This is a genomic window from Alteromonas pelagimontana (assembly GCF_002499975.2).
Classification (GTDB): Bacteria; Pseudomonadota; Gammaproteobacteria; order Enterobacterales; family Alteromonadaceae; genus Alteromonas; species Alteromonas pelagimontana.
The window spans coordinates 2,191,514-2,422,199 of the sequence record NZ_CP052766.1 but is presented as its reverse complement, the minus strand read 5'-3'; the positions used below and the strand labels follow the sequence as shown (position 1 = coordinate 2,422,199).

The window sequence follows — 230,686 nt, the reverse complement described above, 5'->3', positions numbered from 1 at the left end:
CAATACTATGAAAATGGGAATACATAAAACAACGTTAGGTCAGTCGTGGCAGGCTGCTGATAATGTTTTACTGTTTGAACCAAAAGGTATGAACTGGTCTCTAGCGGATGTCGCTGAAGCCAGTGAAACGCCAGCGGCATGTTTTGAAACGGTGCAACCTATCGTAGATCGTGTTGTAGAACTTGCCAGGCCAGGCGATCATGTTCTGGTAATGAGCAACGGCGGATTTGAAAATATTCACCAGCGTTTGCTAAAAGCGTTGGCAGAATGTTAAAGGAAAACAATGTTTGAAAAACAAATTACATTAGCCATTACTGGCGCATCAGGGGCCCCTTACGCATTGCGCTTACTGGAAGTTCTGGTACAAGCGCAATATCAGGTTTTTATACTGATATCTTCGGCCGCAAAAGTGGTGTTTGCCACGGAAGAAGATATAAAGATACCGGCGCAGCCGGATGCAGCCACTGCCTTTTTTACGCAACGTTTTAACGCTGCAGAAGGACAGTTGCGCGTGTGCGGCAAAGAAGAGTGGTTTTCCCCGGTGGCTTCCGGTTCTGCGGCCCCCAAGCATATGGTGATTTGCCCATGCTCCACAGGGACATTATCTGCTATCGCTGTAGGTGCAAGTGATAACCTTATTGAGCGCGCGGCGGATGTGGTATTAAAGGAACGCGGGCAGCTTATACTGGTGCCAAGAGAAATGCCGCTGTCCTCCATCCACTTGGAAAACATGTTAAAACTGTCACAAATGGGTGCCACAATAATGCCCGCTGCCCCCGGCTTTTATCACAAGCCGCAGTCAATCAGTGATTTGGTAGACTTCGTTGTCGCGCGCATTCTTGATCATTTAGGAATTAGCCAATCGTTGATGGCCCGCTGGGGCTATCAGTCACATCAACCTTCTGAGGAATAATATTATGCAAGCGTCTGCAAACAGGAACTTCGCTCTCACGCTTTGTTTATTAACGGGTTTTATTACCAGCCTGCCCGCTTACGGCTGGGGTCAAACCGGACACAGGGTTACCGGCGCCATTGCAGAGCGTCATTTAAACCCCGAAGCTAAAGCAGCCATCGAGGCTTTGTTACCAAATGAATCCATGGCCGAAGCATCAACTTACGCTGATGAAATGCGCTCTGACCCCGATGAGTTCTGGCAAAAAATCTCACCGCCCTGGCATTACGTAACAGTACCGGAAGAGAAAACTTACGGTGAAGCCGGAGCGCCGGAGCATGGCGACGCTTATACTGCGCTTAAGCGTTTTACCGCTAAATTGAAAGATCCCAAAGCGACAGAAGAAGAAAAGCGACTGGCTTTACGTTTTGTTATACATATTATCGGCGATTTACATCAACCCTTACATGCCGGAAACGGCACCGATCGCGGTGGCAACGATGTAAAGGTACGTTTTTTCTGGGAAGATTCCAACCTGCACCGCGTATGGGATTCGCAACTGCTGGATCAACGGAAGCTTTCCTACACCGAATGGACAGACTGGCTGGATGAAAAAATTACCCAGCAAAATATCAGCGAGTGGAACACCATAAAGCCGGAAGACTGGATTGCCGAAAGCACAAAAATTCGTGACGACCTGTACCCGCAGGACGCCAACAACATGTCTTACGATTATCTTTATGATTATCTGCCTATCGCTAAACAACGTCTGCAACAGGCTGGAATCAGAATGGCGCTTTATCTAAATGCGGTATTTGGTGAGCAGAAAGAACAGTAAATAGCGAGCGCCCGCCCACTCTTCGTAGCGGCGCTACGAGACGCTATATCCATATCCGTATATTTGGAGCCCCTGCGCTCCAAATATGCGGCTACATTTTCCACCCTACCCATAACCAATCTACTAGCCAAGGGCTTATAAGGCAGAACCCTGCAATGCCTAATTTAAGACCTCTATAATAGATTCCCGCTTTTAAACAATAATAAATAATTAGATAAGCAGAAATCACCGACCACACAGTTGAATAGGTTGCGGATAATATTGGAGGCCCGAGAGGAACCCCCCTCATTTCCTCTCTACTCAGATGTGTTAAATTCCCCACATAAGCTGAAGTGGCTAGTGTTAAAATTAGGAATAATAAGATGCCACCAAAACGCTTAAGAAAAACATTTAGATTCATACGCTTATCCAACTTATTCTTTAATACATGAAGCCTTTAACTCTCGCATAGCCATGCGAACATCGTCGATTTCAAAACTATAGTTATCCAGGGCGCTAATAGTTCTTCTGTCTCGTTCATTGTTTTGTTTCAATAAGACCAGTGTAAAACATCCTCTCGCCATTGACATATTTGGTACTAATTTCAATATCAACTGGTGCAGATTCAAGAAAATGAATATTGGATGAATGATAGCAACCTGAGGTGTGTTCGATGTATTACGAGCACGACTTAATTTGCGAGTGGCACACTTCGCAGTTGCGTTTACGAACCTTCTATTTAGAAAATTAAAATAGTCTTACAATCAAAATCTGGCTGTGTGATCGCTCAGCAATCTCGCATAGCGAGCAGCAGCCCCACCATAATTATTGTTGCTCACTGCCCGTTTCCATTGCTCAGTTTGTTCATTATATAGTCGAAGATAATCGCGCGCGGCAAGACTTAAACAAAAAACGGAACAAGCTCTATCCTGTTCCGTTCATATAACACGCTCTTCATCCCGGTTCTGGTGATGTAAAGCCTGGGCGCAGCAGCAACCTACTCCAGGTCTAGCGGCTCTGGCGATAAAATAACGCCAGTGCTGTCAGCATAAAGGTGATCTTCCGGCAGGAAGGTTACGCCGCCAAAGTTTACAGGAATATCAACATCCCCCACGCTCTCGCTGTCTGCGTTCACGGGAATAGCGGCAATGGCCAGAATGCCAATATCGAAATCGGATAGCATATCGACTTCCCGAACACTGCCATAACAGACGATGCCTTCCCAGTCGTTATCGATTGCAAGCTGTGCAGAAGTTGCATCAATTAACGCGCGTCGCGTAGAACCACCTCCATCAATCAAAAGCACCTTGCCTGTACCGGGCTGAGCCAGCACCCGGTCAATGAGTCCGCGATCTTCAAAACATTTTATTGTTGTGATTTCGCCGCCAAAGGAATAACGACCGCCGTAACTTATAAACATCGGATCGACCACATCAACGCTATCAGCAAATAAATCGCATAATTCGGAAGTGTTATAATCCATTGCAGAGCCTTTTCTTAGTGTAAAATGCGTTTGACCGGACGGGCAGGTTCCCGCGGAATGTCGATCTAGCATAGCATTATTTCTCGCAATAGGAATGGTCCTTTCGTCAATTCCAAATTAAACCTTTAGCTTCTTTACCTTCATCAGCTCTCAGGCAATGTCATAAAGGTTTCTTTTTTCTGTCACCCCATATTCATCGTGGCCTTTTAGGCTTTATTTAGTCCACCGTGATGGGGCAAAGCATTGAACAGGCTAAAATCGCTACGGCAATACGATACCGACCTTTTTTATCGTATTTACCGTTTAACCCACAAAAGGGATTGTAGAGCAATCATCTGGTTATCCCGCACCGGCGATGGCTACTTATATTTTGTTATAGGTATGTTGTTGTGGGCGTTTGAATACAGCCATGGCGAACTATTTCTGTATACGGCGTTGATGGCATATAGCCTGGAACTTCCAGTCTACGTGGTATTAAAAAAGCTATTTAAACGCCCGCGCCCCTACGTATTGTTAACGCAGTTGAAAGCGCATATCAGGCCTTCAGATAAATTCTCTCTGCCTTCCGGACATACCGCTGCGGCGTGGTTAATGGCCTGTATTGTCGCACATTTTTACCCCCCATTCGCGGTACTGGCTTATACCTGGGCTGCTCTTATTGGCCTTTCTCGCATCCTATTGGGCGTACATTATCCGACAGACGTGTTGGCAGGCGCTTTATTAGGAATAACAATCGCTTCATTGAGCTTAATGGCTTTGGCATAAAAAAATGAAAATATTGTATGGTGTGCAAGGCACGGGGAACGGCCACATCGCCCGAGCGCGGATTATGGCAGCGGCATTTGCCACCCGCGATGACTTTGAAGTTGATTTTGTCTTCACCGGTCGCCAGCCAGATAAATATTTTGATATGGACATATTTGGTAATTATCGTGCTTTAAAAGGGCTCAGCTTTATTACCTGTCACGGCAAAGTGGATAAATGGGCCACAGTAAGAGACAATCATTTCCGCCAGTTCATGCAGGATGTGAAAGCGTTTGATGTAGCAGATTACGATTTGCATATTAATGATTTTGAACCTGTGACTGCCTGGGCAGCAAGGCGCGCTGGGCTTCCGGCTATCTCTATCAGTCATCAAGCGGCGTTTGTCTATCCCGTACCCAAAGCGGGTGACAATATTCTGGATAGGGCATTGTTAAAGTATTTTGCGCCCACAGACGTTCAACTTGGCATACACTGGTTTCACTTTAATCAACCTATTCTTCCACCATTTGTTGCTGACAAGCCAGCAGCGATTCCCGAACGTCAGCACGTGCTGGTGTATCTGCCTTTTGAAGACATCAGCGACATTCAGCAGATGCTGGAACCGCTTAGTGAGCAGCAGTTTGTGTGTTACCACCCCGCAGTGAGTACCGCAAAACGCCGGCATCACGTGAAATGGTACCCGCCGTCGAAATCGGGCTTTCAATCCGCACTTCAACACTGCACTGGCGTAATTGCCAATGGCGGCTTCGAGCTTGCCAGCGAAGCGCTTCATTTGGGTAAAAAGCTTCTTATCAAGCCGCTGCACGGACAGTTTGAACAGCTGTCGAATGTGCTGATGTTAAACCGGCTGGGTTTGTGTCAAACGCTCTTCCAGCTGGATACCGATATTGTCGAAGAGTGGCTCGATGCCCCGGAAAACGAGGGAATTATCTTTCCCGATAATCCGGGGATCTTGCTTGACTGGCTGAAGACAGGCAACTGGCAAGATACGCAAACCCTTTGTGACACACTTTGGAAGCAGGTGCAGTACGGCGATAAAACCCGCGAAAAGCTATTGTCGCTTGCATTTTAGCGTTGCAATGCGATGATAACGGCAAACTACGAATATCTGCGGGACACTTGTGCTGAAAAAACGTTTTTTGCTGTGTTTACTGGTGCTTTCTCAGTTGGCTTTAGCTGGTTGCGGTTATCGTGGCGCGCTTTATCTTCCCGAAGACGCTACTGACAACCAACCAACGCAAGAAGCCGCCCCCGCAACCACGCCGGGAGACCGTAATTAAATGGATCATTTTGCCTATCGCGACAACCTGTTGTACGCCGAAGATGTCTCGGTTACCGATATCGCCGCCGACCATCACACCCCTTTATATATTTATTCTCGCGCTACGCTCGAACGCCATTGGCATGCTTTTAATGATGCGTTGGGGGATCACCCTCATCTGGTATGTTATGCGGTAAAAGCAAATTCTAATCTTGGTGTGCTAAGCGTATTGGCCAAATTAGGTTCGGGTTTTGACATTGTTTCTGCCGGCGAACTGGCGCGCGTTATTGAGGCGGGTGGCGATCCAGGTAAAGTGGTATTTTCAGGTGTCGGTAAAAAAGCCGCAGAAATCCGGTATGCGCTGGAACAGAATATTCTTTGTTTTAACGTAGAATCTGAGCCAGAACTTCACCGGATTAACGAAGTCGCTGGCCAATTAGGTAAAGTTGCACCTATATCTTTGCGCATCAATCCAGACGTGGATGCCAATACTCATCCTTATATTTCTACCGGTCTCAAAGCAAATAAATTTGGTATTCCGCGGGAACGTGCCGTTGCTACATATGAATTGGCGCAGTCACTTCCTCACCTTGATGTACTAGGCATGGATTGTCATATCGGTTCGCAATTGACAACTATCGGCCCTTTCGTTGATGCGTTAGAACGGCTACTGGAACTGATTGATGTACTGGCGAAAAAAGATATTGTTATTCGTCATCTCGACTTAGGTGGCGGTCTCGGCGTCACTTATAATCAGGAAAGTCCTCCTCATCCCAAAGAATACGCGGCGGCCATGGCGGAAAAAATGGCTGGTCGAGAAAACCTGAAACTCATTTTAGAACCTGGACGAGCCATTGCCGCAAATGCCGGCATTTTGGTTACCGAAGTCGAATTTATCAAAGAAGGTGAAGAAAAGCATTTTGCCATTGTTGACGCTGCAATGAATGATTTACTACGTCCGGCATTATATTCTGCTTGGCAAAACATTGTGCGCGTCGATATCCGCACAGATGCGCCGAGTCGCACCTATGATGTGGTAGGCCCAGTCTGCGAAACCGGAGACTTCCTGGGTAAAGATCGTGAATTAGCGGTAGCTGCAGGTGATTTACTGGCGGTAAGAAGCGCTGGGGCTTATGGTTTTGTGATGGCTTCAAACTACAATAGCCGCTGTCGTCCGGCGGAAATTATGGTAGACGGAAGTAATGTGATTGTGGTGCGTGAGCGAGAAAATCAAAAAGAACTCTGGAAAGGAGAGCATAAACTTACGTAAACTAGAGGAAGTTTAAGAATTAAAGACGCGCTGTTGATGCAAGTTCAGTTTTCCAAAATGCATGGTCTGGGTAATGACTTTATGGTCATTGATAACGTGACCCAGAATGTTTATTTCTCTAAAGAAAAGATTCAGCAACTTGCTGACAGGCATTTTGGTATTGGTTTTGACCAGCTACTGATGGTAGAGCCTCCTTACGATCCTGAGCAGGATTTCCATTACCGCATTTTTAATGCTGACGGGTCAGAAGTTTCACAATGCGGCAATGGCGCCCGCTGTTTCGCCCGCTTTGTAAAAATGAAGGGCCTTATCAACCGCAATAAAATTATTGTGAGTACCAAAGCGGGGAAAATGGTGCTCTATTTAGAAAAGGATGGGCAGGTCACCGTGAACATGGGTAAGCCTTCCTTTGAACCCGCCGACATTCCGCACAAAGCCAACAAGCAGGAAAAAACCTATCTTATTCGCGAAGGCGAGCACACGTTGTTTTATGGTGCCGCTTCTATGGGTAATCCGCATTGTGTACTGGAAGTCGATAATGTAGATACCGCCGCTGTTGAAACCGTGGGGCCGTTACTGGAGCGTCATGAGCGTTTTCCTGAAGGGGTAAATGTTGGCTTTATGCAGATACTTTCAACGGAGCATATTCGGCTGCGCGTGTTTGAACGTGGTGTGGGCGAAACCATGGCTTGTGGTAGTGGGGCTTGCGCCGCCGTTGCGATAGGTCAAATGCAGGGTAAATTAGGCAAGGATGTGAAGGTTGATCTACCCGGCGGCAGCTTACGCATTCGCTGGCAGGGCCAGGACTCAACATTAAAAATGACAGGTCCGGCAGAACATATCTATGATGGACAGATAAACCTATGAGTGATGGATCAAGTTATAAAAGCACCACCCTGGCACTGGAACCGCGTTATGATGAAGCCAACAGTGTCAGTGCGGAAGATGTACGTGCATTTTTGGCTAAAAATCCTGAATTTTTCACTCAATACCCAGAATTGCTCGAACGCCTGATTATTCCTCACGAGCAGAAAGGCAGCGTCTCTTTGGTAGAACTGCAAGGGGAGCAGCTGCGCAAAAAAGTGCGCCAACTGAACTACAAGCTTAACCAGTTAATTGGTATCGCCAAACAGAATGAAAAAATTTACCGTGTTTATACCGACTTAAATGTTCAGTTACTCACATGTAAATCTGTCTTGGATATCCAATTGAAGCTGGAAGAGGTGCTGCAGGAAAACCTGCAACTGGCTTCGGTATCGTTAAAGCTTTTTAAAGGACCTCACGCATTACCCGAACTACAGCGCCGCTTGTTTGCCGAAAAGCGGTTTAAAAAATCCCAGTTCTTTTTTGGCCGTTTGAGCCAGCACGAAAAATATCTGTTATTCAGCGGTGATATTGCTGAGTCTGTCGCCTTAATTCAGCTAGGCGATAATAACGACTTAGGAATACTGGCAGTAGGTAGCGGCGACGCCACCCATTTTACGCCGGACATGGATACGTTGTTACTTAAACAGCTTCAGCAGGTGTTAAATATAATAATGCCGCCCATGCTGGGTTACTGACAGGTAATCAATATCGCTGTCTGCTATTCCACTGGCTGAATATCTGCTTCAATGGCAGTGACGCCGCACTGTTCTGCAAAAACGCCACATTTATGTATATAACGAAAGTGTTGCTACTGCGTGTTTTGGCATCGAAATAAATAAGGAATTTCATGCGCTTTTATCGACCCATTTCTGCTATTAAAGCAATGACCTTTGATCTCGACGATACGCTTTACGACAACAGCCCTGTTATCGAAGCCGCTGAAAAAGCACTGCTGGCGCACATTACAAGCCGATACCCGAAGACATCGGCTTTGCCAAAGCATGAATGGCAAAAAATCCAACGCGGCCTGATTAGCCAGACTCCAGAACTGGCGTCAGATATGGGACAGCTGCGGTTACGTACTTTGAGGGCAGCGTTGCAACATGACATTACAGCGGAAGATGTGCTGGATATTGCGGCCCAGGAATGTTTTGACTGTTTTTACGGTGCCCGCAGCAATCTACAATTAGAAGAGCATGTTCACGAGGTTTTGGCTGTGCTTTCACAGCGTATTCCGTTGATAGGCATTACCAATGGCAACGTTGATGCGCAGCGCATTGGCATTCAGCCTTATTTCAGCACTATTTACCATGCCAGCCTTGAGCGGCCGATGAAGCCACATCCCCACATGTTTGATGAAGCAGTGGCGCATATCAACGTGCCTCACGCGCAAATTTTGCATGTCGGCGATAATCTGATAAAAGATGTATACGGGGCGATATCGGCAGGCTTTCAGGCTGCGTGGTTTGCCTGCGACCGCCCTATGATACTCAACCAGGAACCAGTGCATGTGTTACCGCACGTGGCTCTGGATAGCTTCGACGAGTTATTGTTACTCGTCGATTAACGCGTTGTCTTCCAGTACGTTCTGCTTCATGGAGTCGCAGGGCCGATTGCAACAAGGCCGGCCCACTACCTTTGCCGGAACACCTACAACAGTTACGTGAGGCGGTACATTATTTAGCACCACACTGCCCGCTCCTACTTTCGAACCTTCCCCAATTTCGATATTTCCCAAAATTTTGGCGCCAGCGCCAACTAACACTCCCTGGCGAATTTTTGGATGACGATCGCCAGATTCATTCCCGGTTCCGCCAAGCGTCACACTTTGTAAAATTGAAACGTTATCTTCGATAACCGCAGTTTCTCCCACAACAATACCGGTGGCGTGATCAAACATCACGCCTTTGCCGATTGTCGCTGCCGGATGAATATCTACACCAAAGTTTTCAGAATTACGACTTTGCAGAAAAAGCGCCAGTTGAACGCGATCATGTGACCAGAGGTAATGCGCCAGGCGGTGTACCTGAACAGAATGGAAACCTTTGAAGTGCAGTAGCGGTGTCAGATAGTCCTTTACCGCTGCATCGCGATTGAAAATGGCTGCAATGTCAGCAATTGCCGCTTCAAATATGGCAGGTTCCAATAAATAAGCCTCATCGAACACTTCACGTATCGCCAACGCCGGCATGACATCATCAGCAATTTTATTGGACAAAATAAAACTAAGGGATGACTCGAAATTATGATGAGTAAGAATACAGGCGTGAATAAAGCTGGCTAGCAGCGGTTCTTTATCGGCAATAATTTGTGCTTCTTTTTTTACCGCAAGCCAAAAATTGGCGGTGTCGGGACGTTTCTGCATACTAGCTTCCGGATAATAATTTGCGAGCCTGTCGCACCGAAGTGGAGCTCTGAATAAGATTTTCAATGGTTGAAATCTATTTTAACTTACTTGCCAGTCGCTGGCATGTGGAATCCTTCTGAACCAGTACGGGGATTGAGCATGAACACCTTCGTCAGTCGGCATTGAAATCACTTTCAATCGGACTTCTTTATCCGGGTATCGCTGCTGAATTACTGCAAAATGTGCGTTTGATATCTATCTGTGCAGCAATGTTGTATTGATTAAAGAAACTGTACCGACGCGACCTTTAAGCCGAAAATAGAGGTTTCACCTCTAATAATTGCTCTACCTTGCTCGTATTTTGCGTGGCGTAAAGAATTAAAAGAAATACACAAATGCGTATCTTCAAATTCATCTAATTGGCTTACTTTAATTCTGCTTCGACAATACTTTCGCCCCTCGACAATCTGATAACTAGCCTGCTTCTGATAGCGGGTGTTGTCGGCGACGCCGTGTAATAATACCGGTAAAAGAAACGCTATTATGTACCAGGCAAAACCCCCAAATAATAGCGGAAAAAACAACAACCCCAGATAAGATCGTGGCGCTTTGCGTTTAATAAGTTGGTAATAAGCCCCCCGATTGAAAAGCTCCTTTATTAGCGCAAGTGTCGCCAGCAATGTAACAATAAACGTGCTCGGCAAAACATGCTCTCCCCACCAGCGAGAAGGAATAAACATAGGTTGAATAAAAAGCGAAATGAGGATAGAGGAGATCAGCAATATTGATGTCCGCTCAACGAGCGCCTTTCTGCGCTTCTCTTGTGGCGTGAGAACAATGGGAGGAAGCGCTGGTTTTTCACAGTCAGCCTTAACTTCACGTCTACTTTTCAGTTCAGACTGAGCGTTAGCAAAGCGTTCGGGATAACGCGCGGCATCCATATTATTAATGACATCCACCAGCTCATTTTCTGAGTACTTGGTGTAATCAGGGGAGTTATCCATACTCACAATTTCTTTCAAGGTTGTACCATCACCCTATCAAAATAGAATGATTATCGCCATACCGCCTTCCCCACATTAACACTAATCCGGCACAGTCGACGTAATCAGCATTGATTGAATTCCTCTGTCTCTGAGCTGATCATACATCAATGTGGATGAGTATAAGTTAAGGATTAATTCAGGTTCAACACCACTGGATCTGAGTAACTGCAGCTGTTGTCATGCGGATGTTGCAGTTAATTTAAACCTGAGAACAAAGGCCATCCAATGTCAGTGATAACGATTAACCAGACCGAATATCCAATACCAGACGATCCACGCACCACTCTGCTGGATTTTCTGCATCAGCATTTATCCATGTTTGGCACTAAAAAAGGTTGCGACCATGGACAATGCGGTTCCTGCACCGTGCTTGTGGATGGAAAACGCGTTAATTCGTGCCTGGTGTTTGCGTTCCAACTGGAAGACTGTTCCGTGACCACTATTGAAGGGATCAGCGAGGAAGGCGCACTACATCCCGTACAACAGGCATTTATTGATAACGACGCGTTTCAATGTGGATATTGTACGCCTGGACAGATTTGTTCATCCGTGGCAGTGATGTCTGAACTGGCCCGGGGTGAACCTAGTACGTTATCTTTTGACCAAGACTATACTCGCAAAGAAGATTTAAAAGAGCGAATGAGTGGCAATTTATGCCGTTGTGGCGCCTATCCTAATATTCTTGCTGCCGTGGAAGAGGTAATGGAGAAGGAGGCAACATCATGAAACCTTTCGCCCTACATCGTCTGAAAAACGACAAACAGCTTTCTTCTATTCCGCACTTTTCCTCAAGTAAATTTTTAGCTGGCGGCACCAACCTTGTCGATTTGATGAAGTACCAGATTGAAGAGCCTGAACAGCTAATAGATTTATCGGCCTGGCATGATGCCAATTATATTAATGAAACAGACACTGCCTATGAAATTGGCGCAATGGTGACAAATACGGAGCTGGCGAATTTTGCCTATAGCCGCAGCGATTTGTCCCTGCTTTCTCAGGCGTTACTTTCTGGCGCAACCGTGCAACTGCGAAACCGGGCAACCACCGGCGGCAACTTACTGCAACGAACGCGCTGTTACTATTTCTACGATACCGCAAAATCTTGCAATAAACGCGAGCCAGGTTCTGGCTGTGCTGCGATGGAAGGTTACAACCGCAACCATGCAATTTTGGGTACCAGCAAACATTGCATTGCTTCGCATCCATCTGATATGGCAGTGGCAATGACAGCTCTGGATGCAACTGTTCATACCCGTAACAGAGCGGGTGAAGTCAGAGCCATTCCGGTACGCAATCTTTATCAGCTACCTGAAGACACCCCAGAGCAGGAAACCTGTTTACAAGAAGATGAGCTGATTGTAGCGGTCACCATTCCCAAAAAAGAAAGAGGCGTGCACCTCTATCGCAAAGTGAGGGACAGATCGTCTTATGCCTTTGCTCTGGTTTCTGTTGCCTGTACGTTGCAGATGGATGACCACGCCATCGCAAGTATTAGCCTTGCTTTTGGCGGCGTAGGCGTCAAACCATGGCATGCAATTAAAGCTGAAGGTCTTTTGCAGGGCAACACTCTTAGTGACGATTTACTTGAGCAGGCCGCACAAGCAGAAATCGCGGATGCCACCGGCTTTGGTCACAATGATTTTAAAATTCCACTGCTTGTCAATACGATGAAAAATGTCGTTTCTACACTTGCGCAATTTCAGCAGGATCATCCCACTCACCAAGGAGCAATGTATGGCCAACGCTAATGCAACTAACGCACATTCCAAGGTAAGCGCAGTAGGACAACCACTCAATCGCGTTGACGGACCACTTAAAGTACAAGGCAAGGCCACCTACGCTGCCGAATATCTGCCGTCGCAAAAGCCTCTGGCGGGATGGATAGTGGGAGCCACTATTCCGCGCGGTACTATTACAGCAATTGATACGACAGAGGCTGAGAAGCAAGCAGGAGTTAAAGCGGTGCTCACCCACCTTAATGCGCCCTCTCAGCTTCCGTTTGGCCAGCCTGAAGACAAAGGCCGTTTTAAGCAAAGCCGGGCGATGTTGAACGATGCTAAAATCCGCTATTTCGGCTTTCCGGTGGCGCTGGTAATTGCAGATACCCTTGAGCAAGCTCGCTACGCCGCCAGCCTCGTCGCGGTAAGCACAGATGAAGAAGCACCTAATCTGTTAACTTCGCCAGAAGAAGCACGCGACGTACCAGAATCGTTGGATGGCGGCCTTGAAGCTGATGCCAGCATGGGCGAAATAGCCGCTGCACAGCAGCGCGCGCAGTCTCTGGTTAACGTAACTTATCAGACGCCCACTCAGGTCTCAGCCGCCATGGAACCTCATGCTTGTGTGGCTGAGTTTGATGGCACCAAACTGCATGTGCATATGAGCGTACAGGTAGTGGCCTCTGCCGTTGAAGCGATTGCCACTACGCTAAAAATGGAACCTGAAAACGTTGTGGTGCACAGCCCGTACGTTGGGGGCGGCTTTGGTTCTAAGTTAGGCGTATTTAACGAGACTATATTAGCCTGTCTGGGCGCCCTGCATCTAAATCAACCCGTTCGAATAGCGTTGAGCCGCCGGCAAGTCTTCAAAAATGCACCTCATCGTGGCCATTCCTACCAACATATGACGCTGGGGAGTGATGAAAACGGAGCGCTTACCAGTATTCGGCACAACAGTTACATGCCGATGGCCAGAGATTATCAGTTTGCCGAGCCAACAGGCGCAGGTGCAAGATCGACCTACCGCGCAGATGCTATCAGCAGCACGCATAGGGTAAAAGTCGTTGATTCGCCGTTGCTGGATTCCACCCGTGCGCCAGGTGATGCTATTGGTTCACTGGCTTTTGAATCTGCCATCGACGAAGTCGCGCGCAAGAGTAATATCGACCCGTTAACGTTCCGCATCAATAATATGCCGGATAAACATCCGGTGTCAGGCAAACCTTTTTCCAGTCACGCATTAAAGCAATGTTTTGAGGAGGGCGCGAAAAAATTCGGCTGGGCAGAACGTCAATCCAGTACAAATGGAAACAAGCGGCGCGGCTTCGGTGTTGCTTCAGCCGTACGGTTGAATATGATCACCCCAAGCGCTGCACAGTTGTCGCTCACTGCCGATGGAAGCTTAAAGGTAAGCACCGACATGACAGACATCGGCACAGGCACTTACACCATACTCACGCAAATCGTGTCAGATTACTTTGGCATCGACACGGCAAAGGTCACTGTTGACCTCGGTCATAGCACATCCCCGGCGTCCAGTGGCTCCGGAGGTTCATTCGGAGCTTCAAGCTCTGGCTCTTCAGTATTATTAGCGTGCGAAAAGCTGGCGCAAAAAGTTTGCCAGCTGTCGGGCTATAAAGAAAGTTCCGCAGCTATCCGATTTGCCGACGAACGGATAGTGTTATCTGAAAAAGGCTCGGGAAAAGAATTAGCGGCGTCTTCCATTGCCACTCTTATTGGTAAGTCGGGTAAAGACAAGCTGAGCGTCGAAGCGAGTATCGCCCCTGGAGATGATCATGATAACTACGCCCAATTCTCCACCGGCGCGCAGTTTGCTGAGGTTGAAGTTGACACGGTGACTGGCGAAATAAGAGTGATCCGCCAGCTTGGTGTATTTTCAGCGGGCAAAATCCTCAATCACAAAACTGCTACGTCCCAACTGGGAGGTGGGATGATTTGGGGCGCAGGATATGCGCTAATGGAAAATCTTGTTACCGACCAGCGGGACGGCAGCTTTATTAACTGCGATTTCGCCGAATATCACATTCCGGTTAATCGGGATATCGGTGATATAGAAGTACACTTCATTGAAGAGCCCGACTACAAAGCCAGCAAGCTGGGTTCAAAAGGTATCGGTGAATTGGGTATCACCGGCTCTGGTGCGGCTATCGCCAATGCAGTAACCGACGCTATCGGTGTCAGGTTCAGAGAGTTTCCTATCACCTTGGATAAAGTGCTGTGTAACAGTAAGTGAAGATTCTCAGCTGAACTTCTGGCGCAGGCCTGTTGGAGTAAATCCTTCACTGGCCTTGTAAAAGAGTAAATCGCCTGGTTCAACATTCAATACGGGAATTTTAAAATCGTTGAAAAGTATTTGTTTTTCAATGCCTTAGGTAATACCCTTTATTTGGTATAGCACTTGCTTATCTACTATACCGTGCGAAAAGAATTCGCAAGGTTAGAAAATCCCTAAGGAGGACACGATGAACAGTGATCGTATGAAAGGTAACTGGAAAGAGCTTAAAGGCAACGTTCAGCAGAAGTGGGGTAAATTAACCGACGATGATTTAGATGTCATTGATGGAAAGCGTACCGAACTGGTCGGTAAAATTCAGCAGAAATACGGCAAAAGTCGCGAAGAAGCTGAAAAAGAAGTGGACGAACACTTTCGCTAAATAACCCACTAATGTAGTAATGCGGCCACCTGATGTCTCTTATTCATACATATCTGCGCAAGTGGCATTTCCATTACTTAGCATTTAAAATGCTTACGCTCCCGATACCTTTTATCGGGAGCGTTTCTATTTCGATTGTGAGAAAATGCAATATCATAATCAAACGTTTGGCACTCCTGAAAATTCACTCTTCAATTTAAATTAAGACAATGGCTGCTCATGATAGACATTACTCCCACTTTACAACTTGCCGATGACGACGTTGAGCTGAGTGCCATCAGAGCGCAAGGTGCCGGAGGCCAGAATGTCAATAAAGTCAGTAGCGCTATTCATTTACGTTTTGATATACAAGCCTCTTCCCTTCCCTCTGAATTAAAGCAAAGACTGCTGGAACAATCCGACAATCGGGTAAATACAGACGGCGTATTTGTGCTAAAAGCGCAAAGTTACCGCACTCAGGAACAAAACAAGCTCGACGCATTAAAGCGACTTTCAGAATGGATTGTTTCTGGTACGGTAGTGAAGAAAAAGCGCAAGCCTACGCGGATTAGCAAAGGGGCAAAGATCCGCCGCAAAGAAGCTAAAAAGAAACTCAGTCAGACTAAACAAATGCGTCAAAAAGTGGATATATAACTAAGCGAATCGTTTTAGCTTATGTCAACTTACTGCTCTACCGACTGTTGTTGAGCCGCCAACTCTGCTTCCACCATCTTTGCGAATTTCATCAGCATAGTAATGTCTTCGTCGGATAGCACCAACACATCGTTATGAATAATACATAATGTACCCAACGCATAACCGTCAGGGGAATAAATAATGGCGCCAGCATAGGCGCGGATAAAAGGTGCACCTTTTACTAATGGATTATTGCGAAACCTGAAGTCTTCGTGAGTATCGGGAATATAAAGGTATTCTTCTTCTGCTATGGCATAAGCACAAAAAGACACGTGACGCTCAGTTTCAACAGCATCTAATCCCTGGCGGGATTTAAACCATTGTCGATCGTCGGCTACGAAACTGATAAGACATATTGAACTGTTGAAGTATTGCTGGGCTTTTGCAGTAATGGCATCGAAACGCTCATCGGGCGGCGTATCTAAAATTTCTAGTTGGTAAAGCGCGCTCAGTCGATCTGATTCAGTTTTTAAAACCGTGTGGTTTGTCATACATTCCTATAGTTGCTAAAGAGTAAAAGCAGAAAAAGCGCAATGCATATGACATCATCCCCGCTTGTCTGTCATATGCTATTCTATTGTAGATGAATTACCTTGCTCATTTGTATCTTGCCCAGCCCACTCCCGATTCCCATTTCGGCAACCTGCTGGGGGACTTCCGCCGAGGCGTCGACACAAGCGCCTATTCTGCAGATGTAGTAGCGGGGCTACGAAATCATTATTTAGTAGACGCGTACACTGACAACCACCCTTACGTAAAAGAAGCCAAAAGCTGCTTTAGTGCGCAGAGAAGGCGTTTTGCAGGAATAGCCTTGGACGTGTTATTTGACCATTACTTGATCAAGCATTGGTTGAACTATAGTGCTACAGATTTTGACAGCTTTTGTGATCAAGCTTATCAACGGTTGGAACAACGCATTGCCATTATGCCAGCTCAAATGCAACCCGTTGTCGGCAGTATGGTTGAACAAGGCTGGTTAAGCAACTATCGGGCGCTAAATGGTGTGGCCTTTGCGCTGGATAAAATTTCAGCGCGGATCCGGTTTCCCAATCAATTCAATGGCAGCATTGAAGAAATCACGCCAAATTATCAGGCGCTTGAAGAATGCTTTACAGCATTTTTCCCTCAATTAATCGCACATGTCGCCGCGCACAGTCCGGAATTGTAAGTAGCAGGCGATTTTGGCTAGCTTTTTCTTTCTTTAAACGACGATGGGGTTGAATGTGTATCAGGTGCATCCTGAGGCGAATGATCTGCCACGAAAGCGCCTCGCGCTCCCTTAGGTTTGGGCGTTCCGGTGGTACTGTCGCGCTCGGTCTGAAGCTCCATGGCAGAGTTAAATTCTGCTCCCAGCAAAATGATATAAGCACTTAAATAAAGCCACATTAATAAAATGACTATTCCGCCCACCGAACCATAGGTTTTGTTATAGGTAGCAAATTCTGCCAGATAAAATGAAAAAGCTAACGAGCCTATCACCCACACCACAGTAGCCAGCAACGATCCCGGCGTCACCCATGTCCATTTTGCAGGCGCGCGATGTGGGCCATAGCGATATAAGGTGGCCAAGCCAGCATTAAAAACCAACATTAATACGGGCCAGGTAATCCAACGAGCTGCATCATCTGACAACCAGTTTCCTGTCAGCCAGCTAAGTAACTGGGGTAAAACAGTAATAAATATCAACGACGTAATGACAACAATAATAATGCACGCAGTTAACACCATGCGCGCCAAAATCGCTTTTAAGAAGCTTCTGCTATGGGTTTCGTTGTAAGTAATATTGCAGGCAGTGATTAGGGCGTTCGCACCTTTGCTGCTACTCCATAAAGTAAGAATAAGGCTGATGATAAAACCCGAACTCAACGCCACGTTCGAGTTATTGATAAGGCTTTCAAGCTGATTTTCGATGATGTAACGGCTGTCTGCAGGTACTACGTTAATAAGCAACGTCATATGATCTTGCAGTTCATCAGGCGAAACTAATAAACCATACAGAGAAATAATGCCGGCCAGCAGCGGGAAAATGGCAAGTAAGAAATAAAATGCTACACCGGCGGCGATGAGTGACAAATTGTGCTGCTGCATTTTTGTGTAAACGCGTTTTAGAATTGTCCACCATGCCGTCATTGGCAGCTCTGTAAATGTATCTGCCTCGTTACCTTTTCTCGTTGCCATTGTCTCTGCCACCTCATTTAACGTGTCTACCGGCGACATCATTAATCCGGTCTGTTTAATGTGTACTGGCTATTTAGCTCAGAGGTTTACAACGGCGTCAGGATGCTATGAGAAATAATCACCAGAAAGGAAGCACCAGTGAATCGTTCCCTGGTGCTTAGGAAAGTTAATGACAGCAACTGCTAGTTGCCGATTCCTTACTAAAGCGCTGCTGAAGATTTTGCCACCCCAGGCGGATAATAAGCCCCGCCAGTACCACTGCACACAGCGCATAAACTGCATTCCATTGACCATGTTCATGAGCGCCTTGACCACTGGTAATGAAGCCCTGCAAACTGAAAGCGTCGACCGCCCAATTAAGCGCGTAGCCCAAACCAATACTGGCCGACACCACGCTAAACAGATAGAGGTATAAAGAACGCATCCCGAGTTCCTTGACTATTACGCCCATGGTGGAAATATTCGTCGCCGGGCCTGCCAGTAAAAATACCAGTACCGAACCGGGAGACAATCCCGCAGCCAAAAAGCCCACGGCAACAGGTGTCGATGCAGTGGCGCAGATGTACATAGGAATGCCGATTACTGCCATTATCAGCATGGCAATAAAACCATCGCCCCATTGGGTTAAAAAGTTAGTAGGCACCCAGGTTTGAATGACGGCCGCGAGTACTAAACCAATTAGTAACCATACTGCAATATCAGCCAACAGCTGGCCGGTGGCGAATTGAAAAACAGTGGCAATATTGCCTTTTTCCCTGCTTTCAGTTTTTATTGTCGCACTGGGCGCGGTACCTGAACAATCTGATGGAGCAGGTACCGACTCAGCGGGCTTACTGCCACAACAGGACGTAGAAACTGCAGGCGTTGCCGCCGCTTTACTGCTACAACAAGAGGTCGATTCACTGGTTTTAGCCTTTGCCGCAGGAGAGCCAGAGCAACAACTTTTTTGCTCTGAAGTAGAAGACACAGCTCGCGTTTTACTATTTTCGCTACTGTCGGTATCAAACCACTTCACCATCAATCCTGCATACACAGCGCTGATAACCGCGGCAACAGGCCGTACAATGGCGAATAAAGGGCCTAACAGCGCGTAGGAAACAGCAACAGAATCGACCCCGGTTTCAGGCGTCGACACTAAAAACGATACCGTAGCCGGTTTCGAAGCACCGCTTCGCCTTAGCCCTACGGCGGCGGGAATAACACCGCAGGAGCACAGCGGCAGTGGCGCGCCAATAATTGCAGATTTTCCCACCGCGCCAAATGAGTTAGAGCCCATGTGCTTTTGTAGCAACGAGATAGGCACCAACTCGTGCATGACGCCAGCGACCAGCAATCCCAGTAATAACCAGGGCGCCGATTCCATAAATAGACTAACAAAGTTTTGTGCCAGTAATGCTAAATCGTTCATAATGGTTCCGTAGACGCTAATATTTGCAAAATAGAACAATGGTCGGCGCTTTCCGGGCCTCCGCAGCAGGCAGTATGAAGCCGCTGCAGCGAACGCTGAATACGCACCAATTCACCAATTTTTTCGCTTACCTGATCAATTTTCTGCTGGGTGTGATGTTTCACTTCTTCGCAGGTGTGATCGCCGGGATGAAGTTGCAGCTCCAGCAGCTCGCCAATTTCATCCAATGTGAAGCCCACCTTTTTCGCCCGTTGAATAAACAACAGTCGCTCTTTATCCGACTGGGCGAAGATTCGATACCCTCCCTGCGACCGCTGCAATGGTGCCAGCAAACCTTTATTTTCATAAAAGCGGATCGTATCGACGGTAACGCCGGCTTCTTTCGCCAACTCACCTATTTTTAGTGTTGATGATTCTTTCATGGGATGCATTATAAACTCTGGACCTGGCTCTAGAGTCAAGTGTAATAAAAATATCCGTGATATCGAGTGTTTTTTGTTTCTCAGGCTACCTACAATTCTGCTTTAGGCCTTCACTACGAGTATCTTCTTCTGTACTTACGGTTTAATCTACCGTTGCTCTTACGCTGTATAAATTCACAGTTTTGTCTGGCATAATTACGGCGTCTTTCGGCCACTTGTAGCGCATTGTCTTCTAAGGGCCTACACCTTCAAAGGCGATAAATTCTTAAAAATATTGTACGCAGCGTTACATTTACGCTCAAATCGCCTTAGCTTTTTAATAATGATAAGACAGGTAACCAAACATTATGGATGTATCCCTACTGCTTGACGACTTAAACGACAAACAACGTGAAGCTGTCGCGGCGCCACTCTCAAATATGCTGGTATTAGCTGGTGCTGGTAGTGGAAAAACCCGGGTACTGGTGCACCGTATCGCCTGGCTGATGGAAGTGGAAAACATTGCCCCGTTTTCCATTCTGGCGGTAACTTTTACCAATAAAGCTGCACGGGAAATGCGCGGCCGAATCGAATCCTTGATGGGTCGTGGTTTACACAATATGTGGATTGGTACGTTTCACGGCCTGGCTCACCGGCTGTTACGCAGTCATCATGCTGAAGCGGGCCTGCCAGAAAACTTCCAGATTCTGGACTCCGATGATCAATACCGGCTGATACGCCGAATTCTACGCGCCATGAATCTGGACGAAAAACATTGGGCTCCCCGCCCGATCCAGTGGTACATCAACGGCAATAAAGATGAAGGCTTGCGCCCGCAGCATATAGAAACTCATGGCGATCACACACAGCAGAAAATGCGGGATATTTACGCCGCCTATCAGGAAGCCTGCGATCGTTCCGGGTTGGTAGATTTTGCAGAATTATTGCTTAGGGCTCACGAGCTATGGGCGAAAAATCCGGAAGTGTTAGCGCATTATCAGAAGCGTTTTCGCGCGGTACTGGTGGACGAGTTTCAGGACACCAACAATATTCAGTATTCCTGGTTACGTATGTTATGTACCGGTGCGAACAACAACATTATGATCGTGGGCGATGACGATCAGTCAATTTATGGCTGGCGCGGCGCGAATGTAGATAACATTCATCATTTCTTAAAAGATTTTCCTGCGCCAGCCACTATTCGGCTGGAGCAGAATTACCGTTCCACTGCCACCATTCTAAAAGCGGCAAATGCAGTAATTGACAACAATTCCGGACGTTTGGGTAAAGAACTGTGGACTGACGGTAGCGACGGCGAATTAATCTCGGTGTATGCCGGTTTTAATGAACTAGACGAAGCGCGCTTTATTGTTTCGCAGATTAAAAACTGGTTACAGCAAGGAAACGCACTGGCAGAAAGTGCCATTTTGTATCGCAATAATGCTCAGTCACGGGTGCTGGAAGAGGCCTTATTGCACGAAAGCATCGCGTATCGGATATACGGCGGCCTGCGCTTCTTCGAACGACAGGAAATTAAAGATGCGTTAGGTTATCTGCGCATGATTAATCACCCCCACGATGATGCGGCTTTTGAGCGGGTGGTCAATACGCCAAGCCGCGGAATTGGTGAAAAAACCCTAATGCAGGTAAGAGAAGCCGCGCGCCAGCATAATTGTTCCTTATGGCAAGCGAGTCACTGGCTGCTGAATGAAAATGCCCTTAAAGGACGTGCTGCTAATGCGTTACAGAGTTTCACTACATTAGTTAGCGAGCTAGAGCAACAAGTGCAGGATTATCCGCTGGAAGAACAAGCCGATACAACGATAAAAAAATCTGGCTTGTATGCCATGTATCAAGCTGAAAAAGGCGAGAAGGCCCAGGCTCGGCTGGAAAACCTGGAAGAACTGGTTACCGCCTGTAAACAATACGTGGTGCCGGAAGAAGCGGAAGAAATGACGGCTTTGGCAGCCTTTTTAGCCCATGCTTCACTGGAAGCGGGTGAAACCCAGGCGCAAACGAATCAAGATGCGGTGCAAATGATGACCATCCACACTGCCAAAGGGCTGGAATTTCCTTTAGTATTTTTGGCTGGTGTGGAAGAAGGCATGTTCCCCAGCCAGATGACCAATGATGAACCTGGCCGAATGGAAGAAGAAAGGCGGCTTTGCTACGTGGGGATGACACGCGCTATGAAGAAGCTGTTCATCACCTATGCAGAGAGCCGCCGGGTGTATGGACAGGATAAATACCACACCGCGTCGCGCTTTATTCGTGAAATTCCCGCTGAATGTGTAGAAGAGGTCAGGCTAAAATCTACTATCTCCCGCCCCGTGCACAATCGTTTTAGTCGCGCAACATCCCATGAAGCATTTGAAAACAGCGGGTTCACCCTCGGCCAGCGCGTGGCGCATAGAAAGTTCGGCGAGGGTATTGTGCTCAACTACGAAGGCTCTGGCGATCACGCCCGGGTGCAGGTTAACTTTGACGACTTTGGTAGCAAATGGCTAGTACTGGCATACGCGAAACTGGAGCAGGCTTAAGTTAAATTTGGTCAAGAATTCGGGTTGCCGAGGTGTTCTAGGTCAAGAGAATAGCGTTGTGAGTTGGGAGGGGGGTTGTCGCGGACTCTCAAGACTCTGGCGATACAACAGTAGCGTGTTTTGGTAAGGAAATATCAGAATAATACCGAGAATTCTGGTTATTTGGCAGTTTTAAGTGTCTGCTTTGTACGTATTGCGGTCGTTCAGGTGCGAAACATCAAACAATAGGGTCGAGGGAGCTATCGAATCTCAGAAGGACAATGCCTGCCGTCAAACGGAAAAGTATTGCCTCGACGTTAATCAGTTGGATAACTTCAAGAATCTAAAAGCGTCTCTTCGGTTAAACCGCGCGAACAAAGCTAGTTTTGCACAAATAGCCTTATTACAGTTCCGGTAAAGCCGTATTAAGTTATCAGTAGTTTAATGGTGGTAAGTCGGATGAAAGCCTCATAATCATAACCTTTAAGCTATCTGTTATTGAAGAAAAATGCACTTTTCTGAAATGAATACTGTTCAGTTTTGGTCTAAGAATTGCTCTTTATTATCATCAATTAATAGTTCGGCAAAATTATGCTCATATCATCCAGTTACGCAACGTCTCCCATACAAACATATAAGCAGTCTGAAACAAAGCCCCAAAATGTCGTTGATGAAGCGCCTACAAGCCAAGGAGATACAGTCATACTTTCAAAGCCAGCGCTAGATCTGGCTGCGAAGGAAAAAGGCAGAGAGTTTTCGAATAGTTTTGTGATGCAAGTAGCCAATCAAAGCAATCAAAAAGCCGAAGAAATGCTTGCGGCTTTTACATACGGACTTAATAACCCTTTAATCGATATCTCTAGTTTGAATCCGGCTACAGGTAACGGAGCAACATACACTAGAACTGGTCAGCCAGTAACTGATGCAAGTGAAGTTCTCTTTGCTAGCCAGAACGAATCATTGCTTAAACGAAATGAAATTTTGATTGCTCAAGAACGAGAGAAAGGCACCTCGGCAGCTACGATACTTGAAAAAGTAATGCAATCGATTGATCAGCAACCACAAAGCTATAAGGACAAAATAGACTGGTCCAGGTTATCTTCTTAAAATCAAAGACTGCCAATAAATTCCGATATCAACTTATAACAAAAGCAATAAGCAGATATCACATCATTGGACGTCCGCTCTTTGTCTTTTGATGCCCATCAAGGCTCTCTGTAGGGCAGCTCAGTACGTACAGCGGTCGTTGGCTCATTACGTTTTTAAGGGTATCAATGAGCGAATTGCTGACTTTCGCTTCGGTATTCCGTTGAGCCTTTATCACCCTTAACTTTCCAAAAAACATTTAAAACTGTACCTTTTCAGCAACAGCGAGTAGGTTAAAGATTTGAGCTAGATATAGTCGATTTTCGACCTAAAATGGGCATTATTGACGCTATCCCTAGAATTTCCCATTTACGAATAAAGAAATATCAAGAGATAATAAATTTGTTATGTACATGATTAGATATTAAGAGAAATTCAAGGATGGTAATACCGCTAAAGAAAACAACGCGAGAAGGTGAGCCTTACCACCGGCGCGCTGAAATTGAACAGGCGCTAAGCGCACTGGATGATCTCGCACCCGGTCAGTTGGTGGAACGTCTAACATGCACCCAGCATGCTGTGCCGTTTGAAGTGTTAATTTACTTTCTGCGTCACACTGAGCTAGAGTTGGGCCCAAAGTACCTAGAGCCTATTTTTTGCACCTTTTATGGACGGCTTGAAGTCGTGTTGCAGAAAGTAGTGTCTGGTGCCTGGATTGATCACGCCGCATCTATCCGAGAAGAGCTTTCCGAGCAGATCATAGAAATGATTGCGAAGGATCGAGGCTCTCAGGAGGAAAAAATGTACTATTGGGAGGTCAATTTTAATGACGCTCTGAGCAAATTGCGTACGGATGTATTGAGAAAACATGGCCCAGCCCGCAAAACTGATCCCCTGAACAATGCTAGACCATTGACGGAGGAGAGCGACAACGGGGAGGAAGTCAGTCACGAAGTTGATATTGCCGCTGCTGAATTTATTAATCCAAATCCGTCAATAATAGACGATGTCGCTTTCCGGTCGCGGCTAGTGGACGCGATTAATGAACTACCGGAGGATGAACGACGTGCATTTGGGTTGCGGTGGCAGGGAATGCCGATCGAGTCACAAGACCCGGAAGTCGAGACCATTGCGAAAGTATTAGAATGCACGGAAAGAACGGTGCGTAACCGGTTAAATCGTGCTATCGAAAAACTGCGAGTCGTGTTGCAGGCGGAGGAGCTACAATGAACATTACATCTAAAGCGTCAAAAGAAGACGTATTACACGCGTTCTCAGCAGAATCGAACCCCAATACTGACACCTTGGCGAGCTATCTGAAGAGCTATCCCCAGTATCGCGAAGCGCTCATTGATCTGTCCATTGAGATTTTTACGGCTCCGAAGTTTGATGAAGTGGCTGCCGAGAAGCTTCCAGGCGACAAGTCCAGACAGGCGTGGTCCAAATTTCAATCCTTGTTGAGTCCTACCGACCCCGCCTCGACAACTTCGCGACCAATAGGTAATCCTCTGTCAAATCTAAGCGATGAGCGTTTTCGTGAACTTGCCAGTGAGTTGAATGTTAACCGCCTGTTCTTATCCCGCTTAAGAGATTGTTCTATCCAGGTGACCACTATTCCCGAGCGATTCTTGTCCGCAGTTGCACAGGCACTGACAATGCCACTTGAGGGGCTGATAAGCGCCTTAGAGGCCCCACCTATTGTTGCTTCAGGTCTGAAGCACAAGGCTTCGGGGAAGCCTGAGGCGGGTGACAAAATCACTTTTGAAGAGGCGCTGACAAGTTCTGCATTAAGCGAAGCACAACAAGCAGTATTGAGGGACATGAAGGACTAGTAATATGGACGCCATCGAAGCGGCTCGACAAAAGGCGGCTGAGCTGCATCAGGCAGCTTGTGCTCGGGGCAGTGATACCAGTGCGTTGTTGTCTTTTGTCACGGATGAGGCAGAGCGGCGCGGAATAGATGTTTATCCACTTGCCCAGGGAGATCCCCAGCTTAAAGGTGGGAGAGCCCTCTACGACAGCCAAGCAGGGATGATTCTCTACGAAGACGTGGGCAGTGATTTTGACAAAGCCTTTTTAATCGCTCATGAGATTGGCCATTTGGAGTTAGAAGGTCCTGCACAGAATGACCTTGCTGAGGAAATCGATCCCGACCGTTCTGCCGAAGCACCTGCCGTTGGTGCCGATCGAGTGGTTGACTATGGCAGCCACGAGCGGCGCGAGATCGTTATGGATCTTTTTGCTCGCGAATTGCTGCTGCCGCGCAGTGTGGCAAGATGCTGGCACATAGACGAACAGTTGTCTTCTGAGGAAATCGCTGGTCGATTAAAAGCTCCGTTGAGTGTGATTCAACAGCAGCTGCTTGATGCGCTGCTGCTGCCTCCCATTTCGCCACCACTCACAGAGTCCGCAGCTACACCGGTCGGTTTGGATGCTTCCCAACGCAACGCCGCTTTACACCGTGGCAGTGCCTTTCAACTCCAAGCGGGGCCGGGCACCGGTAAAACTCGCACTCTGGTGCATCGCATTGAGTCTTTGCTGGAAGAAGGGGTAGATCCTGGGGCTATCTTGGTGTTGACCTTTTCCAACAAGGCCGCTGGCGAGTTGCGCGAGCGCATAGCCGCTAGGTTCCCAGAGGCAGTGGCGACACTATGGTTGGGTACCTTCCACTCTTTCGGACTGGATATTGTGCACCGCTTTCATGACCGGTTGGGATTATCTGAAAACCCTAAGGTGATTTCGCGCTACGAAGCTATTGAACTGCTTGAAGATGAAATAGCACGGCTTCCACTCACGCACTTTCGCAATCTCTACGATCCAACCCTGGATTTGGGCGACATGCTCTCGGCCATCTCGCGAGCGAAGGACGAAGTCGTGAATGCCACTGAATATCGAGCATTAACAGCGGCTATGCTTGATACTTCTCGAGAGTTACCGCCTGGCGACGTTGCTGATAAGCAGCGTGAACGCGCTGAAAAATGTCTTGATGTAGCTGAGTTATATCAAGTTTATGAGACTTTGTTGCAACGTACCGACAGCGTTGATTTTGGCGATCTAGTTTCACTTCCTGTGCGTTTGGTGGAATCAGAGCCAGAAGTTCAACAACTGCTCGCATCACGCCACAAACACATTTTAGTGGACGAGTACCAGGATGTTAACCGCGCCTCAGTGCGCTTGATTAAGGCCATTGCGGGAGAAGGCAAACAGCTTTGGGTCGTCGGAGATTCGCGCCAATCCATCTACCGTTTTCGAGGCGCTTCCTCGATCAATATGAAGCGATTTACTGAGGACTTTCCCGGTGCACAAGTAGCGGGACTGGATATAAATTACCGCTCCTCGAGTGAAATTGTCGATCTCTACCGACACTTTTCGACGAACATGAGAGCCTCTCAAGGGGCTTTACCTTTGCAGCTCCAAGCTCATCATGGCTCATTGGGAAAACGGCCTGAATTACGTGTGGCTACCACCCCTGATGACGAAATTGCGGTACTCGCTGCAGCGATAATGGAGAAGAAAAGTCAGGGTGTCGAATACAAAGATCAGGCGATACTCTGTACTTCCAACAACCGCTTGAGCGAAATCGCTGCCAGTCTTGAAGCCCTCGGCCTGCCGGTGTTGTATTTAGGCAGCCTGTTCGAACGTGAAGAAATTAAGGATCTGTTGTCATTGCTGTCGTTAGTGACCGACCGGCGAGCTACTGGCTTGGTGCGGGCGGCGACACTTCCCGGTTACACAGTTCACTTAGAACACATTACTGCGTTACAGCAACACCTGCGCGAAGCTGATCCCGATCCCTTGGGTTGGGGAGCACTGATAGATGATGTGCCCGGTTTAGATGAACAAGCCAGCAAAAGTCTCAAACGTCTATCGGCGGCTTTGAGCGATGTTCCCACTAATGCCAACCCCTGGCCGGTGTTGGCAAGCCTTGTCATTGATCGATTGGGCTGGGCAAAGCAGTCGGCCATGGCCAATGACCTACAAGGCCAATTGAAGGGAATCGCTCTATGGCAACTTTTGAACTTTGCCCGCAAGCCCATCAATAGCAGCGGATTGCCAGTTGATAGGCTGCTGTCGCGCATTCGCCGCATTGTGCTGCTCTCCGAAGACCGCGAAATGCGTCAACTCCCTCAGGCGACGCAAAGCATCAATGGCGTTCGCTTAATGACTATACATGCCAGCAAAGGTTTGGAATTCAAGGTGGTGCACCTCCCTGGAATGATCTCCACAGGATTGCCGGGTAGCAACAGGCCGCCGCGCTGCGTACCCCCCGATGGACTGCTCGAAGGAGCAGAGGGTTTAACGGGGCTTGAGGCTATTAAGGCCGGGCACGAGGAAGAGGAAGAGTGTAAGTTCTTTGTGGCCACTTCACGGGCACAAAATGAGTTGTTGCTTTATGCCTCCTCTGTACAAAGCGATGGAAAAACAAAACGCAGTCGATCAAAATACATCGACCGTATTGCCTCTGTTATCCAGCAGCAGAACAATCCTGCTCGGCTCAGTATCAACCCAGTGGAACCCGAGATCTTAAGCCTCGATGAAGAAGCACTGCTGATTAGCGAAAAACAGCTCAGTTTGTATGACCGCTGCCCCCGGCGGTTTCTCTACACCCACGCTTTGGCCTTGGCGGGTAAACGTACCGAGAGTGCTTTCATGCAAATGCACAGTGCGGTGTACGATGTGCTGGATTGGTTGGGACAGAAGCACAGCGAATCCACGCCAAGTGCTAGTGAACTGGAGGCTCAATTTACACAGTCGTGGCTCAACCGGGGACCTGTGGATCATGGCTACTCAGAGGACTATCGCCGCATCGGGGAACGCCTTGTGCAATACCTAATCGAGACCCGACAGGGGCGTCAGTTGATCAAGCCAGAGGTACTGCAAGTGTCTTTTCCTGAGGGCGAGATTAGTGTATTACCCGATGAAATGACACTCGATACAGACGGCAAGTACAGCATTCGGCGCATCAAGTCCGGCAAAAAAGGCAACGATGAATTTGACCGCCTTGAATACACGCTATTGCTTGAAGCGGCAGAACGTAAATTTGGGCATGGCACTCGAGTGGAGGCCGTGCACTTGGCTGGCGAAACCCAGGAGCAGGTCGCGGTGACCGACCGCAAAAAATCCGCGCGCCTGAGCAAAACCCAATCAGCCATGGGGGCTATCGCCCAGGGGCAGTTTCCTGCTAAGCCTGAAAATCGCACTTGCCCCCGCTGCCCCAGCTTTTTCATCTGCGGCAAAGTCCCTGCAGGAAAAATTTGTATAAAAAAGTAGATTAAGCTTTCCGGTCGAGACGTTTCGCTTCGATTAACCCCTTGAACGGCTAAGAAACCGCATGTCGCGGCAAGCCATCAAGAGATTATTCGATTATGAACGATGTTACGTCCCCCAATAAAGCGCGTGTTGAGCGCGAAAACATAGCCCTTTGTCGTCAAGAGGGCCGCCCATTGCCTGTTGCAGACCACTACCTGATACAGGTGCTTGATCCTAACGGGCTGGGCACTCTGGTCGAAATTGACGATCCGGTTCCCACCGGTCGCCAAATTCTGGGTGCAGCAGGCAAAACCCCCGTTGAAAACCACCTGCTGTTACTGTTTGACGATAAGGGTAAGCTCGAAGCGGTAGGCCTCGATGACACGGTTGACGTGTACCAACGTGGCGTTGAACAGTTTTTTGCTTTCGATAGCGATCGTCTTTTCTATGTTGCCTTAGATGGACAGCGTTTTCCCTGGGGACAGGCTCAGATTTCTGAGGATGTGCTGCGCCAGGTTGGCGGTATTGCCGAGGATCTAGATATTTGGTTGGAGCGCCGTAACCAGACAGATCAGCTTCTTGCCGATGGGGACTGCGTGGATTTGGATGAGCCGGGTCTCGAAAAACTATACACTCAACTCAAAATCTGGAAGCTAAACGTACAGGGCGTTATTGTAAACGTCGAACAACCGACGATTGTTGCCAGCGATGCACTCAAGGCAGCCGGCTTTAACCCAGACAAAGGCTGGATTTTGGTGCTCAAGGTGAAGGGCGAGCCTAAGCAAGTCATCGAGATGAGCGATATCATTGACCTGCGGAAACCGGGTATCGAAAAGCTCCGCCTTACCCCGGCAGAAATCAACAATGGCGAGGCGACAACTACTCCCGCCCCCGCCTTTGAATTTACCCTGCTAGACCAAGATGTTGCGTATTTAAATCACCTGGGGCTCAATTGGGAGACTCGCCTGGTTGGGACACGGCGTTGGTTAATCATTCACAATCACTCCTTGCCGAGTGGTTATAACTGTGAACAGGTAGATCTTGCCATAGAAATTCCCACTGCTTACCCGGACGCAATGCTCGATATGTTCTTTGTTCATCCTGTCCTGACGTTGGCTGTTGGTGGCAACATTCCTCAGACTGAATGCCGGGAAAACATTCTTGGTAAGGTCTACCAGCGCTGGAGCCGCCATCTTAATGGCGTCACACGATGGAATCCCCTAACGGACAGCGTAATAACGCACTTGGCTGTTGTGGAAGAATCTCTGTTGCGGGAGGTGGTAAAATGAGTACAACAATTAATCAGCCCATCAAATTGGCGATCAGTGAGGCTCATCATGCCAAACTGCGCGAGCACCTTTTCCCCGGCGACGGTCTGGAGGCCGCCGCTATTGTTCTCTGTGCCCAAAGCGCCGCACATCGCTATGTGGTCAATCAGATTCTGCTGGTTGAATACGTCGATTGTAGTGAACGCTCGCCTGATCGCATCAGCTGGCCTGGCACCGCCATCGAGGAAGCCATTGACCTAGCAGAGGCTCATGCCCTGTCTGTAGTGCTGATACACTCACATCCTGGCGGCCTCTTGGCGTTCTCAGCCATTGACGATGACAGTGATCGAGAAGTCATGCCCGCGCTATTCGAGGCCAGCGAATCGCATTTGACCCGACATGGCTCGGCCATCATGACATCGGACGGTGCCATTTGCGCTCGGCTCTATGATCACCAACTGATGATTACACCTGTTAGCGCTGTGCACCTTGCTAGCGATGAGTTACTAACCTGGCAAGCGTCTGAGCAAGGTAGTTTGCTACCTACCCCTATGGCCTTCTCAACCGAAATGGGTCGTCACCTAAAGCACTTCACCGCTTGTGTGGTTGGAGTATCCGGTACTGGATCCATCGTGGTAGAACAGCTTGCTCGTCTAGGCTTTGGCCGATTGATCCTGATCGATTTTGATGAAATTGAATTCAAGAACCTCAACCGTATCCTCAACGCCACTTTGGACGATGCCCGGAACAGCACAGCCAAAGTAGCGAGATTTGCGGCGGCCATTCCAACATACCGCGACGACATCGAAGTGCTTACACTTAAAGCCAGCGTTGCTACCCGCGAAGCCATTGAGCTAGCGGGCGGAGGTGACGTGCTATTTTGTTGTGTTGACAGCTTTGAAGGACGGCAAGTGTGTGACCGCATTGCTGCAGCGTTTCTGCAGCCACTATTTGATGTGGCAGTTACTATCCCAACACGTCAGATTTCTGGAGGAATCGCTGTTGGCGATGTATGCGGGCGGGTGGACTATGTGAAGCCTGGTGGCAGCACCTTGGCGGATCGCGGGGTCTATACTGCAGAAGCTCTGCGCCGGGAATACTTGCAACAAGTGGCCCCAAATGAGTTGACGAAACAAGTAGCAGAAGGGTATATCAAAGATGTCGCCGAAGAAGCTCCATCGGTTATTTCTCTAAATATGCGTGCTGCCAGTGACTGCGTCATGGAGTTTATTGCGCGCGCATACCCCTTTCGCCAGGAACCAAACGCCAAACGGGCACGTACACAATTTTCATTGGCAGCTGGTGAAGAGGAGTTTATGGGTGAAACGGACTTTAGCTGCGTGCCAAACCCATACCTTGGCCGTGGTTTAATCGAGCCCCTGCTAGGTATGCCGCGTTTTGCCGTCAGCGAGGCGAACACATGAAATGGACCAATTGGATACTAATACAGGTAGATAGGCTCCTTCCCGCGCGACGGATCACCATCGTTGAGGCTGATACGCCACCGCAGAAACTACCACGACGCAATTTGGTGCTGGCTCGAGAAGACAACGAAGATTGGGCCGTGGCCTTTCGTTGTCCCTGCGGCTGTGGAAAACGGTTAGAGTTATTGCTCATCGAAGAGGCTAATCCTAACTGGTCTATCAATATCAGCAAAGAGGGTAAGCCCACACTTCACCCCTCTGTTTGGCTCAAAGGAGGGTGTAAATCACACTTTTGGTTAAGAAACGGGAAAATTATCTGGGTTTGAGCATCTACAGTTTAGTCATTTAAAGTTTGTTGAGTATGCTACCAAACTCTACTGTTGCTGGAAGATACAGTTGAGTGAGGCAGGAAGGGCATGAGAGTCAGATCTTCGGATTGGATTAACTGAATGACCGCTGCTTGTCTAGAGCAGCCTATCACGAGGCTGCTAATCAACGATTGCTCTTCGCTCGATGCTGCCTTACGAAGCCTTCCCAAAGGCCGGAGGGTGCCAGAAGCGGATGGTAGAAGTTGCTGTTGAGCACCATAGCTTTTTGATACTTCCATTTAGAAGTAACAAATAATTGAACTTAATTTTTTATTTTCTTTCCTGTTAAATCTTGATTATTTAGATTTAAGATCAATTTATTCACCGATCCACTTTCATCTTTCACAAAGGTAATTGCGGCGTCAATCTGCTTTAACACAAAGCGACTATCAGTGACTGAAAAAATTGGCAATGTGGTGTCGCCTGTAGCGGTTATAAACAACGCATCTGCATTACGGCTAACGTTTATTGAAAAATCAGCTAATTCATAATCGCCAACATATTCATCGAGTTTCTCTTTATTCAAGATAACTTTTGAAAATAATTGATTATTGAGGCTAAAAATAGTCTTCGCTTGTTGTTTTTTGTTATGTTTAACAAGTAATTTTGCAAAATGATGTAACTCGCCAGCCTCAAAATTTATTTGTCCCTCAGTGACAAGTTTTTTTGCAAGGTCTAATGCATTATCATAGCCTTTTTGCTCCAACTTTTGCTTGAGTAATTTAATATCAGGCGATAGAGCAAAGTCATCAAGATAAAATTCTGCCAGTTCATCCATTAGATTTTCTGGTTTTGAACCTGCAAGATTAGTTAACAGTACAATCGAGATATCATCATCTGGATAGACAGCCAAAGCTGACTGACCCCCGCCAGCGGTAACAACTTTCTTGTTTAATGGTCGATTTACTTTATACCAGCCCAAAGCATAAGGATGCATATTAGGGTTTTCTTTTGCCCAATGGTCACTGCTAAGTGGCGCTTCTTGCCACAAAATTTCAAGACTATCTTTGTTATCAAAAAATAGTCCTCTTTGTAAGGCTATGCTCCATTTTGCTAACTCATTCGCTGTGGAACTCATTCCTGCGCCTGCTCGAATAATTGATGGAAAATGTGTTAGCACATTAGACAAATTACCTTGCTGATTTTGTCTGTAATCTCTCGCCTGATGCAAGTTAACACCTTCAAAATGAGCAAATCCTGCGGCTTCTGTTCTCATCATGCCAACTTTTTTTAGCTGAAATTCTATTATCAAATCCGAGTAGCTTTTACCGCTGACCCTCTGAATAATTTGGCCTGCCAATAGATAATTGGTCTGGTTATAATGAAATGCAGCTCCCGGTTCAAACAGCATTTTTCTTTGTTGCACAGCCTGCCATGATTGCTCTTCGCCCTCACTATTAATCAATTGGAAACGTTCATTCATAAAGTCTGGTAAACCTGAGCTATGAGTCAATATCTGATTAACGGTGATCTGCTGCCATGACTTTGGTAGATCATCCATATAAGTTGAAATAGTCGCACCAAGATCAATTTTTCCCTGTTCGACCAATTGCATCACAGCCACACAGGTAAATGCTTTCGTCATAGATGCAATATTAAAAACAGTATCATCGTCGACCTTGACTGAATGTTGAACATTAGCGGTGCCATAACTCGCTGCCTTTACAACTCGATTGTTCTGAATAACCGAAACTTGTAAGCCTGGTATGCCTTTCTCTTTCATCTTCGCAAGAAGAAAATCGTCAATATTATCGGCGTGTACCAAGGCATTAAATAACAAAAAGCAAATACCTAGCATAGACTTATTGGACAACTTTAGTTTTTTGAATTTAGATGCATTCAACGAATATCTTCCTTGCTTAATAGCTTGATTAAGTTATGTTTTCTTATCCTGCTAACGCTTATAGTGAAAATTTAGAAGGCAGCATACATAGTAAAGTTAGTTATTCCAATGGCCGCTGTTCGCTCTTCTCAGACATTCCCTTAAACAAAAAGCGACTCGCCCCAGTCGCCTTTTATTTTATTACTAAGAGATTTTATTTCGCTATTCGTGACTTCTATTTCATGAACAATGCGATGCTAATCAGGATGAATAACGCAGCTTGCGTTGGTTACGATATACCCGCAGCGAGTCGGCGCTAAATAATAGCAGCCCCGCCCAGACAAAGGCGAATGTGGTTAATCTGCCTTCCTCTAACGGTTCGCCGTAAAGGTAGACGGCGAGAAAGAACATAATAGTTGGTCCGATGTACTGGAAAAATCCCAATGTAGAATACATGATGCGTCTGGCCGCTGCGGTAAAGCATAGCAACGGCGCTGTAGTAACAATGCCAGCAGCAATCAGCATTGCGTTTAATGGTAGAGAATTTGCCGTCATGTTGCTGTGAGAGGAAGCAAAGAATAACCAGTAGCCAATCGCAAGCGGCAGCAGCATGATGGTTTCGATGAAAAGCCCGGGCAGCGAATCGACTGCTACCTGCTTGCGTAACAAACCGTAGATGCCGAATGTTGCGGCTAACACCAGTGCTATCCAGGGCACCTGCCCGTAAGAAAAAACCAGCATTAACACACCCGCTAACGCCAGTACTACGGCTATCTGCTGCAATGGTCGCAGCCTTTCTCCCAGGAACAGCCGGCCTAGAAAGACGTTGAATAAGGGATTAATGTAATAACCCAGGCTAGCGTCGAGCAAATGATCGTTATTAATCGCCCAAATAAAAAGTAACCAGTTTGCACCGAGTAAAATACCCGCCAAAAACAGGATTTGCATGACTCGAGGTGAACGCAGTGCAGCCTTAACCTTTGGCAGTTGGCGGAAGCCGAGTATCAATCCAATTAAAATCAGCGCTGACCACACCACCCGGTGCATCAACACTTCTGCCGAGGGCAAAATTTGCAATTGTTTAAAATAGATGGGCGCAACGCCCCACATGGAATAAGCAGCAATCGCGCTCATTACGCCGATTCGCGTAGAGCGCGCTTGCTCGTCGGTTGGAGTTGGGTTCAACACACACCTGCCGAAATAAAAATAGATGGACGTATTCTGATAATTTAACGCGATGAACACAACGCTTTTGCGCTCACCACACTGCTCGCTTCGGTAGAATTTTAAGATGTAACCTTAGAAAAATTTTTAAAGCAAAAACAGCGTTCCCAATCCAAGAAAGGCAACAAACCCTACAATATCCGTCACGGTTGTAAGAATAACTGAGCCAGAAAGCGCGGGGTCAATTTTCATTTTATCCAGAATTACCGGTAAAAAGACGCCTGCCACTGCAGCGGCAACAATATTGAAAAGGATAGCCAGACAAATCACCATTCCCAGCACCACATCGGAGAACCAAAAATAGGCTACTATGCCAATCACCAGTGCCCAAATTACACCATTCACCCCGCCCACTTTTAATTCTTTTATCATCAACGCGCGAAAGTTAGCACTGGTAACCTGCCCTAGCGCCAATCCCCGCACGATCAATGTTAGTGTTTGGCTACCGGCGATGCCACCCATGCTAGCCACTACAGGCATCAGTACCGCCAGCGCCACCACTTGCTGTAGTGTGGCTTCAAACCTGCCAATAAACCACGACGCGAGAAACGCGGTAAGCAAATTAATACCCAGCCACAGTGCACGATTCTTTGCACTTTTCGCGACCGGAGAGAACAAATCCTCGTCTTCATCCATACCCGCTGACGCCATGACCTGACGCTCGTAAAACTCGTTGATCAGTTCACTGGCTGACGTAATATCCAAGCGACCAAGGAGTTTATTGCTATCATCCACTACGGGAAGTGAAGCATAGCCTGAGCGCTGTACTTGCAACGAGCTACTGGTGGTTTCATCCCGGCCTTTCAACGTCGGTATATTTTCTTCTGTAAGTTCAACCAAGGGTAAATGTTCTGGCGCACCGAAAACCCGGGTAAGTCTTACCGCCGCCGAAAATTGCCCTGAGCGGTTCACAAGAAAAATGGTGTCACAGTGGCTGGGAACATTGCGACGAATTAAACGCAAGCCTTCCCGTACTTTCGCGTTCAGTGGCAATACCAAGAGCTCGTGACTGACCCAGTGACCTACCTCGGCATCGCCAAACTGCGTAGCTTCTCGGAAAAAAACCTGTTGCTGTGCATCCAGTTCAGCATAAGCAACATCTACCAATCGATTGGGTAAGGAATCAAGCAACTCCAGTAAATCTTCGGCTTCAATATCGGAAAAAATTGCCGCCCATTCGTTGTGCGGGGTGCGGTCGATAAGGATTTCCCGCGGGTCGCTACGCATTTCAACCAGCACGTCCAACTTACGATCCCGCGGAATACCTTCCCATATGGCGAGACGCCGCTCAACCGGCAGAGATTCGAGCAACGTAGCAATATACACATCATCCTGCCCGGCCAGAGTCGTTAATATGGCCGCCGGATCATCGCTGGATGTATCGGATACGAGTTCTTCTATGAGATCTGGCAAGGGTTCAGCCATAACACATCTCCAGGTGATAGGTTTAATTACAATGCTACGCCCTTTAAGCGCACGCTTAGCATATAGGTCTGTGTGCCAAACGCAATACGCCCGATAGTGCTTTCTTAGTCGCTGTTGTTCCTAACTGAAGCAGACGCGACTTTCGTTTTGCCAATGAGGTTATTTCTATAACGGCGGGAATGATAGTTAACCCCGGCTCCAGGACAACCGCATGAGTGAGCGAAAAACCATCAGCAGTGAAAAATATGTAAAATTTTCTTATCCGAAACGCCGTAAAGCCGTCCCTGATGGCTCTGCTGGAGCATCCATGAGCCAGAGGTTCTGGCTAAGAAACCTTCACTTATAGTTTAAAAACAATTTTCGATCTTGGCCTGACTTCAACTTGAGATAAGAAGTGTCGTATAAATATAGAAATCTGTTCAATTAAATATTAAGTAAAGCTATTAATTGTTATTAAGCCAATGTTGGCTCGATGACGAGATTTTTGTGCATAGCAAGGCGGGATTTCGTACGTCATAGCCGGCTATGACTGGAAAGCGCAACAATGCCAGGCACAAAAAGATCGTTATTAAGCGGCGCGACTTATCTCGAATTGGGGTTAACTAACCTAGCCTTTCAGCCTGTTCTTTACTTTATTGCAGATTTGCCGTGAAGCGAAACCGGAAAGCGCGTAAAATCGCTGCCAATGAGTATTTCATCTTCACCTATCAATCAAGACACCAATACCACCGCCGAACCACTGACAGCAAAATCGGTGCTTTCACGTGTATTCGGTTATTCAGAATTCAGAACCGGACAAGAAGCTGTCATTCAACACGTTGTTCAAGGCCGCGACGCTTTGGTGTTGCTGCCTACCGGGGGCGGAAAATCGCTGTGCTATCAAATACCCGGCCTGGTTCGGGAAGGCACAGCCATTGTGGTATCGCCTTTAATTTCACTAATGCAGGATCAGGTAGAACAGCTTCGTGAAGCGGGTGTGAAGGCAGCGTTTTTAAATTCTTCACTTGATGTGGATAAACAGCACCAGATCATCGCTGACTTGCAGGCCGGTAAATTCGAATTGTTGTATGTTTCTCCTGAGCGTTTGCTACAACACCAGTTTCAACAATTGTTGAATGCTACGCAGGTAGCGTTATTTGCGGTAGATGAAGCGCACTGCGTGTCTCATTGGGGCCACGATTTTCGCCATGATTATCGCGCGCTGGGCATTATCAAGCAGCGATTTCCGCACATCCCTGTTATCGGCCTTACCGCCACCGCCGACGCGGCAACTCAGGCTGATATTCTGCTGCAACTTGAGCTAAACGATCCTTTTGTTTTTAAAGGAAGTTTCGACCGGCCTAATATTCGATACAGGGTGATGTCGAAGTACAAAGCCTTCGATCAGGTGGTGGATTACGTTAAACAACAAGACGGCAGCGGAATTATTTACTGCAACAGCCGCGCAAAAGTCGATGATTTAAGCGCTAAACTGCACCGCCTGGGTATGCGCTGTGAAGCTTACCATGCTGGTAAAGACCCGGATGAACGTGAATATGTACAGCGGCGTTTTTTAAATGATCAGATAGACATTGTGGTAGCTACCGTCGCCTTTGGTATGGGCATTAATAAATCCAACGTACGCTACGTGGTGCATCATGATGTTCCGCGCAGTATAGAAAGCTACTATCAAGAAACCGGCCGGGCCGGACGTGATGGCCTGGATTCAGAAGCACTTCTGTTGTTTGATGAAAAAGATGCCGCGCGGGTGCGTCAATGGATTGAGCAAGGCGACAAAACTGAGCGCAATACCATTGAACTGCAAAAATTTGCTGCAATGGAATCATTTGCCGAAGCACAAACCTGTCGCCGTCAGGTTCTGCTTAATTATTTTTCTGAATACAGCGATACCGCCTGCGGTAACTGCGATATTTGTCTGGACCCGCCCAAGCTTATTGATGGCCTGGTACTGGCGCAAAAGGTGCTGTCCTGTATTCTGAGGCTGGAGCAGCAGGCTGCTACGCAACACGTTATTGATGTGCTTCGCGGCAAATCGCTTAAACGTATTATGGAAGCCGGACACCAGCATCTTAGTACCTACGGAATAGGTAAAGAACACGCTGACAGCTACTGGCATAACATTATTAATCAGCTAATTCATAAAGGGCTGATACGGGTAGATTTAACTGCCAATGCCGCTTTACGTCTGACAGAAGCAGCCCGACCGGTACTTAAGAGTGATACGGAAGTGAAGCTGGCGGTTCCTCGCCTTGAATTTAAGCCTGACAAAAAAGTCAGCAAAGCACCGGCCAATTATGATAAAGCGTTATTCAAACGGCTTAAGCATTTGCGCAAAGCGTTAGCCGAAGAACATGCGGTGCCTCCCTTTGTGATATTCAGTGATGCCACTTTGGTAGATATGGCATCACGCACGCCCACCAGCGACGCCGAATTTTTAGAAGTAAGCGGCGTAGGGCGAACCAAAATGCAGCGCTACGGCGACGCCTTCCTACAATTAATTCGCGGCTATCTTGCGCGGGAGCTCGATGATTAAGTGCCCGTACTTCATCGCTTCACGCGTAATCGTATTTCCCTCCTTTTTCTAACGCCCGCTGGTACGCCGGGCGGTCGTGCACATATTTCACCCATTTGGTAATGGCAGGATAATTTTTTGCACCACCTCTGGCCACCAGGGTTTCTAAGGGGAACAGCATTTGTACATCAGCACCGGTAGGTCGCGGCCCTGCGAACCAATCATGAGATGAAAGGTAAGACTCTACATAGCGCAAACTGCGCTCAAGATTGGGGCCGTAGTAGGCATGAACAATGGCATCAGCAAATTTACCAGCAATCGGTTTTATAAGAAACGGCGCTTTTTCCTTCGCTTTGCTGAGAACTAACCGAGCCACCATTGGCGGCATTAGTGATCCTTCTGCAAAGTGCAACCAGAATAAGTATTGTTGGTAAAGCTGTTCATCATCGGGTTTAACGAAATCCGTCGTCGCATAACGGGAGATAATATATTCAACTATTGCGCCAGATTCCGCTAGTGCGCCGTGGTCCGTGGTCAGCACAGGAGAGCGGCCGAGAGGATGCACAGCTCGTAACTCAGGAGGAGCTAAATTGGTTTGCGAGTCGCGCTGATAAATCTCCAAATGATATTCAACGCCCAGCTCTTCCAAGAGCCAGAGTATGCGTTGAGAGCGGGAGTTATTCAAATGATGAAGTGTGAGCATGATTCCCTCTTAGACACAAAACACCCCAGGCCCGGCAACCATATGTCACCGGCGAAACCCAGGGCTTAAGTCTTAAAAATAGTTATTAAATAGTATGCACGGAAAGTGCAGAACTGTTGTTATCGTTAGCGCAAGCTACTTGTTCTTAATACAATATTTTGCTGAAGAAAGATTAACCTTGTTAAACTCTTTTATTAACTGCCGATATCTTTCGCCCTATTTCTTTTCCGGGCACGCTTTTTTTCAGTTGTCCTGCGGCCAGCGCTTCAATAAAGGGTACCACTGTGAAATTAACTCACCATTATAAAGATGAATTAGCGCCCTTAGTAAGCGCAGTGAAGCCTGTGCCACTTAGTGATATGAAGTTGGCGCTGGTCAATGCCGAGCTTGCCGCAGAATTCGATTTACCCGATAAATGGTGGCAACATAATAACCTGAATGAAGCTTTGCACGATCCTGCCAGCGACATAAGTCGCTTTGCTATAGCTCAAAAGTATGGCGGTCACCAGTTCGGCCATTGGAATCCTTATCTTGGCGATGGCCGGGGCTTATTATTAGGGGAAGTCACCAGTTCCTCCGGCAAGCAATGTGATCTACACCTAAAAGGCGCAGGCCAAACCCCCTACTCTCGTCATGCAGACGGACGTGCGGTATTACGATCAACCTTACGCAAATACATTGCGGGTGAGGCATTACATCATTTAGGTATACCATCTTCTCGCTCGCTCTGTTTGTTCACCAGCCATGATACCGTCTATCGCGAACGCCCGGAACGAGGGGCTATGATGATACGAATGGCACCCAGTCATATTCGGTTTGGCCACTTTGAGTATTTCTACCACGCCAGGGAGCAGGATAAGCTTGAAGCGTTGTTCAAGTTCACTTTTAACCACCATTTTCCCGAATGTAAGAAAGCTGACAATCCGCATTATGCGCTTTTGCGCAGTATTACCCTAAAAACTGCACGAATGGTGGCATTATGGCAGGCGTATGGGTTTGTCCATGGTGTAATGAATACCGACAACATGTCCATTCATGGTATTACATTTGACTACGGCCCTTACGCTTTTATGGGCACCTTCATTCCCTCCATCGTATTTAACCATTCTGATCATGAAGGTCGTTATGCATTCGATCGCCAGCCAGGCGTTGCTTTATGGAACCTGAACGCATTGGCTCACAGTTTTTCTGACTCCTGTACAATGGAAGAGATACGCGATGCATTAAGTCAGTTCGAACCTAACTTTCTTGCGCAGTATCAGGCAGTCATGGTTAACAGGCTGGGTTTTGATGAAGTCACGGCTGACACCGTTTCGCTTTTAAATGACTGGCTGGATATGCTGGCTAAGCAGCAACGGGATTACACCGCCAGCTTCCGTCGTCTGTCACTTACGTCTTTTGAACAGCAGCGAAGCACACTTCGAGACGATTTTCCCGACCGCGACACATTCGATACCTGGTGGCAACGTTACTATGAAGCTCACCAGCGGGCAAATCATAGCTATAATGAAAAGCGTGCTGCGTTACTTGCCATCAATCCAGCGGTTATTGCTCGTACGCATTTGCTTCAGGAAGCCATCGACGCTGCGCAGCAGGACGATTTCTCTGTTAGCGACGCATTGATTGAAGCGGTCAAACATCCGTTTGATGAACGTTACGATAACCATAAATTCAGTCATCCACCAGTGGATGACGCTCAGGTTTCTTTGTCATGCAGCAGTTAAATTTTGAAAAACTCAATATTCAGGCACACCGGGAGCAGGAAGCCATCAGGCTAGAAATGGCCCTTCCCGGTTCACCTTTGGCAACAGAACGCTTCATCAAACGCCTAGCCAACACGCTTGATTTAACCTCGCATTCTCACGAATGGGGAGCAGATCGTTTCCAGGCTGTACTAGAGGCTGGCGATATTCGATGTTTACTATGTATAGAATGGTTATGTGATGCGGTGTGGCTGGAAAACGCCGGCGGCGAATTCACCAATATTGAACAGTTGTGGCAGTTGCTGCAACTCAAGTGTCAGCCACGAGGCAGCTAAATTGGCTACAATAAGTGAAGTTGCCATGGCGTCATCGGGCGAACTACCATTGTTTTTATTAAAACGTCATGTTGGGACGGTAAAGAAATATTGGGCTCTCGCAGCTACCTCACTGCTTATTATTTTTCTAATGAGTTTCGCCAGTACCGCAAACAGCGCACCTTTAGTTGTAGATGATAGCTTTCAACAAGTCAGCTTACACAAATACGGCAGACGTACGCTAGCCCCAGCTAACGAGTCCTACGCTAATGTTTTTCAACAACAAAGCACGTTTTCGCCAGGGGTTCCTTTCGCCCGAATACCGGAAAATAATCGACTCTGGCAAGTCACAACCATTCAGAATGCTGGCGCTTTCGCGCACAATTTATTTTTGAAAATTGATAAACTCAGTCTGGATGCCGTTTCCGTTTTTGTTCTTGATGAGCAGCAACGCATTATCCGCTCCTATACCACGCAATCCGCCTTTGCCAGCGATATTGAACATGACAGCCATCTTGCGCTCACCTTTCCCTTTGATATCCAGCCCGGACAGCAACTGACGCTGATGACCAGCATTGATGACGATGGCATCACCGGCTTTCCGCTTTCGGTGTGGTCGCAGCAGGCGCTGGAGAAAAGCCGCCAGCAATTACTGATGCTATACGGAACCGCTATTGGCGCACTGACAGTGCTATTTGGCTCCTTTTTTATTACCTATCTTTTTCACCGTACACCAGCGCGCTTCTGGTTAGCGTTAACTTGCCTGCTGTTTGTCGCGCTCATTGCAGGTATTCAAGGCGAAACTGCCAGATTTACACTTTTGCCGCAGTTCGCTGAACATGTTGTCGCCATTCTCTGCGCTATGATCCTGTTTACCTTAAGCAAACTTAACCACAACCTGTTTAACAGACTGCCACTCCACGTGCGTTTGCTCAATTTTCTGTCGCCAGTTGCCATACTCGCGGTGGTGGCATTGAACGACGCATATATTATTACAGTGACCACTTTTGCCATTATTCTTGCCGCGGGTTTGCTGCAAATCTTCTTTGCGCTGATATATCGTGACCGCAGAATAAAAGAGCTTACCCACGTTTTTCTTTTTGCCTGGTTGTGCATGTATAGCTTGCTGGCGTTACAGTTGAACATGATTGCTGATGGTTCGCTGTTTTCAGCTCGTCATAATCTCTATTCTGTCGTGTCGCTTATGGTGGCGCTGTTAAGCTTTGGACTTTGTGTTGGCATCAAAGAGCGCAACTATAACGCGCAGCAAATTTCTGAGAAAGAACGCACAATCACTGGGCTAAATTACTTTTACAATCTTTTTCGTAATTCGGCAGAAGGCCTTTATACCTCAACAATCGATGGAAAGTTGCGCAGCGTTAATCCCGCCATGTGCAACTTATTCGGCTATCCTGATGAAGCAACCATGCTGGCTTCTGTTCCAAATGCACAATCGTTTTACGCCAACCCGGAAGATCGTGAGCTACTCATTGGTGAACTTTTGGAAAAAGGTTGTGCAATGGGCAGAGAAATAAAAGGGATAAGAGCAGATAACTCTGAATTCTGGTTTTCTATATCCTGCCAGTTACAAAAAGAACAAGATGATACGTTCATGTACGGCTCAATATTCGATATTACAGATCGCAAGCAGTCCGAAATCAGTCTTGAATATCTTGCTTCTCATGATTCATTGACAGGAGTCTATAATCGGCGGGAGTTTGAACAACGATTGAACCTGGCACTCAATCATCCAAAAGATGTAAATGTACCCGTTGTTATTCTTTATTTAGACCTTGACCGCTTTAAAACAGTAAATGACACCTGCGGTCACAGAGCAGGCGATACACTGATTAAGGAAATTGCTCAACATTTACAGGCGACGCTCGGGGGTAAAGGAATTATTGCACGGCTTGGCGGCGATGAATTTGCAGTGTTGTTTAGCGATCAAAGCGAAGAAACGGCATATCTGTGTGGGGTAAAACTGTTGAACACGGTTCAGAAATATCGCTTTATGTGGGAAAATCGTATGTTCACACTGGGGGTCAGTATCGGTTTCGCCAACAGCTATGATTATAATATTAATGCCGAACAATTAATCAGTATGGCAGATGCCGCCTGCTATATTGCTAAACAGCAGGGTCGCAACCAGATTCATCGATACAGCAGTGATGATAAGGACCTGATACGTTATGAAAAGGAGCTTGATTGGGTAAACACTATCAATCAAGGGTTGCTGGAAGATAAATTTTTACTGTACTACCAACACTACCGGCCGCTGAACAAAGCCATTGACGGTGACTATTACGAAATTTTACTCCGGCTAGAAAATTCTAACGGCGACGTCGTGCCACCATCTGCGTTTCTCCCCACAGCGGAACGCTATAATTTAAGCGCTAAAATTGACCGCTGGGTGGTAGAAAACACGCTGAAGTGGCTATCGCTTAACCCTGATTCACTCGCTACTCTTATGCGGTGCAACATTAATCTTAGCGGTCATTCGCTGGCAGACAGAGAACTAAAGCTCTACATTTTGAATGCCTTTGAAAAATATGGCGTAGCCTATGAAAAAATATGCTTTGAAATCACTGAATCCATGGCAATAATTAAAATGGAAAATACCTTATCGTTTATCAGCACCTTCCAGCAGTTAGGCTGCCAATTTGCGCTGGACGATTTTGGCAGCGGCTTTTCATCCTACAGCTATCTGAAGCACTTGCCCGTGAGCTGCGTTAAAATCGATGGTAGCTTTATTAAGGATATGCTTCATGATCCTGTTGATATGGTAATGGTGTCATCTATTAATGATGTTGCTAAAGCCATCGGCATGACCACAGTGGCGGAGTTTGTAGAGGATGATGCCACCTTGACCCTGCTCGGAAAAATGGGGATCGATTTCGCTCAAGGATATGGCGTTGCTAAGCCCCACCCTTTGAATGACTTTAAACCGCTATAAGTTATAGTCAGCAATTGCTATAATCTTTCCGTTATCACCTTGTAATTATTTACAACATCCCCAATTTAGGGCTTCCTTGTCCGGGGTTAAGAAGTGCCATGACTAAGCAACCAAAATACGAATATGTCAGTTCCGCCAAACTTCCCACTCGCTGGGGTGAATTTCGCATTCACGGCTTTGTTGAAGCCAGCGGTCAGGAGCATGTTGCGTTATCGTTCGGACAGTGGGAAGCGGGCGATACGGTACCGATTCGCATTCATTCTGAGTGTTTAACTGGCGATGCCCTGTTCAGTACGCGTTGTGATTGCGGCTTTCAACTGGAAAAAGCGCTGCAGAATATTGTTGAACACGGGTTCGGCGTACTGCTCTATCTGCGTCAGGAAGGCCGCGGCATCGGTTTACTTAATAAAATCCGCGCTTATCATTTGCAAGATAGCGGTATGGATACCGTTGAAGCCAACGAGCATTTAGGTTTTGATGCCGATTTACGTAGTTATGACATCTGTAAGCTGATGCTGGATACGCTAAATGTCAGCAAAGTTGAGCTTATGACCAACAATCCCCGCAAGATGGACGCGCTAAAAAGTCTGGGTATTGAAATTATTGCTAGAAAGCCAATTGATCACGGTATTACCAAAGATAATAAAAAATATATTCAGACAAAAACTGAAAAGCTGGGTCATGCCTTCGATCCGCATGTTTTTAAATAGCCTGAACGGCAAAGCTGAACCTGCCGTCTGGTTTTGGTTCAGCTTAGGTTAATTCCCAACGGCTTATAACACTTACAGACTAGCGAAAACCCGATGCGTTTTTTGCGCAGGTTAAGGAGTTTGTATGAAACGTTTATCAGTACCTCTCATTATCTCAGTATTGCTTAGCAGCGCAGGGTTGCTAGCTTTCTCCGCCAGCGCTACCCCTGAACCCGCAGATCAGTATGAGCAGACAGCCGACACCGATGCGCAGCTGGACAGCTTACTTGCACCGATTGCACTTTACCCCGACACTATCCTGACTCATATCCTTATTGCATCCACATACCCGCTGGAAGTCATTGCGGCTGACAGGTGGCGTCAGGACAACAGCGATTTATCGCCACAGCAGGTTCAGGATGCCATAGAAACTTACGATTGGGATCCAAGCGTAAAAGCGTTAGCCTCCTTTACAGACATTCTGCAGACCATGAGCGCCGATTTAACCTGGCTGGAAAGCGTGGGCGACAATGTACTGATTAGTCAGGCGCGAGTATTGGCCCGAGTGCAAGTGTTGCGGCAGCACGCTTTGAATTCGGGATCCCTGCAGAATAATAATTATCTGGAGGTTGATAACGACGACAGTGTTATTGTGATTGCTCCCCGGCGGCAGGAAGTGGTGTATGTTCCCTATTACGATACGCGGGTTGTATACGGTAACTGGTGGCATCCTGTTGAGCCGGTTTATTGGCATCATCCCGTTAATTATCGCCATTCGGCGGGTTTTTACTGGAGCCCTGGTGTACAACTATCCACCGTCTTCTACTTCGGCGGAATTCAGTGGCATGAGCGGCATGTTGTTGTGAGCCACCGACCGGTTACGCGTTTTTATCGAGGCAGAGAAATTAAGCGGACTTACAGCCGCAGTTATCAGCCCTGGCAACACGATGTAAATCATCGCCGCACTCGTTATTCCAATCATGTGGAGCACGCTGCGCCGGTAAAATATACGGTAAGTAGAGAAAGACAAAAATTAGACTATCGTAATACAAACAAGAAACCGGTAAACCATTTAAGTACCGCTAAACCGGAACGTACGCTTCAGCAGCCAAAAATTCAAAGTGGTACATCAGACAGACATATTTTGTCGACCAGTCACGCCACCCGCTCCAACAATGAAGAGAAAATTAAAAGAAATACGACGGAGCGGCATTACAGTACTGGATCTTCACAACCTCATGTGAAATCCAACAGCGACGTTAATAGCTGAGCTACTAAGAGCTATTCTTCGCCCGCCAAACAGACGGTGCCGCGTAAGGTGGAAAGACAGACATCTCGGGCGGTGAATCGGGGAAATGCACGTAAAACTCCGCAGAGGGAACATCATTAGATATATGCTTATCGATGGCATATGCCTCGGGTTCGCCTATCTGCGAGCCTTTATTATTTTTATATAATTTTCTCCGCGAATTTTCGCCTCTTCCTTTAGCGTTGTCAAAATTGCATCTTGCATTCGTAGTGCAGCTTCAATATTCCATTATTTCAGCCATAATTACTGTCGCACTCAATTTCTGTTATTCAGCACAGAAACATTTCATAATTTATGACAAAGCAGCTAATAAGAACAACACAATTAAAGGGAGCACTCACCATTGGACTTGGTTCCATCCTTGGCACCGGCGCTTATGTCAGCGTAGGTTTAGGTGCATCGATAGCCGGTGAATCGCTGATATGGGCCATTTTGTTAGCGGCATTTACAGCATTGTGTAATGGTTTATCCTCAGCTCAGTTAGCCGCTGCGCATCCGGTAAGCGGTGGAACTTACGAGTATGGTTATCGCTTCTTAAACCCGGCAAGCGGCGTTACCGCAGGCGCACTATTTATAATTGCAAAAAGTGCTTCAGCGGCAACAGCGGCGTTGGCTGTGGCCTGGTATGTAAACTCTTTTTTTGCAGTGTCTGAGTGGCTGATTAAAGCAAGTGCAATATGCCTGCTGCTTTTGCTGACGATTTTTGTGCTATTGGGAGTAAGGCGCACGAACAGGTTAAACGCCGTAATAGTTGCCGCCAGCGTACTGGGATTACTTGTATTTATCGGCGTAGCGTTCAACACAAGCGTTAACACTTCTGCTGTAAAAGCGCCTGTTGCGTCGGGCAGCTTATCGGTTTTCCATGCGGCAGCTTTAATGTTTGTGGCATTTACCGGATACGGACGCATTGCCACAATGGGAGAAGAAATTGCCGAACCACGTCGTAATATTCCCAGGGCCGTGATACTCACTTTGATTATAGTAAGTGTGCTTTACATTATGGTGGGTTTGGCGATTTTACATATGGGCCGAATAGTCACTTTCGACCAAAATGGCTTTAACATCGCTAATCTAATGAATGATTCCCCATGGCAGTGGCTTGTATCACTAGGGGGTATAGTAGCCATGAGTGGCGTGGTGTTGAATCTGGTGCTAGGCGTCTCCCGAGTAATATTGGCGATGGGCCGCCGGGGTGATTTACCAACTTTTTTGGCGCAATTGGACAAAGACAGTAAATCAGCACCAGCGGCCACTTGGGTAACGTTTTTGGTTATGGCTTTTATAGCCCTTACTGGCGGTATTGAATCAACGTGGACGCTCAGCGCATTTACGGTACTGATTTATTATGGAATTACCAATATCGCTGCGCTTAAGGTAAGTCATGAAGAGCGCTTTATTCCAAAAGCGCTATCTGTTGTGGGATTAATTAGCTGTGCGGGGTTGGTAATTCTTGCAGCACTAGCTTAAGGTGGCTCAATAGCAGATTCGACGCAATCTCCCCCCCAAAGAAGATAAACACCTTCTTTGGGGGGGCATTTAGAACTTCATCTGCATCACGCCTATCGCAATACGATAATCGGAACACTGGTACGTTCGATCATCTTGGTGGTATTGCTTCCTACAAAGAACTGCCGAAGCCTTGAGTGACCAAAAGCGCCCATCATAATCAGCTCAATCTGGTTTTTGTCACTGTACGCATGTAGCGAATCATGAATATCCCCTTCAAGAAATGCGGTTGTTACTTTAAATCCTTTGGCTTTTAAACGCTGTTCGGCAGAGTCGAATTTACTTGTTAAATCAGCTTCATTGTTCTTGACTGAAACCAAATGACAATGCAACCCGTGTAACAACCCGCCATCAATCACTTTTTGCAGCGCTCTGTCAGCAGATTCTCTGCCATCGTAGGCAATCATAAAAGAACGTGGCTCTTGAAATTGCTCGGGCACCAACACCACCGGCTGAGTGGCTTTGCGAAGTAAAGTTTCAATATGAGAACCGAGCGTTTTAAAGTTGCCTTCGTGGCCCATACCGCTTTTGCCAATAACGATGAGCCTGGTTTCGTCTTCCAGTGCCATTACAGCATCGACCACGTCACCGTGGCGGTGTAAGGTTTCTACATGCTGAACGCCGTGAGCATTAGCTGTCCTTTTTACCGAATCGAGTAACTCCCCGCCCAACTGCAAGGCAACTTTACTTCTTTGTTCATCCAGTTTGGTCATCTCTTCAAGCAGTGCCGAACGTGCACCCAAGCCAATCGCTCCGGTATAATCGTCAGCGCCGTGCTGTTGTCCTTTTTCCACCGTATGTAAGAAACACAACGTTTTGTTTAATTTTTTTGCCGACCAAATACCAGCTTCCGTCACGGCTGAGGTTATTGCTGAGCCATCAATACAGGTGATTATTTTGTTCATTTTTCTCTCCTTAATGTCCGCCCATTAGTTTCTCGACTTCAGCAGGGTCATTATGTACACCAAACTTATCGATTACGGTTTCCGTTGCCTCATTCATACCAACAACTTTCACTGTCGCCCCTTCCCTACGGAATTTGATGACTACTTTATCCAGTGACGATACAGCGGTAATATCCCAAAGGTGAGCATGAGTGAGATCAATAACTACATTATTTGCGACTTCTTGAAAGTCAAAAGCAGCAATAAATTGTTCTGCGGAAGCAAAGAACACCTGGCCGAAGACTTTGTATGTCCGTACGTTTCCAACCTCAGAGAAATCGGATTTAACCGCCATAAAACGACCGATTTTGTTAGCAAAGAATAGGGTTGCCAATAACACACCTATCAGCACACCAATCGCGAGGTTATGCGTTGCCACCACCACAATGACAGTAGTAACCATTACAATATTTGAAGACAGAGGGTATTTGTTAAGATTTTTGATTGACGACCAGGAAAAGGTACCGATAGAAACCATTATCATCACCGCCACTAAAGCTGCCATAGGAATGAGTTGTAGCCACTCGTCCAGAAATACCACCATAACCAGCAGAAATGCGCCGGCTATAAAAGTAGAAAGTCGCCCGCGTCCGCCCGATTTCACATTGATGATAGATTGGCCAATCATGGCGCAGCCAGCCATTCCTCCAAATAGCCCGGCGCCAATATTGGCGATACCCTGACCTTTGCACTCTTTGTTTCTGTCGCTGCTGGTATCGGTAAGGTCATCGACAATAGTGGCTGTCATCATAGATTCAAGCAAGCCCACTACAGCGAGACCTGCTGCATAAGGAAAGATAATTGTTAGGGTTTCAAAATTTAATGGCACATCCGGCCACAGAAAGATTGGCAGCGTATCCGGCAGTTCGCCCATATCGCCTACCGTGCGAATATCTAAACCCACCACTATAGATAAGATGGTTAAGGTCACTATACATACCAGCGGCGAAGGAATTGTTTTACCCACAACAGGAAGATAAGGAAAAAGGTAGATAATTCCTAACCCGGCTGCTGTCATGGCGTAAACATGCCAGGTAACATTAGTTAACTCAGGAAGCTGCGCCATAAATATCAGAATAGCCAGGGCGTTGACGAAGCCCGTCACCACCGAGCGAGATACAAATCGCATAAGTTCCCCCAGGCGGAGAAACCCAGCAACTATCTGTAACACACCCGTAAGCAGAGTGGCAGCAAGCAGATATTCCAGGCCATGTTCTTTTACTAAAGTGACCATGAGAAGCGCCATTGCCCCTGTGGCCGCAGAAATCATTCCTGGTCGTCCACCGACAAAAGCGATAATGACCGCAATACAGAATGAAGCGTACAGCCCCACCTTAGGATCTACGCCAGCAATAATAGAAAAAGCAATGGCTTCGGGAATCAAGGCTAACGCCACAACGATACCCGCAAGCACATCACCACGAATGTTAGAGAGCCAGTCTCTCTTTACGTGATCGAGCATGCAAATTACCTAAATGTAATAGTTCCTCAAGCCTGAGGAAAAAATTAAAAAATATATATTAATGAGTCTCGCGAGAAACGCGATAAAGTTGCTCAAACAGATGAGCGGTAGAAATAAGGGGGGAGCGCCTAGGGCGGCGTAAGTGTCAAGTTTGACTCCATGAGTAAGGAAATTAGTACGAAGAATACATACTTTGTAAGAAAACTACAAACTGCAATTCCATACAATATTTATCGCTTCCCCTATTTGCTTTTGATTTATCTCACTATTATCGTAGCTTATAGTCGAAACTGTAAAGGGTGGTCGTTAAGGTTAATTACCTCCTGATATGTAGTTTATTACGATTAAACGCATTCGACTTTACATTTCTCGTCTTTAAGTGAAGCAAACCAATGCCTTCGCTGTAAATTGATTTTATAGCGGGAACACCGTCCCGCCTGGCGCAAGGAATTTTTAATGTTTTCATAAATTTTTAAGCAAACCAATGCCGCGTGCGGTTGGCGAACCATACCAGCGATAGCATTACGGGCACTTCCACTAGCACGCCAACTACCGTGGCGAGCGCCGCGCCTGAATGAAGACCAAATATAGATATGGCAACAGCTACCGCAAGTTCAAAAAAGTTGGAAGTACCAATCATACAAGCAGGAGCCGCTATGTTATGGGGAAGCTTCATTTGTTTGGCAATAAAGTAGGCAATAGCGAAAATGCCGTAGGTTTGGATTAACAGCGGAATCGCTATTAACACAATGGCTTCTGGCTGAGACATGATGGTTTCAGACTGAAAGCCAAATAATAAAACCACTGTGGCTAATAGCCCCACGATAGACCAGGGTTTCATGGTTGCCAAAAACTGATTCAGCCGTGAATGATCATCGGCTTTATCTAACATTTTTCGTGTAATGGCCCCGGCTACCAATGGAATTAAAACGTAGAGAACCACCGACAGCAGTAAGGTATCCCAAGGCACGGTGATGTCAGTCACGCCCAGCAGTAAACCAGCAATTGGCGCAAAGGCAAAAATCATAATGATATCGTTAATTGAGACTTGCACCAGCGTATAATTCGCATCTCCTTTAATCAGCTGGCTCCATACAAAAACCATAGCGGTACAAGGGGCAACGCCCAATAAAATCATGCCTGCGATATATTCTGTTGCTGTCTGTGGATCAACCCAATCGGCAAAAATTCCTTTGAAGAACAGCCAGCCCAGAAACGCCATGGTAAAAGGTTTAATTAACCAGTTAATTACCAGTGTCAGCACCAGGCCTTTCGGCTTCTTTCCCACGTCTTTTAGAGATGAGAAATCAATCTGCACCATCATCGGGTATATCATCAGCCAAATAAGTAAGGCAATTACCAGATTGACATGGGCATATTCCACACCGGCGATGGTTCTAAATACAGAAGGAGCAACGTTACCTGCAAATATTCCCACTACAATCGCCAGTGCTACCCACACTGATAAATAGCGCTCAAATAGTCCCACCTTTCTCTCCTTTAGATTGAACGCTGATTGACGCGCTGACTAACTTGCTCAGCAGACTCTACTCGTTCAGAGTATCTATCCACAAAATAATCTTTGTTGGTGCGCAGCAGAAGGGTAAATTTCATCAACTCCTCCATGACATCGACAATGCGGTTGTAGAACGCAGAAGGTTTCATGCGGTCATTGTCGTCAAATTCCAGAAACGCTTTTGGTACAGAGGATTGATTAGGAATGGTCACCATCCGCATCCAACGCCCTAGAATGCGCAGTTGATTGACCACGTTAAAAGATTGGGAACCGCCGCACACCTGCATGACCGCAAGGGTTTTGCCCTGCGTGGGTCTAACGCCTCCAAGATTGAGTGGCACCCAATCGAGCTGACTCTTAAAAATGCTGGTCATTGAGCCATGACGCTCTGGCGAGCACCATACCTGCCCTTCTGACCACATCATTAATTCTCGTAAGTCTTGCACCTTGGGATGACTGTCATCTTCAGTGTCAGTCTGCGGCAAACCTTCAGGATTAAAAATTTTTACCTCTGCGCCAAAACGCGTCAACAATCGGGCACATTCTTCTATCACCAAACGGCTGAACGAGCGTTTGCGGAGGGAGCCATATAACAGGAGTATTCTGGGCGGATGCGCCAACGGCGAGCTAATTCCTTTTTTATAAGAAGGAACAGCGAATAAATTTTCATCTATATTGGGTAATAATTTGTCTTGCGTCAAAACTATTGTGCTCCCATTTCTCTTAGCATCTGCTTTTGCTGCTCAAGGGGAAGATCTTGTCCGGCCAGGGCTTTAAGCTTTTCTACTCTTGATGCAATCTCATTGATGCAGGCTCTAAACGCCTTAGCAATGTCTTCTTCGCTACCTTCAATTTTTGAAGGATCAGCCAACCCCCAATGTACCTTTAACGACTTACCAAACCATACCGGGCAACTTTCTCCAGCCGCCGAATCACAAACAGTAATAACGATATCAGGCTGGAACTCTTCAAATTCGTCCCATGACTGACTTTTCAGGCCCTCAGTGGGGAAACCTGCCTCTTCAAGATATCGAATAGAAAGTGGATGAACTTGCCCCACAGGCTGACTTCCTGCACTTTTTGCTTCAATTGTGTCTTTGGCGAGGTAATTAGTAATCGCCTCAGACAGAATGCTGCGACAACGGTTGTGTGTACAGATATACAGAATCTTCATGATAATTCGTTTCCTATCGGCAATAATCAATAGCTGATGTCGTCGGCATTGCTTTCAGCGCGGGAGCCAGTATTTCATTATTCGCTTTAGCAGTAATTTCAATAATAGACGCTGCCCATTCAGGCAAATCGGGATGCAAACTGTAATAAACCCATTTACCTCGCCGCTCGTCTTTAAGTAAACCGCACTTGCGGAGGTCACCTAAATGTCTGGACGTTTTTGGTTGATCAATATCTAAAGCCGTCATCAAGTCACAAACGCAAGCTTCGCCTGCCTTATGAATTATCATCACTAGTTTAAGGCGAGACTCATCAGCAAGACATTTGAAAAGTGTTACTGTTTTCATAAATATATACACTATTCCACATATGTAAATTTACACATGTGTGGAACGGTAAGTCAACGGAATGTTGGCGGATATAATTTTTCAAAGTAACAAGAAAGAAAAGGAGAGCGTGATTTCGCTCAAAAATTTAAAGAGGAAACACTTCGGTTCAGGCAAAAATCAATGGCCCCTGCCATAACGTTCTACAAATGCATCAACAAACCGCTGCGGCGACGCTATATCCAAGTTGAAGTACAACGACGGCTCAATAAGTTCCAGTTCCATTAGCGCCCATTTACCCGCTGAACGCACCAGATCAACCCGCGCATAAAGATGATCGGTTGGCATGGCTTTCAGCGCTGCAACGGCAACACGCTTCATATCTTCGAGTGGTTCAATAGAGGTAAGAACTCCGCCATGCTCTTCCTGCACGCGAAAATCTCCTGCTTTTGGCTGTTTCAGAATTGCGTGACTATATTGCCCGGAAAAATAGAAAAGTGAATACTCACCTTCTTCCACTATCTCTCGAATAAAGGGCTGAACCATGAAGGCTCGCTCTTTAAATAATGCCGTCAGTTGGCATTGCTGTTCAACCAGCGTCTTTGCATTCAAACGGAAGGTATCGTCTGCATTAGCACTTAAAGTCGGTTTGATGATTATTTCATCGGTACCGAACGCGGCAAATTGCTGTTGTACGTCAGGAAGATGGAAGTTGTCTCCCCAGAACGTAGGAACAACGGCAATGCCCTGCTTTTCCAGATCTTTTAAATAAGTCTTACGGATGTTCCACAGCATTAGGCCGAGGGGGTTTTCCAGCTTTGCCGATGACGCCTCTATCTCTCGCAAGCACCTTATAAACGCTTCGGGCGTCTGCTGGTAGTCCCACGGGCTGCGCACTATCACAACATCATACTGGTTCCAGTCGACATTGCGACGCCATGAAACCGTTTCAACTTGCCACCCCGCTCGAGCAAAGGGCGCAATTAGCAGATCATCATAAACATGAAAGCCTTCCAGACTATCCATGGATAAAAAAGCGACAGATGACATCCAAGGCTCCCGTTAAATTTCAACCACCAGCTGGCGATTAACAATTTCTATACTACGAGGCGCCTGATTAGCGAAGAAAGATAAATTCAACTCTCTGAAGTCCACCAGCAAAATTACTGGCACTGTTTTATTTGTAGCGCTTTTAATGGCATCAATTACCGGCGCAGAGTTATCCAGATTATCTTCCAGCACGGTAAAATCTGTCATCATCGGCCTTTCAATTTGCAGCTCTTTGCGGGCGCCGATATAAGTGAGACGGCCGGCAAACGATCCTTCTGCCGTTAAAAACTGACCGCCCTGCTCAGCGCGCATGGTAACAGTCACAGCAACGTCGTTATCACTGGCTCCGAATGTTAGATGGGGATTAGTAAACGTCAGTTCCACCCCGTTGTAGTACTGCTTTTGTGGAAATGCCATCGTTACCATCTGGTTCACGTCTCTTTCCGAAAGCCGCAGAGTAAGCGCGTGGGCAGATAAGCTAAGTACACTCATACACGCCAGCAGCATGCAGATGATAGTTTGAGTTTTACGCATAGTAAGCCTTCATGTTCTTGTAGGAAATTACTTTACCACAACCATTGCTAAGGTCATTCCTCCGTTTTTCATTGTGTTTGTTTCTCAACGCCTGCACTTGTTCAATGTACAGCAGACCGCCGGGCGTTAGCGGTTGGCAATTTTATTCAGGCAGTCTATCATGCCGACATTAAGGTCAATCTATACTGACAGGTTGTCAGGAGTGTATAGCGTGAACCAAACGCTCATCGATATCAAACAAACCCTACAGTTTGAACTGTTCACCCTGTTTGGCCACACCTTCAGTGTAGGTCGAATTTTACTGGTGCCGCTTGCGCTGCTATTAGGCTGGTGGTTTATCAGCCGCCTAGCGCATCTCGCTACCTACCGGCTACGGCAGTCCGGTGCCAATCCAGACACCATTCATTTATTCAAACGCATATTCTTTATTGTTGCTTACGCCATTTTAATTATCACTACCCTTGATATGTTAAGCGTGCCTCTCACCGCATTCGCGTTTTTGTCTGGAGCCGTGGCGATAGGTGTGGGTTTTGGGGCGCAAAACATTATCAATAACTTCATCAGCGGCTGGATCCTGATGTGGGAACGGCCCATTCGAATTGGCGACTTTCTTGAAGTCGACAATGCCCGCGGGAGAGTAGAAGCCATTAATACACGTTCAACGCGCATTCGCCGCGTGGACGGTGTCCACATGCTCATTCCCAATAGCAAGCTGCTAGAAAATACTGTGGTTAATTGGACTCTTATCGATAACCTTACCCGCACCTCGGTAAAGGTAGGTGTGGCTTATGGTTCGCCATGTAAACTCGTGGCTGAGCTTATTGAACAGGCAACCACACAGCATAAAGATATTTTAGATGATCCTGCTCCTTTAGTGATTTTTGATGATTTTGGCGATAGCTCGTTAATATTCGAGGTATTTTTTTGGATAAACGCTAGCGCCGAACGGGATCAGCGAGTGATACGCAGCCAAATTCGCTTTACCATTGATGAGTTTTTCAACGATGCCGGAATCGTTATCGCTTTCCCGCAACGGGATGTTCATCTTGATGGTGCGCTTACGCTTGTACGTCAACCTAAGGAACACCAATCATGACCGATTCTCCTGCCTTTTTATGGGCCTACGCTGTTAAGCAAGATGGTTCGGCCAGAATGCTGAAAAAGTCTCAGCTACAACAACCGGTGCAATCCGAAGAATACCTGTGGGTTCATATGCAATCTGACGCCCACGATGCCCAAGAAGTAATAGCCGAGCTCAATATCGCCGATACTGTCGCAGATTCGCTAATGGCGCTTGAAACGCGGCCGCGGGCCATGGCAATCAGCGAAGGCGTTCTCATCTATTTGCGAGGAATCAATAAGAATCCCGATGCCGATCCTGAAGATATGGTGTCATTACGGATTTGGATAGAAGGCAACGTAATAGTCACGGCGCGACGAAAGAATCGCAAACTGCTTTCAGTACAAGATTTGCGCAAGATGCTGGAAGAAAACAATGCTCCCGAATCTCCAATCGAAATGCTGTTATTGTTAGTGACCAAACTCGCTGATCGTATTCACGACACGGTAGACGAAATGGACGATTCCCTGGTGGCATTTGAAACGAGTGAAAGCTTATCGAAATCAGATAGGCAAATGCTGGCGAATTTGCGCCGTCAGGCTGCGTCTATCCGGCGTTTTCTGGCGCCGCAACGCGATGCACTGGACTCATTATTGCGGATGACGAAATGGCTGAATCAAGATCAGGCAATGGACTTACGAGAACAAACCGATCGAATCACACGCTATGTAGAAGACCTGGATCTCGTTCGCGAACGTGCAGTGGTGCTGCAGGATGAAGTGCGCAACCGCATCGGCGAGCAGCAAGGGGTACGAATGTATTTTCTTGCCATGGTTACGGCAGTGTTTCTTCCTCTGTCATTTCTGACCGGCGTGTTCGGCATGAATGTAGCCGGTCTTCCTGGCACTGAAAGTCCGGAAGCGTTTGATGTGTTAATGACAGCGATGGGTGGATTGGCTGTGTTTATGATTGTTGCTATGGTGTGGAAGCGCTGGTTGTAAATGTCTCGGAGGCCAAGCTTCGTTATCATGTTGGCAAGTTACCTGATCGCATTGCTTCAGAGTATTTTGCTTACGTACCTGCGGCTGGCGGCTGGCGGCTGGCGGCTGGCACAGAAATTGAAACATCCTCTGGAGCTTGACATTTCAGATAAAACCGCAGGAATTGAGGAAAATTTGCTCATCGGTTTGAAATTTGTGCACCCTGGAGGAGAACATGACGAAAACTGCGACAATTTATCGGATGGTCACTGATAAACACATCTGTCCGTACGGAATTAAATCCAAAGATCTACTTGAGCGGCAAGGTTTCGACATCGATGATCAGCCTCTAACCAATCGAGAAGAAACTAACGCTTTTAAAGAGAAGCACAACGTCAAAACAACTCCGCAAACGTTTATTGATGGCAAAAGAGTCGGTGGGTATGACGACCTGCGAAGTTACTTTAATAAAGCGCCTGAGGGTCCTCAGGGAACCACCTATACACCTGTTCTGATGATCTTTGGGCTGGCTGCGCTAATGACGGCAGCGCTCGGAGTTACTGACAGATTAACCTTGGATATAGCCCCTGTTCTTATGCACTTTATTGGGTTCAGTATGGTGCTGTTGGCGCTACAGAAGCTGAGCGATTTGACATCCTTTTCTACCTCCTTCATCACCTACGATTTGCTTGCCATGAAGCAGGTCAGATACGCTTATATATACCCGTTCGCAGAAGCCTATGCGGGTTTGGGTATGCTTGCTAAGTTTCATGCACTAGCGGTAGCCCCGGTAGCCTTATTCATTGGTATCATCGGCGCTGTGTCAGTATTTAAAGCGGTTTATGTGGACAAGCGGGAGTTGAAATGCGCTTGCGTAGGTGGCGACAGCAATGTGCCATTGGGCTTTGTGTCTTTAAGCGAAAATTTATTTATGGTGGGTGCAGGTCTGTGGATGCTTATCTCGGCTTATGTGCTTTAAGATATGCACTCTTACTGAACGGGAGCTTACGCTCCCCCGGTTTCCTGTTCATCGCCCTGCATGCCTTTTAGATGGGCCACTACGCTACGGCCCAGCGCGCTTAAATTATAGCCCCCTTCAAGCATACTCACGATTCGCCCCTGACAATAAGTATCCGCCAGCTTTCTAAGCTCATAACTTATCCATTTAAAATCGTCTTCGCGCAAACGAAGCTGCGCCAGTGGGTCCTCGGCGTGAGCATCGAAACCTGCGGATATCAAAATTACCTGAGGCTGGAACTCGGCGAGAAGCGCAAACCAGTGCTGTACTTTCTCGCGAAATACTTCACCGTCAGTTCCAGCCTCAAGCGGTACGTTCACAATATTGTCAGCAGAGGCAGGCGTGCCGCTGTGAGGATAAAACGGGTGCTGAAAAGAGGAAAACAGCCGGATGCGATTATCGCCACGCACAATATGTTCGGTGCCGTTGCCGTGATGGACGTCAAAGTCAACAATCGCGACCCTGTCCAGGTTTAGATGTTCAAGCGCATAACGGGCAGCAACAGCAATATTATTAAATACACAAAATCCCATGGCCGCGGCATATTCAGCGTGATGGCCGGGCGGCCTCACCATGCAGAAGGCCTGGCGGTTCTGCCCTGCCATAACCCAATCTACTGCATCGCAACCCGCGCCCGCAGCATAACGGGCTGCACTTAACGTAGCGGGCATCATAGCGGTATCCGGGTCAAGCCATACTGTTCCCGCTTTTGGCGCAGTATTAAACACTTTTTCGAGGTATTCAGGGTCGTGCGCTAATGTCAGCCACTCCCGTTTTACCGGCGTGGCATCGGCGTGTTCGCACACCATTTCTAAACCGGATGCGAGAAGTTGATCGTCAATGGCGTAGAGCCGGTCAGGCCTTTCCGGATGTTCCTCACCTGCCTCGTGATGAACACAGTCTTTGCCCCGAAAAATACGCACAGTCACGGGTTTTCCTCCAAATTCAGTACTAACTCCACATCAGAAGGGTCTGTTGAAAACAATCGGGAAAAATTCGCTTGTTCGAAAATGGAAATCATTGGCGTATTATCCGCCCTCACGTAGGCCATCATACGGGCAATTTTTCGCTTTTTAGCAATATCAATAAGATGACTGAGCAAACGTTTCGCCATGCCTTTGCCTTGCTGGTTTTCCCGAGTAACAAAGGCAGCTTCGCAGGAATTATCTGTCGGATTGTAATAAAATCTACCTACGGCATGAATGGTAATGCGGGAACCTTCCTGGCGCACAATACATAAGGCCGCGTCGGAACTCTGGTCAACACTTACCAGGTTACATGATTTCTCACGAGACATCTGTTTAGGATCATAATTGTAACGCAAACGCAGCGTTTCTTTGGTGTGAGAATAAAAGAACTCTTGCAGCCGCCTTTCGTCTGCCGGATTAAGCGGCCTTAAATAATACGTTTCATTCTGGATAACGAGCTTTTGTAACTGAATAGCGCCGAGCTCAGGAATGTCAGTGGGAAATTTTTCCTGATAGTGCGGAACCCAGTAATGCTTTCTTACTTCCTCTAGCAATTGCGCGCGGAATTTTGGATGCGCCACGCGGATCAGCTCCATGGCGCGCTCCCGAATGCTTTTTCCTTTTAAAGAGGCAATACCATATTCCGTCACTACGTAATGTACGTTCCCGCGTGATGTCACCACGCCCGCGCCTTCGGTAATAAAGGGCCGTATACGTGAAACCGACTCGTTACGCGCGGTTGAAGGCAACGCGATAATCGGTTTACCCCCTTTGCTTATCGACGCACCTGTAACAAAATCGACCTGGCCGCCAATACCACTGTAAAAATCATAGCCAAGCGAATCCGCCACTACCTGCCCGGTGAGATCAACTTCCAGCGCGCTGTTTATAGCCACCATCTTTTCGTTCTTGGCAATATTGGTAGCCTTGTTCACGTAGCTGCTGGCGTAGAATTCAATATGCGGATTGTTATTGATGTAGTCATATAGTTTGCGGGTTCCAATTGCGAAACTGGTCACCACTTTACCCGGATGAAAAGTCTTTTTGCGATTGTTGACCGCACCGCAGTCAATCAAGTCAATCAGACTATCGGTAAGCATTTCGCTGTGGATGCCTAAGTCTTTATGATTACAGAGATACTTTAATGTCGCACTGGGAATTTTACCAATGCCAAACTGCAGGGTACTGCCGTCTTCTACAAGCATGGCAACATATTGGCCAATGCGTTCTGCGCGAGAATCTATAGGCGGAGTGGGCACTTCTACCAATGGCTCATCAGCCTCAATACAGGCCGTGAATTCGCTTATGTGGACATAAGAATGACCAGCGGTGCGTGGTACCTCGTGATTAATTTGAGCAATAATGGTTGTGGCGTGACGTACTGCAGACATACAAATGTCAACTGAAGCGCCTAACGAGCAATAGCCGAACTCATCTGGCGGACTTACATTCACCAGCACTGCATCCAGCTGCAGCGTCCCGTCAGTAAATAAACTTGAGATTTCAGATAAAAAACACGGTGTATAGTCGGCGCGGCCTTCATCTACAGCTCGGCGAACTTCCGGCCCGCCAATGAAAAAAGTGTTTACCTTAAACAGTCGTCGATACTCTTCTTTGGCCCAGCGCGTATCGCCAAGAGCAAGCATATGCACTAATTCGATATCACTGAAACCCTCGCTGTGATCAATTAGATCCTGAACAAGGGCATAGGGAACCGAGGCATTGCCACCAACGAAAACGCGACTCCCTGACTTAATCAACTTATGCCACTCGGGCTTTGGTGGCAAGGCGAAAGACATGACACACTCCGCAGATTGAATATCTACATCATGCCATATTCTTACCGAAAGTTAAGGGCAGAAGCGACGCGTGTGTATAAGCGGTTAGTCTTATAATCCACATCAATGGAGATTAGTATTAGTCGTTTGCTTGCAGCAGCTTTCTTCGCTGCCGATAGCTGCCGAAGGCATTCACCACCAGCGCGAGAAAAATGAGGATCATACCCGCTACAGAGGCACGGTCGAATTGCTCACCCAGAAATGCGCCTCCTAATAATGCCACCCACACTGGCTCAAGTGTCATTACCACTGCACCCTGGCCTTCTGGCGCCATCGTCTGAGCCTTCAACATAAGAAAAAAGCGCAAACAGGTCGCCACCAGAATACTGAGTAACAACCATAGCCAAACAGACTGAAGCGATTGTGAATAGCCAGTTTCAAATAGCAGGAAACCGGCTGTAAATACGACGCTGGCAGCAAAAAGCTGATAACAGGTTTGAGCAACTGGCGGAATGGTCGCGCATAATTTGCCATTGATATTGAAGTAAAGCGCGTAAAGAATAGCCGAAACAAGAAAGAGAATATCGGATTGCTGAACGGCAAATCCGTGTCGGAAAGCCAGGAGCCCTAATCCAGGTAAAGCAATAAGCAACGCCAGCCACGTTAAGCGTTTGGCGCGGTATCCAAACAGCAAACCCGTTAAAGGAATAAGAATAAAGCTGAGACTCATTAAAAATGCTCCCACACCGATACCTTCGGCTTGCGTAATAGCCATCACCCAAACTGCCGTTTGTACGCCTAGCAAAGCTCCTGTAACCAAAGCTCGCCATTGCCAGCGTCGCGGCAATGTAAGCACCTGCCGCGGGTTTGCCGCGCCGACAATACAGGCAGCAGAAAGAAAACGAATGGTAAGAAACAGTAACGGCGAAAGCGCTGAAAGTACATGCACGGAAAATAGCCAGCCCAATGCGGCAAATACTGTAACAATAACTAGAAGGCCATTGGCGTAGGTGTCGGTACGCATCGTGGGGAAAGTGCTCCTTAAAGCATAAATATATAGGGCGTGTTGATCTTCGCTACCGTATTTTGTTCTGAAATAAACCTGTTTTGATCGCGCCGTTAACTATGACCTCGCACAACAGCCGGCTAAGCAAGCAGCTAGCGACAACGACATGAACATCTATCGACATAACACCGGCGGATAAAAAGCACTCAACTCAGCGGTGAATCAAACAGTTTAAAATTTTTATCAAAGCAAATTTAACGAAAAACAAAACAGGCAGCCTTGGCTGCCTGTTTTGTTTACTTTAAGAACAATCTAACATCATTCGTCAGTTTTTTTGTCTTTATGTAAAAATCTCTCGACCATGACATAAAACATCGGCACGAAGAAAATTGCCAGGAAGGTGGCAGCAAGCATCCCCCCCATTACCGCAATACCAATTGCGTTTTGGCTTTCAGAACCTGCACCACTAGCAAGTGCAAGCGGGGTGACACCAAGAATAAATGCCATTGATGTCATCAAAATTGGCCGGAAACGCTGGCTGGCAGCAGATGACACGGCTTCCATTAAGTCCATCCCTTGCTCATACTGTTCCTTCGCAAACTCTACTATCAAAATAGCATTTTTCGCCGCCAAGCCCACAGTAGTTAGAAACGCTACTTGTAGGTAAACATCGTTCGGTAAGCTAAACAGGAACGCAGCAACCACAGAGCCCAAAATACCTAATGGCACTACAAGCATAACGGCAAACGGTACTGACCAGCTCTCATACAGTGCTGCCAAACACAGGAATACCACCAGAATCGAGATAGCATATAGCATCGGCGCCTGCGATCCGGTTTGCTGCTCTTCAAATGACAGACCTGTCCATTCTAAACCAAAGTTACCAGGCAGTTGGGAAACCAGCGCCTGCATCTCGGCCATTGCCTCACCGGTAGATACGCCTGGTGCCGGACTACCTTGAACATTAACTGAAGAAACACCATTAAAACGTTCCAATTTTGGTGAACCATAATTCCATTCCACGGTAGAGAAAGCAGAGAACGCCACCATTTCACCTTCATTGTTACGAACAAACCACTTATCGAGATCTTCCGAATTCATCCGGTAAGCCGCCTCAGCCTGCATATAAACTCGCTTGATACGTCCATCATCAATAAAGTCATTTACGTAACTCGACCCCCACGCGATACTTAACGTATTATTAATGTCGCTGAGAGAGAGTCCTAGGGCTGACGCCTTTTCGTTATCAATATTAATTTTAAACTCTGGTACGTCGCTTAACCCATTCGGACGCACGCCGGTAAGCTTAGGATTTTGCGCAGCCATACCTAAAAGCTGATTGCGCGCGTTCATCAGCGCCTGATGACCTGCTCCACTTAAGTCCACCAGCTGTAAATCGAAACCTGTAGCGTTACCCAGCTCACGGATCGGCGGCGGCAAGATAGGAAATGCTGATGCATCTTCAATCTGTGAAAGCGCACCGTACCCACGGTTAATAATGGAGAAAGCGCTTTGCGATTCGTTTCGCTCTTCCCAGTCAACTAAGTGCACAAAACCCATTGCTGCGTTTTGCGCCATACCCGCAAAGCTAAAACCAACAATGGTAAAGACATCTTTTACCGCTTCGCCGTTAGCTTCCAGAAAGAAATCTTCAACTGTTTTCACCGATTCCAGCGTCCGCTGTGCAGTTGCTCCAGCAGGTGCGTTAACCAAAACCATGACGTTACCCTGATCTTCATTGGGCAGAAAAGCGCCGGGAAGACGGGTGAAAATTAGCGCCATTCCTACCACTAATACGCCATACACTACCAGATAACGCTTAATCCGGTGCGACATGTGCGTAGTGGCCCTTTCATAGCGATCACGGCCTTTATTAAAGGTACGGTTAAACCAGCCAAAGAACCCTGTTTCTTTCTTCTTCTCTACGTCCTTGCTACGCAGCAACGCTACGCAGAGCGTAGGGGAAAGAATAATAGCAACCAAAACCGAGAATGCCATTGCTGACACAATAGTAATAGAAAACTGACGATATATTGACCCCGCAGAACCACTGAAGAACGCCATGGGAATAAACACGGTTGATAGCACCGCCGCTATCCCCACTAATGCTCCGGTAATCTGCGTCATGGACTTTTTGGTTGCTTCTTTAGGGGATAAGCCTTCTTCTTCCATGATCCGCTCAACGTTCTCTACCACAACTATGGCATCGTCCACCAGCAAGCCGATAGCGAGTACCATCGCAAACATGGTAAGTACGTTAATACTGTAGCCAAAAGCGTAAAGTACAGCGAAGGTCCCAAGCAACACTACTGGAACGGCAATAGTAGGAATGAGCGTGGCACGCCAGTTCTGTAGAAACAGCAACATTACAAAGAATACCAGTACAATGGCTTCAATCAGAGTTTGTACTACAGACGTAATTGAAAGCTTGATAAACGGCGACGAATCTACCGGATAAACAATTTCCACGTCCTCTGGGAGATTAACCCCTAGCTCCTGAACGCGAGCTTTAACTCTTTCAATGGTATCAAGTGCGTTGGCACCCGTTGCCAAGCTAACCGCCATACCAGAGGCAGGCTGCCGTTTATAACGAGCAATATAGTTGTAGTTCTCAGAACCGAGCTCCACTCGCGCCACATCTTTCAAGCGCACCTGTGAACCGTCAGTATTCACACGCAGTACAATATTCTCGAAGTCTTCTGGAGTCTGAAGTAAAGACTGCGCGGTTATAGTCGCGTTAATTTGCTGCCCTTCAATTGCTGGCATACCGCCCAACTGACCTGCCGAAATCTCCGTATTTTGTATCTGTACAGCGGTTTGAACATCGACCGGCGTCATATTAAAACTGTACAATTTATCGGGGTCCAGCCATATACGCATTGATTTCTGAGCCCCGAATACGCGCACATTTCCTACACCACTTACTCGTGAAATAGGATCCTGAAAATCTGAAACCAGCAGATCGCTGAGATCAAATTGAGTCATGGAGCCGCTTTTAGAATAAAAACCAATAACCACCGCAAAAGTATCATTGGATTTAGTAACGGTAACGCCCTGTTGCTGTACAGGATTGGGTAACAGAGATATGGCGCCCTGCACCTTATTCTGCGTTTGTACTTGGGCTATATCCGGGTCAGTGCCCGGTTCAAATGTCAGGTTGATAGACATCCGGTTGTTTTCACTACTGGATGAAAAATAACGTAGGTTGTCAATACCCGATAAACTTTGCTCAATAACCTGGGTTACCGAGTTTTCAACGGCTTCTGCAGAAGCTCCAGGGTAGTCAGCGCTAATGCTAACCGACGGAGGCGCAACTTTCGGATATTGCTCAATAGGAAGAGACTGTATTGCAAGAATACCGGCCATCATGGTAATGATAGCGAGCACCCAGGCAAATACAGGACGATCGATAAAAAAGCGTGCCATAAAAATTCGTTCCTGCTAAATGATAATCGGGTGGTTAATCTTTCTTCCAGGGAGAAGGATTAACCTGTGCGCCTGGTTGCACTTTTTGATATCCGGTGACAATTACACGATCACCCTGTTGAAGACCACCAGTTACTATATATTGGTCTTTAAAGGCGCCGTCAGTCTGCAACGTTCTGGCTTCTACCTTATTATCGCCATTGACAATAAAAACGACTAAAGAGCCATCAGGTTGACGAGTTGTTGCTCGTTGCGGCACCAACAGTTGTTCATCAGTTGAAAGTGTTACTGCGGCTTTTACAAACATGCCCGGCATCAATAGAGAATCTTCATTTGGAAAAACAGCACGTAGCGTTACTGCGCCAGTAGTTTCATCCACAGTGACCTCAGAGAATTTTAGCTCTCCTTGGTGTTCATAGGTTTGGCCTGTACTTTCATCAAAGCTGAGTTCCACAGGAAGAGACTTTTGCGCTTGCATCGCTCGCCGAACTTGTAAAATGCTTTTACCAGATTGCTGCATATCAACGTAAATAGGATCTAATTGGGTGATAGTTGCTAATTGCTGCTCCTGATTTGCAGTTACCAGTGTACCCACGGTCACCATTGAACGGCTAATCTGCCCGCTGATTGGTGCATAAACTTTAGTGTAATCCAGATTTACTTGAGCCAGCTGCAAAGAAGCCTCTGCGACCGCAATAGACGCTTGCGCCTGCTGAGATTGTGCTAACGCATCATCATATTCCTGCGCACTCACTGAGTTTTTCGCTAGTAGGTCTTTATAACGCGTCGAGCGAGCTTCCATTGTTTTCAGATTTGCCTGAGCACTTTCCAGATCTGCTTTTGCACTGGCCAGCTCCGCTTTATAGCGAGCATCATCAATTTGATAAAGTTGCTGTCCTTTCTCAACCGTAGCGCCTTCTTCGAAAAGGCGTTTCGTGATTACGCCATTTACCTGAGGGCGCACCTGGGACTGACGTAGCGCACTCACTCGTCCGGGAAGAGTTACAGTATTTTTCACAGCTTGTGGTTGCAGTGCTACCACAGACACAGCCTGAGCTGGAGGCTGTTGCCCGCCCTGAGGAGCGGACGCTTGTGTCTGCTCATTTTGTTCAGAACAACCACCGACAACAGACAGTGCTAAAGCGGTTGCAAAGATTAAAAGCGCTTTTTTCATAAAATATCGTCTTCCAAGAGAATCAAAATATGCGCTGGACAAACTTGTCACAAACGGCTACCTTTTAAAGATACGTTCTTGTATGTATGTTGTCAATCTAAGTTAGGAAATGTTTCATGCGCCGTACGAAAGAAGAAGCCGAACAGACCAAACAAGCAATTTTGGATGCTGCCGTTGATGTCTTCACAGAGCGCGGAGTCGCCAAATCATCGTTGGAAGAAATAGCCAAAGCAGCAAACGTCACCCGCGGCGCTGTTTACTGGCACTTTAAAAATAAAATTGAGATATTTGACGCTCTTCATGAACGACTACATAGTCCATTTATTCAACGGATCTTGGAAGGGCTGGAAGCTGAACACCCCAATCCTATCGGTCAGTTGCAAGAATTGTGTACAAATATTTTGCTAGAACTGGATCAGGATGAGCAGGTTAAAAAAGCCCTTACCTTATTTTTGCTCAAATGTGACTATACTGGTGATTTTGAACAATGCAAAGCGAACTATAATCAGAAAAAACTGGAGAAATTAGAAGCGTTCTCTCGCTATTTCGATTTAGCCATCAAAAAGGGAACTTTACCCGAAGATGCTGACCCCAAGCTTTTTACTTTAGCAATGAATTGTTACATGCGAGGGATTGTAGTTGAATACCTTGACAACCCTCGGGAATTCGATATCACCACGGAAGCTCCCCGGCTAATGAATTTCTTTTTTAGTGGCCTGCGAGTAGATCGACCTTGCAATACACGCTAAAAGACCGCTGCCATCTCAACCTAATTATATAGGCAATAAGTGAGGTCGCGAGCCGAAAGTTAAAAAACGTCTATTTGCGCTCGCAAAAGCTGATACGCCCATATCAGCATTTTTGCCTCATCTTCGTTACCTCCCTTGTCAGGATGAAGCTGATGCAGAAGCTTCTTATACTGTCGTTTTATTAGTGGTAGAGATAACGTCGTGGCTTCTGCAATCAGCAAAACCTGGCGCGCTTGTTTCTCTTGCTCAGCGTTCTTTTGCTCCGCACCTCCCACATGAAGGCCTTTTTCTCCTGCCATCTGGCGCCAGAACCCATCAATAAGCCCGTCGACATCCTGTTTGCTGGTGTCAGTAAAATTTTGCCAGTCCAGATAATAAGACTGTAAAGGATCTTCTGTTGTGAGCCCTTCTGGCATCGCTTGATACGGCGCCAACTTTATTTGTGTAGCGTGAATAGAAAGTACACCGTGCTTCTCCTTTAACCACTGGCATCGCAGTTGGTAAAGTGCATTAAAAAGCACAAAGTGACAGCGGAATAAGGAAAGGCTGTCACGGAGCGCGTTCTTGTCGATCAGCGAGTACGGCGGGCTTTGCAAAATTTGAAGCAACGAATATTCTGATAAGCCTTGCTGTAGCTGCGATTGTAGAGAGATAAGGGCAGAAAATAATTGCTGCTGAAAAACTTGTCGCACAACTCCCCCCTTTTTTTGGTGCTGCTAAGGTTAGCCTATCTAACTTTGGCAGAAGTATCAAAGCTGTACTAATCCGCCTTAAAGGAAATAAATTTCATTTAACAGCCGTCTTTGCTGAGGGAATGGCAACCAATGTCACTGTCTCGCGCGCCTTCGTTGGTACATCGTAAACTGGAAACTGCCGAACGGTATCAAACCCATCACTATCTATGTCTGTGCCGTATCTTACCGACTTTATGCTGGCAGGCGTCAACAGTCTGTTTGAATTACTTCCCGCTGCCACAGCAAGCGCTTCGCCGGACGCCAGTTGCAGTGGCACCGCGCTACGCACTCGCAGGTTACCGCCTAATGTAGAAGTAATCGACGCTGTTTTAACTTTCCCTTCTTCCCATTCAAGATTATCAAGATGAAAGCCGCCACGAGCCAGCAATCCCTTCACTTTTCCCTTATCCCACTTAGCAGGCAGCGATGGCAACAAAAATACCTCGCCGTCATGGCTTTGAATTAGCATTTCAGCAATGCCAGCTGTGCAGCCAAAATTCCCGTCTATCTGTAACGGGGGATGCGCGTCGAGCAAATTCAAATAGGTGCCGCCCTGTTGCCCTTCAGTTTCAGAGCCTGCTGGTGAAAGCTGCTCCTGAATGAGGGTAGCTGCGCGTTCTCCATCCAGCAGTCGCGCCCATAAATTCACTTTCCAGCCCATCGACCAACCCGTAGATTTATCACCTCTTGCCAGCAATGAAGTCCGGGCAGCAGTGGCAAGCTTCGGGTGACGAAGTGGCGAAATCTGGTTGCTGGGATAAAGCCCATACAGATGCGAAACATGGCGGTGATGATCATCCTCGCGATCCCAGTCTTTCAACCACTCCTGCAGTTGCCCCCATTTTCCGGTTTGCATTGGCGGCAGACGGGAAAGCGTCTCGCGAGCAACATTCAGCTGTTTAGCATTGATGGCTAGAATTTCTGCACTTTGAATATAATTAGAGAATACATCAAACACTAATTGATTATCCATGGTTGTACCAATTGCCATGGAAGCCCCTTCAGGGTGGCGATTTTCTGGCGACATTGACGGTGCCATTGCCATATAGTTAGTGCCGGGAATCGACTGCAGGGTATCGAGATAAAACGAGACCAAGCCTTCCAGTACAGGAAAGTAACGACGAAGAAATGCTTTATCGCCGGTGTATAGGTAATGCTGCCACAGATGCTGAGACAGCCAGGCACCGCCCATGGGCCACAACCCGTAAAAAGCGCCGTCAATAGGCCCTGTCATTCGCCATAAATCCGTATTATGGTGGGTGACCCACCCGTCAGCACCGTACATCTGTTTTGCCGTTACCTGCCCGTTTTCCACCAGTTCTTCTATCATGGTGAAAAGTGGCTCAGACATAGGTTGCAAGTTAGTGACGTTAGCCGGCCAATAATTCATCTCAGTGTTGATATTCAGAGTGTATTTACTGTCCCAGGGAGGCAGGAGTTTATCGTTCCATATCCCTTGTAAATTCGCTGGCTGCCCTCCTGGCTGCGAAGACGATATCAGCAGGTAGCGCCCGTACTGAAAATACAAAGAGACAAAATCTGTATCGCTGCCATCGAAATTCCTAAGGCGAACATCAGTAGGGCGAGGATCTGCCGTGTCAGACCCTAAATCAAGCGATACCGTATTAAAATACCGTTGATAAGCCTTGCTGTGCTCTGTCAACTGCTCAGAAATTGCATTCGCTGGCATTTTCGTTATTTTAGCTAGCGCGTTTTGATAAGCATCGCCGCTGATGTCTTTAAAATTGACAAAATTTGTTGCCGAAGAAACAAGCAACGTCACCTCTGTAGCGTCGCGAACAGCCAACGAATTCGCAGTGCCGGTGACAGAACCTCCCTGAGTTTCAGCTTTAACTATGGTGGCAAAACGAACGTTGCCGGTTTTATTGTCGAAGTCGCTACTGCGCCCGGACAACACTAAGGTTGTATCGTTGATAACGCTCTGACTCCCCTTATGAGGCGACGTCATTCTGATATCGAAGTTGAGCGCTCCCTTGCGGCTGGCTGTCAGGTGCAGCACCATGACATCATTATTAAAGTCGGTAAAAACTTGCCGTTTATAGTCAACTTCATTAATGGTGTAACTTGTGGTCGCTAGTGCCCTGGTAATATCCAGCTCGCGATGATATTGACTGGCCTTTGTTCCGTGATCAAAAGTGAGAACAAGTTCCCCCAGCGTCTGATAAGGCATTCCATAGTTATTATTTTCTTTGGCAGTGCGAGGAATGATTTTATCAGCAATGGCTTGCGCTTCAGTATACTTGCCGTCGTACAGTTTTTTACGTATTTTTGGCAGTGCCTGGCGAAATTCCGGCACGTTATTATTCCCGGGCTCACCGGCCCACAGTGTCTCCTCGTTTAGCTGATAACGCGCCTGCGCAACACCACCAGAAACCATCGCGCCAATTCTGCCGTTACCAATAGGTAAAGCTTCATTCCAGTCTGCTGCGGGTTGCTGGTACCACAGCCGAAGATCGTTGGCCACTGCTGCGGAACAACATAATGGGAACAACAGTAGAATAATAAACAGCTTTTTCATATAGATAGCTTTATCGGTAACTGAGTCGTAAATTTACCCTACCGCAAGTTATGCTACCGCTAGCATAAAATAATTAACACCTGTATTATGTTTTTAACGTCAGAAGATCATTTCATTATTGCAGTTGCTGCTAAGCGCAGGCAAACATAGTTGTTGAAGTTAATGAGCCTGCTCTGGCTGTTTTACAAATATTTCTGCAGGTGCCGTTTAAAATATTCAGCACTTGTCGCCACGCTTTGCAGTGGACTCTGCGCAAAGTTACCGCCCTGCTCCAGATAATAATATTCCAATCCTGATTTAACAGGACTGGGCAATATATCCGCATAATCAATGGAGCCGTTACCCATTTCAGTATAGTCCTGAGAAATTTTGTCCATGTCCTTTAAATGCCACATGACATAGCGGCCTGGCTGCTCATCAACAAGTTGCTTAGGCGTTTTTTCTGCAGCACGCATCACCCAGTACATATCCATTTGCAGTTTCACGAGTTCCGGATCCGTTTCATTAATAATGATGTCATACCCACTTTTGCCATTATATTTTTCAAATGCAAAGCTTTGATTATGGTAGGCAAACCCTAAACCGGCAGCGTTTACTTGCTCACCAATGGCGTTGAGCAGCCCCGTCATACGCTTAAGGTTGTCCAGCGTTCTTTGTTCTGGCGCAATGACGGGCCAGGTAATGTAGGCAGAATTTATTGCTTGAGCGCCAGCTATACACTTATCAACAAACCGTTTTAGCTCGTCTACTGGCTTATCTAAATAAGGCGCGAAACCATAGTGCCCGCTGGAGACAGTGAGGCCCAGGTCGTCTAATATTGCTTTAAACTCTGAAGGTTTATAGCCGTAGAACGTGCCTTTTTCTTCATTAAACCCATAAACTTCAAAGTCCTCGTATCCCATCGCTTTTACGGCTTTAAGAGTGGCTATAGGATCGCTGGCCATATCGTCTCGCACCGTATAAAGCTGCAAACCCATTTTGAACTCTTTTTGCTGGGTAAGAGAAAATCCTGAGAAAGGTAACAGAGCGGCAGCACCGACTAGACTAGCTTGAAGAAAATGACGACGATTCATGGCTTTAGAGTAACGATAGTTTAGCGTAGAAAGAGTAAAACAGATTACTGCACAAATTAACACCAGTATCCTGAGTAGTCGGATGTGTATGTCTACAGGCTACTGTTATTGATTCCCGCCCCAAGAATTTTAGCAGTGGAGACACGGAACTGCTGAAGGATTTAGCTTCACTTGTAAACGATCAGCTCGCAACCCGTGCTTTAGCAACGCAGGATGAGCTGGCAGGTATAGCGAATCGCCGCGGGTTTATAACAATAGCGCACCACAGTCTCGAATTGTGTAGAAGGAATGATTTGCCTGCTTCTCTTGCATTAATAGACTTAGACAAGTTTAAGGCTATTAATGACACCTTTGGGCATGCGGAATGAGATCGGGTACTGGTTACCTTCGCTCAAGCAATGAAGGAATCCTTGTGTGATTCAGACGTCGTGGCTCGTTTAGGCGGTGATAAGTTCGTAGTGCTTTTTTTAAACACATCAAAGTCAATCGCTGAAGAAGTAATTAAGAGACTGATGAGCAAAGTATCTTCCATAAACCAGAAAAATGTTTATAACAACAAAATTGAATTTTTCGTTGGTGTCATTGGATTTAATGCGGGTGCGCACAACAATGTTAGTGAACTGCTAAAAGAGGCAGACGCTTTAATGTATTCTACAAAGCGAGAAAAGCAGCGCAGTAACAAGAAAGCGTGAGATTGCATCACGAATGTTGGTACGTCTTTAACAGCATCAACACCGGCTAAAGCTTCTTCCAGTTGTAATAACCGTGCCTTCCATATCAGCCAAGCGACCCTTGGCATCTTGCTGCTACTGCTGTTGTCGCTCCTGCTTGCGCACCAGCGCCACAACCTCATGCGCCGAGTTGTAGGGCGTGTTAAAAGGTATTACTCCACGTCAAACCGAAAAAATCTAGACCATCATTTGGCCGGTTAATATCTGCATTGGAATAATGCACATAGGACAACATTATACGTGCATCCGAGTGTGCCAGATATTGCCAACTCACCCCAATACGATCCTCAAACTGGAATCTGGTTGACAAGCGGCGGTTACTCAAACGAGTTGCATCCAAATAACTGCCGCCGATTCCCGCCTCTAAATAAAGCGGTCTGGGTCCATCACTTAACTGCCACGCCAGAACAGGGCTTATAGTGAATGCGAAAATATTGTCTGAGTGATCATTCGAGTTCTGCCAGTTATTCAAAGCGCCTTCAAGATGAAGTTTTGGACTGCCGAGCCATTTCCAATCTTGCAAAATTGACACAGAAATATCAGTCCAACGATATCCAACACGCGCACCACGTAACTGGTCGGTCGAATAGGAACTCGTTATGTGCCACTCATCAGCATACACTGAAGTAGGTGTGACCAGTCCAAAAACACTTAGAGCTCCAACCAAACCGAATGCTAAAAACCGTCGGCTCATTTATCCTCTCCCTCCAATGCACAATACGGTAATACAACCGAACCTTTATCATGATTATACATACATACGTGAATATATGTAAGAAGACCAAGTGAGAAAGTGCTAACTTCAAGGAAATGCAGAAAGGGAGGTTGTGGGGTAGATTTCTATCAACTAGACTGCCTTCATGTATTCATGCTTAGCGCTGAGTTTTCTCAAACTTCCAAAAAATGGATCGACCATGCGTGAAGGTACCGCCCTCGTTGTCGGCGCCACCGGTATTACCGGCGGCAATTTAGCTTCTTATCTGGTTGCTAGCGGCTGGACCGTCTACGGTCTCTCTCGTCGTGCTACCGAACAAGACAGCGTGATCCCCATCGCTGCTGACTTGTTAGATAAACCCGCGACTGCGAAGGCATTGTCAGGGCTACCGATTACTCACGTTTTCTATTGCACTTGGGTTCGGCGGGATAACGAGAAAGCCAACGTTGAGGCTAACAGTGCGATGATGCGTAATTTATTCGACGGGCTCGATAGCAATAACGTAGAACATGCGGCATTAGTAACTGGTACCAAGCAATATCTGGGGTCTTTTGAAGCCTACGGTAGCGGACGCATTGATACCCCGTTCCGTGAATCTGAGCCACGCGTGCCAGGGGATAATTTCTACTACGCACTGGAAGACGTTTTGTTAGAGGCAGCCGAGCGTGGCGGTTTCACCTGGAACGTCCACCGTCCGCACACTGTAATCGGCTATGCACGCGGTAACGCCATGAACATGGGTACCACACTTGCCGCTTACGCATCGATTTGCAAGGAAAACAGTCAACCCTTCGTGTTCCCCGGTTCGCAGACTCAGTGGAATGCACTCACCGATATGACCGATGCGTTGGTATTGGCAAGACAGATGGAATGGGCGGCAACCACACCAGGCGCGGCCAACCAAGCTTTCAACACGGTGAACGGAGATGTATTTCGTTGGCGTCGCATGTGGCGCGAGATCGGTGAATACTTCGGTCTTGAGGTACCAGACTGCCCTGAAACGCCGCAGCCGCTTGAGCATAAAATGTCCGATGCGGAATCGATCTGGCGCGAAATTGCTAATAAATACGATCTGGTGGAGCCCGACATCAATCAATTAGTTTCTTGGTGGCACACCGATGCTGATTTGGGCCGCGAGCAAGAGTGCGTTAATGACGCCACTAAGTCTCGCGATTTTGGTTTCAATCACTTTCGCGAAACACGCGGCGCCTTCTTCGATCTATTCGATCGGTTGCGTGCTGAGAGAATCATCCCCTGATTCTGAAAAAAGAGTCGAAAGACTAATTCGGCTCGCCGTCAACAAACCTTGGGTAACCGTAACTATGGGTTAGGGTGCCCACCCTTTGCCTAAACCATAGTTTAGCTTTAGTACCCGCTTGTAATCTGTTAACTCTTCCAGCTTTCGTTTTTAGACACCGCTTTGTCTTGCGTTGATTAAATTAGCTTACAAAAATTTTAGTGTGAATACTGTATTGTCACTGCACAATTTGAACCGGCTTAACTAAAACGAAGACAAAGTAGTCTTATAGACCTCTGAATAAAACCCATTCGATTTCTATAAATATCAAATTAAAACGAAGACTGTTAAGAGGCCCACTGATGTGCCTACATCTTAAGCATAGTCGTTTAAAGATCTAGCAAAAAGGCTTCTACATCTTCAAACGTTTGAGAATTTTCTGCGAGAGTTTGCTCACCTATCGCAATAAATGCCAAAAGTGCGAATGCTTCATCATCATGCTCTTGTGGTTCCACTTTCTCTCTCCTTTTATTATGCGTCAGTCATCGCCCTAAAATTGGCGTATCGACCAGCCGGTTATCTGAATCCTTGTTAAGTTCTAGCGTAATTACAAGCACATAGCTACTAACAACGATTCGCACGGGAGTTAGTATCAAAGTGATACTAACTCATTGTTTATAAGAGACTATTGATCTAACCCTTACCTTATACTAGCGTAAAGAGAGATACCACTGACACGATAGCATGACATGCTCACTTACCCCGATGGCTGGCTACTTTACACACTAACCGCTGACAACGCCGCTACCCAGGTTTGTCTCGTCACGCTCTTCAATGACAATTCGATGAGCGTTCACTGCGCAAGACAAGGTGCTGTACCTATCCACACGGAAGAAGGTAGCTATCATTGGACCGCCTCAAATGGAGAGATCTCAATACTGCATCCACTCAAAGAGGGCTGCGTGCGCTCATTGCAACGGGTGTTATTGGACAGCGAGCTGGCAAATTGGCGTGCGGCACACGTGACCGTGCAGCGTATCCGGCTCAGCGACATTTCCCTATACCAAGCATAAAGGAGACACCATGACTGTATATTGCAATTATGTATGGAAGGTGGATGCAGACACGGAGCCTCGCGATCTGCTGACCCAATTTGCGCGGGAACACTTTCACGCCCATGAGGCTGTGCCCATCGATACCACCCAATATGGCATTGATCATGGCTTGAATGATGTGCGAGCTGTCTTCAAATCCGAACAACATTGGATCGCTTTCTGCTGTCGCTATCAGCATGATGTGGTCGCGACCGAAAGCAAAGTTCTTGCCTTTGCCCAAACGCACGGCCTGACGGTCGAGCGCATGCGATAGTAAGAACATACCGATGTCGTCATTTTCCGCTAATTTGGTCTTTACGGTCATCCCATCGTCGATCACCCGCTTGGCTGCCACCCATGTCGGGGTAGAAGTCCTGCATGTGCCTACCGGTTTCATTGCCCGCTCGGTGGACTTGCCGTCACAGTATCTCAATCAACAAGCAGCGCTAGCTATCTTGGCGAGCCGATTAACGACTCATGATTAGGGTTAATGTATCGTAGGTATCAACGAGAAAAGAATTAAAAATACCACGGAGTACACTTCGAATTATGCAGCCAGTTAGATAAACATGGATTAGCATTCTGGGTCAAAGAAGCTTGTCAGTTTTGCCGCTACCGATCCTTTTGACACTATACCCAACGGCCTTATATCCATTAGCACGCTTTTTCCACATTCTCTGTAGCATGGGAAAATCATCAATATAATCGTGCACCGTTACTTCTGTTTTATTCGGGTAGTGACGCTGAATACGGCCAGCGTACTGGGCCACAATCCCTTTCCATGAAATTGGGAGGGTCAAAAACAAGGTATCCAGATAAGGCAAGTCAAAGCCTTCCCCCACATATTTACCCGTCGCAATGATGACCGTCCTTTCAGGTAATCCCTTCTGAATCTGTTCAATCCGCTGTTTACGGATCTTAGTACTCACGCCACCATGCAGCTCAATAGTATTGATACCTTGTGTATTTAATTGCTCGCTGAGTATTGCAATATGTTCTTTACGTTCACTGAGCACCAGACATTGATGCTTGGCTTCTATTGCCTGGGCAATGCTGCACGTGATGAGCTGATTTTGAGACGCATTGTCTTGCAGGTATTGATACATCTGGGTGATTTTTACCGGCTCCGAACCATCCACCCAAGACGGAGGAAAGGCGATTTGGGTATCACAGCCATAGGCCGTTTGACTGAATTTTACCGACTCTGGTTTAGACTCAAATAACACCGCCCCAAGTTGAAAATACATTAGCTTTTCCAACCCATCTTGTCTTTTGGGCGTCGCGGTAAAACCAACCAGGAATTGAGGCGCGACGTTCTTTAACAACGTTTCATAGTTTGAGGCCGGAATGTGATGGCATTCATCGACAATAATTTGCCCGTAGCTATCTACTTTGTCATGAATATCAATGCCATTTCTACTGATCAGGCTTTGATACGTCGCGACGTCTATTCGTCCGTTTAATTTATTCTTTCCGCCTAAGAGGGAGCCCATCTCAGCGTCTTTGAGGAATATCTTGCATCGCTCAATCCATTGTTCCGCCAGCGCCTTATTGTGCACTAATACCAATGTATTGACTGCGCGTTTGGCGATTAATGCCAGTGCAACAACGGTCTTACCAAACCCCGTATTCGCAATGACCAGTCCATGTTCATTCTCCAGTAAGGCTTTTAGCGCTTTCGCTTGCTGGCTGCGAAGCGTGCCCTCAAAACGCAGGGCCGGGAGTCGCTGACCAGCATAGCGTTTATTCTGATATCGGATAGTACAAGCCTGTTGTTCCAGTAACGCTTCAACTTGTCCTTTTAGTCCTCTGGGCAGGTGCAGATAGCCCGAATCAATGTGCGCCGCACACAGATAGCGAGGTACGCCAATCGTTGAAAATCGCATCGCCTGGCGTTTAAAAAATTCAGGATTGGCAAACACCGCTAACTTCTTTAACGTTGCGACCAGTTTGTTGGGTAAAACCGCAATAGCAATATACAGCTTGTCAGCCACAACGATGTCGATTGTCGCGGGGCAGTCGTCAATTTTGGGCGTATTAAGGGTCGTCGATTTTTCCCAGGGTTTTAACTCGGCGACTTGCGGTTCCACGTCTACATAATCGGCGAGACGCTCGAGTAGTTGCCGTATAGTGTCAGGTGATAGCTTGCTCGTCGCCGCCAGTGCTTGCCATTGATCTTCGACAACGCCTCCGTCAGCATCAATAAAGCAGGCATTCCCCGACAAGCGAGGCTGTTTTTGTAACGGTAATGCAATGAGGTTCCCCATCCCGCCGCTGGGTAAGGCGTCTTGGTTGGGAAACATGCGGTCAAAGCAGTCAAAGTTAAGAGCCGGATATGTGTCCATGGTCAGATTGAGCAGCGCTGTGCCCAATTGGCGTGCGGATTTTGCCTCTATCGCTTTTTCAAAAAAGAGCCACAAATGACCGCCTTGTCCACTGCGGGAACGCTCAACTAAGTAGCCAATAGACAGTGACTCACACACGTTTCGCAGTGCAGATATTGCCGCAAACCAGTCCGTTTTATCGAAGTCAAACGCTAACAGGTAACATTCATTTTGCGCCGTTAACGGGTAGATCCCAATCGTGCGTTGCCCTCGAAGATGGGCATTAATGGCACGGTCATCAAAGCGATGGAAGGCTTGGTGGGCACATTCTGAACATGCCGTTTTGGGTTTGTTGCAGATCCCAGCTTGCCATTCATTGGCACAGGAAGGGCTGTATCCGGCTTTCCCTTGCTTAGACTCCCAGCGGAATGGGTAAACATCTTCGCGTCCGCGAAAGTATTGCTTAAACAGGTCGACCTTGGCCTCGGGCGTCTCAGACTGACTGAAGTACTGTGCTTGATGCGCTATGCTTTGTTGCAAAAGCGCACTACGTTCATTAAGCAACGCCGTTTTTTGTTCTTCCAATCGCGCCAGCGCTTCGACGATTTGCGCCAGCCGCGCCTGGGCTCCCGGGATTGTCATGCTACTCAAGCTCCATTATCGTTTGGCATAGGCCCGCTGGGGTAAGGAGCGCTTCACGGTTTAAGCGAGTGTGCTCCCCCTTAGACTTGGAGCTTATCACGAATGCGCCATCCCAGCGCTGAGGCATCCATTGCGTTTTTTGGGGCAGCGCCAGAGGGTGGTCGGTGGGGATTTGCGAAAAGTGCGATAAATGGCGCGTTCAGGGGAAAAAAACCGTCAACCGCGATTTTGGGCCTAATGGCGCATAAGAAGGGATTATGTTTAATAGGTTTACAACCGTATTGTCGTGAAAAAATTGCCACTAACGACCTACTTAGTACCTGTTCGTCATTACTTTCTTGGATACTGCAACTTTGTATCTGTTTAGGATGTTGATACTGAAATTTGAGTAAAGAATTATTACCGCTTTACCTTGACATCTGGATTGAAAAAATAAGAATAACCACCTGTTTTTATTAGAGTAATAAAAGGATGCAGTATGACTTCTCAAAACCCCACCATTCCTAAGTCTTCTTGGTACGGTGTATACAAATTTATGCAGCTCGTTAAAAGTGCTGTGCTCGATTCGGCAGGCTTTGCTGGAGTGTTTTTAGGTTTAGTATTTTGGCTTGCGGATGAGCCTTTGAAGTTGATGTCAGAAAATTTCACATACCTTTTCATAGGGTCCGCGATTATCGCTATCTCCACAGCAGCATTAAAGCGCTCAGTTAATCCCGAGCTTACAGGGGGGTGGAGTCTACTTGACTTTCTATTGCAATTAGTCGCGGTAATCTTTCTATGGTGGATTGTGATTGATGGTGTATTGCAAAAAAGTGAGAATGATACACAGCAAGACACGGTATCAACCGGTATCGAAACTCAACAGAAAAATTTAAAAGCTCATGAGTTAGATAGCCGCCAAAAACTGGCAGAACTAGGAGAGCAAATTTCTACATTATCAGCCCAGGTAGAACAACTTGAAGAATCGCTAAATACTTCACAAACACCTCAACAATAAAATTAACCATGTGGGTTCTAAGGAACCCACACATCAGTTGATGTATTCTCCCTTACGAGCACACACCAAATTTAGTATGTGGTAGTATCAATAACTAGATAATTAGAACTGGCATTCCTGCCATAAAACCCCGGATATTCATGGATGAGTTTTTATAATCGTAATTACAGCCCTAATTCCTTATGGCAGCGCTTTATCGTTAGCTCCCCATGTAATGTTTTGTTATGGGCAGCAGCACTGGCTTACGGTGGATACGTATCAGTTTTCTCTAGTGAAATCAGAGATATTACCCCCATCTCGTGGGAGCGTTCGCCAAATTGGTATTTCTGGTTAGCAATAGTAATATTCTTAGTTTTGCTTTCCCTTTTCAGTGCGCGTTCCAGCGCTATTGAAGCTAAAGATGAAAATACTCTCAAATCAATTATTACCTCTCCACCTGCTGATTTCTTGGAATACTTTGCTCGCAATTACGATCAGGCTTCGAATCAGTTAGAGATATTTGAAGCGCAGATGGCAATGACGGAAAGTATGCTTCTCGAAGTATGTTCATGGCTTGATGAGCAAGATATAGATGTTCACAATGAAACCCTACCGCCTTCAGGGAAATTGGAAGACATAGACATTGATATTCCTCAGGTCAATGAAGAAACGCCGGAATCTAGAGAATTAGTGAAAAACAAGCTTCTACAAGCATACTCAACGACCAATGCCGCATTTTTCGAAAAGAAAGAAAACGGAAAGGAAGATTTGCGTTTTTTGCTTGTCACACTCATTGATCTAGTCAATAAATGGGATGCCCGAAATCGTCGCAGTCACAAAATTGTGTATCGTGCCAACATCATGAAAGTATTTTATTACGACGAAATGAAAGCAGAAGATGCTGAAGGGTGGCATCAAAAAGCGTCGAAATTTAGCGGAGGGCCTTTTTCTGATTATAGTGGTATTGTCATTTTAGAAGATAACGAATTAACAACGGCTACAGATACTCCGGAGCCAATACCTGATGCAGATAGAAAGCCAATTGCTTTCCCATTCACTTTGGTCAGAAATCAAGAGAAACCTAAACATCAAAACTTGTTAGGAGCGCCAATTGCAGTAGCTGAAAGAAGCTACTCATACCTGAAGGATATCGGAGATATTTATCATCACTACTCCAAACGTGAAAATACACTAAATTGGTCAGGTAGCGTTGAAAGAAACCTTAGACAATACTATTTAACGGAAAGCACTGGGATTGCACATTCTTTATTAAGTATCCCTCTGACATCAGCTTTTAAACAGGAACGCGTTAAGTGGGTTGTAAATATTTATCGTGATCAAGATGGGTTGTTGTTTAACGGAGAGAAAGTATCTGATTTTCTAAACATTATTGAACCCTACCTAGTTTTAATTCGTAAACGGTTATACATTCAGCCTGAATAGCAAATAATTTTAAACTCTGCTATGCTGAAGGCACAACAGAAGGAGTGCGGTTATGACAACTATGTCTGTTCTCAGTGCAGAACAATTAAAAGCACTAGATCCCAAAGAGCGAGAGAGGATTACTCGAGCGGCGAAACTGAAGGTATACCAGAGCCGAGGTTGGATCACCCCTGAACTAAACAAAACTGCTGATAAACTGCGAAGAGAGATGAAAGAACGTAGTGATATAGCCAGAATGGCTTACAGTCGTTGATTTCTGTTCTAAAAGCCAAGCTTTAAGCTTGGCTTTTGTTTTATTGTCAGTTGATAAAGCCTTTCATACCTATCAGCCACAGTCTCAAACGATCTCTCGGCATCGCCTATAATTTCCACCTGTGGTGTAGGAATGCCGGTTCTCTCATCAACATCAATGTAAAAGACGTGAAATTCACAATCGTCTGCGCCGAGTGTATTGAGCTCACGCATCAGGCGTAAAAATAGAAATAAATGAGGCGCGGGAATAGCAGCGTGACACGACAGCACCACATAGGGATGGGGACCGATAAAACGGGCGAGGCTGTGGTTATCAATACGCGTGGTTGTCCAACGTGTCATGCTTTTCATCCTGAGGTAGTCCCCCCTCAAAAAAATTGGGTTTGGGGGCGGTTTATTGGTTTCAACCCATTCTTATTTTCCCACGCTTCGCTTGGCCGTGTTCCAGTCGGTCGCCTGCTTAACACAATGTGGTGTTTTCACTTACCTATCTCACTCAAAATGGATAAAAATCCATTCTGTTCATTAGCCAATAAAAGCCCTATCACACCAATTGCTTATCAATTTAAGGGGCGTTATCTCTTTCGTATTACCTTATTTATATCTGTAGGACCCTTTTTTGGGTTTTTACAGTAACAGTTTTAAAAAAAATGCTAAGTCATTGATTCCGGCATCAGAGAGTGACTGGTTTGACCACAAAACTATTATTTATCAATAATTTGATATGCAACAAGTTGCGCATGGGTACGCGGCAACTTGGTCAGGTTTTTCCGTAAGTGCCCGTTGTCGCTTATCGCTCTGCCTGCGGCACTTAGCGACTGCGGGTACGGCGCAGTAAGCTGCTTGAGCGCTGCGATCAGCCGCATATCTTCTTTGGCCCAATCAAAAGGCGGCGGAGTCGGCGCTCGACGGGGTGGCAGACACTGTTTGAGCGCTTCCCGATCATGGTGATACAGGTAGAAAAACGCCTGGCTTTCCTGTTGCTTGATATCCTTTTGCAGCCAATCAGGATGGGCTATTCGCGCCTGCTTAATCACATAGATCGCCTTTACGCGTTTATGCTTGTGGGTGAGGACTTGTCGCCATTGACGAAGCCCCCGGGTATTTGCAATCACTTGCTCCACATAACCCATTCCCACGCCGAGGTTGTTGGCGATGGTACGTCGATGACGCCCTAACAAGGCTTGAATGATCACACGATGCCGCACGCGGGCATCGAACATCAGGGCATTGTGCCGATAGCTTACCTGGTTGAGCTGAGCGATACGCCGTACATAACACCGTGATTTACCCAAGCGTTTCGCAATCGTGGCAAAACTCACCTGTTGTTTGAGTAACGCCAGCGTTTTAGCCTCCAGACTGGCGGTATCCGCCAGCGCCAGCGACTGTTGCTCAACCGGTGTAATAGTCTTTAGATATCCTGTTGACGCACCATCAAAGAGCCAAAACCCGAGAAGAAGGTGTTTCAAGGGATGCGCTGGATACCCTGTCCGCTGGCGCAGCAGCGGCCCTAAAAACGCATAATCACGCAGAGATTCGGTGCCACTATCGAGTTGCAACGTCTCATAACGCGCCCCTAGGGCCTGCTTTACTTGCTGTAAGCGCAGTTGGTGGTGGCGAGTCAGATAGCCTTTTCTGTCAAGGAGGTGGCGATAGTTATCCATCTGGTAGGGCTGCATCAAGGCGGTGGAGGTACTGCACTGCTCGCTAACCGCGACACAGAATTGACTGAAGGCTGTTGTGACTGCTGACACAGACGATACCGGGGATTTCTCTTGTGGTAGGGCAATGGCACTATCTAGCGCTCCATCTCCACACAGCACACCGGTCAAAGTGATCTGGTGGCGCTCACAGGCGATAAGGCCGGGGAGTTGGTGCCTGATATCAAAATAGGCAAAACCCAGCCTCTGACGCTGTTCACGGGCGCACAGTGGACGGTATTTGTGATGTAACGGGATATGTAGTCGGGCATGAGGAATGTTTGCCGCATGGGTCGAAGAGCCCTCACCGGTCAGTAGCGTATGTTTAAGACGCCCTTGCTCATCGGCATGAAAAAAGCGAAACAGCGGATACAGCGTATGCTGTGAGAGTAATGTGCTCGTACTTTTTTCGGTGAGCGCTGAAAAATCCCTAAGCCCCTGCGGAAGATACGGGTGCAGCCGCATCTTGGTTTTGCCTAGCAATGCGTGATACGTGCGAGCCACGGGCCCCACACCGTAGCGGATGTGCGTGCGGCTTAGCCAGCTAAACAGTGTTTCATAAGGTTGTAGTGACACCGTTTTCATACTCATCCTTGAGTGCGGGTAGCTGTTCCCTTAGCCAAAACACAATAGCCAGCCAATACAACGGATGGCGCAGACCCTTTGACTGCCCGAAAGGCGAGAGCGTGATCCACAATACGTTCGTCGGGCGGGTAAACTGCCGGGCATACGCGGTAAATAGCCCGGCCAGGCACGACTCGCCTAAATCGTTGCGCATTTGCGCAAACAGGGCATTCACGACCGTGCGATCACCTCGTCGAAGAGGTTTCGATAGTTTCAAGACTTCGTAGATACTGTCGCGGAGTTCAACGCCCCACGTTGGTTGGCATTGAAGGCGACGTGCGATAGCGTAAATAAACGGCTGCCAACTGACTTGCCATGCATCCACCATTGGGACGGGGGTGCTGGTGCCTTCCCATTTATCAGGCAACGTGAAATTTAGATAACGCAGTGCATCATGACTATGCAGTGGCGAGCCATGTTCATCGCAGACAAGTGCCCCGGGTAATTGATGAGCGGCACGCCAGTAGCTCACCCCCCATTTGGCTTTTTGCGCCTGTGTGCACTTAGGGCAATACTTCCAGCGCCGGTCCACTTGAAACGGGTTTTCTTCGGTGTTGGGGCGATGATTTGCCGCTTTTAGCTCTTGCGGGGCCATGCCGTCGAGCAATGACAATAACCAGGGTGCAAACGGTGTATGATTCAGCCTCAAAGTGAACTGCTCATCAGACTTCGGTGCAATGCTATCCAGCGTCTCGCGCATGAGGTGATTAAGCGGCACTTGCGAACGAAACCACTGATACGGCAAATGATTGTGTGCAAAGAATCGCTTATCACTCATGACACCTTGCCCCATACGCATGCGATAGCGTATGAGGCCACTGTAGATATGTTCACCCGGGTAAAGCGATAACCACCTCATGTGGCTTTATGCTCAATAGTCTGTGGACCTAATACCGCCTGACTTTTTTCAACCAGCTTTTTCTTAATATCCAGGAGCTTGTTGCGCTCCTTCGCATTGAGCTCAGCAGTATTAAACGAACTATCAATGTCCTTAATCACATCACTGGCCGCTTCGCCTTTTACCTCCGTTTTTTCAGCAAACTGATTTAAATGCTTGAGCGCCAACGCGTTGTTATCTTCTGCTAAGTACTGTTGCACCGTCAGTAAATCGGCATAGCCCCCTCTGCGGTTATGATGGATATTGCGCGTGGCGGTACTCAACAGCGGAAAGCGTTCTCGACACGCTTGTTTAATCAGCGTAACCGACATTTTCTCTTTGCCTGTACGTATGGCTTTGATAAGCGTCGCTTCCCAAAGCCCCAATACAAACGCCGGAACTGCTGCGGTTAAGTGCAATAATACGGCGTCAATCTTGTCATCTCGCGTAATGGGGTGGGCCAGCGGCTGAAAGTCATACAGCATCGTCAATAAGCGCTCCCAGGTTTTAGGCTCGTTTAACCGATTTAACTCAAACGGTTTGCCTAGGCGGCGCTTATGCCGGGCGTTATCAAATATCATCAATGTGTCAGGTGTGCCGATTTTAATAGAGGGAATGAAAAGCTGATTCGCAAGCTCATCGAATAACTGAAGCATCTCATTGCGGTAGCGCAGTGACGCGACTTTCATGTTTTGAAACTCATCGATGACAATAAGCCCGAGATGGTGGCGATTACACGCCGTGATAAGCACTTCCACCATCGCATCGAGCTTAATATGGTCGCCATTTTTCTTTTTGATCACGTCGCGATAACGCGGATCGCCATAGGACGTTGCTGCCAGCACCCGATCTAACTCAGTAAGTAAGCGAGAGATCAACCCGCCCCGCGACGCGTTGTGGGGCATATCCACCTTTAGGTACACCACTTGTGGTTCATCAAAGTCAGCGACAGTATGCTCAATGACTTGTGGAAAGAGGTTGAGCAGCAGATGTTCGGTCATCGTTGACTTGCCATTACCCGAAAAGCCCGTCAAAAATAACGCTTCAGCCACCGTCGGTGCCGACGCATCGTTTAGCAATGGCTGCGTCACCTCTTCTTGCTCAACGTTCGGGTCGGCGATGTCATAGCTCCAGGCGACCACTTCCGCCCGTACGGGGTTGCGATGCACATAGCCATACCGAATCATGGAATACATGTCGTAGTACAAGTCTAAATGCTGCTGCGATAACAAACGTATGTCGAACAGCGTATGTATATGCTCTTCGCGCTCGCCTACACTTAAGTGCCCCACATCCGGGCTGTTGGGCTTCACTGTCAAACGTTGGCGTAACAGTTTAGAGCCTAGCCGGGGTTGCAATGCTTCAATCAGCGGATTACCCGCATACATCGCCACATCAGACGGGGTATAGTGCGCTTTTGCAACTGTAATAGGGCGACGCTTAGGCATCATCATCTTCCTCGAATTCATCGTAAATATTTTTACCGTCCGGTTTCTCAGGCAGCGCGTTAGGCTCAATCTGCACGTGATCTAGCTGTACAGCAGCGAGAAACTTATTGATGTCGGCATAGCGATTCAAAATCGCTTCTAATTTCCGATTATCTTTAAGTGTTGCCGTTGAAGGCATGACGCCCGGCTGCTTTTCTTTCTGAGCATTTTTTAAGATGCGTTGCATGGCCTGCGACACGCCTAGTGCAAACTCTATTTCATCATCTTTTGCTAGTTCATCATTTCGTGCCATGGATTTTCGCTGTAATGTCGCTTCATAACATGAGAGCCCTTGAAAAGCCTGGCAGCGCACATCAAGCGTTGCTGGCTTAAGTCCATTATCAGTTTCAAGAAAGATGACATCGACTAAGTTCTCGTTGTAGCGAGCACGCAACTTTACGACGCGATTACGACTGACGAGCTTGTCTTGAAGCCCACTTTCGAGCACGTACTCACAGTTGTACCAAAGCCCCACATCAGCAAAGTAAATACCCCGCTGATGTACCGACACCAAGGCCACCGGCAGTAACGCCCGATAGAGATCCCGTTCATCATATTTTAGGGTATGACCAGGTCGATACCGCTGCCCCCATTCACACAATTTGGCGGGGATCGGCGCTACGTCATCCATCAACATTTCTTTGCAATATTGATAGTCTTTGAGTCGCCGATGGTTGTTGTGATAGTTAATGTAAATAATGGCGATGATGTAGAGCTCGGTGAGATTGAGTGACGCGTGTTTACGCGCTAATTGTGCTGCGATATCGGCTAGCGATTTAGATTGCTGGCCTTTACTTAAGCCTTTAAACCAGAGCGAGAATACGCGAAACAGTTGCTCCACATGGGGTTTATCATCGCCGCGTCCGCGTCTGGCGAACTGTACTTTCATCGCTAAATCGCTCACTGCGGCTTCTGATTTGCGATTGCGGAATTCCGCGTTATCCACAAACAGAGTCGTCGGAATGCCGTGGAATTCCCACTTCACTTCACCAGGCTCAAAACCATACTCTTCTAAAAATTTATCTTTGTTTATTGCAGCATTAAACACAGCCTGGCGCACCGTTTTAAACGACGGTGCTTCTGTGGTGATATACAGCCCGGTGATGTAGCGCGAGAAGCGGTCCACCACAAAATATAAGGTGGGTTTTCCTATCTTGGTTTGACGGGTTTCGTCAAATTGCGATACCGCTTCTTCATCGAATGGGGTTTCATCCAGCTCAAAGGTTTTACCAAAACCATCATCCGTACCAAACGCGTCACCAGCACGGCCTGCTAAATCTTTGCTATGCTCAATCGGGTTACGTCGCCTGCGGTCACGCTTCGGTAAGTTACCGCCGCATTGCTTTTTTACCCAATACGTAAATTGCGCGATGGTAGGGCGCTCAGTACGTGGTTTGAGCTCTACATGAAAACGGCTACTGCCAGTAGTAAGCGCGGTCGCGGTGCGAGTGCGTGATGCAAAGTAGAACTTGCCCAACATGTCGAGAAACACACGCTCCAAGGAGGGCCCATTACGACTTTGGTATTTTTTAAGTGCCCATGCAAAGGCCTTGAAATCGTACTCATCAAGGATTTTTCCTCGTGCCACGAACTGATTGGGTCGGCCTTGTTTTACTCTGATGTCTCGGGACGTTTTGGCTTTATGAAAGATATTTTTACCTATCGGTAAAGCCAACGCCGTACGGCGTTGACCATAGAATAAATACCCACAGAAGCAGTCATACACATATTGTTTCGAGCGACCGCTGGCTGCAATCACCCTCTGAAATGCACCGTCTCCGTGACTGTTTCGGATCACGGCCTCTAAATCATCAATGAGCGGGGCAATTAACGCGTAGCGGGATTGCGCTCTCGCTTGCTCACTGTGGGTTAATTGGTCGAACACTCGCATGACTTTGTCATCCCAGGCCATATCCACGACATCAAGACCACCTCCATTAATGGCGTGTAAGAGGGCTTGATACGGCAGTCGAATGGGCATTTTGGGCGTCGACTCGATGTTGATGGCAAAGGCCTCATCAAGCCCCACATCGACTTGCACGAGGAGCATATCTTCAACAAGGGTCTTATCCCCTAATGTAAAGGCGTGACTGTCATCTTCGCGCACCACAACACGGTTCACTTCAAGTAACGGTGCGGACACAATGGTACTAGGCAGCATGCGCACCTAACCCCAAATCCGATGCGGCTTTTTCCAAGCGTAAGTACTGCGACCAATTGAAGCGGATTTGCTTGTGCCACAGCGCGTTATAGAAAATCGATATGCCGGTGTCGTAATTCACGCCAGTCGCGAGACTTGCTCGCTCAACCAGGTGGGCCGCTCTAGCATGCCGGTCATCAGACAACGCGCCGAAAAAGTTCGGCAGCCAACGATTGGCCACGCGCTCGAGAAACACAGGTAAATCACGATGTCGGTACAACGTATCTAAGTTTTGGCTATGTACAGTACGCAGCACGTCGCTTGTGATTAACTCATATTCAATGTCTTCGAGGCGGCAATAGCCTTCTTGCAACGCGAGCTTCTCAGCGGTTCTCAGCTTTTGAGCGTCCTCCGGCTGCTTCACCGGAAAGGCTTTTAAGCACTCCTCACCAATTTCTGGATTCATCATACGCGCCATAAAATCAATGGTTTGGATGATAGGTACACGCGTATCAGCGTAGACGGGATGCTTCACTTCAAGCATGTCAGCAATAGCTAACGATGTGTCGAGCGGAATGGCGTATTGCTCATAGACATCAATGACAAAAGGGTTATTGGCCAGATGCAGGTACATCCACAGCTCGTTGAGTGAGAGTACATGTACTAACCGCGTGGTATCGCGAAAATGTGGCACTTTACTTTTAACACCATGACTCGGCACATCATCAGTGCGCAAGAACGGCTCATACACTCGCCCTGACTCAAAGCTTTCGCGATGCGATTTATACCAACCGTCTTGCCGCGCTAACGTGCAACCTTTGAATTTCTTTCCCATGAATTTATCTCGAGAAATGAAAGTTCAGGGAAAAGATTAAAGCGAGTATTGAGAATTGATTTTGCATTTTAGCTATCCGTTATTGAATCAGGAATAGCGTAGACAAAATTAATCCGAAGATCAAATTTATCTTTATAAAACAATAATATACGAAAATTACGCTTCCTGTCAAAAATCGTAATTTTTTATAAAAATCGCATTTTTTGATATTAAAAAGACAACGCCTTGTTTTATAAAGAAACAATGAAAACATAATATATTGGCTTTTAACCTTGCTGTCGTTTTTAAGACTTCTTATATCAATTTTTATAAAAATGGCGATTGAATAAATACGGTGAATTGACCGGTAACACGCCTACAATCACTCGTTAAATTGCGTAAATTGTGTAAGATAGGCGATGGTCTTGGACGACCTGTCCTACAAAAAGAACAAAAGGTACGCCTCATTTAACGGTTCAACGCGTCGAATAGGCGGTATCAACAAGAGCAAAAGGATGTATCAGTGATACCCAACTACCAGCAGTTTATGCGCCCTTTTTTGGAAATTGCCTATCAAGCAAAGCAACAAGGCGAGAATGAAATAAAGCTTCGGGATGTGATTAATGCCCTGGCCGACCACTTTCAGCTCACCGAAGAAGAACGCAGTGAAACCCTCCCCAGTGGTAGACAACTCGTGATTGATAATCGCATAGGTTGGGCACGTACCTATTTGACCAAGGCTGGGCTGCTCGAAGCCACCCGCCGGGCACACTTTATCATTACAGAGCGCGGCATACAGGCCGTTCAAAGTAACAGCCCTATCAATAACGCGTACCTGAAGCAGTTTGACGAATTCATTGCCTTTAAAACAAAGAGCAATGACGATGCGAATGAATCAGGAGAAGTGCTCCCTACGCAGGAAATTGCCGATGACGACGATGACATTACTCCCGATGAAGCGTTACGCGCCGCGTATAAAAAGATAAATGAAGCACTTACGGAAGACATTCTTCAGAGAACCCGCAAAGTGACCCCTGAGTTTTTTGAAAGACTGCTTATCGATTTATTACTCGCCATGGGTTATGGCGGTACAGGGGAAGGCGCAGCCCATGCGCTAGGGAAAACCGGCGATAACGGCGTGGACGGTGTAATTGACCAAGACCCGCTGGGCGTTGACCAAATCTACATTCAGGCCAAGCGTTACGCAGAGGGCAATAATGTCAGTGCCGGTGATATCCGTGACTTCTTTGGTGCACTCAATCTCAAACGGGCGCAAAAAGGCATTTTCATTACTACATCCGGCTTCACTCAATCAGCTATCGAAACCGCGCAGAACTTAGGCAATCGAATTGTACTGATTAACGGTAAAGAGCTTGCCAAGCTCATGTTGCGATACAATATCGGCAGCCGTGATGAGCAGGTCTTGTACCTGAAGAAAATAGACGAAGAATTTTTTGAAGCTTAGCTATGACATCAACTAAGCAATTAATAAGAATCAATAGCAAGGTAAACGATGAACAAACAACAACTGGCCACAAAAATCTGGGAATCAGCCAACCAGATGCGCTCAAAAATCGAAGCTAACGAATACAAAGATTACATCTTAGGTTTCATTTTTTACAAGTACCTGAGCGACCAGTTAGTTCAGTTTGTCACCAAAGAGGGCATGACACCTGAAGACATTAAAGCCCTCAATGAAGAAGACGCGGACACGGTCAAGTACATTCAAGACAATCTAGGTTATTTCATCGCTTACGATAATTTGTTTGCTACTTGGGTTGATCCTGCATTCGACTTTGACGAGTCTAACGTGCGCGATGCGCTATCCGCCTTTAGCCGTTTGATTTCGCCTACCTACAAAAAATTGTTTGAAGGTATTTTCACCACACTCGAAACGGGTCTTAGCAAACTGGGTGAAAGCGCAGGTAAGCGTACAAAAGCCATTAGTGACCTACTGCATTTAATCAAAAGTATCCCAATGAACGGTAAGCAAGGCTATGACGTACTGGGTTACATCTATGAATACCTGATTGAAAAATTTGCCGCCAATGCCGGTAAAAAAGCCGGTGAGTTCTACACGCCGCATGAAGTCTCGGTACTGATGTCGCACATCATCGCCCACGAATTAAAACACAAAGACACCATCGAGATTTACGACCCAACGTCTGGCTCAGGTTCGTTACTGATCAATATTGGTGAAGCGGTCGAAAAATACGCCAAAAGCAAAGACAGCATTACCTATTATGCCCAAGAGCTGAAAGCCAATACCTATAACTTGACCCGTATGAACCTGATCATGCGCGGCATTAAAGCCAGCAACATCAAAACCCGTAACGGTGACACCTTAGAAGACGATTGGCCCTACTTTGATGAAAACGATCCGCAAGGTACTTATCATGCGCTGTATGTGGATGCGGTCGTGTCTAACCCGCCTTACTCGCAACCTTGGGACCCAAGTTTTAAAGACAGCGACCCACGTTATTCGCGTTTTGGCTTAGCGCCTAAAACCAAAGCCGATTTTGCCTTTTTGCTACACGACCTTTACCACCTAAAACCCGATGGCATTATGACCATTGTCTTGCCTCATGGGGTGTTGTTCCGTGGCGGTGAAGAAGGTGAAATTCGCAAGCAATTAATTGAGCAAAACCACATCGATGCCATTATCGGCTTACCGGCTAACATCTTTTTTGGCACAGGTATTCCTACCGTCATTTTGGTGCTCAAACAAAAAAGGCAAAATACCGATGTACTGATTGTGGATGCCTCCAAGCACTTTGTTAAAGAAGGCAAAAACAATAAACTGCAAGCCAGTGACATCAAGCGTGTTGTTGATGCGGTCATTAACCGCGACAGCATCGAAAAATTCTCGCAAGTGGTGAGTAAGCAAACCCTGCGCGACAATGGCTACAACTTAAATATTCCGCGTTATGTAGACTCGTCACCTGCCGCTGAAAGCTGGGATTTACACGCCACTATGCTAGGTGGCATCCCCAATAGCGAAATTGCGCAGTTACACCAATATTGGCAATCATTCCCGCAGTTGCATGATGCGCTGTTTGTGGCCAAGTCTGCCGCCTACAGTGAATTAGCCATTGCTAAACAAGACGTTAATGCAACCATTACCCAGCACTCACAAGTCATCGAGTTTATCAGTGCTTATAACCAAGCTTTTGCTGGTTTTGATGACTATTTAAACAATACGCTTATTCAAGGCTGGCAAGATGTTAACCGTAACCAGCAAGAGCCTGAATTAAGCGCTGAACTATTTAATCGCTTAAGCAGCGTTGCCCTCATCGACAAATACCAAGCCTATCAATTTCTAAACAACCAATGGCAAGTTATCAGTACCGATTTGGAAGTGATGCAAACCGAAGGCTTCGCCGCCACTAAGCAAGTTGACCCCAATATCGTGGTTAAAAAAGTTAAGGGCAAAGACACCGAAGTACAAGATGGCTGGAAAGGCCACATCATGCCATTTGATTTAGTACAACAAACCTACTTGAGAGATGACCTAGCGGCACTGGCAAAACAAGAAAACCGCCTTGTCGAAATCGCCAGCTCGCTGGAAGAAATACTCGAATCACTAAGCGAAGAAGACAAAGAGCAAGACACGGTAAAAGAAAGCAAAGACGGCTTTGCCAATGCCGAAGTCGCCAAGGCGGCGAAAACTTTCCTAAAAGAGCAAAAAGAGACCAAAACTAAGTTCTCAGCCGACAGCCCTGAGCCAGAGGAAAGTTATAAAGCAAAAATCATTAAGGCCAATAAACTCATCGATGAAGAAAAAGCTCTGAAAAAAGCGGTCAAAGAAGCACAAATCGCGTTGCACTTAAAAACCAAAACCACCATCGAAGGCTTAACCGATGATCAAGTCAATGAATTGCTGCACCTAAAATGGATCACACCGTTAAGCCAAGAGCTTGCTGCCATGCCAAATGCCGTGATTACTCAGTTGACCAGCCAAGTACAAGCTCTTGCCGATAAATACGCCGTCACCTATTCGCAAGTGGCGAATGAGATTAAAACCACTGAGATCGAGCTGGCCGACATGATGGGAGAACTCACTGGTAATGAGTTTGATCTGCAAGGCTTAGCTGAACTTACTAGCTTATTAAAGGGCGCTTAAGATGACCATTCAGACGAAGGCACCAGACATTCGCTTCGAGAACTTTAGTGGTGATTGGCAAGATAAAGGAATTGGAAGTATTTTAGCTGAGACAAGACGCCCAGTTGAGCTGCTCGATAACGAATTATATCAATTGGTGACCGTGAAGCGTCGCAACGAAGGTGTTGTGGCTAGAGCTTCACTGAAAGGAAAAGATATATTAGTAAAAAACTATTTTGGGATTAAATCTGGTGATTACTTAATTTCAAAGCGGCAAGTTGTTCATGGTGCCAATGGGATTGTACCAGAGAGTTTAGACAATGCTGTTGTATCTAATGAGTATCTTGTCGTAACAGATAGTGATGAAATAACTGCCAAATTTTGGACTGTGATTTCAAAAAGACCTGAAATACACAAGCTTTTTTTCATTAGTTCTTATGGGGTCGATATTGAAAAATTAGTTTTTGATGTTTCTGACTGGAAAAGTAGATCTATCAAAATCCCAGATGTGGCAGAACAAAATGCGATAACAAATCACTTCCAAAAACTCGATAGCCTAATCAATCAACACCAACAAAAGCATGAAAAGCTTAGCAACATCAAAAAAGCCATGCTGGAAAAGATGTTCCCCAAACAAGGCGAAACCATCCCAGAAATCCGCTTTAAAGGGTTTAGTGGGGAGTGGGAGGAGAGGACGCTAGGTGAGTTTGGTGAAACATTTACAGGGTTGGCTGGTAAAACTAAACATGATTTTGGACATGGACAAGCCAGATTTGTAACGTATATGAATGTATTTGCGAACGCAATTTCAAATGAAAGTTTGGTTGAACCAGTAGAGATTGATGAAAGTCAAAACGAAGTAGTAAAAGGAGATGTTTTTTTTACAACCTCTTCTGAAACGCCTGAAGAGGTTGGAATGTCTTCTATTTGGATGGGCGAAGCTAAAAACGTTTATCTAAATAGCTTTTGTTTCGGATATAGACCAAAGCAAAAGATTGATAGCGTTTACTTAGCTTATATGCTTCGAGCAAGCTCCTTTAGAAAGCAAGTGATATTTCTAGCTCAAGGTGTGTCTCGTTACAATATCTCAAAAACGAAAGTTATGGATATAAAAACATATATGCCCAGTTTATTGGAGCAAGAAAAAATCGGCAGCTACTTCCAAAAACTTGATGCTCTAATAAATCAACACCAACAACAAATCACCAAACTTAATAACATCAAGCAAGCCTGCTTGAGCAAAATGTTTGTTTAGCAGGGAGCACCACCATGACGACGTTTAAAACCGAAGCACAATTTGAGCAGGCCTTTATCGAGGTGCTTACTCATAAGGGATGGGAGCCTGAGGTACTCAAAAACAAAACCGAAGCGGACTTACTGCAAAACTGGGCGAACATTTTATTTGAAAACAATCGCCAGCAAGACCGCTTAAATGATGTGCCGCTGACGGCAACGGAAATGCAGCAGATTATTGAGCAGATCAAAGAGCTAAAAACACCGCTTAAACTCAATGGGTTAATTAACGGCAAAACGGTAGCCATTAAGCGCGATAACCCCGCCGATGCCTTGCATCTTGGCAAAAAAGTCAGCCTAAAAATCTATGATCGCCAAGAAATTGCTGCTGGTCAAAGCCGTTACCAAATCGTCCAGCAGCCGAAATTTGAACGCGGCAGCCCACTGCGTAATGACAGACGTGGTGATGTGTTGTTACTGATTAACGGTATGCCGGTCATTCATGTTGAACTTAAACGCAGTGGCGTGCCAGTTAGCCAAGCGGTTAACCAAATCGAAAAGTATTCCAAAGAAGGTATTTTTAGTGGGCTGTTTTCACTCATTCAAGTGTTTGTCGCCATGGAGCCTAATGAGGCCAAATACTTTGCTAACCCAGGGCTAGATGGCAAGTTTAACCCAGATTACCAATTCAATTGGGCCGATTTTAACAACGAGCCCATGAACCATTGGAAAGATATTGCCTCGACACTGTTATCCATTCCCATGGCGCACCAGTTGATTGGCTTTTACACCGTTGCCGATGATACCGATGGTGTGCTTAAAGTGATGCGCAGTTATCAGTATTACGCCGCCAATGCGATATCGGATAAGGTAGCCAAAACCAACTGGCAACAACTGGGCAGTGCCAATAATAAAGACAGGCTAGGTGGATATGTTTGGCATACCACAGGTTCGGGCAAAACCATGACCAGCTTTAAATCAGCACAGCTCATTGCCCAATCAAAAGATGCCGATAAAGTCATTTTTTTGATGGATCGCATCGAGTTGGGCACCCAGTCGCTGGCGGAATACCGTAATTTTGCAGGCGATGGTGAAGATGTACAAGCGACCGAAAATACTCATGTATTGGTAACTAAGCTAAAAAGCACGTCCCCAGCCGATACTCTAATTGTTAGCTCTATTCAAAAAATGAGTAATATTTTTGAAGAAGTGGATGATGAAGGCACTGCAACAAACTCGGCAGATATTGAAAAAATCCGCGCTAAACGCTTGGTATTTATTATTGACGAGGCGCACCGTTCAACGTTTGGCGACATGCTGATCATTATTAAACGCACCTTTCCCCGCGCCTTGTTTTTTGGTTTTACTGGCACGCCGATCCAAGAAGAAAATGAAAAAAACGGCAATACTACCAGTACCGTATTTGGCAATGAGTTGCACCGCTACAGCATAGCCGATGGTATTCGCGATGGTAACGTACTCGGCTTTGATCCCTATAAAGTGCCTACTTTTAGGGACGGTGACTTAAGGCAGGCTGTCGCCCTAGAGCAAGCTAAGTCGGGATCTGTAGCGGAAGCAATGGATAATCCTGCCAAAAAGAAAAAATTTAATTATTTTATGAATGAAGTGCCTATGGCTGGCTACAAAGACGCTACAGGTAAATACCACAAAGGTATTGAAGATTACGTACCTAAAAGTCAGTACCTAAGCGAGACTCACCAAGCCAAAGTGGTAGAAGATATTCTGCACAAATGGGATGTGCTAAGCCAAGGCAATAAGTTTCATGCGATTTTGGCTACTAACAGTATTGCTGAAGCCATTGATTATTACCGTCTGCTAAAGGCTGCTAAGCCTGATTTAAAAGTATCAGCACTGTTTGATCCTAACATTGATAATGACGGCAGTGGCGACCGAGGGCCAACATTTAAAGGTGATGGCTTGGATGAGATTATGCGTGACTATAATGCGCGTTATGGCCACGATTTTGATTTTGCCCGCCATGCAGCATTTAAGAAAGATCTAGCCGCACGCCTTGCTCACAAAAAACCTTATGAGCGTATTCATACCGATCCTACAAAACAGTTGGATTTATTGATTGTTGTAGACCAAATGCTCACCGGTTTTGACTCCAAGTGGCTGAATGTCTTATATTTAGATAAGGTAATTAAATACCAAAACATCATCCAAGCCTTCTCTCGTACCAATCGATTGTTTGGCCCCGATAAGCCTCATGGTGTTATCCGTTACTATCGTTACCCGCATACGATGGAGCAATATATTAACGATGCGGTAAAACTATACTCTGGCGACAGACCCATTGGGTTATTTGTTGATAGGCTAGAAAGTAACTTAGAAGCAATGAATGAACTGTTCGGTGATATTACCGAGTTGTTCATTAGTGCCGGTGTGACAAATTTTGAAAAACTGCCAGAAGATGTTGAGGCCTGCGCAAAATTTGCAGATTTATTTAAAGTATTTAACAAACATTTAGAGGCCGCTAAGGTACAGGGCTTACATTGGAATAAGCTTACTCATACCTGCGGTGAAAATAGTGATCGAAAAATAACGCTGGCCGTTGATGAACAAACGTTCTTAGGTCTTGCTCTGCGCTATAAAGAATTAGCCGACAACGCTGACATTACCAGCAATACCGGAGGTCGTGAGGTGCCCTACGATATCAGTGGCTACTTGACCGAAATTGATACCGGTAAAATCGATGCCGATTATATGAATAGTCGCTTTGATAAATATTTAAAAGAACTGAATCAGCACAAAGATCAAGCCAGCATCGAAAGAACGCTTAACGAGCTGCATAAATCGTTTGCATCACTCACCCAGACAGAACAAAAATATGCGAAACTGTTTTTGCATGACTTTCAGCGCGGCGATGCCGAGTTGGTAGAAGGATACAGTTTTCGGGATTACATCAACACCTTCAAAGACAGTGCAGAAAACTCACAAATAAATGCCGTAGTAAATGCCCTTGGCTTAGATAAAAGCATACTTATAAGCTTGTTAAATGACACTGTTAACGAGAAGAGTTTAAATAACTTTGGTCGCTTTGATGCGTTGAAAGAGACTGTAGATAAAGTCAAAGCCAAATCTTTTTTTGAAAGTATAGAAGGTAACTCAATCCCTCCTTTTAAATTAAATCTTCGAATAACCAAATTTTTAAAGGCGTTTATTCTTGATGGAAATTTAAAGAGTCTTACTGCACTACCTTCTCCAATTTTGGATGGCACGCCCAAACTATATAAATCTGCACAATTTACCTACTTAGAAAACGCCACTGAGGTAGGTATAATTAAATTAAAAACTGATATGCCATACATAGAAGACTTAAAAGAGCTAACTACAACGGGAGTTAGTTTGGAATTGTCTGAAGTCGGGATAATGTCTCCAGCACTACTGGACTGTAGTCTTGCTATTAAGGACTTGCTAGATAATGTCTCAAAGGAATTCGGGTTACCAGTTTATGATGGAAAGAATAGCGGGATAGTTTGGGCAACTAGCCAAATCAGTGAAGGGTCTGTTTTTAGTGAATTTGTCGCTTTAGTAGTCAAAGCTACTGGTGACGATTCTTTAAAACCACTAATCGAAAACGCCATTTATGATTTAGGGAAAGCTGGAGTGAGTGCTGTTTTCGCTAAGGTTTGTCAGCACATTGAGAACTTATTGAGTGATAGAAATAACCAAGAATTAATAAGACTAGGCGAAAGAATAGAGCCCTATATCTCAGAATATGAAACTAACGTTATTGATTTTAGAGATCATGCTGTAGCAAGGAAAAGCTGGGGAAATAGATATGATTCTTAATACTGGGTATCTCAACGAATTCGGGCCTAATTGACGTTACAAACCTAACTGTCTTCGTTCAGCTAATTTGAATCTGTAGAAAAAAGAACTGATCATCATATGGTTAAGTCGTTTTTCTACAATTCAGGCTGCAAATTGTCTTCGCTCTAATTTCCTCTGTCTTCGTTTTAATTACTTCAGATCAAATTACACATATTGCCCAGCAGCCCAGCCAGAAGACCAGGCCCACTGGAAATTGAAGCCCCCTAGCCAGCCTGTGACATCCACCACTTCGCCGATGAAGAACAAGCCATCTACGTTCTTGGCCATCATGGTTTTCGAAGATAATTCATTGGTATCAACACCGCCTAACGTTACCTCTGCCGTGCGGTAGCCTTCTGTGCCATTAGGTTTTATTTGCCAATTAGAAAAGTTGGCTTCCATTTTCTCGATGTCTTTGGCATTTAGCTGCTTTACTGGCGTATTTTTCCATTCATAAAGCGCTATGAAAGTTTGTACAAACCGTTTCGGATAGAGTTTACCTAGTACGGTGGAAAGTAGGGCTTCTGGTGTCTCTTCTTTAGCAATTTCCAGTATTGTTGCTATCGTCTGTTCCGGCTGCGCATTAATACTAAGAACATCACCCGGCTGCCAGAAAGATGAGATCTGTAACATGGCAGGGCCGCTCAAGCCGCGGTGAGTGAACAACATGCTTTCGCGGAACGACGAACTGTTACAACTGACTTGTACATCTACTGCAATTCCGCTTAATTCTGCCAACGTTGCTTTATCAGCATCTTGTAGCGTGAATGGCACCAGTCCTGCGCGAGTGGGCAGCACTTTTAACCCAAACTGCTCTGCCAGACGATAACCAAACGCAGACGCACCAAGTTTGGGTAAACTTAACCCGCCGGTGGCAATGACCAAAGATTCACAACGGTAATCACCTAATGACGTCTGAAGCACAAAGCCCTGCTCGTTTTTTTCTACGTTTAGAATTTCACATCGTGTAGACACTTTAACATGCGCTTTCTCACATTCAGAAAGCAGCATATTCACAATATCCGTCGCGGAATCATCGCAAAATAGCTGACCTAAGGTTTTTTCGTGATAAGCGATGCCGTATTGCGCCACCAAGCCAACAAAGTCCCATTGGGTATAGCGGCTTAAAGCAGATTTACAAAAGTGAGGATTGCTGCAAAGGAAGTTTTCAGGGGTGGTATACATATTAGTGAAGTTGCAGCGTCCGCCGCCAGACATCAAAATTTTCCGACCAACTTTTTTGGCGTGATCCAGCACCTCAACATTTCGTCCTCTTTGACCAGCTTGCGCCGCACAGAACAGACCGGCAGCCCCCGCGCCAATCACTATGACATCACGATGAATCACGAGTAACCTCTGGAAAAGAATTCTTTAATAATTATACCGTTGCGCCAAGGGAGGGAAAGCTTTATCTATTATTAAAATGCGCTTACTCCCGTTCCACAACGCGAAAAAAAGGCTGTCGTAGGAACAGCCTTTAAAGGTGGATTAGCGTAATTCGTAAATATAGTCCTGAGACCAGGATAAGAGCTCTATCCGGTTTCTTGACTGGGTTTTGCGAAATATGCTGTATATATGAGTTTTGACCGTATTTACGCTGATATGCAACTGATCGGCTATCTCCTGATTTTGCGACCCTTTGGATACCAATTCAATAATGGTAATCTCCCTTTTTGTTAACTTAGGGTGTACCGATGACAACGCCATCGGCCGCATACTGCTAACGCCACTTTGCTTGCGGCTTTGTTGCCGCATACGGCGCAATGCTTCGTTAATAGACCCTCGTTTAAACCACACATCCATTTTGGCCAAACGTCGCAGACCTTTTAACAACAACTCCGGAGAATCCGAAGCATAAAAAGTTCCTTCAACGCCAGCAATAATGGCTTCGCATTCATCAATATCCCCCGGCAGTAAATTGAACATAATCCACCGGGCACAGCCCTGGTAACGGTAAAATGAAGACAGCTTCTTCTCTGATTGCGACGCATCAAAAAAGATTAAATCTTGATTTGAGGTCGCAGGCAGATTTTCAATAGAAGTCAGTTCAGTGACATCATAGCCGCATGTTCTTAGCAAATTTTTGAACAACTGCACATTTTCGTTAGTAGGGTGCGTATCAGAAGAAAACGAACCGGAAATGAGAAAAACGTTAAATTTGTGACTTTTGTTCATCAAAAATCCCCTCCCTGGCCCAGCGAAAAAAGAAGTGTCATATCATCCTGAATGACAACAAAGGCGCTGGGTTCGTGGTGAAAGAATTGTGAAGTACAGCCTAATCTTCACCCGGAAACAGGCTAAAAATGTTCGCTTACAGAATAGCAAAGAACAATTTGCTTTTCATTTTTTTAAATAGAAATTTAATGAAATAGATTCACGTTTAAGTGTCTGAAAAAATGGTATTTATTTTTACCCCCTCAGTTTTTGAACAAAGAGTGATGCCCATCGGGCTAAATTTTAATTAAAGACTGTCCAGCATTGTCTGCGCGTCACTGACAACAAAACGACCAGGATCTTCAATATTTAGTTTTCTAACCACACCGTTTATTACCAACATCGAATAACGAACGGACCGAAAACCGCCGAAATCACCGGTGTTCATGTCCAATCCTATAGCTTTGGTAAAATACGCATTGCCATCTGCAAGCATGGTAATTTCTTCTGCGTTTGCCGATTTTTTCCAAGCGTCCATTACAAACGCATCGTTAACCGCCACACACATTATTTCATCCACGCCTTTGGCCTTCAGCTTGTCAGCAAGCGCAACATAGCCGGGTAAGTGTGCCGCAGAGCAAGTCGGTGTAAAGGCACCCGGCACCGCAAACAACACCACTTTTTTATCAGCAAATAAATGATGTGAACGCGGGTTCGTCAGTTCACCGTTAACCAACACATTGAAGGTAACTTCCGGGAGTGTGGCTCCAACTGTAATCATATTCTGCTCCTGTTATTTATTACAAAGATAAACGTCGAATCGGTGCTTCTTACTCTCTATAGCCATTGACGGAGGCTTTTGTGCCAGCGCGTCAGCTGCATTGGGGCGTTTAACTACCACTCGCTTTTGCGCCAGATTCAGCGCCGGCGCAAGCAACGCATCTGCATCGCTGTCGGCACCCAGCAATTGCTGAAACACCCGCATTTCCTTTTTAACCAGCGCTGACTTCTTCTTATGCGGAAACATCGGATCCAGATAAACGCTGTCTACCTGCGCCGAATTCCAGCTTTGCATAACTTCAATACTATTACCATGAAGCAGAGTAAAACGACTTGCAAGGGTTGGTTCTTCAAGCTGCAATCGGCGTAAGCCATCTTCAAGTATCGCAGCAACCACAGCAGATCGCTCTATCATGGTAACCTGACATCCCACTGCCGCCAGTACAAATGCATCCCGTCCTAAACCGGGCGTGGCATCCACTACATGCAAAGATGCATCGCCTTTTACACCTACAGCTTTCGCAATTGGCTCTTTTTTCCCGCCGCCATGTTGCTGCCGGTATTGGCTGCTTCCGGAAAGAAAATCGGCGACAATGCCTTGCTGCTTAGGTTCTTGATAATCTTTTAGCTGCACCTGACGTTCGAAAATAGTGAGTGCCAATCCTTCGGGTTCAATGTCTGAAGTAACAAATCCCCATTTAGCCGCGACTTGCCGACCCATGTCAGCATCTTCGACGCAAAGATCCGATGGTAGATAAAATTTAATATCAGGCATGACCATACTGCTCCTTATAACCTACCCACCGGTTGATGATTGCCTGCGCGTGACTCGGATATTCTTGCCACAAACGCTCTGCTATCTGTTGGACCTGAGGGATAAGTTGCGCATCTCGCACCAAATCGGCAATACGTAACTCTGCCATACCTGTTTGGCGGGTGCCCAGGAGCTCTCCAGGCCCGCGGATTTCCAAATCCCGCTGCGCAATATAAAAACCGTCGCTGGATTCCCGCAGTACTGCCAGACGCTGAGTAGCAGTTTTGGACAATGGGCTGGAATACATCAGTACACACTGGCTTTCTACTGCGCCCCGCCCCACTCGCCCGCGCAACTGGTGCAACTGCGCCAACCCCAAACGCTCCGGGTTTTCAATAATCATAATACTGGCATTAGGTACATCTACGCCCACTTCAATTACTGTTGTGGCCACTAAAAGATCAATGGCGCCAGCCTTAAATTGCGCCATGACTGATTGCTTTTCTGCCGGTTTTAGCCGGCCATGAATCAGTCCAATGGTAAGTTCCGGTAACACTGTTTTAAGCGTAACGGCTGCGTCTTCAGCCGCTTGGCACTCCAGCACTTCCGATTCATCGATTAGTGTACATACCCAATATGCCTGGCGACCATTCTTTTTACACGCTTCAAAGACTCTGGCAATGACATCTGTACGCCGTGAATCCGGGATAACCACGGTAGTCACAGGCGTTCTGCCGGGCGGAAGTTCATCAATCACTGAGGTATCCAAATCTGCGTAGGCAGTCATGGCAAGGGTGCGCGGAATAGGCGTGGCGGTCATTATCAGTTGATGGGGGAAACGCCCCTGCACTTCGCCTTTTTCCCGCAGAGCCAAGCGCTGATGAACCCCAAAGCGGTGTTGCTCATCCACAATAACTAAGGCAAGCTGTTGATAGGAAACTTGTTCCTGAAAAATGGCGTGAGTACCCACTAACATCTGAACATCGCCGTTTGCCAGCCGTTTAAGCACCTCTTCCCGCGTCTTGCCTTTCAGCTTTCCTGCCAGCCAGCCGACTTCAATTCCCAGTGGCGCAAACCATTCACGGAAATTGTTGGCATGTTGCTCAGCTAATAACTCAGTCGGTGCCATAAGCGCAACCTGATAACCTGCGCCAATAGCTGATAACGCAGCCATCGCCGCCACCAGAGTTTTTCCCGAGCCAACATCACCTTGAACCAGACGCATCATAGGCCGCTTTTTCTTCATGTCCTGCTGAATTTCTTCCACCACGCGCTGCTGCGCGCCAGTTAAAGAAAAAGGGAGCTGCGTTAGCAATTTATTGATAAGCGGCTGGTTCATCGCAATACTCATTCCCGGCTGTTTGTCCGACTGTTGCCGCACCTTTAACACACTTAAATGGTGCGCGAGCAACTCCTCCAGAATAAGACGCTTCTGGGAAGGGTGCTGGCCTTCTTCAAGTAACTGCATTGACACATCTGGCGGTGGCCGGTGTACCAGATGTAACGCTTCTTTAAGGCTGACTTGTTGAGAATACATGCCTGCAGGCAGCAAATCGGCGAGCGCGCCCTTATCCAATAGCGCTAATCCCTGTTCAGAAAGACTGCGAAGTGTTAACTGCTTAACACCTTCGGTAGTGGGATATACCGGGGTTAACGTCTCTTCTACTGTGGTATAGTCTTCATCCAGCAGCTTAAATTCAGGATGCATCATTTCCAGCCCAAATTTACCTGCGCGAATTTCGCCAAAACATCTTACCTCATTACCGGGCGAGAGCATGGTGCGCTGCAAGGCGCCAAAGTGAAAAAAACGTAGCGTAATGGTGCCGGTTCCATCTGACACTTTCACCACCAGCATTCGTTTTTTGCCATACTGAATGTCGGCTTTTTTAACTTCGCCTTGAATGCTTACATGGCTAAATGGGCGACAATCTGCAAGAGCATAGACTCGCGTTCTGTCTTCATAGCGTAGTGGTAAGTGGAACAGGACATCCTGAACTGTGGCTAACCCAATTTTGGCTAGTTTCTCTGCTACCTTGGCACCAACTCCTTTTAAGTCAGTGATGGGCGTATGAGCAAGGGACTGCATTGTGCCTGATTTCTTTTCCTTTTCAGCGTTTGCCAGAGTGTAAGCTATCCGCGTGTTGAAGGCGAGCGAAGCGGCGCGAGCAGTCTTCGCGCCTGACGCTTAGACAATGTCTATCGCTGTTTCGCCAGAGCCTGGGCAATGGCCAATACCAGTTCGGATGAAGGACGTACTTTGAAATCCGGATTTACGTAGCTCATTTGCACAACGCCCGCAGTGTCGAGAAAAAACAGCGAGGGCGCCGGCAGAACGCCTTTTCCTGTGCTATCAGTGGTCAGACTTACCCCGTGCCCCTGATAACGGGCTTGGGTGGCGCTATCAAGGTAGTACCCCACGCCAAAGCCAGTCACCGCGGCAAGAGACTCATCGGATAACAGTTTCACTGCCATTTTAATCTCCAGCTTTTGCTCCTGTAACTGCGCAGGCGATTGTGGCGAAATAGCTAAAATCTGGTAGCCAGCATTGACTAAATCCTGCTCAATATCTTTTAATCCTGCAAGTTGTCGGCTGCAGTAAGGGCACCAGCCGCCGCGGTAGAACAACACAATTGAGGGCTTTTGCATGATCAGCGCCTGCAGACTAAAAGGCGCGCCTTCCGCATCCTTCACAATGACATTGGGAATTTCCATTCCATTTAGTAAAGACGAGACCTTTTCAGGAGCAGTGGCCAACGCTTTAGAAGATTCGGCAAACGCTGAAAGTGAAACGAACAGTAAGGTAACAGCAGTAACAAGTTGATCGAGTCGCATAACAGTTCCATTAAGTGGATTAGTATCACTAGAGGACCCAACCCCAGGCTATTATCTTTCACCCGGGCAGAATTCTCTTAGTCCGCCGCACGCTTTCACATTTTTTAACATTTAAGTTACGTTTTACGTTCAAACCATTGTCTCGGTAACGGCTTCCAGTAAGGTGGCAGGTCTGCGAACTGACGAACCTAATGCTATGAAAAAAACTGTGATATCACTGGTAGTGGCTTTAAGCCTTACGGCCTGTGCCGGGTCCTCATCCCAGCAAACCAATACGCAGGAAGCCGCTCCTGCCTATAAAAATACTGAGTTGGACATGCAAACCCGGGTGAAAGACCTGGTATCGCGCATGACTATTAACGAAAAAATCAGCCAGATGTATAACGATACACCGGCTATCCCACGACTTGATGTACCCGCGTACGACTACTGGAATGAAGCCTTACATGGTGTCGCCCGGGCTGGCAACGCTACGGTTTTCCCGCAGGCTATTGGTATGGCTGCCATGTGGGATAAAGACCTGATGCTGGATATTGCCACCGCGATATCTGACGAAGGTAGAGCCAAACACCATTTTTTCGCTGATAACGATGTTCGCTATCGCTATACAGGTCTGACTTACTGGTCGCCCAATATTAATATTTTTCGCGACCCACGTTGGGGCCGGGGCCAGGAAACTTACGGTGAAGATCCCTTTTTAACCGGCGAGTTAGGCGTGCAGTTTATTCATGGTTTGCAGGGCGATGATGCTAAATATTTAAAATCTGCAGCCACCGCCAAGCATTTTGCCGTGCATAACGGGCCTGAGATAAGCCGCCACTCAGACAACTACGTAGTGAGTGACAAAGATTTATATGAAACCTATTTACCTGCATTTGAAAAAGCCGTAGTAGATGGCGATGTCGAAGCGGTAATGTGCGCCTACAACCGGGTAAATGGTATGCCCGCATGTGGCAGCGATATGCTGCTCAAAGAGATTCTGCGGGGAAAATACCAGTTTGACGGACATGTAATGTCTGACTGTGGCGCAATTGCCGATTTTTATGACCCCGATGCTCATAACGTGGTGAAAGCCCCCGCGGCTGCCGCTGCCTGGGCCGTGACCTCAGGCACTGATCTAAACTGTGGAACCGGCCGTCTTAGCACTTTTGCCAGCCTGAACTTTGCGTTAGAAAAGGGTCTTATCAGTGAAGAACTTATTGATCAGGCAGTCGAGCGATTGTTCATGACCCGTTTCAAGCTGGGCATGTTTGATGATGCAGCAGCGGTGCCCTACAGTGACATTCCAATGAGTGTTGTGGGTTCAGAGCAGCATTTAGCGCTGGCGCAGAAAGCGTCAGAACAGGCGCTGGTTCTATTAAAAAACGATGGCCTGTTGCCGCTGAAAAAAGGCGTGAAAGTCGCAGTTATCGGCCCCAATGCGAACAACGTTGACGTACTGCTTGGCAACTACAATGGCTTACCCATAAAAGCGGTGACGCCCCTTGAAGGGATCCAGCAATATCTGGGTAAGGAAAATGTCACTTACGCACCAGGCAGTCCTATTATTGAAGATATTTACGGCCATGGGCAGGTGCTCGATGAAAAGGTACTTTTTCATAAAACCGGAGATGGCGGATTAGCACCCGGCCTGGTGGGTAAATATTATGCTGTCGAACGCAGCCCCGTTACCGATTTCACCCGGTTAAGTTTTGAAGGCATCATCAACGGTGATCCCAAAGTCACTCGAATAGACAAAGCACTGGATTTTTACTTTGAAAAATCCCCCGTGGATGATTCTGTTCTTGGAGACTTCGCGGTAGTCTGGCAAGGTACACTGGTGCCAGAGACTTCCGGCCAATACCGTTTTAGTGATGATGCCGACGTTTCCATTGACGGTAAAACTATCGATAGCGCTGTGCAACTGGAAGCGGGGAAATCTTATGCTATCAAAGTCAGCAAAATATTTGCTGATGATCGCATTAGCAATACCTCTTCTATTATGCGCCAGCAATTTACCTTGCAATGGGTGAATGAATCGGAAAACCTGCTACAGAATGCTCTGGATACGGCCCGTAGCGCAGATGTATTGTTAGTTATGGCAGGTATTTCTCCGCGCATTGAAGGTGAAGAAATGCCGGTGAAGCTCGATGGCTTTAACTATGGCGACCGCACGGATATCGATTTGCCAGAAGTGCAAAAGGAACTGTTGAAGGCGCTTCACTCGACAGGAAAACCTGTCGTGCTGGTAAACTTCAGCGGCAGCGCCATGGCATTAAACTGGTCTGATAAAAACTTGAACGCTATTGTTCAGGCTTTCTATCCTGGTGAGGCCACGGGTACTGCACTGGCTCGTATATTGTGGGGAGAGGCCAATCCGTCAGGTCGCCTTCCGGTTACCTTCTACAAGAATATTGAAGGTTTCGCGGACTTCGATGATTATGCCATGGAAAATCGCACCTACCGCTATTTTGGTGGCGATGTACTTTATCCCTTCGGCTACGGCCTTAGCTACAGCGACTTTAACTATTCATCGCTAGCGCTTCCGAAAACACTGACAAGCGGTGACGAGTTAACGGTTTCTGTTGATGTCACCAATACCAGCGGGCGCGCCGGCGACGAGGTTACACAGCTTTACCTGCGCATGCCAGATGCACCCGTACGAGTACCCAATGTTGCACTGAAAGGCTTTAGCCGCACCACGTTACAAGCTGGTGAAACCCGCACGGTAAGCATTACCATACCTGCAGATGAACTTACTTATATCGATAATTCAGGCGAAAAGCAGCCCTACAAAGGGAGATTGGAAGTATCGGTGGGAGAAGGTCAGCCGCAGTATGCTGATACTCAAAGCGTGCAAAAAGGAGTAATAACCCTGCAGTAATTCTTTCATCTACGGGCTCCGTAAGGGGCCCGTCTTTATTGCATCGGCAACTTGCAACCGTAGCGCTATTCTTTGAAGCGCCTAATTGGTGTTAATTCGCAGCTTCGTCGACTTCTAACGCACGCACTGCTTCTGAACTTAGCTGAAGCTGTTGCCACCACCCTTCATTCGCTTCAATCTGACCAACATGATTAATATGTGGATAAGCCAGATCTTTTTGCATACATAGCGCGCGTAGTCGAGGATAGCCCCGCTCAAATAAAAACTTTTGACGCTCCGCTTCTGGTAAATGAATGGTGTTATAAAGACCGGCTATCTGGCGTTGCCGCTGTGCCTCATATAGCACTAAAGCAGCTGCTACCGACACATTCAGCGACTGCACCATTCCCATCATGGGAATAACGATATCCTGATCGGCCATTGCAATGGCCTCATCGGTCACGCCATAACGCTCTTGCCCAAACAGGACCGCGGTAGGTCGCGTGTAATCGGCTTCGCGAAAATCGATTGCGGTATCAGAAAGATGGGTGACGAGAATCTGCATACCCTGCTGTTTAAGCGCGCAGACTGCGTTACCAATGGAATCGTGATTGGTGGCTCTTACCCAATGCTGGCTTCCCATAGCAGTGGCGCCGCGCATTTTGTACTTCTTTTCCCATACTGTATGAACACGATGGATGCCCACCGCGTCACAAGTACGCACAATGGCAGAAACATTATGCGGTTTATGCACGTTTTCTATGCAAACGGTGAGATCCGTTTGTCGCTTTGCCAGCATATCGGAAATACGCTGATACCGCTCTGGCGACATAGTTACTCCGGCAGCTCCATGACGCCGTCAATTTCTATTTGCGCGCCTTTGGGAAGCGCTTTTACGCCTATGGCTGCGCGAGCTGGATAAGGCTTACTGAAATACTGGCTCATAATTTCATTAACGGAAGCAAAATGGGATAGGTCAAGTAAGTAAATATTTACTTTCGCCAAATCATTAATGGTACCACCAGCGGCTTCGCATACTGCTTTAACATTTTCAAAAACCTGTTTCGCCTGCGCCGCGAAGTCACCGGGAACGAGCTCCATGGTCTCCGTCACCAAAGGAATCTGACCGGAAAGGTACACGGTGGTGCCTGATTTAACTGCCTGGCTGTAGGTGCCGATAGCTTGCGGTGCTTTGTCGGTCTGAATAATAGATTTAGACATAGTGAATCCTGTTTAAGTTATGGTTGATGTCTCGACTGACTGTGTCTGGAAACTTTTTGTACTTCAGGCATAGTTCTGATTTTGCGCATGATACGCGCCAGATGCACCCGGTTATGGGTAGTCAGTTCAATATCAATAAAATAAATATTACTTTCTTTTTCTTCTGTCTGCAGACCTATAATATTGGAATCGCAGCCAGAAATCATGTTGGTCAAGGTAGCAAGCGTCCCTTGATGATTATAAAGTTCTATTCGCAGTGACGCTTTAAATTCACCTTGCGGCCGATCGTCCCACTGCATAGGTAATACCCGCTGCGGTTCTTCTTTACTCAGTTTGCGAATATTGTTGCAACCGGTCTGGTGAATCGTCATGCCTCGCCCCGGACTCAGGACGGCAACAATTTCATCATCCGGTATGGGGTGGCAGCATCGGGCGTAATGCACCAATAACCCTTCGGTTCCCCGAATGGCAACATTACCTCTTTTATCAGGTAAATCGGCGCTTTCGCCGAGCAGTCGCCTGGCGACAATCGCGCTAAGTTCGTTGCCAAGTCCAATATCAACTAAAAGATCGTTAAAATCGCGATGCTTGGTTTCCTGTACTACCCGATCAATATCTTCCTGAGCAATGTCATCCAGCTTTGCTAAACCTAAGGCATGGCGCAACAAGCGATTCCCCATATTCACCGCTTCCTGTGAATGCTGGCGACGCAAATACTGGCGAATTCGGGTTCTTGCCCGGGCACTGACAACGAAATTCAGCCAGTTAGCATTAGGCTTGGCCTTGGGCGACGTAATAATTTCAACCGTTTGACCGTTTTCAAGCGGCTTGCTTAAGCTGTAATTGCGACGCTCCACCCTTACGCCTACACAAGTGTTACCTACATCTGAATGTACAGCATAGGCAAAATCTACCGCCGTGGCGCCCATAGGAAGCTCAATAATTCTACCGTCGGGAGTAAATACGTAAATTTCCTCAGGAAACAAATCCGTTTTTACCGACTCGATAAATTCAAAAGACGAGCTGGCACTTTGCTGTAATTCCAGCAAAGTCTGCATCCATTTGCGCGCCCGTAGCTGTGCGGTGGTGTCACTGTCGCCGGGCTCTTTATACATCCAATGGGCTGCGACGCCTTTATCTGCCATTTGATCCATAGCGTAAGTACGAATCTGTACCTCCACGGGAATACCATGCGGCCCAATCAAAGAGGTATGAAGGGATTGATAGCCGTTGGTGCGGGGAATGGCAATATAGTCTTTAAAGCGGGTTTCAATAGGCTTGTACAGGCTGTGCATGGCGCCTAATGAGCGATAGCAGTTATCTACCGTATCGACCACTATGCGAAACGCATAAATATCCATTACCTCGTTGAACATCAGTTCTTTATTTTTCATTTTCCGGTAAATGGAATACAAATGCTTTTCGCGGCCAATAACCTTAGATTCAATTTTGTATTCCTGCAGTCGAGTGGCAAGCTCCTGGCGAATATTTTCGATAATTTCCTTACGATTTCCCCGCGCTTGTTTAACTGCAGACTTAAGCGCGCGATGGCGCATAGGGTACATCGCCAGAAAGCCTAAATCTTCCAGCTCGTTTTTAACATCGTGAATACCCAGGCGATGGGCAATGGGGGCATAGATTTCCAGCGTTTCAAGAGCAATGCGCCGGCGCTTATCTGGGCGTAACGATCCCAAGGTGCGCATATTATGAGTGCGATCAGCTAGTTTGATCAGGATAACGCGAATATCCTGCACCATAGCCATCATCATCTTACGGAAGTTTTCCGCCTGGGCTTCCTGTTTGCTGCTAAAGGCAATTTTATCAAGCTTACTGACGCCTTCGACCAATTCAGCTACCGTATTGCCGAACGCCCCTGCCAAATCGTCCTGGCTATAGTGAGTATCTTCAATAACATCATGAAGTAAAGCCGCCATTAGCGTTTCATGGTCCATGTGCATATCGGCCAGAATGCCAGCGACAGCAACAGGATGGGTAATATAAGGATCGCCACTTGAGCGCATCTGTCCATCATGAGCTTCATGCGCAAGCACAAAAGCGCCCTGCACCAACTGCACGCGATCGGGTGGCAAATAATCAGAAATTTTCTGTTTTAGTCCCTCGAATAAATACACGGCGACTGACGATTTCCAGTAAAAAGAATAAGAGCTGACAGAATACGTAGAATTGTAGGGATTGCCAATGGTAAAACGCCAGTGAATCTGAGGTTCAGACCACTGGCGATGTCAGAGCTGGCTTCAACCTTGGCTGGTTGACTACTGATCAGACAGAATGTTTGCTACAGAAGCAAAATCAGCACGCTCTTGTTGCTCATGATCGCGCATTTCGTCCTGCTCCAGCGTACCAGCGTTCACAAAACCTTCTTCAATTTCACGAAGTGCAGTTACAGTGGGTTTATCATTGTTAGCATCAACCATGGGATCTTTCCCACCCGTTGCTAATTGTCTTGCACGACGGGCTGCAACCAGGACAAGGTCAAAGCGGTTACCAACTTTATCTACGGCATCTTCTACGGTTACGCGGGCCATGTCTATCTCCGAAATGATGTGAACGAGTTACTAAAAACGGCCGCGTAGTATATAACACAACCAGTTATTCTCATAGCCCTGAGGGCGCTTTTGCAGCAGAAATTTTGTTTTACTGCTTATGTCAGGTATTTAACAAATCTTCCAGTAGCGCAGAATGCCGCATATTCTGCTTACAGGTACGCAATCGCCCAGAGCAAACAATTGCTTCCAACTCCGCCAGAGCAGTGGAAAAATCATCATTGATTAATACATAATCAAACTCGTCGTAATGCAACATTTCTGAAATTGCTTCACGCATTCGGTTAGCAATTACCTCTTCAGAATCCTGGCCACGTCGGGTAAGCCGTTCTTTTAATACGGCTGTAGAAGGCGGCAAAATAAAAATGCCACAGGTATCAGGCAACAGCTTTTTCACCTGACGCGCGCCTTGCCAGTCTATATCCAGAAATACATCGATTCCTTGATGTAGTGTCTGTTCAATTGTTACCCGCGAGGTGCCGTAATAGTTACCAAAGACTTCGGCCCACTCAAAGAACACGCCTTGTTCGATAAGGCTCTCGAACTGTTCGCGACTGATAAAATGATAATGGACGCCATCTTCTTCGCCCGGTCTGGGTTTGCGGGTGGTATGGGAAACAGAAACCTGCATGGGATAAGCGTCTTCGCCATCGTGCTTTTCAAGTAACGCTTTAATAAGACTGGACTTTCCTGCGCCAGACGGTGCCGCCAGTATAAATAGATTGCCGAGTAATGAAGCCATGATTATAACTTTGTCGTTTTTCTGGGGTGGTCATTTTATTTCGCAATGGTAGCATACCCATTGTAACGTCGTAATATTAACCTACTATAGTGCGCAACCACGGGATCGGTTTGCACAACGCTCACGGCATATAATCTTTTTTCAGGAAGCCATTGAATGTCAGAAGTCTTACTCCCCTTTGTAGAAGTGTGTACTCGACCGAACCCTACCGCTTGTGTTATCTGGATGCATGGCTTAGGTGATTCTGGACACGGGTTTGCCCCGATAGTAAAAGAACTCAAGTTACCCGAAAGTCTGGCAGTGCGTTTTCTTTTTCCTCACGCACCAGAACGCCCGGTAACAATAAATAACGGCATGCAGATGCGTGCTTGGTATGATATTAAATCTTTCGACTTTAACAGCCGCGCAGATCTAGCCGGAGTACAGGAATCGGCAGCAGCAGTTTCTCGTTTGGTTGACAATCAAATAAGCCAAGGTATTGCCGCTGAACGAATTGTGCTTGGCGGTTTTTCTCAAGGCGGCGTTATTGCACTGCACCTGGGCACACGGATTAAACACAAACTGGCAGGCATCATGGCGCTATCCACTTATATGTGCGAACCGGACAAACTTGCCGCGCAAGCTAGTGACACCAATAAAACAACGCCAATAATGATGGCGCACGGCGATCACGACGAAGTGGTGCCGCACTTTCTTGGTAACGCTGCTTATAAAATTTTGGCAGACAATGGCTTTAACGCCACCTGGACAACATACAATATGCAGCACAATGTCTGTTATCAGGAGATTCAGGATATTGCTAGCTGGTTGGAAAAAGTGTTCTGTTAATTTTTTAAGGCTCAATCGAATATATAGATACTATGCATTAGGTAGTAAGTGATAAAGGCAACTGGTCTACATGCTAGCAAGTTAGGTACAATTACCCCGATTACAGCAATTTCAGGAACATTATGACCTCCTCTCGTTCAATGACAGGCAGCAACCGCACACTTCGAATCGCTACGCGTAAAAGCGCGCTGGCACTATGGCAAGCAGAATATGTGCGCGATCAACTGCTTGCTCATCATCCTGATCTTTCGGTAGAACTGGTTCCCATGAGTACCCAGGGGGACAAAATTCTTGATACGCCCCTGGCAAAAATCGGCGGTAAGGGCTTGTTTATTAAAGAGCTTGAAATTGCCATGCTCGAAGGGCGAGCAGATATTGCTGTGCATTCGATGAAAGATGTACCCGTTGCCTTTCCCAGCGATTTTGGCTTACACGCCATCTGCGTGCGCGAAAGTCCTTTCGATGCGTTTGTTTCCAATCACTACGAGTCACTGGATGCGCTGCCGCAGGGAGCGGTAGTCGGGACATCAAGTTTGCGTCGTCAATGCCAGATCCGCAGAAATCGCCCTGATTTGTACATTCGGGATTTACGGGGCAACGTAAATACGCGTTTGGCAAAGCTGGATAATGAAGAATACGATGCCATCATTCTTGCCGCCGCCGGACTCATTCGTTTGGGCATGGAGGGTCGAATCGCTCAGGAGCTGCCGCCGGAAGTCTCTCTTCCCGCGGTTGGTCAGGGCGCGGTAGGTATTGAATGTCGCAATGACGATCAACAACTTATTGATCTTTTAAGTGCGTTAAATCATGAAGAAACGCATATCAGAGTAACCGCCGAACGCGCCATGAATGCTCGTTTGGAAGGCGGTTGTCAGGTTCCTATTGGCAGTTTTGCTACTGTAAATGAAGACACCCTGACCCTTACAGGAATGGTGGGTAAGCCCGACGGAAGCGAGCTTTTATTTGCCTCTGCCACTGGCAGTAAAGCCAATGCCTCTGAAATCGGCGTAGATGTTGCTGATGCGCTGCTGGAACAGGGGGCCGGAGAAATTTTAAAAGCGCTTTACCTTTAGGCAGAACCCGACTTTATGTATTTGCTCACCCGACCAAGACCCAAGGCAGCAACCAGTCAGCAAGCTTTTACCGATGCAGGAGTACGCGTCACCACGCTGGCACCGGTGGATATTCAGTGGTTGCAAGCTGGTATCCAGCAGTTCAGCAATTTGGCGCAAGCTCGCCCGCTCCCGGACTGCATCATTTTTACCAGTACGTTTGCCTGTGAGGCATGTACTGAAACCCTGCGTACTCTTGACCCTGCTATAGCGGTAATTGCTGTGGGTGACAGCACTGCCCGTTGTTTACAAAAACTGGGCGTGCACGCCCGCGTCCCTGAAGAACATACAACGGAAGGATTACTGGCATTATCTGAACTTAAAAACGTGAAAGATAAAAGTATTCTGGTCATTAAAGGTGAAGGCGGACGCACCACATTACTGGAGCATTTAGAGAAAACCGGAGCGCACGTTAATGCGGTTACGGTTTATCAGCGGGTAGTGCTTAAAAAGCCGCTGGAAACAAACCTTTGGCATTGGCGTAACGTAAAAGGCATTATTGCAACAAGTGGCGAAATGGCAGGGCATCTTTTTGCCCACTATGACAATGATGCATTGCGCCAGCAACCTTGGGTAACCGTCAGTGAGCGCGTGGCGCAGGGCCTGCGCGAATTGGACATAACAAAGGTAGCAGTTTGTCATGGTGCCAGTGACAGGGCACTGATACAGTGGGTAAAGGATAATTGGGAGTAAGACATGGCGGACAAAAAAGATAACAATCAGGATTCAGACGCATTGATACCCGTAACTGATGAACAGCATAACGAGACTACTACAGCCAATACAGCGTCACCTGCATCCCCTGCTTCCAAGAAAGCGCACCGTCACCGTTCCCGCGGCGGATTATGGACAATATTGCTGCTCACCTTATTACTGACTCTGGCTCTCGCTGGCGCCGGTTATTGGTATGTGTATCAGCGCCAGTCTGACAATCAGGCTTTATATGACGCGCAGGTCGCTCAGCAACAGAAACTGGAAGTGCTAAACCGCACTAATACTACCCTTCAGCAACAGCTTAAGGCACTTGAAACTAGCAAAACTGAACTGGCGAAGTCGGTTAACGATCTTGTGGCTAAAAGTGAAACGCTCAGCCAGCAAAGTGAGCAGGCTTTGGCTGAAATTCAGAATATGGAAGGCCGTCGTCCCGCCGACTGGTTAATTGCTGAAGCGGATTACCTGGTAAGAATGGCCGGACGTAAATTGTGGTTAGAGCAAGATATTCGGACCGCAATAATGCTACTTTCCAATGCAGACCAACGATTACAAGAACTGACCGATCCCTCGGTATTGCCGGTGCGCAAGCTGATTGCTCAGGATATTCAGATGTTGCAACAACTGAACCCCGTTTCTCATACGTCAATAGCCTTAACACTTTCCGGATTACTGGCGCAAATTGATAATCTACCTTTGGATACGTTCGAAAAGCCTGAACAGGAAGCGACAAAAGATCAGGTATCTGAATCCGTTAGTGACTGGAAACAGAATCTTGCCGCAGTCTGGCACTCTATCACCGATCAGTTTATTTCTGTTACCCGCAACGAGACACCGGTAGAGCCGCTAATGAGCGAACAGCAGCAGTGGCTGGCGCGGGAACAATTGAAGCTGCAACTTATGCAGGCGCAATCTGCTGCTATGAACAGGCAAAATGACTTGTACCAGCAATCGTTACAAAGTGCTACGGCATTGTTAGAGAAAAAATTTGCAGTAGGTGAAAGCGAGATCAAAGGGTTTCTCAGAGAAGTCCAAAAGCTCGCGGCGGCTGATGTAAGTCAGACGCTACCGCAACAGATGGAGTCGCAGGCACCGCTGCAAGAACTGTTGGAATCTCGGGTTGAAAAAGTCTTTGGGCAGGGAGCCAGCGCCTTATGAGATGGCTTTTAGTTGCAGTTGTCACCGTTGTATTACTTCTTTTTGCCATGATAGTGGCGCCCCAGGTGATCGGGGACAAAGGCTATGTATTGATTTCCATGGGACAGTGGAATATCGAAATGACGGTGGTGAGTCTAGCCATCACTATTGTAGTGGCATTCATCGTCTGGTGGGTAATCAAACGCCTGCTCTCACGCTCTTTTAACCTGCTGCGCGGGTCTCGGCAATGGCTTGGTGGCAGGAGCCGTCGCAAACGCCAGCGCGCGTTCTTTCGCGGTATGCAGGCGATGGCTGAGGGCGAGTTTGAAGAGGCTAAGCAAGCTTTTACCCGCACGACCGATGGCGATTTTGATGGTGTAAATTATCTTGCTGCGGCTCAGGTTGCCCGTCAGTTAAATGAGCCTCAGCGGGTTCGTTATTTATTAGAGCAGGCGACAGAGTACCCGCATTCCCGGATTGCTGCCACCTTAGTGCTGGCGAGAATGGACTTAGAAGAAGGTCAAGCCGAAGCGGCGCAAAAACGGCTGGACGCGCTGGATGAAAAATCAGCTAATCATCCGCAAGTAGTGCGTTTAAAAGCAGAATCCATGGCGCGTTTAGGACAATGGCAGGCACTGCAAAACCGGTTGTCACAGTGGCGTAAGCCGCTTGCTGACGATTATGTTCATTGGGCGCAGCGAGTTGCTAAAGGCAAATTTTCGGAAATCGCCAGTAAACAAGGCGCCAATCAGCTAAAACAGTACTGGGAAGATCTTCCTCGTAAGCTTCGTCATGATGATGCTTACCGCGCCGCTTACATCCAGCAACTGATGGATCAGGGAATGCATTCTGATGCCCAGCAGTGTTTGATTGAGTGGCAAAAGAAAGGGCCGAATCCGGTGCTGATGCCTTTGTTTAAGCAAATTAATCTTCCCAATGCATCCTCCTCAATTAAATTGCTGGAGACTTGGATTAAACAAGAGTCAAATAACGCCGAACTGTACTCCACGCTCGGCCATATCGCGTTTCATGCAGGTGATGATGTATTAGCCGAAAAAGCCTTACTTAAAGCCATTAAACTGTCAGAAAACCAGACCGACTTATTAATTTTGGCGACAATCAGTGAACGTCGAGATGATAACCTGCAGGCTCTTGCTTTATATAAACAAGGAGTAGCTTTAAGAGAGCAGGAAGTGGTTGCAGGTAATGTCCAGTAAGCGTGAGCAGTAAACGCGAGCGATATATCTAACCACAGCGCCCCCGTCAGGCGCTGTGGTATTTCAATTTGAATAACTGTTTGAAGTATGAGTTATCACCAAGACACCGTGCAGAACATGCTGTAAACCCTTCTTTGAGCGCTCAGCCGCAGCATCCATGCTGTTGCACAGCGCCTGCTGCACAGCGCCTGCTGCACAGAGCCTGCGGACGGTTCTTAATAATACCCTCATTTTGCCTTTTCATGTGAGCACACTTAAGAACAACTATCTAGATAATCAGGTTTACGGCAACTGCAATGACATAAGCAAGCAGACCGTACGCAACATACAGCCCCCAAGCTAGTTTATTACTACCGGTTTCCCCTTTTAACATGGCAACCGTTGCTACGCATTGCAAAGCCACCACATAAAATAGTACCAGCCCAAGCCCTGCGCCTAAAGTCAGACCGTCTGCCTGAACTTTTTCTGCCAGCCCCACTACATCTTCATCGGCGCCAGCCATGCCGAACAAGGTTCCTAACGCGCCAACAAACACTTCTCTAGCCAAGAATGACATAAGAATTGCCACGCCATATCGCCAATCCAGCCCCATCGGCTCGAAAATGGGCTCGATGACATGACCAATCTGGCCCAACCATGAATTCTGCAATGTCGAGCTTAAGGGGAAATACCCTAAAACCCAAATACCTACTGACACCATAAAAATGATTGGTGCTGCACGTTTAATAAATACCATGCCGCTGTTAAGCACGCGATGCATCAAAGGCTTCCAGTGAGGCATACGGTAAGTAGGCAGCTCCAGAATAAATGGCATATCAGACTCTTCTAAATCTTTCGCTAAGGTACGATTTAAAATCTGGCTGACAACCAGCGCCATCACTATGCCAAACAGATATAAGCCAAAGAACGCTGCACCTTGCAGATCAAATATACCTAAAAACAGAGCATCTTCGGGCACCAGCACTGCAATTAACAGTGCGTAAACCGGTAATCGCGCTGAACATGACATGAGTGGAATGGTCAGCATAGTAACAAGCCGCTTGTGAGGCGATTCTATTGTTCGTGCCGCCATAATTGCCGGAATGGCACAGGCATGACCCGACAAATACGGAATAAAGCTACGGCCAGAGAGACCGAAAAAGCTCAACGGCCGGTGACACATCAGCGCTGCTCGCGCTAAATAGCCACTGTCTTCCAGCAAACCAATGATGAAGGTAAGTACCATAATCTGAGGCACGAAAACTAAAAATGAACCCAGCCCGCCGAATATGGCATCATTGAAGAAATCGGTAACAATACCGGCTGGAGTAATGGCAGCAACAATTTCAGCGAACCCGGTAATAAAGGTTTCCACGCCATCCATCAAAGGCGCTGCTAAGGTAAAAATGCTTTGAAAAAGCAGGAACATCACACTAAGAAAAATGATGCTTCCCGTCCAGCTATTCAATAGCAGCCGATCCACCGAGTTTTGATTTTTCAGTACAATATCTAAGTTCAGACCATAGCTCTTCGCCAACTGGTGGCTTTTCGGGGCAGCGGGCTCGGTTTCCTCTATCGACTTGCTGGGAACAAACTGCTGTGGCGAACCTGCAATCCGAAGCATTTCCTGTTTGAACTCATGTAATCCGTCCAACGTTCTTGCCGACAGTGCCACCACAGGGCTACCCAGATCGGCAGATAACGCATCGGTATCAATTTTTTCTCCAATGCGGCGAACTTCATCAATGAAATTTAACGCAAACAGCACTGCTTTATTTTTTGCTTTGGCTAGCCTTTGCACTTGTAAGCCGAGCACCAGGCTTCGCTCTAACCTGGTGGCGTCAAGTACACACAGCACCAACGCGGTATCGTCCCGCTCTATGGCATTCTGAATTTCGTTGACGGCAATTTCTTCATCACGAGACAAGCCGCGCAATGTATAGGTACCGGGCAGATCGACGATCTCAAATTTATCACACTGTCCTCGTTTTACTTCAACGGTAACACCCGGATAATTGGCTACTTTTTGACGCAAGCCAGTCAGTTGGTTGAAAAGGAGGCTTTTACCGGAATTGGGTTTCCCCACCATTAAAATGCGCTGCATGAAGAAAACGTATCCTGTTACTAAAAAAGGAAGGGAAATTAACTGTGTTGCGGTTCGACTTCAATTTTAGAGGCCAGTTCCTGCTCAATAGCAAACACACTGCCGCCTAACTGCATTACGATTGGGCCTCCTAATGGACCTTTACGAATGCACTGCACATCTCTACCGTCTTCGAGCCCCATTTCTGACAAACGTTCTTTAACGTTCTCGCGAATATCAGAGCGAATGGCCTTAATTGTCGCAAGTTGCTTAGAAGGTAAATCCCATAATGTCATAATTGTTCTCAAGCTAATTCTTTAAGCTGGCGGAGCACATTTATACGCTACAAGTATCCCACCTGCTACCGATTTGCATCAGGCATTAAAACCAAATAGCAATCATTTCCATTTAGACTACCAGAAACTCGCTTTCGAGACTAGAGCCAGGTGATCATTCCAACGTCCTTAATTGTGATAATATCGCATTTTTCTTTTGTAACTGATAGAAAAAACGGGTTGATAATTCCGTTATTACCCCTCTATACTAAAAGCAACTACTTGTCGGAGTGCTCCGTTTCGCATCTGCGAAACGAGCTGAGACCGCTAACGCGGGATCCGTTGAACCTGATCAGGCTAATACCTGCGAAGGGAACAAGGCAACTTAATGATTTTTGTGAATGTGTATTACGGCGGAATGGCGGGTAATATCATTTATTTTCATTAAGCACCTTCAAACACTCCTGACAAGCATTTCAACCTACTCAAAAGGCAAAATGCTATGTCAAACAGACGTCAACAGCGCCAACAGGCGCAAACTTTTCTTAGTGGTCTTAGCGGCCAGACATTTCCTAATTCTACTCGCGTGCATCTGCAAGGGTCGCGGGATGATATTCAGGTGTCGATGCGCCATATTCATCAGGCGGATTCACTGGTATCCGGCGATCGCGACAACCCGGTTTATACCGCTAACCCACCCATCCCCGTTTACGATACCTCCGGTCCGTATGGCGATCCTGATAATCAAATCGATGTCAGGCGGGGAATAACATCCATGCGAGAAAACTGGATAATCGAACGCGCTGATACTCGAGACTTGCAGGACTTAAGCTCCACGTATGCTAAAGCGCGGCAGCAGGACATTGCCTTGGATGATTTTCGGTTCAGCCATAAGCGCGTGCCGCGGATTGCCCACGAGGGGCAGTGCGTGACGCAGCTTCACTATGCACGTAAAGGCATTGTGACGCCGGAAATGGAATACATTGCCGTTCGCGAGAATATGGGCCGCGAGGCACTGGCCGAGCACTCTCTTACACAACAGCATGTCGGGGAACACTTTGGTGCCAACTTGCCTGATACCATCACCCCAGAGTTTGTGCGCCAAGAGGTAGCAGCAGGCCGTGCGATTATTCCGGCAAATATTAATCATCCTGAATCAGAACCGATGATTATCGGGCGTAACTTTCTGGTAAAAATTAACGCTAATATCGGTAATTCGGCGGTGACTTCCTCAATTGAAGAAGAAGTAGAAAAGCTGGTGTGGGCTACGCGCTGGGGCGCTGACACTATTATGGATCTGTCTACCGGTCGAAATATTCACGAAACCCGCGAATGGCTGCTGCGTAACAGCCCCGTACCTATCGGTACAGTGCCAATTTATCAGGCGCTGGAAAAGGTCAACGGTGTTGCTGAGGATCTTAATTGGGAGATTTTTCGCGATACGTTAGTGGAGCAGGCCGAGCAAGGCGTGGATTACTTTACCATTCATGCTGGCGTACGCCTGGCGTTTGTACCGTTAACGGCGGCCCGTGTAACGGGAATTGTCTCACGTGGCGGCGCCATCATGGCGAAATGGTGTTTAAGCCACCATGAAGAAAGTTTTTTGTATGTTCACTTTCGGGAAATTTGTGAGCTTTGTGCCCGATATGATGTCTCGCTATCGCTTGGCGACGGATTGCGCCCCGGCTCTATCGCTGACGCTAACGACGAAGCCCAGTTTGCCGAGCTGCGAACCTTGGGTGAACTAACCAAAATCGCTTGGGAATACGATGTTCAGGTGATGATTGAAGGCCCTGGCCATGTGCCTATGCATCTCATTAAAGAAAACATGGAAGAGCAGCTTAAACATTGTCACGAAGCACCTTTTTACACACTTGGTCCGTTAACTACTGATATTGCACCGGGTTACGACCATTTCACTTCTGGTATCGGTGCCGCGATGATTGGCTGGTACGGCTGCGCCATGCTGTGCTACGTAACGCCGAAAGAACACTTAGGGCTACCGAACAAAGAAGATGTAAAGCAAGGCCTGATCACCTACAAAATTGCAGCTCACGCAGCCGATTTAGCCAAAGGTCATCCAGGCGCACAAATTCGTGACAATGCCATGTCCAAGGCTCGATTCGAATTTCGCTGGGAAGATCAGTTTAATCTGGCGCTCGACCCTTACACTGCCCGTGCGTATCACGACGAAACCCTGCCGCAGGAATCGGGCAAAGTTGCTCATTTCTGTTCAATGTGCGGACCAAAGTTTTGCTCAATGAAGATTTCTCAGGAGGTCCGGGACGCTGCTGAAGCTGACACTATTAAACAAGGCATGCAGGAAATGGCTGAAGCCTTTAATTCCGGCGGCGCTGAGCTGTATATTAGCGGCAGTAAAACGGGACAATCTTCGTGAAGCTGCCCGTTTTGTGGTGTATTGGCGGTATGGATTCCAGTTCAGGCGCCGGGCTGGCGCGAGATACTATTACTGCAAGCCAGTTACACACCCTCCCTTGCACCCTTACCACTTTGGTGTCCGCGCAAAGCCATCACGCACTGTTCGCTGTGCAACCTACATGTTGCGAGTTGTTGAACGATCAGTTTAATGCGCTGCTGGCAGATAACGCTCCTGATGCCATTAAAATAGGTGCAGTCGCCAACGACGAACAACTGGCGTTGATTGCCAGCCAGTTAACACGATTAAAAGAACATTCCCCTGCGCTACCCGTGATTTGGGACCCGGTGTTAAAGACCTCCGCTGGTGGCGTGCTTTCTGGCTTAAGCGCAAGGGCTATTGCCGACATTGCCCCTTTCGTTACCGTTGTTACGCCTAATATCAACGAGCTTTCAGAACTCACCGCGCTAGCAGTCGAAAATGGCGAAGATGCCTTTGCGGCGGCGCGTGAATTATTGGAGCTTGGCTTTGATTATGTATTGATTAAAGGCGGTCACGCGGATTGGCAGAAAGATGCTACCGATACGTTGGTTTCTCTCACCGAGCACTACCATTACACCACGGCGAGATACAAAGAGGCTCACGTAAGGGGTACAGGCTGTACCTTGGCAACGGCATTGGCAGCGTTTATGGCTGAGGGTTACCAGGCTCCTGACGCCGTTTGTCTGGCGAAAGGGTGCGTATCAAAGGCGCTTTCTGCTTGTTATCACACACGCGGGGCGCTTGTGCCGGGCATATGTCGGCGGCCGGAAAATATTTCTGATTTTCCTCAGGTGAGCATTGGCGATGAAAGGCCCTATAAAGACGATTCAGCCAACGCAACGGCGGCTGAATATCGCCCCCGCTTTTTGCCGCTAATACATAATTCAGCGACTATTTATCCGGTAGTAGATAGCGTGCACTGGTTGAGAAAGCTGTTGCCTACAGGTGTCAGGTTAATTCAGCTGAGAATAAAAAATGTCTCTGCAACGGTTGAAGGTGAAGTAAAAGAGGCCGTAGGCTTGGCAAAGCAGTTTGATTGTCAGTTATTCATCAACGATCACTGGGAACTGGCGATAAAACATCGCGCTTTTGGTGTTCATTTGGGGCAGGAAGATTTGCAAAACGCTGACTTACCCGCTATCGCTGAAGCGGGGCTAAGATTAGGAGTTTCTACCCACGGTTTTGCCGAACTTTGTCGGGTGATTCCGCTGGCGCCTTCCTATATCGCCCTTGGTCACATATTCCCTACCCGCACTAAGAAAATGGCATCATTACCTCAGGGAATTCACCGCTTAGCTCGGTATGTTTCACTTTGCAAAAACATTCCTACAGTGGCAATTGGAGGAATTAGCCCCGCGCGTCTGCAGGACGTAAAGAACACCGGCGTGACCCATGCCGCCATGGTAACGGCAATTACCGAAAGTGCTGACCCGGTGGCGCAAACTTATGCTTTGCAGGAGGCGTGGCGTGGAACTGAGTAAAGAAGAGTATAGCCGGTACAGTCGCCAGCTTTTGCTTAGTAACTTCGACGAAGATTGCCAGCTACGATTAAAACAAGCGAAAGCAATTATAATGGGCGTGGGCGGATTAGGAGCAATCTGCGCGCATTATTTGGCGGCTGCGGGTGTGGGTCAGCTAGTTCTTGTCGACCCTGATACTGTGGCATTAAGTAACCTGCACCGGCAAACGCTATATCAACAGCAGGATATTGGAAAGCTTAAAGCGGTTGTCGCTGCCGAACGCTTACGGCACATAAATTCGCTCGTTGATGTTGTGCCAGTGACAACCACTATCGCCCAGCTAGACGCTAGCTCACTTGAAAACGCCAGTGTGGTGGCTGATTGCACCGACAGTGTTGACGCCAGGTTACAAATCAATCAGCGCTGTTACGAGCGCAAGATTCCGCTGTTCGTAGCAGCGGCAACGGGTAACAAAGCATTGGCGTTAAATATTCTGCCCGGCGGCCCCCACGGCTGCGCAGCCTGTTTGTTTGCTGGCAGTGCGCAGGTTGAAGAAAACTGTCTGCAACAGGGTATTTTAGGGCCGGTAGCGGGTATTGCTGGCCTATATCAGGCGTTAGCTATTTTGCAGTACCTAAGCGGTACAGCGCCAATTCAATGGGGCGTGATGCATTACTTTGATGCCAGTTGCTTTTCCTGGAAAACCCTCAATTTACCAGCCAACCCGCAATGTCCTTACTGTGGAGAACAAAATGCTCGTTATTATTAATAACACCCCGGTCGAATGTAACGCGGCTTGTCGCTTGGATGAAATTCCACCGCTACAGGAAAGCACCACAAAGGGGCTGGCAATTGCGGTAAATCAGCAAATTGTTTTGCAGGAAAACTGGCCCAGTGTTGTGCTGCAAGAAGGCGACAATGTTGACGTTTTTAATGTAGTTGCAGGAGGATAACCGTGTTTACCATCGCTAATAAGCCCTTTCATTCACGCCTGTTAACTGGCACCGGTAAGTTCAGTCGTCCAAATGTCATGCAAGACGCCATTGCCGCCAGTGGTAGCGAGCTGGTAACCCTGGCACTAAAGCGGGTGCAAATGGGCGAAACGCCTGATCCGACGCTCCAGCTTCTATCTTCGCTGCCTGTGACTCTACTGCCTAACACCGCTGGTGCCAAAACAGCAGAAGAGGCGGTGTATGCGGCACAGCTTGCTCAAGCCGCTTTAGGTACAAACTGGCTAAAACTGGAAATTCACCCTGATCAGCGCTACCTGCTACCCGACCCTATAGAAACACTAAAAGCCGCCGAAAAGCTGGTAAAGCTTGGGTTTATTGTGCTGCCATATTGTGGCGCCGACCCGGTTTTATGTAAGCGTCTGGAAGAAGCCGGTTGTGCAGCGGTGATGCCCCTTGCTGCACCTATTGGGTCGAACCGAGGGTTGATCACCCGGGAATTTATTCACATTATTGTGGAGCAGGCCAGCGTACCGGTTATTGTCGATGCGGGTATTGGCTGCCCCAGCGATGCTACCGCCGCGATGGAAATGGGCGTCGACGCAGTACTTGTCAATACAGCCATTGCCACTGCCAGAGATCCCGTGGTTATGGCGCAGGCTTTTAAGCAGGCTGTCATAACCGGCAGAATGGCCTATGAAGCCGGGTTAGCGACCTCTTCATTTACGCCCCCATTGCAGGCAAGCGCCTCAAGCCCACTTACCGATTTTTTAGGTAAAACAGCATGATTGTCGCTACTCACTTACGCACCCAGAACTGGGACGACATTGCGATGCGGGTTCATAGTGTAACCCCTTCACGCGCCTACGCTGCCATTCACGCTTCCCATCCCGACATTGACGACTTTATCGCCATGGTGTCGCCGGCCGCAGAGCCTTATCTGGAAATTATGGCGCAGCGCGCAAAACAGCTTTCCCGTAGTCGCTTCGGCAATACTGTATCGATGTTTGTGCCACTTTATCTATCGAACCTTTGCGCCAACGAATGCACCTATTGCGGATTCACCATGAGCAACCGGATCAAGCGCAAGACGCTGACGTTAGAGGAAGTTGATCAAGAAGCGCAAGCAATTAAATCGATGGGGTTTAGCAACCTGTTACTGGTCACGGGAGAGCATGAAACAAAAGTAGGAATGGCCTATTTTAAAGAGACGATTCCGCGGCTAAAACGTCACTTTCCGTATCTGATGATGGAGGTGCAGCCGTTAAGTACTGAACATTACCGCGAACTTAAACAGCTGGGTATCAATGCCGTGCTGGTGTATCAGGAAACGTACCATGCGCGGCGTTACGCGCAGTTTCATTTGCGCGGAAATAAGCAGGATTTTGACTGGCGGCTGGAAACCTCAGACAGGTTAGGAATAGCAGGAATGGATAAAATTGGCATTGGTGCGTTACTCGGTCTGGCTGACTGGCGTACCGACAGCATAATGACTGCACTACACGCCAGCTATCTGCAGAAAACTTACTGGCGCAGCCGGGTTTCTATCGCCTTCCCCCGTCTGCGTCCTTGCGCTGGCGGCACCGGGGCCGACACTTTCACCCTCACTGACAGACAACTGGTTCAGCTTATTTGCGCACATCGTATTTTACACCCGCAGGCGGAGCTTAGTTTGTCTACCCGCGAATCTGCACATTTTCGGGATAACGTCATCCCGCTGGGCATCACCAGTATTTCCGCTGGCTCACAAACTCAACCGGGTGGTTATAGCGATACCAGTACCACAGCGCTTTCTCAGTTTGATACCGAAGATAATCGTCCTGCTGCCGACGTCGCTGCAGCGCTGGTAAAGCAAGGGCTTGAACCTGTGTGGACCGACTGGCTAGCAGGCTACGGTAAAGCATAATTACGTGCTCTTACCGCACCTGCTACCGGCGCTGTCACTGCGCTTTTGCAAGCGTGACAGGATGTTCCAGGGCTTTTAGCTTTTCGGTTAATAGCGCTTTAAAGCCCGCAGCATCTTTCGGGCTATCCGGATGCTTAGGCCACACAGCCAAAAAGCCATATTCTACTTGTGCTGACGGTTTAAACTGCACAAGATAATCGTAATCCGTTTCAAAGGTACGCTGGGTTTGGTCTAGCCGATAGAATACTGCCATTCCCAGCTCGTCGTCTTCACCTAACAAACTTTGTTTACCAAAGGTCGCAAAGACACCCCAATCGCCCAACTCTTGCTGAATAAACTCTACGCCCGGATGCTTCACTACGCCCGTCACCAGATTATCCACAGGAGTGGATAACGACACCGTTACATGAGTAGTAGGATCGCCGGCATGAATGTCATATTGTGTAGAAGCATCAGTTTTTTTACTGGCGACTTCCCACCCCTCATAAATTACGTTAAAAGAAGCACTTAGTTTATTGTCGCTCAGTAGCTTCCAATGGGTGTTATCCACGTTCTGCATGTGCATCACGGTATCGCCGTCAAGCCTGCCTATCGAACCTAAACCAAGGGCATTTTTGCCTACTTTTAACGCATCTGCGCCCCATTCTGTGAGCTCATGGTAGCTGTCGTAGCCATCCTGTCCGACTTCAGAAAGCACAGGTTCGTTACCCGTTTTCACAAAAATATCGATACCGTTACGCCAATCAAGATAAAGACGGTAACCAATGAGGTCGTTTTCCCAGCCCGGCCCTTCATAACGCAGATAATAGGAATGGTCGGTTAACTGCGCTGGCGAGGTGAAAATTTTAACATTTTTAAAAGTAAAACCATCGGCTTCGTAACTCTTTCCTTCCCATTTTCCACCTTGCCTGACCGCTAATTCCGCGTAGGCGACATCTTTTGTCTCTACGCCGTCGGATGCCAGTTCAAGCGCTTGAGTTTGCCCCGGCTTCGATTCTATCAGCACATTTAATGTACGCTTTCCCTGGTTATCAGTCACCCATTCAGAAGGGAACTTAGATGCCACTAATGATTTGCCTCCACTCCCCTGCACGTCGCTGGCAGAAAGGGACACAAGCTGAGGAAGCGAACTTCCCTGCGCGGGATTTTTAACTGAAAACTGCAGCTTTTCATTATCTTCTTTTGCTGAACACCCAATCAGCAAAGAGGCGGCAATTACGGCCCCTGTTACGTATTTTGCTGTCATTGCTAACTCCATTTTTACTGTCGAGAAGGTAATTACTTTGCACTAATATATTGACAATTGCCACCGGTGGCAATTATTTTAAATATTGTTAACATTGTTAATCCGATGTAGTAGAAAGGAAGATGATAAAGATTTACCCATAAATCGTTCTGATCCTACTCGGAATTTGAACAGACAACGCAAGGAAAACATATGCCAAATTTCAGCTTAACCGGTAAACGCGCATTGGTCACAGGGGCCAGCCGGGGAATAGGTCAAGCGATGGCTATCGCTCTGGCAGAAGCCGGCGCCCGAGTAATTTGCGCCAGCTCCCGCGAAGGCGGTTGCGCAGAAACTGTCGCGGCAATAAAAGCCAATGGCAATGAGGCAGTAGCATTGCACGGTGATTTATCAGATATGAAAGCAGTGAAGCAACTGGCAGATACCGCGTTGGCAGAATGGGATGGTCTGGACATTCTGGTAAATAACGGCGGCACTATTTTTCGCAGTCCTGCGGTAGATTTTCCGCTTGAGCAGTGGCAGCACGTTTTGCGAGTCAATATCGACTCTGCGTTCTTGCTCAGCCAGCAGGTAGGCAAAACCATGGTGGCGCAAAAAAGTGGGAAAATTATAAACACCGCATCCATGTTGAGTTACAGCGGAGGCATTACTGTGCCGGCATATACCGCGAGCAAACACGCTATCGCCGGACTTACCAAAGCGCTGGCGAATGAATGGGGTCAGCATAATGTTCAGGTTAACGCCATTGCACCTGGCTACATTCGCACCGACAACACTCAGGCACTGCAGGAAGACGAAACTCGCAGCAAAGAAATTTGTGCCCGTATTCCCGCCGGTCGCTGGGGCGAAACTGAAGATCTTAAGGGAGCGGTAGTCTTTCTTGCCAGCGGCGCGAGCAACTATATCAATGGTCACATTCTGGCTGTGGATGGCGGCTTTCTGGCGCGATAGCCAACAAACCTGTTACATGAGGAAGAACTTATTATGAGCACCGAACATGAAGTCCGCTATGCTATCGGACAACAAGAAGTAAAAGGGTACGACACCGAGCAACTACGTGAAGCCTTTCTGGCTGACAAACTTATGCAACATGGCAAGGTATATTGGATTTACAGCCACTACGAACGTTTTATGGTAGGCAGTGCAGTTCCCACCGACAAGCCATTGAAGCTGGACGTGCTCGATGATCAGCTAAAAGCCTCCTATTTTACCGCCCGTAGAGAGGTAGGCGTTATCAACGTAGGCGGGCCAGGCTCAGTCGTAGTAGGCGATATTACCTATGCTCTGGATAGAGAAGAAGCCCTGTACATCGGCAAGGACAATCCGGATGTGGAGTTCCGCTCTGACGATGCCGCCAATCCAGCCAAATACTACTTAAATGCTGCCCCCGCCCATCATGCTTATCCGTGTAAAAAAGTCGGGAAAAATGAAGCCAATGTGCTGCATCTGGGCAGCCTGGAAACCTCGAACGAACGTGACATCAATCAATTGTTAATAAACACCATTGTCGAGACCTGCCAGTTACAGATGGGCCTGACTCGCCTTAACCCTGGCAGCGTGTGGAACACCATTCCCGCCCATCAACATGACCGCCGCAACGAGGTGTACTTCTATTTTGATTTAGCTGATGGACAGGCTGTGTGCCATTTCATGGGCGAGCCCACCGAAACGCGGCATATTTTTGTTGCCAATGAGCAGGCTGTGCTGTCGCCGCCCTGGTCCATTCACTGCGGTGTCGGTACGTCAAATTATGCCTTTATCTGGGGTATGGCCGGGGAAAACCTGGACTATGACGATATGGATAAATTCCCGCCCAGCGCACTGCGCTAGGCAAGCGAGGTAGTTATGTTTTGGCTGAAAGTTTTATGTCGCCCGTTAATCATTGTGCTGACCGCACTGTTAGTCGCATGTAGTTATCATACTGAGGATAGCGACAAGGTGATTCTGCGTCTGGGTCACACTCTGGATACTCAGCATTCAGTGCACAAGGCGATGGTCTATCTTGGTGAACGTCTAAAATTTTACTCCAACGGTAAAATGGTGGTAGACATTTACCCAGGTAGCCAGTTAGGAACCGAACGGGAGATGGTGGAACTGCTGCAAATCGGTTCGCTTTCTATGACTAAAGTTTCAGCCAGTCCGCTGGAAGGCTTTGCCCCGGAAATGCAAATTTTTTCAATTCCTTATGTGTTTCGTGATAACGAACATTTTTGGAACGTTCTGAACAGCCCGATTGGTGACGAATTGCTCAGCGGCCTTGACGCATTCAAATTAAAAGGGCTGGGATATTACGATGCTGGCAGCCGCAGCTTTTACACTAATGACCGCCCAGTCCACACACCCAAAGATTTAAAAGGCTTAAAAATTCGGGTGCTAAATAGCCCTACTGCAGTGAAAACCGTCCGGGCATTGGGCGCAGCTGCCACACCAGTGGCATGGGGCGAGCTTTATACCGCGCTTCAGCAAGGCGTAGTGGATGGCGCGGAAAATAACCCGCCCAGTTACTATCTCTCCCGCCATTACGAGATTTCTCGTTATTACTCATTGGATGAACATACCTCGGTGCCCGACGTCATGTTGTGCTCGTCTCGAGTGTGGAACAATTTGACGCCGCAGCAACAACAATGGCTACAGCAGGCGATGGACGATTCGGTGGTGTATCAGCGCAAACTGTGGCAGGAATCCACTCGCGAATCGCTGGAAAAGGTGATTGCCGATGGCGTTGAAGTCATTTATCCAGATAAACAGCCATTTGTTGATGCCGTACAACCGTTTCATGAAACCTTTGCAGGCACTGAAGTCGGCGATCTGTTAGAAAAAATCAAGGCGATGTAATCATGCGAACAATAATTAAATTCATCGATAATTCTCTTGCCTGGGCACTGATTCTTGCCATGTCGGGCATACTGCTTGCGGTTATCTGGCAGGTTATTTCCCGTTATCTGCTACAGGACCCCGCCTCGGTTACAGAAGAGCTTTCCCGTTTTATTTTAATTTGGATCGGCATTTTGGGTGCCGCGTACGCCTACCGTCAAAAGGCACACCTGGGTTTTAATCTCATTGTCGATAAGCAATCGGAAACGGTTCGCAAAGCGATGCTTACTTTAGTAGAACTGCTGGTTGTGACCTTTTGTGTAATGGTGCTGCTATTCGGCGGTGCCGCTTTGGTAAATCTCACCCTGGAGCTGGATCAGGTTTCCGCCGCGCTGGGCATTCAAATGGGCTGGATTTATTCTGTACTGCCGATCTCCGGCGCTCTCATGATTTTCTACGGCATCATCAATATCTATAACCTTTGGCTAGATGCCTCGCAGGAGCCTTTGTAATGGAAATGACAGCTGTTGTCCTTGTGGTAGGATTTTTCTTCTTTTTGCTGATAAACGTGCCTGTTTCCATCAGCATTGGACTTGCCACATTAATTGCCATGCTGATGAACATCGAAGCGGTGCCAGCGGTCACAACCATCGCTCAGCGGATGGCGGGCGGGCTGGATAGTTTTGCCTTGCTGGCCATTCCGTTCTTTGTACTTTCTGGTTTGATTATGGGCCGAGGCGGTATAGCAAAGCGGTTAATCGAGTGCGCAATGGCATTAATTGGCTCCCTTCCCGGCGGACTGGCGCTGGTAAACGTGGTTTCCTGTATGCTTTTCGGCGCGATTTCAGGATCAGCGGTAGCTGCTACCTCCGCTATTGGTAGCTTTATGTTACCGCAGATGAAAAAGAACGGTTACGATCCCAATTTCAGTGCCGCTGTCACTGCCGCCGCTTCGACCACCGGCATGTTAATTCCGCCCAGTAATATTTTGATTGTTTACGCTATCGCCAGTGGCGGCGTCTCGATCGCAGCATTATTTATGGCAGGTTACCTTCCGGGAATCATGGTCGGTCTGGCGCTGATGATCGTGTGTTTTATCTACGCCAAAAAGAAAAACTTCCCGCTTTCTGAGCGCTTACCGCTGCGAATTGTCGCTAAAAAGGTATTAGCAGCAGTGCCGAGCTTATTTTTAATTGTGCTGGTCATTGGTGGCATTGTAGGGGGAATATTCACGGCCACCGAAGCTGGGGCCATTGCAGTGGTGTACGCATTGATGCTTTCAATGGGGTTTTATGGCGAAGTTAAAGCCAAAGAACTCCCTGAAATTCTGCTAAAGTCGGCGGAAACCACCGCCATCGTCATGCTGCTGATTGCGGCTTCAACGGCGATGTCATGGTTGTTATCCTTTGAGAATATTCCCCAGTCGCTCAGCGACTATCTGCTTCAGCTAAGTGACAATCCCATTATTATTCTGCTGCTTATCAATTTGCTGCTGATTGTAGTGGGTGCATTTTTAGATATGACACCGGCTGTACTCATATTTACCCCTATCTTCTTGCCTGTGGCAATGGAACTGGGTATGTCACCGTTACAGTTTGGTATAATGATTGTACTGAATTTATCCATCGGATTATGCTCGCCACCGGTGGGAGCAGTATTATTTGTCACCTGCGCCATTGCCAAAACCAAATTGGAAGATATTATTCGCCCGCTGATCCCTTTATATGCAGCTATGTTTGTGGTGCTTATGCTTGTCACCTACGTAGCCTGGTTCAGCGAAGCGTTGCCGCAGTGGTTTGGCTTTTGAACTATAAATGTTTGGTAAAAATTATACATAAACATATTTTTAACAAGTGAAGTGGTCGAAATCATAATAGCGTGCATACACAAGTTGCTGATTAAATTTGTTTTACGCTCAGGTGAAGGGATACACTTGTCAACAGACAGAAGTTCGCGCTTGTAATGTAAGCAGTCATACAGGCCAATAATAATAAGTGAAAAGTCAATGGACAAACGACCTACAATTAATGATGTTGCGAGAATTTCAGGCGTCTCGAAACGCACCGTTTCGCGGGTGATCAACGGCGCGACGAATGTTGGTGTCGCCACCCGCGAAAAAATTCAGAAGGTCATTGATGATCTTGGCTTTTCACCTGACAAACAGGCTCGCGGGTTAGCCGCCAGCCGTTCCTATTTACTGGGTTTGATTTATGACAACCCAGACGCCCTCTATATCGACCAGGTGCAACGGGGGGTGCTGAGCGTGTGTTCCGAACGCGGCTACGAACTGGTCGTTCATCCGTGTAACTACGACACAGAGAACTTTATTGATAATTGCGTACACTTTGTTAAACGTTCCAATATTGATGGTGTCATTATTCTGCCACCGGTATCTGAATCAAAAAAACTGGCGGCTGCGTTACGAGACAGAAACATCAATTACGTACGCATGGCCTCGGTAGACTTAGATGACCACGCGAATATCGTGGTATCGGATGACCGCGCGGCGTTAAGCGATTTGGCGCGCTATTTGGTGTCGCTGGGTCATCGGGATATCGGCATTATCAGCGGCCCCAAACACTATTATTCAGCGATTGAGCGGTTGGAAGGTTTTTGCCACACGCTGAAAGAATTAGGTGTAGATGTGGCTGAAAACCGCATTATTGAAGGCAAAAACACCTACGAAAGCGGTATCGAATGTGCGCGTTCGTTGTTAATTCAGTCACCGCCGCCGCAGGTTATTTTTGCCAATAATGATGAAATGGCAGCAGGCGTGCTTAAGGTCGCCCATGAGATGGGAGTCGCTGTGCCTGAATCTTTGTCTGTCGCAGGGTTCGATGATAACTTGCTGGCTACGCGGGTTATCCCTTCATTAACTACGGTACAACGGCCAGTCGTGGCAATGGCAGCGCTGGCAGCCAAGAAAATTATTGCGTTAATTGAACATTATCAGACAGAGCACCAGGATACTTACCTGGTGAAGCCGCATTTAATTATTCGCGAATCAACGAGAAAAGCGCAAAAGTAAGGGAACATGTATTGATCGCATTTCCGTTATGCCTTATCATGCCACCGGTGGCATTAATGTAAAATAACTGTTTTTATCGTTTATAGTTTAAAACAGGTATCAACCAGGCAGGTAGTTATGCAAGAGCTGACACAAGAGCAAACGAAAGTTATTCAAGTTCATCCCAATGACAATGTGGGCGTGAGTACATTGGCGCTTGAGGCGGGCACTACCATTGAAAGCCTGGGAGTTACGCTGTTATCTGAAATTCCTGCCGGACATAAAATCGCCCTGACGGATCTTGCCCAGGGTGACAAGGTAGTGAAATATGGTTTTCCTATTGGTTACGTTACTGAAGCGGTAAAAGCTGGTGAGCACATCCACAGTCATAATTTAAAAACCTTATTAAGCGGGCAGGAAGAGTACGTGTATGCGCCGCAGAAGCAGGATGCGTTACAAAACCCACCTTCAGATCAAGCCAGTTTTATGGGTTATCGCCGGGAAAACGGGACAGTCGGAATTCGCAACCAGGTTTGGATCATTAATACCGTCGGCTGTGTTAACCGTACCGCTGAGCGAATTGCTTCAGAATGCGAACGACGGTTTTCCAAAGAATGCGATGGTTTTCGTGCCTTCACCCACCCTTTTGGCTGTTCGCAGCTAGGGGATGATCTAAACGACACCCGCGCTATCCTTGCAGCGCTGGCTTCCCACCCTAATGCGGGAGCCGTACTCATTGTGGGATTAGGCTGCGAAAACAATCAGCTATCCAGTATGTTGGAATCAGTGGACAAGCCCGCTAACCGCATTCGATATTTTAACTCGCAAGATGTTGTCGATGAAATTGAAGAAGGCATCAGCATGGTTCACGAGATGCTTGATGTGCTATCGACGGACAAACGCGAGCCCATTCCTGCCAGCGAATTAGTGTTGGGTATGAAGTGCGGTGGCAGCGACGCATTCAGCGGTATTACCGCTAATCCGTTGGTGGGTCGTATGACTGATCTCATTACCCAATCTGGTGGCACCGCCATTCTTACCGAAACTCCGGAAATGTTTGGCGCTGAACAACTGCTGATGAACCGCGCTATAAACGAAGACGTATTTAAAGGCATAGTGAAGCTGGTTAACGACTTCAAACAGTATTTTCTCGACCATAAGCAGCCTGTTTACGAAAATCCTTCTCCTGGCAATAAGGCCGGCGGCTTGACTACACTGGAAGAGAAATCTCTTGGTGCCGTACAAAAAGGCGGTCAGGCCACGGTTACCAGTGTGCTGCAATACGGGCAACCCGTCAGCACCAAAGGGCTGTCTCTTTTACAAGCACCAGGCAACGATGCAGTCAGCGCCACCGCGTTAGCGGCCAGCGGCGCACATATCGTGTTATTCACCACCGGGCGTGGTACACCGCTCGGGTTCCCTGTACCCACAATTAAAATATCGTCAAATCCTAGGATCGCAAAACAAAAACCACACTGGATTGACTTCAATGCGGGACAAGTGCTGCAAGGCGTTGATATTGACGACTGCGCAGCGCAACTGTACCAGTTATGCTTAAGTACGGCGTCAGGTCAGCTGACCTGTAATGAAAAAAACGGTAGTCACGAGATAGCCATCTGGAAGCGTGGCGTAACCTTATAAGTAGAGAGTGATATGAGACCAATCTTGTTACACGAAGACAGACTTTTTCCTGTCGATGAAAAAACGCGCAGCATTGCTCGGGCTTTATATCAGTCTGTCCGTGATTTGCCAATCATCAGCCCTCATGGACACACCGATCCCAGCTGGTTTGCTAAGGATAGCAACTTTGGTAATGCCACCGAGCTGTTGATAAAACCCGATCATTATGTATTCAGAATGTTGTACAGCCAGGGCGTGCCTTTAGAAAGTCTGGGTATACCGCGCTGGGATGGCGGTGAATCTGAAACCGACCCCCGCAAAATCTGGCAACTACTGGCCGATCATTATTATCTTTTTGCGGCAACGCCCTCCAGAATGTGGCTCGACACTGTCTTTCACAATGTATTTGGCATGACGGACATGTTGTGTAGCGACAATGCCATGGAATATTACGACCATATCACCACCGAACTGGCCAAGCCTGAATACAAGCCTCGCGCGCTGATGGACCGGTTTAATATTGAAGTTATTGCCACTACTGAGGGAGCGTTGGATAGCTTGCCTCATCATAGCGCGATAAAAGGCACCGGTTGGGATAAGCGGGTAATTACCACCTTTCGTCCCGACGACGTGGTTGATGCCTCACGGGAAGATTTTGTTGCCAATATTGGCAAATTAGGTGAGATGACCGGTGAGGATTCCCACTCCTGGGCAGGTTACCTTAATGCGCTGCGTAAACGTCGGGAAGTATTCCGCGATCACGGCGCAACTGCCACCGATCATGGTCATCCTACTGCGGCGACCGCCGATTTAGCTTTGCAGGATTGTCAGGCCTTATTTGACCGTGTGTTAACCGGTAAATCCAGTGCGCAGGATCAAGAGCTTTTCCGCGCACAAATGCTGACTGAACTCGCCGGAATGAGTGTGGAAGACGGCATGGTAATGCAAATACATCCCGGTTCATTCCGTAATCATAACGAAGCACTATTTAAAAAGTTTGGCCGGGATAAAGGGCATGATATCCCAATGCAGACGGACTACGTGAAATCACTGCAACCTTTGCTCAATAAGTATGGCAACGATCCGCGCCTGAACATTATTCTATTTACGCTGGACGAAACCGTCTATGCCCGCGAATTAGCACCGCTGGCGGGGCATTATCCAAGCTTGAAGCTTGGTCCTGCCTGGTGGTTCCATGATAGCCCGGAAGGCATGCTGCGTTTTCGTCATCAGGTAACCGAAACTGCCGGGTTCTATAACACAGTGGGTTTCAACGACGATACTCGAGCATTCTTATCTATTCCTGCTCGCCATGATGTGGCTCGCCGCATTGATTGTCGTTTTCTGGCCCAGTTAGTGGTAGAGCATCGGGTAAGTGAATCTGAAGCCGCTGAGCTGGCTGTTCAGCTTTCTTACAAACTCGCCAAAAAGGCTTATAAACTGGGATAGGTGACGTATGGCAAGACTCAACGTGCAGACATTGGCGCAGCTCCCTGACTCTGTTAAAAAGCCTGCTTACGATTTAAAAACCACCGGCTGCGGTATCGTGCATATCGGCCCCGGCGCCTTTCATCGCGCTCATCAGGCGGTCTATACAGATCTCGCCATGGCACATGGGGGAGACTGGCGCATTCAGGCGGTGTCCATGCGCAGCCGCGATTTGCAGGAAAAACTTACCGAACAGGATAATCTATATGCGTTGGCAGTGCTGGATCACCAGCCTTACACGCAGATTGTGGGTGCATTAAAAAATGTGTTTGTGCTTGCCACTGATCGCGCAGCCATTATGGAAGCGCTTGGCATTGCAAACACTCACATCATCACCCTGACTATCACTGAAAAAGGTTATTGCCTGAATAATCAAGGAGAGCTGGATACTTCCCACCCTGATATTCGGCACGACCTGGAATTTGTGCAAGAGCCAGTTTCCGCCATTGGATTGTTAGTCGCCGCACTGAGTCAGCGTAAAAAGGAAGCGCACTGCAAACTGACTATCATCAGCTGCGACAACTTGTCTGATAACGGCACTAAACTAGGGGCTGCAGTTAAAGCCTTTGCCAGTTTACTTGATGCTAATCTGGCTGACTGGATTGAGCAAAATATCTGTTTTCCTAACACCATGGTAGACAGCATTACGCCCGCAACAGACAGCGAGTTAATCGAACGTACAGAAGCCGAATTAGGCGTGCACGATGCGTGGCCGATTCAACGGGAAGCCTTCAGCCAGTGGGTAATAGAAGATAAATTTAGCGGCCCTCGCCCTGCCTGGGAAAAGGTAGGCGTAACATTTACCGATGATGTACATGTTTTTGAAAAAGCGAAGTTGCGAATATTAAACGGCACTCACTCCACGTTGGCTTATATTGGCTCTTTATGCGGTTTAGACACGGTTTATGCGGCAATAAACGAACCGGCACTGGAGCAGTTTATCCGCCGTTTATTAACGAAGGAAATTCTGCCCACCATTGACGCAGGGGATAAACTCGATGTCAGTGCCTATGCTGATGAAATTATTCAGCGTTACCATAACCCTCATATTCGTCACATGCTCGCGCAGATTGCGTGGGACGGATCGCAGAAACTGCCTTTTAGAATCTTAAATACCATTCGCGATAGATTAACAGCAAAAGGCGCGATTTTGCACCTCTGTGCACCTGTCGCTGCATGGATCCTGTTTATTGCTCAACGTCAGCAGTCTGGCGAAAAACTCACCGACCCCAATGCAGAAAAATTGCTTGCACTGGCGGCAGAGCATCAACATAACGTAACTGATTTTGCAGACGCCATTTTGAACCTGCAGGAAGTGTTCGCAGAACTTTCTGACAATCGACAGTTTCGCGATACTGTTCATGCACAACTTGCCACACTGAAGAAACTTGATAAAAGCAATCCGGCGGATTGCCTGGGAGCATTGTAATGTACGGAATACGCAATCTTCTTAAGGGCGCACCGATTTTACCTATTGTGCAGGCCGATACTGTCGAGCAGGCGCTTGCCGTCGCTGAAGCAGTCAAGAACAGTGGGCTTAAAAATATAGAAGTGGTCAGACGCACAGCCGTTGCTGCAGACGCTGTCACCGCGATTCGTCAGAAATTTCCCGAACTGGTTGTGGGCATGGGGACCATTTTAACAACGTCTCAGATTGCCGAAGCCAAAGCCGCCGGCAGTCAGTTCATTGTTACGCCTACTGTCAGCCCCACGCTTTTGCAGGCGCTGGTAGAAGCTGAGTTACCTTTTATTCCCGGCACCGCGAATGCCGCGGATATTTTGATGGCCGCCGAATTCGGCGTAAAAGAGCTGAAGTTCTTTCCCGCTCACCTTAATGGTGGCGCACCTATGTTAAAAGCGCTTAGCAGTATCTTTCAGAATATCGTGTTTTGCCCTACTGGCGGAGTGACGCAGCAGAACATGACAGAATACCTTGCCCTGCCCAATGTATTTGCCGTAGGAGGCTCGTGGATGCTGCCCACGGAAATGGTTAAAGCGGGTAACTGGCAAGGCCTTACCGATTTATGCGCGCAGGCGTTAAGTGCATTTGATAATGAGGCCGCAGCATGAAAAAAATGGTGATATTTGGCGAATGCATGGTGGAGCTGGTAAACCGCGACCAGGAGAATCTGGCAAAAAGCTTCGCCGGTGACACCTACAACACTGCTGTTTATCTAAAACGTTGCGCAAAAAATATTTCCGTACAGTATTTTACCGCTATTGGCGCAGACTTTTTAAGTGACGAGTTTCTTTTTCGTATGGGCGAAGAAGAAATCGGCACCGACTACGTTTATCGCTGCAGAGCACGCAATTTAGGCTTGTATATGGTGCGCACAGACAAGCATGGCGAACGGACCTTCGCTTACTGGCGTAATGGCTCTGCCGCCACACAAACCCTGAATACCATGACCGGTAAGCTCGTTGATGTAGATATGTTCTATTTCAGCGGAATTTCACTGGCGATTCTGGACGATGCCCAACGGGAAAAGCTATTTGTTATTCTGGATGAATTAAAGTCCCAAGGTTGCCGCATCGTTTTCGATCCAAATTATCGGGAGCGTTTGTGGATGAACCCTGAAGAAGCGCGCAAATGGACCGATCGGGCGTACAGCATGGCGGATATCGCCTTTCCCGGCGGCGATGATCATCTAACCCTATATGGTCATACCGATACTGATGCTATTTTTGCACATTTAGCCCCCTTTGATATCGGCGAGGTTGTGGTAAAAAACGGCGCCATCGGCGTACATGTCCTTCAGGAAAACGCCCACTATATTGTTCCGGTTGAAAGGGTAGAGAAAGTTGTTGACACCACGGCTGCTGGTGATGCGTTTAACGGCGGTTATCTGGCTTCACGCTTAAGTGGTGGTAGTATTACCGACGCGGCAAGTTTCGGCGCAAAAGTCGCGGCAACAGTAATTAGTTACCCTGGTGCAATTATGACAAAAGAGGCTTTCTTCAGTCATATCGCTCCGCAGTCGGCTTGATTTCTGTCCTTGCCGCTTTTCTTACGTTGATAGTTGGGCTGGTTAGCCCAGCTATTTTGGCGGATGACAAACCTTTGGCTTTCGCCGGCGCACTCGGCTTTGGCAAGTACACCGCTGGCGGCAACAATGGCCAAACTCTGGTTGTGAATTCGCTGGCGGACCCAAAGAATATTACGCCGGGCACGCTTCGCTGGGCGGTAACCCAGTCTTACCCTCGCAATGTTCAATTTGCTGTGTCGGGCATCATCCATCTGCAAAAGCCCTTAAAATTTTCGGTGATAACCTCACGCTTGATGGTTCGACATCGCCTGGCGGCATTGTTGTTCGTGGTGCGGAAACGCAAATTAAAGCGAATCAGGTGATTATTCGATATCTGCGTTTTCGTCCGGGACAGCATAGCCCCGAAGGCGATGCCATGACTGCGCGACGTCAACACGATATTATTATCGATCACTGTTCCCTTAGCTGGGCGAATGATGAAGTGGGATCTTTTTACAATAACGAAAATTTCACTCTTCAATACAGCCTGCTTGCGGAGAGTTTACGCGACTCAGGACATTCCAAAGGGGAACACGGTTACGGTGGAATCTGGGGCGGTAAAAATGCCAGTTTTCTACGTAATATTGTTGCCAGTCACACCAGCCGAAATCCGCGTATCAACGGCTATCGGCTTGGTGCGCCTTATTCTCAGTCCGAAACGCTTGTGGATATCCGTAATAACGTGATTTTCAATTGGGGTTTCAAAAGCGTGTATGGTGCAGAAGGCGGTAAGTTTAATCTGGTTGATAATGTCTTCATTCCCGGGCCGGCTTCTACCGTAGACTGGATTTTCGAATTATGGCACCGCGAAGACATTTCCATGGGTCACGGCTATATCCACTGCAATGCGTTTGCAGGCACGTCAGATGATGCTCAAGCTGACCGTTCACGCATTACGGTGGTTGATATGGACAAAGAAAAAGCCAACGCCATACTAGACGACTTTTTGGTAAGCAAAACGTTCTACAATGAATCTGCCGCGCTCAGTTCGGATGAAGCTTATCAGCAACTGGTACAGTCTGGAGATGTGGGCGCTACCTTGCCTGTTCAGGATAGCGTAGATAAACATGTGCTGGATATGATTCGTCATCCGCAGACAATTAAAGGAGATGGCATCATTGATTCCGAGTTAGAAGTCATCTCCAGCTGGCAGGATTATGAAGCTGAATTTACTCAGCCTGTTGAGCGTAAATAATTACGCTTAACAGGCTGAGTAGCCTTCTCTAAAAGCCCCTGCCTTTCGTAAAATCGATACCTTCTATTTCCACTTCTTGAAAATAACTGCCAAACGGTTGAATGGATTTCGCTTGCGCTTCGGCAACCACCAGCTTTGCAATTTCTAATGCGCCGGCTCTTGAGAAGTGGGTGTCATCTTCAACGCCATCTGGATGTTTCGGGTGCTGCCCCGGCTTTAAATAATTAAATAACATTTTTGACTTTTCTGGCCCGTATTGTAAATACAACTGCCAGCTTGATGCCGCAAGATCAATTAATGGCGTAGCGGTTTCTTTGGCCACTTCTTTTACCAGCTCAGGATACATGCCATGCGCATCGCGAATATGGCCGTTTTTATCAAAGTAGCGGCGCATCACCGGCGTAATGAGTATGGCATTGCCTTGCTTTGCTTTTACTTCCTTAACAAACGTCAGCAGATTACTTTTATATTCCCGTGGAGAGGTGTAGCGATTTGGATAATCATAAGCCTGATCGTTATGGCCAAACTGAATTAACACCCAATCTCCCGGCTGCACTTGTTCCTGAAGCGCCTGCCAACGTTTTTCGGCTATAAAAGTGCGTGTGCTACGACCGCCTTTGGCATGGTTATCAATAGTGACGGCGTTATTTGTGTCGGCAAGGAGTTCCGGAAGAACTTGTCCCCAGCCTACCTCTGCGCTTTTTTCCGGATTTACATCCTGTACGGTAGAATCACCCGCTATCAGGATTGTTGCGGCATCCTCTTGCGCTACAACAAGCGGCGCAAACAAAAGGGCAAGAACAGCGACACAACGCCATTGGTTTATCTTTATCATAACGTTTCCCTGTAAACATAGTTCGCAAGAGGATGGTTTTGCGCCTTCAGTTCCCGCACAAATAATTGAGCAACTTTAGACGCCCCTATAACATTAAGATGCGTGTTATCAATTTTTCCTTCAGGATAACGGGTGTAAAGATCCGGCGGCACCTGCAGGAAAAATTTCTGGCTTTCTTCGTCACCGGTTTCTGCTAACAATGCACATGTTTTTTCATTTAAGGGGAAGAATGCCACGTCTTCCGCCTTTGCAACTTTTTTCGCAGCCGCCGCATACTCAAGCAATGTTCGCTCTAACTTCCCATCGCTTGAAAAATGCCGTCGACAAATGGAACTGGCGAGCATAGGAGTTGCGCCCTTAGTACGGGCTTCTTCTATATAGCGCTTCAGGAAAGCCGGATAATCTTTATCAGGTGACGCATAACGGACAGGATCTTCTTTTTTCTGATCGTTATGCCCAAATTGAATAAGCACGTAATCACCTTCCTTTATTTCCGACAACACACTGCTCCAGCGCCCTTCATCAATAAAGCTGCGTGTACTGCGGCCATTCGTAGCATAATTACGGATCTCAAGTTCAGGGGAGACAAAATGCGGCAGCAAATGCCCCCATCCACGCTCCGGATAAGCAAGGTTCGGTTTATTTGCCATGGTGGAGTCGCCCACCAAATGCAATGTGACAGGCGTCAAATCTTGCGCCTGGACGTAGGTGCAGAAAAATAAAACGACGACTATGAGCGGCTTAAACATGAGGTTATTCCTGTTTTTTAGTACGAACAAAAGCGCCTAATTAGCGGTTCATACACGCTAATTAAGCGGGAATAAAAAAGGCCATTTACAGGGACGGATAAATGGCCGAAGGGACAACACTTTCTCGCGTTACATGCGATAGCTAACACCTAAAAAGTACTGACGACCTGTAATTTGTTCAGTGACAATGCGCATCACTGACGGATCCATATATTCAGCGGTGGTTTCATCGGTAAGGTTAATTCCTTCCAGGGTTAGCTTGAGGTTTTCACTGACATTGTAACTTGCAGAGAAGTCGACATACGTTGCGCCGTCTATCTGGCGCCATTTGTCTGTATCGCTTGAACTTAGATCAGTATAAAACTCACTGCGGTACGCGGTAGAAATACGAGCACTGAAAACATCGTCTTCCCAGTACAGTGTTAGGTTTGCAGACTCATCTGACTGCCCTGTCAGTGGGCCCACGCGGCCTTCACCATAGGTCATTTCGGAATCAACAAATGTGAGATTGGCGAGTATGCCAAACTTTCGTACCCAGTCAGGTCCGGGTAAAAAGGTCAGCGGCTGCTGGTATTGAATCTCAAAACCATCAAGATCACCGCCTTCACCATTAACCGTGCGACTTACCTGAAATTCTTCATCAATTAGGTCGTCGTACTGAGAGCTCAACAAGCTATCGGGCAGACCCGTTTCAGGCCACGTCATAGTAACGGTTTCTGAAGTGGGGAGAGACTTAATATCTTTAATAAAATAGGCCAGCGATAACAATGCGCCTTCATCAAAATACCACTCAACCGCAAAGTCCGTAGCATCAGCGCGAAAAGGGTCGATATAAGGATTGCCGTAGCTCACTTTAGGGTCACCAAATATTCCAACGCTACCGCCAGGATTGAGCGTACCCAGGTTTGGTCGAGTCATTACTTTTGCCCAGCTTGCACGTAAGATTAGCTCGTCACTTAGCTCATACGCTAAGTTAACAGAGGGCAATGTGTCGGTATAATCATGTTCAACAGTGCGTATTTCAGTATTCACTATACCGGTAGAGCTGAGATCAGTTTTTACGTAACGAACTCCGGCGTTACCGCGCAAAACTCTCTCGCCGATGTCATAGTTGAAATCTGCTTGCGCAAAATACCCCATACTTTCTTCAGTAACTGAGCGCGTATCTCCTGCATAAACCTCATATGGCCAGCAACCACTTGCTATGAAGTTATCAACTTGATCAGAATTCGCCATAAAAAAAGTTTGGCCACCGTGGCTGACGACACTGCCGTCGCCAGCGGTTATTTCAGAACCGATGCCACAAGCGCTACCATCAACTTCGCCGTCATTTTGGTCAACGTCGGCTAGCGCAGCATCAGAACGAAAGCCTTCAATTTCGTACGAGTACTCTTTGTAAGTTGCACCGGCTTTTAATGTTATCGCATCATTAAAAAGATAGGATAAATCTATACGTGCATTGTCGTTGGTAGATTCTGCGTCGTAAAGACGATCACGAAATTCGGAGACTTCCCAATTCGCTGGGTCTGCGGTATCAAAGCTGTAATTTAATATCGGGTTTAACATATCAGTGAAATCGTAAGTCACTGCTGAACTGTTATCAGCGTAGTTCAGCATCTTACGCTCATCGTTGTCAGAAAAGTGCTCGTAGACTACGGTGCTTTCACGGTTTTTTAACTTTGATTTTGACGTTCCTATCAAAATATCAGCGCTCAATGTATCGGTGAAGTCATGCTCCAGATTCATACTGAACTGGGTGAAATCTGATTCCCAATCGGCGACAAAATACTCCGAACGCATGTCAACGTCGGCAATGGTGGCGGCATACATGGTGTTCTGATCATCAATTCGGTAGGCAGTAACGTTTGATTGATCAACACCTGTAGCACCGGTCCGGGCCAATGATATTGCCTCCATAAATGGCTCGTTTCTGGTGGACTGGATATTAGAGTAAAGGGCGTCGAAGGACACGGTGGTATTATCACCGGGAATAAACTGTAAGGACGCAGTTACGCCAGTGCGCTCTTGTTCGTGAGTTCTTTCAGCGTAACGAGGAAAACGAGGGTGCCATGCGTTACGTACTGCGGTAAGATCGGCTTCGGTTTCGCAAGCCGAACATGCCCCAAAATCATCAGTTTCCCATCGACCGGTGTCAACTCCTTCGTTATTAACAAACCGTTCTGAAAAAGACGCCGACATAAGAAAGCCGATGGTATTATCTTCATTAACAAAACTCGCTAAGCCTGAGACTCTGGGGTTATATTCTTCAGACTGGTCGTTGTAGGAAGCCTGACCATTGAAAGCAAATACATTTTCATTGTAGTCAAAGGGTCGAGCGGTACGAAGCCCTACCGTAGCGCCAAGAGAGCCTTCCTCTAATTCAGCAGATGTCGTCTTATAAACGCTAAGTTGATTGAAAAGCTCGGAAGCGAAAACGTTGAAGTCAAAACCGCGGCTGGTGCGCACCCCACCGGTACCTGCAGCCAGGGACTGCGCCTGCATGCCGTTAAGTTGCACGCGAGTGAATGTGGAGTTAAGCCCGCGAACGGTGATTTCCCGCCCCTCTCCGGCTTCACGACTGACCGCCACGCCGGGAATTCTCTGCAAAGCTTCAGCCAGGTTTTGATCAGGGAAATCGGCAATATCTTCAGCAAGAATAGTATCCACAGCGCCTGCAGAATGCTGCTTTAACATCAACGCTTTGGATAAGCTGTCAGCGTAGCTGTTCGCCCTTACTTCAATGACTTCTACATCCTGGTCTGTACCGGTCTTGCTCGCTTGCGCCTGAACATTGCCTGAAACCAGTATTGCTGTGGTGATAGCGATACTTAAAGGCGTTTTGGTAAATATTTTGGCAAACGTCATGAGTGTCTTCCTCACGTGGATAGGGTTTGTTTAAACATCACAGTCTTTGTGACTGTATTGTTAAGACGCAATCCGGTTGTTACCTTCCGGACAGCAGCTATAACTTTGTTAAATATTATGTCCAGCCTGAGACAGCTTCTTTTCTTCATGCGTTACATATGATTTACATCCTATTCCCTAATGCTACCGGTGGCAAATAAATTTGTACATTTTCTTTACAGTCAGTTGAAAGGACACACCGACCATTAAGGCTAACAATCCTACTAGCAGAACATACACGAGGTTTGATGGGAACGGCAAAGATATATATTTCAAAGAGTAACAGTTGAAACGGGAGCAATAATTTGCGTTTGTTAAACTTATTGTTATCGATATTACAACTTGACAACATAAACCGGTTGAGCCAACATGCTACCGGTAGCACTCAGGTTTTAATTTTGTTAATTTTCAGGAGTCGCATATGCGAAAACTACTTTCCTCGCTGCTTATGGTGGGAACAATGGCGCTTCAACCGCTCGCTCATGCCAAAGAAAACACCACGCAGACAGCGTTAGACAACACAGCGAAATGGTCAGTACGCATGGCAGAATCCGAAATGGTGCGTTTTCCCGAGGCGTGGATGATCGATTGGGATGAAGAGCCGCAGTGGGATTATGTACATGGCCTGAACTTGCTGGCGTTCTCCAGACTTTACGAAAAAACCGGCGACGAGCGCTATTTCAAATACATCAAAAATTACTATGATCGCTTCGTAAATAGTGATGGCAGCATCAAGACCTACGACATTAATAAATTTAATATCGACATGATTAATCCTGGAAAGGTGCTCCTCTTTCTCTATGATCAAACCGGCGACAGCCGCTACAAAAAAGCCGCAGACCTACTTCGCTCGCAGTTAACCGAGCATCCGCGCACCCAGGAAGGCGGTTTTTGGCACAAAAAGCGTTACCCCAACCAGATGTGGCTGGATGGCCTGTATATGGGTGCACCGTTTTATGCGGAATATTTACTTCGCTACGGCAAGCCAGATGGATTGAATGATGTGTTTACTCAATTCGAGCTCATTGAGAAGCACCTTTATGATGAAAAGACCGGCCTTCCCCGCCACGGCTGGGATGAGTCGCGGGAACAAAAATGGTCCGACAGTGAAACCGGGCTTTCGCCACATCACTGGGGCCGCGCTTTAGGGTGGTATGCCATGGCCATGGTGGACGTGCTTGACATCGCACCAGCTCACCATCCTAAGTACAACTGGTTGAAAAAGCGCTTTGAAAATCTGATTACCCAAGCAGTGAAATATCAGGATGAAACAGGTGCCTGGTATCAGGTTGTAAATTTAGCCGAGCGTAAAGGAAACTACCTGGAAGGCTCCGCTACGGCAATGCTGACCTATGCAATCGCCCGCGGCGTCAATCTACATGTGTTGCCAGAATCATTTCGCTCTCACGCCGAAAAAGGCTTTGCTGGCATGCTCGATCAGATGATTTCGGTAGACCCTGCCAACAATGTAATAAGCTTAAACCAAATTTGCGCGGTAGCCGGTCTTGGCGGCAACCCTTATCGTGACGGTTCATTTGAATACTATATCGGCGAACCCGTTCGCGCCAATGATGCCAAAGGCGTAGGCCCGTTCATCCTGGCGGCGCTGGAGCTACAAAAATGATAGTCGTGCAGAAACGGTTGTCGATGCTCGCTTTATTGGCCCCATTAATACTGGGGTGCCAACAGGGGAATCAAACGACTACAACCGCTGCTGTTGCCGTTACCGATAAACGTTTATGGGTATCGGATATGAGTAACGGTGAGTATCGCAACCCTGTTCTGCACCTGGACTATTCGGATCCTGACGTTGTTGCCGTTGACGGCAATTACTATATGACGGCATCCAGCTTTAATACCGCGCCAGGTCTGCCTGTTTTACATTCGACAGACTTGGTCAACTGGAAGCTGATTAATTATGCTCTTCCTAAGCAGGTTCCTCTGGATCATTTTGCTACCCCTCGTCACGGCGAAGGGGTATGGGCACCCAATATTCGTTTCCACGATGATAAATTCTGGATTTTCTATCCCGATCCGGATTTCGGCATTTATGTGACCACCGCTACCGACCCAGCCGGGCAGTGGTCGGCGCCAAAACTCATTCTGCCGGGTCAAGGTCTGATCGATCCCACACCATTGTGGGACGATGACGGTAAGGCGTATTTGCTTCATGCCTGGGCGAAAAGCCGCGCAGGCTTTAATAACGTTTTAAGCTTACGGGAAATGGCACCAGATACCGGTTGGGTGAGTGAAGATTACACCAATGTGGTAGATGGGAATAAGCTGCCAGGCTATCGCACAATAGAAGGGCCCAAGTTTTACAAGCGCAATGGCTATTATTATATTTTTGCGCCCGCTGGTGGTGTAGAAACGGGCTGGCAAACCGTATTTCGCGCCAAAGCCATCTCCGGCCCCTACGAAGCTCGCGTTGTTATGGATCAAGGAAATACGCTTATCAACGGCCCCCATCAAGGTGCGTGGGTGCATACCGATGAAAACGAAGACTGGTTTATTCATTTTCAGTCCCGCAAAGCCTATGGACGCATTGTTCACCTGCAACCTCTCACCTGGCAGAGCGACTGGCCAGTCATTGGCGTCGACGAGGATGGCGATGGCGTGGGTGAACCCGTCTACACTCACACTAAGCCGAAAACCGACAAGCCGGGAGTCATTGCGCCACAACCCACTACCGATGAATTTAATGGCAAAGAGCTTGGTATTCAGTGGCAATGGAATGCGAACAGTAATGACAGTTGGTATCGCATGGACGAAAGCCGGGGCGTGCTGCGGTTATTAGGGCAACCGAAGGTAGAAAAAACCGGCGACAATCTTTGGATGACACCATCACTACTGCTGCAAAAGCTTCCCGCTCCTACCTTTGAAGTGCGTACCAAATTTAATTTAGCTAGCTCCAGTAAAAACGCCGAAGGGGGTTTGCTGATGTTTGGTGAGGATTACGCATATGTGGGGATTAAACCCATTGATGGACAAACTCACCTTGTGTATGGCCACTGCGGTGGTGCCAGAACCGGATGCGATGAGTCTATTGAGGATTATGGCCCAATAAAAAGCGAAAGCGTGGAACTACGCTACATCGTCGCCAGTGATGCATCGGTCATTTTCAGCTATCGCACCGATGCCAATTCCCGCTTTACGGTGGTGGGCGAACAGTTTAGCGCCGTGCGAGGGCGCTGGGTAGGAGCCAAAGTCGGCTTGTTCAGTCTGGCTGATGATACAGCCGCGCACATTGATGTGGATTACCTTCGATTTCTTCCGCAGCAAAGGAAATAACCGATGTCATTCTCCTCATCGTTACCCATCGCTATATGTTTATCTGCTTTGTTAACGGCATCGACAGTGGCTAAAGACTTTACTGTTGATGACAGCTATTCGGTATCGCAGCGTTACTATAACAACATCGAAAGCCACCCGGAACTTGTCTGGCCTACGCTGAATTTTGAGCAAGGGCAGCAGGTAATGTTCGACCGCCGCTATAAAGTTGCGAACGATCGGGAACTGCATCTGGATATCTTTTTGCCTGCCAAAGCCAAACCCAGCAAGCAAGCAGTGATGCTTATTCATGGCGGCGGCTGGCGCTCAGGCAATAAATCCCATTTTTATACACTGGCAAACCTGCTGGCGCAACGGGGCTATGTAGTAATTACGCCAGAATACCGCCTGTCGGTAGAAGCGCCTTATCCGGCAGGATTGGTAGACATAAACGACGCTCTTGTCTGGGTGAAGGAAAACGCCCAGCAATTCAATATTGCCCCTGATAGTATTGCCTTAGGCGGTGGGTCTTCTGGCGGGCACATGGCGGGTTTGCTGGGGAACACAGCGAACCAAACCTGGTTTAAAGGCAGTGAGTCTGATGCAGATACCCGCGTAAACGCGGTGATCGACCTGGACGGCGTGCTGGATTTTACCCATCCACTGGCCATTGCCAATGAGAACAAAAACAAAGAGAAGTCTGCTGCTGGCCTGTGGTTTGGAGGCGCTATGGAAGATACGCTGGAGAAATGGGAACAAGCTTCCACCGCCAAACATATTCATCAGCAGTCGCCGCCCATGCTGATTATCAGCAGCGGCCAAATGCGGTTCACCGCCGGCAAAGACACAGTGTTAGAAAAATTAGATCGTTTTGGCATTATCAATCAATACTTCCAGTATGAAGACAACATTCACACTTACTGGCTATTCGACCCTTATGTTACCGAAACCGCGGATAGAATAGACGCTTTCCTTACCCGGATTGCGCAACAAGAGAAGGAATAACTATGCGGACTGACCGTAGAACCCTACTGAAACTCATCGGCCACAGCGCTACTACTGCCGGTTTACTTAGCCTGTCTGGTTGTAGTTCGGCAATACGTCCTACCAGCGATTTCGACTGGGACACTAACGCCGCCGCTATTCGCAGCCGTATTGTACCGCCTACGTTTCCTGAGCGCTCAGCCAGTATTACCGATTTCGGTGCCAAGCCTGGCAAACAAAATGATTGTACTCAGGCCATTGCCGATGCCATTGCCCATATTGCTCAACAGGGCGGCGGTACTGTTACTGTGCCAGAAGGCGCATTTTATACCGGCCCGGTTCATCTTAAATCTAATATTAATTTTCATATCGCAAAAGGCGCAGTACTGCACTTTATTCCCGAACCAGAACGTTATAAGCCTTACGTATTTACCCGTTGGGAAGGCACTGAGCTGTACGGGTACTCACCGCTTATCTATGCCTTTGAGCAAACCAATATTGCCGTGACGGGTGAAGGTACACTGGAAGGCGGTGCCAGTGAAACCATTTGGTGGCCGTGGAAAGGCCCGTGGAAAGAAGCAAAATGGGGAGATGACCCCGAAGCCAACCAAAAAAATACCCGCGATCCGCTACGGGCTATGGCTGAAAAAGGCGTGCCTGTGGAAGAACGGGTATTTGAAAAAAATTATCTACGTCCGCCATTTATTCAACCTTATCGCTGTAAAAATGTGCTGATATCGGGCGTAACCATCCGCAATTCCCCGTTCTGGTTAGTGAACCCGGTGTTATGTACCAACGTCACTGTCAAAGATATCTACTGCCATAGCTACGGGCCCAACTCAGACGGTTGCGATCCTGAATCCTGTACCGATGTACTTATCGAAAACTGCACCTTTGATACTGGCGATGATTGCATTGCGGTGAAATCGGGCCGTAACGCTGATGGCCGTCGGGTAGCGCAGCCCTGCGAGAATATTCTTATCAACAACTGCCAAATGAAAGCTGGGCACGGCGGCGTCGTTATCGGTAGTGAAATTTCCGGCGGCGTGCGTAATCTGTATGCGCAAAATTGTGAGATGAGCAGTCCGAATCTGGACAGAGGCATCCGCATTAAAACCAATTCGCTGCGCGGCGGCCATCTGCAAAACCTGAACTACCGTAACTTGCGCATCGGGCAGGTAAAGGATGCAATCGTAATTAACTTCTTTTATGAAGAAGGCGATGTGGGCAATTTTACGCCGAAGCTGGAAGGTATCCGCATTGAGAATCTTTATGTTCAACATGCACAAAGAGCTTTTGTGCTCTTAGGTTATGACCATACGCCCATTACCGGTGTCACCTTTAAAAGCCTGACGTTTGAAAAGGTGGATTCGCCTTCGGTGATAGAAAATGTCGCGGATATCACGCAACAGAACATCGTGATCAATGGCAAGAAGGCGGAGTTACCGAATGTTTAAAAGTGCGATAGTAGTGGGATTGATGCTTGTTATGACCGCTTTTTCAACGCAATCACATACCACTGCATCGCAAAATTCTGTTGCCAAAGCTGATGCCACTGTTTCGCTACAACCCACTGATGCCCGTAATCATTATACTTCTGTGCAGGCTGCAGTAAACGCAGCTCCTAAAGAAGGAGGGTGGACAATCGCTATTGCGCCTGGCAGTTATTACGAGCGGGTCGTAATTACTACGCCCAACCTGACTTTAGTGGGTGCAGGAATGGACGCCACCCGCATTTATTTCGGTCGTTATGCCGGGCAGCCGGTGAAGCCCGGCAGCAATGAAACCTGGGGAACATTCAGAACTGCCACCGTTGACGTTGATACGCAAAATATTCATCTTGCTAATATGACTATCGAAAACAGTTTTGACTATCGTGCCAATGAAGCAAGAGGAAAAGCAGATGCTGACAGAGTAAATGGAGAGCAAGCTGTAGCACTAAAAACCGGCGAATATGCCGACAAAATTGTGGTTGAGAACGTTCGCCTGCTGGGGTTTCAAGATACTCTGTATGTTCAGGGTGGCCGCAGCTATTTCAGCGGCGGTGAAATTCACGGCCATGTGGATTTTATCTTTGGTAACGGCAACGCGCTGTTTGAAGGCGTTGATATTTATTCCCGCAGCAGGTTAAAACCTCAGCAATACACTGGCTTTATCACCGCGCCCAGCACCCTGATTACCGATGAGTTTGGTTTAACTTTTATAAACTGCCGCCTGCTAAAAGAAGATAATGTTCCCGATGGCAGCGTTCCGCTCGGGCGTCCATGGCATCCTACTACCACGTTCGCTGACGGTCGTTATGCCAACCCTTTTGCGGTAGGTAAATCGGTGTTCATTAACACCTTCATGGATAGTCATATCGCCACCGAGGGCTGGACATCAATGGGAGGCTCAACGCCAGAAGGAGGGCGTAAGGAGTTCAGTCCTATTACCGAGGCGCGTTTTCGCGAGTACAACAGCAATGGGCCTGGCGCAGTAAAGCATGATTCCCGTCCACAACTTTCTGGTACTGACGTAGAAATTTACTCTAAATATAACATCTTGGATGGCTGGCAACCTGCCCTCCTGGCAACGAAACCTTAACATACACTCCCTGGAGTAATTGGGTCGATAAGCATCCGCATTTTGATATATGCGTTGTCGTTCCAATTTTCCGTATTTAGTCACCAAATTATTCATCTCCTTTCTCAACAGGCCGACTCTTACATAATTAAACTGCTCAATTTTAATCTAATACCTGCTATTTCCAGTAAAAATTATCAACCGCCAGTATGCTACTGCTAGATACCTGGTCCCTTGGAACCAGTGGAATTATCTTCAATGATAGACGGCAAAACGTTTCTTTATGTGCTTTTTGGTTTGACGTTAGTTATTGCTGTAGGGCTTCAACGTCGATTGAAGGGATCAATTTTCCCCCTGCCGCTGGTTTATGTTTTTATCGGTTGGGCGGCATTTAGCTTGCCGCTCGGATTGCCTTCTGTGGATCTTTTACGAGATCCGGAACACACCGTTTTCACCGAGCTAATTTCCGAATTCATTGTCATTGCCTCTCTTGCGGTAGCTGGTTTAGCCATTGATCGGCCTTTTTCCTGGAAAAACTGGAATCAGGTGTGGCCGTTGCTTTTCATTACCATGCCTTTGACTATTCTTCTTGTGGCCCTGTTCGGCTGGTATATGATGGAGCTTACTGTGGCATCATGTATTTTTCTGGCTGCGGTATTAAGCCCCACTGATCCGGTTTTAGCCAGTAATGTGCAAGTTGGACCGCCCGGTGCAAGGCAACGGCATGATATCCGTTTCGGCCTTACCGTAGAGGCTGGTGCCAACGACGGTTTAGCCTTCCCATTCGTTCATCTTGCTATTGCTGCAATGGGTGCTACTGCATTAGGAAGCTGGACGGTTCAGTGGGCACTTGAAGACTTACTTTGGCGCGTTACTGCAGGCGTGGTGATTGGGCTACTCACAGGAAGGATAGGCGCTTGGCTGGTATTTACTTATGTTCCCGAAGCCAACAAAGATGGTGATTCTTCGCAAGCAGATGACGAAAAAAGCTTTACCAGCGAAGGTATGATCACACTGGGTGCGTTACTGACGTCTTACGGAGTCGCCGAGGCCTTCCACGGCTACGGATTTCTCGCCGTTTTCATAAGTGCGGTTACTGCCAAACAATATGCCCCCACCAGCTATTACCACGCCATCTCTCACCACTTTTTAGAACAGATTGAAAGCATATTGCTGGTGATAATTTTGCTTATCTTTGGCGCATTTCTCACCACTGATATTATGAGAAACCTGACTTGGGAAGGAGCTTTGCTGGGATTTTTAGTGGTATTTCTCATTCGTCCCCTTACAGGTTTAGTCGCCCAATCGCGCAATTCGCTGCCGTGGTACGGTCGTTTTACCATTGCATTTTTGGGAGTCAGGGGAATAGGCTCCCTTTATTATTTAAGCTATGGAGAAAATCACGGCCGTTTTGGAGATACCACCACTATCTGGTCGGCTGTTATGTTCACAATTTTACTCTCTATTGTGGTACATGGTGTCACCGCCCCAATTCTCATGAAGAAAAGTGAAGCGCGCTCTGCGCACAGATCTAAAGAAGACTCGTCGAAGGAGGTATAGCTATGTTACCACGACTACCCAACGTTAGTAGCCCGCTTCATAACAATGCCTTTTCAGCCCAGCCTTCAATTAGATTTTCTCATGCTTTAAAAACAAAAATGTGCTTTGCGTTATGCTTGAACAACACCTACAATCCGCGCAATATTTAAGCAAACCAGTACCGCCAGGTATCAACCGACCGAAGTGAGATCACGTTGGATACTTTTGAATTTATTCAAATCCGCAAATTTATTGTTAAGTTAGGCAAGATGCTGCACAAATACGGTACGCCAGCATTTCGTCTGGAGGCCTATTTAACGGAAGTTGCTACCTATCTGGGCGTGCGTGCGTCTTTTATTGCTACCCCCACCTCCATCACTTTTGTGATCTGGAGTGATAAACACGAAGACGAATACCATCACGCTGCCAGGCTGCAACCCGGTGAAATGGATATGAATTCGTTATCACTAACTGATGAACTGGCGAACGAGCTATTATCCGGCAAACGTACGCTTGCGGAAGCCGATAAACGTTTGTCAGAAATTGACGTGATGCCTAGCCCATATGGAAAGGTAATCACTGGTTGTGCTTTTGGTTTAGCGACTGCTGCTTTTGCCATGCTCATGGGCGCTAGCTGGTCGGAAATTTTCTGGTCAGGATTATTGGGACTGGTGGCGTATATCTGGAACCTGTGGTCACTGCGCTCTAAGCGGGTAGCGTTAATGCTTGAGCCGATGACGTCGTTTGCGGCTGGACTCCTGGCTTGTGCAATCAGCCGTTACTTCGAACCAGGCATCAATATTCCGTTAATTGTTTTGTCCTCTGTCATTGTTTTAGTTCCCGGGCTGGCGCTGTTAATGGGCCTTTCTGAATTGTCATCGCGCAACATGGTATCTGGCACAGCGCGGGTGATGGATGCCCTTATGCAGTTATTCAAACTGTACTTTGGGGCGTTTTTGGGTGTTGCCGCCGGTTTCAGTCTGTTTGGCGAAAACCTCTATCGTCCGGCAGAATCCTTACCCTTTTGGGCGACATGGCTAGCCGTTTTTCTATTGTGTTTTGCTCTTGTCGCTATTTTTCGCACCCGCCTTAAGCACATTCCGTGGGCACTTACTTCCGCGTTCATCGCTTACGGCACTACAGCATGGAGTTCAGAATATCTGGATCAGGGTTTAGGAACTTTCGTGGGAGCATTTGCGCTGGGAATATTTGCCAATATGTTTACCCGCATTGCCAATCAGCCATCGACGATTGTCGCTATGCACGGCTTGATTGTGCTGGTACCCGGCTCAAAAACCTATATTGGTCTTAATTCATTTATTTCCGGTAAAGATTTTGTCAATGCCGAACATGTTGGTCAGGAAGTCTTTCTTATTTTTATGTCATTGGTCGCAGGACTTATCTTTGCCAATGTGGTGGTACCCACTAAAAAAGCGCTGTAAACCGGAATTCTAAGCCAGAACGTCTGGAGCGGGGAAAGCTCCAGCAGAGTCATCGTAAATCTCCTTATGTTGCCAATAATATTAATCCACTTGTGCGCAAAAGCGGTGTTTTTGTAGGGGCGCAATTCCTCTGCGGTTCAGGCTATTTAAGTAGCCGAATTAACGTTTTTCCCAGCCGCATATTTAACGCGCCAGCAGCTACAGCTTCGGCTGAATTCTCCATCACTTTAGCACTTAACGAGCCGCTTATTTGATTGGCAACTTCGTCGGTGGCAATATCAAATAAACTGTAGGCGGCAATATTTTGCGCCAGAATTTTAAATAATTTCCAGTTACCAGCAGTGCCCGGACGTAAACCAAACACCAGCGAAATCCGGCGTATAGTTCTTAAGCTTATCCAGAATATCACCAATGTCTGAATTAGATTATTCGGGCTGATAAAACTTAAGCTGCCGCTCGCCAGTGACTCTCTCTTCATCACCTCTTCCGCTTTACGTACTACAGGCTGGGTAACAGTAGTGTGATACAGCGCTAACATTTCGTTGCTATTCAAATCACTGTTTACTGCGTGATCAAACTGACGATAACATTTTGCTGCGAAGCTATGACTAGCAAAACTGGATGCATGTCGCTTCAGCGCGTGGCGTACAGTGGTAATATCTGCTTGCTCCAGTGCCTGATAATCAGGTCGTTCATGAATATATTTATCAACCGCCATCAAACCGGTAATTTCACGAATAATCAAGGCAAGTAAGCACGCTACAAAAGCGCCGACTAAAATGCCCAGAAACAAAGTGGTTATCGGGTATTGCGAGAAATTTGCCACCATGGCGTCGACAGCTTGAAAAATAGAAAACGCAATAAAGCTTAAAACTCCCAGCCCCAGTGTGGCAAATTTAAGCGAAAAACCGCCAGATTCTGGAAGCTGCCAATCTGCACTTTCAACTTTCTGCGGCATCTGCTGATTCGGTGGCGCTTCGCTAATAGGTTGTTGTTGAATTTTGGAACGGTACTTTCTTTCCAGGCTGACTTCTCGCTCGGTGGTCATAAAATTTTATCCTAGTAAAAACTGGAACAGGCGATCGAGCCCGCGTCCGTTAAGCATACGCGGTAAATAATCGGCCGGCACTTGTGCTGGCAGTACAGGAAAGTGCTCATCTGCCGCCATATCTTTTAAATTTGCAGGTAAATCTTCAAAAGATGCCTGCATATACTGACCTTCGGCATTGGTATAACGCAACGAATTTGGCTGCGTTCCGGGATCAGTTGCCTGAATTGCAGAAACCAGAAAATGCTCAAAGACCACTGGCTTATCCTTGAACTTGGCAGTGGCTCCTTCACTGACCTGCCGCAATAATGATAGCAAATTCGCTTTCTGGCTTTGCGGCACTAAATCAGCTTTTGTCGCTACAAAGGCCACGCGCCCGATTTCATTTTTACGCAACACGTTTTTTTCAAACCAGCTGGGATTACCGTACACAAAGGTCTCTGCCAGGTGGCTCAGCGTTTCTTTCAGCTGATAGAGGTGCTGCTTACTGTGATTTAGCCCTTCAAACAAATCGATAAGAATAATTTGCTTGTCGGTTTCTTTAAATGTGGAAGCTTTTAACGGCGCCAGCCAACTATTAGCAAAATGATTATAATGTTTATTGAAAACCTGATACCAGGGGTGGGAAACATCACTGGTTATTTTTGATGGTAGCGGCGCAAAACCAGATTGCTGAGAGTCGAAGCCTGAACCGGAAATCAGGAAGCTACCAGGCTGAATCATTGAAATGCCGTTGGTCTTTGCGTTGTGTAAGTAGCCTCGATAAGCGGTGACTACGTCGGTAATACGTTGCGGTGTCGGTTCGCTGTCAAAATCGAAATGCCGGACGAACTCGTGCCAGTCTTCGGCAAAACTATTTTGCGGTTCGCTCATTTGTTGCGCCCAGGCTGAATCTGACCACTGCGCATAACTTTTACTCAGCATAGGTAAGTCGGTGATCCACTCGCCGGGATAATCGATAAATTCGAAAACTACGTCCTTGTGGGGCAGCACAAATTTAGTGAAGCGGTTGGTTTGTTTTAGTCGAATAACCAGCTTAAAACCATAGAGCTCTTCCGTGGGGTGAGGCCAGTTGCCGCTTTCAAGTGCCGCTATATGCTGTTCAATAGGAAACAGCGGAAAATCTTTTATCGGCTCCAGCCACATACTTTCCACCAGCTCCACCGGCAAACGCTTTAGTAATGGCAGGCAGTTGTACTTTTCTTCACTACGGTACTTAAGAATTGTCATCAGGCTGGTAAATAGCATTGATTTACCGCTGCGGCTGAGGCCCGTAATGGTAAAACGGTGGGTTTCTTTTAAAAACCAATCGTCAATCTGTGACGTTCCGGTTCTCCACAGCGACTCTACCGGCGCAACAATGGTTTTAAACAACTGGCTCATTATCGAGTTCTGCTCTCTGGTATCAAATGGTGCAGGAGAATGGCAGCAGGAAGCGTATCTTCCCACCTTCAGCATTACCGCATTACCGCATTATGTATAGATAATGGTATTGATTATGGTGCCTGACAAGTGCGATTTGCCACAAGCATCAGAAAAGGTAAATAATTCTTGGTCTCTTCACCGACAAAAAAGCCGGTGAAGAGATAAGCACGTCCTAATCACGATTGCGGATTAGTATTAGAATTGCCAACCAACAGACAGCTTCAGTTGCCGTTTTCCGCCGTTAGTCGCGCTATTGTAGTTGGGTTGCTCATGTTCAGCCAATTCGGGGTTAAGATAAAAGTTTGAATAATTTGACGTGTTGAATAAGTTCTGAACATCCAGTCTCACCCAAAGTGCTGAGTCAGCCGTAATAAAATTGGTGGTAAAATCCTTGCTGAGGGCAAGATCAAACCGCTGATAATCACTTTCGCCGGGTTTAACCCGCTGATAGGTGCAGTCGTTACTATTCACGCAATTGGTGTATTCATAGAACGTGCGTGACGACCAGGTGTACTTGGCGGTAAGTGAGATTTGCCACGGCAAATCATAGGAACCGGTAACAACCACCCGATGCTCCGGCACCCCCACTGAATCTTTCCAGCCATAATCTTCCAGGTTTTCATAATCCAGCGCAAACGCATCGCTGAAAACGCGATACTCTTTGGCATCACTGAATGTATAAGCGAGGTTCATCCCCCAACCTTCTTTGTGCGACCGGTTCAGCGTGAAGTACACATTATTGCTGCGCGTTTCGCCGTCATTGGATGCCAGCAACAAGTTACCCCACCCCGGAACCCCGCTGGCCCATGGCGGGCCCCAATTCGTGCCTGGTTCAAAGAAGCTTCCGTCTTCGCGCCTGTTTCCCAGCAGCCAATTGAAACCATTTTTGCTTTCAATACGGGCTATACTGATTTCCGTATTCCAGTCTCCCCATATGCTGCGAATGCCTAAACTGAACTGGTCAGAATAAGGCATTTTGAGATCGTTATTTAACAGGAAACGCTCTCCTTTTACCTCAATGTCAGACACTAATCCGTCAAGACCGGCTTGGGTGAGATATTGCGGATCCCAGGCAATACAGTTGCTGTCTGCTGAGTTACAAGGATTATCAGGGTCGCCTTGAAAAAGGTATGTGGCCGCGGTAAAGGAGCCTGCGCTTTGTTCAAGCTGTACAAAGTCAAACTGATTACGATCGTAGGAGCGACCATAGCCCCCAAACACCATATGATTTTCGTCGTCATCTACAATGTAGCTAAACCCGACCCGAGGCTGCCATGCGCCGGTGAAATAGTCTCGCTCTTCACCGGTGCTAATGTAGTCATCAATATCATAGTTGGCGTTTTCAATATTCGGCCATGTTTGTAATGCGGCAACCAGATCCTCTGGTGTCTGGTAATTCTTATAGCTGGGCGTTTCTTCGTAATCCCACCTTACGCCAATATTGAGGGTCAGGCGATCAGTCACTTCCCAATCATCCTGAATATACAGCCCTAGCTGCCGGTTATCTGCCACCACTGTGCCACCGACTGAATCGGTCGCGGGCACTCCCCAGCTTACCCGATAAGGCTGCACAAGGCCGAAGGTATCTTCACCATTAAATTGCACATTGTAGTAATACTGCGGGTTGTAAGGCTGCTGCTGAATGCTGCTTAATTCAATATCTTTGTATTTTACTCCAGCTTTGATTACGTGATAACCGTGCCATTCTAAATCAAGCCAGGTGAAATCGTTCTGCACTCCCCAGCCTTTCTGGCCTTTTTCCTGATAATCTCCGCCACCGCCAATGTTAATAATTTCCTGCCGCGCCGCAGTTTCGAGTTTTCGTCCAATTTCTAAATTGGTTGCCCGTGGACTCCAGGAAGAATCTTCGTAGGTGATGCGAAATTCATTTTGCCACGCATTTGCAGTATAAGTATGTTTAAGGTGATAGCGATTATCTTGTAACTGACGGTTAGAGCCGTAGGAAAAGGCGTTAGCACCACCAAAGCCAGACACATCCGATTCATCCCGGATTTTTGCGGAAAATTCCATTGTCTGATTTTCATTGATCGCCCAGTCGACTTTGCCAAAAAACAGGTCTTCTTCAAAGTTGGAGGTAAAGCGACCGATTTCTGCGGCATACTCTTCGGGTAAGGTAACAAAATCAACGCCATTGCCACCTACTACATCATAGGGCTGATTAATGGTTTTACGTTCAAACGCCGCTATAAAGTGCAGCCGGTCTTTTAATATGGGGCCAGACAGTGTGACACCGCTGTGGCGGATCATCGACCGCACTTTACCCTCACTTTCGTTTGGTTCAGGCTCCCGTAGCCCCTCGTCGGTATAATCGAAGAAAACTTCGCCTTCAAACTCATTGGTGCCCGACCGAGTCACGGCGGTAATCGCAGTGCTGCCCACTTGATCGTATTCAGCTTTGTAGTTTTGCGTAATAACTTTGTATTCGCCAATCGCGCTTTGCGGAAACGGATTACCCCGGCTGGAATCCTGTCCTGTGACACCACCTTTTAATACGTAATCTTTCTGACTGACGCCATCTAAAAATACGTTAACGTTGCGCTGGTGCTGAGCGCCGCCTCTTAAGCTTACGCTGCCATCTTCCCCTGTATTCACCTGCACGCCCGGCGCTAAATCGGCAAAAGCCAGAAAGTTACGATTGTTTTGCGGCAGGCGCTCCATCATCTCGGGGGTGATATTGGTGCCAATTTCATTACCTGAAAAGCTTGCCATGCGCGATCCGGAAACGGTAATGCGTTCTACATTTTCCGCTCCCACTTCATCAAGAGAAAAATTGACCTTTGCGCTTTGCCCAACTCGCAACGTGACTTCCTGTACTTCGCCATTAACAATAACCTGGTAGGTGCCGGGCTTTAGTCCGACAAAAATAAATGAACCGTTTTTTCGTGAAGTGGTTTCACTTACGTAACCGCGTTCTGTATCGCGGGCCAGCACTTCCACTCCCTGTGTTGCGGCCGATTCACTTTGAATTTTACCGCGAAGTGTTGCGCCTTCCATTTGTGCTAAGGCAGGAAAGGTGGCAATTCCGGCGCTCGCAACCGCCACCGCTAAAGCACGTTTTTTCATCCACGCACTGTTTGTGTTCATGTGTGTCTCCGTAGCAGATGCGTAGCGAGATTGTCAGCGAATTCCTATTCACGTTGTTCTGACCTACTCAAGCATCTTAGGCAAAGTTTTTTGTGCCAGATCTTTGCGCCTGTCTATTCACAAAATATTCCTGTACTTAAAAAATATGACAATTTTTGTCCTTCTAGATTTTTACTAAAAATTCCGTAAAAAGCTTACTTCTTCGCGGGGTATTTTTGCTTGATAGGAACAGGTAAGCAGGTCAGGGGAGATATCGCGAAAACCTTTTCAATAAAAGGTGAAGTTTCTTTGCCGAAGTTCTGGAGCGGTGATGACGCAGCAGAGCCATCAGGCACAGTTTTAACGGTGTTTCGGATAGGAAATTTTTATCTATTTTTCAAGGCTGCTGACCTTTTTTTGTTCTTCATGTTCTTGCGCTGGTATACAGGCAGGACAACAAGTTGATCCGATGGGAGGAACCGTGATCTTAACGAGCCACTACTATCGCAGCAATGTTACGTGTAACATTGCTGTTTTTCTGCCGACAAATTCTGCCATCAATGGTCAAAAAGAAACGCGCCACGCTTCAAGATATTGCTAATCGTGTAGGTGTTACCAAAATGACAGTGTCACGTTTTCTACGTGCGCCACATTCTGTCTCAAGTACCACGCGAACCAAAATTGCTGCCGCCGTGGAGGAGCTTGGCTATATTCAAAATCGCGCGCCAGCAATGTTGTCAAAATCACTCAGCAAAGCGATAGGAGTCGTGATCCCGTCCTTGTCTAATCAGGTTTTTGCAACACTGGTGCAGGGCATTGAGCACACTACTGGCGCCCATGGCTACGATACGCTCATCGCCCATACCGGCTACAGCGCTGTAAAGGAAGAAGAAAAAATAGCAATGCTGCTATCGTATCAGGTGGATGGCTTAATTCTTTCAGAAACCAATCACACAACTCGTACTTTGCGAATGCTGGAACGCGCTGGTATTCCCGTGGTAGAAACAATGGAATTGCCTGATACGCCCGTGGATATGGCGGTGGGGTTGAACCACGCCAACGTAGCTTATGAAGTCGTAACCAAGATGCTGACTACCGGCCGCAGAAATATCGTTTATCTGGCGGCAAGGCTTGATACGCGCACACGCCTGCGACAGCAAGGGTATGAAAGAGCAATGACTGAAGCGGGTCAAGCGCCAATGGTCATTGCTACCGAGGCACATTCCAGCTTTACCCTTGGCGGAACATTATTACAGCAGGCGCTTACGCGCTATCCACAGGTGGATGGCATCTTTTGTACAAATGATGATATTGCCGTAGGTGCCATGATGCACTGCAAAGCCAATAACATTGATATTCCACACAGGTTAAGTGTGGTTGGATATAACGCGTTAGATATTGGTCAGGCAATGACGCCAAAGCTGACCAGTGTGGCCACGCCAAGATTTGATATTGGCGTAAAGAGCGCTGAACTCATCATTGCGGCGTTAAACGGTGATCCACCGCCGCAGAAAAGCTATGATCTGGGTTATACACTTACTGCCGGTGAATCCCTGTAAACCCGCTGTATTTAGCGCGTCCGCTGTGCAGCAATCTCTTCACTCGCCTTTGCTACAATATCCTCAATATTCTGAACAATGGACACACTAATCACATCCGGTTCGTCGCTACCAGGAATTTCGAGAGTTGCGAACTGACTGTCCAACATAGCAGGTTTCATAAAGTGCCCTTGGCGGCCCAACATGCGTTCCGCCACCAGTGCTTTTGAGCCTTCCAAAAATAGAAACAGCAAGTTTTTATTACCGTCGCGAATCTGGTCGCGGTAGCTTTTCTTCAAGGCGGAACAAACTATCACGCCGGTTTCATTTTTACTTTCAAGGCTGAACACGGCATCGCGAATGCGCTCAAGCCAGGGCTGGCGGTCGTTATCGTTTAGCGGCTCGCCGCCTGCCATTTTTAGTATATTGGCTTTTGGATGTAAATCATCGCCGTCGATAAATTTCGCATGCAGCTTTCGGGCAAGAGCCTCGCCCACACTACTTTTCCCCGAGCCACTGACTCCCATTACAATGATGCTTAAGCCATTCATTATGGTTCTCTCTTAAAAAATTAAAAAATTTCTCGCGGTTTTTCGCCAGTAACTGTTAAAAATATGTTTACCTGAGAAATGTTATCAGTACCATGTTACCGGTAACTATCCAACTTGTGAACAAGTAACCTTTTTATCATCTTAAAAAACAGGCCAAGGCTATGGAACCGAATTTTCAACTTGCTGACCCCACTTATCTGCTAATTATAGGTTTGTGCGCGTTGGTGTTACTCATTGTGCTTATTATTAAACTTAAGGTTCATGCTTTTGCTTCGCTAACGCTGGTGAGCTTTCTAACCGCATTAGCCGCAGGCATTCCTGGTGAAGATATTGTTCCAAGCATGATGTCTGGGTTCGGGGGCACGTTAGCATCAGTGGCGCTTCTGGTGGGATTAGGCAGCATGATAGGAAAAATACTGGAAGTCACTGGCGGCGCACGAGTCTTGGCTGATACCTTAATTAACCGTTTTGGAGCTGCGCGGGCACCCCTCGCACTGGGGATTGCTTCGCTGATGTTCGGATTTCCCATTTTCTTTGATGCGGGGCTCATTGTCATGATGCCTATTTTAATGAGTGTAGCGAAACGGTTTGGCGGCTCGCCGTTAAAATATGCGCTTCCCGCTGCCGGAGCCTTTGCTGTTATGCATGCATTTGTGCCGCCTCATCCAGGGCCGGTGGCGGCATCTGAACTGCTGGGCGCAGATATTGGTTTGTTATTAGTCGTAGGGCTGCTAATTGCCTTTCCTACCTGGTACTTAGGTTCTTACCTGTTTAGTCAGTATGTTGGCCATAAATATTCCATTCCGATTTCCAAACTGTTTCAAAGCACAGACGAGTCGGCGTTTGATGCCAGCACGCTACCTGCGTTTTCTACGGTTCTGCTGATACTACTGACGCCGGTAGTGCTTATCTTTTTAGATACCGGCTTAAACACGCTACTGGTTGCCGGACTCATTGAAGATTCCGCTACAGTGGAATTTGTGCGGATGCTGGGGAAAACGCCGATTGCTTTGCTTATCACGCTGCTGCTGTGCCTGGTACTATTTACTCCCCGTTTTGGTAAACACAAAATGGAGAAGTTATGCACTGAGTCACTGGGACCAATATGTGCAGTCATTCTTGTAACCGGCGCTGGCGGCATGTTTGGCGGAGTGTTGCGGGCCAGTGGTATTGGAGAGGCGTTGGCGGCGTTATTGTCTGACACCGGTATGCCTGTCATTGTCGCAGCGTTTGTTATTTCTACATGTCTGCGAGTGGCGCAAGGCTCTGCTACGGTGGCATTAACAACGACTGCCGCTTTAATGGCGCCGATTGTGTCTACCGCTACAGGCTTATCGGATTTCGACCTATGTTTTATTGTAATTGCCATTGCTGGCGGCGCGACTGTGCTTTCACATTTTAACGACTCAGGCTTCTGGCTGGTGTCACGCTTACTGGAAATGGATGAAAAAACTACGTTAAAAACCTGGACGGTAATGGAGACCCTTTTAGGCAGTATTGCCTTCATTATTGCTGCAGGATTAAGTTTTATATTTTAAGGTCAGTTTATAGTTTACCAGTAGGGAGCAAGAATATTGAATAAGGGATCGGCTGCTTTTATATATGTAGGTGCAGGAAGCGCTTCTGGTTACTAAACCGGTCCCTCTCGATTGCGATTGCGCCGCTAGGATAAAGCGGCGGCCGTAACCACACTTTTTGAAGAAGCCTGACTGTCTGCCACCATGGTAGCTGCACGTTCAAAGGTCAAATTCAAACGTTCAAACATACCTTCGATTAGCGGTAAGTGATCTTTAGCTTGTTCGTGCCCTTTCAAGTAAGTAAGTACTTCGTTACACGCTCGGCGGAATGAATCGCCTTGTTGGCCTTTGGCGCACAATAGAAAAGTGTCTGCCAGCGCCCGCTGCCAGCTTTCCAGTAGCTCCTGCATTTGCTGTCCTGACACACTGATTAACAATCCGCGCAAGCGCAACGAGGCATGACCAATGTTCAGTCCGGTAAGCCCCAAATCTGTCAGCACCCGCGTTTGACTACCCTCGTCTTTTTCGTAGTTTGCCAGCCGCAACAGCCTGTCACCCATGCGTGCATTAAACCAATCCTGTGGGTTGTCATGATAGGGAATGTCTTCCAGATCCCGGCGAATTGCCGATAGCAACCGATACTGCATAAGCTCCACGCCGGGGCCGGTGAATATTTTAAATACCCAAAACAAAATACTTACCCCAACCACAATGGCAAGCGCACTGCTTAAAGTGAAATCGATAGCGAAAGAGGCAGCCATGTGATTGCCCGGCTGCACCAAAATAGTAAAGGGAATACAAAAGCCCAGACCGTACGGTAGCACTTCGCGATTGGCGATCGCCATCAAACCTAAGAAATACGGCGCTGCCAGAACAAGAACGAGCACTTCAAAGTCACCGCTACTTTGTGCCAGCAGATTCAACGCAAAGAAAATTGCCACAGGAATAGCCACGAAAACGCCTTTTAGCAGTTTTCGTAAAGCAGCGGTGACGACCATTGGCGGAAGGCGGGCAAACATGATGGAAAAAATGACTGGCAGGATCATCAGCATGATAGCGGCAGCAGAGCCTGTGGTCATCCAGATGGAAGCGCCGATGCTGAAGACAAGGAATGTTCGAAAACCAGTGGTAAAACCTATCAGCGGGTCCCGATAAGGCTGCTGCCTCGGAGCCTTCAATACCGATTTTTCTCCCTTTCCCAAGGCATTGTACGCGCGCAGCACCACCACCAGCTCTGCTACCATTTCCTGAGCGGTTTTTAGCAGGCGCGCTTCAAGCGGCGTGACGTCTGAGGTGTCATTGCTGGATTTGAGCAATCTTCTGCGTTGCGCCTGAGCAAGCTGGTAACACTCATCAAAATCGTTGGAGTCGGTGATACGTTGTAAGTCGGTGCGCAGGTTGGCCAGAAGCTCGCCCATTACGCCTGTCATTAACTCTGGGTAATTCCGTTGTAAGCGGCCGAATATCTGAATAACGGCTACCAGAGACAAAATCTTATTGCAGATAACTGTAGCAGCTCGGGAACGCCCCGGCCCCTCCGGACCTTCATATATTACAGCACTGGAGTCGTCATTGAGTGCGGCCAGCGACTCTAAAATGACGTCAATTCTTTCGTGTCGGGATTCATGAGAACCTGAGGGATCCAGCTCCAGTGTCAGATAATCCATCGTTTGGTTAATTGCCGTACGCGCCTGCTGACGAAGCGCATCCTGCACCCGCTGTGGCCAAAACAGCATACTTACTACCATTGCGCACAATGCACCGATAATTATCTCGCTCATGCGCGCCTGAGCAATGTTAAAGGCCGAATCGCTGCTGAAGCTGGCTGGAGAGGCCATACTAAGCACCACAATAATGCACGGGGTGATGCCGGCCATGGCGAAGGCGTAAATAAAATTAATACGCCTGACCATTGCAGACATTCCGGAATTTACCCCTAACCACAGGGCAAGAATGCCTAAAGCGAGCTCCGGTGCAGCATGAAAATAGTGGAGAACCGCCAGCCCGAGACCACCGCCTACGAGTGTTCCCACTATCTGGCAAAGCGCTTTTTCCAGCACCATCCCGCTTTCAGGTCTCACTTGCAAAAATACGGCAGAGACTAAAGCCCAATACGGCCGTTCCAGATCCAGATACATTGCAACATACAGGGCCATAGCCATGGCGATCACGCCTTTTAATGCAAATATCAGCGTCCGCTTATCGGGCGTCAGATACACTGCAGGTAAAGGCGATAAATACATGAGAGCTACTGAGTTTCCAGGTGAACCGAGACGGTTGTTCCAGCAACCAGAATGGCGTTCGCAGGAATAGAATCAAGCTGGATATCCACCGGAATGCGCTGAGCGAGCCTTACCCAGTTAAAAGTTTGCTGCACCTGCGGTAGCAGCTGGCTGTTGCCCTGCGTATTAGTATCGGCAATGGCCTTGCCGATACTAACGACGGTGCCAGATAAATTTTTACCGCCACTCATAAGCTTGATTGTGGCGCGTTGCCCGATGTGAATTAACGGCAGCTTGGTTTCCTCAAAGTAGCCAGTCACATAAAACGAGTCATTTTTTACTATTGACACTACCGCCGCCCCTTTATTTACGTAATTTCCTTGTCGTAAATTTAAGTTAATGACGGTTCCGTCTACCGGAGCACTGACTTGTGTACGGGAGAGATTGATCTGGGCGGTGCGTAACTGGGCAGCCGCGAGTTCGTAGTCGGCTTTTGCTAAATCAGCATTAATGCGTTTCGCCTCTAACTCTTCGGGGCTTATCGCCTGTTCGTTCAGAAGGTTTTGACGGCGCTCATATTCATGCTTTGCCAGCTCCCACGCATAGCGTTTATTTTCCATTTTTGCCTGCTGCTCTGCGATAGCGGCTTCGTAGCGCGTAGTATCCACCGTAAACAGCGGGCTGCCTTTGGCTACTTGCTGATTATCTTTCACTGCCAGATTTGTCACCCAGCCCGATACATCTGGCGCGATGGTAATGACTTGCGCCCGTACTCGTCCGTCTCTGGTCCAGGGTGAATGCAGATATTGATCCCACACCCAACGTCCAGCAACTACGGCTAACACCACCACCAACAAAGTGACACCAATGCGTAATACTGTTCCCATTAATCAGTTACCTCTCCAAGCCCAGACAACCAGTGTCAGATAACAAATAAAAAGTGCCACTTCAAACCATGACGCTTTCCACAGCGTGCGATAAAGGCCGGTCTTATACAAGATAAGCCGCGTCGCCACCGACATTGCAAAAGCTATCGGTATCATTACAACTAAGGGGCTAAATAACAAACCGCCAAGGGCTAATTCTTCAAACATAGTCAGGTTTCAATGTATTTGGCTCAATCTGATGTAAAACATTAGTCGGCGCGTCTGAAAACATAGACGAACAAGATTAGCGGCCTTCGAATGGCCCACCGCTGCGCAAATCATTGCAGGCCACCCAAAGTAATACTGTTCACGCGTAAAAGCAGATTCCTATGACGCTGGCGTAAGCAATAACTGATGGTGACGGGTAATAGCATCTTTCACTTCCACTCTACCGGTTTTGATGGCTTTGAGCATATGATCAAATACGGCACCAGGCTCACCATCATGAGCATTCAGAAAATATAAATGCCCTTTGGGATTATCGTACAAGTTATTGATATCGTCGCAGTCGATCGCATAAACGTTGGACTGCACCTTACTCATATTTTCCGGGCCTGTATGGCCTAGCCGACGCGACGCCACTTTATTTTTGAGATTGGACAGCTTACTGGCACGCAGAGCCAGATCGTCTGATGCATAGTACACCGATAAATTACGCGAGGCCTGGCTCATTAAGCGTCCGACATGGTGCTCTTCCAGCGTTTCATTGACAATATCTGCCGCCACCAGAAAAGTATTGCGGAACAGCAGCGGCACCCCATTGGCTAAATCATACATATTCCACATTGCCAGCGTCTGACGGAACACCCGACTGCCCATGGAATGAGCAAGAATATTTATACGTTTAACGCAAGTAGAGGCATCTGTTTGTTGGTCACGCCAGTCCATAAAGCGTTGTAACGCGCGGGAAAAGGAGTAGGCGCTCATATCAGCAGATTTTTGATCGTCCCAATAATCCTTAACGATACCTGGATCATCGTCGCAGGGCCAGATAACAGGAACAACCTGTACCAGTTCAGGATCTTCCGCATTAAAATACTGCTGCAGCCTTTGTACACGGGGAAAAATATCCGGTTCGGGCAAACTGGAAAAACCATGAATATAAAAGAGAACTTGCTGCGCCGGACTGTCTTTAATTCTGTTCAGCCATGCCTCAGAGCCTAATTCAATATATTCATTTGGCCCCAGCCGCTCACAACAATAAATAGAATTTGATGGTGCATTTTTGCGTAAATCGAAATCAAATTTGCGGTTTATTCGGGTTTTAATTGAACCCTTCGGCTCCCGGTTGGTGATAAATAGCATAGGTCCTCCCTGCAGACCGGACAAAATTTAACAGGCCGATTTCCCTCACGACCACAATACTTAGAAGGAAAGAACAGTTGAAACTCAACCTAGTGGTGCACTACGTACAAGCGGCTATTAGCCTGCTGAGACAACTAATTCTTTTTGAAAGGCTATCACTTTAACGATTTCTGCAGGAAGAAACCAGAGGCTGAGCGGGAAAAGGCTGCCCAGCGGCAGCCTTATTGCGGTTATTGCAGGTGAGTTTTAAAGAACTCAGTTTTCATGGTTTGCAGGTGCAACGTGGTGCCGTCTCCTTCGCGAAGCGAATGGCTACGGTTGGGATAAGACATAAACTCAAACTGTTTATTGTACTTCACCAGCTCGTTGATCAACGCCTCGGTGCCTTGATAATGCACGTTGTCATCGCCGGTACCGTGTACCAGCAACAGCTCGCCGGTCAAATCTTTAGCAAAGGTAATAGGCGATGTTTGGGTGTAGCTGTCAGGATCTGTTTTGGGGTTGCCTGAATAGCGTTCCTGATAAATAGAATCATAAAAACGAATGTCAGCCACTGGCGCCTGAGCTACGCCTACGTGAAACTTGTCACCATGGCGGAACAATAAGTTTAATGTAGAGCTGCCGCCGCCGGAGTGGCCCCATACTCCCACTCTTGAGGTATCAATTTGCGACCAGCGTTTTGCCATCGCATCAAGGGCATCGACCTGATCTCGCACGGTTAAGCTACCGATTTTCTTATAGATAGATTTGCGCCAGTCTCGCCCTTTGGGCGCTCGTGTACCACGGTTATCTACCGACGCCATAATAAATCCTTCTTGCGCCATCATGCTGGCCCAAAGATAGCTGTCACCGCCCCAGCTATCCTGTACCGTAGAGCCCCAGGGTTCGCCGTAAACGTAAAAAATAATCGGGTATTTTTTTGTCGTGTCCATGTTAGGCGGGAACATTACCCAACCGTCCAGCGCAACACCATCACGGGCTTCAACCTGAAAAAACTCATGCTCGGGTAGATTTTCTTTAGCCAGCTTCTGTTTTAGCTCGTCGTTGGTGGTAAGTTCTTTTACTGGTTGATGACCTTCCACTTTAATAATCTCGCTCATTGGCGGCTGATTAAAGCGGCTATTGGTGTGCATTGCCCAGCTGGCATCTTTTGACATGTAATAACTGTTTTGCCCGGCGTACTGCTGCGGCGTAATACGTTTTACCGGCTCACTACCATCCAGGCTGGCTTTAAAGAGAAAGCGCTGTTCCGGATGTTCGGGAGCAGCGATAAAAAACAGGCTGTTGGTCTTCTCGTTTAATGCGATCAAATCAACAATGTCGTAATTTCCCGGGGTAAGGTCGACAATACTTTTGCCGTCGCGAGAAATGCGGTACAGATGACGCCAGCCGTCGCGCTCGCTGTGCCAGATAAAGTGACTGCCATCTTCTTCCCACTGTGCGGCATAATACCATTCAAGAAACGCCTCATCATGATCGGTATAAATGGTCGTAAGCTCGCCTTTCTGCCAGTTAAATAGCCGTAGTTTGTTGGTGTTTTGCGGGCGATTAACATCTTGAATTAGCAGCGCTTCACTGGTTCCAGCCCAACTGATGCGAGGAATATAGCGATCGCGGTTATCGCCGGATAAATTAGCCCAGTGGGTTTGCTGATTGGCTACTTCTACCACGCCGACCCTTACTGCTGAGTTTTGCTCGCCCGCTTTCGGGTAAGGAAAACGCGTAAGGGTGGGATACAACGAATCCGTATTGTTGATCATGGTGAAGTACTCCACCCCGCTGGTATCCAGCTGCCAATAAGCGATATTTTTGCTGTCCGGGCTCCAGCGAAAACCATCGCGAATACTGAATTCTTCCTCGTAAACCCAGTCGAAGTTACCGTTGACAATATTGTCGTTGCCGTCTGTCGTAAGTGCCGTAACCTCGTGGCTTCCCAAATCTTCCATATAAATGTTGTTGTGCTGAACATACGCCACACGCTGGCTGTCGGGTGAGAACTTGGCGAACATCAGGCTGGTTGCTTCCGGATCAGTGCCGCCCAATTGATACAATTTATCGGTCTGTAAATTAAGCACCCAGAAATCACCGCGACTGCGAGAGCGCCACACTTTCTGGCCATTGGTGAACACAAGTAACCATTTACCATCGTCAGACCACTGATAATCTTCAATGGTCAATGCGTTATCGGCACCTTCGGGGGTAAGTTGCTCTAACGTCACCAGCACTTTGCGCCCGGCGCTATCCGGTTGATAAAAGACAATATCACTGCCTTTAACGCCATGTTCGTCGTCAGCATTGTTTTTGGTGGCTTTATCGCGTGCTTCTAAAACCGTATAGCCACTGCCATCGTCTAGCCAACGAAAGTAAGGCGCCCGTTCGGTGGTAAATTCTTTATCCTGATAAATTCGCTCCAGGGTAAGCTTTTCGGTCGGTGTTTTCATGGTTGTCTGTGTAGCCGTGCAACTAAAAAGGCTAACCAGGCTAAGGCCTGCCAGCACAAGAGGTGTATAAAATTTCATAGTGTCGTTCGCTGGTTATTATGGATACCTGTAAGGTATCTCTGCTTATGTTATGGCAGCCATCATATAGCAAAATAAAGTAAATGGCTTGGGGCTAGTCCTAATCACCCGTTCACTCATCTTATACTATTGACCCCGATTCGATATAGGGAGCTGGAGTTAATCAGGCTGATAAAAATGCAACTGCGCCTATGGCTCCCTGATGCAACGTTTTAATAGTAAAGACCCCCGCCTGAGTTGCAATAACGGTTCCTTCGGCAATCTCTCCGGTGGCGTGTTGTTTTAAATAAGTATCAAGGGTAGTCGCATCTGCGGGTGGAATAGTAAATCCATACGAAAGACATATATCCGTCAATCGTGCGTTTCCTTTTAAAATAACTTCACGCCTGGGTAAGGCATTATCATTTAGGGATTCCACATGAGAGAAGATGTAATCTACAAATGGGCGTAAGCCGGGTTTAATGACAAGAAACAGATGATCACCCGCGGTCATCACCGTAGAGCCCCGGGGCGGAAATACTTCGGCTCCTCTTACAATCATTGCTACTACAGCGCCCTCAGGCAATGCCAGTTCGGCTAAACGGCGATCTATCGCTTTGGCAGAATAACCGAGCGTGTACTGCACAATATCGGCGTCAACATCTCCAAGCGAACTGATTTCCAGAATGGCCGCGGGCGTGACGGGCGGCGTTTCAATAAGATTAAGCTTGCGCGCAGCCCAAGGTAAGGTTGAACCCTGTAAAGTAGCAGAAATCAGCACCACGAAAAAAACCACATTGAAAATCAGGCTGGCTTCCGGAATACCAAACAACAGCGGAAAAATTGCCAGAATAATGGGAACAGAACCGCGTAACCCCACCCAGCTGATCATGGCAACTTCCTGCTTTGAAAACCCGCTTAATGCAACAAAAGGGGCCACGGCTATCGGTCGCGCAATGAAAATCAGAATGAACGCTATCACTAATCCTTCAGCCCATACTTCGAGCAGGGACTTGGGATTGACCAGCAGCCCCAACATCACGAACATGGCAATTTGACTTAACCAAGCCAGGCCGTCGTGAAACAGAAAAGTTGCCCGCTGGAACACAAATCGGCTATTGCCGATAATCACGCCAGCAATAAATGTTGCCAGGAAACCGCTGCCTCCCAACGTTGCAGCAATACCAAAAGCTAAGAGGCCACATATAGCTACCAGTACCGGGTAAAGTCCTGCAGCAATTAACGTAATTCGGTTAATCAGCCGTACCACCAGCCATCCCACCGCAATACCAGTAACAGCACCTATTCCCATCTGCTTCACAAACAGAATAAGTAACTCTACGCCCGGCTCCATCTGGTGGGTGATAAGCTCAAGTAACCCAACGGTAAGAAATATCGCCATAGGATCGTTTGAGGCGCTTTCAATCTCCAGTGTTGATTTAAGACGTTTATTAATATGAACGCCGGCGTTTCGTAGAATAGAAAAAACCGCAGCGGCGTCGGTTGAGCCAACGATGGCACCTAATAACAACCCTACCAGCGGCGGAATGCCTAATATAAATGATGCAGCCAAACCGGTAAGCGCGGCAGTAATTGCCACCCCCACGGTCGCCAGCAATGACGCTGGCTTCCACACCGATTTAATGGCGGAAAAGGAAGTTTGTAAGCCGCCGTCAAACAGAATCATTACCAGCGCAAGGGTGCCCAGCGCATGGGCGGTTTCGGCATCATCAAATGCTAACCCGCCAATACCATCCTCGCCGGCCAGCATTCCCACGATCAGGAAAAGCACCAGTACCGGCAAGCCCAGCCGTGGCGACAGTTTGCTGGAAAGAATGCCAGCAAAAAGCAGAAATGCTGCTATTAAAATTTCGTAATCGATGGCGAACATAAGTTACTTCCTCTCAACTTAGGCAAAAGCTACTTCCTGTTTACACCGCACCTTGAGCACAGAGTATTGTAACGTTAGGGTAAAGCCGTCAGATACAACACTACTTTCTGACGGCGTTTACGCGTGGCTATGGAATATGGGCCAGTTCCTGTTGAATTTCCTGCGCAGTGGGCCGAAGTTGCTTTAGCCCTTTACGTGCACGCCGCTGTCCCAGGTAATATAAAATAGGTGATGCAATAAAAATAGAAGAGCTGGTTCCTATTACCACACCAAACAGCATTGGTAATGCGAAACTTGCCACTGCCGCCCCACCGGCAATTCCCATAGGAAGCAATGCCAAAAAGGTGGTTAATGATGTAAATACCGTACGGGTGAGCGTGGAAGAAATGCTGCTGTTTAATATTTCCAGCATAGGTTTATCCGGTGTCGCTCTAAAACCTTCACGAATTCTGTCAAACACCACCACTTTATCATTAATAGAATAACCGATTAAGGCCAATAAAGCTGCGATAGCCGTTAAGTTAAATTCAAGTCCCGTCAGCGCAAAAAAGCCTATGGTTTTGGTTAAATCCAGCGCAATGGTAGCGGTTGCGGCAAGTGCAAAGTGGGATTCAAAGCGTATCCACAAATACGCCACAATTCCCGCGCCTGCTAATAAAATAGCAAGAATAGACGCATCAGCAAAGCCGCCGCTGACTTTCGGTCCCACCATATCTACCCGCGGAAAAGTAGCTGTTGGGTCAGCATCATTCACTGCCTGCTTAAGCGCATCGACGGAATGACCTTTGCTTTTTTCAGAGACAGCCTCGACGGGTAAGCGCACAAGATACTGGCCTTGGTTACCAAACTCCTGAATAGCCCCGTCGTCTATCTTATGTGCGGTCAATGTCGTTCTGAGTTGCTCAACTGACAGCGCCGGAGCTTGTACTTCCACCAACGTTCCGCCGGTAAAATCGACGCCGTAATTTAGGCCTGAGCCTAAAAACAACATCACTGAGGCCACAGACAATATTGCCGAAGCGGTTAATCCGATAACCCGACCCCGCAAAAAATCAACGCCGCGCTGGCTTATTTTATCCAGCCTGCTGAAGCCGTTGAACTTAAGATATTCTCGCTCTCGGCCGCGTACTGTCCATTCCATCAACAGGCGGGTTACCGCGACGGCAGTAAATAGCGATGTCACTAATCCAACGGCAATAGTCACTGCAAACCCTTTGACTGGGCCACTTCCAAACATAAACAACAAACTCACTGCAATTAAGGTAGTGAGGTTAGAATCTAAGATTGTGGTGTATGCCTTATCAAAACCCGCTTTTATGGCGGTGGCAGACCGTTTTCCCAGTCGCGTTTCTTCACGGATCCGCTCCGTGATGAGGATATTTGCATCCACGGCCATTCCCACCGTTAGAATGATACCGGCAATGCCGGGCAGCGTGAGGGTGGCACCAAACAAACTCAAAATGGCAAACACCAAACCCATATTTACCGACAGGCCAACGCAGGCGATAAGCCCCCAGCGCCGATAGATAATTCCCATGAAAGCAAAAACCATTGCTGCGCCTATCAAACCGGTTATTAATCCCATTTGAATTGCGTCACTGCCTAAATCTGGCCCCACCGTTCGTTCTTCAATGACTTCAAGCGGAACTGGCAACGCCCCTGCGCGTAGCAGTAACGCCAGGTCTTTCGCTTCTGATGGCGTGAAAGCACCGCTGATTTCCCCGCTGCCAGTCGCAATAACACTCCGAATAACTGGTGCGGTAATCACGGTGTTATCCAGCACCACCGCCAGCGGTACGCCAATGTGGGTGCGAGTCATTTCGCCAAATTGTCTGGCACCGGCACTATCCAGCTTAAAGCTGACCACCGGCTCGCCAGTATTGGGATCAAATGCAAGTTGCGCATCACTGATGTGCTCTCCCTGCATTGCCACTTTCTTTTCCAGTCGATAAGTAGCGGTCTCATCCGCCCCTTTTACTTGTATAGTGCCTGCACGCGCATCATCTGTTACTACCCAATGAAAAGCCATTTGTGCCGTCGTACCCAGCAACTCCCGAATATGGCTTGGATCGGTGACTCCCGGCATCTGCACAAGCACGCCGTCGTCACCCTGGCGGGTGATACTGGGCTCCACTAAGCCGGTTTCGTTGAGCCGTCGCCTCACTACCTCAAGGCTTCTCTCAATGGCGTCAGTGGTAAGCTGCTGCTTTCTGATCTCTGTAAGCGCCAGATGTAGTCGATCCCCTTCCCGGTAAACCTCATACTGACGTAAACCATCTGGTCCTTGCGCTAACGCCATGGCAAGCGCCACGGCTTTGTCAGCCTGGTTAACGTTACTTATGCGAACGGCAATTCCATCCTCTGCGGACTGGGTGCGCTGATAGCGAATTCCGTTGTCACGCAACTGAGCAAGCAATGCGTTTTGTATGGTTTCATCGCTTTTTTCGAATAATTCTTCGGTTTGGGCAGCCAACAATAAATGGGAGCCACCTTGTAAATCCAGCCCCAGCGAAAGATGAATATTGCTGTACCAGAAAGGCAGGTGTTGTTTGGCCGCAGCCGGTAGCACGTTGGGCATGGCGCATAATAAGCCAAGCACAATAATAAGAACGTAAATTACGCCCCTTGGGTTAAAAAACTTCATGGGTAATCCTTGCAACAATTTTTGAAACTGCAAAAGCGCCGACAATTGCCAGCGGGTAAAGAGAACGCAGGATTACTTAGTGGGAGGAGCGCGCAGAATAGGCCGCAGGAAAGAAGATTCTAGCGGCGCGAAAGACAAATTTTGGTGTAGCAATAAACCCAGCGCAGAAAATCCGCCGAGCAATGGAGTAAGTTGAGGTGCAGGTACTAAGGGAAGGTTTTTATCACTACCGGTAGCGTCACCGCCCAGCCTTTGCTGCCTGAAAACAACAAGATCGCGCGGTGTGGTTAACGAGGGTTGATTATCATAGCTAATCAGGCTTTGATTGGCAGCAGTATGGTGAACATGTGGCGTGTTTGCATTGGCCAACAGCACCAGCATCGCAAAAAGCCACATTGTGGCAATAGATGGGCGCCTAAGAGGGGGCAATGTAAACTGACCTGACTGGTTCATAAAGTGCTAAGCTCAGGATGGTTGCAGATAGTGGAGCCGATAGGTCTCGCCCCGCCCTAAGCTCCGTCCTTTAAACAGATTTTCTTAACATGGTGGCATAACCATAAAACGCAATATGATGCTGCGTTTAAAAACATGACATTGTACAGTTTGCCAGAAGCCGTTAGCTTTGGAAGCTACTCGATAAGATCATGAATGTAATTTATCGACGGCAACTTACGCTCGGGATGATAAAACAACCGGTTCAGCCTGCCTAACAAATTAACAGAACGACTGGGATCGCTGGGTTTTACCCTATGCTCGCTGGCCGTCTGCAGAAATTCCCACGGCTGCAGGTTCAGCGCCTGAATTTGCTCTAGTGTAACCCCGTGCTGCTGAATGGTAGTTAAAATTCTTTCGGTTTTACTTTCCGCTAATGGAATAACCGAATCGGCGTAAATTTCCGCGAGCGGTTGACCCAAGGCCGCCAAAGTATGATTGATGGCCTGCCAGACGATATCATGAGAGAAATGCTCCCCCACCGGCGCGTAATACCCCATAATTTCCCATTCCAGCTCAGCATTACTCACCGCAATAGAACTGTCCAGTTCCGGCGAGAAAGACAAATCCGGTCGCGCACCTATATTATAAGCGTCGACAGAAATTCCCAGGCACATCACCAAATCGCCCATTTCGGCCTTGTTTTGATAAAGCGATTCAAAAGCCGCACGTTTGACCCCCATCCAGCCGTGTACCATAGACGGCTGTTGCGAAAATGCGCGCACATCATCGGGTAAATCCTCACCATATTTTTCGATAAGTAACGGTAAAGGGCTCTGATCTGGCGCATCATCTGGCAACCATACCTCGTATTCCAAGCGGTTGTCGGCTTTACCCCTACTTTTTATACCGAAAGAAAGATTGATAGGCCGACAAATGCTGCGGTCTTCATCAATCCGATGAAAATATTCAGAACGCATTCGTTTAATAAAGGGCGCATCCAGACCCGCCAGCGCGGCCGTGGGATACCGATAACCAATGTCGCTCTGGGGAACATGCGTAAGCGTAGTTACCGCATCTGTCAGTTGCTTTTTTACACCTTTTAGCAAGGTTACGTCAGGTAAGATAATGCTGCGTTCAGGCTCTATCGTTAGTCGCTCGCCGTTGGGGCCAATGAACTTTGGTGTTTTATGGTACTCGTACCCGGCCAGACCAAGGTTTTTGGCAGCGAGATTACGTAAGTTCGCCATTTCCGAAAACAGCGTAGAATGGTCGCGGATGTGTTTGAATAACGGGCGCTGTATCGTCATTGTTCACGCACTGCTAGTTAAGATAGAACCAGTGTGCCATAAAAACAGCTAAAAGCAGAATGGGAAGGTCAGCCAGTTCCCGGCTCGAACTTCTGGAGCACGGATGCTCCAGCAGAGCCATCAGAGATGAATTTACGGCGTTTCGGATGAGAACTTCTGCTTACCTCATGAGACTGCTTAATTTTTAGTCATTTATGCTGTTGCCCTGCGCGGCTTTTAACGCAATATTCGACGATAACTGCATTTTTTGCCGCAAACGTAATTGTGAGCTGAAATGAAAAAACGTAACCTTCGGGCGTGACCTTCTGTTAAAGCAGATAATCCTAAGGATGTAGTAAACTTGTTCCGAAATCTTTGTCTCATTATTTTTATAGCGCTAGCTGGCTTAACTGGCTGTAGTGCCCCCGATAGCTCTGACACATTGTCAATCAGTGGGCCGTTCGAGCCGATTAGCCTTGACCCTGCACGCTCCGGGTACATTTTTTCCCGCATGCAGGTTATTGAGACGCTGGTGGATATCGATAACAAAGGCCAGCTTAAGCCCGGACTCGCTACCCGCTGGGAACACAGTAAAGATAACCGAGTCTGGACATTTTATCTTCGCCCGAATGTGGTTTTCCATGATCAATCCGCGATGAACGCCGATGCCGTTGTTAACAGTCTCAACATCGCCTTTAGCAAGCCGGCTCCTTATCCTCAAGACCTGGTGGAAGCTGTTACCGCGCTAAACGAAAGCACGGTACAAATTACGCTTTCGCGGCCTTACCGGCCGTTTGCTTCGTTATTGACCAACTACACCACAGCGATTCTTTCACCCGCGTCTTATAATGAAAGTCAGGAAATCACTAAATTGTCTGGCACCGGGCCTTATCAGGTTGAGGAGTTTCAGCCACCACACCGTGTAGGGGTAACAAAGTTTCAGAACTATTGGGGAGAGCCCGCCCATGTCAGTAAAGTTGTGTACACTACCGGACACCGCGCAGAAACCCGGGCGCTGATGGTTGCAAGTGGTCAAACCGATATTGTTTATAATCTGGATGCAGCCAGCGTAGATTTACTGAAAGTTTCAAAAAAAGCAAAAGTCGATTCAACGTTAATTCCCCGCACTATTCTTATTAAAGTAAATGCGTCATATCCTGCTTTGGCGGATGTAAAAGTCCGTCAGGCGTTGAGCCTGGCAATAGATCGGCAGGGTATTGCCACCAAAATATTGCGCGTAGAGGATATTGAAGCCAACCAGCTGTTTGGCCCTTCTATGGGAGTATGGCACGATGCCACTCTTCCCCCCGCAGAACAGGATGTAAAACGGGCCAATGCATTGCTTGACGAAGCAGGCTGGCTTCAAGACGACAGCGGGATACGCCATAAGAATGGCAGCCCTTTAAAGCTAAACATGATTACCTACGCAAATCGCGCCGAACTGATTGTTATTGCTACCGCACTGCAAAACCAATGGGCGCAAATTGGGGTGGATCTACGGGTGCATATGGAAAACGCCAGCGCCATTCCCTCCGGCCATGCTGATGGCACCCTGCAACTTGCTCTGATGGCCCGAAACTTCGCCAATATTCCTGACCCTCTGGGTATTATGCTGGCCGATTTCACATCCACTGAAGGCGGCGACTGGGGCCCGATGGGTTGGCAAAACCCATCTGTGTTCTCTGCTTTATCGGCTCTGCCTCTTGTCCAGGATAAAAAAGCCTATGCCTCACAGGTGCAAAATATAATGCATCAAATCAATGCAGATCTGCCGGTGATCCCGGTAGTTTTTTATATGCAGCAAAGCGCCGTGGCGCCGCGGGTGGAGAATTTCAGCTTCGACCCTTACGAACGCTCATTCCGTTTATCTGACATTACGTTAAAACCCGCATCATGATTCACAGCATCGCGAAGCGTCTGCTACAGGCGTTAATTATGGCTTGGAGCGTTGGCACACTCACCTTTGTGCTTGTTCGCACATTACCCGGCGATATGGCATATAAAATTGCAGCCAGTCGTTATGGTGATGATGCCGTGTCCACCGCATCAGCCGCAGCTGTGCGCGCCGAGCTTGGTCTGGACTCACCGGCCTGGCAACAGTATTTTCACTGGCTGAGTAATTTGATCACGCTGGATTTAGGCGACAGTTTGGTCAGTGGCGCGCCTGTCGTTCAGGAGCTTCAGCATCAACTTGGTTATACGCTGCTGTTGGCTGTCTGTGCAATGCTGGTATCGGTCATCATTGCCTTTCCGCTGGGCATTTTATCGGGAGCACGACCGTCGTCAGCGGTGGATAACTCCATTATGGTAGGTTCAACTTTCGTCCGCGCGCAGCCGGTTTTTAGTCTTGGGCTACTACTTATTTTTCTGTTTGCCATGGAGTTAAACTGGCTTCCTGTTGCTGGGTTCGGGGAGCCGCGCCATCTGATCTTGCCTGCGCTTACGCTGGGGTTAAGCTTAGCGGCGATCTCCAACCGCATTATCCGCAGCAGCACTATTAACGTATTGCATTCGGCGTATTATCAGTTTGCTCGCATTAAAGGTATGTCGCGCTTTTCTACTTTTTGCCGTCACGGCATTCGCAATATCTTACTGCCTGTTATTGCCTTTATGGGTATTCAGCTAATTGGCTTAATTGAAGGCGTAATTATGGTGGAAAGCGTATTCGCCTGGCCAGGAATTGGACACGGCCTTTCTCATGCGGTATTTGCTCGTGATATTCCCATGTTGCAAGGGGCCGCGCTGGTGTTTGGTTTGATGTTTGTGGCGCTGAATACGTTGATAGACGTTTGCTGCGCCAGGCTGGATCCGCGGGGAGTCCGCCAGTGATTATAAAACGTATGCCAACACTTCAGCCAGCGCAACAATTAGGTCTGGCGCTAGTTCTTATGCTGCTTATCTTCGCGCTGGGCGAAGGTGCATTTTACGCAGCGGATCCCAATACCCAGCAGTTGGCCAAAGCCTTTTCGCCGCCTTCCACGGCAATGCCCTTAGGTGCCGATCAATTTGGCAGAGACATGTTTGCCCGTCTTGGCGCCGCGCTGCGGCTGTCATTTTTACTTAGCGCCCTTTGCGTGGCGACGTCAGCAATAACCGGTGTAGCGGCGGGTATTTGTGCAGCCTGGGCCGGCGGCGTAGTCGAAAAAGTGCTAAATTTTGTGGTTAACACTATTCTTGCTTTACCCGGTTTAGTACTGGTTTTGCTGTTCGCTGCCATTGTTCCCGGTTCATTTATTATGTTGTACCTGGCGATTTCCTTAACCTTGTGGGTAGAATATTTTCGGTTGGTAAGAGCCACAGCAAAACCGTTAATAAACGGTCCGCAGTTGCAATCGTCCATGTTGCTCAGTTTTGGCCGCTGGTATTGCTTCCGCCGCCATATATGGCCGGCTATCGCGCCTGATGTCTGCACTTTAGCTGCATTTGGTGCAGCAACATCTATTATCACCATGGCGTCAGTAGGATTTGTGTACGTAGGATTACAGCCGCCAACGGCGGAGCTTGGATTAATGATCGTCGAGCTTTTCTCCTATTATAGTGATGCGCCATGGCTGCTGGCTCAACCGCTGATCGCATTATTTTTAATGGTACTGGGCTTTCATCTGCTGGCCGGAAAGAAAACCCTATGAATACCCTTGCAATAAAAAACCTAACGGTACGCTCAGCCGACGGCGATATCCTGACAGATTTTTCACTGCAGGTTTCAAAAGATGTTCCTGTTACCATTTTAGGAGAAACCGGCTCAGGGAAAAGCATTTTAGCCAGTGCCATTATGGGATTATTACCGCCCACGCTATTAGCCTCAGGTGAAATTTATCTTGACGGCAAAGCGTTACACACACTTTCCAGCCGAGCCCGCCAACAGTATTGGGGCACTGTGATGACGCTACTGCCACAGGAACCCTGGCACGCCCTGGACCCGGTCATGCCGGTGAAGCAGCAGATAAGAGAGACGTATCTTAAGGTACGAGGACATTCCAAAAAGCAGGCTGATATTGCCACCAGCCAGGCGCTTGCCCATTTAGGACTGGCAAACGCAGCCCACAGCATACCCTCAACACTTTCCGGCGGTATGGCCCAGCGGGTAGCATTTGCCGTAGCCACGGCCGGGGGCGCACAAGTGTTGCTGGCAGATGAACCTACCAAAGGGTTGGATGTAGGCAGACGAGATGACATTGTACAATTGCTAAAAGCCCATGCCAGCCAAGGTACACTGATTACTATTACTCACGACGTTGAAGTAGCAGAGCAGATTGGTGGCTATCTGGTTGTTATGCAGAAGGGGAAAATTGTTGAGCAGGGGAAATGCGAGGACATTTTGTCTCGCCCTCAAGCCGATTACACTCAGGCTCTCATTGCTGCCGCACCAAAGAATTGGCCGGAAAAACAAACTGCATCAAAAGCAGCGCATTCTTTTGTGAAAATTCAAAACCTGCAGAAGCAGCGCGGCGGTCGGGAGCTTTTTCAGCAACTTAATACCACCCTTAATAAAGGCGATATTATCGGCATTAGTGGTGACAGCGGCAGTGGCAAAAGCACCTTGGGCGATATCTTACTTGGTTTATTACCCGCCGATAGTGGCGTAATCGAATTCAGCCAGCCGTTGCTTCGTCATGAGATGTTAAAAATTTATCAGGATCCGCCCAGCGGATTTGCTCCTCATTGTACTCTTGCTCAGCTACTGGCCGATTTAGTGAAGCGTCATAAGCTTAATAGCGACGATGTTTTCAATTACATGAATCAGCTGCAATTGCACTCGTCGCTACTTCAGCGCAGGCCTGCAGCATTAAGCGGTGGCGAGCTTCAGCGATTTGCTTTGCTAAGAGTATTATTATTGAAGCCGCAACTTCTTGTTGCAGATGAACCCACATCACGTCTGGACCCAATTACAGCGAAAAAGATAACGGAATTGCTGGTGGAAAGCTGCCGGGCTATCAATACCACTTTGATATTAATTAGCCACGACAGCTGCATGCTAAGTAAAATTTGCGATCGTGTAGTTCATTTACAAGAGTCGCCGCAATAGCATTTCTCCGGCAACAGTGGCAATAAATTATTGTCACTGTTGCCAAGGGTTTGCAAGCTGACAGGACGAGATTAATCTACCTTGGTTTTTAAGCCACGGCGAATCAACAACGCATCGGTCGTCGGTTCTTGTCCGCGGAATGCCTTATAAGATTCCATCGGCGGTCTGGAATTACCTTTTGAAAGAATTTGATTGCGATATTTCATGCCGTTTTCCAACTTCAATCCGCCCATTTCCTGCACGTAAGCAAAGGCATCGGCAGCCAGAATTTCACTCCACATATACGCGTAGTAACCAGCAGAATAACCGCCACCCATAGAATGTGAGAAATAAGCAGATTTATAACGCGGGGGAACATACGCTAAATCAACGCCATGTTTCGCCAGCGCTTTAGCTTCAAATTCGTTGATATCCTGTAGCGGCGCATCGGCAGGTAAAGAGTGCCATTCCATGTCCAGCAATGCCGCAGACATGTATTCCAGCGTGTCAAAGCCCATATTAAAGCTACGGGATTTAATGACTTTATCCAGCAGTTCTTTAGGAATGGGCTCGCCAGTTTCATAGTGCTTGGCGTAATTAGCAATCACTTCCGGATACGCCGCCCAGTCTTCTTCGAAAGTAGAAGGAAACTCAACGAAGTCGCGCGATACTGAGGTTCCCGCCAAAGAAGGATATTTTACGTCTGACAACATGCCGTGAAGTCCATGACCTAACTCGTGGAACATAGTGGTGACATTGTCATAACTGATTAACGTCGGCTCGCCTTCTGGGGCCTTTTCAATATTCATAACGTTTACGACAACAGGCTTGTTGTTCAGCAACTTGGATTGCCCCACAAATGAGCTCATCCAGGCACCGCCCCGCTTGCCTTCACGGGCGTAATAATCGGCATAAAAAATTGCCAGACTTTTGCCGTCTACATCAAAAAGCTCATACGCTTTTACATCAGGGTGATAAACCGGCAGATCCGGTCTTGGCTCAAAACGTACGCCATACAAACGGTTGAAGGTATAAAACACGCCATCATTTAACACACGGTTAAATTCAAAATATTGTTTTACTTTGTCTTCATCAAGATCGTAACGGGCTTCGCGCACTTTTTCTGCGTAATATGCCCAATCCCAAGGTTTAAGTTCGAAGTCTTCACCCTCGGCATCGATCATAGCCTGAATGTCAGCAGCTTCTTCTTTTACGTTAGCAACAACTGCTGGCACCATGCTGCCAAGCATCTCAAACACCGCTTGCGGGGTTTGCGCCATTTGCGCGTCAAGGCCGTAGCTGGCCCAGTTGTCGTAACCCAACAGGGCGGCTTTCTCAGCGCGCAGTTTGGCTAAACGCGCTACAATGTCGCTGTTATCAAACTCACCACTTTGCGCACGATTTGCCGAAGCTTCCCAAATGCGCTGACGCAGTTCCCGGTTTTCCAGCGAAGCCAGAACCGGCTGACGAGTGGTATTCGTTAAATTAAGCAGGTACTTCCCTTCCTGATCGGCTTCCTTGGCGGCTTCAGCTGCGCCTTTTATTTCGGCTTCTGATAAGCCTTTAAGCTCTTCAGCGGTATCTACCACTACAGCAATGTTCTTAGATTCAGTCAGCAGGTTTTGTGAAAACTGCGTGGTCAGCCTGGAATGCTCTTCATTTAACTTACGAATTTCATCTTTTTGCTTATCGTTAAGTTTTGCACCCGCGCGAATGAAATCTGTGTAATATTCTTCAATCAGGCGCTGTGATTCTGCATCAAGCTCAAGATCGTTACGCTGGTTATACAAGGTTTCTACCCGCGCAAAAAGCTTGCTGTTTAAATTGATGTTGTCGGAATGCGCTGCCAGCTTTGGCGCCATTGTAGTTTGAATTTCACGGCGCTCAGGATTGCTGTTACTGCCGGCCAGATTGAAGAAAATACGGCTTACACGCGTAAGCAACTCTCCGCTTTTCTCCAGCGCCACCATGGTATTTTCAAATGTGGCTGGCTCTGGATTATTGGCAATTTCTTCAACTTCTGCCATTTGTTCTTTTATACCCTGCTCAAAAGCAGGAAGAAAATGTTCATCTTTAATCTGATCAAAAACTGGCGCTTCGTACTGTAACGGGCTCGCTTTTAACAAAGGGTTCTCCTGCTTAACCTCTGCTTTTGCGGCTTGTTCGCTCGCTGCATTGGTTTGTTGTGAGGTCGTATCTTCTGAGCAGCCAGTGGCAAGTAGCGCACTTGCTATAGCAATGCTGATTATGGTTTTGTTCATGTTGTGTTCCCTATTTTCCTGTCGACAGGCTTATTATCATCTAAAGCTTAGTTAGGATGTTATATCATATTTACAAATAAATATGAGTGGGTATTTTCTAAGTAATGCGGCCTACAAAGCAAGGGCAAAAGAGACAATTAAAGAAATTTCGCGTTGAAAGGAACGACAGCAGAATATGGGAACACCGGCCTATCACCTGAAGCTGGGCTACGTCTATTCCTGGTTGATAAATGAAACCATGATCACGGCGCGTAAAAAGCGGGCAATGAATGCCCGTTTACTGATTTGTAGAAGACAAAGCAAAACTCTGGTTACGCCTGCAGGTTTTCCCATGGGCCGGTGATGGCTAACGTTGTGGCAGGAGAATACAGATTCACAAACAGCGTGCTGCCGTCAGGAGAGAAGCACGCGCCCGCCGGTTCAGTTTGTACGTGAACTTTAGCAAAATCGTAAACCTGTCCTTCAGGTGTAACACCGCGAAGATGATTATCCACAACATCGGTATATTGATCTTCACACACCAGTAAATGACCATTGGGCGCGACGGTAATATTGTCACCATAATTAAATGTTTGCACATCCGGGCTTTCAACAAACAGCTCAAGTTTACCCGGAGACGTCGCTTCAGCCTGTTGTCCTTCCGCTTCTGACGGTACATACCGCATAATTTGCCCCACCTGTTTGGCGCCGCCGCTGGTACAGCAAAAATATAGTTCGTTAGTTGCCCAATGAATACCTTCACCGCGCGCAAATAAGGCAGCACCTTTGGCGTGACCTCGCAGACGTAAATCGTCATTTGGACTTTCAACGTCAGAAAGGTCTATCCAGGTGACTTCTAATGGTTCACCGGTTTTCATCTGCACCGTATTCCAGTTGCGGCTGTCAAATTTAGGTTGGTCTTTAATAGCCAGCGCTTGTAGCTTCCCGCCTTTATGCAGTTCACCAGGTGTATTAGGAACGTAACGGTACAGCAAGCTATCGTCGCGATCTTCGGTTAAATACACCACGCCAGAACGTGGATCAACGCATGCAGCTTCGTGATTGAAGCGACCCATGGCTTTAATTGGCTTGGCGTCCACCAGCGCTTTGGCATTGGCCGGTACTTCAAATACGTAGCCGTGATTCTGGCTGATTTTATCAGACGCTTTTTCTACCGATTCTTCACACGTTAACCATGTGTTCCAAGGCGTAATGCCCCCAGAACAATTACGGATAGTTCCAATTAATGACTGGAACTGCTTTTCCACCCGCTGCTGTTTAAGGTTATAAATAATATTGGTGGTGCCACCGGGTAGTGGCGCACCAGCTTTGTAACTATCGTAAGCGAGAGGCGATGCTAAAGTTTTATCGTCGGCAGTTTCTTCATTTGTCTGGTCATCAAGGATCCGCATAGGAAACAATTCATGGTTTCGTACCAATACCACCCGTTCTTCATCCAGATAAAAACATCCCATGCCATCGGCACGATCCGGCACGGGTTGTCCATCAGCCATTTTTTCACCTAATGATGAAATAATGCGGTACGAAAAGCCTTCCGGAAGATCAAGAACCCCTGCAGGATCGGGTTTCAGCGCCCCATATCCGAATTCTCCTGAGCGGGTTGGCGCGGCTTCTGAGGAAAAAGCGAGAAGGTGGCGGGACAACCCCGCAAATGCTAATGCAACCAGACTTTGGTTAAAGGTGCGCCTTGAAATCATTGTGTTATATCCTCTGTTTATCGATTTACTACCAAGAGCAAAATATCAGGTTGAGCAGAATGTCTTCATCTTCTTCGGCTTATCATTGCCGCTAAAAACGTCAAGCTGCAACAACTATAGAAGGTGAAAGTAAAGTTCTGCAAAACGTTGAATATGGATGTTGTTGCTTATCCGCCTGCGGCATTTATTCAGGTAAGTAATCCAGGGTCAACAACAGCCTTTTTTCACCCGCTGCTATAGGTGGAGAGCGATGAACCAAACCGGCATTTTCGTTGCCTTCCCAAAGCTCGCCTTTTAGCAACGCAACATCGCCGCATTGTATTGTTTGAATGTTACAGTTTTGCTGATACAGCCTAGGTTTTTCGTCTGATAAGCCCCGGCTTTCCCCGCCCGAGTCGACTATGGTTTACCAGATCATGAAGTCATCTCAACATTTTACTATTCATGATTTACTTGGTACCTGTGAATCAGAAGGTGCACATGCGTGCTGTCGACGAAGTTGGTAATTGCGGATGTGTCCGAAGGCGATAGTACAGGAAGCGATAACCGTCCAGATAGTTTCCCTTGGTTCCCCCAGCGCCTCGTGATCGATAAACGACAAGCTGCCAAGAAACACCAACCCAGTCAAGCCAATCATAAAGACGCCGATATTGCGGTGGTGCAAATACCCCATCGTTAGGGCTATCAACCCCACTGGTATTACAAAGAAAAGCAGTAGCTGGTGAAAAGCGTCATGATCAACGGCAATCAGCCCAGCCAAAGGCGGTAGAAAAACCAAAATAATAGGAAACAACAAACAATGGACGATGCAAAGCGATGATAGGAATATGGCGAATTTGTCGCCCAGAAGCTGAAGTTTTTTCATTTCGTCCCCGAATTAATAAAGATTTTTAGTCGATTTCTTGCAGTTTTCGCACAAGCAAGACATTTCAAGCTGCGAACCTAACGGTTCGAACCCGGTTACCTCTGCTTGATGAGATATTGCATTAACTACCGGTGTTGGCAGCATAATTTCCCGCACATGCTGACAGGATCGACAAATCAGCAATAACGCCGTGTGATGCTCGCAAGAACAAATAATGTAGTTACAGGCAATGTACTTATTTGCTGAATGCAGGCGATGCACCAGATGTGTCGACTCAAGAAAACCTAAAATCCGATACACAGACATCGCCATAATGGTCGTGTCTGCGTATCGATTGTAAGCATCCATAATGTCATATGCAGACATAGGCCTTTCAGCCTGCAGGAGTAGTTCAAGCACCCGTTGGCGTTTTTGCGTTAGCCGCCCGCCGCGCTTTTCACAAAGATACTGCGCTGCGGCGACAACCTGTTCTACTGCGCCCGGTGTTGTGGCTACCATGTAACTGCACTGTTTGGCGGGCTAAGATTTGAAGCGCCCTGCCCGTCTGCCACAGCCCATTGCAGCTCAATATGGTTAAGTGAAGGCAGCCATTGGAAAAGATTAACCTTCACCCCGGATACTGTTGATTGGCAAGAAAAGCGATATGTCAAAGCAATATCACTGTGCGCATGGCTGACCTTTTCATGCCCGTGTTCTTGAGCCTCATTGTGGTCTGGTAAAGACGAATGCGCATCCTCCAACGTACACTCTCCGTTTAACGCTACAACCTTGTCAGAAGTTGCAAATTTACTGGCGAAATCGCGCACGGTTTGCTGTTGCTGAGTCGTCTCGGGAACATGCTCAAACCCCAGGACATCGGCAGCGGGCAGCGCAATTTCTACGCTCCAGTTGTTATTGTCCTGAACGATATGCATCGTACCTTCGCCATGAACATGCCCCTGCGCCTTAACCGGCAAGACCGAAAAACACGCTGTCCCCACAAAACCTGTCAGTATGGCTATTCCATTGCTTGTCATTGGTTATGGTCTCCGATCCCGCTACTTAGCTGCCGCTAACGCGTACTTTCTTTCTGCTAATCATTTAGATGCATAATGAATCAACAGGCAAAAACCGCTACGCAGTATTTGCTTCCGATGTTGATACAATATAACATAACTATCATTGATACAATATAACATCACACCGGAGAATAAGATGCGGAGAAAAACTCGAATGGCAGCGCTTATTAGCGCTTTATTGCCTGCTGTCGCTATGGCGCAATCGATTGAAGGCGTTGTAAATAACAGTAGTGGTAAAGCAGTGGCAGGTGCCACGGTAGAAATTGAAGGCACCAAATTTAAAACAAAAACCGATGAGAATGGCCGTTTTCTGTTAGAGAATTTAACCGCAAACGTAAACGAATTTCATATTTTTGCTTCAGGTTATGCCCATCTTCATCAGGAAATTGCCGTTGCGCAAGATGGCAGTAAAGAAGTTACGCTTACGTTAAAACGTTCTCCCATTGAGGTAGTCGATGTCGTTGCCTCGCCTATGCATATGTCGATAATGGAATCGGCTTCACCGGTTAGCGTGCTGGCGGGCGAAACGCTACGGCGCCAACAAGCTTCTACTCTGGGCGATAGCTTAGAGAAACTGCCGGGAGTTCACACAAACTTTCATGCGAACGTAGCCAGTACACCGGTTATTCGCGGCCTAAGCGGTCCTCGGGTGCTTATTGCACAAAATGGACTGGATGTCAGTGATGTCTCCCGCGTAGGGCCAGATCACTCTGTTGCCACCGAAGCTTCTACGGCACAACAAATTGAAGTGCTGCGTGGTCCGGCAACATTATTTTATGGCAGCGGCGCTATCGGTGGCGTAGTAAATGTAGTAGATGGACGTGTTCCCCCCGACACCACCACCCGCGGAGAATGGTTGTTAGAAACCAACTCGGTAGATGACAAAAAACTGGCGTCATTCAACATCACCACAGGTACTGAAACTATCGGTGTGTACGCAGACGGTTACTGGCGCGAATCCAACGATTACGACGTGCCTGTTGCGCCTGAATTAGATAACCACGAACAACAGGATTTTGTGGTTAAAAACAGTGGCGAGAAATCTAATGGCGTAACACTTGGCGTCAGTAAGCTATTGGATAACGGTTATGTCGGTATCGCTGTTGAACGTTTTAATCGCGAATATGGGATTCCTGGGCACACCCATGGCGATGAACATGAGGCTGAAGGTAGTGAAGAAGAAAGTGTATATGCCGATCTGAAGCAAACCCGGGTTCAACTGCTAAGTGAATTGAATATTGGCGGTAAATGGATTAGAAAAATTAATACCCGCGCTGCCTTTACTGACTACGAGCATGCTGAAATTGAGGACGGCATGGTAGGTACCCTGTTTGAAAACAGCACTGAGGAGCTGCGATTTGAAGCCCTTCATAATCCTTTTGATGGCTGGAATGGTGGCATAAGCTTCCAATACAAACATAGCGATGTGGCGGCGCAAGGCAGCGAAGCATTTACTCCCCCGTCGGAAGCCCAGACGCTGGCGCTGGCAATTATGGAAGAGAAGCATTTCGGCGACTTCCTGCTTCAGTTGGGCGGCCGCGTCGAACGGGTGGAACTGGAAGCAGATCAAGTACTACTCCCAGAATTAGATGCGCACGCTCATGCCGGCGAAGAACACAATCATGAACATGGTCACGAAGAAGCCACTTCCACCCGTGTCTTTAGCACCGATCATGAGTTTACCCCCGTTAGCTTATCTGCGGGTTTAGTATGGGATTTTACGCCTGGCTATAACATTGGCATTTCCGTTTCTCGTTCGGAACGCGCACCTTCTGCGTCTGAACTTCTCTCCTTCGGGCCTCACATAGGTACACGCACTTATGAAATTGGTGCGTTGTTCGCCGTCGAAAATCACGACGATCATGCTCACATTGGGTTAACTGAAGCAGCGCTTGACCTTGAAACAGCGAATAATATCGACCTGACATTCCGGAAAACGGACGGTGATGTTGGATTTGTATTCAACGCTTTCTATAACGTTGTCGATAATTATTACTATCAAACCTCTACCGGTCTTTTTGCTGAAGCTGCCCATGACCATGGTGGTGAGGACGAGCACGACAATGAAGAGCACGTGCATGCCACCGAATTGCCTATCTATACATTTCAAACCGATGACGTAATTTTACATGGCTTTGAAGCGCAAATTGCCTGGCAAGCCACTGATGAACTTAAGGCCAGTTTTTTCTCTGATTACGTTCGGGCGCGGCTAAAAGATGGCGGTGACTTACCGCGCACGCCACCGCTTCGATTTGGTACGCAGTTTAGTTATCAAACAGAACTATTGACCGCAAATCTTGATGTTACCCGGTATCAGGAGCAAGACCGCATCGCTTCTTATGAAACATCCACTGATGGCTACACGCTGGTTGATGCCACAGTGTCTTACGATTTGTCTTTGCTCGACCAGGACATGATGGTGTATCTGAAAGGCAGCAACCTTACCGATACAGAAGCCAGAGTTCACACTTCATTTCTTAAAGATATCGCTCCCCGCCCCGGTCGTAGTTTTGCCATTGGCGTTCGCGGATATTTTTAATTACACCCCATACTCATCAACAAGGAATACTGCTATGACAAAAACTTTTCAGCTTAACTGGCTTGCCGCAGCAATTGGCACTTTACTTTTAACGGGTTGCGGCGATGCAGAAACTACCATTGTTGAACAAGACCCCATTGAAGTGCCTGGTGATGATCACGACGATGACCATAATCACGATGATGGTCTTATTGATAGTTTAGGAAGACTTGCCGTCACCTCCGCAGAAAGTAATGAAGCCGTGATTTACGATTTGGACGATAACAGCTTACTTGATACCTTCCCATTGACCCATGAATCCAGTGCAGTTTCCTCGTCAGCCGGTTACCGCTATGCCGTATTTACCACCCGAACTCAAGACCACGTTGGTTTTATTGACGGTGGGTTGTGGCGCGAAGATCATGTTGATCACTTGCATGATTATGAACAAGCACCGGTAATGAGCGACTACGCGCTTAGTGGCAGTCGCCCTACCCATGTGGTAACGCATGATGGAAAAATGGCAGTGTTTTATGACGGAGACGCCGAAGCAGGCACGACGGCTTCCGTTCAGGTAGTAAACGACACCGATATCAGTAGTGAAACTGCCGACTTGCCAACCCTTCCTTACAATATAAACATGCATGGTGTGGCGGAACCTCGTGGCGAACACCTGCTGGCTACCATTCGCCGCGACGATGCGTTAAATACGTCAGCCAATAAAGTACTGCCGGATCAAATTGGTGTATTCCACTGGCACGACGGTGAATACGAACAAGAACAAGTGCTTGAGGTCGACTGCCCGGACTTACATGGTGCGGCGCAGAATGTGGATTATAATGCATTTGGTTGCAGTGACGGCATCATGGTCGCCCACCAGCACGATACCGAATATCACGCGGTAAAAATTCCAAATGTCGAAAGTTTAGGCGGTCTGCGAGTTGGCTCCATTTTCGCCCACGAAGACAGCGATTCCTTTTTCGGCGTGGCATCACAACATTCTGGTGGTGCGGCAATACTGGTTAACATTAATCCGGTAGAAAACGACATGGAAATGGTAGACTGGGAACCTGCCACCGATGCTCAGGCGATTTCCTACAGCTACTCAGCTGACGGTGACCACTTTCTCATATTAGATAATCAGGGCTTTCTCACTGTGCTTACTCCACACGACCATGACGGGCACAGCCATTGGGAATTTGATAAACGTATTAATATTTCAGAAGAAGATGTTGCAACCATGCCAGAAGGGCAATCTTTTAGCATGGCAATTTCTTATAGCTCGAATATAGTCTATGTTGCTGATCCAATTGCTCAACATGTTCTTGCTATTGATCTTGAGTCTTCGGAAACCGTTAGTGATATTCCATTAGACTTTGCGCCTGCTGGAATTGCCTGGATGGGTATACCTGAAACAGAGCACGCACATTAATTACTGACGTTTTTACTTTTGGCCGCCCGTTAAAGGCGGCCATTTTTGGATTATTTTAATTTTGCAGCGTATTTGCTGCCAAAGAAGCGTTTTTCTTAGCGCAATTATTAATTCTGATCCCAGCGGCGAGTGATATCTAAACACAATGCCGTAACAAATAACTTATAAAAAATTCTACTGCCAGATGACATTTCTTATGCCATGGAATAAAGAATTTATGGAGAATTTCACAGCATGAAAACCCACCGTTTCTTTGCCTCATCCGCACTGGCTACCGCAATTTCTATTGCGTTAACGGCAAGTGGCTACGCTCAGGAGCAGAAAGCACCCGTCACGGATATTGAACAAATTGAAGTGGTACAGCAACGTCAGCCTTACCGGGGGGATGTACCGCTTAAATCAATGCCGCAGTCGATTGATGTGGTATCTGGAGAATTACTAAGTGCTGCGGGTATTGATGACTTGCAAAACGCATTAGATTTTACCAGCGGTGTCGCGCGCCAAAACAGCTTTGGCGGTCTTTGGGACAGCTTTGCAATTCGCGGTTTTGCCGGCGACGACAACCTGCCTTCGGGTTATCTGGTAAATGGCTTTAGCGCTGGCAGAGGCTATAGTGGCCGCCGGGATACTTCCAATATTCAGGAAATAGAAGTACTAAAAGGTCCAGGTTCTGCACTTTACGGCCGCAGTGAACCCGGTGGAACCATTAACATCATCACCAAAAAGCCTCAGTTTATTGAGGAAGGCTACCTTCAAGCCTCAGCTGGCAGCTATGATGTTTATCGTCTGGAGGGAGATTACACTAACGCCATTAATGCCGACGTCGCCTTTCGTGTAAACGGCGCTTACGAAGACGCGGGAAGTTTTCGCGATACCGTGACCAGTAAAAAACTGTCGCTAACACCGTCTCTGCTGTATCGCATAAACACTGACACCAGCGTGCTATACGAGCTTGAACTATTGGATCAGGAAGCGCCTTTTGACCGTGGTATTGTGGTGCTTGAGGATAACGCCGATGCGGTATCTATCAAAAACTTTTACGGCGAACCTAATGATGACCCTATGGAAATTAAGGGCACTGGACATCAATTAACCTTACAACATCGTTTGAATGCTATTTGGAACCTACAGGTTGGGCTGAGTTATCGCGACTCTTCCTTTGAAGGTTATTCGACAGAAGTGGAGTTGTCGGATAGTCGGCAACTGCTTTATGTTGATGGCAAAACGCTCTCGCGACAGCGTCGTTATCGCGATTATGATGCTACCGATCTTTCTGCACGACTGGAAATTAGTGGCACTGTTGAAGCTGCAGGAATGGCACATCATATTTTAATAGGTGGCGATGCCTACGATTATCAGCTTGATCAGATTCAACAGCGCTGGCGCACCAACGCTGGTGTTGGGGATGCCACCTATTCTGTTGATTTACACCATCCGCAGTACGGGCAGGAGCCGCCGGACACCGCCCCGCTTTGGGACCAGCGCGAGGAGCAAAATGCCTACGGCATATATATTCAGGATCAAGTTGATATTTCAGAACGCTGGAAAATAGCAGGCGGTCTGCGGTTTGACGATTATGAGAAAGATTATTTTAATTTTCTTGCCGGTTCAGAAACCCTGCAGTCGCAAACTGCCATCAGTCCGCGCATAGGTGTGGTTTACGAAGCTTCTTCATTCTATACAATTTATGCAAACTATTCAGAAGGCTTCAGACCCAATTCTGGCACTGACATTAACGGTAATGCTTTCGCGCCCGAGGAAAGCCAATCTTACGAAACCGGCGTAAAATTCAATAACACAGATGAGAGCCTAAACGGTACCCTTGCTTTATTTCACGCCCAAAAAACCAACGTTCTCACCACTGACCCGGTTAATTTAGGCTATACGGCAGCGTTAGGTGAGGCAGAAAGTCAGGGGGTGGAACTTGACCTCAGCGCTTACATAAGCGCCAATACTTCGCTGACACTGGCTTATGCTTACGTCAATGCCGAAACTTCAAACGATATGACTAATATTGACTGGGGCGTTGAGATACCGGCGGGAAGCCGATTGATTAATGTCCCCAAAAATAAAATCAATCTTACTGCCATTCATTATCTGGATGTTGCAGGTAATGACGCTCAAATCGGCGCAAGCATCACCTATGTGGGAGACCGATTAGGTGACACCATTGCCCCAGATTACATTTTGCCAAGTTATACTACCGTGCGGTTGTTCGGGGGAATAAATTTGACGGAAAAGTGGGAAATCAGTGCAGCTATCGACAATCTTTTGGATAAAGAATACTACTCCAACTCTTACTCCGCCTTATGGACCCAACCTGGTAGCCCTCTGACAGCAAAACTTAGCGTTAAATATGGGTTTTAAGACAGACGGAACCTGAAACAGGCACTGCCCAAAAGATCAGCGCCTTTAAATTAAGATCATAAGACCTATGGCCGAAAAGCATTGCGGTCATAGGTTCAATACTCAGTCGGTGCTGTCCAACACCAGAGCGTTTCGGGCACTTTGTGGGTGCAATGACTCAACTACAAAATGAGGAATAAAGCCTTTACTGGAGGCAACCACAACTTTGCTATTCAAATCCACCATACGAATATTTAAGATCACGCCGCGATCGTTATAGGTCATAGTTCCCGACAATACATACTGTACAGTCGGATGTAGGCTTAGCTCTGACAAGTTGCGGCTAAACGCAAAATCACCATTTGGATTCACAAGAATCTTACCGGTAGTTTTGTAATCTACTACGGCAATACCAAACTCTTGTAGCTCGGTAATAAAACTTTCAGCTAATTGGTTGCCAAGAATATTGGTTTTATCCAAGCCGCTGTCAAGCTCAACAAAGGAAGCGACTGCGACGGGGGTACTAACAGTAACATAGCGTAAATTTTCCACCAGCTTCATGGTCATCTGTTCAGCATAATCGCTTAGCAGCTTATGCGTGTGTAGTGGCCGGTAGCTGTGCGCTGGCGGGCTCCAGCCTGCAAGTGGCACAATATTTGGCTGATTATAACGTTGGATATTACCTGATTGATTATAAAAATGAGGGTCATGATGATGCGCGCATCCCGCTAATAGCATCGTCGTAATCATTCCTGTAATTAAAATAAAACTTTTCACTTTTCCTTCCTTCAATGCTGTATGTTGCGGGTGTTCGGTACTAAATAACCTGATTGGCTATGAGCGTGTTCGTGCTCGCAATGGTAACTATGTGTATGGTCGTGCTGGTGATGGCGCACCTGGTTGTAATGACCCGTACGGTTATGGTGCCCAGATTGATGGTATTGATGCGGATGGTGAGCGCATCCGGCCATCAGCAGTAGCCCCGCCGAGCCAAATAGCCCCAGTAATTTTTTCATCGATTCCTCTGCTTGTTCGATTCAATTGTTTGGTTTTATGTCACGCATCTTTATCTGCCGGAGAGGCGAGGAATGAATAAGGAAATGACTGATTATCTCTAGGAATTTTTCTTATACTACAAAAACTCTTCGAAGCTGATAGTGCCGCTTTGCAAGCCGATTCGCAGCAAATCGAAAGGGCTGGCAGCATTAAGCTTACGATAAATATTGGCGCGGTGGGTAAGAATGGTTTTTGGCATGGTGTCGGTCAATTGTGCGACCTTCTTTGGGTTATGCCCTTTTGCCAACAGAATGAATATTTCCAGTTCTCTGGTAGTCAAGCTGGCGATACGGGCATCGTTGCCGCCACTATTAAAGTGTAATACCTGCAGAATTTCCCGCGTAAGATACACTTCGCCCTTGCTCACGGCTTTAACAGCTTCAATAATTTCATCCGCCGCCGCTCTTTTTGATACGTAACCCATGGCACCAATACCAATAGCTTGCGTAATATAGTGATACTGCTCATACATACTTACCATTATAATTTTACTGTGAGAGCAGGTTTTTTTAATAAGTTGTGCTACGTCCAAACCGTTGCGATCAGGCAAAGAGATATCCACTAACGCGATATCAAAATCCGTGTCGCCACAATAATTCTCGACCTCAGCGTAGCCCCCCCATTGCGCCACCACTTGCCAGTTCGGTTGCGTACTAAGCAGATGAGCAAAGCTTTCCCGTACCAGAAGATGATCATCAATAAGTGCAATATTTATCATGCGCTGTTAATTCCTGTTGAGCTAACGGGATACGAAGAGTGAGAATAAATGATTGCCTCCCCTTAATTTTAATTTCGCCATTTAATGCGGCTACGCGATCTTTAATACCTTCCAAACCGAAGCCGCCAATTTCATGATGGGTATTTTTTGATTGCGGTATAAAGCCGTGGCCGTTGTCTTGCAAAGTCAGATGCACATGTTCGTCTTTCACCTTCACCTCAAGGCTGAAGCGGTCTGCTTTACTATGTTTAATGCAATTGCTTACGCCTTCTTGCACTATACGAAAAATGGCAATGCTGATGTTTTCAGGCAGAGAATCCAGTTCACCGCTAAGGGTGCTATGGTAGCTGATTCCGTGCGTCTGCAGGCGCTGACTAAAGTACTTGCCGCTGAGCGTCTTCTGCAGACCAAACTCATCCAGTACCCGCGGGCGTAGCCAATGCAGCAGATGATATACCGATTGATAAATCTGTGCGGTGGCGTCCCTCACCAGCTTCAAGGTGGAAGATTCACGAATTTGCGGAAACTGATACTCCAGTACTTTCAGTTCACTTTGCAAAGCGGTAAGGTTCTGCCCCACTTCATCATGCAATTCCTGCGACAGCGTTTTACGCTCCTGCTCCTGTACATTTACCACTTTATTTGCCAGCAAACGGTTGCGATCCACTATTTGATTTAATTCACTATTTTTTTGTTTAAGCTGAACATTCAGGCGCTGCTGCTGACTAACCACTGCTCCAAGCAGTAGCCCGCCCATGCCATACACAAATACATAAAATTGGGTATCTTTCAGATGCTCAGTCGCAGATTCACCATAAACGGTAAAGGCTAAAAAGTAATTGATTGTGCAAGTCATAATTAAAGAACCCGCCCAACCATATCGATAAGCCATACAGATAATGGCTAAAAACGCTAACGCTCGAAGCATGTACAGGGTTTCAGGGTAAAAATAATAAATTACCATGGTACAAGCTGACGCCATAATCCACACCGATGTGCCTTCCGATAGCGTCTCCCAATCCAGCTGTCGTCGGCTATTCCACCCATGCGCCAAGGTAAGCATTAACGGCGTAATTAGTAAAATACCTGTAGCGCCTCCCAAAAAATGTGTCATTCGTACTTCAAACTCATCCACCCGCTCGGTAATCCCTAACAGCCATTCCCCTACTTGCAATACATTAGCAGTTTGATTCACCAGAATTAGCGCAAAAAACGCCAGTATGCCTTTAGGGTTATCTATAAAACCGCGCTTGTGCCAAGGTTTGGTAAAGTAATGAACGATAAACAGCGGCAGCAGATAATAAAGGCCATAAATGCGTAAGTCATTCATGACACCGCTTAACGCTAAAGGTACCGTCTGCTGATAAACCAGAATTTTTATAAGAAAATACGCCAGCGGTACGCCCAACATTACTGTAATCCAATACCGGTAGCGAACCAGCAGCAATAAAGCCAGTACCCAGCCTGACGGCATATACCAGGTGCTGATCTCATCGTACAGATACCAGTGCATTGAAAAGGTAAACAGCGCAGCGTAACCCAACCCACTGATAACCAGCAGAAACAGATGCTTTAAGAGATTGATAGCGATTGTTTGCACTCGGCCATCATAAGCCACAGCAAGATCCTTAACTTCCTTTTTCTGGAACCGGTTATTGTGCATTAGAATCAGGCACTGATCACTTTGCGTATCGCTTTTTAGGAATTATTCTTAGGGTAATTGCGTGATTTTCTAATAGCCTTGCGTCACTTAAGACGGTACAACATCGCTAACACGCAAAAACTGAGATATGGATGCTTCGCTTTATCCAAATTATTATGCTCAGCCTCGGAATATTGTTGGCGGGCTGTAGCGCTAATTCACAGAAGCAATCCCATGCGCAAGAACTTCCCCCTCCCGACGCAGAACTTTTGCATGTTGTAGAAGATATTGCAGATAGCCTGGTTCACAGTAGCTCTCGCCCTATTCATAAAGGCCGCATTGCCGTAGGGACCATTGGGCAAATAGACACCTTACGATTAGAAGAGAATCGCCACCATCCATTAACTTTTTTGGGGCTGAAATTACAGGATTCGCTGATGGTCGCGCTGCAAAATCGCGGATTGAGAGTGGTAGATTATAAGCGTTCTGCAAATGTGATAATTCATTCGACAGAAGATCAAATGTTAAGCCGGGAATTAAAACATCTAGGGCAGTCAAAGCAACTGGATTATTTTTTATCCGGCACCATCAGCTATCAGGAAAACGGCGCCACTATCAGCTTACGCATGGTAGATTTGCTGGACGATGAACTTGTCGCTGCCACCAATGATTTTGTGCCGATTGATATCTTTTTCCCACCCCACCGGGTAACCGAATATAACGGCAGAATTTATCGGGACAGTAAATATCGCTCGGGCCGGCGCTACTTAGGCGAACATGAGCAATAAGATGCGTTATTTCACAGTTATATTTATCAGCGGTTTATTGGCAAGCTGCGCTTCTCCCACAGAACACCTTCATCGCCCACAGTTAACAGCTAGTCCTTTGGCTGACTGGGGAGGCGAGCAATTGGGACATTACGTGCAAGAGCTAAGTAACGAACTTATCCGCACCATTGAACATGTTAATCCAAACAGTAAAGTTGCCGTCAGTAGTTTTCGTTTTGTTGACGACCAGCAACAGTACTCGCCGGTTTTCGCCCGCCAAATTCAGGAAAGCTTTATTTACGAATTGCATAAGGTCGGCCAGTGGGTGACTGATGTAAAAGCGACCGACTTTATTCGCGTCACACCAGACGGTGATTTTGCGTTGTCGAAAGACTATCTGGATCTGCCAAACTCTGTCACGCTCGATTATATCCTGCTCGGCACCCTGACCAATATGCGGGGCGGTGTTCAGGTTAACGCGCGATTGGTTGAAATCACCACTCGCAGAGTAATGGCAGTGGGCGAAACGTTTATTCCCCAAAGAGTCATCCGTGATGTTTTACCATCTGAGCAAAAACCTATTCGATTGGTGGAAGGAGAGAGTTAGTTTTGCCGATAGGCGCTTTCAAAATTGTTCATTGCACAACCTTGTTGTGGCGAGAGGATGAGCACGATACGCGAAGCACTTTTTTGAATTACTGCTCGCGTAGTCAGTTTGTCGAATAAAAAAGTGAAGCAGCCTTGCGAAATAAACAAAATTTCGTATCCGAAACGCCGTAAAATCATCCTGATGGCTCTGCTGGAGCATCCCTGCTCCAGAAGTTCCGGCCAGGAAATGTAGTTAAGCGGGTTGTACAATTAGCTCATCAACATTCACATCTTCGGGCTGTTCAATGGCATAGGCTATGGCATTGGCAATCGCTTCGGGCTTTAGAGCCACTTTGCGAAAGTCTTCCAGCCATTCCTTTGCTGATCCATCTGTTGTCGTATGCGCTAACTCGCTTTCTACTACTTTCATTGAAAGACACCCCCACAAAATGCGTTTCTGTCGCCATTCAAAAACTGCGGCGTGATTATGATCAATCTGTAACGGTAGAGGAGCTGGCAAAACTCGCCCGCATGAGCGTGTCCTCATTTCATGCGCACTTCAAAGCGGTCACAAAAATGAGCCCGTTGCAGTTTCAAAAATTCGTTCGGTTAGTTGAGGCAAGAACCTTGATGATTTCTCAACATTTAGATGCTGCAACCACTGCACATAAATTTGGCTATGAAAGCGCCTCGCAGTTTAGCCGCGAAGACGCGCGAATGTTTGGCAATCCACCAGCACGGGATATTGCTGGCATAAAGGTTTGAGGAGTAATTGAAACAAAAGTATAGCTAAATCTTCTCCGATTATTGATGAGGCCGCAGATTACCGTGCCATTCCGGCAGTTGCTGTAAGGCGCGGATTCTATCTTTTTGCACCAGTAAGGCTTCAAATACATCGTCGAAGTTATCGTTTTTTCGCCCCAACTGCGGTAGTGCAAGGTGGGCCTGAATGAAGAATGACTGAGTTTCGGCCTCCCATGCCTTTGGGTAACGTCAGCTGACTCTGGGCGTGGCTAAGGGTTATAAAAACGGCATCATGATCGTGCAGCTCGAAAGTGATCACGTCGCGCTAAACTTTAATTAACCGCGGCTGGAACGTTGTAACTGGATATCGCTGCGCCGGGCGTAAAACGTTTGGATATTCATATTTGTTCTTGGCAGAATTTCACTGCCGTCAGGCTACTTTTTTGTTGCTCATAAAGAGTCAGCCATTGTTGTTGGCTGCGCTGGGATGACGCATGGTGATCTCCCTCTAAAGAGAGCAACATGCCGCAGCAATATCAGGAATTGAACGTGGGGATCACCGGACGAATACATTCGCCGTTACCCACCTCAGAGCCCCTTCTTTATGGCGGATAATATTGTTAAGGGAAACAAAATACGTTGAAAATTAGACCGACAGGAGGTTACAGAGTCTCCTAACGATAAAGATCTTTTGTTTCTTTAATGAACGTCCCAAAGCTGATTAAATAGTCTCTTTGAGAAGATGTATATGTGCGCTGTATGACTGTAGGTACTATCAACTGAAGACCCATATCCTTCATCTGAGTGGTCTGATCCACAGAAATAGCGGGTTCCAGTGTCATCAGGTGTTTTAGGCTTACCCGATTGGCTTCCGCCAGCACTTGTCTCCAGCGTTCTTTACAGCTGGTTTTTGCCGCGAGCACACGTAGTCTGCCATCAGGGAAATTTTGGTCATAATATGCCTCCTGCCCGGGAAATAAGAAATCAGGCGTTTGTTTTCCTTCGGTTTTTCCACCACGTATGAAGTTCAAGCTATTCCGGATAAGTATTTCTTCGATATGATTTTCAAAGGAATGCCCAGCCCTTGACTTGCGCCGGTTTTGAACACTCAGAGAAAATTTAATAAACTCATCTACGTCATCACCGTGTTCACCAAAACCCTGCTTGAGGCGTTGGTATGACACATCTTAGTTCGTAACGTATACTGTTAATATAGTCATTAATGTTAAGCTTACTAACGGTATTCGTTATTAAAATGGACACGCAATCTCTGGAAGTATTTTTACATGCCGTGAGAACCGGTAGCTTATCGGGAGCAGCCCGACATTTAAAATTGACCCCAATGTCCGCGACTCGTCGTCTTGCCGCGCTGGAAAACGAACTGGGCGTTCGTCTCTTTCAGCGTACATCGCGCTCGATCTCACTAACGCCGGAAGGAGACGATTTTTTGCCATTCGTGGTGGAAATGCTGGAAACCCAGGAAGCGGCGCGTGCGACTCTCTCATCCTCAGTAGGCAGTGCAACTGGCTTACTACGTGTTACTGCCCCAATTACCCTGGGCCGAAAGCGTATTATGCCGATTGTGCAATCGCTGCTTGATGAAAACCCAGGCCTTCGGATTGACCTTGAGCTCAGTGATGGCATTGTTGATATTGTTGCCTCGGGATTTGACCTTGCCATCAGAATTGCTCCACTCAAGGATAGCGACCTGATCGCTCGACGGCTGGCTAATAATCCGAAAGAAATATACGCCGCACCATCCTATTTAGAGCAGCATGGTACGCCACGCACGATAGAAGACCTCGCGCATCATCAATGTTTGACATTCTCCAATTTCACCCACTGGCAATTCATTGTAAATGGAGAAGAAAAATCAGTTCGTGTTGGGGGGAGATTTGCGTCCAGCAGCGTTGATGGCTTCCTTTCAGCCTGCCTGTCGGGCCTTGGGCTGGCACAACTTTCATCATGGGATGTGAAGGAAGATTTGGAAAACGGCCGACTGGTTGTAGTTCCTCTTGAAGGCGCGGTACCCCGTGACTTAGCTATTTGGGCAGTTTACCCCTCCAGGCGGCAGGTTTTGCCCAAACTACGTGTCTTCCTGGAGAAATTCCAAAAAAGCTTGTCCTGAAAGGTATTAGCTGCTTTATAGAAGCTGTGGTTCGACCCGCTCAATTCTCTTGTCTTTCAGCGAGTCCTAAATTGTTTTTAAATCCACCCCCAGCACAAAAGACTTTAATATTTTTGCGGCGGGGGATAGCGTTCTTCCTCTCTGGCTGATCAGAGAAATTTCTCTTTTAATCGTCGGGTTGTTCAACGGCTTCCTGATAAGGGATTGCGGCAGATTCTTGACTACACCCAGGCTGGGCAAAATAGTAACGCCAATACCTGACTCTGCATAAGATAAAGCTGTTGGCATGAGTCTGGGCTCCAGCACAATATCCAGTTTCATATTCTGCGCTATAGCAGTACTGTCAATTAACGTTCTGATTGTGGTTCCTTTGTCCATTGCTATCAGCTTTTCGTCAGCTAAATCTTCCCATGTGACATATTCTTTTTGAGCGAAGGAATGCGAACGTTTACACACTACGACGAGCGCGTCCTCGGTGATGGCTATAGCCTCTAAATCTTTATCAGTCTGCGTATAACTGATCCCGAAATCTATTAGCTTGCCTTTAATCGAATCCACAATCTCCTGCCCTGCGCAATCTTTTACATTCAGCCTTATGTCAGGATAAGCATCACTGAATTTCTTTAACACATCAGGTAAAAAGTGGCCGCACACGGATGGGACGGCAGCAATATCCACACGACCGCGTCTAATCGATTTATAAGTTTTAACGTCATGAATGGCCTGCTCGAAATCGCTTACTAATTTTTCTGCTGTTGATAAAAACCCCTCACCGGCTTCGGTTAACTCAACCTGCCTGGTATGGCGCCTTACTAATTGTACTCCAAAGTCCTGTTCTAACTGTTGAATAAGGGAACTGAGCGCTGGCTGGGTAAGACACACACGCTCGGCTGCGCGGGTAAAATGTAGCTCTGCAGCGACAGCAATAAAAGCTCTGAGATGTTTAATATTTATCATGGCTGACGCACCTGAAGATTAATCAGAAATAATTATTGATATATAGGATTAATCGATTTGAATGATAGATTCAAGAAGAACATAGTATTAACAAAATGTAAACAGTAAGTGGTAGGTTGGTTACTTGCTGGATAAGGGCATACTTTTGGAGTCAATATGTTTTCTCTTCTTAATGGCATTAAGGTCATCGATTTAACCACCATTGTTTTAGGGCCGTACGCGACTCAGTTTCTCGGTGACTTCGGGGCCGATATAATTAAAGTAGAAAATATATCAGGTGATTTATTCAGAACGGTTCGTCCAGGGCGTAGTGATGAAATGGGCGCCGGCTTTATTAATTGCAATCGTAACAAACGTTCCATTGCAATCGACCTAAAGACCCGCGACGGCAAGAACGTACTTGAAAAGCTAGTTAAAGAAGCTGATGTGGTAGTTCACAATATGCGAACTTCAACAGCTACAAGACTTGGGATCGACTACGAATCATTGAAAAAAATCAATGGCGAAATAGTGTATTGTTTCGCCCCAGGCTACGGGCAGAATGGAATTTATGCAGAAAAGCCCGCCTATGATGACATCATTCAGGCTGAGAGCGGCCTGGCGTATCTGAATAAATCTACTGACGGTCAACCCAGATTTATTCCCACCATTATCTGCGATAAAGTGGGTGGAATGCATCTCGCCATGGCTGTATTGGCAGGAATGGTTCATCGTTTACAACATGGCGTTGGTTGTAAGCTTGAGGCGCCTATGTTTGAAGGCATGGTGTCGTTTCTCATGACCGAACAGCTGGCAGGCGAAAGTTTCGTTCCGCCGCTCGGCGGTACTGGTTACGAGCGTCTGACCTCCCCTTACAGGAAGCCATTTCCCACAAAAGACGGTTACATCAGCATCCTTCCCTACAGTACCCGCCACTGGCAAAAATTCTTTACCTTAATAGGACGCGCTGACATGGTCACTCACCAACACGTTACCGACCCGGTTATCAGAAGTGAGAACGTTGGCTCGTTATACAAGATAGTCAGTGAAAGTACGCCCGCTAAAACGACAGCGCAGTGGGTGGATGATCTTACTGCTATCGATGTTCCTTTTGCGCCAGTAAATGATATTGCTTCGTTACTCACCGACCCGCACTTAACGTCACAGTCGTTTTTCCGCGAATACGACCACCCTACAGAGGGCAGACTAAGAGAAGCCGGTTCGCCGTTTTATGCCGAGGACGTAGAATTATCCGATAATTTACCGTCTCCCCGCCTCGGCGAACACACCGCTGTTATTTTACAGGAATTGGGCTATGAAGAGCCTGAGATCAACGCGCTTGAAGCTGAAGGCGTGATTCTTTGTCAGCAACCTTTAACCTGTTAAGGAGTAAAAACATGATGTTCAGGAAATTAGCCATAGGTGTTGCCACTTTACTTTCTGTTAGCCTCGCCTCTTGCGCCACAATTGCTCCCAATCCCAATGATGAAAACGTTTCAGATTTCTCACAATTAGAATCCCGCCTGGACACGCTGGTTACCGAAGGTGTAATGCCAGGATCTGTTACCTATATTATTGAAAATGGTGAGGTAGTATTCCATCACATCAACGGGTACCAGGATATCCAGAGCAATACTCCGATGCAGGAAAAGACGCTGTTCCGCCTTTATTCTATGTCAAAGCCTATCACCAGTGTGGCTATTATGATGTTGCACGAAGAAGGTAAGCTCTCGGTCGACGACCCCGTCTCAAAGTATCTGCCTGCATTTGGCGATGTTAAGGTTTATCAGTCGGGTCCGGTAGATGATATGACTCTGGTAAATCCTGATCGGCCGATGACTATCGGCGACCTGCTTGCGCATAAATCGGGTATTACGTATCACTTCACTGGTGAGACACCAGTGCACCAATATTATCGGAAACACGGCGTTAAACGTGATACACCAGTAGGTACCCGGCCAACTGATGGTCCCCCAGCGAAAAACCTGGCCGAACTGACCGAGCGATTGGCACAGGCACCTCTTCTGCACCAGCCTGGTGAGAAATTTAGCTACAGTTACTCTACGACGTTGCTGGGGCAAATAATAGAAGTTGTCTCTAATGAACGGCTTGATAAGTACCTGGAGAAACATCTCTTCGCACCCTTAGGAATGAAGGATACTGGTTTTTTTGTAACAGGAGAGGATCTCGACCGTTTTGTGACCAACTACTTGATGACAGAAAACGGGTTAAAGGTAATAGAAACCCGGAACAACACAGATTATAAAGATATGTCCCGGCTGCTTGACGGTGGTGGTGCACTCGCGGGTACAGCGCAGGATTACCTGGCTTTTGCCACTATGCTGGCAAATAAGGGCAAGTACAACGGCAAGCAGATAATCCCAGCGAAGGCTGTTGATCAATTATTTGCACCACAAATTACCATTGAAGATTTCGGCAACGACGCACCCATCGATTTTGGTTACGGGTTCGCTATTGGGTCCCCGCAGACAGAAAATATTAATTTTATGCCAGCGGGAACCTACGGTTGGGCTGGTTCTGGTAACACCCTGTTCTGGGTTAATCCGCAAACCCATTCCGTCGTGCTGTTTATGACACAGGTTATTACGCCACCGCCGTTCCATAAGCAGGTGCCGTTTCGCGAATACCTGATCGATGCGACAACAGAGTAATTCAGATGTTAGCTGTTGCGGGACTTCTCACAATAATAGGCGTGCTGATTGCAATAATGAGCAAGCGGCTTACACCGCTGGTAGCGCTTATTGCCATTCCCGCACTTGCTGCCATCGCTATAGGGCAAGCCAGATCCTTGCCTTCCTATATGGTAGATGGCATCTCCACGATAGCACCTGTCGCCGTCATGTTTATGTTTGCCATTTTGTTCTTTGGCATTATGAACGACGCTGGTGTTTTCAGGCCCTTTATTAATTTTACGTTAAAGGTGTGCGGCAGCGACCCCAGAAAACTGTTTATCGGAGTGGTGGTCATTACCGCACTCGTGCATTTAGACGGCTCCGGCGCGAGCACATTTTTAATAGTTATTCCTGCAGTACTTCCGCTGTTTGATGAGATGCAAATAGACCGGCGGATCCTTGCTTGCCTGGTGGCTATGTCAGCCGGCGTCAACAATATGCTGCCCTGGGGTGGCCCCACGATCCGGGCTGCGGCAGCATTGGATATACCGGTGATGGAGCTTTATCAACCGTTACTCCCTGTTCATATAGCAGGATTCCTGTTCGTTGTTGCAACTGCTTACTGGCTGGGGACAAAAGAAAAGCGGCGGCTCGCCGGTGCAAATCGTAGTTTGAATAGTTCTTTTGAATGTGTGGCAACGTCACAATCAAAGATAACCTGGACACTGAATGTAGCACTTATCGTTATTGTTATTGGCAGCATTATTTTCAGCCTGCTCCCTCCCGTAGTCGCTTTTATAGGTGGCTCATTGTTAGCGTTGCTGATCAACCATTCGTCGGTTGAAAAGCAAAAGCAGTGTATCGACAATCACGCAAAACCTGCGTTTATGATGGTAAGTATTCTCTTTGCGGCAGGTTGTTTCACCGGGATTTTACGTCACTCCGGTATGCTGGATGCCATGGCTCAGGGAGGCAGTGGCTTGCTTCCCTCGCTGCTGGTCACCCACTTACCCTTTTTTGTTGCTCTGATCGCAATGCCGCTCAGTTTACTTTTCGATCCCGATTCCTTCTATTTCGGCATTATGCCCGTTCTATCAGGTATTGCTGTTGATAGCGGTGGCGCAGCGCAGAGCGTGGCTCATGGAGCACTGCTGGGACAAATGACAACCGGCTTTCCGGTCAGTCCACTGACACCAGCTACGTTTTTATTGATAGGCCTGACCCGCATTGGGCTGGCAGACCATCAGCGATTCAGTATTCCCTACCTCTACGCCTGCTCACTATTTATGACATTTATAGCGGTGCTCACAGGAGTAATTAGTCTATGACGGATGACGATAACGTTGTAACTATCGCAGAGATGAGTCCACGGGATGGTTTACAAAATGAAAAGCAACCTGTTGATGCTGAAACTAAAATCACGCTGGTGGATCGGCTATCGCGATGTGGTCTCAGATATATTGAAGCGGGAAGTTTTGTCAGCCCAAAGTGGGTGCCTCAAATGGCCGACAGCGAGAAGGTGTTTGCCGGTATTCACCGCTTTTCGGGAACGACCTACGCTGCGCTTACTCCGAATTTAAAAGGATGGGAGCACGCGTACCAGGCGAGTGCGGATGAAGTGGCGGTATTTGCATCAGCATCAGAGAGCTTTAGTCAGCGCAACCTCAACTGCGATGTGTTTACCAGTTTAAAGCGCTTTGCCTCGGTAGTGCAGGCGGCAAAAGCGGCCAACAAAAAAGTTCGGGCTTATATCTCCTGTGCCCTGGACTGCCCCTTCGAAGGTCCGATAGCCCCGGAAACTGTAGGTAGGTTAACCGCCGCACTACTGGCTATGGGGTGTTATCAGGTGTCTTTGGGCGACACCATTGGCACCGGAACCCCGGGACGGGTCCGAACATTGTTGCGGGCTTTGCAATCGGTCAGTAAGAGCCATCAGCTAGCACTTCATATGCACGATACTTATGGTCAGGCGATAGCAAATATCTATGTGGGATTGGAAGAAGGTATCCGAACCCTTGATGCGTCCGTCGGCGGATTAGGTGGATGTCCCTATGCCAAGGGCGCCACGGGGAATGTGGCCACTGAGGATGTAGTGTACCTGCTAGAACGGGAAGGCTTAAAGCACGGCATTGACTTAGACATGCTCATCCAAACCGGAGACTGGATCAGCAAGCAACTGGGAAAGCCTTATAACGCTCGAGCAGGTAAGGCACTTCAAAGCAGGAGGAACAACTTATGCGTGCCCTGACTGGCTTAATTGCCGCGCTGTTATCAATTTTTAATCTTTACGTACAGGCACAAGAGAATGGCGGAAACTGTCATCACCTTAAGGATCTTAAATATCCCTCGGCTACTATTGTTTCGGCAACGTCCATTGATGGTCAGTGCCGGGTAGAAGCTAAAATTTGGCCGCCACTTAGTCAGTCCGATGCTTCTTATATTACGCTTCACGTCTGGCTACCGGAATTAGCCTCCTGGAATGGTCGTTTCCTGGGTGTTGGCAACGGAGGGTACAGTTCCAAAATTCCAACAGAAGCGATGGCAAAAGCAGCACAGGAAGGATTTGCCGTGGCAGCCACCGATACCGGCCATCAGTCAGATTCGTTGTCTTTTGCTATTGAAGCGCCGGAACGCATAGATTACTGGGGCAGAACCTCCGTTCACGAACTTAGCCACTATGGAACACAGATTACCCATGCTTTTTATGATAAAGCGCCTGAATATAAATATTTCCAGGGATGTTCAACCGGAGGTCACCAAGCGCTAGCCGCCGCGCAATTCTATCCTGAAGACTATGACGGAATAGTAGCCGGAGCGCCGGGACATAACCGGGTGGCTCTCAACGCTGCATTCCTTTGGCTTTTCCAGCAAACTCATCTTCGTGAAAATAATGAGATTGTCTTTACTCAAGCAGATTTGGCTCTGCTTGAGTCAACCTTTTTAAAGAAATGTGATGCCCAGGATGGAAAGCGCGATGGGTTGCTCAGCAATCCGCACCAATGCCGTCCCGACTTGACTGTGATGCAGTGTAAAAACAACAAAAAAACACAGCAGTGTTTTACCGCTTCGCAGATTATACGTATTAACAATATTCTTGAAGGCCCCACCGATCCTGAAACCGGAAAATCTATTTACCCTGGCTTCCCACCCGGGAGCGAAAACGCCAGTGGGATAGGATGGCGGGCTTACTGGGCGGATCCAGAAAAGCCTGATGAACCAGCCCGTGCCGATTTTTGGCGTATTTGGGCTTTTCAGCAAGACAAATGGGATCCCTGGGAGTTTGACTGGCATGCCGACTTCAAACGTGCCAAACACGTGTTGTCGCCGAGAATAGATGCAACACAAACCAACTTACGCCCATTCTTTAAACAGGGCGGAAAGCTAATTATATATCACGGCATGGCCGACCCAATTGTCTCTTACCTCGATTCTCTGTCTTACGCACGCGAAGTGGCAGAAACGACGAAATTACCTTCGTTGCAACTTTATCTTATTCCCGGAATGAGCCACTGTGCGGGTGGCAAAGGTGTGACCTATGTTAACCCCCTACCCTCGCTGATCGAGTGGGTAGAAAAAGGAACCGTCCCACAGTCGTTGCCCGGCAAACGGATCATAGATGGCCATACTGTTTCCAAGGCAGTACTGCGTCCCGAATCACTTCAGTAGCATCTTTTGATTTATATTAAAAATTTGTTAATTAATAGTATAAATTAATTTAATTTATTGATCTTACTGTGTTGTTATTAATCCTGAAGTATACAGCTTTCATCTCCCGGCCGGACGATGACTTAACGAGAAATGAGCGAGCGGCATTCATTCCGCTGACGCTCAACAATCAGTGGGACACAACTATGTCAAATTACAGCAATATTCCCAAAAGCAGACTTAGTGCTGCTATTGCCATCGCTTTCTACACCAGCGTTACCTCAATTCCGGCCATTGCTCAGGAAGCAGACGATGACGCAAAAGATGTTGAAGTTATCCGCGTAACCGGAAGCTACGTTACCCGAAATGAACAAAGTACCATGTCGTCGCCTATCCAAATTGTCGGTAACGAGGAAATCATGCGTTCAGGTTTTTCGGGTGTTGACGATTTAATAATCAATAACACGGCAAACACCGGTAGTGTAGGTGGAGTAAACAATTTAGCCGGAGGTGGCAACGAAGCTCGCCATACCCGCTCGGCAAACCTGCGAGGCCTTGGCCCTTCCTCAACTCTTGTGTTATTGAACGGTCATCGGGTGTCGTCGCAGGAACAGGATTCAAAACGAAATACTTATACTAACCTTGCAGCTTTAGTTCCGACTATTGCTGTTGACCGAATTGAAACCGTTTTGGATGGGGCATCTGCAATTTACGGATCTGACGCAATTGCAGGGGCGATGAATATTATTACTGATGACAACTACGAAGGTTTTACGGCTAGTTGGCAGCATACCGCCATCGAAAATGCCCCCGCCAATCTGATCCAGTTCAAAATGGGGGGAGGCAACGACAGATTCCATGGCGTGTTCTCCAGCAGCTACGAATATAAAGCTAATCTGCAAAACGGCGACAGAGCTATTACCGCAAGCAATAACACCTCGGGAACTTCGCAGCCCGGGAACTATGCGCTAACGTCCCGGCCGATAGGTCCTAATGGTAGCGATGTAATTATAGACAATGGTGTGAACGGGCCAATTAACTACTCAGAGCTCTATGACCAAATTGCTGCTGAAACTGGTAGTGAGCGTGTAGTGCTTGCTGATCCTCACTGTACCGTTGAAGGTACCGGGGGCATTTATGTTGGTAGTAACCCTTTTCCAAGAGGAACTTGTCAGTTCAGTTATCAACAAATGAACCCCATTATGCCGGAAACAAAGACCTGGCTGAATCATGCTTCTGCCTCGTATATTTTGAACGATGAGCATGAATTATTTTTTGAAGGCAGATTCTATAAACAGGAAGGGGACCGCTATGGGGTAGCCAGTATGCCGTTGTCGTTAGGCTCCCCGGTTGTCCCGGCATCAAATCCTTACAATCCATTCGGTGTCGATGTTCAGTTTACAGGGCGGGTATTAGGCGTGAATGCGGACTATCGTCTTGAAGAATCTGACGTAGACGGCACGCATTTGGTGCTTGGAGCGAAAGGGGACATGGGCTTTTCTGACTGGGAATATAATTTCAGCGGTGTTTGGAGTCAGGAAGAGTCGGTTTCCAGAGCACCAGACACTGATTTAGGAATGCTGCAAAACGCCCTCAATGGCTACGGCGGGGCTGACTGCCAAATTGACCCATTCGGTAATCCTGATGCCGGCGAAGTGCCGGGAGAAGGAAACTGTGTGTATTTCAGTCCCTTCGGCGCGGACCAGCTCGACCATGATGAGCGCGTTTACTACAACCTGCTTCAGCCTGCTTACTCCAGCGACGAAGTGATTTACCAGATTTTTGAGTTCGTAGTCAACGGAAGCTGGTTCGAACTTCCAGGCGGTACTGTCGGTGTGGCTATTGGGGGACAAACAAGGAAAGAAACAAGAAAAGTAGGAGTTGATGCTGCCACCCAGGCTGGCCGCTGGGGCTTCTTCGGAAAGCAAACGCCGGGTGAAGGTTCCAGAACCATTGATGGCGTTTTCACCGAACTTTATCTACCCTGGACACTTGATCTGGACATGCAGGTTGCGCTTCGATATGAAGACTATGGTCGTTTTGACACCCTTGATCCAAAAATTGGAATCAACTGGCGAATTAACGACGATTTGTCCCTGAGAATGTCGGCCAGTACCGCGTTTCGAGCTCCTTCTCTGGCGCACTCTGTTGGGAACCAGACATCCTCAGGCGTGAGTCAGACGGTCGATCCGCTGGACCCGAACGACAACGGCACGTTCCGTGTAGTAAATACTATTTCTAATCCTGATCTCGAGCCGGAAGAGTCGACAAACATAAACATTGGCCTGACCTGGATGATGACCGAAGATCTGACCATGTCTTTAGATCATTGGCGCTTTGACTTTGAAAACCAGGTTACAGCTGAAAGTGCATCGCAAGTTATTCAGTCAGACCCTAATGGGCCGAAGCTGATCCGGGATGCTGACGGACGCCTGCTCGCAGTAAACGTTGGCTACTTCAACGCTGGCAAAACAAAAACCAACGGAATAGATTATCGTATCGATTATCGTACAGAGATCTTCGATGGGCATTACCTGTCATTCAGCAACTCGCTAACGTGGATAAATGAGTACACGGTTCAGGTAGGTGAGGGTCAACCGGTGTACGATGTGGTGGGGCGTAGGAATGATAACAACCCCGGCTCTGTTGCCCCAGAGTTCCGAGACACCATGCAGCTATCCTGGATGTATTCGTCACACTCTGCGAATATCACCATGCGCTATGTTGACAGTGTCGAAGATGACGTCTTGCTACCGATGGACTATGAAGAGTCCTGGGGGACAATCAGTTCATCCACGGTTTTTGACGCACAATATGCTTACCAATTTGGCAAAAATGATCGCTACCAGGTGGCAGTGGGTGCAGTCAATTTATTTGATACCGATCCGCCAGCGGCCTACTTCACCAAATATTTATCGACAGCGGCAGATCCGCTGGGCAGGCAGGCCTACCTGAGACTTTCAGTCGAAATGTAGAATGCAGCAAGGCGCGAAGGCGCCTTGTTTCACAAGCACCTTATATAAGAGCAGATTCTCAGTAAAGCACTAGCACCAAGAAAGAATTAGAGCAACAGTCATAATGAGTGCATTTTGAACTAATCGTTTTTCGCCAAAGGCACAGAATGGGTAAAACTTGGGCACAGAGCAATTTTTGAAAATTAGGAATTGGTGTAACTGATTGATTTGAATGGCGCACCCGATAGGATTCGAACCTATGACCTTTGCCTCCGGAGGGGCAATGTCGGAGGCTGAAAATAAAGCGAATAATCCTTCCAGACCTTGAAACATATACGTTTCGCACTAATCAGAGTTAATTCAAGTTAATCTAAACTAACACAATCAGTGTCCCAATGATGTCCCATTAGCGTTTAAATTTCAATCCGTAAAAAATTAGATTTGCACTCGTGTTTGACGGCGGTACTTATCAGTCGGGAGACACAAGTGAGTGCGCAAAAAATGGTAGAGGGCCAAATGTCTTCACATTTTGAAATGCTTTTCTAATTTGCCAACCTGAAAGACTCAACTTCTCATTCTTTACAGTATTATCTTTTACAAACCACCCTTTGTTATTGATAAGATACTCAGACCGCAATATCTGCAGGACTTTTGCTTTGTAGCATATATTTGCCAGATAGTTATCTTCTCCAAAGTAGCAAGCTCTTATGTACGCATAACTAAGTAGTATCGGGGCCGCACTTCTCAATGGCAGTATCTGCTTTTCGATACCTGGTATTTCACTAACTTTTTTACTGCTATCAGTCACACCCATCGGATACTGAAAACTTCGCCATTCATTTTTTGGGAACAATAAGTTTATTGCTTGATCTAATCCATCCATCATCTTTAACCCACCACCAAAGATTGCTGTTATCCCGCTAATTTCCAGTACATGTTTTACTTCGTCCTTGATGTGGCTATATTTTGCGTGAATTGAGTCTAAAGCTGCAACTATTGACTCCTGAAGTGCGCTTGAGGCATGAAGCAGCGATTCGGCATACATCACGTTGAACAGGTGATAAGGTCCGTTTTCGAAAGCATTTCGAACACCGGTTAGTTCACTATCCATAAGATTCACATGGGAGGCGCCAAATTGACGCGAGCCACTGAGAGCCTTTTTCATTAATTCCTCCCAGTCTGTGCGTTCATTCATATTGGTTAGCTTTTGCAATACGTAAGGCATTCCATATTTCCCTTGTCCTCTTTCTGGACGCTCAGTGGCGCGAAGAAGCCCTTCAATTTGAAGAGTATGCTCACTCAATTTTCTCTGGTATTGAGCTGGATAAAATTTCTTAGGATCCAAACTGTTCAGTTTAGCTTCTTCGCGCTCCATTTCCTGTGTCAGCAACTCATTTCTAATAAACCAGAATAGATATTGCGACCTCAATTTTACAAAAAATTTATCTGAGTACATATTCAAGCCCAAATGTCAAAGGCAAAAAAAGAAGCTTTTTCGACCATCACTAATTCTATCCTGATAGCAATAATTGCTGCAACTCTTCAACAGGAGGCAATTATGAAAGAGTTTAAGTTAATAACAGCTCACGAGCTGGCAGAGATTATAAGGAAAAGTGTTCCTTCAATTTACAACGCTGTAAGCGAAGGCTCTGAAGGGGAAACAATACCTTTTAGCGTCAAAATCGGCAGAAGGCGCTTGTGGCTAATGTCCGATGTGCAGGAGTGGATAGAGAATCTACCGCGTACATCGGTCTCAACATCTTCTCGAGTAATCGAAAAGAAAAAACCAAAACTGAATGAAATTTAAACAACACAAGGAACGTAACGATGAAAGACTTTTTCAAAAACCTGCTGCGTAGCAGTAACGCCTGTTCTACGCCAACAAACGAAACACATGATAATCAGAGCCCTTTTCCAGAGGAACCGCCTTATCAACTGCCTGATGATGATGATTTGGACTGGGATTTGCCGGACGTACCTGACGACTTTCTGATACGCCCTCCCAAGCTGAGGCCAGAAGATCTTCCGTCTTCCATAAGTGAGTACGTTTTTCACAACGCTTTGAAGCTTGATAATGCCCCGCCTGAATTTGTAGCGGTCTCGGTACTCACAGCCGCCGCTTCGATTATAGGCGGAAGTGCTGTGATAGTGCCGAAGGAGAAAGATGAATCATGGGAGGTCATCCCTACAATGTGGACATCGCTTATCGGTACCGCCTCAACGATGAAAACTCCATGTATGGAGGCTGGGCTTCGTTTGATTCCAGAAGATAAAACACTTTCTGGGGAAAAAAGAACCATAGTCGTTAACGACACTACTCCAGCTGCACTGGCAATAAAGCTTTCTCAGGAACCCCATGGCGTCATAATTAGTCATGATGAGCTCACTGGCTGGTTAACAGAGCTTGAAAGTAAAGCAAACAGATCAGAAAGAGGATTCTACCTGTCAGCCTTTAACGGGTCAGTCCCGCATAACGAACTCAGAATTTCTCGGGAAAATGTCCAACTTGACGCTTCCATTCTTTCACTGATTGGCGGAATTCAACCATCCATGATTGTGCCTTTTATGAAAAATCGTTTAAACGGTAAACTTAATGACGGATTATTTGAAAGGCTGCAACTAACCGTATTTCCGGTACATCACAAAAAGGCAACTGACATCCCTCCAAATAAGGAAGTGATTGATCGCGCCAGAAATATCTTTAAAGGGCTCTGGGAGTTTCGAAAGGCAAATCACAGGACTGTATTCAGATTTTCAGAAGAGGCACAATCTCGGTTTAATGAATTTCATGAGTTCAACATTGCCCGTCTCAATAGTGTCGAGAGTCATGAAGAAGCAATGTTTGGCAAGTACTCAGCTTTGTGTGCAAAACTAGCACTCATTTTTCATTTACTGTCTGCCGGTGATTTTGAAAATGTTGACACAACTGTGGGTGTTTCACATGTTGATAAGGCTTTAGCCTGGATGAAGTTTCTTGAAGGGCATTACCGCCGGCTGATTTCATTCAGTCGTAACTCCCCGGACCATGAATTTATGGAAAAGGTATTAAGCAGATTTGATGATTTACAGGATGTATTTAGTCGACGAGAATTTGTCAGAAAAAAATGGAGCGGTTTTACTGACAATAAAAGTATCGATAAAGCTATCCAGATACTTCAATCGTTAGGATACATTAAGGAATTTGAGTCAAATCCCAACGGCCGAAAAACAAAACGCTTCATCAAGCACCCTGACTTTAGAGCGTAAAAATACAACTGATGATACTGACACAATATTATCCGTCTTTAAAAAAAGGCTTTGTGTCAGTATTGTCAGTTCACATCCGTGATAAAACACTACCAACTGACCACGTCAAATTCAATCAGAATAATAATTAACCCGAAAAGTCTTTATTCAGCTTTCTTGCCTAACCAAAAAAATTTTGCCTGTAACCTAGAAGTATAAACGTGTTGCCATGCGACTTTTTGCAGTTTAATTTACCCTCCGTTATATCAAGATAGAAATGGATAGCAAATGGACAGCAAGACCTTTTTATTAGAAAAGATGCATGAACTATTATCTTATAGTGTAATAGGAGACATTCAGTACAAAAACAGATACAACGGATTTAATGGTGAACTTCATTTTTTAAGTTGGTTCCGCGCTAACCGTAACAGCCCTCTCTGTGAAGGCGGCATTTTCATTCCTCTTAAAGATACCAGTGACAGTTTCGAAGAAGCAATCTATTTGATTGTTGTACCCAATCCCATTTCAGAATATCACGTAGAACAACTCCAAGCAGCTAAGCCCTTATCAAAAAGGGGGCAGTATTTAATCACTTATGATTCAAATGAACATATTAAAGAGTGGAACTGTTTAAAAATTGATGGCTTAACTGATAGTGTCATCCCTTACCCTTCATCATTAAAAGTTTTTACTCTGCTCGATGACACTTTATCAGAAATAGCATTATCAGAACTAAAATGCAGAACAGGTGTAAAACCTGCATTCCATAAAAAAGCAGCCATCAATGACTCCTTAAAAAATTTCTTCATCAAAAAATTGGTCGAGTATAATTATGAAGATATTTTAAACACTTATCTAAGCAGGTTTATTCTAGATGGAATATATACAAGAACCAATATTGATCGCAACGTTCAGCGCGGAGCACCACTGGACATAGATGCATTCATTTATGGTAAAAATAAAAAATGGAATATTCTTGAAATAAAAGAAAAAAACTTATCAGCTAATGGTTGCTTTGGAATGGATGTAAGGCGTATCAATAGCTTAAAAAAAGTAGCCGAAACATTTTCAACTAGAGCTTTCTATATCGTGAGGAAGATAAGCGACCAAGAAAGCAGAAGCTTTGTTTCATGGCGCATTATATCGATGGATAGGTTCGACAGGTTTGCTTCAAAAAATTTCGTTGAGGGCGGTACTGGGATGCGAAGTACAGACTCCAGCAATCCGACTCGTCTATGCAATGAGTCATATTTCAAAGACATATAGGTTTAGTTGCTGACATTAATTACATCCTTTTCCTGTTGTCATTAATGTCAGTTTATTACAGTAAGAGAGTGAATCTTCAGTAACACTAGCTCCAGTGGGCTTGATAATTAAATATCAAAATTTATATAACCCTGAAGCTCATTTCTCCCACCTAAGCAACATTGCGCTTCTCATCGACAAGCTTCATAAAGCTAACCATGCTATCTGCCACTGCTGATATCACATTCATACACACCGAGTTACCAAACTGTTTGTATATCTGCCCTTGTGAAACGGCATCGACGATATAATTTTCAGGAAATCCCTGTAGTCTGGCACATTCTCTGGGGGTCAGCTTTCGGGGGTTTTTGCCAAGTTCTGTCTGGTCAATCAGAATTTCAGAACCGTCTTTGTAATATCGGGCACTGATCGTATTGGTATATTCACTATCAGCGTTAAACAAAGAGTAACCGAAGCCATTACCTTTTTCTAAATGCTCAGCCTTCCTCTTTTGATGTCCCTCCCACAACTTGTCGGAAATGGTAAACTTGTCATCTGCGATACTGATGTTTGTGAGATCTTCTAAAATATCCCCGACCCTTGTTTTAGTCTTTGGTGCAACAGGCCATCTGAACATAGATTCGATATCACTTTCAGAATAAAAGTCTTTGTCAAAGCCAACTAAAAAAACACGCTCTCTATTCTGAGGAGCACCGAAGTCGGCAGCTCTTAGCACTTTAAAATCTACCCAATAATTCAGCTTTTCTGATAATGCATGTCTGGCTTCATCACTGAGAGGAATATCCTGCGGCATTTCTGATTCATGTTCCCCTTTCAAAATTGCCATTATGGTCTTTAGAGTACGACCTTTGTCATGACCTCTAAGTTGTTTAACATTTTCGAGTAAAAATGCTTTTGGACGTTTTTCAACTAATATCCTTTGAATCTCAAAGAACATTGTTCCTCGGGTATCGTTAAATCCTTTTTTCAAACCCGCCTGACTGAATGCCTGACAGGGGAAGCCGCCAAGCAAAACATCATGATCAGGTATATCGGTCGCGCTTATCTGAGTAATATCACCATTCGGCATATCTCCAAAGTTCGTAAGATACGTCTTTTGGGCAAATTTATCCCACTCTGACGTAAATACGCATTTCCCTCCCAGATTCTGGAACGGGATGCGAATGCCCCCGATCCCAGCAAACAGATCTATAAAACGAAAAGCTGGATTTGAGCGTTCAGAATAGAAAGGAGCATCCTTTTTAGCTCTCTGCAACTCATCTTCCAGAGCCAGTATTTGAGCGACTTTCTTAGCCGATGGTTTATGTTCCCCAGTCTCCCAGCCTCGGACCGTTCTCTCTCCTTGTGTTCCAAGTCCCAATAAGTTCGCAAATTCTGTTCGACCGAGGCCAAGCTTCTCACGTATACATTTGATTTGGTTCTGATTATGATTGGAAATACTTTTATGTGTCATACCCATGCTCAACTTATCCGGTTTTAAACCCGGCTAAATTATCACTGTATGAATGATCAGGCAATAGGAAAGTAGCAAAATGTTGAAAAAAACACGGATAGACCAGTTTACGGAAGAATGTAAGAGACTTAGGAGTGAAATGAGTCTCAGTTACAGAAATGTAAGCCCATCATTTGAATTCTCGAATACAGGTCGTCGAGGCACTAAGTATTTTACGATAACTTTAGTAGAGTTATTGGCAACACTCAAAGATATAAGAACAAATCTGAGCCAATATGAAACTGCAAAAGACTATGTCGAAGGCACAATGCGCGACTTGTTTTCTCGAACGATAACGACCGACACTATCAACGCTCTATCAACCGTTCAAACTCTGCCACTATTTAGTTTGCTCAATAAAGTAATTTACGTTGCCAATGACTTGGATTCTGCTTTCAATGAAAAGCGATTAAATTTAAATGCCGATTTAATCGAAAATGCGATTTTATATATTGAATCCCAGATTCCAGACAATGATGCATATTTAGAGAGCATCTCGAAAGTACATACAACTACTAGTTCAGGTGGTGAAAACATAATTTATTACGGTGCCCCGGGCGTTGGAAAAAGCTATCAAATTGATCAGCTATGTAATCACGATAACTCCATAAGAACTATATTTCACCCTGATTCACAGTACAGCGATTTTACCGGATGTCTGAAGCCCAAAATGTCAGGAACCAATGTAGTCTATGAGTTCAGACCAGGGCCTTTTACCCTTGCGTTTATACAGGCGTCACTTGCTCCGGAAAAAATGTTCTATTTAGTGATAGAGGAAATAAACAGAGCTTCTTCAGCAGCTGTTTTCGGAGAATTGTTTCAACTTTTAGATAGATCAGGTAGTGGTGAGAGTTGCTATGAAGTCACCCTTGCAGATCCTGACATGGTTGCATTTATAAATGACAAGGCCCCAAGTGCACTGAATGGCAATAATATAAAAATTCCTGCGAACCTGTCTTTATACGCCACGATGAATAGCAGTGATCAAGCCGTCATGCCAATGGATACAGCATTTAAGAGACGCTGGAAATTTGAGTATGTTCCTATTGATTTCAGCGAATGTCCTCATGGCGATATAGATATTCCTATGGACGGTCAAGCTTCCTTAGTAACAACTTGGAAGAACCTAGCTGAATCTATAAATGAAATTCTCGAAGGTGAGGATATCCCTGAAGATCGCTTATTGGGGCCTTGGTTCCTTAAAGAAAGTGAGCTTGATAGCCTTGAGGCCAGCGCCAATGCTCTCAGAGGAAAACTATTACTCTATCTTTGGGATGATGTGCTACGGCACGGTGATAAGGGTCTGATCTTTGCGGAAGGTATTATGAGCTACGGTAATTTGGTAAAGAATCTAAAATCGGGAGATAAAGTCTTTAGCCGTCAGTTAGAGAATTCCCTGAAAAGTAAACAGCCCCCAGCCCCTCAACTAGACGATGTTGAAAATGAACAGGATCAGATTATACCAGAGGACAACTGATGCACTGGGATATCAACTACTACTTGGACAGGAGTATTCTGTCTGATCTGCCTGATTCGTTATCACAGGTTTTGCGAAATCAAAATTTTGTTACGAAATCAGGAGAAAAGGCCAGTTTCTGCGGCCTGGTTTTGACGGAGAGCGTACAGGCAGTCTTTTTGCCAAGGAGTACGCATCTTTCCGCTGGTGTCAGCAAAGCTACTACATCGATGTTTAAAGCCTTTCGGAGATACGACAAGGAACTTGCACCTTTAATCAGGAATAATGAACAGGTTGCGGAGTTATTCGGAAGCAAGAGGATATCCCTGCTCTACAGTCTTCTGGAAGATTACAGAACTTACGGAATTTATAATCAGAGAAACCTGCACAAAAGGATTAATTCAGGAAAACCTGACTGGCCTAGGACGATTTCAAAATTTCAGCCGTACATTTCTAACGGAAGACCTGTCTATTGTGATTATGTGGGTGTAAAAAAGAGAGTAAGTGTTGATTCTGAGATTTCAAAGATTCATGCGTTCTTAGTTAGCCTGATAGACACTAAGTTTGGCTCAATCTTTTTTGGCGAGAAGTCTTACAATGAAGACGGGCTGTCAAAGCCCAGTTTTATCTCCAGGGAGTTTTTTCGGGCCATTATTAATAAGGAATTAAGAAACGTATATTCCGACAGGGATGTACGTTTAATGAAGCTACTACTTAAAGCCCTAGATGTCGGTGTACTAGACGATTCTGTCGATTTTGTAATCGGAACACGAAGTTTTCACACCGTTTGGGAACATATGTTAAAAAAGGTAGTCGAGGGTGCGATAGAGCTAAATGACAAATTACCATTTCCAATATACGAAGATTCAAGCGGCAAACTTTACCCAGCCAAACGAAACAGCCAGAAAACAGACATTGTAATAGAAAACAGCCGAAAGAATCTCTATGCCATAGTCGATGCAAAATACTATGATGCAACAAGTCAATCATCCTCACCTCGGTGGCACGATCTCGTAAAGCAATTCTTCTATGAAAAGGCGATTTCCGTCGTTTACCCTGAGAGCACTGTAAAAAATTATTTTATCTTTCCGGGCGAAGAGCAAGTATTCGCTAAAGCTTTTATGGCTAATCGTAAGGATTATAGTCCTGTTTCTGACTATGCTGAGATAGGGTGCATCTATGTAAATCCAACAGATGTTACACAAGCTTACTCAAAGGGCATTAAACTCATAGAGCTCAGCGAAAAACTGAATTCTTAGCCCAATTACTAATGTTCACTCAACTGAAATCAGAATTTACAAACATGCCAGCGTTTCGTGCTTTCAGCACTATTCACAGCACACCATTTTGGGGCTTACCATCTGGGTTTAGGTAATATGCGACGTTCAGTATTTCAAGCGCTACCGTATCTGCTTTGATAGTGTTCTCTGAAACATTGAAAACACTTTATAATTCAAGGATTGTAACCGGAATCCTCGTTAAAAGATGATGCTCAACATTTAACTGACAAACCTGACTTTTGGAGCTGATGTCAGTGCTGTCAGTTCGGTTTTGGTAAAATGTAATCAAACTCAAGCTGCTCTTCTTTCATGAAAATCGGTAAAAGGTGGAACCACTCTGGCAGCGGTAATTTCTCGCAAGGAGATTCTCACGACTCCCATTCCTAAACCCACTCTTTTACCCTCGAGAATCAGTTTATTGTCAAATTCCCTGACCACTAAGCCAGTCAAAGTCTGTTCAATGTTACCACTGACAATGGAAATACTTTCTTCTGAAAATATTGCTGACTTCACTGACTCCAGTACTTCTGCACTTATATTTCCCAAATGAAGGTGTTTTGCAAAATCTATTTGCGATGTCCCTCTCTCAAATCTTACTACCTTACTTTGGTGGTTAGACTTGTGCTTGCTAAGATACGAATCATTTGCCTCGTCAAATACTTCCTGTATTTGCTCAAAAAGTGCAGCTGGCAAGGCAATCTTAGCCGTTACAGCTACCTGCTTAAGCGCATAGGCCAGCTCGATTGACATTGTCATCTTATTTGTTGGCTTCACAGCACACCATTTTTGTGGCTTACCATTTGGGTTAAGGCAATATGCAACGTTCAGCACTTCAAGCGCTATCATATCTGCTTTGATAGTGTTCTCTGAAACATTGAAAACACGTGACAATTCAGGGATTGTAACCGGAACCTTCGTTGAAAGATGATGGTTCTCAATGCTTCTTCTGCGTTCTGACTGATTCATACTCTTCGTCCCCTTTCAAAAACTAATAAAGCCCAGTTTCGACTTACGCTACTAATCCGATTTCTTCGCAGTCATATTCAAAATCGTTGGCACAATGGTCATCCCACAGGTCTATAATTCTCTCTGTGCCTAAAGATGATTTAGAAACACCAAAGACGACTATTTCTTGTAATCTGCTGATTACCTGATGCTCGCTAACCCCATAAGCAGCACTTATTTTTTTGACAGCGAGATGTAGCTTGTTGAACTCATAGTTATCGGATTTGGAATTCTTTTTCATTTGCTTTGCTCTCGTTTGTTGAAGGCATGGGCAGATTAAATGAGGTACACTCACTATCAAATAGCGAAAAAACTAATTTCACAACTTGATAAAAATACTGATTTAAGGATTATTCATGCAATGGGAAATAGGGGACAGTGTTAAGGATTGGCTAGACAAATGGAGAACTAAAAACCCGTCCCAGACATTTATATCTTTGGAAAGTGAAGGGAAGCTTGGTGTTGGTATAGCAACAATATATCGATTGAATCAAGATAGTTACTACCTGCCTTCTCAGGCAACACAGGATAAGTTGGCTCACTTTAAAGTTAATGGAGTTAGCAGAGGTTCAAAAGGTTTCGGGTACTTTGGTTACCCTCCAGTAGATGATAACGCCGGAAATGGTTCCAATAAAAAGGTGTCACCTTTCGCGATAACTCAAAGTGAGCTTGAGTCGAGGCTGCGAAACGATTTTGACTCGATTATAAATCAGGCCGAACTTAGCAGAGGATCTTGCTGGTTCAAACATAGATGTGTACATGAAGAAAGTGACAGAGCGTCAGTAGTTCCTGGAGACCAGTGGAAAGTTACTCAACGAACTGGCTACAACATTTACGCCAGTACAAATACAACAAAGCGATACGGCCCTATTCTTGGAGAAAGGCAAAAGACATTCGAGCTGGCCTTGTTTGTTTGCGAAAAATGTTTGGTAAACATCAAGCCACTCCTTATCTCTCCAGTTTCAAAAATTATAGGCAAAATTAAGGCTGAACAGAAAAGGTCCGTTCAGAGAATTGCGAGTGACCTTGGAGTATCAATTGGAAACGTATATCGCCTTGCAAAAGATAAAAATGAGTTTATTGAAGCCGCCCTACTCGAAGACATCCTCAAACTCTGTTTTTTCAAAAGTCGACAAGATGAAGATCTAGTAGATCAATTCAGAGCGGCAGTGGAAGAAACAATTGAAGAGAATGGTTTGGTTGAATATATGGACGATTTGGAATTTGATAGTAGAGAATTATTAGATAATGACCTCATTGATGGATCGCAACTACTGCTTCACTCAGAAGATAGTAGAAGTCAGTGGGTTTACGAAGGGGAACTCGAAGTTCTTGAAACAGAGTTTTTAGAGTGGAAAATTGATATAAATGGCGTGCAATATCTTTACGATGTAGCATACAAAGTAGTGGGGAATACGGGTTATCCTCATTTCGAAGATCTAACCCAACATTATAATATAGAGATAACCTTCTTAATCGCCAGCTATGACAAAGGCTATCTCTATGATTTGCAAAAAACCGTAAAATTTTAAGTAAGAAATCCATTTCCATACTTTTCCACTAAAATGTTAAGAAGCTTTCAAAATTTGTGGTTGATAAAGCTGCTCGAAGAGCTTTTCAATTTCCGACCTGTCCAGTTGCTCTCTTTCAACTAAAGATTCGCTGATTGCACTGAGAAGCTCTCTGTTCTCACCAAGTAATTCACTTATATTGGAGAATGCTTCAGCCAACCAGTTCCTAACTTCATCATTAATGTGTTGACTTTCTGTCTCAAGCTCAGAAAGCATAGCGAATCCAAACGAATCTGACATTCCCCATTGAACAATCGCCTTTTTGGCCAAGGCCGTCGCTTTTCTTCTGTCGTCAGCGCCGCCAACAGTTTGTTCGTCCCCAACTAATCCCAACATATGCTCAGCAGCTATTCCCGCAAGAAACACCTGCAAATACGCTTTAACCCGACTGCGGGAAAGCAGCGGTTCAGCATCTGAACTACCGGGTACAACCATGCCTAAAGCCGCCCCGCGAGGTTGAATCGACACAAAATCAACAGGAATGTCTGGCAGCAACAGTTTATGCGCAATTAAATGTCCAACTTCATGATAAGCTGTATATTTCAGTTGCTGTCTTGATTGTTTTGCGGTCTGGGTCACCACTCCCAGCTTTGCCGAACGCACTGCCTCAATGAGCATAGTGGGCTTCCATTCGATCCCTTCGGCCTTTGCAGAGAGTACGGAGTTGTTGAAGATTTCACGAATTCTCCCAATAGTGGCCCCCTGCAGTAAGCAGGTTAACTCTGCTCGAAGTTCTTCAGGCAGTGTACAATTACGTATTTTGAACCATTCATTTACACAGGCTGAAATTGAGGTTTTTGTGGGTAGATTGAAATGAATAGATCTTTCAAAGCGCCCCGCTCTGGTTAATGCGGTATCCAGTTCATGTGGATTATTTGTGGCAGCCATTACGAATACCTTGCCGGAATTCTGTTTAAAACCATCCATAGCAGTCAGCAGTGCATTGACTACAATAGCTGAAGAGTGACCGACGGATTGTCTGCTTTTCGCTATCGAATCAATTTCATCAAGGAAAATCATCGATGGTGCATATCGATTGGCAACATCAAACAATTTTTGTACATTTGAAACTGCGCATCCAACCAGTAGGTCTGCTGAGTTTACATTAAAGAAAAACATATCACTTTCTGCTGCCAGACAGCGCGCCATATGAGTTTTTCCTGTGCCGGGTAAGCCTGTAAACAGATATCCCTTTGGAACAGAAATACAATCATCTCCATTGACGTCTGCACTATTCATCGCATTTACTATCACTCTCAGCTTGCTTTTCTCACTGTCCTGACCAATAACGTCATCCAGTGAACCTTTCGGCTTTCCGGCAAAATTGATAAATGGAAGATCAGCATCTTCTGTACTTACCATCTGCTTGCAACGGAATGATTTCATGTTCACTTCAATGCCATCTTCAAGAAATTGATAGCCGAAGGAGTAGGTTGGTTTCATGTTCCGCGCGATTGAAAGTTCTGTGTATTTGGCCAGCGCACCAATTCTCTTGATATTTTGCAGACATTGTCTGTAATCATCCAAAGATGCATTTCGGGATAATGCGATGTGAGTAAAAACCGAGCCTTCAGAAATGAGAGCATCAACGTCAGATTGTTGATTGATGTTGCCCAAGGTCACAATTACCTTTGAGGTATGCTTTTTCAGCAGAGCGATACTTTCTCTTATCTTTCCGGAAAACATTTCAGTGTCGACCAAAAGCACATCAAAATTACCTTTCAGTGCAACCGCTAATTCACGCTCATTAAACTGACGGTGAATGTCCATATTTTTGTCGGATAACTTTTCGAGTTGCTTTCGCGGCGAAAGAATTCGTACGTTTACATCCTGGGAATCCATGAAACTTTCATTCGAAAAGCGGATTTTATTAAGTAGGCGCAACTCTCCTTCGGGAACCTTGTCTACAAGTTCATTAGTAATGTCCCCTTCAAGCTTCGAAAGCTGGGTTGCCAGTGAACGTGGTGACACACTTCCCCCTAGCGTAGCAACTGCCAGTTCTTCAACATTTTCAGGCCATGCCACAGACCCCATTTTTCTTGTTACCATGCACGTTTGTTTGGCTATTGAGAGCATTGTTGCAGCACTAATAGGTTTGAAAACTGCGATAGTACCGGCCTGCAGTCTGTTCACCATTTCAGGAGACAGCGAGCGTCCACCATTTATTTTCTTGTTGGTAAGCAACTCTCTGACATCTAAGTTATTTTCAGACGAACGCTCAATTAACTTACTGCCAAGGTTCGTTGTGATAACGAAATGACAAAGCGAAAAATCTATGGCCCGCATAGCTGTTCGGTCATTGGCTTGCCCTTTGTCGAGCAGTGTTAGTAGCGCTTGTATAACACTGGGATGTGCTTTCTCAATTTCATCAAAAACAAAAAGGGTTCTTGGATTTTTCATCACCGATAATGTCAATTCACCCAGTGCTGAATCGCTATATTGAGAACCAGCCCCAAACAATTTCATCACATCACGTTCGTCATTGTACTGCTCCATATTAAGTATCTGAACCTGATAATCGAGAGAAAGCTCTTCTACAAATGCTTCCGCAATACCTTCTGCCAGATACGTTTTCCCGGTACCGCTCATGCCGAGAAATACTGACGTACCCAGGTGGCAATCGCCGCCGTTAACAATAAGATTAGATAGCGAAGAGGCTACACTTTCTATTGCTCCATGTTGACCTTTAACTTTAGCATGTAGCCGCTTTTTGACCGCTTTCACATATGAAAATGGAGGCTTCCTCACTTCGAGCTTGTTCAGCTTCAGCATTTCTTCAATGTATCGCTTTGGCTCAATATCTTCGAATAAAACAGGCTCCTCCCAGCAAGCCAAATCAAAAGTGGTATTTTCATCTACGTGAAATATGATCTGCCCATCTTCGCTACGCGCAAGGAAGCAGCGTAAAAACTCCCAGACTGACTGCTCAAGCTTTAATTTACTTCTGCACCCTCTTTCTGCGTGAGTAAACCAATCGATGCTTGGGCCCCTGACAGAACCTTCGTAAGTTTCAATGGTTCTTTTTTCTACCTGCTCTAAGAGACGCTTACGCAATTCAGTACAGGATGTAGGGAAAACTAGCTGAAACGCATGTGTACTGATGGCTGAAGCTATATACTTTATAAAGCCAACACTCCCAGCTACCGCAGCGACAAAGAGTTGTTCACCAATCGCTTCTGTTGCCGGTAGTCTTTGTACTTTTTGTTCTAAGCAGTATGCCTTCTCTATCCAACAGATATTGTCAAGCAACTCCCTGACTTCTTTATCACCGCTACTAAAAAGATCTTCAACTTCTACCTTGCCCAATCTCTTTACAGCCCGCTCTGAATTTACTTTTTGAGTGTGCAAAGGATATTCGGTGATCTCGCCGGAAAACGGACACACAACATTGAAGTCAGACGGAGAGTCTTCGCCAAACAATATTTCGGGGCCACATAACATTGCAAACTTATCAAATGCAAAACCATTTTGATGGTTGGCTCTTTTAAAGAGTCTTCTGGTATCAGAAACAAAGTTATCAAAAGTCACATCCTGATAACCTTTCGCCATTGACGCTCCAACCGTTCTGATTTCGTCAAGAACGGTATTTGTAACCGGCATGTACAGGTTTATCATAATGAGCCCAAATAGTGCCTTTGAGTCTTCTATCGTCTTGCAGTCTACGATATCAGTTAAATCATCACTCAGATCCAGCCAGCCTTTATAATGCGCAAGGCAAAGTGCAAGCTTTTCATTTTGATTTGTACCATCAAGCATCTTTTGCTTTATGTCTGTACTGAATGTTTCGAAGTATGCGTTGAGGATCTGGGTTTTATTTGCTGTAGCTAAGGCCATGTGCGTCTCCGGGTATGTTGGCTGTATATAACCCGACCTATATTACTGAGCTATCCGCACCCTGATTGCGGATAGACAAAAAAACTCAGTATTTTTTTCAAGTTTCAGAAAGCTGAGTATCCGCAATCTAGCTTCGGATAAAAATGATATAAACTTCGGTATTGTCGTTGGCTTAGTTTTTTATGCGCTGCTGAGGTCATGAGTGACTCAAAGCATGCTTGCAGTAAGACACCCTTTTATGCCTGAGCCATCCGCAGTCAGGTTGCGGATAAACAAAAAACGCAATTTTTCAAAAAAAGTTCATGAAAACTTTGTATCCGCAATCTGGCTGCGGATATATCTGGAAAATAACTCCGGTATTGACGCACGGCATCGTGCCTGTCGTCTCACTCAACCGGAGATAATATGAAAGACTCTCACAATTTATCATACGCCCCTTCCAAAATTTTCAGGGTTGCTTCATTAACGTTGATGTCAGCAATGTTACTTACCGCATGTGGCGGAGGCGGTAGCAGTAATTCAGATGTCCCACAAACCCCAGACGATGACGGAACCAACGTAGGCACCCCACAGCCAACGGCCTTTAAATTAACAACGCAGAATACGGCGATTTCACTTTCTGAAAATACGTCTACTGATCTTTCTGTCTCATTTACAGGTGCGAATGGTGACGTATCCGCCACCGTTGAAGAATCATTGCCATCCGCCTTATCGGTTTCAATCAGCGACATTAGTGCGAACGGCGCGATGATTAATATCGCTGTACCAGAGTTGGAAAACGACGGTAGCGATGAAATCGTTGTTACTTTTACCGACAGCGCAGGGCAAACCGACTCTTACACAATTGGCACAAGCTTGGTCAACAGTTCTGGTGAAAAGGCGTTGGCTAATTATGAAATTGCTGCCTGGGGAGCAGGGACCTTTATAAACCTTGAGTCGGAACGCGAATTATTCAAGCGTCTTAAGAAGATTCTGAAGATGAAAGGAGTGCCTACTGCAAATATCCCGGTATTTCCTGTGAATTTGAATCTGACCACTCGCGCAGATTTGATCAACTTCAGCAATGCTCGCAGTGAGGTAGTTAACAGTTATCTCGACAGCACTATCACCGAAACTGAGGTAAGAGCTAAGACAGATGACATTCTGGCGCTTTCAGGTGATTTCGTTATTCCTGTGAATTCAGTATTAGAAGAGTTGGTATCACTGGCATCAGGCACGGTGCCTGAACTCCCATTAGGGGTAGTTAGTTTGGATAAAGAAAGTGGGCTACTTCTATCACAGTTTATAGGTAATGCGCAGATGGGGGCTTACTCAACGGAGTGGGTTTGGACTTTCAACAATGAATATCAATTTATGGCGCAACTGACTCAGAGCAGCGCATCATGCCAGGCAGCAGAGTAAGGAAATCAACATGAAAATGAAATCAGTTTTAACTTCGGTATTTGTGAGCGTAATCTCAGCAGTGACTTTCTCCGTAGATGCTGGTGAAGAAGTTCGTTTGGTGATCACGCCTAAAGCGAACACTGTGAAGTCAGAAGTCGCGACACAGAAAGCGACTCCTTCAATGTCAGGCTGTGTTCCCACACCTGATGGCAAAAGCAGTTGGTGCATAGGCAACTATACAATTGACTCCAATACAAAGAAGTCAGTTGCTAACGATGTAGTAACGGCCAAATCTGTACACAGATCTTCAGGGATGGAAATTATCACTCTTGATGGCTTGGGTTACGATGCCAGAGAAGTAGCGAAAGCACTGACTGAGGACGGGCATTTTGGCTTAGTCGAAGCCGATTTGGAAATCCACCAGAAAGGGACACCAGCCGTTAACGATAACGACTTTATCAGGCAGGAATTCTACCTTGGCAGCAGCAATGAAAGTAAGCTAGGCATGAATGTTATTGAAGCTTGGGAAGGAAGCAACTATTTTAATGATGGCGAAAAGGTAGACGTCTGGATTATGGACTCTTCATTCTTCGACAACAAAGATGTGATTTTCACTGGGGGTGCAAGTTTTTCAACGACTGCGCTGGAAAAAGATGGTGACCGTCAGGAGCCTCATGCGGATTTCCGTCCCAACCCTCTTTCGCTTGAACAGGGAATTTGCAATGGTCATGGGGTTGGTGTAGCGGGAACAGTCGCTGCGCAAATGAACAATAATATGGCTGGAGCGGGGATTACTAACAATGTGAATCTGTATGCGGGACGTGTTATGACCTGCGGAATAGGATTCATGTCAGACGCCGTAAACAACATAGAATACCTGCTGGGTAAACAGTTTGCTGGAATCGAACCTTATTCAGGTAACCCAGGCGTTATCAATTTGAGCATTGGAGCTTTGGCGGAAGACGGTTGCCCAGAATATGTACAGGAGCCCATCTCGCGGGCAATATCAGCAGGCTGGGTAATAGTAGCGTCATCAGGAAACGAAACGATGCCTGCGACACACTCTGCACCAGCCAACTGTGAGGGTGTAATTTCTGTTGGTTCTGTGGATAAAGATGGTGAACTTGAGTGGTTCTCTAACTATGGTGATGGTCTAGACCTTGTTACTGCAGGAGACTGGATTGCAGCACCATGTGAAGAAGGCGACTCTCAGTTTGCCTGTTTCTGGGACGGAACTTCATTCTCTTCACCTCTCGTAGCAGGTCTTGCGACCGCAATTAAATCAATGACTGGGGCAAGTCCAGAGCTTATTAAGCAGGCGCTAAAAGCAACAGCCAGAGGTGAGGTTTTAGGCTCTTCTTGTGACGGAAGCAGATGTGGCACTGGTGTACCCGATGTAATGGCAGCTATCGCTTTTGCAGATGCTGTGATGAAAGGAGAGATGAACACTATCAGTTTTGCTCTTAGCGATACAGACACTTGTGAACAAAGCTGGTTCATTGACAACTTCGGTGCAAGCATTCCAATTTGCCAACTGTACAAAGCAACATTTTTAGGTGGCGCAGATAATAATAATGGCTATTACGAGCTTGTAAGTGTTGATTCAGGCACTGGTTGGGAAGATAAAAGCCTGCAAGTCGTAACCACATCGGAATATGGCGAGACTTATCTTCTTAATGTAGATATAGAAACAAAAGATTATGGAGTACGTCTATGCGATACAGCAGGATGCTCAGACCAAATAGTTGAAATGAATATTGCCGGTGCGAGAGAAGAGAACAGACCAGAGAGTTGTAAATACTAAGTTGGGGACGGCAATCATTGAAAATATAAAAATTTTCGGGTTGCCGGAACTTCTTGCCTCAAAACTCGCTACTATCAAGTATATTGGTTTATTGAGGTTATCGGTATGTTTCACTCTACAGCGCCACTTAGTGTCCTTATATCAAAGAGGCTGCACAGAAGATGGCTTCGGGGATTTATCAAATATTTTTGCAACAACCATTGTGAGATAGATGACCCGAAGATTGTATTCCACGTTACAGCTCTGTTCGTTATTCTTTCTGATACTCATGACACATCTGAATTACAAAAAAGCATAATCTGGCATGACCGTGATTACAGACATGACGCTTTGAACAAATTTTATGTTGGTGATGAAAAACAGGTATTGGCGGTTGAGAAGCTTGTTGAACAGTTAAAGCGTCAACATGCAAAGCCTTTGGTAAAAGTTGAATATAGCTATTATCTTTCGGCCGATGAACTGGAGCTATTAAAATGAGCAACAGTACGCGCCCATCCGTTTCAGTTCACTGCAGGTATTTTAAAAAGCCTAATGCCGATGCAGTTCTTGACCATTCTCACTCAAAAAGAAACGGCTTCACTTCCTCACAAAACGTCTATTCCGAATTCAGTAAATTCAATAAAGGCTTTTACTTTCATGGTGCTTCGTCCTGCACGGAAGCTCTTGAAGTGATGATGTTACGGCACAAACAGGTTACCGGAAAAAAGATTCGCTGTGATAGCAATGTATTGTTCGAACATGTTG

The 230,686-nt window shown here is 46.9% G+C and carries 191 protein-coding genes, 1 pseudogene and 1 riboswitch (2 of these 193 cut by a window edge); of the genes and pseudogenes, 108 read left to right on the top strand and 84 right to left on the bottom strand.

Annotated features, from left to right (window positions below):
* The 3 genes in view from mpl to CA267_RS10745 are tightly spaced (at most 9 nt apart) and all read left to right on the top strand, a layout consistent with a single transcriptional unit that may run on beyond the window.
* A protein-coding gene (gene mpl, locus CA267_RS10755; RefSeq protein WP_075607481.1) for a UDP-N-acetylmuramate:L-alanyl-gamma-D-glutamyl-meso-diaminopimelate ligase crosses the window boundary here: on the top strand, positions 1-274 show its 3' portion. It extends 1,076 nt beyond the left edge of the window; 274 of the gene's 1,350 nt are visible here — the last part of the coding sequence; the start codon falls outside the window, past its left edge; its stop codon occupies positions 272-274.
* A gap of 9 nt (positions 275-283) precedes the next feature.
* Positions 284-913 (top strand): flavin prenyltransferase UbiX, encoded by a 630-nt coding sequence (locus CA267_RS10750; RefSeq protein WP_075607482.1) that lies wholly within the window; start codon positions 284-286, stop codon positions 911-913.
* A 4-nt stretch (positions 914-917) separates the two neighbouring features.
* A complete protein-coding gene (locus tag CA267_RS10745; protein WP_075607483.1) occupies positions 918-1,730 on the top strand; it encodes a S1/P1 nuclease in 813 nt (270 codons plus the stop codon).
* 976 nt (positions 1,731-2,706) lie between these two features.
* Here the strand turns inward: CA267_RS10745 and rraA are convergent.
* Positions 2,707-3,192, bottom strand: coding sequence for a ribonuclease E activity regulator RraA (gene rraA, locus CA267_RS10740; protein ID WP_075607485.1), 486 nt, complete (start codon positions 3,190-3,192; stop codon positions 2,707-2,709).
* A gap of 243 nt (positions 3,193-3,435) precedes the next feature.
* Here rraA and CA267_RS10735 point away from each other — a divergent pair, with 243 nt between their 5' ends.
* The 7 genes from CA267_RS10735 to CA267_RS10705 all read left to right on the top strand — a co-directional run bounded on the left by CA267_RS10735 (position 3,436) and on the right by CA267_RS10705 (position 8,922).
* On the top strand, positions 3,436-3,957 hold the full coding sequence (locus tag CA267_RS10735; protein WP_075607486.1) for a phosphatase PAP2 family protein: 522 nt from the start codon (positions 3,436-3,438) through the stop codon (positions 3,955-3,957).
* Positions 3,958-3,961: 4 nt separating this feature from the next.
* The gene (locus CA267_RS10730) at positions 3,962-5,029 is read left to right on the top strand and encodes an MJ1255/VC2487 family glycosyltransferase (RefSeq protein WP_075607487.1); all 1,068 of its coding nucleotides are present in this window, start codon (positions 3,962-3,964) and stop codon (positions 5,027-5,029) included.
* A 49-nt stretch (positions 5,030-5,078) separates the two neighbouring features.
* Positions 5,079-5,237, top strand: coding sequence for an LPS translocon maturation chaperone LptM (gene lptM, locus CA267_RS10725; protein WP_097349097.1), 159 nt, complete (start codon positions 5,079-5,081; stop codon positions 5,235-5,237).
* Positions 5,238-6,488, top strand: coding sequence for a diaminopimelate decarboxylase (gene lysA, locus CA267_RS10720; RefSeq protein ID WP_075607488.1), 1,251 nt, complete (start codon positions 5,238-5,240; stop codon positions 6,486-6,488). It begins immediately after the preceding gene.
* Between the two features lie 36 nt (positions 6,489-6,524).
* Positions 6,525-7,355, top strand: coding sequence for a diaminopimelate epimerase (gene dapF / locus CA267_RS10715; protein ID WP_075607489.1), 831 nt, complete (start codon positions 6,525-6,527; stop codon positions 7,353-7,355).
* Positions 7,352-8,050 (top strand): DUF484 family protein, encoded by a 699-nt coding sequence (locus tag CA267_RS10710; protein WP_075607490.1) that lies wholly within the window; start codon positions 7,352-7,354, stop codon positions 8,048-8,050. Before dapF ends, CA267_RS10710 begins: the two co-directional genes overlap by 4 nt.
* A gap of 152 nt (positions 8,051-8,202) precedes the next feature.
* Complete coding sequence (locus CA267_RS10705) at positions 8,203-8,922, top strand: HAD-IA family hydrolase (protein ID WP_075607491.1); 720 nt, start codon at positions 8,203-8,205, stop codon at positions 8,920-8,922.
* Here CA267_RS10705 and cysE read toward each other — a convergent pair.
* On the bottom strand, positions 8,908-9,720 hold the full coding sequence (gene cysE, locus CA267_RS10700; RefSeq protein WP_075607492.1) for a serine O-acetyltransferase: 813 nt from the start codon (positions 9,718-9,720) through the stop codon (positions 8,908-8,910). The two genes, CA267_RS10705 and cysE, sit on opposite strands and share 15 nt — an antisense overlap.
* A 263-nt stretch (positions 9,721-9,983) precedes the next feature.
* Complete coding sequence (locus tag CA267_RS10695; protein ID WP_075607493.1) at positions 9,984-10,706, bottom strand: hypothetical protein; 723 nt, start codon at positions 10,704-10,706, stop codon at positions 9,984-9,986.
* A gap of 267 nt (positions 10,707-10,973) precedes the next feature.
* On the opposite strand from CA267_RS10695, the gene CA267_RS10690 reads away from it, so the two are divergent.
* The 5 genes from CA267_RS10690 (at position 10,974) to arfB (ending at position 15,774) form a co-directional block, all read left to right on the top strand.
* Positions 10,974-11,474: a (2Fe-2S)-binding protein gene (locus CA267_RS10690; protein ID WP_075607494.1), complete on the top strand. Its 501-nt coding sequence runs from the start codon at positions 10,974-10,976 to the stop codon at positions 11,472-11,474.
* Entirely contained in the window at positions 11,471-12,496 is a 1,026-nt protein-coding gene (locus CA267_RS10685; protein WP_075607495.1) for an FAD binding domain-containing protein, read from the top strand. The genes CA267_RS10690 and CA267_RS10685 overlap by 4 nt, the downstream gene beginning before the upstream one ends.
* Positions 12,483-14,720 carry a xanthine dehydrogenase family protein molybdopterin-binding subunit gene (locus CA267_RS10680; protein WP_075607496.1) on the top strand — a complete coding sequence of 746 codons (2,238 nt, stop codon included), beginning with the start codon at positions 12,483-12,485 and terminating at the stop codon, positions 14,718-14,720. Before CA267_RS10685 ends, CA267_RS10680 begins: the two co-directional genes overlap by 14 nt.
* A 229-nt stretch (positions 14,721-14,949) precedes the next feature.
* A complete protein-coding gene (locus CA267_RS10675) occupies positions 14,950-15,141 on the top strand; it encodes a CsbD family protein (protein ID WP_075607497.1) in 192 nt (63 codons plus the stop codon).
* A 219-nt stretch (positions 15,142-15,360) separates the two neighbouring features.
* A complete protein-coding gene (gene arfB / locus CA267_RS10670; RefSeq protein ID WP_075607498.1) occupies positions 15,361-15,774 on the top strand; it encodes an alternative ribosome rescue aminoacyl-tRNA hydrolase ArfB in 414 nt (137 codons plus the stop codon).
* Between the two features lie 29 nt (positions 15,775-15,803).
* Here the strand turns inward: arfB and CA267_RS10665 are convergent, their stop codons facing one another.
* Positions 15,804-16,307: a GAF domain-containing protein gene (locus CA267_RS10665; RefSeq protein ID WP_075607499.1), complete on the bottom strand. Its 504-nt coding sequence runs from the start codon at positions 16,305-16,307 to the stop codon at positions 15,804-15,806.
* A 92-nt stretch (positions 16,308-16,399) separates the two neighbouring features.
* On the opposite strand from CA267_RS10665, the gene CA267_RS10660 reads away from it, so the two are divergent.
* Complete coding sequence (locus tag CA267_RS10660) at positions 16,400-16,984, top strand: acyl carrier protein phosphodiesterase (RefSeq protein WP_075607500.1); 585 nt, start codon at positions 16,400-16,402, stop codon at positions 16,982-16,984.
* Between the two features lie 17 nt (positions 16,985-17,001).
* Here CA267_RS10660 and CA267_RS10655 read toward each other — a convergent pair whose 3' ends face one another.
* The 3 genes from CA267_RS10655 to zntR form a co-directional block, all read right to left on the bottom strand.
* On the bottom strand, positions 17,002-17,994 hold the full coding sequence (locus tag CA267_RS10655; RefSeq protein ID WP_075609896.1) for a YihY/virulence factor BrkB family protein: 993 nt from the start codon (positions 17,992-17,994) through the stop codon (positions 17,002-17,004).
* A gap of 166 nt (positions 17,995-18,160) precedes the next feature.
* Positions 18,161-19,402 (bottom strand): SO_0444 family Cu/Zn efflux transporter, encoded by a 1,242-nt coding sequence (locus CA267_RS10650; RefSeq protein WP_075607501.1) that lies wholly within the window; start codon positions 19,400-19,402, stop codon positions 18,161-18,163.
* Positions 19,399-19,824, bottom strand: coding sequence for a Zn(2+)-responsive transcriptional regulator (zntR, locus tag CA267_RS10645; protein ID WP_075607502.1), 426 nt, complete (start codon positions 19,822-19,824; stop codon positions 19,399-19,401). Before zntR ends, CA267_RS10650 begins: the two co-directional genes overlap by 4 nt.
* Positions 19,825-20,171: 347 nt before the next feature.
* Here zntR and uvrD point away from each other — a divergent pair, with 347 nt between their 5' ends.
* From uvrD to CA267_RS10605, 8 genes are all read left to right on the top strand, one after another.
* Complete coding sequence (uvrD, locus tag CA267_RS10640; protein ID WP_075607503.1) at positions 20,172-22,343, top strand: DNA helicase II; 2,172 nt, start codon at positions 20,172-20,174, stop codon at positions 22,341-22,343.
* A 570-nt stretch (positions 22,344-22,913) separates the two neighbouring features.
* A complete protein-coding gene (locus CA267_RS10635) occupies positions 22,914-23,429 on the top strand; it encodes a hypothetical protein (RefSeq protein WP_075607504.1) in 516 nt (171 codons plus the stop codon).
* Between the two features lie 420 nt (positions 23,430-23,849).
* Positions 23,850-24,638 (top strand): RNA polymerase sigma factor, encoded by a 789-nt coding sequence (locus CA267_RS10630; RefSeq protein ID WP_075607506.1) that lies wholly within the window; start codon positions 23,850-23,852, stop codon positions 24,636-24,638.
* A complete protein-coding gene (locus CA267_RS10625; protein ID WP_075607507.1) occupies positions 24,635-25,240 on the top strand; it encodes a hypothetical protein in 606 nt (201 codons plus the stop codon). Before CA267_RS10630 ends, CA267_RS10625 begins: the two co-directional genes overlap by 4 nt.
* Positions 25,241-25,244: 4 nt before the next feature.
* Positions 25,245-28,679 (top strand): ATP-dependent helicase, encoded by a 3,435-nt coding sequence (locus CA267_RS10620; RefSeq protein WP_075607508.1) that lies wholly within the window; start codon positions 25,245-25,247, stop codon positions 28,677-28,679.
* 95 nt (positions 28,680-28,774) lie between these two features.
* Positions 28,775-29,947, top strand: a complete 1,173-nt coding sequence (locus CA267_RS10615) for a multiubiquitin domain-containing protein (RefSeq protein ID WP_083638201.1) — start codon at positions 28,775-28,777, stop codon at positions 29,945-29,947.
* A complete protein-coding gene (locus CA267_RS10610; protein WP_217358029.1) occupies positions 29,869-31,350 on the top strand; it encodes a ThiF family adenylyltransferase in 1,482 nt (493 codons plus the stop codon). The genes CA267_RS10615 and CA267_RS10610 overlap by 79 nt, the downstream gene beginning before the upstream one ends.
* The gene (locus tag CA267_RS10605) at positions 31,347-31,676 is read left to right on the top strand and encodes a DUF6527 family protein (protein WP_075607510.1); all 330 of its coding nucleotides are present in this window, start codon (positions 31,347-31,349) and stop codon (positions 31,674-31,676) included. Before CA267_RS10610 ends, CA267_RS10605 begins: the two co-directional genes overlap by 4 nt.
* Before the next feature lie 304 nt (positions 31,677-31,980).
* Here CA267_RS10605 and CA267_RS10600 read toward each other — a convergent pair whose 3' ends face one another.
* From CA267_RS10600 to CA267_RS10590, 3 genes are all read right to left on the bottom strand, one after another.
* On the bottom strand, positions 31,981-33,561 hold the full coding sequence (locus CA267_RS10600) for a serine hydrolase (RefSeq protein WP_075607511.1): 1,581 nt from the start codon (positions 33,559-33,561) through the stop codon (positions 31,981-31,983).
* Between the two features lie 240 nt (positions 33,562-33,801).
* On the bottom strand, positions 33,802-34,674 hold the full coding sequence (gene rarD / locus CA267_RS10595) for an EamA family transporter RarD (protein ID WP_075609898.1): 873 nt from the start codon (positions 34,672-34,674) through the stop codon (positions 33,802-33,804).
* Between the two features lie 177 nt (positions 34,675-34,851).
* Positions 34,852-36,189: a magnesium transporter gene (locus tag CA267_RS10590; RefSeq protein WP_075607512.1), complete on the bottom strand. Its 1,338-nt coding sequence runs from the start codon at positions 36,187-36,189 to the stop codon at positions 34,852-34,854.
* A 685-nt stretch (positions 36,190-36,874) separates the two neighbouring features.
* On the opposite strand from CA267_RS10590, the gene recQ reads away from it, so the two are divergent.
* On the top strand, positions 36,875-38,722 hold the full coding sequence (recQ, locus tag CA267_RS10585) for a DNA helicase RecQ (protein WP_075607513.1): 1,848 nt from the start codon (positions 36,875-36,877) through the stop codon (positions 38,720-38,722).
* 19 nt (positions 38,723-38,741) lie between these two features.
* Here the strand turns inward: recQ and CA267_RS10580 are convergent, their stop codons facing one another.
* The gene (locus tag CA267_RS10580; RefSeq protein WP_075607514.1) at positions 38,742-39,404 is read right to left on the bottom strand and encodes a glutathione S-transferase; all 663 of its coding nucleotides are present in this window, start codon (positions 39,402-39,404) and stop codon (positions 38,742-38,744) included.
* Positions 39,405-39,688: 284 nt separating this feature from the next.
* Between CA267_RS10580 and CA267_RS10575 the strand changes: the two genes are divergently transcribed.
* The 6 genes from CA267_RS10575 to CA267_RS10550 all read left to right on the top strand — a co-directional run bounded on the left by CA267_RS10575 (position 39,689) and on the right by CA267_RS10550 (position 47,839).
* Positions 39,689-41,128: a protein adenylyltransferase SelO gene (locus CA267_RS10575; protein ID WP_075607515.1), complete on the top strand. Its 1,440-nt coding sequence runs from the start codon at positions 39,689-39,691 to the stop codon at positions 41,126-41,128.
* A complete protein-coding gene (locus CA267_RS10570) occupies positions 41,116-41,442 on the top strand; it encodes a DUF3630 family protein (protein WP_075607516.1) in 327 nt (108 codons plus the stop codon). Before CA267_RS10575 ends, CA267_RS10570 begins: the two co-directional genes overlap by 13 nt.
* A 1-nt stretch (position 41,443) precedes the next feature.
* A complete protein-coding gene (locus CA267_RS10565) occupies positions 41,444-44,374 on the top strand; it encodes a putative bifunctional diguanylate cyclase/phosphodiesterase (RefSeq protein ID WP_170669052.1) in 2,931 nt (976 codons plus the stop codon).
* Between the two features lie 98 nt (positions 44,375-44,472).
* Positions 44,473-45,084, top strand: coding sequence for a GTP cyclohydrolase II (ribA, locus tag CA267_RS10560; RefSeq protein WP_075607517.1), 612 nt, complete (start codon positions 44,473-44,475; stop codon positions 45,082-45,084).
* 124 nt (positions 45,085-45,208) lie between these two features.
* A complete protein-coding gene (locus tag CA267_RS10555) occupies positions 45,209-46,333 on the top strand; it encodes a DUF3300 domain-containing protein (RefSeq protein ID WP_075607518.1) in 1,125 nt (374 codons plus the stop codon).
* A 333-nt stretch (positions 46,334-46,666) separates the two neighbouring features.
* Positions 46,667-47,839 (top strand): APC family permease, encoded by a 1,173-nt coding sequence (locus CA267_RS10550; protein WP_075607519.1) that lies wholly within the window; start codon positions 46,667-46,669, stop codon positions 47,837-47,839.
* Between the two features lie 92 nt (positions 47,840-47,931).
* Here CA267_RS10550 and CA267_RS10545 read toward each other — a convergent pair whose 3' ends face one another.
* The 8 genes from CA267_RS10545 to CA267_RS10510 all read right to left on the bottom strand — a co-directional run bounded on the left by CA267_RS10545 (position 47,932) and on the right by CA267_RS10510 (position 54,883).
* Positions 47,932-48,783 carry a universal stress protein gene (locus CA267_RS10545; protein WP_075607520.1) on the bottom strand — a complete coding sequence of 284 codons (852 nt, stop codon included), beginning with the start codon at positions 48,781-48,783 and terminating at the stop codon, positions 47,932-47,934.
* A 10-nt stretch (positions 48,784-48,793) separates the two neighbouring features.
* Positions 48,794-50,284 (bottom strand): SulP family inorganic anion transporter, encoded by a 1,491-nt coding sequence (locus CA267_RS10540; protein WP_075607521.1) that lies wholly within the window; start codon positions 50,282-50,284, stop codon positions 48,794-48,796.
* A 472-nt stretch (positions 50,285-50,756) separates the two neighbouring features.
* The gene (gene arsB, locus CA267_RS10535) at positions 50,757-51,773 is read right to left on the bottom strand and encodes an ACR3 family arsenite efflux transporter (RefSeq protein ID WP_075607522.1); all 1,017 of its coding nucleotides are present in this window, start codon (positions 51,771-51,773) and stop codon (positions 50,757-50,759) included.
* Between the two features lie 11 nt (positions 51,774-51,784).
* Entirely contained in the window at positions 51,785-52,474 is a 690-nt protein-coding gene (arsH, locus tag CA267_RS10530; RefSeq protein WP_170669099.1) for an arsenical resistance protein ArsH, read from the bottom strand.
* 29 nt (positions 52,475-52,503) lie between these two features.
* Entirely contained in the window at positions 52,504-52,974 is a 471-nt protein-coding gene (locus tag CA267_RS10525) for an arsenate reductase ArsC (RefSeq protein WP_075607524.1), read from the bottom strand.
* A 13-nt stretch (positions 52,975-52,987) separates the two neighbouring features.
* On the bottom strand, positions 52,988-53,320 hold the full coding sequence (locus CA267_RS10520; protein WP_075607525.1) for a metalloregulator ArsR/SmtB family transcription factor: 333 nt from the start codon (positions 53,318-53,320) through the stop codon (positions 52,988-52,990).
* Positions 53,321-53,479: 159 nt separating this feature from the next.
* The gene (locus CA267_RS10515) at positions 53,480-54,349 is read right to left on the bottom strand and encodes an ATP-grasp domain-containing protein (RefSeq protein ID WP_075607526.1); all 870 of its coding nucleotides are present in this window, start codon (positions 54,347-54,349) and stop codon (positions 53,480-53,482) included.
* Positions 54,350-54,361: 12 nt separating this feature from the next.
* Positions 54,362-54,883 carry a hypothetical protein gene (locus CA267_RS10510; protein WP_075607527.1) on the bottom strand — a complete coding sequence of 174 codons (522 nt, stop codon included), beginning with the start codon at positions 54,881-54,883 and terminating at the stop codon, positions 54,362-54,364.
* A gap of 211 nt (positions 54,884-55,094) precedes the next feature.
* On the opposite strand from CA267_RS10510, the gene CA267_RS10505 reads away from it, so the two are divergent.
* From CA267_RS10505 to CA267_RS10490, 4 genes are read left to right on the top strand one after another with little or no spacing between them, the layout of a single operon-like run.
* Positions 55,095-55,979, top strand: coding sequence for a mechanosensitive ion channel family protein (locus CA267_RS10505; protein WP_232367538.1), 885 nt, complete (start codon positions 55,095-55,097; stop codon positions 55,977-55,979).
* Complete coding sequence (locus CA267_RS10500; protein WP_075607528.1) at positions 55,976-56,944, top strand: zinc transporter ZntB; 969 nt, start codon at positions 55,976-55,978, stop codon at positions 56,942-56,944. The genes CA267_RS10505 and CA267_RS10500 overlap by 4 nt, the downstream gene beginning before the upstream one ends.
* Complete coding sequence (locus CA267_RS10495; protein WP_139316208.1) at positions 56,945-57,196, top strand: hypothetical protein; 252 nt, start codon at positions 56,945-56,947, stop codon at positions 57,194-57,196. It begins immediately after the preceding gene.
* Complete coding sequence (locus CA267_RS10490; RefSeq protein ID WP_075607530.1) at positions 57,159-57,902, top strand: MauE/DoxX family redox-associated membrane protein; 744 nt, start codon at positions 57,159-57,161, stop codon at positions 57,900-57,902. The genes CA267_RS10495 and CA267_RS10490 overlap by 38 nt, the downstream gene beginning before the upstream one ends.
* A gap of 26 nt (positions 57,903-57,928) precedes the next feature.
* On the opposite strand, the gene CA267_RS10485 is transcribed toward CA267_RS10490, so the two are convergent.
* From CA267_RS10485 to CA267_RS10465, 5 genes are all read right to left on the bottom strand, one after another.
* Positions 57,929-58,870 carry a histone deacetylase family protein gene (locus CA267_RS10485; RefSeq protein ID WP_075607531.1) on the bottom strand — a complete coding sequence of 314 codons (942 nt, stop codon included), beginning with the start codon at positions 58,868-58,870 and terminating at the stop codon, positions 57,929-57,931.
* A complete protein-coding gene (locus CA267_RS10480; RefSeq protein ID WP_075607532.1) occupies positions 58,867-60,708 on the bottom strand; it encodes a bifunctional acetyl-CoA hydrolase/transferase family protein/GNAT family N-acetyltransferase in 1,842 nt (613 codons plus the stop codon). Before CA267_RS10480 ends, CA267_RS10485 begins: the two co-directional genes overlap by 4 nt.
* A 118-nt stretch (positions 60,709-60,826) precedes the next feature.
* Complete coding sequence (locus CA267_RS10475) at positions 60,827-61,711, bottom strand: DMT family transporter (protein ID WP_075607533.1); 885 nt, start codon at positions 61,709-61,711, stop codon at positions 60,827-60,829.
* Positions 61,712-62,011: 300 nt separating this feature from the next.
* Positions 62,012-65,119, bottom strand: coding sequence for an efflux RND transporter permease subunit (locus tag CA267_RS10470; protein ID WP_075607534.1), 3,108 nt, complete (start codon positions 65,117-65,119; stop codon positions 62,012-62,014).
* 34 nt (positions 65,120-65,153) lie between these two features.
* A complete protein-coding gene (locus CA267_RS10465) occupies positions 65,154-66,293 on the bottom strand; it encodes an efflux RND transporter periplasmic adaptor subunit (protein WP_075609901.1) in 1,140 nt (379 codons plus the stop codon).
* A 116-nt stretch (positions 66,294-66,409) separates the two neighbouring features.
* Here CA267_RS10465 and CA267_RS10460 point away from each other — a divergent pair, with 116 nt between their 5' ends.
* Positions 66,410-67,042, top strand: a complete 633-nt coding sequence (locus CA267_RS10460; RefSeq protein ID WP_075607535.1) for a TetR family transcriptional regulator — start codon at positions 66,410-66,412, stop codon at positions 67,040-67,042.
* Between the two features lie 59 nt (positions 67,043-67,101).
* On the opposite strand, the gene CA267_RS10455 is transcribed toward CA267_RS10460, so the two are convergent.
* The 3 genes from CA267_RS10455 to CA267_RS10445 form a co-directional block, all read right to left on the bottom strand.
* Positions 67,102-67,734, bottom strand: a complete 633-nt coding sequence (locus CA267_RS10455) for a DNA-J related domain-containing protein (RefSeq protein ID WP_075607536.1) — start codon at positions 67,732-67,734, stop codon at positions 67,102-67,104.
* Between the two features lie 94 nt (positions 67,735-67,828).
* A complete protein-coding gene (locus tag CA267_RS10450) occupies positions 67,829-70,315 on the bottom strand; it encodes a glycoside hydrolase family 95 protein (protein WP_075607537.1) in 2,487 nt (828 codons plus the stop codon).
* 182 nt (positions 70,316-70,497) lie between these two features.
* Positions 70,498-71,451 (bottom strand): sugar phosphate isomerase/epimerase family protein, encoded by a 954-nt coding sequence (locus tag CA267_RS10445; protein WP_217358028.1) that lies wholly within the window; start codon positions 71,449-71,451, stop codon positions 70,498-70,500.
* A 44-nt stretch (positions 71,452-71,495) separates the two neighbouring features.
* On the opposite strand from CA267_RS10445, the pseudogene CA267_RS19055 reads away from it, so the two are divergent.
* A pseudogene (locus CA267_RS19055) lies at positions 71,496-72,080 on the top strand (GGDEF domain-containing protein).
* 181 nt (positions 72,081-72,261) lie between these two features.
* Here CA267_RS19055 and CA267_RS10430 read toward each other — a convergent pair.
* Positions 72,262-72,813: an acyloxyacyl hydrolase gene (locus CA267_RS10430; protein WP_075607539.1), complete on the bottom strand. Its 552-nt coding sequence runs from the start codon at positions 72,811-72,813 to the stop codon at positions 72,262-72,264.
* 220 nt (positions 72,814-73,033) lie between these two features.
* Here CA267_RS10430 and CA267_RS10425 point away from each other — a divergent pair, with 220 nt between their 5' ends.
* The gene (locus CA267_RS10425; protein WP_075607540.1) at positions 73,034-74,092 is read left to right on the top strand and encodes an SDR family oxidoreductase; all 1,059 of its coding nucleotides are present in this window, start codon (positions 73,034-73,036) and stop codon (positions 74,090-74,092) included.
* A 368-nt stretch (positions 74,093-74,460) separates the two neighbouring features.
* On the opposite strand, the gene CA267_RS19145 is transcribed toward CA267_RS10425, so the two are convergent.
* Both CA267_RS19145 and CA267_RS19140 read right to left on the bottom strand, forming a co-directional pair.
* The gene (locus CA267_RS19145; RefSeq protein WP_269748469.1) at positions 74,461-74,586 is read right to left on the bottom strand and encodes a hypothetical protein; all 126 of its coding nucleotides are present in this window, start codon (positions 74,584-74,586) and stop codon (positions 74,461-74,463) included.
* 270 nt (positions 74,587-74,856) lie between these two features.
* The gene (locus CA267_RS19140) at positions 74,857-74,979 is read right to left on the bottom strand and encodes a hypothetical protein (RefSeq protein ID WP_269748468.1); all 123 of its coding nucleotides are present in this window, start codon (positions 74,977-74,979) and stop codon (positions 74,857-74,859) included.
* A 175-nt stretch (positions 74,980-75,154) separates the two neighbouring features.
* Here CA267_RS19140 and CA267_RS10420 point away from each other — a divergent pair, with 175 nt between their 5' ends.
* Both CA267_RS10420 and CA267_RS10415 read left to right on the top strand, forming a co-directional pair.
* The gene (locus CA267_RS10420) at positions 75,155-75,439 is read left to right on the top strand and encodes a hypothetical protein (protein WP_139316209.1); all 285 of its coding nucleotides are present in this window, start codon (positions 75,155-75,157) and stop codon (positions 75,437-75,439) included.
* 13 nt (positions 75,440-75,452) lie between these two features.
* Complete coding sequence (locus tag CA267_RS10415; protein WP_139316210.1) at positions 75,453-75,650, top strand: peptide chain release factor-like protein; 198 nt, start codon at positions 75,453-75,455, stop codon at positions 75,648-75,650.
* Positions 75,651-75,752: 102 nt separating this feature from the next.
* Here CA267_RS10415 and CA267_RS10410 read toward each other — a convergent pair whose 3' ends face one another.
* Positions 75,753-78,131 carry a TOTE conflict system archaeo-eukaryotic primase domain-containing protein gene (locus CA267_RS10410; RefSeq protein ID WP_075607542.1) on the bottom strand — a complete coding sequence of 793 codons (2,379 nt, stop codon included), beginning with the start codon at positions 78,129-78,131 and terminating at the stop codon, positions 75,753-75,755.
* 478 nt (positions 78,132-78,609) lie between these two features.
* Between CA267_RS10410 and CA267_RS10405 the strand changes: the two genes are divergently transcribed.
* The 3 genes from CA267_RS10405 (at position 78,610) to CA267_RS10395 (ending at position 80,803) form a co-directional block, all read left to right on the top strand.
* Positions 78,610-79,128, top strand: a complete 519-nt coding sequence (locus tag CA267_RS10405) for a hypothetical protein (protein ID WP_075607543.1) — start codon at positions 78,610-78,612, stop codon at positions 79,126-79,128.
* A gap of 144 nt (positions 79,129-79,272) precedes the next feature.
* Entirely contained in the window at positions 79,273-80,550 is a 1,278-nt protein-coding gene (locus CA267_RS10400; protein ID WP_075607544.1) for a hypothetical protein, read from the top strand.
* Positions 80,551-80,602: 52 nt separating this feature from the next.
* The gene (locus CA267_RS10395; protein WP_075607545.1) at positions 80,603-80,803 is read left to right on the top strand and encodes a hypothetical protein; all 201 of its coding nucleotides are present in this window, start codon (positions 80,603-80,605) and stop codon (positions 80,801-80,803) included.
* A gap of 8 nt (positions 80,804-80,811) precedes the next feature.
* Here the strand turns inward: CA267_RS10395 and CA267_RS10390 are convergent, their stop codons facing one another.
* The 6 genes from CA267_RS10390 to CA267_RS10365 all read right to left on the bottom strand — a co-directional run bounded on the left by CA267_RS10390 (position 80,812) and on the right by CA267_RS10365 (position 88,465).
* Positions 80,812-81,144, bottom strand: a complete 333-nt coding sequence (locus CA267_RS10390) for a hypothetical protein (protein ID WP_075607546.1) — start codon at positions 81,142-81,144, stop codon at positions 80,812-80,814.
* 362 nt (positions 81,145-81,506) lie between these two features.
* Complete coding sequence (locus CA267_RS10385; RefSeq protein WP_075607547.1) at positions 81,507-83,087, bottom strand: TnsD family Tn7-like transposition protein; 1,581 nt, start codon at positions 83,085-83,087, stop codon at positions 81,507-81,509.
* Entirely contained in the window at positions 83,059-83,985 is a 927-nt protein-coding gene (locus CA267_RS10380; RefSeq protein ID WP_075607548.1) for a TniQ family protein, read from the bottom strand. Before CA267_RS10380 ends, CA267_RS10385 begins: the two co-directional genes overlap by 29 nt.
* Complete coding sequence (locus CA267_RS10375) at positions 83,982-85,457, bottom strand: AAA family ATPase (RefSeq protein ID WP_170669050.1); 1,476 nt, start codon at positions 85,455-85,457, stop codon at positions 83,982-83,984. The genes CA267_RS10380 and CA267_RS10375 overlap by 4 nt, the downstream gene beginning before the upstream one ends.
* Complete coding sequence (locus tag CA267_RS10370; RefSeq protein WP_075607550.1) at positions 85,444-87,651, bottom strand: integrase catalytic domain-containing protein; 2,208 nt, start codon at positions 87,649-87,651, stop codon at positions 85,444-85,446. The genes CA267_RS10375 and CA267_RS10370 overlap by 14 nt, the downstream gene beginning before the upstream one ends.
* Positions 87,641-88,465 carry a TnsA endonuclease N-terminal domain-containing protein gene (locus tag CA267_RS10365; protein WP_075607551.1) on the bottom strand — a complete coding sequence of 275 codons (825 nt, stop codon included), beginning with the start codon at positions 88,463-88,465 and terminating at the stop codon, positions 87,641-87,643. The genes CA267_RS10370 and CA267_RS10365 overlap by 11 nt, the downstream gene beginning before the upstream one ends.
* 502 nt (positions 88,466-88,967) lie before the next feature.
* On the opposite strand from CA267_RS10365, the gene CA267_RS10360 reads away from it, so the two are divergent.
* The 4 genes from CA267_RS10360 to CA267_RS10345 are packed head-to-tail and all read left to right on the top strand — an operon-like array spanning position 88,968 to position 97,595.
* Complete coding sequence (locus CA267_RS10360) at positions 88,968-89,909, top strand: restriction endonuclease (protein WP_075607552.1); 942 nt, start codon at positions 88,968-88,970, stop codon at positions 89,907-89,909.
* 48 nt (positions 89,910-89,957) lie between these two features.
* A complete protein-coding gene (locus CA267_RS10355; protein ID WP_075607553.1) occupies positions 89,958-92,567 on the top strand; it encodes a type I restriction-modification system subunit M in 2,610 nt (869 codons plus the stop codon).
* Between the two features lies 1 nt (position 92,568).
* Complete coding sequence (locus tag CA267_RS10350; protein ID WP_075607554.1) at positions 92,569-93,801, top strand: restriction endonuclease subunit S; 1,233 nt, start codon at positions 92,569-92,571, stop codon at positions 93,799-93,801.
* A 14-nt stretch (positions 93,802-93,815) separates the two neighbouring features.
* Positions 93,816-97,595: a type I restriction endonuclease subunit R, EcoR124 family gene (locus CA267_RS10345; protein ID WP_075607555.1), complete on the top strand. Its 3,780-nt coding sequence runs from the start codon at positions 93,816-93,818 to the stop codon at positions 97,593-97,595.
* Positions 97,596-97,781: 186 nt separating this feature from the next.
* On the opposite strand, the gene CA267_RS10340 is transcribed toward CA267_RS10345, so the two are convergent.
* The 6 genes from CA267_RS10340 to CA267_RS10315 all read right to left on the bottom strand — a co-directional run bounded on the left by CA267_RS10340 (position 97,782) and on the right by CA267_RS10315 (position 104,136).
* Entirely contained in the window at positions 97,782-98,963 is a 1,182-nt protein-coding gene (locus CA267_RS10340) for a BaiN/RdsA family NAD(P)/FAD-dependent oxidoreductase (RefSeq protein ID WP_075607556.1), read from the bottom strand.
* 141 nt (positions 98,964-99,104) lie between these two features.
* Positions 99,105-99,791 carry a helix-turn-helix transcriptional regulator gene (locus CA267_RS10335; protein ID WP_075607557.1) on the bottom strand — a complete coding sequence of 229 codons (687 nt, stop codon included), beginning with the start codon at positions 99,789-99,791 and terminating at the stop codon, positions 99,105-99,107.
* A 286-nt stretch (positions 99,792-100,077) separates the two neighbouring features.
* Positions 100,078-100,551: a peroxiredoxin gene (locus CA267_RS10330; protein WP_075607558.1), complete on the bottom strand. Its 474-nt coding sequence runs from the start codon at positions 100,549-100,551 to the stop codon at positions 100,078-100,080.
* A 12-nt stretch (positions 100,552-100,563) separates the two neighbouring features.
* Positions 100,564-101,325, bottom strand: a complete 762-nt coding sequence (locus CA267_RS10325) for a class I SAM-dependent methyltransferase (protein WP_075609903.1) — start codon at positions 101,323-101,325, stop codon at positions 100,564-100,566.
* The gene (recG, locus tag CA267_RS10320) at positions 101,318-103,426 is read right to left on the bottom strand and encodes an ATP-dependent DNA helicase RecG (protein ID WP_321174027.1); all 2,109 of its coding nucleotides are present in this window, start codon (positions 103,424-103,426) and stop codon (positions 101,318-101,320) included. Before recG ends, CA267_RS10325 begins: the two co-directional genes overlap by 8 nt.
* Positions 103,427-103,500: 74 nt before the next feature.
* On the bottom strand, positions 103,501-104,136 hold the full coding sequence (locus CA267_RS10315; protein WP_075607560.1) for a peroxiredoxin-like family protein: 636 nt from the start codon (positions 104,134-104,136) through the stop codon (positions 103,501-103,503).
* Between the two features lie 196 nt (positions 104,137-104,332).
* Here CA267_RS10315 and CA267_RS10310 point away from each other — a divergent pair, with 196 nt between their 5' ends.
* Positions 104,333-106,999 carry a glycoside hydrolase family 3 C-terminal domain-containing protein gene (locus tag CA267_RS10310; RefSeq protein ID WP_097349098.1) on the top strand — a complete coding sequence of 889 codons (2,667 nt, stop codon included), beginning with the start codon at positions 104,333-104,335 and terminating at the stop codon, positions 106,997-106,999.
* Positions 107,000-107,090: 91 nt separating this feature from the next.
* On the opposite strand, the gene trmH is transcribed toward CA267_RS10310, so the two are convergent.
* From trmH to gmk, 5 genes are all read right to left on the bottom strand, one after another.
* Complete coding sequence (trmH, locus tag CA267_RS10305; protein ID WP_075607561.1) at positions 107,091-107,810, bottom strand: tRNA (guanosine(18)-2'-O)-methyltransferase TrmH; 720 nt, start codon at positions 107,808-107,810, stop codon at positions 107,091-107,093.
* 2 nt (positions 107,811-107,812) lie between these two features.
* Positions 107,813-108,199: a RidA family protein gene (locus tag CA267_RS10300; protein WP_075607562.1), complete on the bottom strand. Its 387-nt coding sequence runs from the start codon at positions 108,197-108,199 to the stop codon at positions 107,813-107,815.
* A 17-nt stretch (positions 108,200-108,216) separates the two neighbouring features.
* Positions 108,217-110,331 carry a bifunctional GTP diphosphokinase/guanosine-3',5'-bis pyrophosphate 3'-pyrophosphohydrolase gene (gene spoT, locus CA267_RS10295; protein WP_075607563.1) on the bottom strand — a complete coding sequence of 705 codons (2,115 nt, stop codon included), beginning with the start codon at positions 110,329-110,331 and terminating at the stop codon, positions 108,217-108,219.
* A 141-nt stretch (positions 110,332-110,472) separates the two neighbouring features.
* Complete coding sequence (gene rpoZ / locus CA267_RS10290) at positions 110,473-110,745, bottom strand: DNA-directed RNA polymerase subunit omega (protein WP_075607564.1); 273 nt, start codon at positions 110,743-110,745, stop codon at positions 110,473-110,475.
* Between the two features lie 121 nt (positions 110,746-110,866).
* Entirely contained in the window at positions 110,867-111,505 is a 639-nt protein-coding gene (gene gmk, locus CA267_RS10285; RefSeq protein WP_075607565.1) for a guanylate kinase, read from the bottom strand.
* 156 nt (positions 111,506-111,661) lie between these two features.
* Here gmk and CA267_RS10280 point away from each other — a divergent pair, with 156 nt between their 5' ends.
* The 5 genes from CA267_RS10280 to CA267_RS10260 all read left to right on the top strand — a co-directional run bounded on the left by CA267_RS10280 (position 111,662) and on the right by CA267_RS10260 (position 116,510).
* Complete coding sequence (locus CA267_RS10280; protein WP_075607566.1) at positions 111,662-112,333, top strand: alpha/beta hydrolase; 672 nt, start codon at positions 111,662-111,664, stop codon at positions 112,331-112,333.
* Between the two features lie 140 nt (positions 112,334-112,473).
* On the top strand, positions 112,474-113,406 hold the full coding sequence (gene hemC, locus CA267_RS10275; RefSeq protein ID WP_075607567.1) for a hydroxymethylbilane synthase: 933 nt from the start codon (positions 112,474-112,476) through the stop codon (positions 113,404-113,406).
* 15 nt (positions 113,407-113,421) lie between these two features.
* On the top strand, positions 113,422-114,138 hold the full coding sequence (locus CA267_RS10270) for a uroporphyrinogen-III synthase (protein ID WP_075607568.1): 717 nt from the start codon (positions 113,422-113,424) through the stop codon (positions 114,136-114,138).
* A 3-nt stretch (positions 114,139-114,141) separates the two neighbouring features.
* Positions 114,142-115,314 (top strand): uroporphyrinogen-III C-methyltransferase, encoded by a 1,173-nt coding sequence (locus tag CA267_RS10265; protein ID WP_075607569.1) that lies wholly within the window; start codon positions 114,142-114,144, stop codon positions 115,312-115,314.
* Positions 115,311-116,510, top strand: coding sequence for a heme biosynthesis HemY N-terminal domain-containing protein (locus CA267_RS10260; protein ID WP_075607570.1), 1,200 nt, complete (start codon positions 115,311-115,313; stop codon positions 116,508-116,510). Before CA267_RS10265 ends, CA267_RS10260 begins: the two co-directional genes overlap by 4 nt.
* 268 nt (positions 116,511-116,778) lie before the next feature.
* Here the strand turns inward: CA267_RS10260 and feoB are convergent, their stop codons facing one another.
* Positions 116,779-118,593, bottom strand: a complete 1,815-nt coding sequence (gene feoB, locus CA267_RS10255; protein ID WP_075607571.1) for a ferrous iron transporter B — start codon at positions 118,591-118,593, stop codon at positions 116,779-116,781.
* A 38-nt stretch (positions 118,594-118,631) separates the two neighbouring features.
* Complete coding sequence (locus tag CA267_RS10250; RefSeq protein WP_143269313.1) at positions 118,632-118,880, bottom strand: FeoA family protein; 249 nt, start codon at positions 118,878-118,880, stop codon at positions 118,632-118,634.
* Between the two features lie 243 nt (positions 118,881-119,123).
* A riboswitch (TPP riboswitch) is annotated at positions 119,124-119,239 on the top strand.
* Between the two features lie 110 nt (positions 119,240-119,349).
* Between CA267_RS10250 and thiC the strand changes: the two genes are divergently transcribed.
* The 6 genes from thiC to thiH are packed head-to-tail and all read left to right on the top strand — an operon-like array spanning position 119,350 to position 125,582.
* On the top strand, positions 119,350-121,245 hold the full coding sequence (gene thiC / locus CA267_RS10245) for a phosphomethylpyrimidine synthase ThiC (RefSeq protein ID WP_075607573.1): 1,896 nt from the start codon (positions 119,350-119,352) through the stop codon (positions 121,243-121,245).
* Positions 121,242-122,747 carry a thiamine phosphate synthase gene (gene thiE, locus CA267_RS10240; RefSeq protein WP_083638214.1) on the top strand — a complete coding sequence of 502 codons (1,506 nt, stop codon included), beginning with the start codon at positions 121,242-121,244 and terminating at the stop codon, positions 122,745-122,747. The genes thiC and thiE overlap by 4 nt, the downstream gene beginning before the upstream one ends.
* Complete coding sequence (locus CA267_RS10235; protein WP_170669049.1) at positions 122,734-123,495, top strand: HesA/MoeB/ThiF family protein; 762 nt, start codon at positions 122,734-122,736, stop codon at positions 123,493-123,495. Before thiE ends, CA267_RS10235 begins: the two co-directional genes overlap by 14 nt.
* The gene (gene thiS, locus CA267_RS10230) at positions 123,479-123,679 is read left to right on the top strand and encodes a sulfur carrier protein ThiS (protein ID WP_075607576.1); all 201 of its coding nucleotides are present in this window, start codon (positions 123,479-123,481) and stop codon (positions 123,677-123,679) included. The genes CA267_RS10235 and thiS overlap by 17 nt, the downstream gene beginning before the upstream one ends.
* A gap of 2 nt (positions 123,680-123,681) precedes the next feature.
* Positions 123,682-124,464 (top strand): thiazole synthase, encoded by a 783-nt coding sequence (locus tag CA267_RS10225; RefSeq protein ID WP_075607577.1) that lies wholly within the window; start codon positions 123,682-123,684, stop codon positions 124,462-124,464.
* On the top strand, positions 124,461-125,582 hold the full coding sequence (gene thiH, locus CA267_RS10220) for a 2-iminoacetate synthase ThiH (protein WP_075607578.1): 1,122 nt from the start codon (positions 124,461-124,463) through the stop codon (positions 125,580-125,582). Before CA267_RS10225 ends, thiH begins: the two co-directional genes overlap by 4 nt.
* Before the next feature lie 34 nt (positions 125,583-125,616).
* Here thiH and CA267_RS10215 read toward each other — a convergent pair whose 3' ends face one another.
* Positions 125,617-126,828: a DUF4861 family protein gene (locus tag CA267_RS10215; protein ID WP_075607579.1), complete on the bottom strand. Its 1,212-nt coding sequence runs from the start codon at positions 126,826-126,828 to the stop codon at positions 125,617-125,619.
* A 192-nt stretch (positions 126,829-127,020) separates the two neighbouring features.
* On the opposite strand from CA267_RS10215, the gene kduD reads away from it, so the two are divergent.
* From kduD to CA267_RS10150, 13 genes are all read left to right on the top strand, one after another.
* Positions 127,021-127,779, top strand: coding sequence for a 2-dehydro-3-deoxy-D-gluconate 5-dehydrogenase KduD (gene kduD / locus CA267_RS10210; protein WP_075607580.1), 759 nt, complete (start codon positions 127,021-127,023; stop codon positions 127,777-127,779).
* Positions 127,780-127,812: 33 nt separating this feature from the next.
* Positions 127,813-128,658, top strand: coding sequence for a 5-dehydro-4-deoxy-D-glucuronate isomerase (gene kduI, locus CA267_RS10205; protein WP_075607581.1), 846 nt, complete (start codon positions 127,813-127,815; stop codon positions 128,656-128,658).
* A 15-nt stretch (positions 128,659-128,673) separates the two neighbouring features.
* Entirely contained in the window at positions 128,674-129,663 is a 990-nt protein-coding gene (locus CA267_RS10200; protein WP_075607582.1) for a TRAP transporter substrate-binding protein, read from the top strand.
* Between the two features lie 2 nt (positions 129,664-129,665).
* Positions 129,666-130,154 carry a TRAP transporter small permease gene (locus CA267_RS10195; RefSeq protein ID WP_075607583.1) on the top strand — a complete coding sequence of 163 codons (489 nt, stop codon included), beginning with the start codon at positions 129,666-129,668 and terminating at the stop codon, positions 130,152-130,154.
* The gene (locus CA267_RS10190) at positions 130,154-131,449 is read left to right on the top strand and encodes a TRAP transporter large permease (RefSeq protein ID WP_075607584.1); all 1,296 of its coding nucleotides are present in this window, start codon (positions 130,154-130,156) and stop codon (positions 131,447-131,449) included. Before CA267_RS10195 ends, CA267_RS10190 begins: the two co-directional genes overlap by 1 nt.
* A 198-nt stretch (positions 131,450-131,647) precedes the next feature.
* Positions 131,648-132,670, top strand: coding sequence for a LacI family DNA-binding transcriptional regulator (locus CA267_RS10185; RefSeq protein ID WP_075607585.1), 1,023 nt, complete (start codon positions 131,648-131,650; stop codon positions 132,668-132,670).
* Positions 132,671-132,787: 117 nt separating this feature from the next.
* Positions 132,788-134,290, top strand: a complete 1,503-nt coding sequence (locus CA267_RS10180; RefSeq protein ID WP_075607586.1) for a UxaA family hydrolase — start codon at positions 132,788-132,790, stop codon at positions 134,288-134,290.
* Between the two features lie 12 nt (positions 134,291-134,302).
* Positions 134,303-135,718, top strand: a complete 1,416-nt coding sequence (gene uxaC, locus CA267_RS10175) for a glucuronate isomerase (RefSeq protein ID WP_075607587.1) — start codon at positions 134,303-134,305, stop codon at positions 135,716-135,718.
* Between the two features lie 7 nt (positions 135,719-135,725).
* A complete protein-coding gene (locus tag CA267_RS10170; protein WP_075607588.1) occupies positions 135,726-137,186 on the top strand; it encodes a mannitol dehydrogenase family protein in 1,461 nt (486 codons plus the stop codon).
* Positions 137,186-137,827: a bifunctional 4-hydroxy-2-oxoglutarate aldolase/2-dehydro-3-deoxy-phosphogluconate aldolase gene (gene eda, locus CA267_RS10165; protein WP_075607589.1), complete on the top strand. Its 642-nt coding sequence runs from the start codon at positions 137,186-137,188 to the stop codon at positions 137,825-137,827. The genes CA267_RS10170 and eda overlap by 1 nt, the downstream gene beginning before the upstream one ends.
* Entirely contained in the window at positions 137,824-138,744 is a 921-nt protein-coding gene (locus CA267_RS10160) for a sugar kinase (protein ID WP_075607590.1), read from the top strand. The genes eda and CA267_RS10160 overlap by 4 nt, the downstream gene beginning before the upstream one ends.
* Positions 138,741-139,106, top strand: a complete 366-nt coding sequence (locus tag CA267_RS10155; RefSeq protein ID WP_075607591.1) for a hypothetical protein — start codon at positions 138,741-138,743, stop codon at positions 139,104-139,106. The genes CA267_RS10160 and CA267_RS10155 overlap by 4 nt, the downstream gene beginning before the upstream one ends.
* On the top strand, positions 139,103-139,978 hold the full coding sequence (locus CA267_RS10150) for a hypothetical protein (RefSeq protein ID WP_075607592.1): 876 nt from the start codon (positions 139,103-139,105) through the stop codon (positions 139,976-139,978). Before CA267_RS10155 ends, CA267_RS10150 begins: the two co-directional genes overlap by 4 nt.
* Positions 139,979-140,006: 28 nt before the next feature.
* Here the strand turns inward: CA267_RS10150 and CA267_RS10145 are convergent, their stop codons facing one another.
* From CA267_RS10145 to CA267_RS10135, 3 genes are all read right to left on the bottom strand, one after another.
* The gene (locus tag CA267_RS10145; RefSeq protein ID WP_075607593.1) at positions 140,007-140,813 is read right to left on the bottom strand and encodes a rhamnogalacturonan acetylesterase; all 807 of its coding nucleotides are present in this window, start codon (positions 140,811-140,813) and stop codon (positions 140,007-140,009) included.
* Positions 140,810-141,592, bottom strand: coding sequence for a rhamnogalacturonan acetylesterase (locus CA267_RS10140; protein WP_232367537.1), 783 nt, complete (start codon positions 141,590-141,592; stop codon positions 140,810-140,812). Before CA267_RS10140 ends, CA267_RS10145 begins: the two co-directional genes overlap by 4 nt.
* A gap of 99 nt (positions 141,593-141,691) precedes the next feature.
* Entirely contained in the window at positions 141,692-144,427 is a 2,736-nt protein-coding gene (locus tag CA267_RS10135; protein ID WP_075607595.1) for a TonB-dependent receptor, read from the bottom strand.
* A 460-nt stretch (positions 144,428-144,887) separates the two neighbouring features.
* Between CA267_RS10135 and CA267_RS10130 the strand changes: the two genes are divergently transcribed.
* The 7 genes from CA267_RS10130 to CA267_RS10100 all read left to right on the top strand — a co-directional run bounded on the left by CA267_RS10130 (position 144,888) and on the right by CA267_RS10100 (position 154,263).
* Entirely contained in the window at positions 144,888-146,090 is a 1,203-nt protein-coding gene (locus CA267_RS10130; RefSeq protein ID WP_083638218.1) for a glycoside hydrolase family 88/105 protein, read from the top strand.
* Positions 146,087-147,757: a glycoside hydrolase family 43 protein gene (locus CA267_RS10125; protein WP_075607596.1), complete on the top strand. Its 1,671-nt coding sequence runs from the start codon at positions 146,087-146,089 to the stop codon at positions 147,755-147,757. Before CA267_RS10130 ends, CA267_RS10125 begins: the two co-directional genes overlap by 4 nt.
* A 3-nt stretch (positions 147,758-147,760) precedes the next feature.
* A complete protein-coding gene (locus CA267_RS10120; RefSeq protein ID WP_075607597.1) occupies positions 147,761-148,741 on the top strand; it encodes an alpha/beta hydrolase in 981 nt (326 codons plus the stop codon).
* Positions 148,742-148,743: 2 nt separating this feature from the next.
* The gene (locus tag CA267_RS10115) at positions 148,744-150,177 is read left to right on the top strand and encodes a glycoside hydrolase family 28 protein (RefSeq protein WP_075607598.1); all 1,434 of its coding nucleotides are present in this window, start codon (positions 148,744-148,746) and stop codon (positions 150,175-150,177) included.
* Entirely contained in the window at positions 150,170-151,303 is a 1,134-nt protein-coding gene (locus tag CA267_RS10110; RefSeq protein WP_232367536.1) for a pectinesterase family protein, read from the top strand. The genes CA267_RS10115 and CA267_RS10110 overlap by 8 nt, the downstream gene beginning before the upstream one ends.
* A gap of 237 nt (positions 151,304-151,540) precedes the next feature.
* Complete coding sequence (locus tag CA267_RS10105; protein WP_075607599.1) at positions 151,541-152,842, top strand: cation:proton antiporter; 1,302 nt, start codon at positions 151,541-151,543, stop codon at positions 152,840-152,842.
* 194 nt (positions 152,843-153,036) lie between these two features.
* Positions 153,037-154,263, top strand: coding sequence for a threonine/serine exporter family protein (locus CA267_RS10100; RefSeq protein WP_075607600.1), 1,227 nt, complete (start codon positions 153,037-153,039; stop codon positions 154,261-154,263).
* A gap of 142 nt (positions 154,264-154,405) precedes the next feature.
* Here the strand turns inward: CA267_RS10100 and CA267_RS10095 are convergent, their stop codons facing one another.
* The 3 genes from CA267_RS10095 to CA267_RS10085 all read right to left on the bottom strand — a co-directional run bounded on the left by CA267_RS10095 (position 154,406) and on the right by CA267_RS10085 (position 159,841).
* Positions 154,406-155,311 (bottom strand): DUF697 domain-containing protein, encoded by a 906-nt coding sequence (locus CA267_RS10095; protein ID WP_075607601.1) that lies wholly within the window; start codon positions 155,309-155,311, stop codon positions 154,406-154,408.
* Positions 155,312-155,317: 6 nt separating this feature from the next.
* Entirely contained in the window at positions 155,318-156,694 is a 1,377-nt protein-coding gene (locus CA267_RS10090) for a YcjX family protein (RefSeq protein WP_075607602.1), read from the bottom strand.
* Between the two features lie 237 nt (positions 156,695-156,931).
* Positions 156,932-159,841 (bottom strand): TonB-dependent receptor, encoded by a 2,910-nt coding sequence (locus tag CA267_RS10085; protein ID WP_075607603.1) that lies wholly within the window; start codon positions 159,839-159,841, stop codon positions 156,932-156,934.
* 491 nt (positions 159,842-160,332) lie between these two features.
* Here CA267_RS10085 and CA267_RS10080 point away from each other — a divergent pair, with 491 nt between their 5' ends.
* The gene (locus tag CA267_RS10080) at positions 160,333-161,379 is read left to right on the top strand and encodes a LacI family DNA-binding transcriptional regulator (RefSeq protein WP_232367535.1); all 1,047 of its coding nucleotides are present in this window, start codon (positions 160,333-160,335) and stop codon (positions 161,377-161,379) included.
* Between the two features lie 11 nt (positions 161,380-161,390).
* Here CA267_RS10080 and CA267_RS10075 read toward each other — a convergent pair whose 3' ends face one another.
* Positions 161,391-161,909, bottom strand: coding sequence for a gluconokinase (locus tag CA267_RS10075; RefSeq protein WP_075607604.1), 519 nt, complete (start codon positions 161,907-161,909; stop codon positions 161,391-161,393).
* 161 nt (positions 161,910-162,070) lie between these two features.
* Between CA267_RS10075 and CA267_RS10070 the strand changes: the two genes are divergently transcribed.
* Positions 162,071-163,447 carry a GntP family permease gene (locus CA267_RS10070; RefSeq protein WP_075607605.1) on the top strand — a complete coding sequence of 459 codons (1,377 nt, stop codon included), beginning with the start codon at positions 162,071-162,073 and terminating at the stop codon, positions 163,445-163,447.
* 125 nt (positions 163,448-163,572) lie between these two features.
* Here CA267_RS10070 and CA267_RS10065 read toward each other — a convergent pair whose 3' ends face one another.
* The 9 genes from CA267_RS10065 to CA267_RS10025 form a co-directional block, all read right to left on the bottom strand.
* The gene (locus tag CA267_RS10065; RefSeq protein ID WP_075607606.1) at positions 163,573-165,669 is read right to left on the bottom strand and encodes an FUSC family protein; all 2,097 of its coding nucleotides are present in this window, start codon (positions 165,667-165,669) and stop codon (positions 163,573-163,575) included.
* 5 nt (positions 165,670-165,674) lie between these two features.
* Positions 165,675-166,535 carry an efflux RND transporter periplasmic adaptor subunit gene (locus tag CA267_RS10060; protein ID WP_075607607.1) on the bottom strand — a complete coding sequence of 287 codons (861 nt, stop codon included), beginning with the start codon at positions 166,533-166,535 and terminating at the stop codon, positions 165,675-165,677.
* A 3-nt stretch (positions 166,536-166,538) separates the two neighbouring features.
* The gene (locus CA267_RS10055; protein WP_075607608.1) at positions 166,539-166,742 is read right to left on the bottom strand and encodes a DUF1656 domain-containing protein; all 204 of its coding nucleotides are present in this window, start codon (positions 166,740-166,742) and stop codon (positions 166,539-166,541) included.
* Between the two features lie 159 nt (positions 166,743-166,901).
* Positions 166,902-167,879, bottom strand: a complete 978-nt coding sequence (locus tag CA267_RS10050; protein ID WP_075607609.1) for an alpha/beta hydrolase — start codon at positions 167,877-167,879, stop codon at positions 166,902-166,904.
* A gap of 230 nt (positions 167,880-168,109) precedes the next feature.
* Complete coding sequence (locus CA267_RS10045; RefSeq protein ID WP_075607610.1) at positions 168,110-170,398, bottom strand: S9 family peptidase; 2,289 nt, start codon at positions 170,396-170,398, stop codon at positions 168,110-168,112.
* A 163-nt stretch (positions 170,399-170,561) separates the two neighbouring features.
* Positions 170,562-172,268 (bottom strand): potassium/proton antiporter, encoded by a 1,707-nt coding sequence (locus CA267_RS10040; RefSeq protein WP_075607611.1) that lies wholly within the window; start codon positions 172,266-172,268, stop codon positions 170,562-170,564.
* Between the two features lie 127 nt (positions 172,269-172,395).
* The gene (gene secD / locus CA267_RS10035; protein ID WP_075607612.1) at positions 172,396-174,912 is read right to left on the bottom strand and encodes a protein translocase subunit SecD; all 2,517 of its coding nucleotides are present in this window, start codon (positions 174,910-174,912) and stop codon (positions 172,396-172,398) included.
* 72 nt (positions 174,913-174,984) lie between these two features.
* On the bottom strand, positions 174,985-175,365 hold the full coding sequence (locus tag CA267_RS10030; RefSeq protein ID WP_139316211.1) for a hypothetical protein: 381 nt from the start codon (positions 175,363-175,365) through the stop codon (positions 174,985-174,987).
* Positions 175,366-175,541: 176 nt separating this feature from the next.
* Positions 175,542-176,654 carry a hypothetical protein gene (locus CA267_RS10025; RefSeq protein ID WP_075607614.1) on the bottom strand — a complete coding sequence of 371 codons (1,113 nt, stop codon included), beginning with the start codon at positions 176,652-176,654 and terminating at the stop codon, positions 175,542-175,544.
* A 340-nt stretch (positions 176,655-176,994) separates the two neighbouring features.
* Between CA267_RS10025 and CA267_RS10020 the strand changes: the two genes are divergently transcribed.
* Genes CA267_RS10020 through CA267_RS10005 form a run of 4 tightly spaced genes read left to right on the top strand, consistent with a single transcriptional unit; the run spans position 176,995 to position 181,659 of the window.
* The gene (locus tag CA267_RS10020) at positions 176,995-178,530 is read left to right on the top strand and encodes an ABC transporter substrate-binding protein (protein ID WP_075607615.1); all 1,536 of its coding nucleotides are present in this window, start codon (positions 176,995-176,997) and stop codon (positions 178,528-178,530) included.
* Between the two features lie 38 nt (positions 178,531-178,568).
* Positions 178,569-179,462 carry an ABC transporter permease gene (locus tag CA267_RS10015; protein ID WP_232367534.1) on the top strand — a complete coding sequence of 298 codons (894 nt, stop codon included), beginning with the start codon at positions 178,569-178,571 and terminating at the stop codon, positions 179,460-179,462.
* Positions 179,459-180,262 (top strand): ABC transporter permease, encoded by an 804-nt coding sequence (locus CA267_RS10010; RefSeq protein WP_232367533.1) that lies wholly within the window; start codon positions 179,459-179,461, stop codon positions 180,260-180,262. Before CA267_RS10015 ends, CA267_RS10010 begins: the two co-directional genes overlap by 4 nt.
* The gene (locus CA267_RS10005; protein WP_075607617.1) at positions 180,259-181,659 is read left to right on the top strand and encodes an ABC transporter ATP-binding protein; all 1,401 of its coding nucleotides are present in this window, start codon (positions 180,259-180,261) and stop codon (positions 181,657-181,659) included. The genes CA267_RS10010 and CA267_RS10005 overlap by 4 nt, the downstream gene beginning before the upstream one ends.
* 71 nt (positions 181,660-181,730) lie before the next feature.
* Here the strand turns inward: CA267_RS10005 and CA267_RS10000 are convergent, their stop codons facing one another.
* The 6 genes from CA267_RS10000 to CA267_RS09975 form a co-directional block, all read right to left on the bottom strand.
* Positions 181,731-183,899 (bottom strand): M3 family metallopeptidase, encoded by a 2,169-nt coding sequence (locus CA267_RS10000; protein ID WP_075607618.1) that lies wholly within the window; start codon positions 183,897-183,899, stop codon positions 181,731-181,733.
* Positions 183,900-184,210: 311 nt separating this feature from the next.
* Positions 184,211-185,596, bottom strand: coding sequence for an alkaline phosphatase PhoX (locus tag CA267_RS09995; protein WP_075607619.1), 1,386 nt, complete (start codon positions 185,594-185,596; stop codon positions 184,211-184,213).
* 184 nt (positions 185,597-185,780) lie between these two features.
* Entirely contained in the window at positions 185,781-185,948 is a 168-nt protein-coding gene (locus CA267_RS19135) for a DUF1826 domain-containing protein (protein ID WP_332310868.1), read from the bottom strand.
* 90 nt (positions 185,949-186,038) lie between these two features.
* Positions 186,039-186,461, bottom strand: coding sequence for a MerC domain-containing protein (locus CA267_RS09985; protein ID WP_075607620.1), 423 nt, complete (start codon positions 186,459-186,461; stop codon positions 186,039-186,041).
* Between the two features lie 12 nt (positions 186,462-186,473).
* Positions 186,474-186,959: a Fur family transcriptional regulator gene (locus tag CA267_RS09980; protein ID WP_075607621.1), complete on the bottom strand. Its 486-nt coding sequence runs from the start codon at positions 186,957-186,959 to the stop codon at positions 186,474-186,476.
* Complete coding sequence (locus CA267_RS09975; protein WP_075607622.1) at positions 186,953-187,477, bottom strand: ZrgA family zinc uptake protein; 525 nt, start codon at positions 187,475-187,477, stop codon at positions 186,953-186,955. The genes CA267_RS09980 and CA267_RS09975 overlap by 7 nt, the downstream gene beginning before the upstream one ends.
* 178 nt (positions 187,478-187,655) lie before the next feature.
* On the opposite strand from CA267_RS09975, the gene CA267_RS09970 reads away from it, so the two are divergent.
* The 3 genes from CA267_RS09970 (at position 187,656) to CA267_RS09960 (ending at position 193,836) form a co-directional block, all read left to right on the top strand.
* On the top strand, positions 187,656-190,058 hold the full coding sequence (locus CA267_RS09970) for a TonB-dependent receptor (protein WP_075607623.1): 2,403 nt from the start codon (positions 187,656-187,658) through the stop codon (positions 190,056-190,058).
* A 34-nt stretch (positions 190,059-190,092) separates the two neighbouring features.
* A complete protein-coding gene (locus CA267_RS09965; RefSeq protein ID WP_075607624.1) occupies positions 190,093-191,469 on the top strand; it encodes a 5-methyltetrahydrofolate--homocysteine methyltransferase in 1,377 nt (458 codons plus the stop codon).
* A gap of 234 nt (positions 191,470-191,703) precedes the next feature.
* On the top strand, positions 191,704-193,836 hold the full coding sequence (locus CA267_RS09960) for a TonB-dependent siderophore receptor (protein WP_075607625.1): 2,133 nt from the start codon (positions 191,704-191,706) through the stop codon (positions 193,834-193,836).
* A 102-nt stretch (positions 193,837-193,938) separates the two neighbouring features.
* Here CA267_RS09960 and CA267_RS09955 read toward each other — a convergent pair whose 3' ends face one another.
* The 3 genes from CA267_RS09955 to CA267_RS09945 all read right to left on the bottom strand — a co-directional run bounded on the left by CA267_RS09955 (position 193,939) and on the right by CA267_RS09945 (position 197,207).
* The gene (locus CA267_RS09955; protein WP_097349100.1) at positions 193,939-194,592 is read right to left on the bottom strand and encodes a FlgO family outer membrane protein; all 654 of its coding nucleotides are present in this window, start codon (positions 194,590-194,592) and stop codon (positions 193,939-193,941) included.
* A 355-nt stretch (positions 194,593-194,947) separates the two neighbouring features.
* Positions 194,948-195,589, bottom strand: a complete 642-nt coding sequence (locus CA267_RS09950; RefSeq protein WP_083638225.1) for a response regulator transcription factor — start codon at positions 195,587-195,589, stop codon at positions 194,948-194,950.
* Entirely contained in the window at positions 195,567-197,207 is a 1,641-nt protein-coding gene (locus CA267_RS09945) for an MASE1 domain-containing protein (protein WP_170669048.1), read from the bottom strand. Before CA267_RS09945 ends, CA267_RS09950 begins: the two co-directional genes overlap by 23 nt.
* Before the next feature lie 176 nt (positions 197,208-197,383).
* On the opposite strand from CA267_RS09945, the gene CA267_RS09940 reads away from it, so the two are divergent.
* Together CA267_RS09940 and CA267_RS09935 are read left to right on the top strand one after the other, a co-directional pair.
* Complete coding sequence (locus tag CA267_RS09940) at positions 197,384-198,019, top strand: FlgO family outer membrane protein (protein WP_075607627.1); 636 nt, start codon at positions 197,384-197,386, stop codon at positions 198,017-198,019.
* Positions 198,009-198,605, top strand: coding sequence for a FlgO family outer membrane protein (locus CA267_RS09935; protein ID WP_139316212.1), 597 nt, complete (start codon positions 198,009-198,011; stop codon positions 198,603-198,605). Before CA267_RS09940 ends, CA267_RS09935 begins: the two co-directional genes overlap by 11 nt.
* Positions 198,606-198,839: 234 nt before the next feature.
* Here the strand turns inward: CA267_RS09935 and CA267_RS09930 are convergent, their stop codons facing one another.
* Positions 198,840-199,016: a hypothetical protein gene (locus CA267_RS09930; RefSeq protein WP_170669047.1), complete on the bottom strand. Its 177-nt coding sequence runs from the start codon at positions 199,014-199,016 to the stop codon at positions 198,840-198,842.
* Here CA267_RS09930 and CA267_RS09925 point away from each other — a divergent pair.
* Complete coding sequence (locus tag CA267_RS09925; RefSeq protein WP_075607630.1) at positions 199,016-199,351, top strand: helix-turn-helix domain-containing protein; 336 nt, start codon at positions 199,016-199,018, stop codon at positions 199,349-199,351. The genes CA267_RS09930 and CA267_RS09925 overlap by 1 nt on opposite strands.
* 653 nt (positions 199,352-200,004) lie before the next feature.
* On the opposite strand, the gene CA267_RS09920 is transcribed toward CA267_RS09925, so the two are convergent.
* Positions 200,005-200,514, bottom strand: a complete 510-nt coding sequence (locus tag CA267_RS09920) for a type II restriction endonuclease (protein WP_075607631.1) — start codon at positions 200,512-200,514, stop codon at positions 200,005-200,007.
* 71 nt (positions 200,515-200,585) lie between these two features.
* On the opposite strand from CA267_RS09920, the gene CA267_RS09915 reads away from it, so the two are divergent.
* On the top strand, positions 200,586-201,458 hold the full coding sequence (locus CA267_RS09915) for a LysR family transcriptional regulator (RefSeq protein WP_075607632.1): 873 nt from the start codon (positions 200,586-200,588) through the stop codon (positions 201,456-201,458).
* Between the two features lie 66 nt (positions 201,459-201,524).
* Here the strand turns inward: CA267_RS09915 and CA267_RS09910 are convergent, their stop codons facing one another.
* Positions 201,525-202,415 carry a LysR family transcriptional regulator gene (locus CA267_RS09910; protein ID WP_075607633.1) on the bottom strand — a complete coding sequence of 297 codons (891 nt, stop codon included), beginning with the start codon at positions 202,413-202,415 and terminating at the stop codon, positions 201,525-201,527.
* A gap of 156 nt (positions 202,416-202,571) precedes the next feature.
* On the opposite strand from CA267_RS09910, the gene CA267_RS09905 reads away from it, so the two are divergent.
* From CA267_RS09905 to CA267_RS09880, 6 genes are all read left to right on the top strand, one after another.
* Positions 202,572-203,780 (top strand): CaiB/BaiF CoA transferase family protein, encoded by a 1,209-nt coding sequence (locus tag CA267_RS09905; RefSeq protein WP_075607634.1) that lies wholly within the window; start codon positions 202,572-202,574, stop codon positions 203,778-203,780.
* Positions 203,781-203,791: 11 nt separating this feature from the next.
* Positions 203,792-205,066 (top strand): serine hydrolase domain-containing protein, encoded by a 1,275-nt coding sequence (locus CA267_RS09900; RefSeq protein ID WP_075607635.1) that lies wholly within the window; start codon positions 203,792-203,794, stop codon positions 205,064-205,066.
* A gap of 5 nt (positions 205,067-205,071) precedes the next feature.
* Positions 205,072-206,355 carry a CitMHS family transporter gene (locus CA267_RS09895; RefSeq protein ID WP_075607636.1) on the top strand — a complete coding sequence of 428 codons (1,284 nt, stop codon included), beginning with the start codon at positions 205,072-205,074 and terminating at the stop codon, positions 206,353-206,355.
* Positions 206,352-207,275, top strand: coding sequence for a hydroxymethylglutaryl-CoA lyase (locus CA267_RS09890; protein WP_075607637.1), 924 nt, complete (start codon positions 206,352-206,354; stop codon positions 207,273-207,275). The genes CA267_RS09895 and CA267_RS09890 overlap by 4 nt, the downstream gene beginning before the upstream one ends.
* On the top strand, positions 207,263-208,693 hold the full coding sequence (locus tag CA267_RS09885) for a tannase/feruloyl esterase family alpha/beta hydrolase (RefSeq protein ID WP_075607638.1): 1,431 nt from the start codon (positions 207,263-207,265) through the stop codon (positions 208,691-208,693). Before CA267_RS09890 ends, CA267_RS09885 begins: the two co-directional genes overlap by 13 nt.
* Before the next feature lie 185 nt (positions 208,694-208,878).
* Positions 208,879-211,647 carry a TonB-dependent receptor domain-containing protein gene (locus tag CA267_RS09880; protein ID WP_075607639.1) on the top strand — a complete coding sequence of 923 codons (2,769 nt, stop codon included), beginning with the start codon at positions 208,879-208,881 and terminating at the stop codon, positions 211,645-211,647.
* 448 nt (positions 211,648-212,095) lie between these two features.
* On the opposite strand, the gene CA267_RS09875 is transcribed toward CA267_RS09880, so the two are convergent.
* The gene (locus CA267_RS09875; protein WP_075607641.1) at positions 212,096-213,082 is read right to left on the bottom strand and encodes a hypothetical protein; all 987 of its coding nucleotides are present in this window, start codon (positions 213,080-213,082) and stop codon (positions 212,096-212,098) included.
* A gap of 102 nt (positions 213,083-213,184) precedes the next feature.
* On the opposite strand from CA267_RS09875, the gene CA267_RS09870 reads away from it, so the two are divergent.
* From CA267_RS09870 to CA267_RS09860, 3 genes are all read left to right on the top strand, one after another.
* The gene (locus tag CA267_RS09870; RefSeq protein WP_097349102.1) at positions 213,185-213,433 is read left to right on the top strand and encodes a helix-turn-helix transcriptional regulator; all 249 of its coding nucleotides are present in this window, start codon (positions 213,185-213,187) and stop codon (positions 213,431-213,433) included.
* A 20-nt stretch (positions 213,434-213,453) separates the two neighbouring features.
* Positions 213,454-214,872 carry a DUF3987 domain-containing protein gene (locus CA267_RS09865; protein ID WP_075607643.1) on the top strand — a complete coding sequence of 473 codons (1,419 nt, stop codon included), beginning with the start codon at positions 213,454-213,456 and terminating at the stop codon, positions 214,870-214,872.
* Positions 214,873-215,139: 267 nt separating this feature from the next.
* The gene (locus CA267_RS09860) at positions 215,140-216,117 is read left to right on the top strand and encodes a hypothetical protein (protein WP_075607644.1); all 978 of its coding nucleotides are present in this window, start codon (positions 215,140-215,142) and stop codon (positions 216,115-216,117) included.
* Between the two features lie 151 nt (positions 216,118-216,268).
* On the opposite strand, the gene dcm is transcribed toward CA267_RS09860, so the two are convergent.
* A complete protein-coding gene (gene dcm / locus CA267_RS09855; RefSeq protein WP_097349103.1) occupies positions 216,269-217,576 on the bottom strand; it encodes a DNA (cytosine-5-)-methyltransferase in 1,308 nt (435 codons plus the stop codon).
* 73 nt (positions 217,577-217,649) lie between these two features.
* Between dcm and CA267_RS09850 the strand changes: the two genes are divergently transcribed.
* Both CA267_RS09850 and CA267_RS09845 read left to right on the top strand, forming a co-directional pair.
* Complete coding sequence (locus CA267_RS09850; RefSeq protein WP_083638229.1) at positions 217,650-219,086, top strand: McrB family protein; 1,437 nt, start codon at positions 217,650-217,652, stop codon at positions 219,084-219,086.
* Positions 219,086-220,324 carry an LlaJI family restriction endonuclease gene (locus CA267_RS09845; RefSeq protein ID WP_075607645.1) on the top strand — a complete coding sequence of 413 codons (1,239 nt, stop codon included), beginning with the start codon at positions 219,086-219,088 and terminating at the stop codon, positions 220,322-220,324. Before CA267_RS09850 ends, CA267_RS09845 begins: the two co-directional genes overlap by 1 nt.
* Before the next feature lie 312 nt (positions 220,325-220,636).
* Here CA267_RS09845 and CA267_RS09840 read toward each other — a convergent pair whose 3' ends face one another.
* Together CA267_RS09840 and CA267_RS09835 are read right to left on the bottom strand one after the other, a co-directional pair.
* On the bottom strand, positions 220,637-221,311 hold the full coding sequence (locus tag CA267_RS09840) for a hypothetical protein (RefSeq protein ID WP_075607646.1): 675 nt from the start codon (positions 221,309-221,311) through the stop codon (positions 220,637-220,639).
* 43 nt (positions 221,312-221,354) lie between these two features.
* Positions 221,355-221,591: a hypothetical protein gene (locus CA267_RS09835; RefSeq protein ID WP_075607647.1), complete on the bottom strand. Its 237-nt coding sequence runs from the start codon at positions 221,589-221,591 to the stop codon at positions 221,355-221,357.
* 115 nt (positions 221,592-221,706) lie between these two features.
* Between CA267_RS09835 and CA267_RS09830 the strand changes: the two genes are divergently transcribed.
* Positions 221,707-222,882, top strand: a complete 1,176-nt coding sequence (locus CA267_RS09830; protein WP_075607648.1) for a TetR/AcrR family transcriptional regulator — start codon at positions 221,707-221,709, stop codon at positions 222,880-222,882.
* A gap of 36 nt (positions 222,883-222,918) precedes the next feature.
* Here the strand turns inward: CA267_RS09830 and CA267_RS09825 are convergent, their stop codons facing one another.
* Positions 222,919-226,755: an AAA family ATPase gene (locus CA267_RS09825; protein WP_075607649.1), complete on the bottom strand. Its 3,837-nt coding sequence runs from the start codon at positions 226,753-226,755 to the stop codon at positions 222,919-222,921.
* A 405-nt stretch (positions 226,756-227,160) separates the two neighbouring features.
* Here CA267_RS09825 and CA267_RS09820 point away from each other — a divergent pair, with 405 nt between their 5' ends.
* The 4 genes from CA267_RS09820 to CA267_RS09805 form a co-directional block, all read left to right on the top strand.
* A complete protein-coding gene (locus CA267_RS09820) occupies positions 227,161-228,156 on the top strand; it encodes a hypothetical protein (protein WP_075607650.1) in 996 nt (331 codons plus the stop codon).
* A gap of 10 nt (positions 228,157-228,166) precedes the next feature.
* Positions 228,167-229,942, top strand: coding sequence for a S8 family peptidase (locus CA267_RS09815; RefSeq protein WP_075607651.1), 1,776 nt, complete (start codon positions 228,167-228,169; stop codon positions 229,940-229,942).
* 105 nt (positions 229,943-230,047) lie between these two features.
* Complete coding sequence (locus CA267_RS09810; RefSeq protein ID WP_075607652.1) at positions 230,048-230,419, top strand: hypothetical protein; 372 nt, start codon at positions 230,048-230,050, stop codon at positions 230,417-230,419.
* On the top strand, positions 230,416-230,686 hold the 5' end (the start) of the coding sequence (locus CA267_RS09805; protein WP_075607653.1) for a hypothetical protein. Its footprint extends 791 nt past the window's final position; the window shows 271 of its 1,062 coding nt (coding positions 1-271); it begins with the start codon at positions 230,416-230,418; the stop codon falls past the right edge of the window. The genes CA267_RS09810 and CA267_RS09805 overlap by 4 nt, the downstream gene beginning before the upstream one ends.

Coding starts and splice junctions, on each gene's coding strand:
- CA267_RS10750 (WP_075607482.1), top strand. CDS start 284: ATGTTTGAAAAACAAATTACATTAGCCATTACTGGCGCATCAGGGGCC.
- CA267_RS10745 (WP_075607483.1), top strand. CDS start 918: ATGCAAGCGTCTGCAAACAGGAACTTCGCTCTCACGCTTTGTTTATTA.
- rraA (WP_075607485.1), bottom strand. CDS start 3,192: ATGGATTATAACACTTCCGAATTATGCGATTTATTTGCTGATAGCGTT.
- CA267_RS10730 (WP_075607487.1), top strand. CDS start 3,962: ATGAAAATATTGTATGGTGTGCAAGGCACGGGGAACGGCCACATCGCC.
- lysA (WP_075607488.1), top strand. CDS start 5,238: ATGGATCATTTTGCCTATCGCGACAACCTGTTGTACGCCGAAGATGTC.
- dapF (WP_075607489.1), top strand. CDS start 6,525: ATGCAAGTTCAGTTTTCCAAAATGCATGGTCTGGGTAATGACTTTATG.
- CA267_RS10710 (WP_075607490.1), top strand. CDS start 7,352: ATGAGTGATGGATCAAGTTATAAAAGCACCACCCTGGCACTGGAACCG.
- CA267_RS10705 (WP_075607491.1), top strand. CDS start 8,203: ATGCGCTTTTATCGACCCATTTCTGCTATTAAAGCAATGACCTTTGAT.
- cysE (WP_075607492.1), bottom strand. CDS start 9,720: ATGCAGAAACGTCCCGACACCGCCAATTTTTGGCTTGCGGTAAAAAAA.
- CA267_RS10695 (WP_075607493.1), bottom strand. CDS start 10,706: ATGGATAACTCCCCTGATTACACCAAGTACTCAGAAAATGAGCTGGTG.
- CA267_RS10690 (WP_075607494.1), top strand. CDS start 10,974: ATGTCAGTGATAACGATTAACCAGACCGAATATCCAATACCAGACGAT.
- CA267_RS10685 (WP_075607495.1), top strand. CDS start 11,471: ATGAAACCTTTCGCCCTACATCGTCTGAAAAACGACAAACAGCTTTCT.
- CA267_RS10680 (WP_075607496.1), top strand. CDS start 12,483: ATGGCCAACGCTAATGCAACTAACGCACATTCCAAGGTAAGCGCAGTA.
- CA267_RS10675 (WP_075607497.1), top strand. CDS start 14,950: ATGAACAGTGATCGTATGAAAGGTAACTGGAAAGAGCTTAAAGGCAAC.
- arfB (WP_075607498.1), top strand. CDS start 15,361: ATGATAGACATTACTCCCACTTTACAACTTGCCGATGACGACGTTGAG.
- CA267_RS10665 (WP_075607499.1), bottom strand. CDS start 16,307: ATGACAAACCACACGGTTTTAAAAACTGAATCAGATCGACTGAGCGCG.
- CA267_RS10660 (WP_075607500.1), top strand. CDS start 16,400: ATGAATTACCTTGCTCATTTGTATCTTGCCCAGCCCACTCCCGATTCC.
- CA267_RS10655 (WP_075609896.1), bottom strand. CDS start 17,994: ATGGCAACGAGAAAAGGTAACGAGGCAGATACATTTACAGAGCTGCCA.
- CA267_RS10650 (WP_075607501.1), bottom strand. CDS start 19,402: ATGAACGATTTAGCATTACTGGCACAAAACTTTGTTAGTCTATTTATG.
- zntR (WP_075607502.1), bottom strand. CDS start 19,824: ATGAAAGAATCATCAACACTAAAAATAGGTGAGTTGGCGAAAGAAGCC.
- uvrD (WP_075607503.1), top strand. CDS start 20,172: ATGGATGTATCCCTACTGCTTGACGACTTAAACGACAAACAACGTGAA.
- CA267_RS10635 (WP_075607504.1), top strand. CDS start 22,914: ATGCTCATATCATCCAGTTACGCAACGTCTCCCATACAAACATATAAG.
- CA267_RS10630 (WP_075607506.1), top strand. CDS start 23,850: ATGGTAATACCGCTAAAGAAAACAACGCGAGAAGGTGAGCCTTACCAC.
- CA267_RS10625 (WP_075607507.1), top strand. CDS start 24,635: ATGAACATTACATCTAAAGCGTCAAAAGAAGACGTATTACACGCGTTC.
- CA267_RS10620 (WP_075607508.1), top strand. CDS start 25,245: ATGGACGCCATCGAAGCGGCTCGACAAAAGGCGGCTGAGCTGCATCAG.
- CA267_RS10615 (WP_083638201.1), top strand. CDS start 28,775: ATGAACGATGTTACGTCCCCCAATAAAGCGCGTGTTGAGCGCGAAAAC.
- CA267_RS10610 (WP_217358029.1), top strand. CDS start 29,869: ATGGAATCCCCTAACGGACAGCGTAATAACGCACTTGGCTGTTGTGGA.
- CA267_RS10605 (WP_075607510.1), top strand. CDS start 31,347: ATGAAATGGACCAATTGGATACTAATACAGGTAGATAGGCTCCTTCCC.
- rarD (WP_075609898.1), bottom strand. CDS start 34,674: ATGAGCGCGATTGCTGCTTATTCCATGTGGGGCGTTGCGCCCATCTAT.
- CA267_RS10590 (WP_075607512.1), bottom strand. CDS start 36,189: ATGGCTGAACCCTTGCCAGATCTCATAGAAGAACTCGTATCCGATACA.
- recQ (WP_075607513.1), top strand. CDS start 36,875: ATGAGTATTTCATCTTCACCTATCAATCAAGACACCAATACCACCGCC.
- CA267_RS10580 (WP_075607514.1), bottom strand. CDS start 39,404: ATGCTCACACTTCATCATTTGAATAACTCCCGCTCTCAACGCATACTC.
- CA267_RS10570 (WP_075607516.1), top strand. CDS start 41,116: ATGCAGCAGTTAAATTTTGAAAAACTCAATATTCAGGCACACCGGGAG.
- ribA (WP_075607517.1), top strand. CDS start 44,473: ATGACTAAGCAACCAAAATACGAATATGTCAGTTCCGCCAAACTTCCC.
- CA267_RS10555 (WP_075607518.1), top strand. CDS start 45,209: ATGAAACGTTTATCAGTACCTCTCATTATCTCAGTATTGCTTAGCAGC.
- CA267_RS10550 (WP_075607519.1), top strand. CDS start 46,667: ATGACAAAGCAGCTAATAAGAACAACACAATTAAAGGGAGCACTCACC.
- CA267_RS10545 (WP_075607520.1), bottom strand. CDS start 48,783: ATGAACAAAATAATCACCTGTATTGATGGCTCAGCAATAACCTCAGCC.
- CA267_RS10540 (WP_075607521.1), bottom strand. CDS start 50,284: ATGCTCGATCACGTAAAGAGAGACTGGCTCTCTAACATTCGTGGTGAT.
- CA267_RS10525 (WP_075607524.1), bottom strand. CDS start 52,974: ATGAAGATTCTGTATATCTGTACACACAACCGTTGTCGCAGCATTCTG.
- CA267_RS10520 (WP_075607525.1), bottom strand. CDS start 53,320: ATGAAAACAGTAACACTTTTCAAATGTCTTGCTGATGAGTCTCGCCTT.
- CA267_RS10515 (WP_075607526.1), bottom strand. CDS start 54,349: ATGTCATCTGTCGCTTTTTTATCCATGGATAGTCTGGAAGGCTTTCAT.
- CA267_RS10510 (WP_075607527.1), bottom strand. CDS start 54,883: ATGCGTAAAACTCAAACTATCATCTGCATGCTGCTGGCGTGTATGAGT.
- CA267_RS10500 (WP_075607528.1), top strand. CDS start 55,976: ATGACCGATTCTCCTGCCTTTTTATGGGCCTACGCTGTTAAGCAAGAT.
- CA267_RS10495 (WP_139316208.1), top strand. CDS start 56,945: ATGTCTCGGAGGCCAAGCTTCGTTATCATGTTGGCAAGTTACCTGATC.
- CA267_RS10490 (WP_075607530.1), top strand. CDS start 57,159: ATGACGAAAACTGCGACAATTTATCGGATGGTCACTGATAAACACATC.
- CA267_RS10480 (WP_075607532.1), bottom strand. CDS start 60,708: ATGTCTTTCGCCTTGCCACCAAAGCCCGAGTGGCATAAGTTGATTAAG.
- CA267_RS10475 (WP_075607533.1), bottom strand. CDS start 61,711: ATGCGTACCGACACCTACGCCAATGGCCTTCTAGTTATTGTTACAGTA.
- CA267_RS10470 (WP_075607534.1), bottom strand. CDS start 65,119: ATGGCACGCTTTTTTATCGATCGTCCTGTATTTGCCTGGGTGCTCGCT.
- CA267_RS10465 (WP_075609901.1), bottom strand. CDS start 66,293: ATGAAAAAAGCGCTTTTAATCTTTGCAACCGCTTTAGCACTGTCTGTT.
- CA267_RS10460 (WP_075607535.1), top strand. CDS start 66,410: ATGCGCCGTACGAAAGAAGAAGCCGAACAGACCAAACAAGCAATTTTG.
- CA267_RS10450 (WP_075607537.1), bottom strand. CDS start 70,315: ATGAAAAAGCTGTTTATTATTCTACTGTTGTTCCCATTATGTTGTTCC.
- CA267_RS10430 (WP_075607539.1), bottom strand. CDS start 72,813: ATGAGCCGACGGTTTTTAGCATTCGGTTTGGTTGGAGCTCTAAGTGTT.
- CA267_RS10425 (WP_075607540.1), top strand. CDS start 73,034: ATGCGTGAAGGTACCGCCCTCGTTGTCGGCGCCACCGGTATTACCGGC.
- CA267_RS19140 (WP_269748468.1), bottom strand. CDS start 74,979: ATGATAGCTACCTTCTTCCGTGTGGATAGGTACAGCACCTTGTCTTGC.
- CA267_RS10420 (WP_139316209.1), top strand. CDS start 75,155: ATGACTGTATATTGCAATTATGTATGGAAGGTGGATGCAGACACGGAG.
- CA267_RS10415 (WP_139316210.1), top strand. CDS start 75,453: ATGTCGTCATTTTCCGCTAATTTGGTCTTTACGGTCATCCCATCGTCG.
- CA267_RS10410 (WP_075607542.1), bottom strand. CDS start 78,131: ATGACAATCCCGGGAGCCCAGGCGCGGCTGGCGCAAATCGTCGAAGCG.
- CA267_RS10405 (WP_075607543.1), top strand. CDS start 78,610: ATGACTTCTCAAAACCCCACCATTCCTAAGTCTTCTTGGTACGGTGTA.
- CA267_RS10400 (WP_075607544.1), top strand. CDS start 79,273: ATGAGTTTTTATAATCGTAATTACAGCCCTAATTCCTTATGGCAGCGC.
- CA267_RS10395 (WP_075607545.1), top strand. CDS start 80,603: ATGACAACTATGTCTGTTCTCAGTGCAGAACAATTAAAAGCACTAGAT.
- CA267_RS10390 (WP_075607546.1), bottom strand. CDS start 81,144: ATGACACGTTGGACAACCACGCGTATTGATAACCACAGCCTCGCCCGT.
- CA267_RS10385 (WP_075607547.1), bottom strand. CDS start 83,087: ATGAAAACGGTGTCACTACAACCTTATGAAACACTGTTTAGCTGGCTA.
- CA267_RS10380 (WP_075607548.1), bottom strand. CDS start 83,985: ATGAGGTGGTTATCGCTTTACCCGGGTGAACATATCTACAGTGGCCTC.
- CA267_RS10375 (WP_170669050.1), bottom strand. CDS start 85,457: ATGATGATGCCTAAGCGTCGCCCTATTACAGTTGCAAAAGCGCACTAT.
- CA267_RS10370 (WP_075607550.1), bottom strand. CDS start 87,651: ATGCTGCCTAGTACCATTGTGTCCGCACCGTTACTTGAAGTGAACCGT.
- CA267_RS10365 (WP_075607551.1), bottom strand. CDS start 88,465: ATGGGAAAGAAATTCAAAGGTTGCACGTTAGCGCGGCAAGACGGTTGG.
- CA267_RS10355 (WP_075607553.1), top strand. CDS start 89,958: ATGAACAAACAACAACTGGCCACAAAAATCTGGGAATCAGCCAACCAG.
- CA267_RS10350 (WP_075607554.1), top strand. CDS start 92,569: ATGACCATTCAGACGAAGGCACCAGACATTCGCTTCGAGAACTTTAGT.
- CA267_RS10345 (WP_075607555.1), top strand. CDS start 93,816: ATGACGACGTTTAAAACCGAAGCACAATTTGAGCAGGCCTTTATCGAG.
- CA267_RS10335 (WP_075607557.1), bottom strand. CDS start 99,791: ATGAACAAAAGTCACAAATTTAACGTTTTTCTCATTTCCGGTTCGTTT.
- CA267_RS10330 (WP_075607558.1), bottom strand. CDS start 100,551: ATGATTACAGTTGGAGCCACACTCCCGGAAGTTACCTTCAATGTGTTG.
- CA267_RS10325 (WP_075609903.1), bottom strand. CDS start 101,325: ATGCCTGATATTAAATTTTATCTACCATCGGATCTTTGCGTCGAAGAT.
- CA267_RS10315 (WP_075607560.1), bottom strand. CDS start 104,136: ATGCGACTCGATCAACTTGTTACTGCTGTTACCTTACTGTTCGTTTCA.
- CA267_RS10310 (WP_097349098.1), top strand. CDS start 104,333: ATGAAAAAAACTGTGATATCACTGGTAGTGGCTTTAAGCCTTACGGCC.
- trmH (WP_075607561.1), bottom strand. CDS start 107,810: ATGTCGCCAGAGCGGTATCAGCGTATTTCCGATATGCTGGCAAAGCGA.
- CA267_RS10300 (WP_075607562.1), bottom strand. CDS start 108,199: ATGTCTAAATCTATTATTCAGACCGACAAAGCACCGCAAGCTATCGGC.
- rpoZ (WP_075607564.1), bottom strand. CDS start 110,745: ATGGCCCGCGTAACCGTAGAAGATGCCGTAGATAAAGTTGGTAACCGC.
- gmk (WP_075607565.1), bottom strand. CDS start 111,505: ATGGCTTCATTACTCGGCAATCTATTTATACTGGCGGCACCGTCTGGC.
- CA267_RS10280 (WP_075607566.1), top strand. CDS start 111,662: ATGTCAGAAGTCTTACTCCCCTTTGTAGAAGTGTGTACTCGACCGAAC.
- hemC (WP_075607567.1), top strand. CDS start 112,474: ATGACAGGCAGCAACCGCACACTTCGAATCGCTACGCGTAAAAGCGCG.
- CA267_RS10270 (WP_075607568.1), top strand. CDS start 113,422: ATGTATTTGCTCACCCGACCAAGACCCAAGGCAGCAACCAGTCAGCAA.
- CA267_RS10265 (WP_075607569.1), top strand. CDS start 114,142: ATGGCGGACAAAAAAGATAACAATCAGGATTCAGACGCATTGATACCC.
- CA267_RS10260 (WP_075607570.1), top strand. CDS start 115,311: ATGAGATGGCTTTTAGTTGCAGTTGTCACCGTTGTATTACTTCTTTTT.
- feoB (WP_075607571.1), bottom strand. CDS start 118,593: ATGCAGCGCATTTTAATGGTGGGGAAACCCAATTCCGGTAAAAGCCTC.
- thiC (WP_075607573.1), top strand. CDS start 119,350: ATGTCAAACAGACGTCAACAGCGCCAACAGGCGCAAACTTTTCTTAGT.
- thiS (WP_075607576.1), top strand. CDS start 123,479: ATGCTCGTTATTATTAATAACACCCCGGTCGAATGTAACGCGGCTTGT.
- thiH (WP_075607578.1), top strand. CDS start 124,461: ATGATTGTCGCTACTCACTTACGCACCCAGAACTGGGACGACATTGCG.
- CA267_RS10215 (WP_075607579.1), bottom strand. CDS start 126,828: ATGACAGCAAAATACGTAACAGGGGCCGTAATTGCCGCCTCTTTGCTG.
- kduD (WP_075607580.1), top strand. CDS start 127,021: ATGCCAAATTTCAGCTTAACCGGTAAACGCGCATTGGTCACAGGGGCC.
- kduI (WP_075607581.1), top strand. CDS start 127,813: ATGAGCACCGAACATGAAGTCCGCTATGCTATCGGACAACAAGAAGTA.
- CA267_RS10200 (WP_075607582.1), top strand. CDS start 128,674: ATGTTTTGGCTGAAAGTTTTATGTCGCCCGTTAATCATTGTGCTGACC.
- CA267_RS10195 (WP_075607583.1), top strand. CDS start 129,666: ATGCGAACAATAATTAAATTCATCGATAATTCTCTTGCCTGGGCACTG.
- CA267_RS10190 (WP_075607584.1), top strand. CDS start 130,154: ATGGAAATGACAGCTGTTGTCCTTGTGGTAGGATTTTTCTTCTTTTTG.
- CA267_RS10185 (WP_075607585.1), top strand. CDS start 131,648: ATGGACAAACGACCTACAATTAATGATGTTGCGAGAATTTCAGGCGTC.
- CA267_RS10180 (WP_075607586.1), top strand. CDS start 132,788: ATGCAAGAGCTGACACAAGAGCAAACGAAAGTTATTCAAGTTCATCCC.
- uxaC (WP_075607587.1), top strand. CDS start 134,303: ATGAGACCAATCTTGTTACACGAAGACAGACTTTTTCCTGTCGATGAA.
- CA267_RS10170 (WP_075607588.1), top strand. CDS start 135,726: ATGGCAAGACTCAACGTGCAGACATTGGCGCAGCTCCCTGACTCTGTT.
- eda (WP_075607589.1), top strand. CDS start 137,186: ATGTACGGAATACGCAATCTTCTTAAGGGCGCACCGATTTTACCTATT.
- CA267_RS10160 (WP_075607590.1), top strand. CDS start 137,824: ATGAAAAAAATGGTGATATTTGGCGAATGCATGGTGGAGCTGGTAAAC.
- CA267_RS10145 (WP_075607593.1), bottom strand. CDS start 140,813: ATGATAAAGATAAACCAATGGCGTTGTGTCGCTGTTCTTGCCCTTTTG.
- CA267_RS10135 (WP_075607595.1), bottom strand. CDS start 144,427: ATGACGTTTGCCAAAATATTTACCAAAACGCCTTTAAGTATCGCTATC.
- CA267_RS10130 (WP_083638218.1), top strand. CDS start 144,888: ATGCGAAAACTACTTTCCTCGCTGCTTATGGTGGGAACAATGGCGCTT.
- CA267_RS10125 (WP_075607596.1), top strand. CDS start 146,087: ATGATAGTCGTGCAGAAACGGTTGTCGATGCTCGCTTTATTGGCCCCA.
- CA267_RS10120 (WP_075607597.1), top strand. CDS start 147,761: ATGTCATTCTCCTCATCGTTACCCATCGCTATATGTTTATCTGCTTTG.
- CA267_RS10115 (WP_075607598.1), top strand. CDS start 148,744: ATGCGGACTGACCGTAGAACCCTACTGAAACTCATCGGCCACAGCGCT.
- CA267_RS10110 (WP_232367536.1), top strand. CDS start 150,170: ATGTTTAAAAGTGCGATAGTAGTGGGATTGATGCTTGTTATGACCGCT.
- CA267_RS10105 (WP_075607599.1), top strand. CDS start 151,541: ATGATAGACGGCAAAACGTTTCTTTATGTGCTTTTTGGTTTGACGTTA.
- CA267_RS10095 (WP_075607601.1), bottom strand. CDS start 155,311: ATGACCACCGAGCGAGAAGTCAGCCTGGAAAGAAAGTACCGTTCCAAA.
- CA267_RS10090 (WP_075607602.1), bottom strand. CDS start 156,694: ATGAGCCAGTTGTTTAAAACCATTGTTGCGCCGGTAGAGTCGCTGTGG.
- CA267_RS10085 (WP_075607603.1), bottom strand. CDS start 159,841: ATGAACACAAACAGTGCGTGGATGAAAAAACGTGCTTTAGCGGTGGCG.
- CA267_RS10080 (WP_232367535.1), top strand. CDS start 160,333: ATGTTACGTGTAACATTGCTGTTTTTCTGCCGACAAATTCTGCCATCA.
- CA267_RS10075 (WP_075607604.1), bottom strand. CDS start 161,909: ATGAATGGCTTAAGCATCATTGTAATGGGAGTCAGTGGCTCGGGGAAA.
- CA267_RS10070 (WP_075607605.1), top strand. CDS start 162,071: ATGGAACCGAATTTTCAACTTGCTGACCCCACTTATCTGCTAATTATA.
- CA267_RS10065 (WP_075607606.1), bottom strand. CDS start 165,669: ATGTATTTATCGCCTTTACCTGCAGTGTATCTGACGCCCGATAAGCGG.
- CA267_RS10060 (WP_075607607.1), bottom strand. CDS start 166,535: ATGGGAACAGTATTACGCATTGGTGTCACTTTGTTGGTGGTGGTGTTA.
- CA267_RS10055 (WP_075607608.1), bottom strand. CDS start 166,742: ATGTTTGAAGAATTAGCCCTTGGCGGTTTGTTATTTAGCCCCTTAGTT.
- CA267_RS10050 (WP_075607609.1), bottom strand. CDS start 167,879: ATGCTATTTATCACCAACCGGGAGCCGAAGGGTTCAATTAAAACCCGA.
- CA267_RS10045 (WP_075607610.1), bottom strand. CDS start 170,398: ATGAAATTTTATACACCTCTTGTGCTGGCAGGCCTTAGCCTGGTTAGC.
- CA267_RS10040 (WP_075607611.1), bottom strand. CDS start 172,268: ATGTTCGCCATCGATTACGAAATTTTAATAGCAGCATTTCTGCTTTTT.
- secD (WP_075607612.1), bottom strand. CDS start 174,912: ATGAAGTTTTTTAACCCAAGGGGCGTAATTTACGTTCTTATTATTGTG.
- CA267_RS10030 (WP_139316211.1), bottom strand. CDS start 175,365: ATGAACCAGTCAGGTCAGTTTACATTGCCCCCTCTTAGGCGCCCATCT.
- CA267_RS10025 (WP_075607614.1), bottom strand. CDS start 176,654: ATGACGATACAGCGCCCGTTATTCAAACACATCCGCGACCATTCTACG.
- CA267_RS10015 (WP_232367534.1), top strand. CDS start 178,569: ATGGCTTGGAGCGTTGGCACACTCACCTTTGTGCTTGTTCGCACATTA.
- CA267_RS10005 (WP_075607617.1), top strand. CDS start 180,259: ATGAATACCCTTGCAATAAAAAACCTAACGGTACGCTCAGCCGACGGC.
- CA267_RS10000 (WP_075607618.1), bottom strand. CDS start 183,899: ATGAACAAAACCATAATCAGCATTGCTATAGCAAGTGCGCTACTTGCC.
- CA267_RS09995 (WP_075607619.1), bottom strand. CDS start 185,596: ATGATTTCAAGGCGCACCTTTAACCAAAGTCTGGTTGCATTAGCATTT.
- CA267_RS09985 (WP_075607620.1), bottom strand. CDS start 186,461: ATGAAAAAACTTCAGCTTCTGGGCGACAAATTCGCCATATTCCTATCA.
- CA267_RS09980 (WP_075607621.1), bottom strand. CDS start 186,959: ATGGTAGCCACAACACCGGGCGCAGTAGAACAGGTTGTCGCCGCAGCG.
- CA267_RS09975 (WP_075607622.1), bottom strand. CDS start 187,477: ATGACAAGCAATGGAATAGCCATACTGACAGGTTTTGTGGGGACAGCG.
- CA267_RS09970 (WP_075607623.1), top strand. CDS start 187,656: ATGCGGAGAAAAACTCGAATGGCAGCGCTTATTAGCGCTTTATTGCCT.
- CA267_RS09965 (WP_075607624.1), top strand. CDS start 190,093: ATGACAAAAACTTTTCAGCTTAACTGGCTTGCCGCAGCAATTGGCACT.
- CA267_RS09960 (WP_075607625.1), top strand. CDS start 191,704: ATGAAAACCCACCGTTTCTTTGCCTCATCCGCACTGGCTACCGCAATT.
- CA267_RS09950 (WP_083638225.1), bottom strand. CDS start 195,589: ATGATAAATATTGCACTTATTGATGATCATCTTCTGGTACGGGAAAGC.
- CA267_RS09940 (WP_075607627.1), top strand. CDS start 197,384: ATGCTTCGCTTTATCCAAATTATTATGCTCAGCCTCGGAATATTGTTG.
- CA267_RS09935 (WP_139316212.1), top strand. CDS start 198,009: ATGAGCAATAAGATGCGTTATTTCACAGTTATATTTATCAGCGGTTTA.
- CA267_RS09930 (WP_170669047.1), bottom strand. CDS start 199,016: ATGAAAGTAGTAGAAAGCGAGTTAGCGCATACGACAACAGATGGATCA.
- CA267_RS09915 (WP_075607632.1), top strand. CDS start 200,586: ATGGACACGCAATCTCTGGAAGTATTTTTACATGCCGTGAGAACCGGT.
- CA267_RS09910 (WP_075607633.1), bottom strand. CDS start 202,415: ATGATAAATATTAAACATCTCAGAGCTTTTATTGCTGTCGCTGCAGAG.
- CA267_RS09905 (WP_075607634.1), top strand. CDS start 202,572: ATGTTTTCTCTTCTTAATGGCATTAAGGTCATCGATTTAACCACCATT.
- CA267_RS09900 (WP_075607635.1), top strand. CDS start 203,792: ATGATGTTCAGGAAATTAGCCATAGGTGTTGCCACTTTACTTTCTGTT.
- CA267_RS09895 (WP_075607636.1), top strand. CDS start 205,072: ATGTTAGCTGTTGCGGGACTTCTCACAATAATAGGCGTGCTGATTGCA.
- CA267_RS09890 (WP_075607637.1), top strand. CDS start 206,352: ATGACGGATGACGATAACGTTGTAACTATCGCAGAGATGAGTCCACGG.
- CA267_RS09885 (WP_075607638.1), top strand. CDS start 207,263: ATGCGTGCCCTGACTGGCTTAATTGCCGCGCTGTTATCAATTTTTAAT.
- CA267_RS09880 (WP_075607639.1), top strand. CDS start 208,879: ATGTCAAATTACAGCAATATTCCCAAAAGCAGACTTAGTGCTGCTATT.
- CA267_RS09875 (WP_075607641.1), bottom strand. CDS start 213,082: ATGTACTCAGATAAATTTTTTGTAAAATTGAGGTCGCAATATCTATTC.
- CA267_RS09870 (WP_097349102.1), top strand. CDS start 213,185: ATGAAAGAGTTTAAGTTAATAACAGCTCACGAGCTGGCAGAGATTATA.
- CA267_RS09865 (WP_075607643.1), top strand. CDS start 213,454: ATGAAAGACTTTTTCAAAAACCTGCTGCGTAGCAGTAACGCCTGTTCT.
- CA267_RS09860 (WP_075607644.1), top strand. CDS start 215,140: ATGGACAGCAAGACCTTTTTATTAGAAAAGATGCATGAACTATTATCT.
- dcm (WP_097349103.1), bottom strand. CDS start 217,576: ATGGGTATGACACATAAAAGTATTTCCAATCATAATCAGAACCAAATC.
- CA267_RS09850 (WP_083638229.1), top strand. CDS start 217,650: ATGTTGAAAAAAACACGGATAGACCAGTTTACGGAAGAATGTAAGAGA.
- CA267_RS09845 (WP_075607645.1), top strand. CDS start 219,086: ATGCACTGGGATATCAACTACTACTTGGACAGGAGTATTCTGTCTGAT.
- CA267_RS09840 (WP_075607646.1), bottom strand. CDS start 221,311: ATGAATCAGTCAGAACGCAGAAGAAGCATTGAGAACCATCATCTTTCA.
- CA267_RS09835 (WP_075607647.1), bottom strand. CDS start 221,591: ATGAAAAAGAATTCCAAATCCGATAACTATGAGTTCAACAAGCTACAT.
- CA267_RS09830 (WP_075607648.1), top strand. CDS start 221,707: ATGCAATGGGAAATAGGGGACAGTGTTAAGGATTGGCTAGACAAATGG.
- CA267_RS09825 (WP_075607649.1), bottom strand. CDS start 226,755: ATGGCCTTAGCTACAGCAAATAAAACCCAGATCCTCAACGCATACTTC.
- CA267_RS09820 (WP_075607650.1), top strand. CDS start 227,161: ATGAAAGACTCTCACAATTTATCATACGCCCCTTCCAAAATTTTCAGG.
- CA267_RS09815 (WP_075607651.1), top strand. CDS start 228,167: ATGAAAATGAAATCAGTTTTAACTTCGGTATTTGTGAGCGTAATCTCA.
- CA267_RS09810 (WP_075607652.1), top strand. CDS start 230,048: ATGTTTCACTCTACAGCGCCACTTAGTGTCCTTATATCAAAGAGGCTG.